This window comes from Bacillus sp. YKCMOAS1, from assembly GCF_030268125.1.
GTDB classification, from domain to species: domain Bacteria; phylum Bacillota; class Bacilli; order Bacillales; family Bacillaceae; genus Bacillus; species Bacillus safensis.
In genome coordinates this window covers 113,955-344,640 of the sequence record NZ_BSEI01000004.1, presented here as the reverse complement: position 1 = coordinate 344,640, position 230,686 = coordinate 113,955, and the positions used below count along the sequence as shown (strand labels likewise).

Sequence of the window (230,686 nt, the reverse complement as noted above, 5' to 3'; positions counted from 1 at the left end):
CGCAATAAAAGTTAACATACGTTCGCTCAGTACATTTTTATCATGAAACCACGAAAAACAGCTTGCGGTCTTCACACCAGCAAGCTGTTACATGCTTTAAAACGATCGTTCATTTCGGTAAGGCTTCATGACTTCAAGCACATGCTCAAATTCATCCTTTGTTCGAAAAGGAATGCCTTGCTCAAGCTGTTTTTCCACATGACTTTCTAAACGGGACGTATCAATTTGAAAAAAGAGATGAATAGGCTCCGCCCAGCCGTCAGGCCTTCCATGAAACGTAGAAATCACACCGTCTTCTGATAATCCGATATATCCATTTGCTTTACTTAATGGAGAGATATCATCAATTTGCTTTCTAAAAAGGGCAAAATCCTCTTTTTGTTCTACCAGCGTCCAGCCTTTATACTGCGCCCAGAATGTGTCTTTGTCTTCTAATGATGCCCGGTGTCTTTCAATACTCACATCGCCGTCTAGATAGACTTTTTCAAGCTGGACGGTGATAGAGTTTGACTGCTTTTGCAAGTGTTCTTTTCCTTCCATATCCGCAGCGAAAAAAAGCACACTTGTCATGATAAGTCCTGTAACGAAACATTTCATCTTCACTTTCACTATTTACACCTCTTTAGAACATGAGATCGATGCATGACATATGTAGTTTGACCCATTTTTCTAAACATTAACCAAATCGATCATTCAAATGTATGGTAAGAGTCTTTCGTTGTATCCTTCATTCGTAAATGTTATGTTTTATACAATCCATTGCTTTATCGAATGACACGGTTTTTTCATCATTCGTTTTTCAGCCGCATAAACTGAAACCAAAGAAGGTGAAGTCAATGTCAGATGTCAAAAGATTAGCCGAATCGATTCAGTATCATGAAGAGAAACGTTTTCATAAGCTTGCCTATAAACCAGCAGAGCTTGAACTGTGCGGCAAAGGAAGAAGTGCCTATGTCTTCTTATACAAAAAAGACGGCAAGAAAATGGCACTAAAAGTCTTTTTCCCTTCTTATCAGCATATCGCCCGCAAAGAGGCTGCCATTTACGAAAAACTTTCTGGTTCGTCTTACTACCCTGAGATTTATGAGTCTGGGGATCAATATATTTTAATGGAATATATTAAAGGCTACACATTCTATGAATGCCTTACAAAAGGAATTCCTATTAAAAAACAAATGATTGAACAAGTCGATGATGCGCTGGAGGAAGCGCGCGAGAAAGGATTGAATCCTTCTGATATCCATCTGCGCAATCTGATCTTAACAAAAGAAGGACGGATCAGAGTCATTGACGTTGCCAGGTTCACGCAAACGAAAGCATGTCATCAATGGGATGATCTAAAAGCCGCTTATGCCTATTACCAAAAACCTTTTTTCCCTAAAAAAGCACCGCGTCTGTGGCTTGAAGTGATTGCATATTTGTATAAAAAGAACTGGCTGTCCCGCGGGCAGCTTAATAATCGGAATGATTTTTCTGCATAACGAAAGCCGCTCTCTTTTGAGCGGCTTTTTGCTGTTATTCTGTTTCTACATGGATACTATTGACGTTTAATAGATTAATGATTTCATTATTCAGCTTAAACCAATGATTGGCTTCTTCAATTTTTTTATACACATCATAGGTAGCTGGACGTTTGAGCTCGAAATCAAGCACTTCCCCATTGTTCATATGAAATGTTACCTTAAATACTTTCATCATAAGATCACCTTCCACTCTTCTTGTTCGCTGGTCAAATAGATCAGCTCTTTTCATTCATTCTCTATTCAACTCGTTTCCCCTCCTTCTTTCCATTCAAACCCAAGAAGTTTAAATTTTGTTTAAATTCACACAACATATCTATCTCTCATATCTGCAAAGAAGTATATTAGTGAAAAAGGAGGCTGCCCTTGATGAAGCAGAAAAAGAAACGAACATCTCCAGAAAGAAAAACAGTCTTTTTTCATTTAACAGATGCTCTCATTCCGAGTGTGGACATGATGGCATATGCAGCAAAGGCATTTTTTCACCTTTTAAGAAAAGCCTTTTCAGCGGTTTGATAAAACCCCGCACAGCATCGTGCGAGGTTCTTTTTTTATGGCTGATAAATTTGACTTCCTTGACTGACAAACTCCTTCGCCTTCTTTTCCATTTCTCTTTTTACTTCTTCAGATTGATTGCGGATATCATGAGAAATTTTCATACTGCAAAACTTCGGTCCGCACATCGAGCAAAAGTGAGCGGTTTTAGCGCCTTCGGCAGGCAATGTTTCATCATGGAACGCCAAGGCTCTTTCTGGATCAAGTGACAGGTTGAATTGGTCCCGCCACCTAAATTCAAACCTCGCTTTCGATAAAGCATCATCGCGCTTTTGAGCCGCAGGATGTCCTTTTGCTAGATCAGCAGCATGTGCAGCAATTTTATAGGCGATCACGCCTTCTCTCACATCTTCTTTGTTCGGCAGACCTAAATGCTCTTTTGGCGTTACATAGCACAGCATTGCTGTTCCGTACCAGCCGATCATGGCCGCACCGATCGCGGATGTAATGTGATCATAACCAGGTGCGATATCTGTTGTAAGAGGCCCTAACGTATAAAATGGTGCTTCCTTGCAAATGTCCATTTGCTTGTCCACATTCTCTTTGATTTTATCCATTGGGACATGTCCGGGCCCTTCAATCATTACCTGCACATCATGTTTCCAAGCAATCTCTGTTAACTCACCTAACGTTTCCAGCTCTGCAAACTGCGCCTCATCATTGGCATCAGCAATCGAGCCTGGTCTAAGTCCATCTCCAAGTGAAAAGGCGATATCATATTTTTTCATAATTTCACAAATGTCTTCGAAGTGAGTGTAGAGGAAATTCTCTTGATGATGAGCAAGACACCATCTTGCCATAATTGCACCGCCTCTTGAAACAATTCCAGTCACCCGATCGACAGTGAGCGGAATATATCTTAACAGTACGCCAGCATGAATCGTGAAATAGTCTACACCTTGCTCCGCTTGTTCAATTAATGTGTCCCTGTACACATCCCACGTCAAATCTTCTGCGACTCCATTCACTTTTTCAAGCGCCTGATAGATAGGAACGGTTCCCACAGGGACTGGGCAATTCCGAATGATCCATTCTCTCGTTGTATGAATATCCTTTCCAGTAGACAGATCCATCATTGTATCTGCCCCCCATCTGATCGCCCATGTCATTTTTTCAACCTCTTCATCAATGGATGACGTGACAGCCGAATTGCCAATATTCGCATTGATTTTGACATGAAAATTCCTTCCGATAATCATTGGTTCACTTTCCGGATGGTTAATATTTGAAGGAATGACGGCTCTTCCGCTCGCTACTTCCTCTCTAACGAACTCAGGGCTTAGCTCTTCTCTTATTGCGATAAACTCCATTTCAGGCGTAATGATGCCTTTTTTGGCATAATGCATTTGCGTCACACATGCACCTTGTTTCGCGCGGAGTGGCATATGATGAAAATCAGTCTGGATAGAATGAATAGATTCATTCCCCTTTGAACGGTATCCATTATCCTCCGGTCTTACATGACGCCCTTCATAGCTTTCTGTATCTCCTCTTTCTTCAATCCATGTTGCCCTAAGACGCTTTAACCCCTTTGTGACGTCAATATGAACGTTCTCATCGGTGTACGGTCCACTCGTATCGTATACACGGACTGGTTCATTTTTTATGTCGCCCGCCTCTGTCACAGTATGTGAGAGCGTAATCTCTCTTTTTGGCACTAAGATATCGGGTCTTGATCCTTTCTCATACACCTTATGGCTACCGTCAAAGCTGGATAACAATGATTGGTTGGATGGGACACTTTTCTTTTCTTTCATTTGCTGTTCTCTCCTTTTCTTCTTGTCACCGGACAGGATGGAATCAGCACCAGCAAAAAACCAGGCTCTATTTAAAGAACCTGGTTTCGTCGTCAGAAATAAACATGCATATCATTGAAATGATACATGCATCATCTTTAACTTCCCCACGCTGGTACGAGCCAGATCAGGTCCAAAGGGTTAAGAAGTTTATGCTTCTCTCTCAGCCCATTTACGGGCACCCCTAGTCACTTTTATTGATTTCCACATCAGTGTAGCATAGAGACATCATGAAGAAAAGAAGATTCAGGAAAATAGTTCCTTTCCCCTACAAGCGTTATGGATCATGTTGATATACAGTCTTCTATACATCATCTATCTCTATCATTTCAATCAAATCTGAAATAATCATTGATCCTTTTCTCCTATTATGTATAATTAATCTAAACGGAGAATTTTTATACAATTTATTTAAAGGAAGTTCTAGTCGATTGCAAACATTTCTCACATTTATCGTCGTAGGATTCTCAATTGCTCTGCCTGTTGGAGCAATCACGGTTGAAATGACAAAACAGGGACTGAAAAACGGATTTTTTCATGGTTTAACTGTCGGAGCAGGCGGTATGACCATAGACTTATTACTCATCTTGGCTTTATATGCTGGATTTGCTCAGTTTTTATCTTTGCCGTTTGTTCAAATCCCGCTCTGGCTAATTGGAGCTGTATTTTTAATGATTCTCGCATACGATTCCATTAAAAATGCGGATCAAGATATTCATTTAGCAGGAGAAAAGGTCAATAAATCATTTGCGAAAACATATCGAAACGGCTTGCTCGTGGCGGTATCTCCTGGAAATCTTGTGTTCTGGGTTTCTGTTTTTGGTGCTGTACTTGCCGATGCTTATACAAAAACAGATTCATCTGAATTTATGCTGGCTGCCGGCGGTATTTTGGCAGGAATTCTCCTTCATGACATCGGTCTCCTCACACTTGTATCCTTAACAAGAAAAGTGATGAATCGGACGATGATCAAGTGGACATCCATTATTGCTGGTATTTTATTATTAGGGTTTGGCTGTTATTTCTTTTACGAATTTTATATAGGCATCAAGGTTTATTTTTAAGAAAAGGCTAAAGTTCGTGATGAACTTTAGCCTTTTTGTGTCAAACTATCGGGTCATGCCTGTTTGTCCTGTTTCAAATTGCGTTCTTCTCATATCTCTAAAGCGTGTGAATGCACCTTCATCTTTAATGACTTGGACTGCTCTTCCATCTGCATAACGAGCCGCCGCTTCTTCTACTTGTGATACGCCTTCTGACGTCAGGCGGCCATCTGATTTAATGGCAATATACACATTTTCATCCGTCACCATGACTTGAGAGTCTGCCACGTGATTCATTTTATTGACGCGGTTGGCAATTTTTCTTGAACGCTGGATGTTCTCTTGTTTATCGTAGCCTGAGAACGACATTTGATTATGATAGTTCATATCTCCATGACTGTAGCGTCCATCTCCACCTGTGAGAGGCATTCGATCATCAGCTTGAGGACGTGTACGGTAATCAACATTCGTTGTATTTCTCCCGTTCATTCCCTCCATGAGTTCAGAAACTGGTCCTTGATGATCTTGGTTGTTGTCGTCCGCTCGTTGATTCGAATGATAACCAACCGGCTGGCCTGATTGATTATGACGTGTATCGACACCTGCGTTATTATTTGCACCACATGCCGTTAAACCAATAGGAAGAAGCACTAATGCGATTGTTTTTTGCCATTTTTGCAAACGAAAAACCCCCTGTACAAATTCAATCTCATGAGCGCGAAACAGGCTCTGTTTTAGCATGTACAGTTAGGAAGAAAATCAAGCTGTCAGTTATAAACAAAAAAAGGAACGATTGAGATCGTTCCTTCTTGTATGGTGACAAAAGGCTAAAATGTTCTTGATTTTAGCCTTTTGTCTTCTTTTCAGCGTAATAGAAAACCTTTGCATTCTAGGAAGGACGAGCACAGGAGCGGAGCGAATTTGACATTCGTGAGCACCGGAGCGCAGACCTGACACCGAATGCGAGGGTTTGTCTACACGCTGAAAGGAACGATTGAGATCGTTCCTTCTGTCATTAATCCTCTTCTTCCTCCTCCGGCCTTGCAAATACGGATTGACCTGGATATGGCTGCATATATGGCTGAGCTGGATAAGCTCCCATTTGGCCATAAGGAACAGGATTCGGATAATGTCCTGGCCAAGGCTGATGATGCTTCATGCCATCATCACATCCGCAGTCTTCCTTACCGTATGCTGCATTTGAGACGTTCGGATAAAAACCTTGATTTGCATTGGCATTTGCATTGGCGTTTGAATGCATATGGTGATGCCAGTGATGTCCGTCGTTTGCATGGTGCTCATGATTTTCCCCGTAGTAAGCAGGCGCTTGATACGCAGGATAATATGGATGAGCCGGGTATGGATATGGCATCATATGATGGTGATAATATGGATGGATAGGATAACATAGGCCTGATCCCGGTAAAATTGGCGATGCCGGCACCATTTGCTGCGGATATGGATACATCGCCGGCATGTAATGACCATGACCATAACCAAAATAAGGATCATATGGTTCATGATGATGATGCTGGTGATGATGCTCGTTATTTTCAGCCACTCCTCCTACCGCTGCCCCTCCCACATTTGGCATTTGCGGGAAGTTAGGAAGGTTTGGGTAATTGCCATGCTCCATGTCTTTTCCCTCCTCTTTTTGATGCGGAATATGAATAAACGGGTCATATCCCTTTGCCACTTCATCTTTTAAATGACCTTTATTTTCATGATGAAAATGGTCCTTGTGATCTTTATGTTCCTTATTCTCATGATGGAAATGACCCTTGTTATCTTTATGGTCTTTATTCTCATGATGAAAATGATCTTTGTGATCTTTTTTCTCGTGAACGTGATCTTTTTTCTCGTGAACGTGATCTTTTTTCTCATAATGATCTTTTTTGGGAGGAGGCGTGAATGGCTGATAGAGATTGGTCTGATAATAGTTCACATCAACTTGCGGAAAAACTGGCTGCTCGATCTTTGGCACTGGGGGTACATAAGGTACCGGTTCATTTGGCTTTTCCTTCGGTTTTGTATCTTGCACTTGCACGACATCTTTTGGCTTTTCTTTCACATACGGATGTTCTTTCGTTTTTGGCATTTCTTTTGCTTTGTGATGATCTGTTTTCACAGGAACACCACTAGATGGAATTTTAATCTTCATACCCGGCATGATCAAATCAGGATTACTGAGCTGAGAATTTAGTTTTTTCAATTCTTGAAAGTCGACTCCGTATTTCTTTGAAATTTTCCAAAGGGAGTCTCCTTTTTGCACAATATGAATTTTCAACGTTTTCCCCTCCTATGCAAAACGTGAACGTAACGGTTATGTCAGAAGTACAATATGTTTCAACATAAATTTATGCCTATTTACAAGCCGATATGATAAAAACTTGTTTTCTGATAGGAGGGGCTGAATCATTATTTAATGGCGAGCATTTTCTCGAGTGCAAGCAAAGCGTCTTTCGTGATGTCTTCATTGACCTGTATCAACCCGACCGGCTGACCCTTTTCAATGCTTTCAAGTGACCATAGCAAATGAGGCAGATCAATCCGGTTCATAGTCAAGCATGGACACATATCTGGGTTAAGGGATTCAATTTGTTTATCTGGGTGCTGTGCTATGATCCGTTTGACTAAATTCATCTCTGTTCCAATCGCCCACTTGCTGCCTGCTGGCGCCTGTTTGATCGTATCAATAATAAATTTCGTTGAACCTGCTAGGTCAGAAGCCCTTACGACCTCATGCGTGCATTCAGGATGGACAAGAATTTGAATGTCACGGTCTTTTTTTCTCATTTCTTCTATATTCCGAACGGTAAATTTCTCATGTACGGAGCAATGGCCCTTCCATAAAATCATCTTGATCCGGGAAAGCGGCTGATCGGTGATGAGCTTTTCTTCTATCTGATCCCAGACAGCCATTTCTTCTAGCGGAATACCTAAATCAAAAGCCGTATTACGCCCTAGGTGCTGATCAGGGAGAAACAGAATCCGCTCTTTTTGCGTCATCGCCCACTCGAGTACTTTTTTAGCATTTGACGAAGTAACAGTCGCCCCGCCATGCTTGCCGACAAATGCTTTAATATCTGCTGTTGAATTGACATACGTAAGCGGAAGTATTGTATCTCCAAACAGGTCAGTGAGCTGCTCCCATGCTCTGTCTGTTTGTTTCATGTTCGCCATATCTGCCATTGAACAGCCTGCCCTCATATCTGGCAATACGACGCTTTGATTCTTGTTTGACAGCATATCTGCCGTTTCTGCCATAAAGTGAACACCGCAGAACACAATGTATTCAGCCTCGTGATTGTCGGCCGCTATTTGTGCCAGCTGCAATGAATCTCCTGTTGCATCTGCAAATTCGATGACCTCATCCTTTTGATAATGATGGCCCGGTATAAAAAGCTTTGATCCAAAAGCTCGCTTAATTTCTAACACTCGCTGCTTCATTTCATCATCAGAGCGGTGTTTATATTCATCCGGCATCATGGCTGCATGTTGATTGGCTAATACATTAAGCATGGACATGAGTTGTTCCCCCTTTATGACTGAATTCCATATTCATACTAAAATCAAATGCTGGAGCAGAATGTGTGAGAAAACCAAGTGAAATCAAGTCGACTCCTGTCCCCCTGTAGCTTGGCAATGTCTCTAGCGTAATGCCCCCTGAAGCCTCTGTCAGAATGGACTCTGGCGTCATTTGTTTAAAACGTTTAACCTCGTCCGGAGAGCAGTTATCAAACATGATGACATCCGCTTTTGCATCAATGGCTTCCATTAGCTGCGTTTCTGATTCAATTTCCACTTCAATTTTCACCATATGACCAGCATATGCTCTTGCTTTTTCTACCGCTTCACGGATAGAACCGCATGCGGCAATATGATTATCTTTAATCATCACCCCATCTGATAAGCCAAAGCGATGATTCTTTCCACCGCCTGTCTTCACTGCGTATTTCTCTAACATTCGCAAGCCGGGTGTCGTTTTTCTCGTATCACAAATCGTAATAGACGGGTCACCTAATCGCTGCACCGCCTCATGTGTTAAAGTGGCGATACCTGTCATTCGCTGCAATAGATTTAAAATGACCCTCTCTCCCTTTAATAAGTCGTTGACTGGGCCCTTTATTTTCGCCAGTACAGCGCCTGAATGAATCCAATCACCTTCTTGAAAAAACAGCTCAGTTTGAATCTGTTCATTCAACAGGCGGTACCCTATATCAATCAGTTGTGATCCTGCCAATACACCAGATTGTTTCGCAATGATAAGAGCTGTTCCGTTCTTGTCTCCAAAGATGGCATCAGCTGATACATCTCCAAAGCCAATATCCTCTGTGAAAAAATGAGTGAGCATTTGTTTTAACTGTAAACGTTCCATTTGGCACCGATCCTTTCATTTTTCATGATATGAATATGACCTTTTTCATGAACAATCTGCCTGCCCTGCCACAACGCATCGCTTCGCTCTGGATAATCCATTCGATAATGGCCTCCTCTGCTTTCTGTACGGAGTAATGCAGATTTAGCAAGGCAAACCGCTAATGCCCATTGATTGCTTAATTCGATCTGTTCATTTGTGATATCCTTCACATTAATTTGCTGAAAAGTGACATGCTGTAACGTATGAAGCAAAGTCTGCAAGCCCTTTTCATCTCTCACAATGGCTGCAAATGTAGTCATCCATTGTCTCAGCTGATCCTTTGAAATCATTGGAACCATCCATATTTCTTGAATAGAAAAAGGTGGACTTGTTTCTTTCTGTTTAGGCATCTGTTCAATTCTTTGTGCTGCTTTGCTGCCTAACACGAGACCTTCCAGAAGAGAATTACTGGCCAATCGATTCGCACCGTGTAAGCCAGTACAGGCCGCTTCTCCAATGGCAAATAGCGCTGGAACAGTCGTTTCTCCATATTCATTGACGCTGATACCGCCCATTAAAAAGTGCATACCCGGGGAAATTGGCAACCTGCCGCTCGCCATATTGACACCTGCACGCTGGCACATCGCATCTATTGCTGGGAAACGAGCTGAAAAATGCGAAATATCATGGATGTTAAGATACAATTGATGGCCTAATTGCTGCTCATGAAAAATAGCTCTAGCGACCACATCTCTAGGTGCTAAATCAGCTTGTGGGTGAATACCTTTCATGATCCGCCTGCCTGTTTCATCTTCTAAATAAGCTCCCTCTCCCCTTACTGCCTCTGAAATGAGACCAACTGCTTTTCCATCGATTGTCAAAAGAGTTGGATGGAATTGAACAAATTCGAGATCCACTAATTGCGCACCTGCTCGATAGGCCATCATTAGTCCGTCTCCTGTGACAGAAGGATCATTTGTGTTTGTCTCATATAGGGAGCCGCAGCCGCCAGTTGATAAAACAACAGCATCTGCGGTCATCGTTTGTACGTGTCCTGTCTCGTCTTTCCATACAACACCCTTGCATGTCCCTTCATGAACCAATAGATCAATGACATGATGATATTCGTATAAATGAATATGTGAGCCGAGCTGACTTTTCAGATACTGTACAAGGGTTTTCCCTGTTTGATCTCCTCCTGCATGCAAGATGCGATGAGTGGTGTGTGCCCCCTCTTTGCCTAATTGCGGCTCTCCCGCTTCATCTTGATCAAATGGACAGCCATCTGCTACGAGCTGCTCCACAAGATGTTTTCCAAGTCTCACGATTTCTTGTACGGTTCTTTCATCATTGTGGTCACAGCCAGCATCTAGTGTATCTTGCACATGCTGCTCAGCTGAATCATGTGCTGAAAAGGCAGCAGCGATTCCACCTTGTGCCAGCATGGAATTACTAGATGAAAATTGTTTTTTTGTCATCATGATGACCTGGCAGTTTTCCGAGATGTTTGTTGCAAAGGAAAGCGCTGCAATGCCTGATCCCACCACAATAACTTTTTTGATTAATGACACCATTGCCCCTCCTGTCATTTACACCTGTCTTGACACATATCATTACACAACACTAAAATAAATACAAGAAAAAATTTTCACACGGGAGATGGATAGGTTGGTTTATTTAGATTACGCAGCTTCTACACCTGTTTCAGAAGAAGCACTGCATATTTTTGAGCAGCTGAGTAAAAATTTCTACGGAAATGCAAGCAGTCTTCATGATGCTGGAGGAAAGGCAAATGACATATTGACTTACAGCAGACAATCACTCGCTGCCATGATCGAGGGTGAACCAGATGGGATCTACTTTACAAGCGGTGGAACTGAATCCAATCTCCTTGCGATTCAATCGATCATCAATGGACTACCAGCACATAAACAGCATGTCATCACAACTTCAGTCGAGCACCCCTCTGTTCATCATGCAGTTAGCAGCTTAGAGCGTCTTGGCGTAAAAGTCACCATCATTGAACCGAATCAGGATGGAATCATAACAGAGGACATTCTCAAAAAAGCATTATTGCCTGAAACAGGACTCGTATCTATTCAGCATGCTAATTCAGAAACAGGGATTATCCAGCCGCTTGCTGATTTAGCACCTCTTTTAAAAGAAAGGAACATTCTTTTTCATACAGATGCTGTGCAAACATTTGGAAAGATACGTGTGTCCATCAAAGAACTTGGAGTCGATGCCGTGTCCATCTCAAGTCATAAAGTGTATGCTCCTAAAGGTGCTGGTGCCGTTTATATGGGCGCTCATGTTCCTTGGAAACCTTTATATACAGGAGCAGTTCAGGAAAATGGCTTACGTCCAGGGACAGTGAATGTTCCGTGTATCGGTGCTTTTGCTGCTGCAAGTGAACAAGCAATGCTTAGGCTGGATGAACAGCAAAAATTAGATGAACAGCTGCGTGATTATTTTCTTCAGCAGTTAAAAATCAGACAGCTGCCAGTTCGTACACTTCAGGACAATGACAATCGCCGTACGCTGCCTCATATTATTGGTTGTTTTTTTGAAGGGTTTGAAGGACAATATGTAATGTTAGCATGTAACCGGCATGGGATTTGTCTATCAACTGGAAGCGCATGTGCTTCTGGTTATCACCATCCTTCCCCTGCTGTGAAGGCATTGCGTGTATCAGATCGTGATGCCCTTCAATTTATTCGACTATCATTTGGATGGCAGTCATCAAAAGATGACATCGATCAGCTTTTGCATACATTTGAGCATTTGCAAAAGGAGAAGAAGGGAGCTTAGGACGTGGAGCAAGAGAGGAAACTCATTGGCGAAGAAAGAAGAACCGCCATTTTAGAGTGGCTGAAAGAAACAGACACACCGCTTACTGGAAGCTTTTTAGCTAAAAAAGCGGCTGTCTCTCGACAAGTCATTGTACAAGATATTTCATTATTAAAAGCAAAAAATGAACCCATTATTGCCACAAGCCAAGGCTATGTGTATATGGCAGCGCAGCATGCGCCAGAAAGAGAAATTGAACAAATCATCGCCTGCAAGCATGATCCTGCTCGCACAGAAGAGGAACTGACTTTGATTGTAGACTTTGGAGTGACGGTGAAAGATGTGATCATTGAGCACCCTGTTTATGGTGAACTAACGGCCTCCATTCGCGTCAGCACACGGAAACAAGTCGCTGATTTTGTCCATCATATTTCTAACACCGGCGCGTCCTACTTGTCAGAACTAACAGACGGCGTGCATTTGCATACTCTCACTTCTTACAGCCAAAAGCAGCTTGACCAAGCCATTCAAGCGCTGGATGATGCTGGGTTTTTAATAAAAGACTAAAAAAATAGTGTCCTGGATGGGACACTATTTTTCATTCGTTAATTCATATGTTTGATAGCTGCCGAGCAGCTTGACCTCACAGCCAATCGCTTCTAATTCTTGAATCGCACCAGGGACTAGGACATCATCAATTTCTTTTTCGATGTCAATAATAAATAAATAATGTCCAAGACCTGTTTTTGTCGGACGGGATTCAATTTTTGACAAGTTAAGATTCCGCCAAGAAAAAGCAGACAGCACGCGGTGCAATGCACCTGATTGGTCATCCTTAGGCAGACTGACCACAATGGTCGTTTTTGGCTTTGATGAGAAACCAGAATTCATTGGGAACGATGCATTAGGATCTTTATGTAAAATCACAAAGCGTGTATGGTTGTGCGGATAATCATGAATGTCTTTTTTCGCAATCGTCAAACCATACGTTTTTGCGGCAATTTCATTGGCAATAGCCCCGACAGCTTCATCTGGATGCTCACTGATGTATTTTGCTGCATAGCCTGTTGATTCCACTGGCCTGTGAGGAATATGAGGGTACTGTTTTTTCAGAAATTGATGACACTGGGCAATCGCGTGAGGATGTGATTGAATGACATCTAACGTCTCCCAGCTCTCCGCTCTTGATGGGTGGACAAGCAAATGCTGCCGTATCGGTGCTGTCATCTCCCCCACAATGGACAACGCTTCTTCATGAATTAAATAATCAATCGTTAAGTTCACAGATCCTTCGAGTGCATTTTCAAGTGGAACGACCGCCAAATCGACTTCGCCCTTTGACACAGCATCCATACATTGCGGAATCGTTGCATAGGCACGCTGCACTGCATCTTTTGGAAAACAAGAGCATACGGCCAAATGAGTAAATGTTGCCTCTGGTCCAAAATAACCTACAGTTAATTGCTTCATCTGCTATGATCTCTCCTTTTACGCCCCAGAACCTAGAATTTCAACTTTTTCGACAAATTCAAGCTTTCTTAATTGATTCATGACGGTATTAATATCATCTGCCATACCTGCCGTACTAATCGATAGGGTGACATTCGCTCTTCCTTGCAGCGGAATCGTTTGGTGAATGGATAACACATTACAGCCAGAGTCAGCCACAATTTGAAGCAGCCTTGACAGAGCCCCAGACCGGTCTTCAAGGTGGAAAAACAATGTGATGATCTGCTCTTTTACCATTGTATAAAATGGAAAAACAGCATCTCGGTATTTATAAAAAGCACTGCGGCTTAAATCCGCTTTTTGAACAGCATCGGCAACTGAATCCGCTTTTTTGCGATCGAGAAGCTTTTTGACTTCAAGCGTTTTTCGCATCGCATCTGGAAGTACATCCTCTCTTACTAAATAGAACGTTTCTTCTTTCACCTGTTTTCTCCCCTTTTAAAAACGGGAGAGCCCATGGTCTGGACCCTCCTGTTGATCAATCAATAAATTCGAATTCAAATTCAAGCAGACGAATGATGTCGCCATCTTTTGCACCGCGCTCACGCAAGGCATCATCGACACCCATACCGCGCAGCTGTCTAGAGAATCGTTTAACGGATTCATCTCTTGAGAAGTCTGTCATCTTAAAGAGACGCTCAAGTGCTTTACCCGTTAAGACAAATGTGCCATCAGGATCTCTAGAGATCTCAAATGGTGCATCACCCTCATCAAATCTGTACATCACGCGGTTATCCGACAGCTCCTCTTCATTATAGAGCGGGAATTCCGGTGTTGTTTCAAGCTGATTGGCAATTTCAAATAAGAGCTCACGAAGCCCTTCTCTTGTGATCGCACTAATCGGGAACACTTTATAGTCATCCGTTAATTTTTCTTTAAATGCCGCTAGATTGTCAGCTGCATCTGGCATGTCCATTTTGTTCGCAACAATGATTTGCGGACGCTCTGTCAATCTCATATTGTATTGCTCAAGCTCTTCATTAATCGTCACGTAGTCTTCGTATGGGTCACGCCCTTCAAGTCCAGACATATCAATGACATGGACAATGACACGTGTACGCTCAATATGACGTAAAAATTGATGACCTAAGCCAACGCCTTCGTGCGCTCCTTCAATCAGTCCTGGCAGATCCGCCATAACAAAGCTTCGGTTATCGTCTGTTTCAACAACTCCGAGGTTCGGCACAAGCGTTGTAAAATGATAATCCGCAATTTTTGGTTTCGCAGAAGAGACAATTGAAAGCAGCGTTGACTTCCCGACACTTGGGAAACCAACAAGTCCAACATCTGCAAGTACTTTTAATTCTAAGATGACGTCACGTTCTTTACCTGGCTCACCGTTTTCAGAAAGCTGTGGCGCAGGGTTTGCTGGTGTTGCGAAGCGTGAATTTCCACGTCCGCCACGTCCGCCTTTGGCAATCACAGCCCGCTGCCCATGCTCTGTCAAGTCAGCTAGTACTTGTTCCGTCTCTGCATCTGTCACAACCGTACCCGGCGGAACTTTGACAATCATTTCTTCCGCATTTCGGCCATGCTGGTTTTTACTCATTCCATGCTCGCCGCGGTCAGCCTTGAAATGACGCTTATAACGAAAGTCCATTAACGTTCTAAGTCCTTCGTCTACTTCAAATACAACATCTGCACCATTTCCGCCGTCGCCGCCTGCTGGGCCGCCCTTTGGTACATATTTTTCACGACGGAACGCCACCATACCGTTTCCGCCGTCACCGCCTTTAACATACACTTTAACCTGATCTACAAACATAACTTCCTCCGTTTCTCTGCATCACATATCTCGTTCTTGCCTCAAACAAAGCTCAATCATGGACTCATGAGGCGTCACATGAAATTGCGTTATACTCATACATGGATAGTTTGCGTCATGAAACGCATTTAACGCATCCAAACTTGTTAATTTTCCTTTGAAATCAAAATATAAGATCACATCATTTTCTTCATGATCTGTTTGGAACGTGACCGTTAAATGATTTTCAGTTTTTTGGCAAACTGATTGATCGAATATCGAAAACAACTCCTGTGATACCGTTAGCAGCTGCGATTCATATGCTGATAAGTCTCGGGTTTCACCAAGCACTTCATATTCTAAGGTGATAAAATGCGACTCCCAATTAAATGTTAGAAAGTAATAGGCCAATTGGGGAATTTTTAAATTTGAGAGTTTGGATTCATGCTGTGCTTCAATGACCATTTCTTCTATAATTTCAAACACGCGGTCATATTTTTCTAATGTCAAGTTGCCTTTGATCAGCTGTAATTTATTCATCCAGTCGTGTCTTGAACGACTGAGCAGATAGATCAATTCATTTGTTAATGCAACGTGAGTTAATTTTTCATTTTCTTTACTTGGTATCTCTTCCATTATCGCACTCCCAATCGTTTGGTCTCTCTTTTAGGAGTCTTATCATCAATATGTCTCCCTGAATTATAACAGAGAAGACAGCATAGAAAAACACTAGTTATGTGAGGAAAGGTTGTTTTTTCTGATCGTATAGGAGAAAATGAGGCAAAGTCAGCAAACGTTCTTTGATATTTATGGAGTGCATCTTCTTTTATCATCTTCGGTACTGCTTGTAAAAGTGAAAAAAACTCCAGTCAATGACCGGAGTTTTTAGCAATTATTGTGCCGCAGGATATACGCTCACTTTTTTACGGTCACGACCGAAACGTTCGAATTTAACCGTTCCGTCGATTTTAGCGAAAAGAGTGTCGTCGCCTCCGCGTCCAACGTTTTCACCTGGATAGATTTTCGTTCCACGTTGACGATAAAGGATAGAACCACCAGTTACGAATTGACCATCAGCACGTTTAGCGCCTAAACGTTTAGACTCAGAGTCACGTCCGTTCTTTGTAGAACCTACCCCTTTTTTAGATGCGAAAAATTGAAGATCTAATCTAAGCATGAAGTTCACCTCCTATTTTTTTGTTGATATTCTCACATAATCGTGATAATCTCGTTCAATTGTCTCTAAGGAAACGACCATGCCTTCTAAAAGCAGCTGGGCTTTTTCAAAGGATACTGGGTCTGTATCAGCTGGCACCTCAAAAGAGAAATAGCCGCCTTCTTCACCAATATCAAGCAGTGGGTCCAATCCTGTCAGTGCAATAATTGAATTGACTGAGCCGAAAACAACAGCAGATACACCTGCACAAACGAGATCCTGACCTTTTTCAGCAAACTCGGCATGTCCAGTCATCTGAAAAGACGTAATGCTTTCATCTGCTGAAGACCGAGTAATGGTTGCTTTGATCATATCACTCACACGCCTTAAGCGTTGATTTTTTCGATAACAACTTTAGTGTAAGGTTGACGATGACCTTGTTTCTTGTGGTTGTTTTTCTTCGGTTTGTACTTGAACACAGTAATTTTCTTACCGCGACCTTGTTTTTCAACTTTAGCCGTTACTGTTGCTCCAGCAACTGAAGGGTTACCCACTTTGACAGTGTCTCCGCCGACAAACAATACGTTTTCGAAAGTTACTGTTTCACCTGCTTCAGCAGCTAGTTTTTCAACATAAACAGTTTGACCTTCTTCAACTTTTACTTGTTTACCACCAGTTTCGATAATTGCGTACATCTCTGCACCTCCTAATAAACTCAGACTCGCCGAATACAGGGGGCCAATAGGCTCTTTGCACCTGCTCCGCGCGGTTGTAGCACGGGTGCTACATATCCATAACATTAAAAAATATATCAAACTAGACGCAGAATGTCAATGTATTTTCACCATTAGTACGGTAAAAGAAGCTCTTCCATTGAGGAGGTGGTTCTGCGATCTGAAAAATACGCATGGAGCAGTTCATTTTCATCAAGCTGGCTCATCTTCACGCCATCTCTTTCAATAATAATCGGATGCTTGCAGCCCCTTTGAAATCGTGCCATTACTTCGTATACTTTTTCCTCTGCACTTGCTCTCAGCGGAATCAGTTTTTCTACCTTTTGCTCTTTTTTACCGTAATACCGTTCTAGTAAAAAGCGCACCCTGACGTAATGCCGCTGCCTGTGCTCCATCACGAGTGAATAAGCTAAAAAAGTGAGTAGCACCCAGCCATTGAATTGCAGTGGTGCAAACAAAAGTAACCCTCCTGTCAATAGACCGAAAAAGACAAGTGAGCCTTTTATTGCTAGGGCATGTGCACGTTGGAATGGGTAAAAAACGGATAAGAGCAAAAAGAATAATTTTCCGCCATCAAGCGGCCAAACGGGCAAAAGATTCACAAGGAAAATCGCCATATTATAAAAGGTAAACATCGTAAAGACGTCGTGCGAGATAAGAGAAGCCTCCATGAAAAGCCATGCCATGAGCTGGAGCGGTACATGCTGAAGCGGCCCGCACAAAATGACCGCCAGCTCTTCTTTTAACGGACGGTTCCCATGTTCCTCTACTTCCACCGTTCCGCCAAATGGCAGTAAAAAAATCCGCCGAATGCGCCAATGATAATAGCAGGCAGCCGCTGCATGTCCAAGTTCATGGACACAGACGATCACGAGCAGACAAAGCAGCGGCTTGATTTGACCTGACAGAATCGCAAAAGCCATCACAATCCACAGCAGCGGATGGATGTGAATTTTCGTCAGCATGAGCAGCCATCTATTCAAAGGTCATCACCTGAATAGGATCGATAAATTGTTCATTTTGCTTAATGGCAAAGTAATACGTGCCCTTCCCTTGATCATCAAGCGAAATCTGGCCAATTTTTTCACCTTTATCAACAAAATCGTATAAGGCCACATCGGCTTTCTTTAATTGACCGTACCAGCTATAGCTGTTATCTGCATGCTGCACCACCACGGTAAGCCCTGTATCGCTTTGCTTTTTCACCTCGACCACGTAGCCTTCCTTCATACTATCAATCGCTTCAGCTGATGTCTCGACTTTGACCCCTGCTCCATTTTGCGTAAAGGATTCCTGCACTTTACCAGAGGCAGGAACAGCGAGTTCTTGATTCGCTTGGACGTCCTTTTGGCCATCTTTTTTCTCGGTTAAAAAGGCCAGCGGATGTCCAACTGTTTTTTCAAACCAGCGGTTGGCAGCAGCAAATTGAAAATCTTGCTCAAAGGTCTGAGTAATCATTGGCTTCAGCTGCTGAAACGGACCTGCCTGACCTTTAAATGAAATGGCTGTAATCAACACAAGGGACGCAGATAATAAGCATTTAAGCACAAAAGTATTAGGGTTAAATAAGGGATGACGATATTTCTTTGGCTGATGGGACGCCGGTTCATAGGAGGTCGAGCCAGAATGCTTTTCTTCCTCTGTCAGCATAACCCATGGCGGGATATCCTCTTTTTTCTTGAAAGCCGTCTTCTTAGGAGGAGCAGCTGGCTGCATCGTTTTGCGGCGCTGCGCGATTTTCTTTCGGTACTCGTCCACTCTTTTCATGAGATCACCCTTTACATACAAACAGTTTGTACATTTTATGTGACAACCTCATCTGATATGCAACAAAAAGACCGATTCTAAATCGAATCGGTCTCAGCGTGTAGACAAACCCTAGCATTCGTTGTCAGGTCTGCGCTCCAGTGCTCGTCCTTACTAGACTGTAAAGGTTTTCTATCACGATTATGCTCTTACACCAAAAAATGCTTTCAGCTTTGCAAACATTCCCTTGTTTTCTTCTTCAAAGGATTGAAGCGGAACAGATTCACCTAGTACGCGGCGGGCAATATTGCGATAGGCAATCGATACTTTGTTTTTAGCATCCATAACAATCGGTTCACCATTGTTTGAAGCCTTAATCACATCATCATCATCTGCTACGATGCCAAGTAGATCAATCGATAAGTGATGTACCACTTCATCTACATCCATTGAATCGCCATTTTTCGCCATGTGTGTACGAATACGGTTGACAATCAAACGAGGCGGTTCGATATCTTCTTGTTCTAACAAACCGATGATTCGGTCCGCATCTCTCACAGCTGAGATTTCAGGTGTCGTCACGACAATGGCCTTGTCTGCACCTGATACAGCATTTTTAAAGCCTTGCTCAATTCCAGCAGGGCAGTCAATGACAACATAATCAAAGTCTTGTTTCAATGATTGAATTAATTCTTTGATCTGTTCCGGCTCCACAGCCGTTTTATCACTTGTTTGAGCAGCAGGTAAAAGATACAAAAGATCCTCGAAACGCTTATCTTTTACAAGCGCTTGGTGAATTTTGCATCTTCCTTCTACTACATCAACTAGATCATAAATAATGCGGTTTTCAAGCCCCATCACGACATCCAGATTCCGAAGGCCGATGTCCGTATCAACTAGACACACTTTTTTTCCTTGAATTGCTAGTGCTGTGCCTAAGTTTGCAGATGTTGTTGTTTTGCCAACGCCGCCTTTTCCTGAGGTAATCACAATAGCCTCGCCCAATTTCACATTCCTCCCTCAAGCCTTGTCAGATTAGGTCTTATATGAGCCAATTGCTGCAGGCGTTCAATGATCATATTGCCATCTATATCTAAATAAGCACATTCCATTTCATTTCCATCTTCTTTTTGGTCTGGTGCACGGTTAAAAACTTGTGCGATGCGAAGCTGTGTTGGAATCATATGAGATGCCGCAATAACAGCCTGTTTGTTGCCATTACATCCAGCATGCGCCACACCTTTTAATGCACCAAGCACAAAAATATTTCCTCCTGCGCGAATCGTTCCGCCAGGATTGACATCGCCTATTAATAAAAGATCTCCTTCGACATACAGCACCTGTCCAGAGCGTACAATTTTTGCTACAGAAGTAATTTCAGCCTCTGCTTTTAATCGTCTCGCCTCTTCAGTTGACATGACGTCACTTTCAATGGAGTGGATCACGAGATGTTCATTTTCAGACACCGCTTCAGTCAAACGCGTCTCCTGATCCTCCGTTAAATAACGAAAACCAAGCTTAATATGCACATTGACCTTATGTCCTTCTCTTCCATCTGTATATTGCTCAAGTAAAAGAACCTCTCGCAAGCCAGAAAGAAGATCATCAAACGAACAGTCATCATTTAACTGTAATGTTAATCCGTTTTTTGTACCTTTTATCGTCACATATTGCTGTTTTTGAGTTTTCAAGATGCTCACCTCAACAACATACTCATTTCGCCGTAATTGGACAAACTCCTGCTTTTATTCGTCGATCAGTCCTTGTTTCACATTGATGAAAAAGAGCCTAAGCGGCACAACAAGTATGAGAGACGCAGCAGTATTTAAAAGAATCGTTGGAATAAAGCGTTCGATGACATACGTATTAAACGGCATAATCCCTGGTTGAATTGTCGCTTGAACGCCGTATACATAAAACTCCATCACGGAAACAGCAATAATCGACAGAAAGACGACGACTAACATATTCGTTTGCAGAACTTTAAAGGCTTTTGCTAGCAAATAGCAAAGCGCCCCAAAGCCAAACATATGAACACCAAGTATGCCTGTATATGAAATATCATATAAAAGTCCAAAGATAAATCCGTAAATCACACCATATTTTTGATTCACAAAAGCAGTCATAAATACAAGTGCAAGTAAAATGAAATGAGGAGCTAAAATTTGATTCTCTGAAACAAATGGGAGCTTCACTAAATCGACAAAAATGCTGTCAAATACGAAGATAAACAACATGACGAAAGCAAGAAGGACACGTTTCACGAGCCTTCCTCCTTCGTCAATTCAGATGCATCTGCTGTACTTGTGCTGCGATTCACCACAATCACACGGTCTAAATTGTTGAGTTCAGCCGCTGGTTCTACGTAAATGATTTTTGTCAGGCCGTAATGGTCTGGCTCGATTTCACTCACCTTACCAATCGTCAAGCCTTGTGGGAATACGCCCCCTGCTCCAGATGTTTCAACAAGATCTCCTTTTTTGACATCCCCATCTGCATCGGATTTTAGAATATTCATAGTCAGCATTTTTTTCTTGCTGTCATAACCGTTAATGATTCCATTGAGTTCTTCTTTGCCCTTTTTCGCAAAAATTTTCGTTGAAATTCTATTATTTTGGTCAGTAGAGCTTAGCAACCTTACAGTTGAAGTAAAATTGTTGAGCTTATCACTTTCAATCTTCCCAATTAATGCGCCACTCTCATTTGTGACCGCCATATCTTTGTCAACGCCTTGTTTTTTCCCTTTATCAATCATCACAAAGCTATCCCAAAGAGATGGGTTTCTTGCAATAACAGTTGATAGAATTGGCGTGTAATCACGAACAGAGTTCACATACCCGAGCTGTTTGCGAAGCTTTTTGTTCTCATCTTCTAGTTCTTGAAGTTTCGCCTCATATTGGGTTTGTCCATCAAGTTTTTTTCGAAGACGCTCGTTTTCATCATATGTGTTCTTTAAATCTTGTACGTTCCCATAAATACCGGCAATAAATTGTGATGGTTTATGAAAGACACCTTGAAAAAAGCCTGTCGTATCCCCCACTAATTTTTCCGGCCATGAAGCACCTCTGCCGCTTTTCACTGAAAAACCAATCATGGCCACCAGTACGATGACACAGACAAGGAGCAACATTAATCTTTTATTCATAAAAAACTGCGGCATGTCTTACACCTCTTTAATTACGCCCGATTATCGATTATCTTTTGATTTTCCTTTGAACAAATGAATATGTTCTAGTGCTTTCCCTGTTCCGATCGCCACACAGTCAAGCGGATCTTCAGCAATAATGACTGGCATTTTCGTTTCATCGCTAATGACTTTGTCAAGATTACGCAGTAATGCACCGCCTCCTGTTAAAACAATTCCGCGGTCCATAATATCTGCTGCCAGCTCAGGCGGGGTTTTTTCAAGCGTCATTTTTACTGCATCGACAATTGTTTCCACCGTATCGCGAAGCGCTTTTGCAATCTCTTCTGCCGTAATAGAGATTGTCTTTGGCAGACCTGTTAAAAGGTCACGTCCGCGAATGTCCATCTCATCATGTACATCAGGCTGCGCAGAACCGATTTCCATTTTAATCGCTTCTGACGTACGATCACCAATCATCAGGTTATACGTTTTACGGATGTAGCTGCTGATCGCATCATCCATTTCATCACCTGCAACACGGATTGATTGTGATGTCACAATGCCGCCAAGAGAAATAATCGCTACTTCTGTTGTACCGCCGCCAATATCCACAACCATACTTCCTGTTGGCTCCCATACAGGCAGGTTAGCACCGATTGCCGCAGCAAATGGTTCTTCAATCGGGTATGCGTCACGTGCACCAGCTTGTCTTGTTGCATCAATGACCGCACGCTCTTCTACAGCTGTAATGCCAGATGGCACACATACCATGACGTAAGGTTTACGAGCAAAAAGCCCTTTGCCTTTTAATGCTTGATTAATGTAATATTTCATCATTGTTGCTGTCGTCTCGTAATCTGCAATGACTCCGTCTTTCATTGGGCGTAGTGCCACAACATTACCAGGTGTACGGCCAATCATATTTCTAGCATCATTTCCGACCGCCACTATAGACTTCGTATCAGTTTCCAAAGCTACGACCGAAGGTTCTCTCACAACAATGCCTTTTCCTTTAATAAAAACAAGCGTATTCGCTGTTCCAAGATCTATTCCAAGGTCTTTTGTACCAATTCCAAACATATGTATGTATCTTCCTTTCTTAAACCAAAATTCCCTTAGGGAAAAACTCATAAACTCTATTATATCGTAAAACATTGAAAAAAAAAGTGTTACAAATACCCTTTTTCCTTCAAACTCACAAATTTTTGATCACCTATGACAAGATGATCAAGCAGCTGTATTCCAATCAGCTTTCCACATTCAAATAGTCTCTGTGTGACTTCAATATCTTCTCTGCTAGGCGTCGGATCTCCAGATGGATGGTTGTGCACACAAATAAATGAAGCAGCGGACCGTTTAAAGGCCTCTTTGAAAATTTCACGCGGGTGAACGATGGATGAGTTCAGACTTCCAATAAACACGGTATGTTTATGAAGAACTTGATTTTTTGTGTTGAGATAAAGACATGTAAACATAACATAAACACAAAAAATCTTATAACCGTAGATTAGACGCATGTATACAAAAAAAGTTTCAAATAATTTTCTCATGTTGCATATTTGATATAATTTGTTTAAAACCATTGGAGGGCATACATGAACATAAATAAAATAAGATCATTCCTTTATAAAACATCAAAATACTTAGGTGACGTCAATGCCGTTCAAAAAGGCACTATAGGCAAGCGTATCATGAGACGTGCTGCGGGTAAAGCATCCGGTAAGCTAATGAAAAAGATATTCAAATAAAATAGTTCACGGTGGTGATTTCATGAATGATCTTGAGAGGAAGCTATACAGGATCATCTATAATATGAGCCGTTTTAGACGAAACCCAACAATGAATGAACTTAAAAGAAAAACAGGCAGGGATGAGCCAGCGATTCGTAAGGCAGTTGAAAATCTTATTTCTCGAAAAGAGATTAGATGGGATAAAGAGAAAAAGGAATGGCGGTTCTGATAATATTGCTTTTTATGGGATATTAAGTAAAATGAATTTATTATATTACGGAAACAGGAGGGGAAAACATGATTAGTGTAAAACCATGTGGAGACAACACATTTTCGTATACCCTAGAATCACTCGATAAAGTAACAGGGAAAAGAAGAAGGATTGTACGCAAAGGATTTTCTTCAAAAAATGAAGCAATGAAAGCAGCAGAAGCAAAATTAAAAGAAATGTAGATTCTGAAAATAATGTTCAATTAAAAAAGAAGCCCTCCGAAAAGGGCTTTTTTAATTAAGCAAAATAACCGATACTTGTTGTATGTCCCCGCTGGGCTTCATTATGGATATCGTTTGATGAAACATAACTAAAAGCACCAAACACACTGACGATTATTAATACGGCTGCAACTGACTTAAATTTCATAAAGACAGTCCCCTCTCTTAATTTGGTGTTGGAAATAAAGAATCTTCTCATAAAATTCGTTTGCGTGCTCTTTATCTCCTTCTTTATTATAATGTTTCGCCGCATCTTTCGCTAAATCTTCAAGATTCGCATAAAAAGATTTTGATTCCAAATAAACCATTGCATCTTTTATACGATTAACATTGTTTTCTAAATACAATGATCTCAATAGAGTGAATGTATTTAGAAATATGTCGTCTTTCAATTTTCCAGCCAATTCTATTCCCTCGTTTAAGGCGTATAACCCTAAATCATTTTGATCAGTTTTAAAGTATGACTTTGTCAACATAACCATCGGATCAAGAATTTTATTTAAATGTTCGTATCCTTGTTCTTTAAAAGAATGGATTGATTCGTTAAAGTATTTTATAGCCATTAATAGTTCATCATTGTGGAAATAACTTAATCCTATATTATAAAGCGCCGATCCTTTTAATCTTTTTGTTGAGTTGTCAGAAGCTTTTTTTAGTGCGTATTCAAAATGAGGCATTGCTTTTTCGGGGCAACCCATATCAATATAATTTAATCCAATAACAAAAGAACACTGTATCTGCCTAACAGTATAAGTGTTTTTTTCTTTGTAACAATCTATTGCTTGGGCTATATGGTGCATAGACATGTGGTTTTGTTTCATGTGGTAATAGATTTCTGCCATCTTGAAATTGAACTCGGCACGTTCAATATCATCACTGACAAGAGACAGCTTTTTTTCTGCTCGTTTATAGAAGGTAATTGCGTTGAGGTATTCATAGTTTTCAAATTCGTACATGCCATAGAAAAAGTTAAAATAATAATCAAGTAAACCCGTTAATTTCTCTTGATCCTTTTTGATCTTCATTGCTAACTCTCTAAAGTCGGCACGCTCTTTTCCGTTTTCCAATGGATTTAAATAATCCAACATTAATTTATGTCGGAATTCCATGAGAGAGAAATATAATAATAAATCCTGGTTTTCCTCCATATCATTGAGCAAAGATTTTATTTCTTCTTTATATGCTTCGGCGTCCGGCACGTTAAATCTTTGAATATGGTAATACCATTCATTGATTTTCATACCGACATGAGAAGAAAGCACTTTCTCCATAAGACCCTACCCCTTCCTTTATTTTCCCTATAATTACATATATTATCATCCACTTAAATATTCCACACCGAAAAGAAACCGCAAAAGTTAGGGTGTTTGATATGGTAAAGCCTTATTCGGAGCAATTTTGACTAACTAATATAAAAAAAGAGCCTAATTAATATAAACGGCTCTTTTTTAAGTCATCAGCTATTAGATGTTTTGGTGTTCTTTCTTTTAATAAAATAAATTACTGCTGCGATAATGACTACAGGTATAACCACAAATAGACTAGCCCCAATAATCGTATTCCAAGGCATATTTACTATCTCCTTTCATAAAGGTTTAATGCCATTTAGACCATGTTTTAGAAGCTACATCATACGCATTGTTTGACTTCGTCACCACAGATGCTTTTGTCCACATAGTTGTATATGCTGGAATAATAGAATTGTAACGGTGTGTTTTATCCATTGCATATTTTTTGGCATTAGCAACTTTTTTATGACTCACTTTCCCACCATATACTTTACCGATAGATGGAAAGCCTCCACCCCATCCTATAATACCGAATGAATCATGATACGTTTTAAGGGAGACTTGTTTTAGTTTTCCACTGTTTCGAGTCGCTATTATATTCCCGCGATACGATGATGTACCTGCAATGAATGCAATATTTTGATACATTGTACCTTTTACAGTCACTTTTGTTCCATATTTCTTTTTAGAAACAGTGAAACTTTTTGATGATTTAATCCCTTTAGTGGAAATTTCTTCGTTTTGTTCCTGACGTTCAACAACTGCTTGAGTTAATAAAAATAAGGTATCTTCTTTTGATAAAACATCACCTTCATCATAACCCTCACTAATTGCTGTTTTTTGATCAATAATATCTTCTTCACTTAGAGCCTTGTAGTTTTCTATGTCTTCATTTGTTACAATATCCGTTGCTTTTTCAAACGTTAAATACTGATCGTTAGTTTCTTCTGCGGTTGCTACAATGGGTGTGATCGCAAACAATAATAGGACAGCAACAAAGACTTTCAAACTTGTTATAAATCTCTTCATTTTGTTTCCCCTTTGAATTGTATTATTAAAAAATTACGACCTAGACTCGTAATTTGATAACCAACACTTCAACGATCTTCCAATTGTTAATTATAGAATATTATGGTATTGAATACAATATATTACTTAGATCAAATTAATCAAAAGGGATTTAAACAAATATATAAAATATATATGGGAATATGTATGTTTTTTATAGGTGCAAATGCTTTAGATATTTAACTATACTTCAGAAAGTTTACTTATTCGATGTTACTAATCAACATACAAAAAAATCCCCCATCCTAAAAAGGACAGGGGTTTTACTCATTTCAATGCTTTTTCTAATGCTGCTTTTGTCTTCGGTCCATAGATACCATCGGCAGCAAGTCCATGCATCAATTGGAATCGTTTGACCGCATCCGCTGTTTTTGGTCCGTAATAGCCATCAACACCGTTGTTTTTTGCTCCTTTGTCCGGGTAGTAGTAAACCGCCGCTAGAGCTTGTTGTACAGCTTTTACGCCTGCCCCCTTTGTAAGAGGCTTTGTCACTTTTAAAATACCTGTTGGCAAGCCATATGACTTTTTAGCAGGCTTGGAAGCTGCTGTTTTGGATGGTTCTGCTTTTGTTGGTTTAGCAGAAGGCTTTTTACCCGTGTGAGCAGTTGCAATACCTGCTTTGAAGCTGTCCCAACGATTAAGCAGCTTACGTGGACATTCTTTCCCGCTCCATCTTTTATGAGGAACAACGTTTGACAATGGAATGCCTTGATCCTGCATTAACTGACGAATTAACCATTGAGCGTTCTCGACTGCTTTCTCAAAATTACCATCACTATTTTCACAAATTTCAATGCCGATCGACTTCATATTTCCCGTGCCTCTGCCGTCTCCTGCGTGCCATCCGTTTTCGTTTAGTGGTAAGTGCTGATAGATGACATTTTCGTCCACAGTGTAGTGCCAGCTAACGGCTGTACTAGATCGTTTAACAAAAGCTGCGTGACTTGCTGCGTCTGCGCCCTTTGACGTGTTAGACGTGTTATGAACCGTAATATATAAAGGTTTCATATAGTTGCCCGGTCTATTTTTATTCCCTTTTGAAATGAAGTCTTGAATGATTTTCACCATTTTTCATCGTCTCCTTAAAATTGTTTTTTAGTATTTAAAAAAGCCGCCTGGGGCAGCTCTTATTTTGTTAATCCTTTTTGTTTTAGAACTTCTTTTTGTTTCTTTCCTGTTTCAGTCACATAGTTGTTTTTGAACCATGCCATAAGGGTTGTCACTAACGTAAAGACCATTGAGAAGGCAAGATATAAAGTTTCTGTTAATGTGTTTACCTGATCCTCACTGATCGGCAAAACAGGTTTGCCAAACATGATTAGCGCCTGATTGATTAGTGCAATAAAAAGAAGCACCGTGCGAACGACCGTGCCTTTGTCAAAGTTTTTCATATTAATTCCTCTTTTCTTTTTATTTTTGGTTTCTTTCAATGCGATCTAGTTTTTCTATGACAACATCATATTTCTCACTGAATTTTTCTAACACTTGGTTCTGAGCATCTATTTGCTCGTTGAGTTTACTTTCTCTTTCTTTTGTTGTGTTGAGAACATAAAACAACACCCAACAAAAAAGAACCGCAAAGGGTCCTTGTGTCATCAAATATTGCGCCAAATCCATTTCCATAACTCTCACCTTCTCCCGCCATAAAAAATAAGCCTATACCTCGTATGGCTCACCTGTGATCTGCTCATATTGTTCGGGGGTGATTCTCCCCGCTGCTACTGTGTTATATACCATTTCTTTTGTCCATAATTCTCTATCATAAAAACCTTTGATTCTTTCAAACCAAATATTCATGATGCTTCACCTACCGCAAGCAAGTAATAAAGCTCGGCTATTTCCTTCTGCATGATCTCCATTTCTGACGGCTGCGGCTTTGGCTGCAAGCTCTCTATATACTCTTTGGATGCTGATTCACTCCATGTTCTCTTTTTCTCATCATACAGGGGAAGATATAACCCCTCTGGACGTACATCTGTAGCGTTCTTAGGCAGCTCGTCATAATCACTTATGACATCTTCGCCTATATACATGAAATTTTCGTCGTAGTAGAAAATTTGCATTGTCAATCACTCCTTTACCACAATGGAATTTCTTCGTTTATTTCAATTCGTGTCACCTTCGAATTGTCATTTGCGTTTAAACCGTCAAATTTCAACGATCCGTCTTCCGCAAGCGTCAAACGGGCTGAACCATATGATCCAACCGTAGCACCCACAAAAACGGTTGTCGCTGACGGTTTTTGAGTAAAACGCGCAATGATAGTATCGTTCGCCGGGACTCCCTCAAAAGACCCCCGAAGATGTAAAGAGTTTAGACGTATTGAGAATTGAAGTGGGTTACTAGCAAAATGTTTTGTTGTACCTGTAACAAATGTGACTTGATTCCACGTGCTACTTAAATCTTTTTCGGTTAACATTCGGTCCCAACTTTTAAGTTTCCCGTCCGTATGAACCGTTCCCCACCAATGAAGGTTATCTCCACTTCTAATGATGTGGTACGTTTTACGATTGTTGCCATTGTCAATGACGTAGATATTAAACCAAGACGAATCTGTTTTGCTTGGCATGTTGACTACGTTTGTGCCTACTGCATAGTAGTAGCCGGACGGCAGCGTTAAAATGTCCGTACCATTCGGCAACAATTGACTTTGTCCGGTTTCAGACAACATAGACGGATTAGATAACCTTGACCAACCACTCCACACAGTATTGTTTAGATAGTTGGTGTAGATATTGTTTTGGTAGTCGGTTGCGTATACCCATCCGAAAGAGGCTACGCCGTTTGTGGAATCAGTCATATGATAGAAACCTCGGAAAGAACGCTGATTCGGTAAATCTTTTGAACCGGCAATTGCGTAAAAAGTTCCTTGCCCTACTCCATTATTGATAATTTCATCAAGAATGCTTTTGGATGTATCTTTCAAAGAAATCAAAGGCATTCCTGTATCAGCCGTGATCTTAGACAATTGACCATTATTCCATTTATCTTTTTCGCTCTGGGTTATTTTGTCTTTTTCACTTAGGCCCCTCGTCCATTCTGTCCAAGTTGAATCTTGATTGCGTACTCTGTAAAACGAATCTTTACCGTTCGTGTCATATGCAGTCTGTAAAAGAGTGCTACCATAACTTAACACTATCATGAAAGATTTATTGACCGATGGAGGACCATTTAAACCCTTGTTATATAAAAGATAAAAACCAGTATCAGTAATCTCGTTGTAATCTGTAGTCTCGCTTGTCCCTTTATAAATGGGCTTACCATTATTTTGAGTAAGCCTATAAAGTTGACCGTTATTCCACTTATCTTTATCAGCCTTAACAACATGGATTTCGCTATTGTTAGCATGTGCGTCTACTTTATCTTGTGCGCCTTGTTTGGTTTCAAGCGCTTCGAGATCGTCAAGTTTCTCTTTCATCCTGTCAAGCTGCTCTTGAAGCTCTTTCGTGATCTTATCAATGTTTCCTTGCATATCGTCAGTTCTCTTTTTTATATCCGCTTCAAGCTCCTCCGCCATGCGCTCAATCTGCTTTTTTAGCGATTGAAAATCATCAATATAAAACTCAGCAGCTGGGGCAATGTCCTGGTCAATTAAATTACGCTGAATATCGAAAGTGAATTCGTGAATTGACAAGGCTTGTCCGTTACGATAATACAAATTTAATGACGCTTGAACCTTGCCGTATAGCTTAATTTCGTTATTGTCTAAGACATATTCGGCTATTCCCTCAACTTTATCTATAAGAGTGATATTCCGAACGTTCTTGGATCCATTGTTAAATAAAAGTACGAGTTTTCCGTCAACCGCTGACAACGGAAGTGGCACACCATCTTTACGCATTTGAAATACTAGCTTTGCTGTGCCTATGTCTTGGGTTGAGAAAACAATTTTTGAATCGTACACGCTTTGATCATAGGCATCAACCACGAAAGGCAGCACGCCATTTTTAAAAATTTGATTCGTCATGATATCCCCCCTCAAGTAATGTTTTCAATGGTCAAAATAGGATCAACGCTATTATCGTTTAATGCTGATACTTTCCCAGCACCTTTTAAACGATTTCCATAGTGTTGAATGGATGAACATTTGCTTGTTAAATACAAGCCGTGTCGACCTGTTTTCCCGGTTGCTGTGTTGTTGCGGACAGCACTATTTTTGACGCCATCCATAAGCAAAATAAAGTCGTATTCATCCCCACGCTTGCCAGCGTTCAAGATGAAGTTTTTATCCACCTGTACATATTCCGATTCTCCCGAAACTGATATACCCGAGAAACCGATCTCTTCTAGCGTGTTATCATCCACAGAAACATAATCGCAACTTCCTTCCTCGATCCGCACGCCGTTCCCCTGGATGTCACGTCCTGTGTTATGGTGAACCTTTCCCCGTGTGCTGCGTGTCACCAGTATGCCGTGATGTCCAATGTTCTCCATGTTGTTATCATCAATAACAAAATGTTTGACGTCAGAAACATGAATACCGTGCCTTGTCGTGCCGTCAATTTGATTCTTTGAAATGACTACGTGATCAATGGTTTGATAACCTTTACGACCGAAAACCTGGATTGCATGATCAACCGACATATTTTTAAATTTGTTATTTGTAATTGTGTGACGCTTTGTCTTATTGACTCTTCCCGTTTGGTTGCCGTCTTTGTCTTGTGTATAGACACTATCAACACTCGGCAATAACGTTCTAACACCGCCGGAACAGTTTTCAAAGGAATTGCCGTCAACAAACACATCTTGCCATTTGTTGCCCGACACCGCCCATTCTGTGCAATCGTAAACCTTGTTATTGAGGAATCTAATACCCGAATAGAGAACACCATCAGTGCTTGTATGTGAATCAATGGCTCTAGGATAACCCCCAAGCTCTGCTGATTTTCGGATAGTACAATTTTGCATTGTGAGGTTCCTTGTCGGTGTGTGATCATAAGCTCCAAACGCACCGAAGTTACTAGAGGAACGCATCAAATCAACTTGAACCGCTGCGGAAAACCATCTGTCTCCTACATAATCCGCAAAACCTTCAAATGTCACGTTATCAATCAAGACATTTTCATTGCCCGCACAATCAAACGCATGACCACCACATACATTTCTCAAGGTAATATCTCGCATGATAATGCCGGATGCATGAGCAAAGCCGAAAATAGAACACTGCTCTTTGATTTCATGCCCCATGCTGTCGATAGCGCCTTGACCGTCAATGATCAAGTTTCCGTGTCCGTTATATGCGGTGAAACTCTCATTTGAATCACCATTTACAAACATGCTGCCAACAAATCCACGCTTGATCGTTGCCCCTGCCTGTAAAGTGATATGAGTGTTTTTATAAATCCTCACCCGTTCACGCAGGGTATAGCCTCCAGGGGGAATATAAAGCCAAATGGGACGATCCTTTGATAATTCTAGTGCTGCTTGTAACGCCTTTGTGAAGTTGCCGTATTTGTTTAAAAACGGCTGCAAAGACACAATCGAAAGCATGTCATTGACTTTCTTTTCAAATTGATCGAAGTCATATTCAAGACGATCATTCAAAGTCGGATGAATGGTCGCATCAAGCGAAACCCTTCCGTCCACAACCTCTTTTATATCGTTTCCGTCATGATTGACGATCAGATTTACAAGCCGCGACCAATAACTATTAAGCCAATGCGCCACGCTTTTCCCTCTGTGGATGATGTTTGCCGCTTCGTGAGCTTTTTCGCTTGCTTTGTGTTCCTTAATTTCAATATCTAGTTGATTCAATGCGTTTTCTGTGGAACGTGCATTTTGCGATAGATTATCTTCAAACTCTGCATTTTTTCCGATTTTGAATACTTTTAACAAGCTGAATCTTCCCATGTTATCAGCTCCTTTCATAAAAAATAGCCGACGTTTGATCGTCAGCTATCTAAGTAAAATGAAATATTAATTTGTGCGCCATTTGGTATATCGGTAGCCGTTGGGCTGATCCTTTGACCGTCTTTAGCGAGCATAATATTCATGCCGCTTGGGTTGGTCGTATCAACGGTTACGCCTGCCGTGATTCCCTTTAGACTTAAATCAAAATCAACGCCCGCCCTGGGGCTTTTCGATTTTATGTCGATACCTATATCTATATCAATAGTGTTCCCTACCTCGTCAATTTCCGCACCGTCAACGCTGCTATCATCAATTGACCAGGTTTTCGTAACGCTTGAATATGACAAGCTCAAATCCTGGGAAACCTTTGTATTGATATTATTCAATTGGCTTTGCGTGGTGCTTGCTATGCTCTTTTGAGCCTCAAGCATCTCGGCAATTTCTTTCTTGATTAAATCCCGCTGCTTCTTCATTGCGACGGTCTGCTCTAGTTGATAGTCAATAATGTCTTTACGATAATTCGTCAGCGTGACAGATGGCTTCATGTCCAAATTGAGAGGGTTATATTTGATTTCCTGTACCCTTACCTCTCCTTCAAACAGGATGCCATATGCTGTATCTGCAATGACTGGAACAATAGCGCCTTTACAAATGTTGTCCTCAATCGCTTCGAGCTTCGGATCATGCACTTTTTCAAAATCCAATTCGATAGTTAATTTTGGATAAGGGTCAACTTTCTCTTTTAGAAGTTCTTCCATGTCTTCTTTTTTTGAAATGGAATCCTCGTAAATTGTTTCCGCTACTCTCGGGCGACCATCTACAAGAAAAAGTTTTTCGTCAGGGTGAATGTATGTCACAGGTGGGAACATGTACTTTTCATCATTTTTAAAGGTCCGATAAAGTCCAATGAAATTCCCGTTAGGCACGCTCACCCGGAAACCCGTTTTCATTTTTTTCGTGTTCGGGTTTTTGCTGTCTTTTCCTTTGAATGTAGCAACGACCGTATGCTCTTTATCCTCAAGACCTCGGATCACGTCAACCGTTTCAACCACATGACTTTCTTTGCCTGTGTCTTTGTACGTGCTGAATGTTTTGTTTGTCTTTTTATCTATGTTGAACGTGATTTTCCCGCCTAATTTTTCTTTGATCAGCTTCACGCTGAAGCCTGTCCCTTTAAACGTAAAAGAGAACGTTTGACCAACGTCCTCCGCATACATGGCGTTTAAATCACTGTTTGTTTTCCATTTCGCCGATTTACTATCATAGCTTTTTGTTTCCTCGCTCGCTGTGTCCTTTTCTTCTTTTACCTTGCCATAACCCTTTATCCGGGTGAAAGATTCGGACAAGCTGCTTTTGACACTGATCGTATTCATATTCGCCCTGGTATCTAATTTGTAATTGATCCGCTTTTTGATCTCTTTATACACGTAAATATGATCGTTGTTTACATCAAGTTCCACGACAAAAGCCGATATAAGGTCGTTCATCAGCTCTAACGACTTTTTCTTGCCGAATCCTTCTAGTTTGGCTTTCAAGCCTTTCGCATCCGGCATGACGGTAAAGGAAAGTCCGCTTCCTTTTAAAGCATGTTTAAGCGCTGTGTCTATATCTATTTCTCCGCTGATTTCTTCGTCAACCTGGTTATATGTCAGACGAACAATATACATATGGTCAGCCGTCACATTACGGAATGACACCCCGTTTTCTGTTTTCTTTTCATCTTCTACAATGATATACCGCTGCGCTTTGTGCTCGATCTCATCTATAAGCAAAATGTTGTCATTTACAAGCATATCGAAAGCAAGTTCAGTCTCGGGTATTTGCAAACATTGAAATGACAATTGCTTTGTGCCGTCTAATTTATCCGAGACTTCGGGTTCTACGTGTTCCAAAGGTACTTTATTTGTTGGATCGTGCTTTGACTGTACAAATAATTGATTCATCATTTCACCTACTTATAGTAAAAGCGCAAGACAAACCGCATATCAATACTGGATGCGCCTTCGATCTCAAATGGATTAAAGCCAGGGCGCAAGCTCGGAAAGCGCCCAGACGTGTCCGCCATTTTCCCATCAATCATGACATATTGTCTTGTAATAATGATTTTTTGCTTTTTGGAAACCGATCCCCTTATCGTTAACGCCTCTTTCGTGGCATCATTACGAATATTTACGTCCTTTCCTGTTAAATACATGGTGACGCTATAATCAAAGTCAATCGGATCAATTGTCACATCAGAAGCGTTATAGACTTTGAACGTCTTGGACGTGAAACGGTATTTCAGATCGTCTTGACTCGGTAAATTCATGCCAAGATAAAAATACTCTCCGTTCAAATTCAAGGGCTTTTCAGTATTAAAGACGGTTTCTCCAAGCCCAAGCCCTGCGGTAAATCCCACATCAACTTCTTTATAATTTTTCCCGTCATCTTTTTCGATTTCGATTTCATCATCACACGTCACCAGGTAGCGTATGCCAGGAGAAAAAGAACAACTAATGTAATAGGGTTCTTCTCTTACTAGCTCCCTTGTGAGCGCCGCCCTGTATCTATTAAACTGATCGGTGCTTTTTGCTTTAATATAAAATCGTGCTTTGATTTTTCTTTCTTTGAAACGGACTTTTTTCGACGTTTGTTTTAATCCTGGTCTATTTGCCACAACCGCCGTTTGACGTTCAATTGAAGCTGACACAGGCGTGAATTTTACGCAACGTAAAAAGGGAAGGCGCTCACTGATCAATTGAAGTCCTTCCCCGTAATCCGTATAAAATTCATAGCTCAAGTCGCAAACCCTCCCCTACGCTGCCTATTTTTGAGTAAATCCATATTGTACTTGTTTAGTCCCTCAACATTTATCGTGGTGTCTTTCATGGCGATCTGTGTCAACAAGCCGATCATTTGATCAAACTTGTTTTCTAGTTGTTTAATAGCCTCGCTACTATCATTTTGAACAATCACATTTGTTGAACCTTGTCCCTGCTGCTCGGGCTGATAGCCCACCATTCGATTAGCTTGAGCAAGAACCTGCATAGCCCGGTTTCTGCGGAATTGTCTTAAAGGTAAAATCATTTCCCCTTTATGGACCTCTGCCATATGATTTCGGGTAATGATACCGCCTTTATCATAGCCAATGTACTTGCCGCCTTTTCTCATGTTGACCAAGCCCGGGTGCTTGTTGATTCCGCCATACCGACTATTCAAATAGTTGATAGCCGCAAGAACCTGGTGAACAGGGTTTTTGATATTTCCGTAACCTGGTTCTTTGTTTGCTGCAAAGGTAGACGGAATGAATTGCATAAGCCCCTGGGACGGATGCCCCGCTTTTGCGTTGCTGTCCCAATTATTTACGACTGTAGGGTTTCCGCCCGACTCTTTCATAGCAATCGTTTCAAGCGCTTTTGAAAAAGATGGGGAAATGCCCTTAATTGCAATTGCTTGAGCCACCCATTTTTTGACCGCTGCGCTGCCTCCCTCACCAGGAACAAAACCAAAGTCTTTTATCTTGTTTTTAATAAAGGAAACCGCTTTGTCCTTGATAAAAGAAAAGCTGCCTTTGACGATCTGACCAAAGCCGCCTGCCATGCTCGGGGTCGTGATCCCCATCTTTTGAAGCAATGTATTCAGCAGCTTGCTAGGCTTTGTAATGAAGTCAGACACATCAAGAACCAGGTCTTTTACTTTGCCGAAAAGATTAGAAATGAAGTTGCCGCCCTTGCCTGTACCATCTTTATAAAATGGCACGCCATCAAACAAAGCTTTAGTTTTAGGTCCTGATAATACTTCCGTGCCTTTTGGCAGGTTCATCATTGTTTCAGTTGAAGGAGACAGCCCCATTTGACCGCCAGGCGTGATAAACAGTTCTTGCATTCCTCCGTCGCCTAGAATGGCGGGTCCCCCTGGGTGTCCACCTGTCCCTTTTGCGTATTTTGGCGGTGTCCATTCCGGTATTTGATTTTCTTTTGGTACACCGACTTTTCCAAGAACCCAGTTAACACCACCGATAACACCATTCACAACAAAGGAAAGTTTATCATTCATTTTATTTGCTAATGCCTTGACGCCTTTAAGCGCCTCCCATGCCATGTTTTTAATTCCATTACCGATTTTACCCGGCAATTTTTTGGCTGCGTCTACAATGTCCCAAAAACGTTTGACCATGCCGTCTTTCATGCTTGTCGCAATAGAAACGGCTTTGTCTTTTAGCCAAGTGACCATTTTCCCGGTGTTTGCAGCTCCATTTTTAAAGAAACCGACAATGCTAGACCACATTTTCGGGAAGATGCCTAAAAGCCCTTTTCCGAGTGATTTCGCAATCCCGAGAATCTTACCGAAAAAGGAAAGTTGAACAAAATTCCATATCGCTTTAATCGAGCCGAAAAACACGTCTTTGATGCCTTGCCACATCTTGCCGAAGTCTCCAGTCAGCAAGCCCGAGAAAAATTTTATGACGCCTTGTATCACTTGCATTGCGCCCATGACAACGCCTTTAATGTTGCCCCAAACGCTTTTGATAATAGCGATAATGGCAGGCATGACAAATTGGACAACGGACCATATATTTTGTAAGGCTTGTGTAATCACACCGCCGTTTTCTTTCCAAAATGTTCCCCACACTGCGGCAAGCTGTCCGATAAATGACAAGATGCCGCCCAGGGCTTGTTTTACAATCGGGGCCATTGTGACAAATACATTCATCAAAATGCCGCCAATCGCTTGAAAGGTCGGCTGCATACTTTGAAATGAGCTTTTTATACTATCAATCACGCCTTTTACTGTATCTGTAGTGCTAACAATCATATCAACCACGCCAGGCGGGAAAAGCTGCGATAATATGCCGTAACCTTCTAAGCGTTCAGCGCTTCCCTCGCCTTGCAATATGCCCCAAATGCCCGCCATTGCCTGTTTTACTGTATTGCCAGCGCTGGACATTTGTTTCATGATCGGGTCAGCAATATTAAAGGCTTTTTCAAGCATTGTAGCCGCCGCGCCTCCTAACGGCTCTAGCGCTGACAGTGCTTGACGCCCGATCTTTTTAAAGCGTGTGCCTAGATTGTCTTGCAATGCTGCCCCTGCTTCGTCAGCTTTTCCCTTTACGTCACCGATTTTTCCATCAATGCCGCCCAGGGCATACATGGCGTCAGCCTCTAGGTCCTCCCATTTTGTCCCGAAAAGAGCCACGCCGATATTGTTAGCGTCCACCTGGTCTTTCATGCCTTTCAACTCTTTTAAAACGGTGTTTGATACATCCTTGACAGTCCCTTTACCTTTCAAAAAGTCTTGCCATACCTTTTGTGTCGGTTTCGACATACTCGCCATTGCTTCATTAGTTGATTTTGAACCGTCTTTGACTCGAATTTGAAACTCTTTCATGACGTCGTTGACGTAATCCAAGTTATAAACGCCTGCTTTTGTTCCATTGACGAGTAATTGAAAATATTCCTGCGCTGAATAACCCATTTTTCCGAATAACGTTGAATACTCGGACAGGTTATCGAACATCTCATTGGAAAAATTCAATCCGTTTTGCGCTCCATACGTCATTAAATCGAACGCATCACTCACAGACACGCCAAAACCTTTCATAAGATTGTTGCCCGCTCTCGCAACTTCATTTACTTCTGAATCAAAAGCATCAGCAAGTACCAGGGCTTTTTTGGTTACGTCTGTAAGGTCCTTGTCTGCAATGCCTCGGATATTTTGTTTAATTTGAAACAGACCATTTCTTGCATCATCCAAATTTTCTCCGAAGCCCTGTGACCACACGTCTTTTGCTATGCCTGTGAGCCTTTTGGCTTCATCACCTGTCAAGCCTAGCTGCGCTCTTAAACGCCCTTGTGATGCTTGTATATCAGCCGTCATTTTTGCGCCAAGCGTGCCAACGGCTGCCGTTAATGCTCCAATGGCTGCCGTACCCGCCACCGCTGCCGTAGCAAATCCGCCCTTTAAAATGCTTGAGAGTTTGGAAACCTCTTTACCCGCTGCCGTTACATCATTAGATACATTTTGATGACTGGTTGCTAAATCGTCGGCGCTGTTTGCTGCTTCTGATTCGGCATGCTCAAGCCGCTCCACTTGGCTTTGTGCAAGCCTTAAAGCATTTTGCATATTGCGGTAACTTGTTATTTGAGAGTTTAAGCGTTGTGCGTATTTCTGCGCCTGGGTTGATCCCTCGCCGTATTGCTCCACTTGTTTTTCATATGCTTGTCTATAGGAATCTACAATTCTTTCTTGAATCTTCAATTGATCCGACAAGCCCGACACCTTACTTTTGCTTTCGCCGAGCTTGTCATCTAATGCTTTAAATTCGGCTGCGGTTGCTTTGGTTGCTGATTGTGCCGTTTTAAGCTGCTGCCTCAAGGCTGTGACACCTTTGTCAAACCCTGTGCTATCTAACGTCGTATTAACGACTAGTGAGCCTATCGGACGCCCTTCCGTTGCCATATGGTTTACCTCCTTTCCTCAAAAATAAAAGCAGGCTTAAAAGCCTACTGGTTTTAAAATCTGATCTATTGGAACGCTGCCCGTGCTTTGTCCTTTTCGATTCGCAAGACGTAAAAATCCGTTCAAGTCCATGTTATCTATTTCATGATACTTGTACCCTTCTTTCATCAAATCTTCGTATATATCATCTAATGAATCTAGGTAATCTTGCCACGTTTCCAAATGCTCTATTTCTGTGCTTTCACCGCTTTCTTTTTCAAGCCGTCGTTTCCCTTTTTTTGTCCTGTCACTTGCATCATTACATCAGCAATAGTTGGAAATGTCTGATCAGACGGAACGTTGTCCAAAAAGTCATCATAAGTAAATTGCTTCCCAAATACATCCACAACATAAGTAATCATTTCATCAAGCATTGTAGTACCTTCAATTTCCTCTTGTTCTGCTTGTGCTTGCAATTCAAGTGCACGTCTTAACTGACGTGCCGACGGCATATCCTTTGTGTACGTTTTTTCTTCTTTTGTTATTGAGTCAATCATTGTAATTTTTAACATTTTAAACACCTCGTATATTTTTTAATGAATCCAGTTTAACCAGGTAAAATAAATTACCTGGCTATCTGAAAACACTATTCTTTTGTTGTGGTGCTTGACGGTGCTTTTGCTGTTCCGTTGTCACCATCAGTGCTAGGGGCGATCCCTTTAAAGACAAAATCATAAAAGCCTTGTTCAGTAAATCCCTTGCTTGCGCTGTGCGCCATGATATACGTCCAACCATCAAATTTCCGGGGCATGAATTGTCCCTCAATTGTCGGCGTAATAAATTCGACTTTATCCTCTTTTGTTTTACCTTCTGTGGATGGAATACCGAATTTGCCTCGCAAAAGTCCCACATACCAAAAACCACCTTTTGTCTTTTGCCGGAACGTGATAGCAACGAAAGGCGGATCAGTATCTTTTCCATATGCCTCAAGCCAGCCGCCAACTAATTCAGCGCCTAGCAATTTATTTTTCATTTCTGTTGTAAGGTCAGCCACATTTATTTCTAGCTTTGCTTCGCCAACTCCCGAGCCTTCTTGATCAAATACCCCATCATCCCCGTAAAGAACGGCAATTTCCGAGCTTGGTTCTAGCTTGGACTCGATTGCCCCAGGTACATTTATTACTTCGGTTGCTTCTTTGGCGGCGTCATCCTCAAAAACGCCGACTCTAATATCTCTCAATCCTGTTGTAGCCATTTATTTCATCCTCTCTATTTAAAAGTGATTTCTATTTCTTTGTTTGCTCTGTACCGCCTAGCATAGCGATACAAATTTATATCCGGGTCTTTATCAAATGCGGAAGCGTATTGCTGATAGTCAGCCGAAGCCATCAAACGATCAATAATCGGTTGTATTTCTTGCGCTTCCTTGATTGTCCCGGTCCATAAATCTATTTGTATATCAACGCTTATGCCTGTCGCTTGATCATCCTCATACGCATTACGATAGCTTTCAAGCTCATTAATGCGGATCATTGGGGCTTGATCTACCTTTTGATCTAACTCCGGCACGTCCACAAGATAGATTTTTTCATCCGGGACGTAGCTTGTCAGATCGGACGATCCTGTCAAAATCATTTCGACTTCTTGTATTGGCAGCATCATCATAGCCCGAGCAACCCCCTATAAACACTTTGCATTTTTGATAAAACGAGTTGTTCATATTCATTGATCGTGCGCTCGATAAAACTTTGCGGGCGCTGCTTGATCGTTCCGAAGTTAGTAAAATGCAGCCTATAAGCCGTTTCCTTACCATAGCCAACGGTTGAATATATTTCCCCGTCCTCTCTTGGTTTAGAATAGAAAACATCTGATTTTAAATGCTTCTTATTGCCGCTATCGCTATCAAATGGCGTGTTCTTTTCCAACCCGTCCGCTATCATCTGGGCTCCTTCAAGAACGGCAGCTTTTTCCGCTTTTACATTTTGACGAGCCATCTTTTCAATAGCTTTAAATGTTTCTTCTAAACCGCTTGCTTCAAGCGCCATCAACTCACCTTCTTTACAAAGACATTGATCAAGTCTTTGTCCTGCTCGTTTGGCAGAATATCAATGACTTGATAAAGCTCGTTGGTCAAGTGGTCCTGTACGTGCATAGCGTTGGAAATGGTTGATACTTGTTGATAGCGAATAACATAGGTCAAACTATCTTCTAAAACCGTTCCGGCTGTTGATAGCTTTTCTCTTAATTTTTGATCACGCCGTTCCGCCCAGGTGGTGAAAAGTCTTTCTATCTTCGTAGTGTTCTCCCTGGATATAGGGTCTTTTTTATTTTCCTTTTTAACGAAAGATATCGGCGTATTTAATCGTCCATAGTCCATGAAGGATACTCCCCTTTAAATTGTTGAATGTACGACATAACGCCGAACGGCACTTCTTGCAAATTCTTGTTTGATACCGCTGATCGGTTTTCATACCTGTGACCGCAAAGCATCATGACCGCATCATCAAAACAAGGATTATCAATAAAAAAAGCGTCCCTCTCTTTCGATAAGGTGACGCTATCTTTTATAAATTTTTCTGCCGCTGCTTTTATGGTTTCTAGCATTTTGTCATCCAGGTCATGAGTGATCCTTAAAGCGTGTTTTAATTCTTCAAGGGTCATATTTCTTCACTCCTATTCTGTAGCGCCTGTTTCAACTGGCGGCTTGATCGTAACGAAGAACCCGGCTTTTTCATCAGCTTGTTTAACATCAAAACGGGTCGCAATTGATAGCACTTGTCCATAAACAGAGTTTTCAACCCATTTTGCAGTAACATCCACTCTATCAGCAAAAAAGATGGCTGCTTTTAAGTCACCAATAAACATCATCATGTCACCAGCTTTTGAGCCTAAAACCTCATCATCCATTACAGTAATTGAGTTGCCGAACAATGTTTTTCCAGAAGGTGAAGCAATGCTTTGTTGTAAAATGTACTGTCCGTTTTTATCTTTTAATGTGTCAAGATGTTGGAAAGCAGAAGCAGTCGCAACAATATTACGTTTGTACGCCTGTTTCAAATCAACATTTAAAATTTGCTTAATACCATCCGTGTCAGCAACAGTTTTCTTTGTAAATGTTTTAATAACCGCTGCTACGGCTCTGTTAGTTGTGATTAGCTTAGTTTGTTGCAAGAATTCAGCAACTAAAGACGTTAAATCTACGCCAGCATCATCAATTGATTCTTGAGAAATTGGAAGCTCTCCACGATACGTTTCAACGTCATAACGTACCTTTTTGAATTCGGGTTTACCAAGCTCCGGGTTTTTCTCAAGTTCCGCTACAGATACAAGTCCAACCTTTGCGTTTGCAATAACCGGGTATGTTCCACTAGCTGTTTTTACCGCCTTTTTATTAACCATTGAAGCCAAATCAACCACATCTTCGGGTTCACGCTGCGGCGTTGTTAAAATTTCAACTGGAATAATCGGCTCTGCATCAATAGTTTTTAGCCCATCACGAGTTTGACCATACGAACGGATATAGTCGTTTACTTTGCTACGAATTTCTTCGATTTCGTTTGGAAGATTCACTTTTGGGCCTCGTGGATTAAACGATCTTTCTTCTCCTTCTGTCACTTCTACTTGTTCGATCCCTGCTAGTTCTTCTAGCTCTTTTAATTTTTCTGTCATTGTCTCAATCTCTGCTTTTAAAGAAGTGATTTCATCTTTAATCGTTTTTGCTTCTTCAAGGTTATCTTCTTCAGCCCGCTTCTGCGCTTCTTTGATTTTTGTATTGATAGCCGTTTGTCTCTTTGTGATCTCTGAACGTAATTCCTGGATTTTCTCTTTTAACATGTTCATGCTCCTTTTCCAAATAAAATAAGCACCCGCAATGTACGAGTGCTTTCTAAAGACTTAATTGAATTAGCTCAAGCTCTAACTTGATTTTCTCTTTTTCTAAATGGTTATTTTGATGCTGTTTTAAATGCCGCTGTGCGATTGATACGTCTGTATCTTCATAAGCCGGATAAGTGACGATTGAAACATCAGTAATACGTGAAATGTTGTTTAAGCTCCTCAACGGCAGCCCCGATTTTTCATCTCGTTTAAAGCTGTCGCCATTTTTGGCAAGGTGAAAGCCGAATGAACAATTTGAAACGTTGCCAAGTCTCAAGTTTTCGTATAGATCATTAGCGTATTGCGTGTTAGGTAAAGACAATTCAAACCGCAAGCCAATGTCATCCACAGATAATTTCAATGTTCCGGCTTTGGTTCTTCCTAGAATCTTTGACGGATCGTGGTCAATAAGCGCCCTTACATCTGACATATCAGCATTTTGCAGCGCTCGTTTTTCAATGGTTTCGATAAAGCCGCCCAGGTTGTGGCTGCGTGTACCAAATTTCAATGCATAGCCTGTAATCATCCTGCCTTTATCGGTTTCTTCTGTGGCTTTTAGCGAACCTTCCTGAATGGCTCTAATCTCCTTCTCCAATATCATCACCCCCTTTATCGACCGTAGGAATCGGAAGCCCCTTCGCCTTCGCTTTTTGGATTTCGTCCATAATGTCAACATCCACATAGTTCAAACTCATAAAGCGCCTATCTCCATTTTCAATAGGCGCAATCCCGTATTCTGCTAATGCGTCGTTTTGCGAATAAATGCCATTTTGAAGTAATGCAATGACATTTTCCCGCTTTGTTTTAGCGTCTGTTTCCTTAAATCGTCTTGCATCAAATTGAAAACGTTTGGTCCTGCTTTCCGGGTAAAAAAGCATTTTGAAATTTAATTCTGCTGTAATGGCAGCAAAGTAATTTGAAAGCGTATTTGTCAAATAATCCAGGTTCGCTTGTTCTAGTGAAGTGTTAACTTGTTCAATGCCAAGTTTATGAGGCGGCAGCCCGAACACTTTCGCAATCTGCTTTGTTGAATGAGTGTAATTATTGACAATCTCAAGAACCTTCGTACTGATTTCAAGCTGCTTAAATTCTTCGTTTTCGCTCAAGACCGCTATTCTTTGTTGATTCCTAGCGCCGGAATTAACCTTCTCAAATTCTTTGCGTAGGTTTTCCCTTGCTTCGGGTGATGGTATGCCTTTTTTCAGATTTACTATGCCGCTTAAATTAGTGCCACGTCTAAAAAAGTCCGTGACAAGCCTTTTACCCGCCTCCTGGCTTTCCAGTTCGTGCTTGAGACAGGATAAGAGGCTCTTTCCGTTTACCCCATCCAGTGAGGAAAACTTGATATGCAGCACGTCAGACGGTTTCAAAATAGTTTCTTTTCCGTCAGAAGGATAATAACGATAAACAATATCGTTTCGTCCCTTTACCTGGTCAACCGAGACTTCGCTATTTAACATGTGTATAAGCTCCCAGGGTGTGCCGTCTTTATCCCGTTTGATATAAGCAAACGATTGACCGTTAAAAAGCGCATTAGCGACAAGAATATATTTGAATGAGTACCCCGAGTAATATTCGTTTGGGCGCTCGTTGATAAGCTGAAACAGGTCACTATCCTTTTCTTCTATTCCGTTGTTTCTGATCATGATGGGACTTGCTGCTATGTCTGAAGCCAACACATGAACCGCTGTGAACACATCACTATTTTTAATAGCTGTTGCTGGCACATAACTTAAACCATCTAAGCCCACCAAAATTTCATTAAATTCCCTTTGTCCTGCGCTTTGTTGATTGATTGATCTAAAGAACGCCAATTTCCTCTACCCCCTTTCTGTTTCATGGTTGAGAAGAATGGCAACAAAGACTAGCAAAACACCACTAGCCGCAATCCCCAAAATCATTCCAACCATATAAACGGCGGTATTGATAAGGATTAGCCCCAACAAAAACAAAAGAGTATGAAGGTTCAATGATAAGAACCGCCATACTCCCTTGATGAAACGATTAAATTGTTTTGGCACTGTTTCTCCTCCTTCTATATACCAAAATCTTCACTTTGGTAATATGCGTCCCAATCTGTTTCGTTTTGCTCGTAATGGTACATTGCTTCATAGTGAGCCGTGATCATTGCTGCAATTGGGTCAATTTTCTCCCGATTTTTATCTTTATCAAGCCTAATTAAATCATTAAACTCTTTAACTATTGCATTGTTTACAGCAATTGTTAGTAAAGGATTGTTAGAGTGAATGATACGCTTATCATAAACACAAAGCCGGAAATCCTTTGCAGGCGGGGAAAGTCGTTTAGCTCCTTGCCCTACTTCTATTAATGGATATTCTTCCAGCTCATTCAACATCAATGAAATAGCATGAGGATCATAAAGGATGCCTTTAACCTTAAGCTTTTGTGACTTAATTCTATGCTTAATGTAGTCGATGACCTGTTGCTGATTAATTATCCCGGTTTCTTTATTAGTAATAGTGCAGTAACCCCGATCAGCCATCTCCCTATAGTCGATTTTGTCCCGGATTATTTTTTGATCCAGACCGCCTTTTGTCGCAACAAATGAATGACTGTCAACGTAATACCTTCTTGCCTCGTCATCAAGTGGGTATATCCATGAGACAGCAGTTAAATCGTCTGACCTCGACATGTCCAGCCCTATATAAACTTCTCGGCCGACAAGGTCCGGCGTCTCTTCCACGGCGCAGGCGTTCCAATCATCAATAGAGATAAAACTTTCTTCACTCACTTGCCGCCACACATTAAAGTTCTTCACGTATAAAGCATTTAAGTTTCGCTGCTCTTTTGCTGCTTCCAAATCCAGCTTTAATGATTCCATGACGGTTTCGCCAATCTCTGGGTGCTCCAAGATAGGATTAGACTTTATCCATGTTTCTGGGAGCTCCGCCTCTTTTTCAACATCGTCCTGTTCATAAATGGCGATGAAATAATCATCCATATTGAGTTCTTTTCTTAAAACTTTTTTCAGCATTTGAACTTCTCTATACATTGGGACGTTTGGGTTTAATCCTGCTGTACTGATTATTGCAAGTAAGCTGTTTTTCAGTGCGATCTGACCTGATTTCAAAAGGTTGTACATTTTTAGGTCCTGGCTTTCGTGCCATTCGTCTATAATCGCGACTGTGGCCGCAAAACCGTCTCCCGTGGACGTATCAGAGGAAATGGGATAAGCTGTGCTGCCGGAAAATAAATCCTTAATTTCAGCATCTTTAATTTTCACTCTTTTTTTCATAGCTTTAGAGCTCTTTGCCAATGACCGGATTTGATCTTGCATATACTCAAAGCCAATTCGTGCCTGTTTTAAAGCGTTGGAGGCAAAAACAATTTTTCTGTTGCGTTTTGGTGTTTCGCAGAGGAAAAACTCATTCGTTCCCATTGTCGAGACTAAAAACGTTTTCCCATTACGCCGGGCTTTTGTTATCAGAGCTCTTTTGAATCGGCGGTTATCATTATCTTTTCTTTTCCAACCAAAGACGCTGCCAATAATCCATTTTTGATATGACAACAATTCTACCGGTTCACCAGTCTCCGGGTTTGGCAAAATTTCAGTAAAGTCAATTCTTGTGTTTGCCTCTTCCACATCAAAATAATAATTAAACGGAGCAAGTTTCGACCTTTCCAAATCCTCCATATGCCGTTTGCAAGCAAGGATGATATACTCACCCGCAACAATTTCGCCGCTTATAACGGCTTGAGCATATGCTGTTACATGATCAACCATTCTTACCACGGCTTTTCATGAATTTTGTGATCGGGTCCTCTTCGCCCTCATCCTCACCTAAACCGACAAGTCGAAGTCTTGAGTCTAGGGAAAGCCCTAACTGTCCCGCAATGCCTCGTATTTCCTTTGACATGCTATTCATAATATCAACGGAAGGATTTTTCTTTTTGACTGGAAAACCTTTGCTGTTTATTTCTACAACCGTCTGGCCGTTTTCGTTAATGTCATCCAAAGCCACCCTATATTGCGCATAGCTGTTACAGAATAAAGCAAAAAGCGTTCGGTCCAACTCTGAAATAGGCAGCTCACTGAGATAAGGGTGTATTCTTTCCCATTCATTTTTCGCCATTGTGGAAAGCCAGTAAGGTGGTTTCTCTTGCAATGGCGTAAACCCTTTTAATTTTTCTTCCTGATGCTGCCGCTTCTCCAATTCTTCTTTAGAAAATTGCCCTTTTAATGTGTCCGTCATTTGTTTTCGTCTCGCCAATAAAAACCACCACCTTTCAGCAAAATCCAACCTATTAATTTCAGGCAATCAAACAAATGAGTAAAATCGCTCTATCTCAACGCCTGTAAAGGATCAAGCCATTTTATGAATGAGTGAAAAAACGAAATAAACGTGAAAAATCAAAATTTCATTTCAACAATTTTTACGAAAAAGAGGGGACGCCGATTTCCAGGAATCAAAAAAGCCCACCCCGTTCATTGTCGGGGGGACTTAAATCAAAATAAATAAAATGAAAATGTCTTCACTTCTTAAATGTCACCTGGTTATGATGAAACTGACAAAGCACTTCAAGGTTGTTTAAATCAGTGCGCTCTATATCGTCATGAAATACCTCTCTAAGCTCTTTATGCTTATGATGGACCACTAACCTATTGGACATGTTTACACGTCCTTCTGCGGCACACACAGCGCATCTGTAATGACTCTCACGCTTCTTTGCTTCTCGAAGTGATTTCCATTCTCTGCTTTGATAGTATTTGTAGTGCACTTCGTTCTCCCTGTTGTATCTCACATCTTTGTTGTATTGCTTATCAGCATAGCCCTGGTGCTTTGTACAATAGCGTAAAGTCCAGTCTATATATTCCCGGCAGGTGGGAACGTTACAACGTTTTAACGGCATTTTTCTGCCCTATAAATGATTTCCCCTAACTTACCAATGGGCTTCAATCCGTAATGTATCCGCACTTCATTTAGTGTTAGTATTCCAAGATTAAGATTTCTTTTAAAGATTCTTTGATTCTCATAACTCGATTCAGATGACTTTGTAAAACTCAAACTTGTTGGTTTTGTAAATGACATCGCCACACTCTCCTTTTTATTTGATCTAAGCCGCCCCTGTTTGTTAGCCGCCATTGATTTTGTAAACAGACAGGGACGCTTTACAGCAAATAGAAAAACACCGCCATGAAAGACGGTGCTTCAATTATTACTTAATATAAAATTCGCTAGTGTAGAACGTACCAATCGTTTCAACGTGGTTGCCCTGCTTGTCATATCGTTCAGCATCCACCTTAAATCGGTATGTTCCTTTTTTGTTCCCGAATGATTCCTTGATACTGAATTCATCAAATAGCTTTTCACCTGGATTAAGCGGGTTCGGGGAATTGGTTTTAATCGTTTCCCATTTACCGTTAACCTTGCGCTGCGGAATAAGGTTTGGACCTGCGATATAGTCATTGTCATTCTTGACAGCCACGCCAACGACCTTATCCAAACCTATAAAATGATTCGCTTTTGTCGGATTAGCCGACACACCTTTTAATGATGCCATGTAATTCAACTCCTTTTAAATTTTAGAGAAAGAAAAAAACAACCTCCTTTGGAAGCCGTTTTATCAATCTATCGCATAATACAATATTACAACCTTTTTTCTGTCATGCTGCGCCAACATAACGCCAAAAATACGCCAGTTTTCCGCCAATAAAACGCCAAAATAAAAACACCTCTAAACGGGTGCTTTAAATACAACTTCATTGAGCGCATACGCCAAGTCTAGGAACGTCTTTCCTTTCAAGCGTGTATATGATCTTTCGCTCATGCCGATTTCATTATATACCTGGTAATCGAAAACAGGTTCTTGCTGCATGTAACGTTTTATAATGATCTGTCTTTCGTTATACGGAAGACGATTGACAGCCTTTTGCACTCTCTCAAGATATGCATTTCGTTTTTGTTCCCACTCAATACGTTTAATAGCTGTGCTTTCAGTGGTTGAATGAAAAGCATTCGTCTGAGCTGGCGGCACGATGCTAAATCCGGCCGTTATTTTAGGCAGCATATCATCGGGAACTTGAAGAAGATACAAACGATAATTGTCTAGTATACTTTCAACTCTTTTTCTAGTTTCTTTTTTATCTATTACAGGCGGCTCACCCAACATAAGAATACCTCCCCCTTTTATTTGCTTTTTAATGCCCCGCCACGGCTTCTTTTATATGTTGGGCGATAAATACCCATGAGTTCCTTTATCTCTTCATATGAAAGCTCCTGCGTGTGATTTTGGGTACATTTGTTCCTAGGAACATCAGTTCTTTTTTTAGACATAGATTCACACCTCATTTTCTTCTTTTCTGAATATAAAAAAGGGACACCAACCAAACAGCGCTATGCTGTCATGATCAGTGCCCCCCGGCTTTCCGGTAGAACGGTTTTATTCAAATAGTTCGCCTTCGTTAAAAAGCAATCGAGTCACTTTGTTATTATGAGTGACAATTTTCGTTTCACCATGCGGCGGTAATTGTGTATATTTCAATACGCCATCAGAAAAAACTAAAACGAAAGGCTCTTTTTTGTCTAAAGTCTCAATATCTATAATTTTACTTGGAATGTCTTGTAATCTCAAGTCTTTCATTGCCTCCTTAATTCATATTCATAACAGCCAAAACAGAAACCGATCCAAACACGATATAAAAGAGTAGTAGACGATTCCTCATTTACTTCACCCTTGTTATACGGTTTACATCATCAATATTCATTTGGTGATCAGCCTCCCGCACAACTGCGGCGAATGATTCAATACCCGTATCCCAAAGACCATGACGTTCAATGATTTCGGAAAATTCCTCAACATCGTGCTCTCGTATTCCCCAACTATCAGGATCATCGGCGGGCCCATACACAGTAATCCAATTCCTCGCATCTTTCGGGTCAGGTTCTTCCGTTTTAGTACGTGTGAAATGACAAAGTTCATGATCGACCAGGGCGGCACGCTGTTTCTTGTTCATTGCCTTCCAGGCTTCCTTATTTACAAATACGAAAAGCATATAATCGGTCATATGACGTTCAAAGGCCGTGCATTTTTTCGCTTTCCCCGCCCATTTGCTGCTTCCTTCTCGAATATAAAACCCAATATGCTCAATCGCATCTTTTAAATGTGGGTGGTGTTCATCAATTAAACTTTTAGCCAGCTGCCGCACCTCGTGTGATTCTTCAAAACCTACAAATGCCATTTTTATTTTCCCCTTTCAATCAATTGTTTTTTGAATATTCCGTCTAATCATTTTACGTTTTGTGGTTAAAGTCCTAAAAACAGGACAATAAGTTATACCCATCACCTTATACACAAATCAGAAATACGATGAACTGTAAATGATTTTCCAAGGAGATGTTTTAAAATGTATTCAATGTATCCAATGTATTATCATGTTCCGTCACCTTATACTCACAATGATTACGTACCGAATAATCAAAGGTCGGAACTAAGAAAATATCAACCAAGTATCGGAAAGATGATTTCAGCCCCAGCCGATACGCCTAACTTTTCTAAAGGTACAAGAATATTTATTCATGATGTACGGTTCGAATATGACAACACAATACGCGACTGGATGGAATACATCTATGTCGTATATCCAGTAGTAAGAGGTACTGGGGAATGTGCTGTAGAGAGTAGATGGTTCTCAATTTACACCCTAGAAAATACAGGATATGGCTCACGCTGATAAAAATACGTAAGTATATAGGAAACCAGACAGCAAAACTCATTTTGGATATAATAAACTTCTCTGCTGTCTGGTCTTTGCTATAGTAATCCACTTTTTAATAATTCTCGAGCCATGTAATGAAAGTGATGATAGATATAGTTTCCGGTCGCACTTGGATTAATAAAAACCGTTGAGAAATTGTAACGAACCTCAAATGTTTTCAAGCTACCAAGCAGCGATTTAGGTTCATATTTTGAACGATATTTTCCGTTGAGTATCTTTTGATACCCTTCCAGGTCTTCCACGAGAAGAGTGAAAGGGTTTTTTGATGCACGAATCAATTCATTTTCAAACCTGGAACGGTCCTTAATGGATTGAACAAGCTCATCAACTCCGTTTTTCCTTTCGATAGCAGCGTTTAAATACATATCTCTATTGATCCCGTATTCCTCATTTTTGGGAATCATTGCGGAATAGTCACCCGTCTTCATCCCTTTGAATTTGATTGATACGTTCTTTTTGCGAAGATAATCAAGAACATGTTGATTCTTCTGTTCTCTCGTATCCACAATAATGATCATGCTGCCTAAAATTTCTTTTAGCTCTGTATCTGAATAGTTGTAGTGAATAATAGTCATGATTTATCTCCCTTAAAATAAGACATGGCCCTTTCGTAAATTTCTAAAGATAGCTTGTCTGTTTTTTCACTTTCAAAATTTGAAACGGAAGTGTCAAGGTCTCTCCATCCGTTCTCCCAAAATAAAACGAGCAATTTCATCACCTTCATAACTGATTCATAATCATGATTGAACCAGTCATCTATTTTTCTATTTAAGTCTTGAGCAATGCCCATGTAATAATTAATGATTTTATCTATTGTTTGTTTCACATTATGTTCTTTATCCGAGTATTCGCCTTTCAAATAACGAATAATTCGTTTCTTGTAAGACTGGACAAATTCCACAAGTTCTTGATAGACGTTTTCGGGATTCTCAATATAAAGATCGTTACCATCGAGAACCAAACGAGCGCCCAACGTTTCTATGTCAGCACAAATTTGTTTCGGGTGCATTTTTCCCACCTCTTTTAAAAAAGGGTTAGTAAAGGGTTATCGAACTAAAATTTCAGTAACCCTTTAAAAACTCAATCATATCAAGGCTTTCAGCCTTTTTTGGGTTACTGGGTTATCAAAGGTTATCTATTTTTCTATTAAAGTCTATATACTTATATATATATTATTTTTTATTAATTAATTTTCATGTGAGAGGAACACGGAAATTAAGTAACCCTCAATAACCCCTAAAAAATGTAAAATATTAAAAACCCTTATATATCAATGGTTAGAGCTTCTTTCTATTGATTGAAGTAACCTTATTTGGGTTACTTTTTGAAGTGAATTCAGTAACCCTTTCAGTAACCCGACCATCGTCACTCTGTAATAAACTTCCTCCGGCATACTGAATTAATGTCATTCCATGAATAAATGTCTTATTTTTTGCGCCTTTTTCTTTTTTAAAACCTCGAATTTCTAATTGACGATAAAAGGCACGGTTTTTTAATTCAACATCATCATTTTCATAACACCAATCTTTGTATTCCTTATAGATTTCTTTTGCCTCGATTTTTGCAGTTGGATGAATAACACATCTTTCAGCAAGAAACGGCCCTAAAATGTCCATATCCTCTCGGTATCCCTCGGTTGCTTTTCTTATGACTTCCGGTTCCTTGAGCCCTTCCTTTTGCCATTTCAAACAACCCTCAACGGCCCATCTTAGAATACCTGGCATTTCTGCAGCTAGTTTCTGCGGCAGCTTCTTATCTACTTTTTCTTTCGGAATCGTAACCGTAAAAGGGACTAATCGGATGCGCCGCCAGATACCCTCGTCACTGCCCTTTACTATTGGTTTATGGTTTGTCGTAAAGAACACTTTAAATTCTGGTGTAAACTCAAAATACTCCTGGCGCAAGAAACGGGCGGACATCTTTTCGCCCCCGGTGATCTGCTTCACTAATGATTCAGAAAGTTGCTGGCCTTCTTCACTCTCTACAGCCGACACAAAGCGTGCACCATCTAGGCGGGCTATGTCATTATTAATGCTGCTATCATTTTTCTTTTTGATAAATGTATCGCTGTTCGTTTGCCGCCCATAGTCTCCAAGTAGTTGTTGAACAGTATTGATAAATGTAGATTTACCATTACGGCCGTTTCCGAACAGGAAGAACATAACTTGTTCAGACGTATCACCCGTTAATGCATAGCCAATGGCTTTTTGCATAAAATTAATAATTTCATAGTTCGGCTGCCCGTTTTCATCTATGAAAATACTTTCTAAAAATGCTTTCCAGTTTGGACATTCTGCGTCTTTTTGATAAGCAACTGTTGAAATTTTTGTAAAGAGTAAATCCCGATCATGTGGCAATATTTCACCTGTCTTTAAATCAATCACACCATTTTCACAATTAAACAGATATTTATGTGAGTCGAGCTCCTCTTTTTTAACGGCAACCATCGGTCGTGTATCTAAAATCGTATTCATCCGAATATTGCGACGCTCGCATTTTTTTGCCCAGTCGTTCAGCTGCTTTTTTTTGTACCCGTCTTCCGTTGCTTTTGCTTCACCATAAATGGCACGCAACGTTTGAGCAGCTAAAGCCTCAATTTTTCGTTTACTGTCTTCTTCCCACATCTTCCCATTCCAAATTAACCATTCAAGCTCATTGCAATACCGTATATTTTTTCCGTGATAATAGACAAGCCTTTCAGCGTTCCCCAACTCGGTCAAATGAAACACGGGCGGCGTATCTATAATTTCTTCGGTGTCCTCAACTTGAGAATTATCAGGATGAGAAATATATACCTCGTACGGCTGATCCTGCTGTTCTTCCATCAAATCGGATATTGTTTTATGAGTAGAATAAACGGCAGCTGCAATGGTCATTTCCCCATATGTAGCACCATCGGATGAATGTTGCCGATCCCACTTTTCCCGATACAATCCCGTTTCACGAAACATCGAATCCATTTTTGAAGTATCTTTATCGGTCCAAAATGCCAAATGGTTACACAGGGCCATATCTGTTGCCGAATGATCATCGTTTATCAAATGACCATTAAACAAATCTTGAATGCTTTTTCCGTTCTTGCTGTTGAACATCCTTTCCCATATCTCTTTATTAGAAAGATTATTCATATCACGGGATGAAGCAGCAGACGGGCTAGATGTTTTCGTTTCTTCTTTTTTGTCCTTCAAATATTTATCAAAGAGCTCCTTGAGCCTGTCCGTTCGTTCTTCAATGGCTCCAATCCCTAGACTGTTTCCTGTAAAGGTAAAATAGCGACCGTGACGATATACTTCTAATCCTAGTTCGGGATTCTTTCTACCTGTGCCCTGTCCCCGTAACGGTATCTTACCTTTGGCAATAATGTGGACACCTTCTCCACTTGGTGAAAATTCGGTATAGCTGCCTACACTATCAACAATTTCTTGTGCGAATGGTGACAAAACCCCACCCTCGACACAATGATCAATATCTATGCCTATAAACGGATCATCTTTTGAGAACATGAAGCCGATCCCGTCATAGTCTCGGTTATTATAAAATTTTAAAATGGTCGGAAAGGTTGACCAGGTTCTCTTATTACTGGATTGTGCCATGCTGCCGTCAATCTGATACGGCACTTTTGTTTTCTTACCGTCACGTTCTTCGGAACGCCATAATATCCATTGAGGGGCGTTTTTGAGCTCTTGCGGTATGTTCTTAAATTCGTACATGTAATAACTCCCCTTTAAAGACGAGGGAGCTATACACTCCCTCAATTGTGTTTTCTATGATCAAAAAGGTACATCGTCGTCACTAATATTCACTGGATCAGCTTTCGGGGCCGACGCTTCCGACGGCTTAAACCCTTTAACTTCGGGATATTTTTTTCCGTTATGCTCTTTTTCTCCGACAACTAGACGAACTGGTTTATTTAAGAAAGCATTCGCCCATTCGATATGATCTTTAAATTTCATTCCGTGGGGAAAACCTGCGGCTTTGGAAGCCTGGTGAAATCTCCACATTGCGTTTTCTGTAACCGTGAAGTTATCATATAAAATTTTCTGCCCCTGGCATGGCTGTTCAACATCCGAACGAATTTCATAATCTACGACAAGTCGCTCATTTCCCGTAGCTGCTGTTTTGCATTCAAAATTGATAACTGTTGCTTCATATTCTCCTGGTTTAATTGGTTCAAATAATGAATCGCCTTTGCTGTGGTCTACTGTAAACATATTTAATTCCCCCAAATTTTTTATTTACCGTTCAGAACGGTTACAAGATTTTGAATTACTTGATCCAATACATACGGATCGTTGGTGTCTTCATTTCGCAAATCATAAATCACGCTGTCTATGCCACTGTTTAATCTATCAATTTCTGAAATTAGCCAGGGTATATCTTGACGGGCGTGTGCGATATATTTTGCGTTATCTTCATTCGTTGTTTGTGCGGTCAATAATCCGCCAATTGTTCCGATATTATTTAATCCGTTGGGTGATTGCTTCCCGATTTCCCAAGGCCCTTCTGTTGCCGCATCGGCACGTTGCCGGATTTCCTCAAGCCTCATTTTAATCACCTCCCAAGACGCCGTTTAATCTTTCAATTGCAGCGTTAGCAAGTTTGACATTCCATTGATCCAATTTCTGATTCGCTTTAATCTGAAATTCTTCAATCATTTGAGCTGCCTTCTCGTTACCTTCAATCAAAGTTTTAATATGAGTAATTAAGCCGATTCTTTCGGTTTCTTCCTCTGCTTTTACATCAATTCCAAGCTCAAGCCATTTATAAAGTTTGCGGCCAACATCAGGATTTAACTTTAAGGAAGAACCCTCAAACATTCGTGTATTATCCTTAGACGTTTCGGCCATATGATCAATGCTAATAGTGAAATTAAGCATAAATTCATATTCCATTTCATCTTTTTGTACTGGTTTGGTCCCAACCTTACGAGGGGCCATTTTCCCGTTGTTATCGGGCTCGACAACATACTCTGTTTTTGTTCTCATTGTTGCCAGGATATGAACATTATTTTGTGTCAAAGTCTTGATTAGCTTGGTTGTTTCCGGCGCAAGTTTGCCCCAGTTCTGAAAAGAGTTTCCGGACATGCTGCCATGTGTTTCCACAATTCCACCTTCCCCCTGCCAGTTGTGGGAAAGCGAATCAATTACAACCACCTCGGCCCCTGCGTTCTTAATTGCCTCAACGGCCATTTGATAACGTTCTGTTGTGTAAGGCGGCGTAAAATCAATATGCTTAAAGCTGCCTATACGAATTTCATCAAATTGTAAATTAGCGTATAGTTTTGCTCGGCGGTGCTCGGTATCAACAACGCCGATCTTAGACCAAATTTCCTCATCACTTGCTTTCGGATATGCTTCTCGCATCATTCCGTAAGCTACAAGCAGCGCTCCGGCTGTTTTACCGGAACCACTCGGACCAATAAATCCAACAATTGCTTTTTCCTTTTGACGTTGTGCGTCTGTTACTTGAAACATAGCTTATACCTCCACTTTAAAATTGATTGAAGCCGGTTCTACCTCTACCCCTGGGACAGCTTGTCCGTTTTCGTCAATTACAACTTTCTTACCGTCAATTTCTTTAATAGATAAAGATTTTTTGAAGTCTCCCCATCTGATGTCTTCTTTGATTAGTTCATTCAGGCCAGCTTTTTTCACATGCTCAAGAAGTTGAGCTTCATCGACTGCTTTAGGCTGTTCTTTAATTGCTCGGCTTTTAGATTTCCCGTAAGGCGTCGATAGAGTTTTTGCCTTCGGGTCTTCCTGCAGCTGCTTCGTATGATAGACACCCACCAAATTTTCAAAGAATGCTAGATTGTCTTCAATCGGTTTCAGTTCCTTGCTTTCCCATTCTTCAATACGCTGCTTTTCTGTGGCTGCCAGTGCTTTGATTTCTTTTTCTTGTGACTTGAGAGCAGCAATTTTACGAAAAGCCCAATTCAAGCTGTTCATATCATTAATCTCAAATTGTGGACGGTTGCCAGGCTGTTCACTAATTTCATTAAGTTCAAAGTCTTGCAAAGGATTCATATTGCACCTTCCTTTATTTGCTTTTGTTGATACTTCCATTTAAAATGGAATTGCTTTTGTTTAATTAGTCCACATTGCCGTGTGGGCTTTTTTTATTCATCTTCTTCCTCGGTGTCATCGCCATGCTCTTGGTCATACTGTTGATACTCTTTTGGATATCCATTGCGAAGTATTTCAGTAATGACCGGATGCTCAAGATTCATATGTCGGCCTCTTTATAGTTGAGACATTTAAACCCTTACTTAAAAATTGAGTCGCAATTTCATGCAGCTGCACAACTTGTTCAGGGTGATGCATTCGTTTAAGCTCCTCGCAATTTGAAACAATTGACCCTGCAATCTCTATACATCCTTCAAAATCTTGATCGGTGATAGCATCGGTTAGTAACTCATCAACAAGAAAGTGAAGTGATTTAATAAGTCTTTCTGCCTTTTCACGATCAGTTTTTAAAAAGTGGTTCAAGTTCATGATTGAGCTCCTTCCATTTTTAAATAAACATGACACCATTTGATCATTTGTTTCTTAGAAAAATCGGCTATTTTAGTTCGTTTCTTTTTAATCATCTTTTGTTCAAATTCAGCGAAGAAGGCGGCTAATTCAATTACCTTTTCTTTTGTCATTGTTTTTTTCTCCTTTCTCTAAAGCCTCTTGTTTTAAGATTCTCGGAACCGATAACTCCATGAAAATTTCATAAAGCCTTGCTTCTACATGCGCCGGTAGCTCTATCATATCCACCCTCCTCAACCACTTGTATTTCCGTCATTTTCAATACATTTAAATCTAAATTTATAAAAATTGCTATTTTCGAAAGTGTCTTTGTACTTGGAAGGTATCTCCCGTTTTCAATGTCGGAAAGATAAGTCCTAGAAAGGCCTAGCGCTTCCGCCATTTCTGTTTGTTTTAAGTGTTGTTCTTTACGTTTACTTTGAATTAACGCTCCAAGTTTTTTCCCGTCCAGCATGTAATCACCTCCCGTTAAGGTATGACCAAATTGTATGGTATTCACGTCATTTTGTAAAAGTCCAAATTCGTTTAAATAAAAGCAATATCGAGAAAAAAAGAGTATATACCTTGTATTTCCGTCATTTTGCTTTAAATTACTTGTATTTCCGTCATTTTAAGCATTGTATTTCCGACATTCCGGCATTATAATTAGATTCATATTAAACGTTGGTACATGAAAGCTGTGTATTGTGTGGGAGGTAACTGACTTGATGACTGTTGGAGAAAGAATAAAGATGCTTAGGAAAGAAAGAAAGTTAACCCAATTACAATTGGCTGATAAGGCTAACCTTTCCCGTTCTTACCTCGGCGATATAGAAAGAGATAGATACAACCCGAGCCTTGCAACATTAAAAACAATTGCAGACGCATTAGATATTCATGTTTCTGAAATCGTAGAAACAGACAACTTATTACATGAAGAAGCTGCTAACTACAATGAAAGTGATGAAAAAGATATTGCCAAACGTATGGAGGCTATAAAGAAAGACCTGGAAAATACCGATGGATTAAGTTTTTCGGGTGAGCCTATGAGCGAAGAAGCTATTGAGTCACTAATGGAGGCTATGGAACATATTGTTCGACAAACTCAAAGAATAAACAAAAAATATATTCCACATAAATACAGAAAAAAAGACTAACAGGGGGTCAGTCTTCTTTGATTAAGTCAGCTGTGCAATCACTAATAAAGAAATATAAAACCAACAACCCATTTGAACTCGCTGAACAATTAAATATTCTTGTTTATGAGTGGGATTTACATCACGAAATAAGAGGGTTTTATAAATACGATAGAAGGAACAGATATATATTTATTAACTCAAATTTAAAACCATATGAAAAACGAGCCACATGCGGACATGAACTGGGACATGCTCAACTTCATACTCATGCTAATACACCTTTTATGAGAGAAAAAACCCTCTTATCTGTTGAAAAAATAGAAGTTGAAGCAAACACTTTTGCCGTAGAGCTTCTTCTTCCTGATACTTTGCTCAAGCAATACAAAAACACAAGTTATACTCTCACGGATGTGGCTTTAATGCACAACGTACCTAAAGAATGGTTACCATACAAAAAAACTAAAATTTTTTAACCTAAAAACCGAACATACATTCTATTTTTGATGGAGGTAATTTTCAAATGGAAGATTCAAGTAACAAAAGCGTAGGTATATATGTAAGGGTGTCAACCGATGAACAAGCTAAAGAAGGTTACTCTATTTCTGCTCAAAAAGAAAAATTAAAAGCCTATTGTGTATCACAAGGTTGGGCCAGTTTCAAATTTTATGTTGATGAAGGTAAATCCGCCAAAGATACGCATAGACCATCTTTAGAATTGTTATTACGCCACATAGAACAAGGAATTATTGATACTGTCCTAGTTTATAGGTTAGATCGTTTAACACGTTCTGTACGTGATCTATATACTTTATTAGATTACTTTGATAAGTATAATGCGGTTTTTCGCTCTGCCACAGAAGTATATGACACGGGGTCCGCAACTGGCAGACTATTTATTACTTTAGTTGCTGCAATGGCGCAATGGGAAAGAGAAAATTTAGGCGAAAGAGTGAAGATGGGCCAAAACGAAAAAGCAAGACAAGGACAGTTTAGTGCTCCTGCTCCATTCGGGTTTATTAAAAAAGGAAAATCACTGGTCAAAAATCACGAACAAGGCGAAATCTTACTTGAAATAATTGATAAGGTGAAAAAAGGATATTCAACACGGCAAATAGCCAATTATCTTGATGATTCAGGAATCCTACCAAGAAGGGGTTATCGTTGGCATCCAGGAACAATATTAACTTTATTAAAAAATCCTATTCTGTACGGTTCTTTTCGATGGGGTGATGAAATTATAGAAGACACACATGAGGGGTATATTTCAAAAGATGAATTTAATCATTTACAAGAAATTCTTAAAGAAAGATCAATTGTAAAAAAAAGAGATAGTTACTCAGTATTCATTTTTCAATCTAAAATCATTTGCGCAAGCTGTGGAAATCGTCTTGCTAGTGAAAGATCAGGTTATTTAAGAAAAAAGGACAAAAAATATGTAGAAAATATAAACTATAGATGTCAGACTTGTGCGCAAAATAGGAATCCTTCTATTATGGGAAGTGAGAAGAAATTTCAAAAAGCACTTGTGAAATATATGCAAAATGTAACACCAAAACTTGAGCCAGTAATACCCGAGGAGAAAAAACATGATTATGAAAAAGTTCATCAAAAAATCTTGAAATTAGAAAAACAAAGAAAAAAATATCAAAAAGCCTGGTCTTTAGATTTAATGACAGATGAAGAATTTGAGCAACTAATGTATGAAACAAAAAAAGCGCTTAAAAGCGCTCAAAATGAATTAGCTGAAGCCCATTCATCAGAATACCAAAATTCACAAATTGACATTGAACGTGCGAAAGAGATCGTAAAAATGTTTAACGAAAATTGGTCTGTACTAACAAACGAAGAAAAAAGAAGTATTGTTCAAGAACTAATTAAACATATTAATTTCACTAAAGAAGACGGTGAAATAATAATCACTCATATAGAATTTTATTAGTATTTATGTCAAGTTTAAGCAAACGAAATTTTCCTGTTGTAAAAACCTCATATCTTCCATCACAAAGTTTGCCCCATCCTCTGGTGTGCGGATCACATAGCGGTTGTCCGTCGTTTGATGGTGTAATCTAGTGCCAAGTTCTAAAGCAGCTAAAAGAGAGACCGCCTTCGCCTTTCCAACTCCTCGAATCTTCGACATTTCTTCAATTGAGGCTTCTCTTACAGAGCGAAGACCGCCAAATGTTTGCAGAAGTCTTGCGGAAATTTGAAGAACTGATTCCTTTTTTGTGCCTGTCCTTAAAAGAATCGCAACAAGTTCATGGTTTGACATACTGCCGGGACCATATTTGATCAATCGTTCTCTCGGCTTTTCATCTTGAGGAAAATGCTTTAGCAACATAGGGAAATCGTTCATGATGCCCACTCCTTTTAGATTCCTTCCTGTCATCAAAAAGGGGTGATTCCAAATGTTTCGAGCACTCTAACTGTTTTGGCAATAGGGAGACCTACAACGGAAAAATAATCACCATCTATTTTTTGAACAAACAGTGCGCCTTTTCCTTGAATGCCATAGCTTCCCGCTTTATCAAGCGGTTCTCCCGTTTCGATATAGCGGTCTATTTCATTTTGCGTAAGTGTCCAAAACGTTACTTCTGTCTGTTCATAAAATGTTTCTTTTCTATTCTCTGACTGAATCGTGACACCCGTCAAGACTTGATGTGTCTTTCCTGACAATAATTGAAGCATTGAGGCCGCTTCTTCCTTGTCTTTTGGTTTCCCAAGACATTTGCCGTCAATTGCAACAATCGTATCTGCACCAACAATCACAGCTTCGGGATATAATCTTTGAATATCACTTGCTTTTTGTTCTGCCAACCATTGGACGTTCTCTGCAGGAGAAAAGTTTCGATTTATTTCTTCTTTTAATTGACTTGCTTGAATGTCATAAGAAAACCCTGCTAGATCAAGCAATTCTTTTCTTCTAGGGGATTGAGATGCGAGAATCAATCGGTTCATGTTTGTTCATCCTTTCAGGGTTTAGCCTAAGAAGTAAGATACCCATTCATCCTATCAAATGTACATCTTACGGACAATTTACGAAAATTTCATTTTTCATGTTCCTTCATCATTATGTTGGATGCAAAAGAAAAAAACTAGTCATTTTTTGACTAGTTTGGTTTCTTAAAATATGATTTTACGTATTTAATTGATCAAGCAGTGCCTGCTGAGATTTCCACGCGTTTTCAGCAGTAGGTTCATTTAACAGTTGTACCGCTTTCAGCAAACTGCTTTTAGCTGGTGCGTCCGTTGTTTTGGCACTTTCAAGCTCAGAGATCAGCTGCGTAACGTCCTTTTGATCTACATCATCTCCTGCAATGACCTTAGAGGATAATAGAGATGCCTTTTCTATTAAACTAGTCAACTCATCCGGTACTTGAAATGAGAGCTCCTTGCCTCCCCATGCCTCAAAGTGCTGATCAATCAGCTTCTTCCCAACAGCACTTGTCATGCCCTGTTCTGTCGCCAGCCCAGCAATGACATAATAGCCATCATCCATTGAGATCTTTTTTCCCGCATACCCTGCTTCTTTTAAACTGCCAACTAATTCATCTGCTCCTTTTTCAGAGGAAAACTTTCCAGCCTGTACGACATAGGTTGAAAAACTGCCAGAGGCACTTTTTTCATTTTTATTCTCTTTTGATCCATCAGCAGTATCTGTTGGCGGCGCATCACCGCCTGCTTTCATCGATGATTGATTTCCGGATGCTGAAACGCTGATATCTCCTCCTGATGGATTCTGAGTACCATCTTGGCTTAAGCTAAGTGCAAACACACCAAGGCCTGTCCCAAGAACCACTGCAAACACAATCGTTGTCATCACTCTCTTAAACGGGCCGCGGTTTTTACCGAACTTCTGATCAAAGGAACCTTTTTTCTTTTGATAAGGTGTGACGACCTTTGGATCAGAATGATAAATATGATCAGCTGCATCATCCCACTGGAAATCTTCTTCTTTCGGTTTAGCCGGTTCTTCCTCAGATGCAGCAGTCTCCTGTTCTGACTGCCTTTTTTCCTCCCAATTCGAAAACGTCACTTGATCATCCTCTTGCTGTTTTGGCGGCTGGTGATCATCTTCATGAAGCATTTCTTCTTTGCCATTAATATTGACTTTTAACCCTTGTTTTTTTGCCTGCCTTTTTTTCACTGTCATTCCCCGCTTTCTGACATTGTTTGTAAGAAAGACCTTTTTGTCCAATGAATCAGCGCGAATGTACCCGTCCTTCTTTCTGTTTCACACTTTAACATAGCGGAAAAAAAAAAGAACAAGACTTTTGTCGGCAGGGAAAAAAAGTGTTCGCCAATTTTTTCAACCGGTCGACCCTGCGAATGGGAGCATGACATGAGCTCCATAGAGATACAGCCAAAAAGAAAAAGAGATCGCAGGAACAAAGGGAAATGGTTCATCTAATTGAAATGAAAAAACCTTCGCATAGGCGATTCCAGCGATACACGAGAGGAAAAGAATGAGAAGGAATGGCTTGAAGCCAAGGCAAAATGCAAGCACACTGAACAGCTTCACATCAGCACCGCCCATGCTATTTGGCTTGAAACGTTCTAAACTATAAAACATGAGAAAGCAAAAAAGAAGCGAAGCCGCTCCTTCCCACCAAATAAGAAGTGGTTCAAGCATGCGGTATATGACGAAAAGAGGGAAAAAGAAGAGAAACAGCTCGTTTGGCACCCTCATATAAAGGAGATCACTCACGACAGCAATCACAAATAAACTACAAAGAATCACAAGAAAAAGACCTTCAAACGAAATACCAGCAATTCTATACATGAGCAAAAAAAGACTACCTGACAGCAGCTCAACCAGTGGATATAGCAAAGACAGCCGAGTGCCGCAATGTTTACAAGTTCCCCTCAATAACGCATACGAAACGAGCGGGATCATCTCGTGCAGGGAAAGCGGCTGTTTACACACTGTGCAGTGAGAACGAGGAAAAAGAATAGACCGCTTAAGTGGCAGCCTTTCACCAACTAGATGAAAGAACGACCCCATGGTGATGCCTGCAAGAAACACAAAAATGCCTATCATATATCGCGGCTCCTTCCGGAAATAGAATATCCCGGATTGTACCATAGCGATTCACCTTGAACACCTGATGAAAATGTGATTTCCCCTCTCATTTACATTTCAAAAGAAAAAAGACGCACATTACATAGAAGAAATTGCGTCTTTTGATTACCTTAAAATACGATTTCGGATATCCGAGAAAAAGTGTTACAAATACCTAACCCTTTTCCTTCAAACTCACAAATTTTTGATCAAATATGACAAGATAATAAAACAGATATCCTAACAAGAAAGAGCACAAGATAGAAGCTTACCCGTCTTTATAAAATCTCCATATACTTAATCTTGTTTAAGCAATTATTTTTACGCCCATTTTGTAAGAAGAGCACTAAAATTAACACCATATATTATCTCAACAACACTTCCATCACACTATTAAATAATTCATTATTTATTAGCGGCTAGAATCTTTTCCCCTTATTTTTATCCTTATCATTACCTTGATCGTCTTCATTTCCTTCTTCATTTTGCTCTTCATGAAATTCAATACTGGTGTTTCCAGTAATATTGTCAAAGGGAGTATAGTAAACACCTATGCTTTTCCCTAAAATAATTCGCTTAAAAAGGATTACAACTATTGAAACAACTATTAATAACATAAAAGAAAGAAGAACTCCACTGATAATAAACAAGTTATTCCTCCTTTCAGATGAAATTTGAGGAAAAGCGTTTTAAAAATTAAATGACAATCTGTTAATTTATACATTAATACTACGCGATACACCTTTTTATCCATTGTACTATATAGTTACATTAAACCCAAAATAATCTATTCCAAAAAGCAGCAGTCATTACTTGAAGTGAAATTTGATTAAAAATATCCCATAAATCGTCATAGAGGGAATAAGAAGGGATGGGCATCGAATAAAATATGTTCACTCCATATAGAATTCCTTCCCGTCATCAGCTTCAACTTGAGTACCTAGTAAACCCGCATTTCAAAAAAAAAGACGCACATTGCATAAAAGCAATTGCGTCTTTTGATTACCTTAAAATACGATTTCGTATATCTGAAATAAAATAAAGAGAGCCTGTCACAATGATCACCGCTGAAGGATCATCACTTTTTTTCTGAATGAACTCAAGCACTGTACGAGGGTCATCATCATAAGACTTTGCGTCTAACTGACTGCATACATAAAGCTTTTCAGCTGATTCGGCTCTTGGAAAATCAAATGAAACAAAATGGATGGAAGAACTGACAGCTTCAAGCTTTTGAATCATTTGCTTGTACGGCTTATCTTTTAAAGCACTAAAACATATATGCACCTGTTTACTAGAAAAATGAGCTTGTACAGTTTCAATTAAACGGTCGATCCCTTCTTCATTATGAGCACCGTCTAAATACACTGGAGGATGATCTTTGACTTTTTCAAATCTCCCAGCCCAAACTGCCTGCCGAATGCCCTCATATATTTGCTCTTTTGTCACGCTAATATAGCCTTCTTGCTCCAGCCATTCAATGAGTAAAACAGCAAGAGAAGCATTTTGCCTTTGATGCGTTCCGATTAATTGTGTTTCAAGCTGCGGATACTGCTTTTTTGATGTGCGTAACGTGAAACGTTCACCTGTTTCTGTTGGCTGCTGCTCATCAAAGCTACAAGTATCATGTAATGAAATACATTCAGCATTCTTTTCTTTGGCTGTGTTTTGAATGACAGCAAGAGCTTCAGGCTGGTGAACTGCCGTGATCATTGGAATACCCTCTTTGATAATGCCCGCTTTTTCAGTTGCAATTTGTTCAAGTGTGTCACCTAAAATGGCCATATGATCATGACCAATCGACGTAATCGCTGTTAAAATAGGCACAGCAATATTTGTAGAATCAAGCCTTCCGCCAAGCCCTGTTTCCAAGAGGACAAAGTCTACTTGGTGCACATGAGCAAAATAAGCAAATGCACATGCTGTAATGATTTCAAATTCTGTCGCTGCGCCAAGCTCTGTTTGATCTAATTCGTCAACAAAAGGCTTGATTTCATTCACCAAACTCAGCCATTCTTCATCATCTATAGGCACTCCATTCACGCTGATTCTTTCATTGAACGTTAGTATAAACGGAGAGGTGAAAGTTCCGACCGAATAGCCGGCTGCCTGCAACACAGAACGCGTAAACGCAATGGTTGATCCTTTACCATTTGTACCTGCAACATGTACTGTTTTTATACTTTGTTCCGGATTTCCTAGTCTGTTCATCAGCCATTTCATTCGTTCAAGACCCGGTTTTACGCCAAAGGCCAGTCTGCTGTGAATCCAATCAATGGCTTCATGATAGGTTGTAAACAATGTCATCTCTCATTTCATACGAAATTTTCAAAAAAGACGACTCCCTTTCATTAGGAGCCGTCTTTTCAACCTTATGCTTTCAGCTCTTCAATACGCTTTTGAACAGCCTCGCGTTTTGCGACATAATCACGTTCTTTCGCACGCTCTTCTTCTACGACACTTTCAGGCGCTTTTTTCATAAAGCCTTCGTTGCCAAGCTTTTTCTGTACTCGTTCCACTTCTTTTGTCAGCTTATCAAGCTCTTTTTGCAGACGAGCAATTTCTTCATCTAAGTTGATTAAGCCTTCAAGCGGCAGAATGAGTTCTGCTCCAGAAATAACAGCCGTCATCGCTTTATCACTAGCTGGGATATCCGTGCCAATTTCAAGAACACTTGGGTTCGTGAAGCGCTCAATATATGAACGGTTTTTCTCTAAGCGTTCCTGCACATCAGATGTAGAGGCTTTAATGTAAAGCTCTACTTGTTTGCTCATTGGCGTGTTCACTTCACTGCGAATGTTACGAACAGAGCGGATGAGTTCCACAAGCAGCTTCATATCAGCAGAAGCTTGTTCGTTGGAAAGCTCCGGCTTCACTTCAGGCCATGCCGCAACAGTAATGGACTCACCTTCATGCGGTAGATGCTGCCAGATTTCTTCTGTTAAGAACGGCATAAACGGATGTAGAAGTCTCATCGTTTGATCTAATACATACGCAAGGATCGAACGAGTCGTTTTCTTCGCTGCTTCGTCTTCTCCATAAAGCGGAAGTTTCGCCATTTCAATGTACCAATCACAGAAATCATCCCAAATAAAGTTGTATAAATGTCTGCCCACTTCACCGAATTCATACTTGTCAGCAAGCTGTGTGACACTTTCAATTGTTTCATTTAAGCGTGTTAAAATCCATTGATCAGCAACTGATTTTTCTCCTGTTAAATCAAGCTCATCATACGTTAGACCATCCATATTCATTAAAGCAAAACGGGATGCGTTCCAAATTTTGTTCGCAAAGTTCCAAGTGGATTCAACCTTTTCAAAGCTAAAGCGAAGATCCTGACCTGGTGAGCTTCCAGTCGCTAAGAAATATCTTAATGAATCCGCACCGTATTTGTCGATGACCTCCATTGGATCAATTCCGTTGCCGAGCGACTTACTCATTTTACGCCCTTGTTCATCGCGGATAAGCCCATGAATAAGGACATCTTTGAACGGTTTTTCTCCTGTGAATTCAAGACCTTGGAAGATCATGCGGGATACCCAGAAGAAAATGATGTCATAGCCAGTTACAAGCAGATTGGTTGGATAGTAGCGCTTGAAGTCTTCACTGTCTGCATCCGGCCAGCCCATTGTAGAAAACGGCCAAAGAGCTGAACTGAACCATGTATCAAGTACATCGTTATCCTGTTCCCAGTTCTCAATATCTTCTGGTGCTTCAAGTCCAACATATACTTCTTTCGTTTCTTTATGATACCAAGCCGGAATACGGTGTCCCCACCATAGCTGACGAGAAATACACCAGTCACGGATATTTTCCATCCAATGTAAATATGTCTTTTCAAATCGGTCTGGAACAAATTGAACTTGGTCGTCCCCTTTTTGCAGATGAATAGCTTCGTCTGCCAGCGGCTGCATTTTCACAAACCATTGTGTTGATAAATACGGTTCAACGACAGCTCCACTTCGCTCACTATGACCAACTGAATGCATGTGGTCCTCAATTCTGAACAAAATGCCTTCTTCTTGTAAATCCTTCACAAGCTGTTTGCGGCATTCGAAACGGTCCATCCCTTTATATTGCAGTGCATTCGCATTCATTGTGCCATCTTCATTCATGACAAGAATACGCTCTAGCCCGTGGCGGTTTCCAAGCTCAAAGTCATTCGGGTCATGAGCAGGCGTAATTTTCACAGCACCTGAACCAAACTCCATATCGACATAGTCATCACCGACGATTGGGATCTCGCGGCCTGTAATTGGTAAAACCACTGTTTTTCCAATCAAATGCTGATAGCGCTCGTCATCAGGGTGTACGGCTACGGCTGTATCTCCCAGCATTGTTTCAGGTCTTGTTGTCGCAATTTCAATTGAACCCGTGCCATCTGAAAGCGGATATCTCAAGTGATAAAACGCACCTTGAACATCCTTATAAATCACTTCAATATCAGAAAGTGCCGTTTTCGTTGCTGGATCCCAGTTAATGATGTACTCTCCGCGATAAATAAGCCCTTTTTCGTACAATTGAACAAACACTTGGCGAACGGCTTTATTCAGACCTTCATCTAAAGTAAAACGTTCACGGGAGTAATCGAGACCAAGACCCATTTTCGCCCACTGGCTGCGAATAAAATCTGCATATTCTTCTTTCCATTTCCACGTTTCTTCCACAAATTTCTCCCGGCCAAGGTCATACCGGCTTACGCCTTCTTCGCGAAGCTTCGCCTCGACTTTTGCTTGAGTCGCAATACCGGCATGGTCCATACCTGGAAGCCAAAGAACGTCATAGCCCTGCATCCGTTTCATACGTGTCACGATGTCTTGGAGTGTAGAATCCCATGCATGCCCAAGATGCAGTTTTCCTGTCACGTTTGGTGGAGGAATGACGACTGTATATGGATCTTTCGTTTTGTCATTTTGTGCTTCGAAGAATTTTCCTTCAAGCCAGTACGTATAGCGGTCTTTTTCAATCGCATTAGGATCGTACTTTGTTGGCATTTCTTGATTATTTGTTCCCATTTGTGTAACCTCCACATTTTTTCGGCTGATGAAACATAAAAAAAGCCTTTCCATCCTTATAAAAGGACGAAAAAGCTTTTTCGCGGTACCACCTTTTTTCATGAGACACATACACGTGTCCCATACACTCTAAAGGATAACGGGGTTCTCCCGAATTTCTCTACTTGTTCATTCAAGAAATTAAGCTCACAGGCGACCTTCCAAACAAGTACATCCTAGGAAACCTCTCAGCTCTTGGCTTCCCTCTCTTTAGGGTCTTGCTCGTACTCTTCCTGATCTACGCTTACGATATATCACGTTCATCAGCACATACTCATCTTTTATTTATATTACTAAATGCCTTTTGTTTTCGTCAATCATCTTTTCCGCTTTTCTTCTTCTTTATACAAATTGGGCAGGCACCCTTCGCCCTTTTGCCCATATGATAATAACAAAATGAAGAAGGAGGGCGTTTGATTTGAAGAAGATCAATCCTTACACACTTCCCCCCTGGCTAAGACAAATTCGGGCAGTTGCCTCCCAAGTCGTTCTCCCGATTGCTATATTTCAAGGATTTCGTACGATCATTTTCCCTACAACATTTGACGTCCTCATTCTAGGTATTCTTATTTTTCTCGCCTGTGCCTTTCATCTTGATTGGTTTTAAAAAAACTCATGCTTATGTACCTGCCCATATAAAGCCAACGCAACATAACCTCGTCATTCCGCTGATGACGAGGCACTTTGTTCTTCTTCAAGCCGTCTAGCCTGCTCAATCTCATGAATCTTCATGACAGTCGGCTCAGAATTTTTCATCTGCCAATACGCTCTTAACAACTGCTGACAACTTTCCATTTCATCCTGTCCGCCTGCTTCATAAGCTTTTACTGTATCAAAGAGCACTTGCGGATAAGCAAGGTAGCTTAGGAACAAATGCAGTTCTTCCTCCCGAAAAGGGTTTCCTTTTTGATACGTATAAAACAAAGAAGTGCATTCAGGACAAGACGTGGGATAGGTTTTGAATGTCCGAAAGTAATAGGTCAGAAGATCATAGATGGGGGCGGCTTTTTTAGACCGCTCGAAATTGGTGAAATGTCCTGTTCCTACATCATTATACAAAAAATGATGGATCGATAGCTGTCCATGATTTAGCACAACACGCGTTGTCTCTTTGTCTTTCATTTCTTCATGCCAATCTTCTAATCGTTCAAGCGCAAATTCGCTGGCAGACATCGCCTCTGAAAAATACATAGCAGCGGCCAGCTCAAATGGCGACATATACCACGTTTGTTCTGCCCGCTCTATGAATCGTTCATACATGTCTTTCTCTGTTTCCCATTTGGTCTTGATTTGGGTGTAATGCGCTTCTATCTCTTGCTCTGTGATATCGATCATGACTTCAGTCCGCTTATGAAGTCTTGCAATCTCTTGAAATAAATATTCGTGCTTATCGTCCTGCTCTTCTCTCTTTTCATTCGTCAGCCACGGCATAAGATAGTATGCATACTGGCTTTCCCGATGACTTGAGAAAAAGGAACCGCTCTTCGTCCGATAAATCGGCACAAAGGAGCGATATCCCTTTGATTCTAGTTCAAGCATTTGTTCAGTAAATTGCATATGCCGGTTGGCTTTTACTCGCTTCAAGGCAAATACACCCTGCTTTGTATATACCTTGATGACAACAGGACTGACAGGTTCAATATATTCAGCCTCAAGTCCGTATTCGTATAAGACAGATTGGATTTCATCCACGTTCACTCACCACATTTTCTCGGTCAGTCATCGCTTGCTATGCATTGCTTTTTTGATATTCAGGAATATAAAGAATCTGCCCTTCCTCAAGCTCCGCATCAATCGATAATGAGTTTGTGCGAAGAAGCTGCTGCACATTCAATTGATATCTCTCACAAATACGATCGACCGTATCTTCTTGCTGAACTATACATATTTTCATGCGAGAAAAATCTTCCTCCTCCTGCTTAGCGAACAGCTTTGTTAAATAAAGAGAGTTCTCACTGCCAGACGTTTCTCTCACGTCTTCTTCAAGCTCCTCTTCTTGAGCTGACTCATATATTTTAGGTGCTTCCCGTTCATATAACCGCCCGAGCTGATATTCGTCATCCTGCTCCTCTTGCTCAGGTTCCACTTGATAAGCAGGTGATTCAAATGCCGGATACGACTGTACCGTTTCTTCCTGCTCTTCTGCAGCTTCCGGATCTTTTCTCACTTCCACTTCAAAGTACGTATCATCCCGCTCCTCTTCTTCTAAAAGCTTAGGCGGTTCAAAAAATGGCGGTTCCTGCACCTGAGCTTCAGGGATGGATCGATAGCCAAGCGCCACAGCTTCTTCTTGATTACTCGGCTGTTCCGGCTCTTCTTGTTCTTCAGGTTCCTCGGGTTCTTCGAGCACTTCCTCTACTTCCCTGTTCATCAGTTCTATCTCAATTTCTTCTTCTTGATCTTCCTGTTCCTCTTGCTCGGCGCGCGTGTCATGTTGGAATACATGCTGCTTCTCATCATCCTCATGTTCTTCGCCTTGCAGGTCTTCTTGCTCTTCTTGTTCCGGCTGCAACTGATAATCGTAAGCCATATCGCCATCATCCTCTTCAGGACGATGGACAAATTCATACGGCTCCTCTACAGGCGCTTGAGGCGTTTCCTCGTCTAACAAGCCCTCGATGGCTAAATCAGCCTGAATGGTAAGCAAACGATTCTCTGTCAGCTGGTAATCAAACGCATCAATGAACACAAACACATCATTTAAATGACTAATTTTGTTCTTCGGAATGGTGATATCGACTGGAAATTGATGCAGAAGCTCCGCCGTTCCGTCTTCTCTTACCTTTACCTCATCTGCTTCCCTGTATGTTGGAAAGGAACTCAATTCACCCAATAGCTCCTCTTGATTTATGTTGTATTCTCCTGTTAGCTCGAGTGAACCTCTAATGGAAACATAATCATTCACTTCTTGAACGAGAATGTCAGGGTCGAGAGAAATTGACAGCAGCTCACTGACTTCCTGTCCGCTTTTGAAATAAATGGATTCTTCTACCGAAAACTGTAATCGATTGTTTTGAGACAAGTCGGTGTCCTCCTTTCATCTAATCCTTAAAAAATAAAATTAGATGTCAATACAGTTGTATGTGGGAGGAAGTGAAAATATGATTCGTTTTCTCCAACGCAAAAAGCCGATATGTCTCCATATCGGCTCAGCGTGTAGACAAACCCTCGCATTCGTTGTCAGTCCTGCGCTCCGGTGCTCACGAATGTCAAATTCGCTCCGCTCCGCTGCTCGTCTTTCCTAGACTGCAAAGGTTTTCTATCACGCTGAAAAAAAGACAAAGGGCTAAAATCAAGATCATTTTAGCCTTTGTCAACAATCTGAAGCCGATATGTCTCCATATCGGCTTTTGTTTTATCGACGTAGTTTTTGAAAAACCTTTTCCACTGTCTCAATGGTATATTCGATGTCTTCATCTGTATGAGCTGTTGACAGGAATAGTCCTTCAAATTGAGATGGCGGGAGGAAGATGCCGTGATCGGCCATTTCCTTGTAAAATTCAGCGAATAAAGCAAGATCAGCTGTTTTCGCTTTGTCATAATTGATCACTTCTTCATTTGTAAAGAAGAATCCGATCATGGAACCCGCACGGTTAAACGTTAATGGAATTCCATATGCTTTTGCTGCTTTCGAAATACCTTCTTCTAAACGGTCACCTTTTCGTTTAAACTCTTCATAAGACTCAGGTGTGAGCTGTTTTAGAGTTTCTAAGCCTGCTGTCATCGCAAGAGGGTTACCAGATAACGTTCCTGCTTGATAAATTGGACCACTTGGCGCAATTTGTCTCATAATATCCGCTCTTCCGCCATAAGCACCGACTGGAAGACCGCCTCCAATGACTTTACCAAGACACGTCAGATCAGGTGTGATGCCAAAATATCCTTGCGCGCAGTGATAATCCACACGAAAGCCTGTCATGACCTCATCAAAAATGAGTAATGATCCGTATTGCTCCGTAATATCTCTCAGCCCTTGCAAGAAACCTTCTTGCGGAGGGACAACCCCCATATTTCCTGCGACCGGCTCTACAATGACACCAGCAATATCGTCGCCAAATTCTTGAAAAGCAACTTGAATGCTTTCTAAATCATTGTACGGCACTGTGATCGTGTTGCTTGCAGTCCCTTCAGGAACACCAGGACTATCAGGCAGTCCAAGCGTTGCCACTCCAGAACCCGCTTTAATGAGCAAAGAATCACCGTGGCCATGATAGCAGCCTTCAAATTTCACAATTTTATTTCTGCCTGTAAAACCGCGAGCTAGACGAAGTGCACTCATCGTCGCCTCTGTACCAGAGCTGACCATGCGAATGACTTCGATGGAAGGGACCCGCTCTGATACAAGTTTAGCTAATTCATTTTCAACTAACGTAGAAGCACCGAAGCTTGTCCCATTTTCCGCTACTCGCTGAATGCTTTCAACGACACGATCATTCGTATGTCCTAAAATCAGTGGTCCCCATGATAAGACATAATCGATGTATTCATTTCCATCAATATCATAGATCTTGGCGCCTTTGCCTCGTTCCATAAAAATCGGGTCTGTGTTGACTGATTTAAATGCACGCACAGGGCTGTTGACACCACCAGGCATTAAATGCTGTGCTTCTTCAAATGCTTGTTTTGATTTTTCATAGCTACGTCCCATTTCAATGTCCTCCTGTCTATCCGTTCTTTATTCTGAGAGCCATTTTGCTGCATCTTTTGCATGATACGTAATGATGAGTTCTGCTCCTGCACGTTTCATGCTTGTCAGCATTTCCAAAACAAGCTCTTTTTCAGAAATCCAGCCATTTTGAGCAGCGGCTTTTACCATTGCATACTCTCCGCTCACATTGTAAGCAACAACAGGGAGTGTAAATTCATTTTTCACATCACGCATAATGTCTAAGTAAGAAAGAGATGGTTTGACAATCAAGAAGTCTGCTCCCTCTTCTACATCAGATTGCGCTTCTCTTAGAGCCTCTAAACGGTTTGCAGGGTCCATTTGATATGTTTTACGATCTCCAAACTGCGGTGTACTATGTGCTGCATCACGGAACGGACCGTAAAAAGCACTTGCATATTTCACGGCATAAGACATGACTGGTACATGAATAAAGCCTGCTTCATCCAGTGCCTCACGAATGGCAACAACAAATCCGTCCATCATATTTGAAGGCGCGATGATATCTGCACCTGCACGCGCTTGGCTGACAGCAGTTTTCGCTAATAGCTGAAGAGATTCATCATTTAAAATTTCACCATCTTCAACGATTCCGCAATGTCCGTGATCTGTATATTGGCATAAGCAAGTGTCTGCAATGACCACGAGCTCTGGGAAATGCTTTTTGATCTCAAGCGTTGCTCTTTGAACAATGCCATGATCGTGATACGCCTCACTGCCTACATGATCTTTATGATCTGGCACACCAAATACAATGATCGATTTGATGCCGAGATCAACAAGCTCTTGGACTTCTTCTTTCACAAGATCTACAGAAATATGATACACACCTGGCATTGAAGAGACTTCTTTTCGGACATTTTCTCCCTCTACAAAAAAGATCGGATAAATGAAATCAGATGGTCTTAAAAAGGTTTCTCTGACTAATTCTCTCATTCCTGCGCTTGTCCGCAATCTGCGGTGTCTGTTAAATTTCATCAATGGTTCAACTTCCTTTCAGATAAACGGCACATCAAATCAAGCATTCCGTCTATCGTATAAGTATCTGGGGTTTCAGAAGAAATCCCGTATTGAAGCAGTGCCTCTTTTGTCAGAGGACCGATCGTCACAAAACAGGTGTCAGATGCAGCAAGCTTCGCTGCATCTGCTTCCATCACATGCATAAAAGAATGAACAGTAGATGAGCTCGTAAATGTAATAAAATCAAATGATTGCTTCGTCATTGCCGTTTTAAGAGCAGCAATTCCTTCCTCATCCTTGACTGTTTCATATAAAATCCATTCTTTTACCTCAATGCCGAGCGGAACGAGGGTCTCTTTCACCACATCTCGTGATAGATGCCCTTTTGCTACAAACACACGATCTCCTGGGCGTACATGGTCAAGTAATGCATCTGCCAGTTCTTCCGCTATAAATCGTTCTGGCACAACATCCACCTTCAAGCCGTGCTGCTCAAGATAGGCAGAGGTTTTCTCTCCTACAGCAGCCACTTTCAAATGGGATAAGCTCTTTTGGAAATGATGGTCTTTTATGTAGTTCAGAAAAAAAGACGCACCATTCACACTCGTGAAAACAAGCCATTGGCTATTTTCTAAGTCCTTTAAAAAGTCCTGCGCTTTTTCTTTTGTGAGCGTAGGCTCAAACCGAATAAGAGAGGTTAAAACCGCATGGCCGTTCAGCGCTTCAATCTTTGGCTGAAACACGCCCGCTTGACGTTCATTTCGAGTGACAAGCACCGTCTGTCCGTGAAGCGATTTGCCTATGCTCATTGAGACAAATCCTTTTTCACCTTGTCGATCAAATCCTTTGCTCCCTTATCGGCCATCTGCTTCGCACACGCTGTTCCAATTGCTTCAGGGTCAGTGCCTGTGACGGTTTCTCGAATAATTGTGTGCCCATCAGCAGATGCAACAAGACCTGTTAGTTCAATTTCATTATGCTCATTCATCGTTGCATAGCCGGCGATCGGCACCTGACAGCTTCCATCCATTTGTTTGAGGAAGGCTCTTTCTGCGAGGACCGTTTTCTTCGTATATTCATTCGTAAATTGGGCGAGAAGCTGCAACAGCTCTTCATCATCCCCGCGGCACTCAATCGATAGCGCGCCTTGTCCAACGGCTGGAAGGCACGTCTCAGGAGATAAAAATTCCGACACAACCTCTTTGCTCCATCCCATTCTGGACAGACCGGCAGCCGCTAGAATAATGGCATCATACTCTTCATTTTTCAGCTTTTCCAATCTCGTATCAATGTTTCCTCGAATCCATTTAATCTCAAGATCTGGTCTTTCCTGAAGAAGCTGTGCGCTGCGCCGTAAGCTGCTCGTTCCCACAATTGCACCCTTAGGCAGTTCGCTGAGACTCAGATGATCCTTCGAAATAAGTGCATCCCGCACATCTTCACGCTCAGGAATACAGCCAATCACTAAACCTTCTGGAAGAGCAGCCGGCATATCCTTCATGCTGTGCACCGCCATATCGATATCATGATTCAGCATCGCCTGCTCAATCTCTTTAACAAACAGTCCTTTTCCGCCAACCTTAGATAAGGTCACATCTAAAATTTGATCACCCTTTGTCACAATTTCTTTTATTTCAAAAGAATAAGAAGGGTTTAGTTCAGACAGCTTTTGAATGACCCATTTTGTTTGTGTAATTGCCAGCTTACTTCGTCTAGAACCAACTTTAATTGTACGCAATACGTCTTCCTCCCGACAATGCCTTTAAGACTCATCATTATTGAAACCAATGAAAGGTTGATAAGCTACCAAGCAGAAAATAATTGATCATTAGCACAAGGAATGAAGCGACATTCCAAAATGCCACGATTTTGCCCTGCATATTTCTCACCAATCTGATATATAAGTAAAAGCCATATAAAAACAGCATAATAAACGAACCAAGCACCTTTGCATCTGTCCAGTACAACGTATCATACGAGATATATGCCCAAATGATGCCAAGAATTAAACTAAGCAAAAGCATTGGCACACCAATAATGTTTAATACGTATGCCATATGATCCAGCTTTGATAAGTCTTCAATTCTCAAAAGCCATTTTCCCCATTTTTTCTTTTTCAGCAAACGATATTGAAAGAGATAAAGCAGTGAAAATGCAAAAGAAAGTGAAAAGGCACCGTAGGATAAAATCGCCATCGTAATATGAATCACGAGCAGTTCACTCGTCAGCTTCCCCGTTAGTTCTGCTGAATGGAGGTCAGATGGTGTAAAGGTGTGAATCGCCATCATGGAAAAACCGATCACATTTGTAAAAAAGACAATAAATTCAACGCGCAATATCTTTGTGAGGACAAGCGAAAGTGTCACAAGCACCCACGTATAAAAATATAACCCCTCTGCTACATTCAACACAGGGAATCGGTCTGTTTCCATCATAATATAGAACATGTAGACTGTTTGCAGCAGCCAGACAATAGAAAGCAACCAGAAAGCCATTTTTCCAGCCTTCCGGTTGTGTTGAAGAAAATCTATGAAATAGAACAAGACACTTAGTGCATAGATTAAGATCGTTGCTTCATTGAGTCTCGCTACAATGGATTCCATCATCGCTTAATCACTCACTGGCAACTGTAGCAAAGCCTTGTGCCATATTTGGTTTGAACAGCTGAAATGACCCTTGCTCCACCTGTACAGGTTCGACCTTTTGCTCTTCATCTTCAACCTGTAAATCAAAGATTTCTTTAAAAAGTAAAAGTTTTTCCTCTGCATTTGGCTCCGCGGCAATTTCTTTTGCCTTTAAGATAGGATCTTTCAGCATTTGGTTGATGATGCTTTTCGTATGTTTATTTAACAGCTTCATTTCACGGTTTGTGAGGTTTGGAAGCTTTCGCTCAATACTCTGCATCGTATCGGCTTGAATTGTGAGTGCCTTTTCTCTAAGTGCAGAAATGACTGGAACAACACCTAACGTATTCAGCCATTGCTTAAATTCTACAATTTCTGCTTCAATCAGGAGCTCAACCTGCTCAGCCACTGCACGGCGCTCTTTTAAGTTGGCAGCCACGATGCCTTCAAGGTCATCAATGTCATACAAAAAAGCACCTTCTACTTCAGAAATGGCTGGATCTAAATCACGGGGTACAGCAATATCTACCATAAATAGAGGTCTGCCCTTCCGCTTTTTATTCGCACTTTCGACCATTTCTTTTGTAATGACAAATTGTTTCGCACCCGTTGAGCTGATTAAAATGTCCGCTTCGGATAATGTTTTTTCTAATTGGTTTAAGCTCTTAGGCTCTCCTGAAAAACGACCGGCCAATTCCTTTGCCTTCTCAAACGTTCGGTTGATGACCGTTACTTGGCCAATTCCTTGCCCTTGAAGGTTTTGAGCCGCCAGTTCGCCCATTTTGCCCGCGCCAAGAATCAGGACATGCTTATCAGAAAGACGTCCAAAGATTTTTTTAGCAAGCTCAACCGCTGCATAGCTGACAGACACCGCATTAGACGCAATATCCGTTTCCGCATGAGAGCGTTTTGCAACAGTGACCGCCTGTTTAAATAAATAATTGAAAACGGTACCAATGGTCTTCTCCTCTTGAGCTACTTTAAAGCTGGAGCGTACTTGACCGAGTATTTGCGTTTCACCAATCACCATGGAATCAAGTCCACAGGCCACACGGAATAAATGCTCAACCGCTCCATCGTTTTCATAGAACTTCAAATACGGAGAGACATCTTCTTTTTCTAAACCGAACCAATCGGCTAAAAATCTTTTTATATAAAACCGTCCAGTATGAAGCTGATCTACTACTGCGTAGATCTCTGTTCGATTACATGTTGAGATGACGATATTCTCTAGAATGCTTTTTTCTTCTTTAAGCTTGGACATCGCTGTTCCGAGCTCACTCGGTTCAAAGCTCAGCTGTTCCCGTATCTCAACAGGGGCTGTTTTATAATCTAAACCCACAACAAGAATATGCATAACTTCAGCTTGCACCCCCAACGCCCTGTCTAATTTATAATAATTACAATATAGAATTTATTATTTATAATGATTATAACATATATTCATTTTTAACTGGATAAAAATTGTGAACAGATTTCAAAAATGTTGTGATATAGTAGAAAAATGTTCGACACCGTTTATGCCATATCATCACTTCAAGCAATTTACCAGATTTGGCGCGTGCGGACAAATGATCTGCTTAAAAGAAGGTGACATCTTTGAAGAAAAAATCCATTTTGCTGCCGCTTACTTTACTGGCTGTAGCGCTATATGCCATTCTCTCGGGAGGTCAATTTGACATTTGGAAGGATCAAGAGAAATGGTATACACTTGTACTGCTTTTTGGCCTCGCTTTTTTATATCAAGGAAAGAAGGAGCAAGAAAGCGCTCATGTGTTTATCGGTATGCTTATGACAGGCCTTTCGCTACACTTTATTCTTCAGCCTAAATTGGACCACTGGCCAGACACATTTACAATGATTGTATTCATCGTAGGACTTGCACTCTTTGTGAAATCATCTCAGAAGAAAGAATATCGTATTGAAAGTGTTGTGCTGATCGCACTCGGTCTGTTCCTTTATTTCTTTCAGCAAATTACAAAACAGCTAAGTTCCCTTTCGATTCCTACTTCCGGCTTTGAATTGTACTGGCCTTATGTACTGATTGCTGTCAGTCTCCTCTTATTATTTTTAAAAAGGAAATAACTTATACAATAAAAAAGCATCTGCTCATCGCAGATGCCTTCAGCGAGAAGACAAACCCTCGCATTCGGTGTCAGTCCTGCGTGCTGGTGCTCACGAATATCAAATTCGCTCCGCGCCAGTACTCGTCCTTTCTAGACTTCAAGGGTTTTCATCTCACGCTGAAAAGAAAACTAATGTAAAAAAGCATCTGCTCATCGCAGATGCTTTTTTTAGCCGTTTACTTTCGCAAGGATCGCATTCCAGGCTTCATCTTTTCCCTTTTTTGTTTCAGAAGAGAATAAGATGAGTTCATCTGATGGGTCAATGTCGAGCGTCTGTTTGACGACTTTCGCATGTTTTTCCCATTTGCCTTTTGGAATTTTATCCGCTTTTGTTGCGATGACGATCACGGGAACTCCGTAATATTTAAGGAATTCATACATGTTCACATCATCTACTGATGGCTTATGGCGCAGATCCACAATTTGGACAACTGCTTTTAATTCTTCACGCATTGTAATATACGTTTCGATCATTCTACCCCAGGCTTCGCGCTCTGTTTTTGATACTTTGGCAAAGCCGTAGCCCGGAACATCCACAAAATGGAGCATATCATTAATAATGTAGAAATTAAGCGTCTGTGTCTTTCCTGGTTTAGAAGACGTACGCGCTAAATTTTTACGATTAATCAATGAGTTGATGAACGAGGACTTTCCAACATTTGATCGTCCAGCAAGCGCGATTTCAGGCAGTCCACCGCTCGGGTACTGCTCTGGTTTCACCGCACTAATGACGATATCTGATTTTGTTACTTTCATCTTCCCTCTCCTACCAACGCTTTCTCAAGCACCTCATCTAAATGTGAGACCGGAATAAAGGTTAGTCCTTCTCTCACACTATCAGGAATATCATCAATATCCTTCTCATTGTCCTTTGGAAGAATAATGGTTTTCAATCCTGCACGATGTGCGCCTAATGCTTTTTCTTTTAGTCCGCCAATTGGAAGCACTCTTCCTCTTAACGTTATCTCTCCTGTCATACCAACCTCTTTTGATACAGGACGTCCTGTGAGTGCTGATACAAGAGCCGTCGCAATGGTGATACCAGCTGATGGCCCGTCCTTTGGAACCGCACCCTCTGGAACATGGATATGAATATCGTGCTTTTCATTAAAATTAGGATCAATGTTCAGTTCATCTGCTTTGGAACGAATATAACTGAATGCCGCCTGTGCAGATTCTCTCATGACATCACCAAGCTTACCTGTTAACAAGAGCTTGCCTTTACCAGGCGAGAGTGATACCTCAATTGATAAGGTGTCTCCGCCAACTGTCGTATACGCAAGTCCTGTGACAACCCCCACTTGGTCTGTTGTTTCAGCCTGACCATAACGGTAAAGTCTTTTTCCAAGGAATTCAGATAAGTTCTTTTCCGTCACTGTGATGCGTTTTCGGTCTTCAGCTACAATCGCTCTTGCCGCTTTTCGGCAAATGGCCGCAAGCTGACGCTCTAATCCACGAACTCCTGCTTCTCTTGTGTAATAGCGAATCATATCATAAATCGCTGCTTCACGAAGCTGCAAGTTCCCTTTCTTTAATCCGTGCTCCTTTAGCTGCTTCGGCAGAAGGTGATCTTTCACAATCTCTGCTTTTTCAACCTCTGTATACCCTGCAATCGTGATAATCTCCATTCTATCACGAAGTGGGCCCGGAATGGTTGCTAAATTGTTGGCAGTGGCAATAAATAACACTTGTGATAAATCAAATGTCTCTTCAATATAGTGATCGCTAAAGTTGTGATTTTGCTCTGGATCCAGCACTTCAAGCATCGCAGAAGACGGATCACCTCTAAAATCAGATGACATCTTATCAATTTCATCTAAAAGAAACACCGGATTCATTGTGCCTGCCTTGCTCATCCCGCGAATGATACGGCCTGGCATCGCGCCTACATACGTTCTTCTATGTCCACGAATCTCAGATTCATCACGCACACCGCCAAGAGAGATACGGATAAACTTTCGGTCAAGTGATTTAGCAATCGATTTGGCAAGTGACGTTTTCCCTACCCCAGGAGGTCCTGCTAAGCAAAGAATCGGTCCTTTTAATGAATTGGTCAGCTTCTGTACAGCAAGGTATTCAAGCACACGTTCTTTGACTTTTTCCAGCCCATGATGCTCATCATCTAAAATCTCACTTGCCAGCTTTAAATCTAGACGATCTTCTGTATAGGTGCCCCATGGAAGATTGATCAGCCAATCAATATAATTTCGAATGACAGAGCTCTCCGCAGAGCTTGAAGGAATTTTTTCATAACGGTTCAATTCTTTTAGTGCCGTTTCACGAACAGAATCCGGCATGCTAGACTCTTCGATTTTAGACATTAATGAACTGACTTCGCCCGTTTTTCCTTCTTTGTCACCTAGCTCCTTTTGAATGGCTTTCATTTGTTCACGCAAATAATATTCTTTTTGCGTTCGTTCCATTGAACGTTTGACGCGCTGACCAATTTTCTTTTCAATTTCCAGCACTTCTTTTTCATTGTGAATTAAGCTGATGACACGATTCAGACGTTTTTTAACATCCACTGTTTCCAGTACTTCTTGTTTGTCCTTTAATTTAAGCGGCAGGTGAGAAGCAACGATATCTGCCATTCTCCCCGGTTCCTCAATATCCGTCACCGTTGCATATGTTTCAGCTGAGATTTTTTTTGAAATTTTTATGTACTGATCAAAGTGATCTAACAAAGTGCGCATGAGTGCTTCTGCTTCTGCGTCCTTTAAATCTTCTTCTGCCAATTCTTTAATATCGACGGACGTATAGTCCTCAAGCTCCACATATGATTCGATCTGCGCTCGATTTAAGCCTTCTACGAGTACACGAATCGTTCCATTCGGCAGCTTCAGCATTTGTTTGATTTTTGTGTAGGTGCCGACTTTGAAAATTTCCTCTTCACCTGGTTCATCTATTGAAATTTCCCGCTGTGTTGCTAGAAAAATCATATGATCGTTCATCATCGCCTGTTCTAATGCTTGAACAGACTTCTCTCGTCCAACGTCCAAATGCAAGACCATTGTTGGATAAACAAGCAAGCCTCGCAATGGGAGGAGCGGAACATTCTTTTTGATTTCATCTGCCATGTTGATTGACACCTCCGTCACTAGTATGAATCATTATAATATACCTGTTTCAGTCTTGTACAATGTAAAAGACTTGAGAAATGATGATCTTACCGTAGTATACCCTTTCTTTTTATCTTGAAAAAGAAAAAAAGATCTATTTCACTAAAAAATCCCCATATGTGATGGGGATTAAACAGATTTTCTTTTCATTTCCTCTTCTAGTCCATCTTTCTTCTCGTCTGGCGGGTTGACCAAACACTGATCCAGCACCTCTTGGAAGTGCTTCACAGGCACAATGGTGACGCCTTCAATCTCTTTTAAGATCGACTGCTGGTTGTCATAAGGAATAATCACGGTTGTGGCACCAGCTTGTTTCGCCGCCTTAATCTTCGGTATCACACCGCCGATCGGCTTCACCTGACCCTGCAACCCGATTTCACCTGTCATTGCTGTCAGATGATCAATCGGGATTTGATGAATGGCAGAGAAAATCGCCGCCGCCATGGCAATCCCAGCAGACGGTCCATCAATCGGGGCACCGCCTGGGAAATTAATATGGATGTCATATTCATTTGTCCGTATGCCTAAGTTTCTCAGCACTGTTAATACGTTTTCAACAGACCCTTTGGCCATACTTTTTCGTCTAATGGATTTAGACTGACTGCCAATGCTTTCTTCTTCAGCAATGCCTGTAATGTTGATACTGCCTTTTTCAAGCGCCTTACATATATTCACTTCAATCTCAAGCAGGGCACCGCTGTTTGGTCCGTAGACAGCCAGACCATTCACTACCCCGACTTTTGGCTTTTCCGGTACTTTTTGTTCATATCTTGGTGTCAGCTGACTTGAATGAATGACCCACTCGACATCTTCGATCGTGATGTCTTTTCGGTTTTCTGTGACGGCCATTCCAGCGGCGATCTGCACCATATTGACTGCTTCACGGCCATTTTTCACATAGGAGGTTAACAGGTTCAGCCCTTCATCACTTAATTCCTTTTGGATTTTTTGGACAGCCTTAGCAGCAACAATTTTCAGTTCATGCTGGTCAAGGTCCTTAAAGAAAATTTCCAAACACCTTGAGCGAATAGCCGGTGGAATTTCTTCAGGTGTTCTTGTCGTAGCACCAATCAACCGGAAATCAGCCGGAAGCCCATTCTGAAAAATATCGTGGATGTGATTCGGAATTTGGGTGTTTTCCTCACTGTAGTAGGCACTGTCTAAAAATACTTTCCGATCTTCAAGGACTTTCAGCATTTTGTTCATTTGGATCGGATGCAGTTCGCCAATTTCATCAATAAACAGAACCCCTCCATGAGCATGCGTAACGGCTCCTTGTTTTGGCTGCGGAATGCCTGCCTGTCCCATCGCTCCCGCCCCTTGGTAAATAGGGTCATGCACGGAACCAATGAGTGGGTCTGCGATGCCCCGTTCATCGAATCTTGCGGTTGTGGCATCGAGCTCCACAAATACCGCATCTTTCTTAAACGGTGAATCAGCATGACGCTTCGCTTCTTCCATGACAAGACGGGCAGCTGCTGTTTTTCCAACTCCCGGTGGGCCGTAGACAATGACATGCTGAGGATTTGGTCCGCAAAGCGCCGCTTTTAGAGCACGAATGCCGTCTTCCTGCCCTACAATATCTTGAAATCCCTTTGGCCGGACTCTCTCTGATAAAGGCTCACTCAGCTTGATTGAGCGCATCTTTCTGAGTGCTTCCATTTCTTTCTTTGATTCTTTGTCTATCGTCACCTTTTGTGTGCGCTGATTTCGCAGTAAGTTCCAAAAGTACAGCCCGATGACGATACCAAAGAACAGCTGTATAAATAATACGATTCCTGTCCAGCTCAATCGGTGCTCCCTCCTTCATCTATCGTATGTATTGGTTTCTGTCTGCTAGTATTTCCTAGAGCTGGACGGAATAAACACGTCTTCCACGATAAATAAAAAACTCCTGAATCAAAATGATTCAGGAGTGAGACTTCTCTTATGCAGATGTTTTTGTATCTTTGTTGACGACTGTGCCATCTTTTAAAACAAGACGCGGCGACTCACCATCAGCAACCGTTGCACCAGTGATGACACATTTTTCAATATCATCACGAGATGGAAGGTCAAACATCACATCAAGCATGATACCTTCAATGATTGAGCGAAGACCACGAGCTCCTGTTTTACGCTCAATTGCTTTTTTCGCAATTTCGCTAAGAGCATCTTCTTCAAATTCAAGCTCTACATCGTCAAGCTCAAGCATTTTTGTATATTGCTTAACGAGCGCATTTTTAGGCTTCGTCAAGATTTCTACAAGTGCTTTTTCATCTAACGGCTCTAGGCTTGCAATAACCGGTAGACGACCGATGAATTCTGGAATTAAACCGAAGCGAAGCAAGTCTTCTGGCAGTACTTTTGATAGAAGGACTTCTTTTTCAAGATCTTCGACTTTATTTTCCGCACCGAATCCAATTACTTTTTGACCTAAGCGGCGTTTGATGATTTGCTCAATGCCGTCAAAGGCTCCACCACAAATAAAGAGGATATTTGTTGTATCGATTTGAATGAATTCTTGATGAGGATGCTTACGTCCACCTTGAGGCGGTACACTAGCAACTGTTCCTTCAAGAATTTTCAAAAGGGCTTGCTGGACACCTTCCCCAGATACATCACGAGTGATAGAAGGGTTTTCTGATTTTCTTGCTACTTTATCGATCTCATCGATGTAGATAATGCCTTTTTCCGCTTTTTCTACATCATAATCCGCTGCCTGGATCAGCTTTAGTAAAATATTCTCTACGTCTTCACCAACATAACCTGCTTCAGTTAATGATGTTGCATCTGCGATCGCAAATGGAACATTTAAAATACGAGCAAGTGTTTGAGCAAGTAATGTTTTACCGCTTCCTGTTGGTCCAATCATAGAAATATTACTTTTCGAAAGCTCAACATCATCAATCTTGCTGTTGGAATTGATCCGTTTGTAATGGTTATAAACCGCTACAGCTAAGGATTTTTTCGCATTGTCTTGTCCGATGACATATTCATCAAGAATCTCCCGAATTTCATGAGGCTTCGGAACATCCTTGAATTCAACTTCTTCCTCTGTGCCGAGCTCTTCTTCAACTATTTCCGTGCAAAGCTCGATACATTCATCACATATATATACGCCAGGTCCTGCGACCAGTTTACGCACTTGATCTTGCGTTTTTCCGCAAAACGAGCATTTTAATTGACCTTTTTCCTCGTTGAATTTAAACATTCTTTCACCCCTTATTCTTCTTCACTTGCCTGTAGCTAACAGTCAGCTACCTTTCTGGGTCCAGTATGTATGCATTTTACCATACTTTCCTAAAAGACGGTAACGATGTGTTTCTAACACCGCACATTGAGATATGTATGACAGAAAGATGCGACTTACACTATCGTTTCCAAAAGAAGCGATGATAAGTCAAAAATTGTACAAAACAAGGCACGAGTCACTCGCGCCCTGTTTTATTATTATGCACCATATTAACGGTTTTCTACAAGAAAATCAATTGCTTTACGAACTTTTAGATCTTCTTTCATTGCTTCAGTAGATCCGATCGCTTGTTTGATATTTTCAATTGGCATGTTGTATGCTTCAGCCATTTTTGAAAGTTCTTCTTCCACTTCTTCGTCAGACACTTGTAAGTTTTCTGCAGCAGCAATTGCTTCAAGTGTTAGGTTAGATTTTACGCGTTTAGCAGCATCTTCTTTCATTTGCTCTTTAAGCGCATCTTCATCTTGTCCAGAGAATTGGAAGTAAAGCTCAAGGTTCATACCTTGCATTTGAAGACGTTGTTCGAATTCTTTCATCATGCGGTCTAGCTCTGTGTCAACCATCGCTTGTGGGATGTCAACTTCCGCATTTTCAGAAGCTTTCGCAACTAGCTCTTCACGAAGTTTTCCTTCTGCTTCGTTTTCTTTTGCTTCTTCAAGACGTTTCTTCGTTTTTTCAGTTAACTCAGCAAGTGTTTCTACTTCTTCATCAACATCTTTAGCGAACTCATCGTCAAGTGCTGGAAGTTCTTTTGCTTTGATTTCATGAATTTTCACTTTGAATACAGCTGGTTTACCTGCAAGGTCTTCAGCATGGTATTCTTCTGGGAATGTAACTTCTACGTCTTTTTCAGCGCCAGCTTCAAGACCAACTAATTGCTCTTCGAACCCAGGGATGAATGAACCAGAACCTACTTCAAGAGAGTAGTTCTCAGCTTTTCCGCCTTCGAATGCTTCTCCATCAACGAATCCTTCGAAATCAAGAACAACTGTATCGCCGTTTTCGATTGCGCCTTCTTCTTTGACAACAAGCTCAGCTTGACGGTTTTGCATGCCTTTAAGCTCTTCTTGTACATCTTCATCAGTAACAGCTGTGTCGTCTTTTTCTACGTTAAGACCTTTGTAGTCACCAAGTTTTACTTCAGGCTTCACTGTTACTTTTGCAGTGAAGATTAAGCTTTCGCCTTTTTCGATTTTCTCAACATCGATTTCAGGGCGGTCAACTGGTTCGATACCAGCTTCGTCGATTGCTTTTGGATATTCAACTGGAAGAAGAATATCTAATGCATCTTGATAAAGAGATTCTACACCAAAACGCTGCTCGAAAAGACCACGTGGTACTTTCCCTTTACGGAATCCAGGGATTGATACTTGCTTAACCACTTTCTTAAATGCATCATCAAGTGCTTTGTTAAATGTTTCAGCGTCAACTTCTACAGTTAGAACGCCTTCGTTACCTTCTTGTTTTTCCCATTTTACTGACATGTGTGTTTCCCTCCAAAAATCTATTCAGATTGTGCGTTGCTCCATTCTAAAGCATCATAAAGACTTCGTCCAATCAAAAACCACGCACTCCGCTAAGAAGCTTGCATTATGTATACAACATTTGACTTGATTATACATATCGTCTTTCAACCGTTGGAATCTGACAACTGCACTATATATGCACAAATACAACCATTATATTATAACATAACAAGTCCGTCTTTCAACTAAATCGACAAATTACAAATAAGAAATTTCTTCAATATCTTTCAGCATTGTGCAAGCTTCTCTCAGCTCTCGTTCGTTAAATTCATACAATAGATGCAATTCTTCGAGTTCAATCTCGATCCCATGCATTTCATAGCCGACTTTATGAAGTGCCGCTGCCCAAAGACTCGGATCTGTGTACTTAGGAAGAAATGGATACAGCACAAATAAGTGCCGGCGCCATAGCTCTTCCACGCCTTGGTAAAGGGTTGGGTTCTCATTGCCGAGCGTGTCATCGAGCATACGAAGGACTTGCTGAAGAAGCGGCATCTGCTCTGGCTTTACAGCCTCAGAAGGAATAAGTGTTAAAGAATCACCGAATTTTGTCACATGAACCGGCTTTGCCACATCATGATCTGCCAGAAGCTGCAGGATCATTGATTTGACCAAAGGGTTCCCATCGGGATTTTGTAAGATTGTATTTAATAGACCCATGTGCGGTGTAATATTCCGGTCTTTCAATGAATGGATGAACTGGACCTGTTCTTCCGGCCGCTTCAGCATGTCATCTATATTGACCTCACTTCCGGCTTCCTCATCTTCATCTAAAATCTCTTCAGGTGATTCAATCATTTTTCTGCTAAATTCGAGCAGCTTGTAAAAATGCTCCGCGCTTTCTGCCGGAAGATGGTTTTCCTCGAGCACAGCCTCAATCGTCTGTTTGACTTCTTCATATTCTTTCAGCTGAATTAAGATCGTCATATACACTTGGAGCACAGTGAAATAGTGGCCATATCCTTCATGCAGCATTTTTTCACAAACACGCTTTGCATCCTGCAGCTCACCCAGCTCCAGAAAACAAATTGCCATTCCGAGGTGAATATCGGATTCTTCATCGTCATCATACGATTTTGCTTCTGAAAACAAGTGAAGCGCCTCTTGATACTGTTTATCTTTTAATGCTGCCATTCCTTTTTCAATCAGTCTTTCTTTCAGACCAGGAAACAAAATGACATTATCTTTCTTCTTGTCATGCTTCATGCTTACGTTCCTTTCGGGCGCATATTTTTTATCAGTTTACCAACGAAGATTAGTAAACACAAGTAACGAGAGGTTTTCATGCAAAAAAGAAGCCGTCACACCTCGGGCGGACAGCTTCTCGTTGCTTAAGCGCGCAGCCAGTTGCTACGCTTTTCTTCAAATGCTTGAATGTCATCTTCTAGTAGTAATGTTAATGAAATCTCATCATAACCATTTAGGAGCATTTCTCTCCAGTGAGGGTCGACTTGAAAAGGGGTGATATTCCCTTCGTGATCTTCTATCTGCTGTTTTTCAAGATCAACCGTCATCTCATACCCTTTGTTCTCATATGATGCTGCGAAGGTTTTCCACACATCATAATCAAGGCGAATCGGAAGCATCCCATTTTTAAAGCAGTTTTGATGAAATATATCTGCGAATGATGGTGCGATGACAATTTTAAAGCCATAATCATCAAGCGCCCAAGGAGCATGTTCCCTAGATGATCCGCAGCCAAAGTTTTCTCCTGCGATCAAAATCGATGCTCCTTCATAGATCGGCTGATTCAGTTCGAAATCTGGATTTGGGCTACCATCGGCTAAATAACGCCAGTCGAAAAAGGCAAAGCGGCCATATCCTGTTCGTTCGATTCTTTTTAAAAATTGCTTCGGAATAATTTGATCTGTATCTACATTGATACGGTTAAGCACAGCGGCTTTCCCTTTATGAGTGACTAAAGGCTCCATCTATGACAACTCCTTACACGACTGTTTTCTCTTGATTAAACTTCCTGACATCGACAAATCGGCCATGTATCGCAGCCATTGCAGCCATTGCCGGGCTGACAAGATGCGTTCTCGCACCCTTCCCTTGACGCCCTTCAAAGTTACGGTTTGATGTGGACGCGCAGCGTTCGCCCTCCGGTACCACATCGTTATTCATACTAAGGCACATACTGCAGCCTGATTCTCTCCATTCAAATCCTGCTTCAAGGAAGATTTCATGAAGACCTTCTTTTTCTGCTTGCAATTTGACACTTTGAGAGCCAGGCACCACAATCGCTCTGACATGATCTGCTACTTTTTGTCCTTCAATCATAGAAGCGGCTTGGCGTAAATCAGTCATTCTTGAGTTCGTACATGAGCCGATAAAGACATGCTCAATCGTAATATCTTCTATACGCTGATGCGGATGGACTCCCATGTATTCGTAAGCACGAATCGCTTCTTTTTGATCATCTTCTTGTGCAAAGTCCTCAGGTCCTGGAATTGATGCATCCACAGGCAGTACCATTCCTGGGTTAATTCCCCACGTAACCATTGGTGAAATCTTATTTCCATCTAACACAATGGTTTTATCGTAGGTTGCACCTGGATCTGTTCTAAGTTCTTCCCATTCTTTAATAGCTGCTTCGAAATCATCGCCCTGCGGTGCATATTTGCGGCCGCGGCAATATTCGAAGGTGACTTCATCAGGTGCAATCAATCCTGCTCTCGCGCCTGCTTCAATCGACATATTACAAACAGTCATCCGCTCATCCATCGTCATGTTTCTGAATACTTCCCCAGTGTATTCAATGACATAACCTGAACCGAACTTCACGCCGTGTGCACCAATGACGGCTAAAATGACATCTTTGGCGGTTACCCCTTTTTGAAGCTTTCCGTCTACTCTAATTTCTAGCGTTTTCGGACGCTGCTGCCAAAGTGTTTGTGTAGAAAGTACATGTTCAACCTCACTTGTACCGATCCCAAAGGCAAGCGCGCCAAACGCGCCGTGAGTTGATGTATGACTATCTCCACAAACGATTGTTTTCCCCGGAAGTGTCAATCCAAGCTCCGGTCCAACGACATGGACGATTCCCTGGTCAACACTGTGGAGATCAGCAAGACGAACGCCAAATTCCGCACAGTTGCGCTCTAAGGCACTCACTTGCTTTTTAGCAATCTCATCTTTAATCACAAATCGATTCACAGTTGGGATGTTGTGATCCATCGTCGCAAACGTGTTTTGAGGTCTTCTCACCTTACGCCCTTTTTGTCTTAATCCTTCAAATGCTTGAGGTGATGTCACTTCATGCACCAAGTGCAGATCAATATATAAAAGGTCTGGTTTCCCCTCGCCGCTTTTGACTATATGCTGATCCCATATTTTTTCGATGATTGTTCGAGGCATAACCCTTTTCCTCCCTCTATCTAATTCCACAAGATTCTATTTATACAATCGTTTGCACGCGCTTCTTGAGTGCGTCTACAACCGCATTAGTGATTTCTTCAGTCGTTTGATATGTTCCCTCTTTTGCTGCTAAATCTTTTGTTCGTTTGCCAGAGGCAAGAACAGCTTCCACAGCGTCTTCTATTGCAGCCGCTTCTTCTTCTAATGCAAAGGATGTTCTAAGCAAGCTTGCTGCTGATAAAATGGTTGCCAGAGGGTTTGCAACGTTTTGCCCCGCAATATCGGGTGCTGAACCATGAATTGGCTCATATAAATGAAGGCCTGTGCTTGATAAACTAGCAGATGGCAGCATGCCGAGTGATCCAGTAATCATCGAAGCTTCATCACTTAAAATGTCACCGAACATATTCTCTGTCACAATGACATCAAATTGAGCGGGCTTGTAAATCAGCTGCATGGCGGCATTGTCAACGAGCATATGCTCAAATTCAACTTCTGGATATTGAGAAGCAACTTCTTCTACTGCATCCCGCCATAGTTTACTAGAAGCAAGAACATTCGCTTTATCCACAGACGTCACTTTTTTCCGTCTCGTTAAGGCCATATCGAACGCTTCTTTTAATACGCGGACAATTTCTTCCTTTGTATAAAGGAGCGTATCAACGGCAGCTTCTTTTCCTTCATCATCTGTATAGCGTTCGCTTGGTTCACCAAAATAGAGACCGCCTGTTAATTCACGAACGATGACGAAATCGACTCCGTTAATGTGATCCTGTTTTAACGGAGATGCCTCGCTTAAGCTATCAAACACCTTTACAGGGCGGATGTTAGCAAATAAGTCCAGCTGCTTACGAATGGCGAGCAAGCCTTTTTCTGGACGAAGCTCTGGCGGGTTTTGATCCCACTTTGGTCCGCCGACTGCTCCTAATAAAATCGCATCAGCGCTTTTGCATACATCTACTGTTTCCTTTGGAAGCGGGTTGTTTTTTTCATCTATTGCGATACCGCCAATGAGCGCAGTTTCAAATTCGAATTCGTGCTGAAATTGAGCCGCTGTCTCTTGAAGGACAGCGACTGCAGATGTCACGACTTCCGGTCCGATTCCATCGCCGGGCAAAAGTGCAATTTTCTTTTTCATGAGAACCTTCCTCCTTTCCTATGAGATCGCGTGATGTTTCTCAATTTCAATCAGATTTGATTTGAAGATTAAATGTCTGTTCACTGCATTGACGTAAGCTTTCGCCGATGCTTCAAGCACATCTTGCGCTACACCACGTCCTGCTGTTTCTTTTCCTTCTATTGAAACAGTGACATATACTTCTGCTAGTGCATCTCTGCCTTTTCCATTTGATTGAATGCGGTAGTCCAGCAAATGAATTCTTTCTTCCATACAGCGCTCAAGCGTGTTGTACACAGCTTCTACACTGCCTGCACCTGTAGCTGCTTCTTGAATGACTGCCTGTGTTTCTTGGTTTTTCAGAGAAACTGTTGCTGTTGGCATTTGTTCTGTTCCATAATGCACTTGCAGACTTTCAAATTCGTAGCCAATTTTTCGATCTGCTACTTTTTCTTCTAATATAATAGAGATCAAATCATCATCTGTAATTTCTTTCTTCTTCTCTGTCAAGTTCTTGAAAGTCTCAAAGAATTTATTGATTTCATCTTCCGTTAGTTTAAAGCCTAGTGTTTTCATGCGGTCTTTAAACGCGTGTCTTCCGGAGTGTTTTCCAAGAACAAGCACATCTGTTGTCACACCGACAAGCTCTGGAGAAATAATTTCATAGGTTGTTTTTTCTTTGAGGAAACCATCTTGGTGAATACCTGATTCATGTGCAAAAGCGTTGTTTCCAACGACTGCTTTATTACGCGGCACAATCATTCCTGAGTATTTGCTCACTACATCACTTGTACGCTTAATTTCATTCAATTGAATCGTTGATTCGACCTGGTAAAAGTCTTTTCGAATATGAAGAGCTACTGCAATTTCTTCTAAAGCGGCATTTCCAGCGCGCTCGCCAATTCCGTTGACAGCCGTTTCGATTTGATCTGCTCCATTTTCAATGGCAGCAAGTGAGTTTGCCACAGCCATTCCTAGATCATCGTGACAGTGAGCGGACAAGTTAACGCGGTCGATATTCGGAACGTGTTCCTTCATATATTTAAAGATATTCCCGTACTCTTTTGGCGCTAGGTATCCAACTGTATCTGGCAAGTTAATGACACTCGCCCCAGCGTCAATGACCTTTTCTACAATTTCTGCCAAGAAAGCAAGATCTGTACGGCACGCATCTTCTGCTGACCATTGGACAACTGGAAAACGTTCTTTCGCATATTTCACCATTGCGACAGCCTGTTCTACGACTTCTTCACGTGTTTTCTTTAGTTTATACTTCAGGTGAATGTCAGAAGTAGCAATAAAGACATGAAGCCTTGGCTCCACTCCATCTTTTAATGCTTCCCATGCAGCATCAATGTCACCTTTCACACATCGTGCAAGACCAGCAACAGAACAGTTTTTAATCGTTCTTGCAATTTCCTGTACGCCTAAGAAATCCCCTCGGGATGAAGCGGGAAAACCCGCTTCAATGATATTAACCCCAAGGCGCTCAAGCTGCTTTGCAATGATTAGCTTTTCTTGTGCATTTAAGTTCACTCCTGGTGATTGCTCTCCATCTCGAAGTGTTGTGTCAAAAAAATTAATTTTCCGCACCGACGCTCACCGCTTCCTTTTTCTTTCCTTGTTTAACGAAAGGCATCATTTCACGAAGCTTTCTACCAACGATTTCAATTTGGTGCTCATTTTCATTTGCATTGATTGCATTGAAACGTGGACGATTCACTTGGTTTTCAACGATCCATTCTTTTGCAAAAGTTCCGTTTTGGATATCAGTCAAAACAGCTTTCATCGATTCTTTTACTTTTGCATCTACAACGCGTGGTCCTGATACGAAGTCACCCCATTGTGCTGTATCAGAGATTGAATATCTCATGCCTTCTAATCCTTCTTCATACATAAGGTCAACGATTAATTTAAGTTCATGCAGACACTCGAAGTATGCAAGCTCTGGCTGATAACCAGCTTCTGTTAACGTTTCGAATCCTGCTTTTACTAGTGAAGTAAGGCCTCCACAAAGAACTGCCTGCTCACCGAAAAGATCCGTTTCTGTTTCTTCTTTAAATGTTGTTTCAAGAACGCCCGCTCTTGCTCCGCCGATCGCTTTCGCATAAGCAAGTGCTTTGTCTTTCGCTTGACCAGATACATCTTGATAGATAGCAAATAGGGCAGGTACACCAGCGCCTTGCTCATATGTTCTTCTCACAAGATGTCCTGGACCTTTTGGAGCTACAAGATACACATCTACGTCACTTGGAGGAACAATTTGATGGAAGTGAACGTTAAATCCGTGTGCGAATACAAGTGAGTTTCCAGCTTCTAATTGATCTTTGATTTCTTCATCATATACTTTCTTTTGCTGCTCATCTGGAAGTAGTACCATGACGACGTCTGCTTGTGCTGCTGCTTCTTTTACTGTGAATACTTGATGGCCGTCTTCTTGTGCTTTTGTATAAGATCCGCCTTTTCTCACGCCGACGATCACATCTACGCCGCTTTCTTTTAAGTTCAATGCATGTGCATGACCTTGTGAACCGTAACCAATGATCGCTACCTTTTGACCATTTAATACGTTTTCTTGAATATCACCGTTATAATATACTTTTACCATTTGACTCTCTCCTTTTGTTTAGACAATTGAAATTGTTTTATTTGTTTGCGGCTTTTGCTGATTATCTCTCGCAAAGGCCGTGGTGCCAGTTCTGGCGACTTCTTTAATGCCGTATGGCTTAAGTAATTCAATGAGTGCTTCAATTTTTGAAGACTCACCTGTCACCTGAATGACGACACTCTCTCTGCTCACATCTACAATAGAAGCTCTAAAAGGTTCAATGACCCCCGTGATCTCCATTCTAGATGCTGGTGCAGATACGACTTTTATCAAAGCCAGCTCTCGCTGAACGATTGATTGGTTTGTAATGTCTGTTACTTTCAGAACATCGATTTGTTTGTTCAGCTGTTTTGTCAGCTGTTCGATGTCTTTCTCTTGGTCTACATGGACGACGAACGTGATGCGTGATACATCTTGAATCTCAGAATGGCCGACCGTAATGCTTTCAATGTTGTAGTGTCTTTTGGTAAAGAGGCCTGTGATTCTGTTCAGTACGCCTGATCGATTTAATACAGTCAACACAATAATTCTTTTCAAGGTTTCACCCCCACCATCTCATGAAGTCCTTTCCCCGGTGCTACCATCGGGAATACTTTTTCATCTCTCGCTACATTGACATCGATGAAAACAGGCTCTCTAGAGGTTAAGGCTTCTTCTAGCTTTTCTTTCGCCTCTTCGTCTGATGAGATTCTGATTCCTTTAATGCCATAAGCTTCAGATAATTTCACGAAGTCTGGCTGCTCTGAAAATTTAGAATGCGAGTAGCGTTCTTCGTAGAAAATTTCTTGCCATTGTCTTACCATTCCAAGGCTGTGATTATTGAGTACAATCACTTTGACTGGAAGGTTCAGCTCACGGATAACGGCAAGTTCTTGCAGGGTCATTTGGAAACCTCCGTCTCCTAAAATTGCTACAACGGTTGCCTCTTGATCAGCTAGCTGAGCGCCAATGGCTGCTGGTAATCCGAAGCCCATTGTGCCAAGTCCTCCAGATGTGACCCACTTATCTGCATTTTCAAATGGATAGAACTGTGCCGCCCACATTTGATGCTGTCCGACATCAGTTGCGACAATGGCTTCACCTTTTGTGAATTGATGAATGTATTCAATCAGCTTTTGAGGTTTAAAACCTTCAGCTTCGTTTTCAACGTACCAGAGTGGATATTCTTCCTTCCACTGATCTAATTGATTTTTCCATTCGTCTGATTCCCCTTGCTTCCCGTCTTGCTTGATCAGCTCTTCAAGAACGAGCTTACTGTCTCCAACAACCGGGATATGGGTATGAATGTTCTTGCCAATTTCCGCCGGGTCGATGTCAATATGAGCAACCTTCGCATGTTTCGCAAAATGATTGAGGTTGCCTGTTACCCTGTCATCAAATCTTGCTCCGATTGAAATGAGCAGGTCACATTGATGAAGAGCCATGTTTGCTGCATATGTGCCATGCATACCAGCCATCCCTAGGAAAAGAGGATGCTTTGCCGGGAATCCGCCAAGTCCAAGCAATGTATGAGCGACTGGGATTTGCTGCTGCTCTACATACTGTCTTAATTCTTCAGATGCTTTGCCATGAAGAACGCCAGCTCCTGCTAGAATAACTGGTTTCTTCGCTCTGCTGACAGCTTCTACCAATTTGCGAATTTGCAAATAGTTCGGCTCTACTTTTGGCTGATAACCAGGTAAATCAATTGGCTGGTCATATTCAAACGTTCCTTCAATGCCTGCGACATCTTTTGGAATATCGATCAATACTGGACCAGGTCTGCCTGTTGTTGCAATATGGAATGCCTCTTTAATGACACCCGGTAATTCCTCTGGATTTCTTACCTGGTAGCTGTGCTTTGTAATTGGCATTGTGATGCCGAGTACATCTGCTTCTTGGAAAGCATCCGATCCAATGACTGACGTTGCCACCTGCCCTGTAAATACAACTAGGGGAAGTGAATCAATCATCGCATCTGCAATTCCTGTCACAAGGTTTGTCGCTCCAGGCCCTGATGTTGCAATGACAACACCTGGTTTACCAGATACTCTTGCGTATCCTTCTGCTGCGTGAATCGCTCCCTGCTCATGTCTTGGCAGGACATGAAATAAACCAGAATCGTAAATTTTATCGTAGATTGGTAAAACTGCTCCGCCTGGATAGCCGAAAATGACTTCTACTTTTTCTCTTTTGAGTGCTTCAATTAACATGAGTGCACCGTTCATCGTTTGTGGCGCTTTTGATTTTTCCGTCTCCATTTGTACATTTGTCCCCATTTGATTTCCTCCTCTTTGTCTTGCTTCAGTCAAGTCCTTTCACCCTTTTCCATTCAAGATAGAGATATGAGACCATATAAAAAAGCCTTCTCACCCCACAATGACACTACTTTTCACTAGGTCAAAGGGGCGAAAAAGCTTTGTTTTTCGCGGTACCACCCTTGTTCACGGCAAACCCTGCTGCCGTCTCATGGACATCTTTCGTCCATTTTGGTAACGAGTGAGCAATGTCACTCGGCCTGCCCTACTATCATTTCAAGCAGACACTCAGAGGTGAGTTCACTTTAGAAAGTAACACCGGTTTCCAGCTAGCACCGGCTCTCTGTAGATACTGACTCTAAAGCTACTAGTCCTCTTCAACGTTTATCGATATCTATTTAACTTGCATGAATGTTTTCATCTGTAAAAACAACTTTTTCTCCTTCTTCAACTACCCGCTTACGGAATTGTTCAAGAAGTTTGTTTGTGTGGAACCCAGGTTTCCCTTCACCGATTGTACGGCCGTCAACTTTTACAACGGCGATGACTTCGGCTGCGGTTCCTGTTAGAAATACTTCTTCTGCTGTATACACATCATGTCTTGTGAAAGGTTCTTCTTTCACTTCGTAGCCTAAGTCTTCTGCAATTTCCATGATGGCATTTCTTGTGATGCCTTCAAGTGCGCCGATATAACCTGGCGGTGTATAAAGCTTGCCTTTTTTATAAATAAACACGTTGTCTGCAGAACCTTCCGCCACGTACCCTTGATCGTTCAGCATCAGCGCTTCACTCACACCGGCCATATGGGCTTCGATTCGGACAAGAATGTTATTCAAATAGTTTAATGATTTTACTTTTGGGCTAAGGACATCTGGACGATTTCGTCTTGTTGGAACCGTCACAATGTCAATACCCGTTTCATATAGGTGCTTTGGAAAAATGGCCAGCGGCTCTACAATGATCACTGTGTTGGCTCTCCCGCAGTTGTTAGGATCTAATCCAAGATCACCCGCTCCTCTTGAGACGACAAGGCGGATATAGGCATCCTTTAGGCCGTTCCTTTCAACTGTATGAATCATTTTTTCCGTGAGTTCCTCAAGTGAATATGGAATGTTCAGCATAATGGATCTGGCGGAATCATACAGGCGGTCTAAATGTTCTTTCATTCGAAAGATATTTCCGTTATACACGCGAATCCCTTCGAAAACACCGTCGCCATATAAAAAGCCATGATCGTAAACTGAAATTTTCGCATCCTCTTTTTTCACGAGTTCATCGTTTAAAAAGATCCACTGTTCCTTTTGGTCTTCCATTTTCAGTGAGCACCCTCTCTTTCAAACAAAAAGTAGTTGAATTTTCAGACACTTTTATTTTGAAGTGTCAATCGCTTGCACTGCGTGTTTGTTTAGCTTTTGTTGAACCCATCTTACGCCGCTTTCCATACAGTGTCAACAGCATTTTTAAAATTATTAGACAATTTAGACTAATCAAAATTAAATGTATACGCTTACACCTTTGCTAGACAAGGAATGAAAAAACTTAAAATTTTTTGTATTTTTTCTTCAATTTATTTACTTTACATGAACGCTTTTCTTTTGAGAAAACTTTTGTGATATTTTTTCACATGATTTTTGATGAATATTGTGAGATTTCAATGACTTTGTTTTTTCTTTTGGCATGCCTTTCTAAAGCGTTTTCCTATGAATTTATGATAGAATGAGAGCATCTAATAGAAGGAGGGCAATACATGGCTAACATCAGAGGTTATATCGGTACGTATACAAAGGGAGACAGTAAAGGCGTTTATACGTTTACATTAAATACGGACAAGCAGCTGATTGAGCAAGTAGAAGTCGCTGCTGAGCTTGAAAATCCTACATATTTAACCGTGTCAGAGGATCAAAAGTTTGTTTATGCTGTTGTGAAAAAAGGATCACAGGGCGGCCTTGCTGCGTATCAAATTGATTCAACAACAGGCAGACTTCACTTCATCAACCAAGAGCTTGCCGATGGAGCTTCTCCTTGTCACGTCAGCGTGGACAGTCAAACGAAAACGGCGTATACAGCAAACTATCATAAAGGGACAGCAGAAATGTATGAGATCGATGCTGAAAATGGCTCAGTGATCCGCACGCTCTCACAGGCGCAGCATGAAGGAACTGGCCCTAACGAAGATCGTCAGGAAAAGCCGCACACCCACTTTATGGGTCTCACGCCAGATGAACAATTTGCTGTGGCTGTTGACCTTGGAACAGATGGAATTTATACGTATAAGAAAGAAGACGGAAAACTTCAGCTTGCTCATACATTTGAAACAAAGCCAGGCAGCGGACCTCGTCATATCACATTCCACCCAACGAAACCTGTGGCATATGTCATGACAGAGCTAAGCTCAGAGGTCATTGTGCTTCGTTACTTTGAAGATGGTCATTTTGAAGAGATTCAAACAATCGCGACCATTCCAAGCGATTTTACAGAGAACAATCAAGGCAGTGCCATTCATGTCTCTTCAGACGGCCAATTTGTTTATGCAGGAAATCGCGGTCATGACAGCATTGCGATTTTTAAAACAGACGCTGACGGCCGATTAAGCCTTGTCGAGATTGCTTCTTCTGAAGGAAACTGGCCTAGAGATTTTGTGCTTGATCCAACAGAAGAATTCCTCGTCGGTTCAAACCAAGAATCTAGCAATCTCGTGTTATACAAACGCGACAAAGAAACAGGACGACTCACTGTCTTACAATCAGACATTACCGTCCCTCATCCAGTTTGCGTGAAATTTTTAGGATAAAAGAAAAAAGCCTCCAATAACGGAGGCTTCAGATTGTTGACAAAGGGCTAAAATGAAAATCATTTTAGCCCTTTGTCTTCTTTTAAGCGTGATAGAAAACCTTTGCAGTCTAGGAAGGACGAGCACCGGAGCGGAGCGAATTGAAACATTCGTGAGCACTGGAGCGCAGACCTGACAAAGAATGCGAGGGTTTGTCTACACGCTAAAGCCTCCAATAACGGAGGCTTTTCTTTATGCAGACGGCATACCGCCATCCTCAAGCTTTTGATCAATCAAAGACGTATCGGTTTTTTCGCCGAACCATTTTGACAGCCTGTCTTTTGCTTTTCCTTTCACATCATCATCAATGTACATTGCTACTTGAAGCAGAGCAAATGTAATGGCACCTAAATCATCTGTATAGCCGACACCAATCAATGTATCCGGAATGAGATCAAGTGGAAGGATAAAGTAGCCGAGTGCTCCAATAATCAGGGTCTTTGCTTTGACCGGCACTTCGGGTTTTTGCAATGTATAGTAAAGTAATAGCACAGCATAGACAAGAGAGACACCAGCTTTTTGTGCCGTCTTTTTTAGCTTTTCCCAAAAGGCATGATCATTAAAATGCTTCTTCGAACGCTTTAATAGTTCTTTTTTCTCAGAACGATTCATCATATCGCCTCCATCTACAGCATAGCCCTTTTCCCTCAGTTATACAAGATATCCGCTGATTCGACAAACAAAAAGCAGCAGAAAGCTGCTGCATTCTACTGCTCTTTGTAAAACTTTTCAATTGCTTTATCGATGTACACCCATCCTTTATAAGACACATGAATCGTATCTTTAAAGAAATATGGATCGTACTCATGCTTAGTCAAATCTGCGACTTCATACCCATTATCTCGAATTTGACGATTGATTTTTTCATAATAACCTGTTCGACCTTCTTTCGGAAAACCAGTGTAATCATACCACTTTCCGTTGACAGGAATCGTTACAAACAAAGGCTTTGCCCCTGCCTGTTTTAAAATATCCAGCATGATTTGAAAATCTTTATATTCTGGTGATTCGGCATAAGAATGACCTTCACGGGAATCCTTCATCTTCTTCATGATCGGTTTCAGTTTGCGGTCAAACAATTTTTGATTAATATAAAACGGATTGTCCCCTGCTCTTTCCGCACCAAAAATGCTCGCTTCTTTTTCAAGCTCAGCCCATGTTTTTCCTTTGACTGAAGGAGACGGTTGAAGCTTGCGCTCATGCCCCGATCCAATCGTATAGTACATGTCTTTCTTTTGAAGCATGCCATAATACATTTTCGCAATAGGAGAAATCGCGCCATAAGCGAACTTGTTTCCAGATAGCTCTGCTTTAAAAAGCTCTGTAATCACCATGTCGTTTTTGACTGCTTTAAACTTCATGATTCTTTTAATCAGCTCTTTTTTCACAGTTGGATCAATTTCTTTATTATAGGCGAGATTCAGCGCTTGAAGCGCTGAATAGTTAGGGGCAAAGTGATTCTCGTCAGATCCCCATTTCACAAACCACTGCGGGGACACGATAAATACAAGCTTCTTCCCTTTTAATTCATCCATATGCGCTGCAAAGTTCATCGCATGAATTAATGATTGCGATCCACCTTTTCCAATAAGATAAGGTGTAAACCCTTGAGGATTCTCATGAAAGAAATTCGAAGGGTGGTATGGATCAAAACGTGATAATTCAGAAGAACCATAGATCGGCAAATAAGTTGGATCTTTTAGCATTTCATCTTGTAAATAAAGCCCTTGAAACATCCCTGGATCTAATTCTGTGGCTGACTTTTGTAATTTGTCTTTTGGGATCAGGTGTGAGAGCCATGCATTTGGTACAAGAAGAACACCAATGAATAGAACAGCCGCTAAAATAAGCGGCCCAAAAAAACGCTTTTTCATTACTTCATCTCTGCCAGCTGCTCAGCAATATGATTCGGCGTATCCCACACATCACGATCGAATTCTGTAATCGGAACAGTGATTCCGAGTTGACTTTCAATTGCCATAAGCAGTTCTACTGTACCAAATGAATCAAGAAGACCTTCTTCAAAAATCGCAATCTCTGGATTTTCTTTCACAACGTCGTCCTGACAAACCTCTGCAATAATACCGTATACTTGATTTTTAAATTCCATAATTTTCTACTCCCTTAATCATTAATGATGAAATGGTTTTCCTGAAAAAATATAAAATCCGAAACAAATCACATGGAATGTAATAATGATAGACACAACCATTGTGACCTTATTATCCGGCCACCACTTGTGCTTTTTATTCCATTTCTCAAATAAATTGTAACCGGACATAACAACTGCATGATATAGTCCGTAAATAATATATTGAAGGGCAAGACCATGCCAAGCACCCATCAATAGAAAGAGGACAAAGTACCCGATATTTGATACAGCCATACGGTTCTTGATCCACTTCTTTTTGGTCATAAAGAACACAAATCTCATAAACACGTAGTCTCTGAACCAGAAGGACAGGGACATGTGCCAGCGATTCCAGAAGTCTTTAATATTGCGGCTGATAAACGGTTTATTAAAGTTCTCTGGCGATTTAATGCCCATAATATAACTCACACCTACAGCAAATGCTGTATATCCAGCAAAGTCAAAGAACAAATACATGCTGTAAGCATACATATACGTTAACTGCTGAACAAAGTGACTGCTGCTAATGTGATGAATATTCATCAGAATATACGTGTGAATCAGATAACCAATAATGAACTTATATAAGAAGCCAATGAAAATTTTATGAATACCGGAATACAGAAGATCACTGTATGCTTCCTTTTCAGGCGGTGTATCCATATCTTTTTCAAATCGGCGGTAACGGTCAATCGGACCTGATGAAATCGTCGGGAAAAAGACAATGAAATAGACCAAACGATGAATCGGAATTTTCTTCTTAATCAAGCCGTCTCTTGTCTCGATAATTAACTGAACACCTTTAAATGTTAAGTACGAGATCCCCAAAAAGCTCAGCCAGTTAATTGGCGGCGGCTGGTGCGGGTGATGAGTTAAAAAGAACGGTAATACCTTTGACAGCACAAGCGGCAAAATTGATGCCACCACTGCTGCATAGAAAACGGATGCCTGATTCGCCTTTAACCGGTATGCAAGGTACAGGCGAATGATTAAGACTTGCCACACCGTGAACAAGAAGAGCAGCAGTGCGCCATGTGCATCCTTTGAGAAAATAAGCGCGAGTGCCACAACCGTTGCAAACATGTTGTAGCCCTGCATTCTTTTGCCGCGAAGACCAAGAATGATTGTCGGCAAAAGAAGAATACCAATTAGAATGAAGAAAAAGAATGAACTAAACGGAATCATAGAAGAACCTCTTTCGCAATTCTCTTACGGTCAACCTTCCCGTTTGGCGTCATGTACAGCTGCTCCAGATAGACAAACTTTCTTGGAATCATGTACGCTGGCAGTGAATCCGCCATTTCTTTCTTAATCGCACTTGTCAGCTGATACTCTTTTTCAAATGAATGAGCTGCTGGAACAATCGCTGCAATCAAGTACTCGACATGACCGTTTGGCTGGAATGGCACAATCACACAAGCATTGACATAGGTTGTCTCGCTTACATGATATTCAATTTCTTCAAGCTCCATCCGGTATCCATGAAGCTTAATTTGATAGTCGAGACGACCGTGGCACGTAATTAATCCATCCTGCGCCACACCTGCGTCACCTGTGCGGTAAGCAGGGCGTCCTTCGTATTCAAAGAACACTTTATCCGTTAAGGCTTGTTCACCTAAGTAGCCTCTCGTAACGCTTGGCCCCACGATGACAATTTCGCCTTTCTCACCATCAGAAAGTGTCTTGCCTTCTTCATCTAAAATGACGATATCTGTATCAGGTTTGGCATAGCCGACTGGTAAAGAATCGTGCTGATCAAGAATCTCCTGCGTGACTTCAATCGATGTGATCGCAACAGTTGCTTCAGTTGGACCATACGTATTAAAGACCTGCGCCTTTGGAAAACGCTCCAGAAGTGCACTTGCTACAGCTACAGGAAGCGCCTCACCGCAGAACAAGAAAACTTTCAGCTCTGGTAAAAGCTCTCCTGTAAAGGAAGGGTCCATTAAGCACATTTGCACAAAGGATGGTGTTGATGTCCACACTTCAACGTCAGATTGACCAAGTGCTGCAAACATATCCTTTGGCTTATTGACAAGATCTTTTACTAAACAGTAAAGCGTGCCGCCTGATTGAAGCGCTGGATAGAGATCCATCACTGATAAGTCAAAAGAAAATGGTGCTTGATTTAAGAATGTGCGTCCCTCACCAATTGGGAAGTCGCGGCACATCCACTCTGTAAAGCTTTCTAAATTATTGGCTGTTACCTGAACGCCTTTCGGTTTTCCGGTACTGCCAGACGTATAAATAATGTAGAAAACATCATCTTGTTGAACCCACTGCGTGGCTGGCGGTGCTTCTTTTTCAAGTGCTAAAAGCGATGCCGCACTCTTCACTTCAATGTGCTCTTCTACATCTAATACATTCTGCTCATTTGCACATATCAATAGACTGGCTTTTGAGCTTTCAATGATTGAGACGATGCGCTCGACAGGTATCGAGATGTCGACCGGAATATAAGGTCTGCCTGATTTCACACTGCCTAAGAAAGAAATCAGCATCTCTGGCTCCATATGACCGTAGACAATGACAGGTTCACTGCCAGCTGCGACTGCATCGATCGCACCAGCCATTTGGTCTGATAAATGCCAAAGCTCATCATATGTGATCGACGCCTGTTGAGAAACAAATGCTGGCTGTGTTGGTTTCGTTTGCTGGTATTCATGAATCGTGTGTAATAGTTTCATAGTTTAATCTCCAATTAAAAATCGTTGTAAATGAATGATCCCGTATTTGCTGTGTGGAATCCGTAAATAAAGAACAATAATAGCAAAATAAGTAAGTAAAAGCTTGTATATCCTATCCATTTTACAGACTTATTTTCTGATAGCTTTTTGAATAGCATATTGATAACCTCTTTTCTTTTGACACTTATAGAGACGCATGGATCATCAAAAGAGTTTCATATCAAACCATAAAATTTTTAAGAATTGCTAAAAAAATGTCGAACCTTGGAATGTCTCTTTTGAGCAAAGCTGTCTTATTGTAACAAAGATTTAATACATTTGAAATGAAATCCGAGCTTAAATTTGCCTTAAAATTGCTGAAAGCTGTTGATAAGCAGCATATTCTTCTTTAGATTTATTCATTAACTGCTAAACAATGAAATAGAGTTCCTTATTCATCTGAATTAAGTTACATTAAATCATATAATAATTAATCTTCTAAATGGAGGGCTCATCTATTGTCAAAAGGACTTATCCATCATATTGAACTAAATGTTTCGAATTTAAAGAATTCGATTATTTTTTGGGGGTGGTTTTTAGAGGAGTTAGGCTACGAGCCGTATCAAACCTGGGAAAGCGGTCGAAGTTGGAAATTGGGAGAAACTTATATCGTTTTCGTACAAACGGAGGAACGATTTATGGACATACCCTATCATAGACGCAGGACAGGTCTAAACCACCTGGCTTTTCATGCCAGTTCCCGGCAGCAAGTAGATGATATGACTGAAAAGTTTAAAAGCATGGGGGTTAAAATTCTTTATGCCCATACACACCCCTTCGCAGGCGGCGATAAACATTACGCTGTTTATTTTGAAGATCCTGATAGAATGAAAGTTGAATTGGTGGCACCTTGAATTGAATTAAGAAAGGCTGTATCGACTTTTAACATTCGCAATCCATTTAACAAAAAAGAAGAGCGATTAAATTTAAGTAGCCGTGCTCTTCTTTATGTTTCAATATATTTATTACTCATTATCTATTTCATGTGAATCTGTTTAAAATTAATTTCATAATAACTAAACGTATATATCCCTAAATCTTATGTAATATCCATATATATTGTTCTCCAAATAGACTACCAATAATCCATTTCTATAATTATGGCCAACTACGGGCTTTTAGTCATATCGAATGCGCTTGACATTTTCCCTTTCAAACAAATCATTCTCAAATAAGTGGTCACTGCTCAAAAAGTGAACCTATACTTAAGATAGGATTCAAAACTTATTTATAGCAAAATAAATTAGTACTATTAAAATCGATATGGAATTCGTGATTTCTTGATCTCATCAGGGGAAATATCAATTTCTTTTAATTCGAGAAATTTACGAAGCCCCTCTAAATTAATATCCATATTGTTCTTTGGTCCAATAGTAACACCAGAAACTACATCTTTATGGAATTTCCTTTCAATATAAGGAATAAAAGTTCCACTAGATATTCTACATTGGTAAGTTTCATCATTTCCAACTGTATGCAAAGCAATTCTAAACTCTTCTTCTTGAGCAAAGCACTCATCTTTAAAAAAAATAGAAACCATATGTATTAGCTCTAAAGCAGAAGATAAATGTATTAAGGTATTCGACACTTCATCCGTCACTTCATCATTCTTTAAAATATTGAGTACTTTTTTTAATAATGATTTCAAAATAGTTTTTTGATCATCAATATCATAATTTACATAAGAAGCCAGCAAATAAGTATTAGTATCTTTGAAACTCTTGACTAAGTTTTCATAATCAAACATAATACAATATCCATCATTTTGTGAATAATTTGACCATAGTAAATTTGAATCTGGATTAATACAAAATGAAAGAGAGTAGTAATTCTTTTTATTCTGAACAAAATACATATCGATTAATAATTCATATATATTCATAATCATTTTAGTTCTAATCTCATTTAAACCTTCCTCTTTACATAAAGAAAGCAAAATTTCTTGGCTTAAATTAAATGTATACTTAATTTCTGTCTTGTCATTTAAAAAATCAATATGAGAAATCCAAAATGAGTTATTTTCTAGAATTCCCTTAAAACCATATATATCTGTGTAATGATATATCTTACGAGGTGGTTTTTTTTTAGATAATATCGGCCTCATGCTTCTTTGAAAGAATTCACTGTATTCATGTGCATGAGCACCTCTTGTTATTACTTTCAATATATTCACTCCTAAAATTATTGTCCTAATTATTTAATATATCTTATTTGGAAAATTCGGTAAATATTTAAGTGGAGGCACTATTATCAACCTTACAGCAATTCAATAAACAGCTTAAATCTTTACTATAAAAAGACACCCAGTTAATTTGGATGCCTGCATAAACTTTTTTGTGTATCTAATGACTCAGGAAGCATTTTCTTTTCTGCTTTTGCCCCAATGAAGACAAAATCAATCCAACCCCCACATCGACCTTCCACTCAGCAATGGTCAGATACTTCGTTTTTCTCTGATAGCGTCCCATATGATTCCTTAATATTTTCAGTAGTCAGAACAAATTTTGTTAGTGTTTCGGCGATGATATACATTTCCTCGATTATTTCTCTTAAATCGGAAAGCACTGTTAACTTCCCTCGAATAATTTAAAATTATAAAATTTATATATTTATTATACTCTATTATACAAAAATTAGGTAGTCCTATTTCACAACTGACAAAGTTAATGACATTGGCATTTGATCAACAAACTTCATATCATTCTTTAGTGCTTTTAACTTTTTATCAATAAGAAGAATATTTTTTCGAATATCCATCAACATTTATCCAAAAAAACGGTTTCTTATTGCAAGTCGGCCAACACTTTATCCTTTTCACTATTTTTTGCTGCTAATACTCTATAATCAGAGAACAATAAAAAAGTTGCATGGGTTTCTCATCAGTTCATTATAAAAAAATCCGTCACAAGGCAAGCGGGTTCTTCGCTTCCATCTAGCCCCCAAAAGCTTGGATACATCCCGTCGCCGAAGCCTGTTGTAAACATAGCAATGTCCACCTTGTCATGAAAACGGGTGACGAGCCAGTTCCATGTGTGCTTGTAGTTTTGCTCAAGCACTTCTGCAAATTCCTCGCAAAGATAGTAGAAATCATTGTCCTCGCATAGGCTACGCGTTCGTCTCTACTTTCTAACTGCTTAATTACAAGTAGAATAGGATATTTCCCTTGAGCAACCTTCCTCGTAAAAGATTGGTCACCTTCTGAAACAAAAGGATCACAGGCAACGATAGACTGCTCGTGATCTCGATATGGCCTAACTGTTTAGCAAATAACCGATCACCTTCACTTCTGGGCTTCTTTTGTTCTTTCCATTTTCAAAAATTAAGTTTGTTGGATCGATGTTGTTTCTTGCGTTAGCCGTGAGACTGATAACTTAGCCAAGGACTCCTTTCGCCTAAACGTATGACTTACGTACACGAAAAACCCGCTACTAATACGTCTATGCCATCGTTTGATTCAACGGACACTATACGCATCAATAACGGGCAAATACGCCTCAGGAGAGATTCGAACTCCCGATCCACAACTTAGAAGGAGTATGGTTAGAATGCTTCGTATTTTATACGCTACCTATTATTAATAAAATGAAAAGGTTTATACCTATTACTTCTCCACAAGTATTTTATAACGAATATCTAAGAAATATCATAATTTGATTTAAAATTAATACTATCGATTTCTCCTTTTACATTAAATGTAAAATCATTCGGGTTAAAAAAAGCAAAGTTATAATAACCCAAGTCACTAGCACCTTCATACTTAATCCCATCGAATCCAATCTCAATACAGCAAATTGCAATAAAGTTAGTAATTAGATAACCTTTCCTAACATTTGTACTTTCTTGGTTTTCTGCTGATAAAAAGCCTTCAAATCCTGTAAATATTCTATCAATATCTAATAAATATAATTTCCTACAATTATTAAAAGTAGCTACATCTGTAACTTCGTTCTTTTTCGGTTCAATTTCATAAGGAATCCCCTTCATATCATTTGTGCAATATAATACGGAAATACCTACTGGATTATATCTGCCATGTGAAGTGTCTCCTTTAGGCGGATTCCACATTGTCTCTTGACTATGTTTCTTTTTATCTTTCCCCCTATTTCGACCTCTAAATAACTCCAAACCACGTTCTAATATAAAATAATCTTCTTGCGAGTAAATATTCTCTAATGTTCGATATATTTTTTTTCCAATTTCATGTTTATAAGCCAAAAGAGGTTTTTCAAATAGATAATCCTCAAATTCCTTTAATTTTGAAGACTCGATATTAATTTCATATTTCTTGGCAATTTCTGAAAAAGAGTCCTCATCAAATCCCCAAAAGGAATTAATTTCTTCTCTTGTATATATTTTATCAAGAGATTCGAAACTTCCATTATCAGGATCATTTTTTGGATCGTAGCCTGTCCCATAGTTGCAGTTTGGACATATTATGTTATCTAAAATTAGATCAAAATACTCTTCAAACACACCATTTTCACTCAAGAAGTCATATACATGCTCTCCTATATGTAAAAAGTTAAGCTCCTCTTTCTCATACTTATAAGAAGTGTATTCTATTTCTTGGCCTTCAGAACAGTAAGAGCAGTATTCAATTTTCTCAGATAGAATTTCACCGGCCTTTTCCGCAACTATTCTCATTAGTACTTCCTTTGAACCTTCATCAATTACATAGCATTCCGTTGGTAACAATTCTTCCTCACACTTTGTACAATAATATTCGCCTTCTTCTGCATATCCAACAATATAAATAGGAGGAGATTCATTTAAATCATCAACTTCTATATTTAATGCTTCCATTTGTTCGTCTACATTAAAACAATTTAAACAAATTACTTCCTGCATTTTTCCCACCTCAGTTTTTAAGTTTAAAAACACCTCAACAACTGCCCTAATGTCAATTCTAATCCCAACATATACCTACTATCAATGTGAATAAAACACCTTTATTTTATATAACATATGAGACTCTTGTCACTTAATGCTTTCATTAATCGTAATATTCATAATTCTTTATAAAATTAAAATCACATCTAAGTACTCTTGATTATTAGAATGATTTCACGGTTCTAAAAAATTATGACTCACTTCAAGGAAACGTCCTTCCGTAACACCACATAATCTACACTTCTTTTTATTCAAAAAACTGACTCGAATATCCACTCTATGCTGAATATTCGTTACGCTTTGAAAATACTATACATGAAGTGCGTAATCTCTTATGGTACGCTTGTTTCTATTACCGCTAACTTTCATCTGCCTTGTAATGACGTCAAGTTACATTTGAAATCATGATAAAGTCACTTAATACAGCTGATTAATCAATATTTGGTATTGAACGGTAGAGCAAGAAACAGATAATTCCTCAAATAGTCGTATCTTTTTAGGTCATAAAAAAAACCCCTATCGTTAGTAATACAGGGTGATATACGGTATAATTCCTTAAATAACCGTTATACTGACCGTTTCACTAAACGATATAAGAGGTTGATTTGACGGGCTTTAGCACCCGATTTATTAACGTCCCAGGAGAGATTCGAACTCCCGACCGACGGCTTAGAAGGCCGTTGCTCTATCCTGCTGAGCTACTGGGACATGTTGTTATGTAGTGTGCTGTGGTGTATTACCTCAGCGACAAGATTTATTATATTACTATTGTTCTTTAAAGTCAACGGTTTTTCGAAAGTTTTTTCATAAGGGGCAAATGCTGCACCCTTATGAAATACCTTCCAATGTGACAGTGTTTTCGAGGTCTTGTATGACCTGACCTTCGTCCGTGAAAAACTGTACGTTTGCTTCGCTTCCATCTAGTGTCAGTATAGCATAGCTGCGCTCTTTTCGCACTCTTGGCAAGTGTACGCTGCCAGGGTTAATGAGGAGTTTTCCTCTTAGTAGTTCACTGCCCGGGATGTGCGAGTGACCAAAGCAGATAATGTCTGCGCCTAGCTCTTCTGCACGGTAGTAGACTTGAAGTAAGGATTGTTTGATGCCATGCAGATGTCCGTGAGTGAGAAATAGTTTTCCGCCTCCATCAAGTGGGAGCAGGAGCTCTTCTTCAAAATCGCCCATAAAGTCACAATTTCCTTTGACGACTTTGTATCCTTCGAGTGCTGGGTGGTTCGTTTCGAGTTCTGAATCTCCGCAGTGGATCATCATGTCGACTTCAGCCTCATGCCGTTTGGCAATGGTTTGAAGTTCGTCTGTGAGTCCATGACTGTCACTAATAATGAGTATCTTCATGGCTTCATTCCCCCTTATTCATTTGCGTCTAGCAGTGATGAAAGCTTTTGAAGCGCGACCGCTCGATGGCTGATCTTGTTTTTCTCCTCTGGTGATAACTCGGCCATCGTCTGGTCTTTGTCTTTGACGATGAAAATTGGGTCGTATCCGAAGCCATTTTCGCCGATTGGTTTTTCTGCAATGAAGCCTTCTACTGATCCTTCTACCGTTTTTGTTTCTTTTCCCGGTATGCTGACAGCAAGGGCACATCTGAATCTGGCTGTGCGGTCTTCTTTTTCAATGCCTTGAAGTTCGCTCAGCACTTTTTCCACATTCTCCGCATCATCTTTATGCTCACCTGCGTATCTCGCTGAATACACGCCAGGTTTCCCGCCTAGATAATCAATCGACAGACCGGAATCGTCTGCAATGACCATTTCACCTGCTTTGGCTTGAATGGCCTCCGCTTTGATGATGGCATTTTCTTCGAAGGTTTGTCCTGTTTCTTCAATCTCTTCAGTAAAGCCAATGTCTGCTAGTGTTTTGACCGTGAATCCTTTTGGCTCAAGAATGGCTTTGAATTCTTTCGCTTTGCCCGCATTGTGCGTTGCAATGATGGCTGTTTTCATCCTGATCAAACCCTTCTCTTTATTCGATGACTTCTCCTGTTACTGCTTTTTGCTTTTCGATTAATTCTTTGATGCCCTTTTCGGCTAAATCAAGCAGTCCGTTTAGCTGTTCTCTTGAGAATGTCGCTTCTTCACCTGTGCCTTGAAGTTCAACAAAACGGCCAGCGCCTGTCATGATGACATTCATATCTACTTCAGCAGAAGAATCTTCTTCATAGTTTAAATCTAACAGAAGACCTTGCTGAGAATCAATTCCGACGGATATCGCCGCTAAATAATCAGTAATCGGGTTTTCTTTGATGACCCCTTCAGCTCGTAGCTTTTGAATCGCGAGTGTCATGGCAACAAAAGCACCTGTGATGGACGCTGTGCGTGTACCACCGTCTGCTTGAATGACATCACAATCAATCCAAATCGTGCGTTCGCCAAGCTTTTCTAAGTCAACGACTGCGCGGAGTGCTCGTCCAATTAAACGCTGAATCTCCATCGTACGTCCTGTGACTTTTCCTTTAGATGATTCTCTTATCGTTCTTTGTGCAGTTGCTCTTGGAAGCATGCTATATTCTGCTGTAATCCAGCCTTTTCCTTCTCCTCTTAAAAAAGGAGGTACGCGGTCTTCGATCGATGCGTTACAAATCACCTTCGTATTTCCCGCTGAGATTAAGACAGAGCCTTCTGGGTGCGTGATGTAGCCTGCCTCTATTTCAATTTTTCTCAATTCGTCATATTGTCTTTCATCTAATCTCATGTTTTACCTCCGTTACGATATACATTCCGCGCGTATGCCAGCGGGGTTCTCCTACTAACTTTGACAACCTCGGCTTGTTCTAACCGCTCGGAATAAAAAAGAGGCAGCGAATATGCATGCCTCTTTTTCTCCATTATATCAATGTGTGACGTTAAAAACTACCTGTATTCACTTGTTCTGGTCGTGAAACCGGCTTTGTGAGCTCTGCTCCTTTTTCGTTCACAAGCTCAGCCTTGCCATTGACCTTAACAGATACGCTTTTGACGTCCGGCAGCTCGGTTAATGTGAGCACAATGCTATTAAGAACTTTTTGTGAAATCACCTTTTTCTTTTCATCTGCACTACCAAAAATAGATTCGTTGAAATCAAGTGTCACATGTCCATCTTTTACTTTTGGTACATCATTCAGCTTCACATCTTGATCAAAGTCTGTAAGAAGATGGCTTTTTTTGCTTGGTCCGGAAACGAGCTCATCAATTGCTGCTATAATCGGATCATCCTCGTCTTTTGGTGCTCTTGTGGTGACCGGAACGTAGTATGTCTGTTCATCAGATTCAGCTAAATAGTAGACAGTAACAGGCTTTGTTGAAGTCATATCAGCGGCAGCCTCGTGCTGGATATTAATCCCGTCTTCTCTGCTTAAATCATCTGAGATAGGTGTACCGTTCACAGGCATTTCTTTTAGTTCATGTCCATTCATCTTCAATTTGACTTTGGCTATGGAATCAAACTGTGTTAACGTCCAAGTAACAGATTGCAGGATTCGCTGTTCGTCTTCTTTTTTATAGTTTTTAAATTCATTTGAAAAATCCACAATCGCCGTTCCATCTTTAATATCGACAGATACGCTCGTGTCCGCAGGCAACACTGCTCTGAATCCATTCGGCATTAAGTTAGAAATAGGTCCCCCGTCCACGAGATATTCAAGGGTTTGTTTGGCACTTCCTTCATTTTTCGGCAGCGGAATGGATTGAGATACGACATACCCGTTTTTATCAATTAAATATAATTCTCTCATGACTGTATCTGCCTGCTTCTCTTCTTTTCCTTCTTTGGATGTTTGTTTATCTTCTTTATTTTCTTTCACATATGTGACGTTTTGTGGTGGATCAATCTCTGTTTTCGCTTGGTCTGTTTGAAACAATCCGCATCCTGACAAAAGCATGGCTGACGCGATACACGTAACAGCTGCTGTAGATCCTTTTTTCAGCATACTTCACCCTCCTCTAGTAGTTTGTACTACTATGTATACGAGCTCCCCCCGAGGATTAGACCCTTTTCATAAAAAAATAACCCGCTTCAAGTAGAAGGGGTTATTGCTGATAGATGTGTTCAAGTGACACGGTTTCGACCTTTCCTGGCAGGTAGCCAAACCAGTCACGAGCGATGTTTTGGAAATTTTGCTGCTGTCCTGTTGTGTAAAATGTATGGACAGGTGCTTCTTTAGAGGTATTTAACAGCCCTTTATATGAAAGAATCGTACTCGCTTCTCTCGCTGTCTCATCCCCTGATGAAATGATGTTTACTTCACTGCCCATAAAGCGCTGAATCGGCTCTTTTAAAATCGGATAGTGTGTGCAGCCCAGAATAAGTGTATCAATCCCTGTTTCTTTCATTGGTTCAAGGGAGTCTTTCACCACTGCCTCTGCTGTCTGATCTAAAAAAGTACCGCTTTCCACAAATGGGACAAGGAGTGGACACGCCAGGCTTTGAACCGTTAGACCTGCTTTTAGTGACAGCAGCGCTTCTTTGTATGCCTCGCTTTTGATCGTATTGACTGTGCCAATAACGCCAATGTGCTGGTTGTTTGTCACCTTGATCGCTGTACGGGCGCCGGGCTGAATGACACCAATGACCGGAATATCAAGCGTTGCTTTGATTTCGTCCAGTGCAATCGCCGTTGCTGTGTTGCACGCAATGACGAGCATTTTAATATGGTGATGTTTTAATAAGTAGTGCGCCATTTCCCATGTATATTGAAGAACCTCTTCTTCTTTACGAGGGCCATATGGACATCGTTTTGTATCACCTACATAAATGATGTTTTCTTTTGGCAGTTGTCTCATGATTTCCTTTGCAACGGTTAAACCGCCGACGCCGGAATCAATGACGCCGATTGGTTGATCCAACAAAATCGCCTCATTTTCTTTTCATTTGCTGCTGTAGTTTCGTTAAGGATTGGTTGAAAACGATGGCTTCTTCTTCTGAGAAAGCCCCTAGAAGTTCACTGACGTATTCTTGGCGTTTAGCAATCACTTCTTGAATGATCCTCTCGCCTTCAGGCAATAAATGAATGCGAACCACGCGGCGATCAGATGGATCTTTCACCCGTTCGACAAGTTCACTTTTTTCCATTCTATCAATTAAATCAGTGGTTGTGCTGCAAGCCAAATACATCTTTTGTGACAGCTCACCTATTGTCATATCTCCGAATTCATAAAGCCACTGAAGCCCGATGAATTGTGGAGGTGTAATCGTATATTGATTCAGGATTTCTCTGCCTTTTTGCTTAATAATTGCAGCAATGTGGCGCAATGATTTTTCAATCTCTGCAACATGGCCAGACTCATTCGTTTCCATTTTATTGATACCTCACTATAGCATCTCACTTTGATTAAAACGTACATGTCTATTTTCCTCGTTTTTCAAAGAAAATGCAAGAAGAGACTCATGGAAACCATATAGAAATAACCGGTTCCTTCCCGATATGGAAGGAAAACCGGCTGACTTTAGAGCTCTAGCTCACCCATACGCAGAAGCTCGACTACGGCCTGTGAGCGGCCTTTAACTCCTAGCTTTTGCATGGCATTCGAAATATGATTTCGAACAGTCTTTTCGCTAATAAAAAGCTCGCTTGCAATTTCTTTTGTTGTTTTATCTTGGACGAGCAATTCGAATACTTCTCTTTCTCTTTTGGTTAATAGCGGCTTGGATTGAAACTCTTTCTCCTTCAAGTATTGTAACCCTCCTTGCTAAGGTGAGAGCTCTAGTCTCTATAGAATGGGATTCTGTATAGTCGAGATATCATATGCCGGGTACCTGAGGTAGGTGACGTTAAAATCAAGAAATCCCGCATATCAGCGTCCAATTTACTGCGCTTTCAGCCACGCAAAAAAGGACGAGTCTCCTCACCGAGACATCGTCCTTTTTTGCGTGGTATTTAAAAGATTGTAATGGCGCCTGTTAACAATGCAATAAGTGTTGTAAAAAGGGCAGTTAACACGGTCCATAGGAGTGCGTATTTTTGCAAATCACCAATATCTTTGTTCAGCATACCAACAAGCAGCAGCGTTGAAGCCACAAGTGGGCTCAGTAAGTGGACAGGCTGTCCTATGATAGAAGCACGTGCAATCTCCACCGGATCAATCCCGTAAGCTGCGCCGGCTTCAGCCAAGATTGGCAGCACCCCGAAATAGTAAGCATCATTTGAAAGAATAAATGTAAATGGCATACTCGTCAAAGCCACAATTAGCGGGAAAAATGAGCTGTAGGAATCTGGAATCATGTAAATGACCAAATGGGCAATGGCCTCAACCATCTTTGTTCCTGAGAAGATCCCTGTGAAAATTCCTGCTGCAAATACAAGTGTGATAACCGTTAATGCGTTTCCTGCATGAGATAAAATTCGCTCACGCTGATCTTCAACCTTTGGATAGTTAATCATGAGAGCGATGACAAATCCAATTAAGAAAAGTACAGGAATTGGGATGATATCCATGACTAGTGTGACCATGACAGCAATTGTAAGGAAGAAGTTAATCCAAATCAGATTCGGCCTTTTGATATCGGCTACTCCATCCTCAATTGACGCAGCCAATTCAGGAGAAATGGACGGCTCTTCTTTGTACTGAATTTCTGCAATCCCAATTCGTTTTCTTTCTTTTTTCCCAAGAATATAAGCAGTAAAAAGTATAAAAAGACCGCCTCCAACCATCGTTGGGAGTAATGGAATGAAAAATTCGCCTGCATCTAATCCAAGCGCCGCGATGGCACGAGTAGCTGGGCCGCCCCATGGCGTCATTCCGCTCATAATTCCTAATGATAATAATGAAATTGTTCCTAAAATTAATGGGTTCATCCCAATTCTTAAGAAAAGTGGCAGCATAGCTGATACGGTAATCATATACGTTGTTGTTCCATCACCATCTAAAGCAACAAGCATAGACAAAATCGCTACCCCAAAAGCAATTTTGACAGGATCACCTTTTACAATACGTAGAATGAGTTTAATCAGAGGATCAAACAATCCAGCATCCAGCATGACACCGAAGAATAAAATCGCAAATAACAATAAAGCAGCTGATGGTGCAACAGTTTTCAGTCCATCAAGCATCATGTCCCCTAATCCTTTGTTAAAGCCACCGATCAATGCAAATATGATAGGTACAACGGTTAGAGCCACCACCGGATGCATACGTTTAGTCATAATGAGAAATGTAAATGTCAAGACCATCAAGATCCCTAAAATAGCTAGCACTTTATATCCCTCCATCCTCTTCTTTACATGATCTGCAAGCGCCCCCTTGCACTTGCGATCTATATGTTAGCGCTTTCTATTTCAAGGATATAATAGCTTTTTTTATAATGAAAATATCGATTTTTTCGTATATTCAATAAATTTCTTTTATAATCAACCTTGCTGATTTCTTAAAAACTCAATGAACGCTTTCACAACAGACAAATGAAGTGAGTCTGGCTGGTACATGAGCCATGTATCTCTTAAAACAGGCTGTCCATCTTTATACGAAAGACCTTTTACAAATAACTCATCACTTGGTCTGAGGCAAATTTCTGGGACAATGGCATAGCCTAAACCATGCTTCACCATCTCTTTTGATGTATCCTGACGGTCTGTCTCCATCGTGACAAGCGGAGGCATTGTGAATGTTTCCTGCCACCATCTGTTAATCAGCCGTTTCAATGAACTGTCTGTATGATAGTCAATGAGCGGCAGATTCGGGAGATCCTTTAGCTGGATTTCTGATTTTGAAATGATGCAAAGACGCTCTTTATCGAGCAAAAAACGCTCTCCATTCCAGTCATAATCGCCTCTTAAAATCCCTAAATGCACACTTGATGTTCCTAATAAATCCATTACCTTTGTGCTCCAGCCTGTGTTGACCATAAATTGAACATGTGGATACTGCTTAGAAAATTCTTTTAATATTTCTGGCAGTTTATACTGGGCAAAGTTACTTGAGACCCCTAACCGGATCGTCCCTTTGACCTTTTTTTGCATATTGAGCATGCCATCTTTTGTTTGCTGCAGCTGTTTGAGCATGTCATTTGCATATTTAGCCAAGTATTCGCCCTCTGATGTAAATTCAATTCCTCGTTTTCTTTTAAAGAAAAGCTTCATATCAAACTCCTCTTCAAGCTGTTTCAAACGATAGCTTAAGGCAGGCTGAGAGACAAATAATTTTTCTGCCGCTTTTGTGATGTTCTTTTCTTCATAAAGTACCTTTAAAAACCGCCAATCTTTTTCATCCATTGTTTGTCCTCCTTTTTTACTAATTATAAAATAATTTTATTGATTTCTCTTAAAATAATGTATTTAACTTATTTCTTATTATACTTTACCATTTTGGTTAGATAAACAGTTTATTAAAAATTGAGGGTGAGAGTAATGAGAAAAGTTCCAATCACAATCATGCGAGGCGGTACAAGCAAAGGGGTATTCATTCACGCGAACAATGCACCATATGAACACGATGAGCTCGAAGCATTTCTATTAGACATTATGGGCAGCCCTGATCGGCTGCAGGTCGATGGAATCGGCGGCGGTAATTCTTTAACAAGCAAAGTGGCGATCATCGATAAAGCCACACGCCCGGATGTGGATGTGAACTATACATTTGCACAAGTCAGCATTAATGAGAGATATGTCGACTTTAAAGGAAACTGCGGGAACATCTCATCAGCCGTTGGGCCGTATGCGATCATTAAAGGACTTGTTCAAGCGGTTGAGCCCATTACGACTGTACGTATCCTCAATACCAATACAAATAAAGTCATTACGGCAGAGGTCGAGGTCGAAAATGGAGAAGTAAAATTTGAAGGACAGGCAGAAATTCCAGGCGTAAAAGGAACTGGTTCTCCCATTTATTTATCCTTTGAGAAACCTGAAGGCGCTGTCACAGGTAAAACCTTTCCGACTGGAAACAAAATTGATACGATTCAAACAAAGTTTGGGGAGATTCCAATCTCGATCGTTGACATTGCAAATCCAATTGCCTTTATTCGCGCGAAAGATATTCAATTAAAAGGAACTGAATTGCCTGAAGAGTTTACAGACGAATTACTGGATAATTTAGAAGAAATTCGTTCCCTTGCTGCTGAAATGTGTCATTTTGCACCAAAAGAAATGGCCACATTACAGTCTCCAGCTGTTCCAAAGCTTGCGCTCATTAGTGAGCCTACTGATTATGTAGATACAAATGGAATCTTGAGACGAGCAGAAGATATGGACATCATCGTTCGTATGCTATCGATGCAACGACCGCACCAAGCACTTGCCATTACCGGCTCTGTCTGCGTGACAGCCAGCTGTTTCTTAGATGAAACGCTTCCTTCTCAGCTGTTTCAAGGAAAAGATGACACCCTTCGAATTGGGCATCCTGCTGGTATTATGCAAACTGAAATTGACATCTCTGAAAACAGAGTCAAAGTTATTCGAACCGCAAGAGAAATTCTAGACGGAGTTGTCTTCACAAAACAAGACTATGTGATTCAGCCTCAGATTAAAAGAGAAGCTTAAAGCAGACGATGCTCTCGTCTGCTTTTTTTAATGCTGTAGCGGTGCATCTATATCTCCGGCAGAATGAGCTTTTATCTGCCCTTTCTCATCTTTTAGCTGGAGATGACCGTTGTGGTTGACCCCGCAGCAAATACCCTCTTCCCATGTTTGTTTTTCACGGTCTAACGAAATCCGCAGCGGTTTATGAAGACGATATAACCGTTTGTTGTAGAGGGCAGTGAGTGCTTCAAACCCTTCATTCTTCCAGCGTGTATAATATTTTTCAAAAGCAGCTGCAAGTCCCTTCACAAGCTGATCGGCATTCACCTCTGTAAGCTCTGATAGGCAAATGGTTTTGTACGGAACATGCTCCGGCTTTGTCTTCACATTGATGCCAACACCAATATAAATGGCTGTACGGTCCGCTTCAATCAATGTGCCTGATACCTTTGCTTCATTGATGAGAATATCGTTTGGCCATTTAATCGCCAGCTGATCCTCAGCCCTTATGAGAGGTTTAAGTACATCGTAGATCGCTAGTGCCGTCAGCGGAGCAATCGTTGACTGGGTGGAGAGTTCTTCTGGCGGTAAAACTGTCATGGTCACAGCGACATTTCCTGCAGGCGTTTCCCACGGCCTGCCCAGCCTGCCTCTTCCTGCTGTCTGCTGATGTGCATAGACAGCAAATGAAGGTTTTTCTCCTTGCTGAATGAGCCTTTTCGCTTCATTATTTGTACTATCAATGGTGTCATATTGAAAAATCTTCATGTGTTCTCCTTTTGTTTCTTCTTGATATGGTCTTTTTATTATAACAAAATGAAGCTTACACGTTGATGAGGCTGCATACTACCCATTTCGCTGAGCTTGAAATGTCTCTTTTTCTTCCTCTGTAAATGGGACAGGCGCGCCTGTTTCTTTATTAATTTGGACCATCGTGACTGAGCCTGTAAAGCATGGTTCCTGCTGCTCGTTTTCTCCTAAATAATGAAGAATAAGTGAGCTTGACCCAACTTTTTCCGGCTTTACATACACACGAAGCCGCTCCCCTATCTCCACCTGTTTGATGTAATCACATTGCAGGTTTGCCACGACTGTAATCGTCTCTTTCACACGTTTCATTCGTTTATCCACAATTCCTGTTTTTTGAAAAAAGGCAATCCGTGCTTCTTCAAAATACACAAATGGGGTGACATTGTTCATATGGCCGAACATATCCGTTTCTGAAAAACGGACAGTCGTTTCGACATAAAATCGAAAGGATGCCCTCCACTCTTCAAACGGTTCCTCAATATATGACGGAAGTCTCACTTTATCATCTCCTTATTCATCAATAAACGCCTCTCCCATATTGGAAGAGGCGTTTATTCTGTGTTCCACCCAGCCTCTTGTAAACACTCATCATGATTGGCAAAGAGGACTGAATGTGCTGTTATTCTGCGTGATCGCTTCCGAAGAAGTTACGGAAAGCTTGTAATGTTGTATCTCGGTTAAGTGCTGCAATTGATGTTGTCAGCGGGATTCCTTTCGGACACGCCTGCACACAGTTTTGAGAGTTCCCGCAGTTCGCAAGACCGCCGTCTCCCATAATTTCTTCTAGACGGTCAGACTTATTCATCGCACCTGTCGGATGTGCGTTAAATAGACGAACTTGTGAAAGCGGTGCAGGGCCCATAAAGGAAGACTTATCATTCACGTTTGGACAAGCTTCAAGGCAGACACCACATGTCATACATTTAGAAAGCTCATACGCCCATTGACGTTTTTTCTCAGGCATTCTTGGTCCAGGTCCAAGATCATATGTGCCATCGATTGGCACCCATGCTTTTACTTTTTTCAAGGAGTTGAACATACGGCTTCTATCAACCTGCAAGTCTCTCACGACCGGGAATGTCTTCATCGGCTGAAGACGGATCGGCTGATCTAACTTATCAATCAGGGCTGTACATGACTGGCGCGGTTTTCCATTAATGACCATAGAGCAAGCTCCGCACACCTCTTCAAGACAGTTCATATCCCAGTTGATCGCCGTTGTTTTTTCACCTTGTTTATTGACCGGGTTACGTCTAATTTCCATGAGTGCAGAAATGACGTTCATATTCGGACGGTAAGGGATTTCGAATTCCTCATCATAAGACTTTCCATCTGCTGTATCTTGACGTGTGATTATGAAATGAATTGTGTTTTTTTCACTCATCTTATTTCTCCACCTTTTTCTTCGAGTAATCTCGTTTACGAGGTGCAATTAACGATACATCGACGTCCTCATAGTGGAATGCAGGCTTTTGATTTTTCCCTTTGAACGTAGCCATCGTTGTTTTAAGGAATTCTTCATCGTTTCTTTCTGGGAATTCCGGTTTATAGTGTGCGCCTCGGCTTTCATTCCGGTTATATGCCCCGATCGTAATGACTCTTGCCAGCTGAAGCATGTTGTCAAGCTGACGCGTGAAGGCAGCGCCTTGGTTGCTCCATGATGCGGTATCGTTGATGTTGATCTTCTTGTAGCGCTCCATTAGTTCTTCGATCTTCTGATCTGTTTTTAAGAGTTTGTCATTGTAACGAACCACTGTAACGTTATCCGTCATCCATTCTCCAAGCTCTTTATGAAGCACGTACGCATTTTCTGTACCATCCATGCTGAGGATGTTGTCCCATTTCTCCTGCTCTTTCTTCACGGCACTGTCAAATGTTGCAGAAGAAAGGTCTTCCGCAGACTTCTCAAGACCGCTAATGTACTTCACCGCATTTGGTCCAGCGACCATTCCGCCGTAAATCGCAGAAAGAAGTGAGTTTGCACCAAGCCTGTTTCCGCCGTGCATCGAGTAATCACATTCTCCGGCAGCGAACAGACCTTTGATATTCGTCATTTGATCATAATCGACCCATAATCCGCCCATTGAGTAATGAACAGCTGGGAAGATTTTCATCGGCAGCTTACGCGGGTCATCACCCATGAATTTTTCATAGATTTCAATGATTCCGCCAAGCTTAATATCAAGCTCTTTTGGATCTTTATGAGAAAGATCGAGATATACCATGTTCTCTCCGTTGATGCCAAGCTTTTGCTCGACACATACGTCAAAGATTTCACGCGTTGCGATGTCACGCGGTACAAGGTTCCCGTATGCTGGGTATTTTTCTTCAAGGAAGTACCAAGGCTTCCCGTCTTTATATGTCCAAACTCGTCCGCCTTCACCACGAGCCGATTCACTCATGAGACGAAGCTTGTCATCTCCTGGAATCGCTGTCGGGTGAATTTGAATGAATTCTCCATTTGCATAATGCGCACCTTGCTGATAAACGATAGATGCAGCAGACCCAGTGTTAATCATGGAGTTCGTTGATTTACCGAACACGATTCCAGGGCCGCCTGTTGCCATGATAACCGCATCTGAACGGAAGGATTGAATTTCCATTGTCGTTAAGTTCTGTGCGACAATCCCGCGGCATACTTCCTCGTCATCTAAAACAGCGCCAAGGAATTCCCAGCCTTCATATTTTGTGACAAGTCCTGCTACTTCATAGCGGCGAACCTGCTCATCCAGTGCGTATAATAGCTGCTGGCCTGTTGTAGCTCCAGCAAACGCTGTACGGTGGTGCTGTGTTCCCCCGAAGCGGCGGAAGTCCAATAATCCCTCTGGTGTTCTATTAAACATAACACCCATACGATCAAGTAAGTGGATAATGGACGGCGCTGCTTCACACATTGCCTTTACTGGCGGCTGGTTGGCTAAGAAATCTCCGCCGTATACCGTGTCATCAAAATGCTCATAAGGTGAATCCCCTTCACCTTTTGTATTGACCGCTCCATTGATTCCGCCCTGTGCACATACAGAATGCGAACGTTTCACAGGTACGATTGAAAATAGTTGAACAGCTGTTCCCGCTTCTGCTGCTTTAATAGTTGCCATGAGACCAGCTAAGCCGCCTCCGACAACGATGATGCTAGAATTACTCATTGTAGCCCCTCTCCCTCTTCTACTAATCTATTTCCTCTTAAACAAAAGCGAAAATTGCTCTTAGCCCTACATATGAAAGCGCTATAAATATACCTAATGTCACAAATGTGGAGATTCTTTGTGAGCGTGGTGAAACCGTAATTCCCCAGCTGACAGCAAATGACCACAAGCCATTAGCAAAGTGGAAAATAGTAGATAAAACGCCGACAATATAGAAACCTAGCATAAATGGAGAGCTTAAAATATTCGCCATCATGTCGTAGTTGACTTCAGCTCCAAGTTGAGCTTGAATGCGTGTTTCCCATACGTGCCAAGTGATAAAAATCAATGTGATGATACCTGAAACCCTTTGCAGTCTGAACAACCAGTTTCTTAAGTAACTGAAGCGAGACGTGTTGTTTTGTGCCGTAAAGGCTATGTACACCCCATAAACAGCATGATAGATCAGTGGTAAGAAAATCACGAACAGCTCAAGTGCATATCTGAAAGGAAGCTGTTCCATAAAGTGTGCAGCTTTGTTAAACGCTTCTGGTCCATCCGTCGCAAAGTGGTTAATCACTAAGTGCTGTACTAAAAATAGACCGACCGGAATGACGCCAAGCAAAGAATGCAATCTCCGATAAAAAAATTCTTTGTTCCCCGACATTACTTTACCCCCTAGTAAAAAAAGTGCAATTGCTTGAAAATTGTCTTACCCCCGCTTCTTTCAATTGTAAGCACTTTATTCAAATTTATTGACAATTTCATTTTACTCCTATGTCAAAAAAGCGTCAAGAAACCGCGTACATAAATTAAAATTTTCCGAAATTTAAAAGTTTTAAATCAAAATTCGTTTTATTACAATAAGAATTTCTTAGACTTCAGGGAAAACTCTGTCATCATATGCCCACATAAGCTATAATAAATTGTTGAAAGAGGGGAGCCGTACAATGAATAAATTCGAATCTAACTTAGAACAGCTAAAAGAAATTGAAGTCAATGGATTTGCCTACGAGCTGATACGCGAAGTTCTGCTGCCAGATATTCTTGGTCAGGACCATTCATCTATGATGTATTTTGCGGGTAAACTGCTTGCTCGTAAATTTCCTCAAGAGTCATGGGAAAAGATCCCCGAATTTTTCCATGATGCCGGATGGGGGACTCTCACAATGGTCCATTCGAAAAAACAGGAAATTGAGTTTGAGCTCGAAGGTCCACTAGTATCCAATCGACTCACCTATCAAAAGGAGCCATGCTTTCAGATGGAAGCCGGTTTTATTGCTGAACAAATTCAGCTTCTTAATGAGCACGTAGCTGAATCCTATGAACAAGTGAAAAAGCGTGCTGAGAAAGTCATTTTAACCGTTAAATGGGATTTAAGAGACCCTAGCTAATCCTCTTGGTAAAAGGCGCGGACTTCAGGTCACGCCTTTTTTATCTGTCTACATCTATCATAGCATACTTAATGAATGGGTTTACGTCCGTTTCAGCCGATTCCATATAGAAAAAAGAGGCGCTCCTCTTTCATGAGGTCACCTCTTTACCTTTTTAAGAGTGAGCAGCTGCGCTCACCTTTGATAAATCAAACGCATCATGCAGCGCTTCAACTGCTTTGACCATATCATCACGGCCGACCACTGTTGAGACTTTGATTTCAGACGTACTGACCATTTTCACTTGAATATCTTTTTGCGCTAACACAGCGAACATTTCAGCGGCTACGCCTGGGTTAGAGACCATTCCAGATCCCACGATGGATACTTTCGCTAATTTGCTTTCTGTCTCAATCTGCTCGTAGCCAAGCGCCCCTTTATATTCTTCTAATACTTCAACTGTTTTGGACAAATCATCCGTTTTCACAGAGAAAGAGATCGACGTCTGATTGGTGCTTGTGACAGACTGAATGATGATATCAACATTGATATTCTGTTTCGCAAGCGTCGTAAAAATGGTCGATAATGTTGTTAGACCGCTTGAAAGCCCGCACACTGTCACACGTGTAATCTGATCTTCAAACGCAATGCCTCTGACGACTAAATTTTGTTCCATGGATGATTCCTCCTCAATTAACGTACCCGATTCATTTTCAATACTAGAACGGACTTCTAACGGGACTTGATAATTTTTCGCAAATTCAACAGCTCTTGGATGCAGGACCCCAGCTCCTAAATTAGCCAGCTCAAGCATCTCATCGTATGAAATACCTGCAAGTTTCCGCGCAGATGGTACATAACGCGGATCTGTCGTAAACACACCTGGTACATCTGTGTAAATATCACATTTATCAGCTTTTAGGGCGGCAGCCAGTGCCACAGCAGTCGTATCTGATCCTCCGCGTCCAAGTGTTGTGATATGTAAGTCATCTGCAATTCCTTGGAAGCCTGCCACAACAACGACTTTCCCCGCACTTAATTCCTCTTTTATTCTTGCTTCATCAATGTCCACGATTCTTGCATTTCCGTGTACATGCTCTGTTTTCATACCAGCCTGCCAGCCTGTAAAGGAAATGGCATCATAGCCTCTTGCTTGGAGCGCCATCGCTAATAATGAAATGGTCACCTGTTCACCAGTTGCGAGCAGCATATCCATTTCTCTTTTGCTTGGATCGTCTGTAAGTTCTTTCGCTAGGTCTACTAGAACATCTGTTGATTTACCCATCGCTGATACAACCACAACCACATCATGTCCTGCCTCGCGTTCAGCGATCACTCTCTCTGCGGCATTGCGAATTTTTTCTGCTGACCCAACGGAAGTTCCGCCAAATTTTTGTACAATTAGTCCCATGTCTACCATCCTTTTTCCAAAAGTTCACGTGTGAGAGAAGAGGCTGCTTTGGAGACTGTCCGCTCACTGCAAATAAAAAAGCAATGAGAGAACAAATCTCCCATTGCTTTAAAATCATCATTAAACGATGCAAACAATGAGATAGCCCTCCAAGAAATGAATTCTTGACAGCCCTACATTTCTTCAATGTACAGCCAGCGAATAAAATGAGTGGATTTTATTCACTTCGGCGACGCTCCCCTTTCAGCCCTCTTCTTAGATCCCATCGATCTCCGAAGGCTTACTCTTGAAGTTCGCACCTCTATCTTCAACAAACAACACGTTCATTTATTAAATTAGTCACATCTTAACAGACTTTTGGAAAAAGTACAATCTATTTTTTTAATGCTTCCATTAAAAGTTCAGCCGTCTGTTTTGGAATGCCCGCCTCCTGAAAGTCTTGGATAGAGGCTTCTTTCATCTTTTTCACAGAGCCAAAATGTTTGAGGAGCTGCTTTTTACGTTTTTCTCCGATACCTGGCACATCGTCCAAAATAGACTGAAATGCATTTTTCCCACGCAGCTGCCTGTGAAAGCTAATGGCGAACCGGTGCACTTCATCTTGAATGCGCTGCAACAAGTAAAAAGCCTGGCTATTTCGCTCCAGCGCAACAATTTCAAGTGTATCTCCCATCATGAGATTGGATGTCCGGTGTTTTTCATCTTTTACAAGTCCTGCCACTGGAACAGACAGGTTCAATTCATTTTCAAGCACATCGATGGCTGCGTTAATCTGTCCTTTTCCTCCGTCAATTAAAATTAAATCTGGCAGCGGCAGTTCATCCTTTAACACGCGGGTATATCGTCTTCTAATGACTTCACGCATGGATGCATAATCATCTGGTCCTGAGACGGTTTTAATTTTGTATTTTCGGTATTCCTTTTTATATGGCTTCCCGTCCTGAAAGACAACCATGGCAGAAACCGGGTCTGCTCCTTGAATATTGGAGTTATCAAACGCCTCAATTCTGTACGGCATATAAATATTAAGCGCATCCCCAAGCTGCTTCACCGCACCAATTGTCCGCTCTTCATCACGCTCAATGAGCGAAAACTTTTCTTTTAAGGCGATTTTGGCATTTTGATGCGCAAGTAAAAGCAGATCCTTTTTCTTTCCTTTTTTCGGCTGGTGAACGTTTGTCTCAAGTAATTGCTCAATCATCTCTTGATCGACACTGTCCGGTACCAAAATTTCCTTCGGCAGAAAATGGTTGTTCTTTTCATAAAATTGCCCCATAAACGTGAGGAACTCCTCTTCAGGGTCCTGATACATAGGAAACAGGCTGACATCACGTTCAATCAATTTCCCCTGTCTGATGAAGAAAACTTGGACACACATCCAGCCTTTATCATAGGCATAGGCGAAGACATCTCGATCTGATAAATCACTCATCGTCATTTTCTGTTTTTCCATCGTTGAGTCGATATAAGCGATTTGGTCTCTCAGTTCTTTTGCCCGTTCAAACTCTAAATTTTCAGCAGCTTCCTGCATCTTTTCGGTCAGTTCTTTTTTGATTTGCTGATGTCCTCCGTTTAGAAACCTTGTGATTTCGTCCACGAGCTGCTTATTCGTTTCCTCGGAAATGTCATACACACATGGTGCAAGACATTGCCCAAGATGATAATAAAGGCAGACACGGTCAGGAAGGGTGGCGCATTTTCTCAGTGGATATAAGCGGTCGAGCAGCTTTTTCGTTTCTCGTGCTGCTTGTACGTTTGGGTATGGACCGAAATATTTCCCTTTGTCCTTTTTTACATTGCGGGTGACGATCAGCTTAGGGTGGCGTTCATTCGTAATTTTTATAAATGGATACGTCTTGTCATCCTTGAGCATGACATTGTATTTTGGGTCATATTTTTTGATTAAATTCAGCTCTAAAATGAGCGCTTCGATATTAGAAGAGGTGACAATGTATTCAAAGTCTTCAATTTCACTGACAAGCCGCTGCGTTTTGGCGTCATGTGATCCAGTGAAATAAGAGCGCACCCTGTTTTTTAACACTTTTGCCTTTCCCACGTAAATGATCGTATTTTGTCTATCTTTCATTAAGTAACAGCCTGGTTGATCCGGCAGGACTGACAGTTTTTCTTTGATTAGTTTGTTCATATTTTCATCCGTCCTTGTTTTCCTCTTTCACTCCTTCTAGTGTATCACGAACATTTGTTTTATACCATGTTGAAAGAAAAGCGGCTCTCGTCTTTACGAGAACCGCTTCAATGATTATGCCGCTTGGACATAGATCGGTTTATAGATGTTTGTTGACAAGTTCAGCAAGTGCTTCTTTTGGTTTGAAACCAACAGAAGTTTCTACAACTTCACCGTCTTTTAAAACAAGAAGTGTTGGGATACTCATAACGCCGTATTTACCAGCAGTTTCTTGGTTATCGTCTACATCAATTTTTACAATTTTCATTTTGTCGCCCATTTCTTGATCAAGTTCTTCAAGAACTGGAGCAATCATTTTACAAGGTCCACACCATGGTGCCCAAAAGTCTGCAAGAACAACACCCTCTGCAGTTTCTTGTGAAAATGTTGCGTCAGTAGCTTTTACGATTGCCATTATTCATTCCTCCAATGTAAATTATGCTTTTTAGTATAGCATCTACCAATGTGACTTGCGAATGAAATGCTTACGAATCATTTTTTAGGAAATGAATTAAAAAACAAACCGTATAATCGCACCAATAACAACAATCGCACCGATGATCATTAGAATGGTTCTAAGCATATGACATGACACCCTTTCCGCTTCATTTACAATGTATGATGCCCCAACATTCTTCTCATCAAACATCGAAATATGCAATTAAGTGAGGTCTATAGTTATCATGACCACTGACATTGGCGGCAGCTCTACCGTTAATTCGCCGGGCTTTACAGTCATTTGCTGAAAGTCTTTTGGCTGAACAGAATGAGGATCATCGAATGTATTATGCGCATTCATGCGATCAGCCGTCAGCACACGTCCAGTGACTTTCGTTTGTTCATCAATCCCTTCAATGGCAAGGGATATCTCTCTTTGTTCATGCGGATTCAGATGACAGTAGCTGATATGCATCTTATCTGATGAACGCGAGGCTGACACACTGACCTGAGGAATTTTTTCACCTCTTCGTTCATACGGCGGTGAAACGAACTCCACTTCAAGCGCTTCTTCCTCTTGATGCACTTGAAACATGTGAAATACATGATACGTAGGCGTCAGAAGCATCTTTTCGTCCTTTGTTAGTACCATCGCTTGCAGCACATTGACCGTCTGAGCGATATTTGCCATGTGAATCCGCTCGCAATGGCGATGAAAAATATGAAAATGGAGGGCAGACACAAGGGCGTCTCTTAATGTGTTTTGCTGGTACAAAAACCCAGGATTTGTCCCTGGCTCTGGATCATACCATGTCCCCCATTCATCAATAATCATCCCGATTCGCTTGTCTGGGTCATAACGATCCATGATTTCTCCATGGTCTTTGACAAGCCGTTCCATCTCATAGGCCTTTTGCAGCGTGATAAACCATTCATCCTCATCGAATTCAGTCGCTGATCCTTTCTTCTCCCATGTACCAGGTACGGTGTAATAATGTAAACTGAGCCCATCCATCCACGTTGCAGCCCGCTCCATCAATACTTTCGTCCAATTCACATCATTAGAGTTCGCGCCGCAGGCGATTTTGTAAATACGCTGCCCTGCAAACTCTCTTACGTACGTTTGATAGCGTTTATATAAATCTGCATAGTATTCAGGCGTCATATTCCCGCCGCAGCCCCAGCTTTCATTGCCTACACCAACATAGGTCAACTTCCAAGGTTCTTGTTTTCCGTTTTTAATGCGCCAGTCTGACATAGGTGTCCCTTTTGGAAATGTCATGTATTCGACCCAATCGGCTAATTCTTGAACAGACCCGCTTCCCACATTGCCGCAAATGTATGGCTCACATTCAAGCAGCTCACATAATGCCATAAATTCATGCGTACCAAATGCATTGGATTCAACCGTACCACCCCAATGGGTGTTTACCATCGGCTTTCGTTCACTCAAATCACCTACACCATTTGCCCAGTGATACTCGTCTGCGAAGCAGCCCCCCGGCCACCTCAGCACCGGAATATGTAATGCTTGAAGAGCCTTCAGCACATCGGTACGAATCCCTTCAATATGATCAATCTCTGAGTCTTTTCCTACCCAAATCCCGTCATAAATCCCTCTCCCTAAATGCTCCTGAAAGTGCCCATAAATGTGTTTAGAAATGCGTCCGATCACGTCATTGACTTTTACTGTCCCCTTCACTTGTCAACCGCTCCTTTTCTTCTTGATCACATACAAAAAAACCCAGAATACCTAGGCATTCTGAGTGTATGAGCGTTACGAGTGGATATTCATCTTTTTTAACTCTTCATTCAAAAGCGGTACCACCTCAAACAAGTCCCCAACGATTCCGTAATCGGCGATTTTGAAGATTTCCGCTTCTGGGTCTTTGTTGATTGCCACAATGACTTTACTGTTAGACATTCCCGCTAAATGCTGAATCGCTCCTGATATTCCGCATGCAATATAAAGATCAGGTGTGACGACTTTTCCCGTTTGACCAATTTGCAGGGCATAATCACAGTAGTCAGCGTCACAGGCTCCGCGCGAGGCTCCGACTGCTGCCCCGAGCGTCTCAGCGAGTTCATTCAGCGGTTCAAAGCCTTCCTTGCTCTTAACTCCGCGCCCTCCAGCAACAATGACCTTTGCTTCAGATAAATCTACACCCTCTGACGTTTTTTTAATGACTTCCTTCACGATCGTCCGAAGGTTCTGAATATCGACAGAAACCGGTGTAACTTCTCCGCTTCGTGACGCATCCCGTTCAAGTGGTGCCACATTGTTTGGCCGGATGGTTGCTAGAAGCAGACGGTCTGTCGAAATGACTTTTTCAAAGGCTTTTCCAGAGTAAATTGGTCTAGTGAAAACAAGATGTTCGCCGGTAACGCTTACATCGATCGCATCTGAAATCAAGCCAGTTTGGAGACGTGCGGCTATTTTCGGCGACAAGTCTTTTCCGATCGATGTATGGCCAAATAGCACAGCATCGGGATCAACCTGATCTAATATGGCTTGAAGCGCCTGCGCAAAACCATCTGACGTATAATATGAAAGGTGTGGATGCTCCACAATCATCACATGATTCGCTCCATAGTAAAGCAGTTCATCCGCTAGGCCTTTGACGTCATCCCCTATTAACACGCCAATGACCTCACCGCCATCTGCCACTTTGTGAGCGGCAGCAATGGCTTCAAATGTCACATTTCTTAATTTACCGTCACGACTTTCTCCAAGTACAACAACTTTTTTACTCATCTTCAAGCTCCCCCTTGTTCTCGTGATATCGTAAAGTGGATGTTTAGATGACTTTTGCTTCATTTCTGAGTAGATCTGTCAGTTCTTTGACTTGATCCTGAAGCTCGCCGCTCAGCACCTTGCCACCCTCTTTTTTCTCCGGTAAGAAACGTTCAATTGTTTTGATTTTATATGGTACATCGTCTTCGTCCAAATCTAAATCATCAAGTTCCAATTCTTCTAAAGGCTTTTTCTTTGCCTTCATAATGCCTGGTAATGATGGATAGCGAGGCTCATTGAGTCCTTGCTGAGCTGTGACGACTAGCGGTAGTTCGGTAGAAATGACTTCCACATCACCCTCTACATCTCGTTCAATCGACGCAGAGCCGCCATCAATTTGAATGCTTGTTATCGTTGTCACATATGAAAAGCCGAGTAATTCAGCAAGACGCGGGGCTACCTGTCCAGAGCCGCCGTCAATTGCTACATTCCCTGCTAAGATCAAGGAAGCCTCTTTGTCTTTTAAATAGTGATAAAGAATGGTAGAAGCTGAATATTGGTCCCACTCTTCTAAGTCATCTTCCACGTTTAATAAGACGGCCCTGTCACAGCCCATTGCAAGCGCTGTTCTCAGCTGTTTCTCCGCATCCTCACCGCCTACTGTCACAACGGTCACTTCTCCCCCGTGCTCATCGCGAAGCTGAATGGCTTCTTCAATGGCATACTCGTCATAAGGATTAATAATGAACTCTGCTCCATCTTCTTGAATTGCACCAGACTGAATAGAAATTTTCTCTTCCGTGTCAAACGTACGCTTCATCAAAACAAATATATTCATTTATTTCTCCCCCTTGTGTCGTACTTATCCCTTATTCCCCTTTAAAGTTCGGTTTGCGCTTTTCGATAAAGGCCTGGATGCCTTCTTTGGCGTCATTTGATTGGAAAACCTCACCAAACTTTTTGGCTTCCAGCTTCATTCCGCCGTCATATGAATACAATTTTGTTGCGTTCAATAAATCAAGCACATATTCAAGTGATTTTGGGCTTTTCGCTGCAAATTTCCCCGCAAGTGTTTTAGCCGCTTCGAGCGCTTCTTCCTCTGTTTCTGCCAGCTTTGTAACAAGTCCGCAGGCAAATGCTTCTTCACCTGTAATCGGTTCAGCTGTTCCCATCATTTCAAGCGCTTTAGCAGAACCAACGTAGCGCGGGAGGCGCTGCGTGCCGCCGAATCCTGGAATAATGCCGAGGTTTAGTTCTGGAAGTCCAAGCTTCGCATCTTTTGTTGCGATTCGGATATCACAAGACATGGCAAGCTCAAGGCCTCCGCCTAATGCTGCCCCGTGAATCGAGGCAATGACTGGTTTTGGACATTGTTCAATCCGTTCAAAAACTTGCTGTCCTCTATCTGCGAGGCTTGCATAATCAGACTCTTCCTGTAAAGTGGTAAATTCTTTAATATCAGCACCTGCTGAGAAGAATCTGCCTTCTCCGTGAATCACAATCGCTCTTACTTCTTCATTCTGTTCTAGCTCATCGAACATGTCATTAAGCTCTGTGAGCAGCTGAGAGGATAAGGCATTTGCAGGTGGGTTCTGAATCGTGATGAGCGCTGTCTGTCCTTCATGATGTAAGCTGAGTATCTTTTCCATGTCAATCATCCTTTTTCACATTGTCTTTAGGATTGATGTATTCCGTTTAACAGCAGATCATGTACATTTTCTGCGAGTGCAGGCAGATCATACTTTTGATCATTCATGACCCATGTTGTTGCGGTTTCATCAATCGTCCCAAATACCATTTGTCTCGCTAAGCGGACATCTAAATTTTGTCTGAATTCTCCTGTTTTCTTTCCTTCTGTTAAAATTGACTCGAGCATATTTAAATACCCTTTTAGCACTTCATTGATTTTTTGCCGCAGCTCAAGGTTTGACTGCCTGAGTTCAAGCTGTGTCACAAGAGCCAAATGATGATTTTGCGCCAGCATGCGAAAATGCTCCTCAATCAACAGTAGTAGCTTTTCTTTGGCAGACGGCTTCTTTTGAATATCTGTTTCCATCCGTTCGATGAATTGTCCCATTTTTTCTTTGAACAATGAGATGAGAATATCCTCTTTGTTTTTGAAATAAAGATAAATGGTTCCGTCTGCGACCCCTGCTTGTTTCGCAATCTTTGAAACTTGTGATTGATGATAGCCATTCTCTGCAATCACCACAACTGCTGCATCAATAATTTGCATGTACTTCGGTCTTTTCTGCTTCAATGTGCTTCGTCCCTTTCTAAATTGAATGAGCATTCATTCATAACTTTATGTTAAAAAGAAACGGGTGATTTGTCAAGAGATCTTCTTCTTTCTTTTCAACCTTTATCATACCAGAGCAGACTGTCATCATTCAAATCATCCGGCCGCTCGCTCGACCGGATGATAAAGGTCGTTATTTCTTTAATTGATCAATAGGTGTTTCAGATGAAGCATGCTTTCTTTTTTCTTCTTCAATTAAAACTCTGCGCAAAATTTTTCCGACGGCCGTTTTAGGCAGTGACTCTTTAAATTCATACACGCGCGGTACTTTAAATGAAGCAATTCTCGTTCTCACAAAGCGATCGAGTTCATCCTCTGTTAAATAAGCATCCTTTTTCGGTACAACAAATGCTTTTACTGTTTCTCCTCTATAAGGGTCTGGTATACCTGCGACAACAACTTCTTGTACAAGCTCATGCTCATAAAGGGCTTCTTCGACCTCTCTTGGGTAAATATTATAACCGCTCGCAATAATGACATCCTTTTTCCGATCAACGATATAGAAAAAACCGTCTTCATCCATATACCCAATATCTCCGGTGAAAAACCATCCATCCCTTAATACAGCTGCTGTCTCCTCTGGCTGATTCCAGTATCCTTTCATAATCTGCGGTCCTTGGACGATAATTTCTCCGTGCTCATATGGCTCTTTGAAGCCACCCGTTTCCTCGCAATAAATACCTGCGTCTGTACCAGGCCATGGACAGCCAATGCTGCCTGTTTTATTCGCTCCCCATAAAAAGTTAGAATGGGTCACTGGTGAGGTTTCGGAAAGACCATATCCCTCTACTAAACGCCCTCCTGTTAATTTTTCGAAGTTCTGTTTGACTTCAACAGGAAGAGCCGCCGAGCCGCTTAAACATGCAGTGATGGACGACAGGTCATACTTTTCAATGTTCGGATGATGCAGCAAGGCGATATACATGGTTGGTGCACCTGGAAAGAGTGTCGGTTTCTGTTTTTCAATCGTTTTGAGGGTATCAGCTGCGTCAAATCGAGGAAGGAGAATCATTGAATGCCCTTCTTTGACAGCAAGATTTAATACGGTCGTCATTCCGTATACATGAAAAAACGGAATAATGCCGAGGATTCGTTCTTTTCCTCTTGTCGTTTTATACATCCAAGAAGCGCACATTTCAGTATTCGCTAAAATGTTTTCATGCGTAAGCATGACCCCTTTTGGTAAACCGGTCGTTCCACCTGTATATTGCAAAACAGCGACATCCTCTTTCGGTTCAATGGCAAGCTGCGGGATTTGTTCTCCTGATGATTCTTTCATGATTTGTGAGAAGTGATGAATGCTATCACTTTTCTCGACTTGGATGACCATTTTATTTTTTCTTTTTTGGACGATAGGAAACAGAATGTTTTTTGGAAATGGTAAATAATCCTGTAGTTTGGTGATGATCAAGTGTTCCATACTTGTCAGCGCTTTCATTTTATAGGCCTTTGGATACAATAAATCCAATGTAATCAGCACTTTAGAGCCGCTGTCCTCCATTTGATATGCCAGTTCTTTCTCCGTATAAAGCGGGTTCGTTTGAACGACGATGCCGCCTGCAATTAAAACAGCATAATAAGAAATGACCGATTGAGGACAGTTTGGCAGCATGATCGCTACTCTATCGCCTTTTTTCACGCCAATTTCCATCAGGTGACCAGCTAGTTTCAATGCATCTTCTTGGAGCTGTTCATAGGTGATGTTTTTTCCTAGAAAATGAATGGCTGTATGCTCAGGTGCAGCCTCTGCGGAGCTGAATAAGTAAGATTGTAACGTCTCATTTGGGATGGTGAGTTCGTGGGGAATTTGATTCGGGTAATGCAGAAGCCAACGTTTATCTGACTGCATAAAAACCCTCCTTCCTGAACTTTCGTACTATTTTATTATAGCAAACTTTTCCTTAAGGCAGTTTGCTTTTTTCAAATAGAGCTTGGTTCCATGACCTCTTTATTTCTTCGCTGGTGTTTCGATCGATGCTCTTTTTCCTTCATGATGCCACTGTTCATATAATCCACCGATTGCACGGAATGACTCATTTACTCTCTCCACGATCTGTTGATGGATACTCGGATCATTAGGTAAATGCGTCTGGATGTTGTCGACTTGATACTGCCTCATCATGTCGATGTAGACTGTGAGAAAGATCGTGTCTTCTAAAATCCAGTAAATGACTTCATCCGCTTCTTTTGTTCTTTTATGCAGCATTTGGATTCCTCGTTCATATTGAATGAGGATATAGCCGCTCGGATCGATTTGAACATAAGGGCTCAAATCATCAAAAAATCCAGTCGTTTGAAATGGGCGTGCAATATACGGTTCATATATGTCTCTTGGCAGGGATGTCATTTGGAGACATGTATCAATGCGCTTTATGATTTCGTCTTTTTGCAGAATTTGCTTCATGTGATTCGCCGCCTTCGGGTGAGATAAAAGCTGCCAAGGGACCCCTGACAGCTTTCTCACTTTGTCTTTTTCATTTCACAGGAACATGTAAACGGCACCAATGACCGCAAAAGTGCAGGCAACTATGATTAAAACTTTTGCTAGCTTTTCCATGTCGTCTCCTTAAATGCCGGCTGCTACTACGTAAGACAGCCCAACTGAAATAATGAGTGAAATAAACCCGACCGCTCTATTATCATTCTCAATCTCTTTGTCTACTTTAAATCGTGGTGTTAAAAATTCAAAAATGAAATAGCTGACAAGCAGCATCACAAAGCCGTATACGCCCCATCCAATCATTTGCAGAAGGGAATTGTGCTGTGCAATAGAATGCTGAAACACATTCGCAATCCCAAAGATCTTTCCGCCTGTTGCCATGGCAACAGCTAAGTTCCCACGCTGAATCTCTTCCCAGTTTTTATAGGAGGTGACGAGTTCAAAAATGGTTAGAAATAAGACAAGACATAGAACGGCCACGCTGTAATAGGCGGCAATTTCCACAAGTTCATTTTCCCAAAAGGCTTTCATGCGTTTTCTCCTTTTTACTTTAATTCGACGATGGTAACGCCTGATCCTCCCTCGCCTTGTTCCCCAAAACGAGCATTTTTCACACTTCGGTGCTGTTTCAGTAATTCCTGAACCCCTTTTCTAAGGGCGCCAGTTCCTTTTCCGTGAATGATCGACACACGGGGATAACCGGCTAAGACAGCATCATCTAAATATTTCTCGACTCTACTTAAGGCATTTTCATAACGCTCTCCTCTTAAGTCAAGCTCAAGCGATACATGATAGTCTTTTCCTTTGACTGCCGTAATGGCTTTCTCCTGCTTAAATTCTGGTGCTGATTTGATAAATTCCATGTCTTTTTCTTTTACTTTCATTTTCAGAATGCCCATTTGGACACTCCATTCTTTGTCACCTGTTTGTTCAAGCAGTGTTCCTTTTTGCCCGAAGGTGAGCACTTTCACTTCGTCGCCTGATTTTAGCTGTCTTGCTGCTTTTTTCACCGGCGCTGGCTTTTTCTTCCGGTCAAACTCAGGCACTGCTTCTTCAAGACGCTTTCTCGCATCAATGAGTTCATGCTCTTTGAATGAGCGATGCTCATTTTTTATCGACCTGAGCTCTTGAATGATGTCTTCTGCTTCTTTTGAGGCTTGTTCAATTTTTTCTGCCGCTTTTTGTTCAGCTTCTTCAAGCAGTTTGTCCTTTTGCTCATTCCATTCAAGAATTTGTCTCTGCAATTCTTTATGAAGCTTTTCTGCTTCTTTTCTATAGACTTCTGTCTCATGCAGCTCTTCTTCCGCTTGTTTCTTGCTGTCTTCTAATGAAGCAATCATTTGGTCTACTTCATTATGCTCGGCATGCATATCCGCTTTTGCCCGGTCAATGAGGTGATCTGGCAAACCAAGACGTTTAGAAATTTCAAATGCATTACTTCGTCCGGGCACACCGATGAGCAATCGGTACGTTGGTGATAAGGTTTCAATGTCGAACTCCACGCTCGCATTTGTGACACCTTCTCGGTTATATCCGTAAGCCTTCAGCTCAGGATAGTGAGTCGTTGCGATGACGCGTGCATTTGTTTGATGCACCTCATCTAAGATACTCATGGCCAGCGCGGCACCTTCAGCAGGGTCTGTTCCTGCCCCTAATTCATCAAATAATACGAGTGAGTTAGATGTCAAATTCTTTAAGATATCCACAATATTGACCATATGAGATGAGAACGTACTCAAGCTTTGCTCAATGGACTGTTCATCTCCAATATCAGCAAAGACTTGGTCGAATACAGCTACTTCCGAGCCTTCTTCAACTGGAATATGAAGGCCTGCCTGCGTCATCAGCGTCAAAAGACCAAGCGTTTTTAAAGTAACAGTCTTACCCCCTGTATTTGGTCCAGTAATGACGATGGTTGAAAAATCTTTACCGAGCTCAATGTCGTTTGCCACAACCTGATCACGAGGCAATAGAGGATGTCTTGCCCGTTTTAAATAAATTTCCCCTTGATCGTTCACAGCAGGCTTTGTGGCTTTTTCTGCCTTTGCATATTTGGCTTTAGCAAAAATAAAATCTAGCGTTTGAAGCTCCTTTACATTGTGAAGCAGTTCTTCAATGTGTTCTGACACACTCGCTGTCAGCATTTGCAGGATCTTTTCGACCTCTTGTTTTTCTTTTAAACGGGTTTGCTGCAAAGTGTTATTTAAATCCACGACCACTTGCGGCTCGATAAAAAGGGTTGCCCCAGATGATGACTGATCGTGAACAATTCCGCCGTAATTCGAACGGTACTCCTGCTTTACTGGAATCACGAACCGGTCATTACGAATGGTAACAATCGTGTCTGACAGCATTTTTGAAGCAGATTGTGAACGAATCATGGATTCTAATTTATCTCGAACTTTTGATTCTAATGAACGTAATTGCGTACGTATTGTTCGTAGCGCCGGAGTTGCATGATCAAGCACTTCTCCATTATCACCGATACAGCTTTCGATTTCTTTTCTGACTTCAGGCAGTAATATCAGCGTCTCTGCATATGTATGAAGGCGCGGTATATCTACACCATCTTCATACAGAGACGTGAGAAAGTGCTTCATATTTTTCGCAGTGTATAATAGCGCTGCAATTTCCATGAGCTCAGATGGGCTTAATGTACTGCCGATTTCTGCCCGTTTGACCCCGCGTCTAATATCCGTCAGCCCACCAAACGGCGCAGATCCCTTTAAGCGGATGATATCTTGTGCTTCTGCTACCTCTTCCAGCAAATGCTGAATGGTTTCGATATCCGTCAGCGGCGTTAAGTCCTGCGCTCTTTCTTTTCCTAATGAGGATGCGGTATAGGACATGACTTTTTCTTTTACTTTATGAAATTCTAATGATGCTAACACTTTTTGTTGCAGCATGGTCCAGCCTCCTAACGACTACCTGTCACGCGTTAAAAACTTTTTGATCTCGTTTAGAGAAAAAGTATTCACGACATTTGCTTTTGGTGTCCAGCCTTTTCTTGCAGCTGTTACACCAACTTCCATATGATCCAGCATGGCGATATTGTGTGCATCTGTATTGATCATGATGTTCACACCTACTTCGTTTGCTTTCATTAAATGCTCTGTTTTCAAATCAAGTCTTGACGGGTTGCTGTTGAGCTCTAGTGCAGTTCCCGTTTTCTTCGCAAGCTCTATGAGCTGATCTATATTTAAGGCATAGCCGTCTCGTCTGCCGATCAAACGGCCTGTTGGATGTGCAATTAAATCTACATGCTGATTCCGCAGGGCATTTTCAAGGCGCTCCATGATGACTTCCTCCGGCTGAGAAAAGCTAGAATGGATAGACGCAATCACAAAATCCATGTCTGCTAAAAAGTCATCATCATAATCTAATGATCCATCCGGGAGAATATCCATTTCGACCCCTTTGAAAATGTGAAAATGCTCGAATTCTTGATTGAGCTTGTCAATTTCTTTTGCTTGCAGACGTAAACGTTCTTTTGTTAAACCGTTTGCTACTTTTAAATATTGCGAGTGATCTGTAATCGCCATGTATTCATAGCCTTTTGCGATACATGCCTCTGCCATTTCACGAATAGAAAATGCGCCATCACTCCAAGTCGAGTGCATATGAAGGTCGCCTTTAATATCTTTTAGCTCGACAAATTGCATACTTTCTTTATACGTATCAATCTCCGCTCCGGTTTCACGAATTTCTGGCGGAATGAGCGGAAGTTGAAAATGCGCATAAAAAGCGGCCTCATCTTCAAACGTTTTGACTTCTCCAGTTTCAATTGTTTCCACACCATATTCACTAATACGCTCACCACGTTCCTTCGCCAGCTGACGCATTCGAATATTGTGATCTTTTGAGCCAGTGAAATGATGCAGCGTTGTTGCAAATTGGTCTGTTGTCACAAGCCGGAAATCTACACTGATCTCAAAATCAAGGGCAAGAATGACAGATACCTTCGTATCACCGCTTGCGATGACGTCTTTGACATCTTCAAGTGCAACGAGCTGCTCTCTGACTTGTTCAGGACTGTCAGTCGCGATGATATAATCTAAATCTTTGACGGTTTCCCGTGCACGTCTTAGACTGCCAGCTCTTGAAAAACGAAGAATCCCCTTCATCTGTTCAAGCGCATGATCAATCCGCTCTGCCACATCTAATGCAAAGCCAATTGGCAGTCGTTCTGGCTGTTTCCCAGCCTCCTCAAGAGCAGCGAGAATCTTTTCTTCGGTTTTTTTACCGAAGCCTGCAAGCGCTTGTACTTTTTCCGCTTCGCATGCTTCCTTTAACGACTGTGCATCATGGACACCAAGCTCTTGGTAAAGCTTAGCAATCTTCTTCCCGCCAAGTCCTTGCAACTTTAAGAGCGGGACAAGTCCTTCAGGAACTTCCTTTTTTAATTGTTCGAGTGTTTCTGATTGTCCTTTTTCGATATACTCTGTGATCACAGCAAAGGTTCCTTTTCCAATGCCGGGTAATGCTAATAGATCATCTATTTGCGAAAGGCTGCGGTCGTCTTGTTCCAGTGCCGCTGCTGCTTTACGAAAGGCAGAAATTTTAAAAGGATTATCTCCTTTAAGTTCCATATATACTGCAATTGTTTCAAGAAGTTTGATAATATCTTTTTTATTCATCTCTCATCCTCCAGCCGCTTTGGCATCTTCCTATATAAATATACAAACTTTCCCTTCATCCTACAACTTTCTGTCATGGAATGAGAAAAAACTTCTCCAGGAAAGGAGAAGTTTTTAAACTCCATACGTCGACCATAGGTCTTTGACAAGACCGGACAGGTAAGGGGTGTTGTTTACGATCACATCTGCTAACATTGATTTGCTCATCATTGTCTGCAGTGCATCTACTGGTAGTAATGCAGCGACAAACAATAGAATAAACACAAATAAATAGGTTTCAAGAAATCCTAAAACACCGCCAAGCAGTTTGTTCACCTGTTTAATCACAGGTATACTTGCAATGGTTGTGAGCAATCCGCCAATGATGGCGAGCAGGATTTTGGTCAAGATAAACAGAATGATAAACGCAATGGTATTATAATAAGCTGTTTCTAGATTCCCACTAAAGAAAGCGAGTTGCGGTTGACCGCCGCTAAAATTAGGTGCCGGAATCCACGTAAGCTGTGGTGCAAGTGACTGATAAAACATGGAAGCCACTAAGATAGAAACAACAAAGCTGATCAATTTAATAAATTGAAGAATAAACCCGCGTTTTAGACCGACAAGCGTTCCCATAAGAAGCAAAAACAAAATGATGATATCGATCACGGTAATTTCATTCCTTTTCTTTTAGCTGAATCTCTAATTTTTCGTATTGCTCTTTTAATTTCAAGTAGTCGTGGACGACATTGACTGCTGTCAGTACAGCTAATTTGTTTATATCAAGGTATGGATTTTTTTCATTTATTTCTCTCATTTTATCATCAACAATTGACGCAACATGTCGCATATGCATCTTCGTTTCTTGTCCGATGATCGTATAGGACTGTCCGTAAATCTCAACTGTTGTTTTCGTTTTACCGCCGTCAGACAACGTTTCTCCTCCATTCCACGAGAATCCTAGTCTCTATCATAACATGTTTAGACATTGAATGGAAAGACGAGCCCTTCCCTGTTATGGTACACTTTAGAAATCAATGATATCAAGGTAAAAAGGAGTTATCCACTGTGCCCCAATCCGTTTTAAAAGCAACATCAGAAGACCTCAAAAAGATGAAGAGCGCGTATGCGCACCATTTAACAGACACTTTGCCACCAGGTGCCCTTTTTCAAGCAAAAGTCCCTGGCTGTACGATTACAGCCTATCGATCTGGGAAAGTGCTCTTTCAAGGACAAAAGGCTGAAGCTGAAGCCAGTCAGTTCAGCCACTTGCAAGCAGCTGATACGAAAAGTCAAAAAGCACCTGCTGTTACAAAATACAGTCCGCCGCCCGGCATCGCTTCCATGTCGGTCATCGGTTCAGATGAAGTAGGGACAGGTGATTATTTTGGACCGATTACAGTCTGTGCGGCTTATGTTGATGCCAGCCAGCTTGCTTTAATGAAAGAGCTTGGCGTAAAAGACTCAAAAGGATTAAAGGACCCGCAAATTATCAACATTGCCAAAGATCTCATCAAAACCATTCCGTTCAGCCTTCTCGTTCTCCGAAATGAAAAGTACAATACGATGCAGGAAAAGGGCATGAGTCAAGGGAAAATGAAGGCACTGCTTCATAATCAAGTCATTACCTCTGTGCTAGAAAAACTGGGCGGGCAGCAGCCTGAGGCTATTTTGATTGACCAATTTGCAGAACCAGGCATTTATTTCAGGCATCTGGCTGGGAAAAAAATCATTCGGGAGCGGACGTATTTTAGTACAAAAGCAGAAGGCATCCATTTGTCAGTCGCTGCGGCTTCCATTATCGCAAGGTACGCCTTTCTAATTGAAATGGACAAATTATCAAAGGCTGCAGGCTTTGACATCCCAAAAGGAGCCGGCCCTCATGTAGACAAGGCCGCCGCCAAGCTCATCAAGCTGCATGGTGAAGATGCTTTACGTCAATTTACAAAGCTGCATTTTGCCAACACACTAAAAGCGAAAAAAATGCTATAAAAAAAGCTAGGGCCCATGAGGCCTTAGCTTTTTTCTTTATCCGCGTAAGACGGCTTGATACGTATCTTCTAGTGCTTTCAAAACTTTTGTATGAACAGCCGTCACTTCTTCCTCGGTCAACGTTTGTTCAGGGTTTAAATATTGAAGAGAGAATGCAACAGATTTTTTGCCTTCTTCCATATGTTCCCCTTCGTACACATCAAATACAGAGAGGTCTGTGAGTAGATGACCGCCTGCTTCATAGATGACTCGCTCCAGCTGTCCGCTTGAGATATGCTGATCGACAACAAGTGCGATATCTCTTGTCACAGCAGGGAATCTCGGAATCGCTGTATATTTCATATCCTTCGTTTCAGATGTCATCACATCTGTTAAATCAAACTCGAACACATACGTTTCTTTTAAATCTAATTCTTTTTCAACGACTGGATGCAGTGCAGCAACAAAGCCAATGACTTTACCATTTAAGTGAACATCTGCTGTTCGCCCTGGGTGAAGGCCCTCACGCTCTGCTTGAACATATGTGATTTGGTCTGACACACCAAGCTTCTCGAACAACCCTTCAGCAATTCCTTTCGCTACATAAAAATCGACGGCTTTTTTCTCGCCCTGCCAAAGATTTTTATGCCATAAGCCTGTCAGCGCACCAGCGACATGTTCTTTTTCCACTGGTTTTGCTCCTTCAGCTTCTGCTAAGAAAACAGATCCCGTTTCATAAAATCCAAATGAATCAGCTTGTCTTGCCAAGTTATATGCTACAGAATCAAGTAAGTTTGGCAAAAGACTTTGTCTCAGCACACTGCGTTCCTCACTCATTGGCAGAGAAAGCCTCGTTTCATAAGCTGGATGCAGGGCAAAAGCTGTGGACTTATGCTGATTCGTCAATGAATACGTAATCGCTTGAGAAAGTCCTGCGCCCTCTAAGAAACGTCTTACCTTTCTGCGCTTCACTTGGTATGGCGTGAGACCGCCAACCGTGCCAGCTGTCGCTGGCAGTGTAGATGGAATATTATCGTAGCCGTATAATCTTGCGACTTCTTCAATGAGGTCTTCTTCAATCGTAATATCCATTCTGCGGGAAGGAACTGTTACGACAAGAACATCATTTGATTCGCCCACTGTGAAGCCTAGTTTGTTGAAAATCTGAATCATATCTTCTTTTGAAATGTTCATTCCAAGCACCTTGTTCACACGCTCAGTTGATACGTGGATGACATTCATACTTGCTTCAAGATGATTTTCCTCAACTGTACCGCTTAGCACTTCACCGCCTGCATACATGCTGATCAATTGAGCTGCTCTTTCTGCTGCCGGCTTCGTACGCTGAGGATCGAGTCCTTTTTCAAATCGTGTGCTTGATTCACTGCGAAGTCCTAAGTCTCTAGATGCTTGACGGACTGTTTGACCGTTGAAATATGCCGCTTCTAAAAGAATCGTCGTCGTCTCATCACGCACCTCTGATTCAAAGCCGCCCATGACGCCTGCTACCGCGTGCGCTTTCGTTCCATTCGTGATGACAAGATGCTTTGATGACAATGTCCGCTCTTGTTCATCGAGTGTTTGAATGATTTCACTATCAGTCGCTTTACGAACGACCACTTGTTTTGAACCAAATCGTTCATAATCAAAGGCATGAAGCGGCTGGCCGTATTCAAGCAGTACAAAATTTGTAATATCCACGACGTTGTTAATTGGACGAATGCCTGCATTCATCAATATTGTTTGCATCCAAAGCGGTGCTGGTCCAACCTTTACATTTTTAATGATCTTTGCTGCATAAAGTGGATTCGCTTCTTGATCCTCAATTTTAACAGAAATATAGTCTGCTGCTTTTTCGGAAGAAGTGTCATGTGCTGTATCAGGAAGCTTGATGTCTCTTCCTAAAATGGCCGCAACCTCATAAGCGACACCTAGCATATTCAGGGCATCGGCACGGTTTGGTGTTAAGCCAAGCTCAAGTACTGCATCATCTAATTGAAGTGCTTGAAGGGCATCATCCCCTGGTTTCACGTCATTCGGGAAGACAAAGATGCCTTCTGCATATTCTTTTGGTACGAGCTTGCTTTCTACGCCTAATTCTTGCAGAGAACAAATCATGCCATGAGACTCTTCACCGCGCAGTTTTGCTTTTTTAATTTTAAAGTTGCCAGGAAGGACTGCACCAACTGTTGCGACGGCCACATGCTGTCCTTTCTCCACATTCGGAGCCCCGCAAATAATTTGCACCGGTGCGTCTTCGCCGATATCAACAAGACATTTGTTTAATTTATCCGCATTCGGATGCTGTTCACGTTCAATGACGTGTCCAACGACAACCCCTTTGATGCCTTCACCTTTATATTCAACGGCTTCCACTTCAATTCCGCTTCTTGTGATTTTTTCTGCTAATTCATCCGGCTTCATGCCTTCTAAATCGACATAGTCTTCTAACCATTTATATGAAACAAACATGTTGATTTCCTCCTCTTAGTCCTGCTTGAATTGCTTTGTGAATCTAATGTCATTTGTGTAGAAATGGCGAATATCATCAATGCCGTATTTCAGCATCGCAATCCGTTCCACACCCATTCCAAAAGCAAAGCCTTGGTAAGTTTCTGGATCAAATCCGCTCATTTTCAGGACATTCGGATGAACCATTCCTGCACCTAAAATCTCGATCCAGCCTGTTCCTTTACATACAGAGCAGCCCTTCCCGCCGCATTTAAAGCAAGACACATCGACTTCAACAGACGGTTCTGTGAATGGGAAAAAGCTTGGACGCAGTCTAATTTCACGATCTTCTCCAAACATTTTTCTTGCGACTGTCTCCAGCGTTCCTTTTAGATCACTCATGCTAATATTGTGATCGACGACAAGCCCTTCAATTTGCATAAATTGATGTGAATGAGTCGCATCATCACTGTCACGTCTATATACTTTCCCAGGACAGATGATCTTCACAGGACCTTGTCCTTTATATTTCTCAAGTGTACGTGCTTGAACTGGTGATGTTTGTGTTCTCATCAGTGTATCTTCCGTAATATAGAAGCTGTCCTGCATATCACGTGCTGGATGCTCCTTTGGAAGATTCAATGCTTCAAAGTTATAGTAATCCGTTTCCACTTCAGGACCTTCCTCAACGGTATAGCCCATTCCGATAAATAAATCTTCAATGTCTTCGACAACTATCGTTAATGGATGTCTTGCCCCTATTTTGATTGGACTTGCCGGCAAAGTAACATCGATCGTTTGAGAAGCAAGTTTTTTCTTTACTTCTTCTGCTTCCAGCTGTTCATTTTTTTCAGCAATGGCACCAGCAATCTGCTCTCTTACTTCGTTTGCGAGTGCACCCATTTTTGGTCTTTCTTCCGCGGAGAGCTTGCCCATTCCGCGAAGTACTTCTGTAATCGGTCCTTTTTTCCCTAAATATTGAACCCGAATGTCATTGACCTCTTTGAGCGAGCTAGCTGCTTCAACCTTCGCTATCGCCTCTGTTTCAAGCTGTTTTAACGTTTCTTGCATGAGTGTAATCCTCCTTTTGATATACAAAACCGCTCGGATAAACGGCTGTTTGATCGTTTGAAGACAATAAAAAAACCCGTCCCTCCATAAAAGAAGGGACGAGTTGTGGTCGCGGTACCACCCTTGTTAAGCACAAATGCATGTGCGAATAAGCTTCATTGACATAACGGAATCAAACGAATCCGGTTCACCTTTACGCAAAGCAACGCCTGCGGTCCCGGTGACAACTCCAGAGGTGAATTCCTGTTTCAGCATTCCTTAAATGCACTTTCAGTCTACGATGCATTCTCCCTATAAGGCCGCTTCTTGAAACAATCTTCCTCTATCATGGTTTTTAAAATATTAGTTTTATTATAGTGAAAATGAACGCATGTTGCAACATTATCCACGCAAATGATAGACAAGAACAGCTGCTGCAACAGCTACATTTAATGATTCTGCCTGCCCATACATTGGTACATATAAATTTTGGTCTGTCATTTGCAGAATCTCTGGATCAATACCAGCTCCTTCATTTCCAACAATTAATGCAAATGGGCCTTCTGCCGTTACGCTTTTATACTCTTTCGCATCTTTTAAGGCACTGCCGTATACAGGTAAGCCTCGTTCTTTCAGTTCCATGATTGCCTGTTGAAGGGATTGCTTTAAGATAGGCAGGTGGAAATGAGACCCTTGTGCGGAACGGAGCGTTTTTCCGTTAAACGCATCAACTGTTCCTTCTCCTAAGATCACAGCATCAAGACCAGCCGCATCTGCTGTTCGAATGAGTGTGCCTAAATTCCCCGGATCCTGCACTGCGTCTAATAAAAGAAGCCGTTCAACCTTCTTTTCTTCAAAAACAGGAACTGTACAGACAGCGGCAATGTGCTGAGGCGTTTCTGTTTCTGTCATGGCAGAAAAGGCCTCTTCGCTCAGTTCATAAAGCTCAATGTCAGGCTGGATATGAGGAGGAAGCATATCGGGCGAAGTGACCATTAATTCCTTCACGATCCCGCTCTTTAATGCTTCTTCGACTAAGTGTATTCCCTCAACGAGAAACAGCCCCGTTTTCGTTCTTTCTTTTTTCGTATGGAGCTTTTTCCACTGTTTAATGTTTGTGTTTTTAGCTGATTCTATATATTTCAAGCGACGTTAACTCCTTTAATTATCATGAATTTATTATATCTCATGCACACTACATAATAAACCTGTCTTTGAGACAGAATAGGGCTATTACCATCAAAAAAGGAGTGTGGGCAATGGAATTTAATTTAAGAGGCGCAGTCATTCAAAACATTACTGGCCATAATCAAGAACAGCTTGAACATACGATTTTAGATGCTATTCAAAGCGGCGAGGAAAAAATGCTGCCAGGTCTTGGCGTGTTGTTTGAGGTGCTATGGCAAGAAGCATCAGAAAACGAAAAAAATGAGATCCTTGAAACACTAGAGCAAGGCTTAAAGCCTCAGCAGCAGCAATAAAAGAAGCCGGTTTGCTTATAAAAGCAAGCCGGCCTTTTTCATTTAGCCAGTGATAGGCGTTTCCATTCGAAGCGCTGGATCACGCCAGATTTCAACCCATTTTTTAATCGCAAACACAATAATCACAAACCCTAAGATCAGCATGATGATCGAAAGCACCGCATTCAGCACACTATAGCCGGATGCTTCAGGATTGAGATATACATTCGCTACCATCCAATAGCCTGCATAATTTACCGTCACATATAAGTAAGCAAGCGGAATTAAACAAGTCAGCATATAACGTCTTTTATCTGCAATTTTTAATACAACCGTTGCCCCGATGATCAACCCAACCGAAGCCATTAACTGGTTTGAAACCCCAAACAGCGCCCAAATAGACCCGATGTCACCTGAGTAAAGTAAGTATCCCCACATAAAACAAGCAAGAGCACTTGCAAACACCGAACCCGGTACCCAGTCAGTTCGTTTAAGCGGTTTATATGCTTCACCTAAGAAGTCTTGAATCAAATAGCGTGCCACACGTGTCCCCGCATCAATAGCGGTTAAAATAAAAACAGCCTCAAACATAATGACAAACTGGAAGAAGTAAGAAGCCAAATGACTAAAGAACGGAATTCCCGTAAAGATATACGCCATCCCTACCGCTAATGTTACGGCACCACCCGTTCTTCCTTCTAAATCAAGGCCGATTTCCTTACTCAGCTGCGGAAGGTTTTCAACGCTCATACCGAGTGTCCGGAACACTTCTGGCGTACTGTTTATCGCAAAATAATCTCCTGGATGCAGGGCCGTAGCCGCAATTAAAGCCATAATCCCAACTAAGCATTCGACCAGCATTGCACCAAACGCAACAGGCTTCATATCACTCCAGCGGTCCAGCATCTTAGGTGTTGTCCCTGAACCAACAAATGCGTGGAAACCAGAAATGGCACCGCAAGCAATGGTAATCGAAATAAATGGCCAGACAGGACCAGCTAATACAGGTCCTCCTCCATTCACAAACTCTGTAAACGCCGGGAATTGAATGGACGGATTCACCACAAAGATGCCGGCAATCAGCGCAATGAATACACCAATTTTCATAAAACTACTTAAATAGTCCCTCGGTGCAAGCAGTAGCCAAACTGGCAGAGCCGCAGCAAAAAAGGCATAGATCGGCAGGGCAAGAGCAAGCGTTTTTGTATCAAGTGTTAAAAAATCACCTAGTGTCGTTCCTTGAATATTTGGACCAAGGAATACACCAAACATCAGCAAAATAAATCCCGCAGATGTCGCCAGCTTTAAATTGCCTGTTTTTTTATAATACAGACCAACCCCCATCGCAATCGGAATCGTGATTCCAACTGCAAATGTCCCCCAAGGGTTTCGTTCTAAAGCATGAAGCACAACCATAGACAAACCTGCCATTGTGATTGTAATAATAAACAGCATCGCAAGCCCTGTACAAAATCCTGCAACAGGTCCCAGCTCTTCCTTCGCTACCTCTGATAATGATTTCCCCTTTTTACGCATCGACGCAAATAAGACGACTAGATCATGTACAGCTCCGCCTATGACTGCACCAATTAAAAGCCAAAGGAGACCAGGCAAATACCCAAATTGAGCGGCTAAAATCGGACCCACTAACGGACCAGCAGCTGCAATCGCAGCAAAGTGATGCCCAAATGTGACCCATTTATTTGTCGGCACATAATCTTTCCCGTCCTCTAGTAGGTGAGCCGGTGTAGGATGATCATCTGTCACCTTTAATACCTTGACCATCATAAATGTGCCATAAAGACGATAGGCAATCGCTAAAATACACATAGATCCTATTACAATTGTAACCGCATTCATTTAACCATCCCCTTTGTATAAACAATTTGTTACAAATATAACATAAATTGATTGATTTTTCTTTCTTTTAAAACCAAGTTGACAAATAAGAATAATATGTTTATTCTTAAGGTAGCTTCACCTACTTCCATAAACTCTCTTTTGGCAGGGCATTCTATGGCTCTGTCCTTTTTATTGCTTTCATCTTACAAAAATAAACGCTTGATCACATGTGCCTTATTCACTAGGAAATATTCTCTTCTTTTACCAAAAACAGTTCTTTTGGCGCATCTTAATAAAATACCGTTCATTTCCTGGGAAATTCAATAAAAAAAGCCTTTCCCCTGCTGAGGAAAGGCTTCCTTACTTATGAACCGTACGTAATTTGTTCGACAGTTTTTTGATCAAGTCTTTTGATCACTTCTGTTAAAAGCTTCACTGCATTTTCATAATCATCTCGGTGAATCATTGCAGCATGGGTATGAATATATCTGCTCGGAATTCCGATAGATAGTGATGGAACACCATGACCCGTTAAATGAATACCGCCAGCATCTGTCCCGCCGCCAGGCATTGAGTCATATTGATAAGGAATGTTCAGCTCATCCGCTGTTTGGACAACAAAATCACGAAGTCCTTTATGAGAGACCATTGAAGCATCAAATACAACAATCGTTGGTCCTTTGCCAAGTTTGCTTGTTGCTTCTTTCTCAGTGATGCCTGGTGTATCTCCTGCCACACCTACATCAATGGCAAATCCAATATCAGGCTGAATTGTAGCCGCTGCTGTTTTGGCTCCGCGCAGGCCTACTTCCTCTTGGACAGTTGCGACGCTGTAAGCAATATTCTCATGCTGAGCGTTGTGTAAGTTTTTCATGACATCAATGGCCACGGCACATCCAATGCGGTTGTCCCATGCTTTTGCAAGGAGCATTTTTTCATCATTCATGACTGTAAACTCAAAGTAAGGAACGATTTGATCTCCAGGCAGCACACCCCACTCCATTGCCTGTTCTTTGCTTGATGCCCCAATATCAATAAACATATCCGTAATCTCAATTGACTTTTTGCGAGCTTCAGGTGACAAGACGTGTGGTGGTTTAGAACCAATGATCCCTGTAATCTCTCCCTTTTTCGTCACAATGGTGACACGCTGAGCGAGCATGACCTGTGACCACCAGCCGCCGACTGTTTGAAAACGAATGTAGCCTTTGTCATCAATTTTTGTCACCATGAACCCTACTTCATCTAAGTGACCTGCGAGCATAATTTTAGGCCCGTTTGCGTTTCCTTCCTTTTTAGCGATCAAGCTGCCAAGGCGGTCTGTAGAGACTTCATCTGCATATGATTCTATGTATGTCTGCATGACTTTTTTGACATCACGTTCATTTCCTGGGATCCCTTTTGCATCCGTTAGGTCTTTCAGCATAGTTAATGTTTGATCTAGCTTTGTCATTCCATTTATCCTCCTTTATCTTCATGGTGCATTCTTATTATACAAAACCTCTTTCGTTCAATACGATCTTTTTACGAATATTTTTTCGTTTTACGAAATATTTTTTTAAAAAAAGTTGAAACCTTTTGGCGTTTTCATTCGTAGTACATCAGATAACGGTATTGGAGGTGCATCCTGTCATGTTTGTAATCCTCATGAGACTAGCTCTTGTTGCACTGCTTGTCTACATCTTCTACATGGCGGTAAAATTCTTCTCAAATCCGAGAAGAAAGCTGAAACAAGCACAATTAAAAGAAGGCTTTTATTTTATGGACGAACAGCAAAATGCGCGCAAAAACTTTAATTTCGTCTATAAAGGTGTCTTGTTTGAAGGGGAGAAGCATGTTCCTTCTAAGGATCATCCTCTGTTTGTCCACTCCATTTACGTTTGGACGGAGTCACCTGAGAAGCTGAGTGAATTTACATTAGAAGACTTTGAAAAACTAGAGGAAAACATTATTGAGCGTTATCCTCAAACCAAAATTGATTGGGATCAGCCCATTAAAAAAATCAAACAAAAAAAAGGAGCAGACACGCCGTCCTGATGGCGTCTGCTCCTTTTTCAAGTAACTTGGATATATCCTAATAGAATCAACTGCAAAATAATTAATACAGGCATGCCGATTTGAAAGGCAGGATGCTTTGTTTTATGCCGGAAATACTGCATCCCCAGATACGATCCAGCGGCGCCAAAAAGCACCGCAGCACTCCATAAATGCGCCTCTGAAATTCTCCATTTATGTGCTTTGGCCCGGCGTTTGTCCTCACCCATGAGAAAAAAGCCGTAGCCATTCACTAAAATAAGCAGCAGGATCAAAGCCATATTCATTCATTTCACCTCACATGATGAGAAAAAAAGATCACCCCTCGAAGGAATGATCTTTTATAAAACTTACTTGTCTAGTTGTGCTTTTGCAGCATCAGCAAGCTGATTGAATGCATTTAGGTCATTCACAGCAAGGTCAGCAAGCATTTTGCGGTTTACTTCGATACCAGAAAGCTTTAAGCCATGCATTAAACGGCTGTAAGAAAGACCGTTCATACGAGCTGCAGCGTTGATACGAGTGATCCATAGTTTACGGAAGTCACGTTTTTTCTGACGACGGTCACGGAAAGCGTAGTTTCCAGATTTCATCACCTGTTGGTTTGCTACTTTGTATAATCTATGTTTTGAACCGAAATAACCTTTTGCTAATTTAAGAACCTTTTTACGACGCTGACGCGACACAGTTCCGCCTTTTACTCTTGGCATTGTAATTCCCTCCTATGATTCCTATTCCAAATTACTTGATGTTTGCAAGTTGTTGTTTGATACGTTTGAAATCTCCAGCACTTACGATTGCGCTCTTACGCAATTTACGTTTTTGCTTTGTAGATTTGTTAGCGAACAAGTGACTTGTGTACGCATGAGAACGTTTAAGTTTACCAGAACCTGTTTTTTTGAAACGTTTAGCAGATCCGCGGTGAGTTTTCATTTTTGGCATTGGATGTTTCCTCCCTCTGTTACTTTACTTTTCGACTTTTGGTGCAAGCATGAGGAACATGCTACGTCCGTCCATCTTAGGTTTTGTTTCTACTGTTGCTACTTCAGCGCAAGCTTCAGAGAAACGGTCTAACACGCGCTGTCCGATTTCTTTATGCGTAATCGCACGGCCTTTAAAGCGGATAGAAGCTTTCACTTTATCTCCCTTTTCAAGGAATTTGATTGCATTACGGAGCTTCGTGTTAAAATCATGTTCATCGATTGTCGGGCTCAACCGAACTTCTTTTAAGCTAATGATTTTTTGATTCTTACGTGCCTCTTTTTCCTTCTTCTGCTGTTCGAATCGGAACTTACCATAGTCCATGATTCGGCAAACAGGTGGTTTTGCATTTGCAGCAACTAACACAAGGTCAAGATTAGCTTTAGCAGCAATTTCCAGAGCTTCCTGGCGGGTTTTAATCCCCAGCTGATCGCCATTTTGTCCGATCAAACGAACTTCACGCGCACGAATACCTTCATTAACTAATTGATCTTTGCTAATAGTGAGCCACCTCCATGAGATTTTGAATTGAGTTCACAATTCATTTTGACCATTTCGTTGTATGTTTTACAGGCAAACAAAAAGTGTGGGCATATAAAACACCCACACTGCGAACATTTGCATGAAAAAATAAATGTACGGTCAACCTGTCAACTACAAACATGTGTCAATCAGGTGAGAAGCGGGTGCTTCTGCTTGTGATATCTATTCAATTCGTTAACTATTCTACACAATTTTCATTTGTCCGTCAAGTAACCGAACTCTTGAAACAACTTTTTCAGTGTAACACGATGAAACGAATTGGGCAAGACTTTTTCACACAATGACGCTATCAAAGAATCAATTGCATAAAGATTGGGATGACGATAACGGTCACAACTCCTACGACCACAACGGCGATACTTGCCATAGCTGCTTCTACTTCTCCCATCTCAATTCCAACAGAAACTCCAAGTGCATGTCCTGATGTACCAAGTGCAAGACCTTTTGCCACTGGGTTTTTAATGCGGAACCATTTTAAGAAGAAGGCACCTAGTGCATAGACAATGACGGCATTAAATATGACCGCAAAGGCTGTGATATCTGCAATTCCGCCAATATCCTTTGCAATCGGGAGAGCAATCGCTGTTGTCGCTGCTTGTGGAAGCATGCTTTTCATCACAGCCGCATCTAAATGAATTCCTTTTGCTACGAGATATACGATCGTAATGGAACAAAGTGAACCTACAAAAATAGCGGATAAAATTTGCCACCAATATTTTTTAAGCAAGGCTCTTTGCTTATAAAGCGGGATAGCGAAAGCAATCGTGGCAGGCTCTAAGAAAAATTTGATAATCTTGCCGCCCTCATTATAATCTGCGTAGGAAAAACCGCCAACTTTCAAAAATAAAATGCCCAGTACCATCGCCACAAACAGCGGGGTGAACAAGAAGAAACCTTTTGATTTTTTAAATAAGAATGTCCCTATTCCAAAAGCGACTAATGAGACGACAATGCCAAAATAAGGACTCATTGTACTTGTACCCATTTTGCATCTCTCCTTTAATGCGTACTTGAAGCTGGTTTATTTGAATGAGAAGGAGCAGATTTACTCTCCTTCGTCTCTTTACGTTTCTGTGGTCTTTCTGATAATTGCATGAGAAGCTGCGTGAACAGCCCTGTCGCTGCAAGTAGCATAATGGTTGCAATGATAATGACACCGACTACTTGCACACCTACTTCTTGCATGACACCTAGTGATTGAATAACTGAGATCCCAGAGGGAACAAATAGAAAGCTAATGAGTCCTGTCAATGATGTACCTAATTGCTCCACCTGCTCCAGTTTGACGATTTTCGTTGTTAACAAAACAAATAATAGAACCAAACCAATAACGGATGCGGGCATCGGAATCGGTAAATACATTGAAATGAGATTAGAAACGAACATTACGGTTGCAAAAATAAATGCTTGAGATAGAAATCCATATACTTTCGTGGCACTCATGCCCCTTCACCTCTTTCTTCGACTGCCCTCAGTATACGGCATGAAATAAACGAATAAAGCGTTTACAATAAAACTCACCAGATTCAATGACTGAAATGCAAAAAACGAGTATTGAAATACAAACAAAAAAAGCCCTCCTACTCTAGCAGGAGTGACTTCTTTAATTCTTTGGCATATGTGCGGCTGACAGGAATGATGGACCCGTCTGTCATATGCAGATTGTACGTCGAATTAAACCACGGCTGTACTTCTTTCATATGAGAGGTATTCACGATATAGCTGCGATGGACCCTCATAAAGTAAGCCTCAGGAAGTTTCTTTTCAATGACCACCAGCGGTTCTGTGACCTCATACATGTGATCCTTTGTTTTCACAACCTTTTTCCCCTCGCTGAGTCCTACATACATGATCTCTTCCACTTGCAGGATCACAATTGAGTCATCGACTGAGATCGCTAATTTTTGCTGGTGGGGTATTTTCTCATCTGGCAGCTGATGATCTTGCGTTTCAACGGATTTCCATTTTTTAAACTTTTGGATGGTCTGGAGTAGCCGCTCTTCGTCAAATGGTTTTGTTAAGTAATCAAGCGCACTTACCTCAAACGCCTTTAGCGCATATTGATCAAAGGCTGTCGCAAATACAATCGCTGGCGGATTAGACATCCGGTTGAGCCTTTTGGCAATATCAAATCCGTTTTCACCAGATAAATCAATGTCTAAAAAGAGCAGGTCCGGCTTATGATCGACCATCCGGTCAAAAGCCGATTCTATATTTTCTGCTTCCTCTATTTGAACATCCTCTTTCGTTCTTCGTAATAAGTATTTTAATTCATCTCTTGCTAACACTTCATCATCTACGATTAATACCTTCATCAACAAGAATCATCCTTTTTTACATAGTCGATTGGAATGCGAAATGAGATGTCAGTGCCTTGGTCACTATGAATGGATAGAGCGGCTTGTCTGCCAAAAATTCCTCTTAACCGCTGATCCAAATTATAAAGGGCCGTACCCGTTCCTTCTAGAGATTCAACAGGCGCTTTTAATAGCTGCCCCTTCTTGTCCTCTTCGATCCCCTGTCCATTATCTGCCACTTTCATATAGACATGTCCATCTTTCATCAAAGCGGATACGATGACTTCACAATTCGTTTGATGTTTAGGGAAAGCATGTCTCACTGCGTTTTCAACAAGCACCTGAAGCACAAAGGGCGGAATCATCACCTGCTCCAGCTCCTTTTCAATTTGAAAGGTCACATGGTATTTATTTGGAAACCTCGCTTGTTCAAGTGACAAATATGCCTCTACATGCTGAATCTCTTTATGCATTGGAATCAGGAGCTGACGGGCACCTTGCATATTTGAGCGAAAATAAATACTTAGCTGCAGCAGCAGCTTCCTTGCCATCTCCACATTGGTTCTGCATAAAACAGAGATGGTATTAATGGCGTTAAATAAAAAGTGCGGGTTCACTTGTGCTTGAAGGGCTTTGATCTCTGCATCTTTTAGCAGGCGGCTTTGGGTTTCCGCCTCTCCAAGCTCAAGCTGTGTGGAAAACAGCATCGCCAAACCTTCTGCAAGCTCCTCTTCCACCCTGCTTAATCCGACCGGAGAATTGAAATACATTTTTAACGTCCCGATCGTTTGACCGTTAGAAGTGAGCGGCAGCACGATTGCGGCTTCAAGAGGGCAATGGGCGACGGAACAATTGATTTCGCCCTTCGAATGTGCCTTCATAATCTTGCCGCTCATCAAGACTTGTTTCGACAGCCCCGTAATCAGGCTTTTAGATGGAATATGATGATCTGTTCCATCTCCGACATGCGCTAAAATCTTTTCTGTATCTGTTAAAGAGACCGCATCTGTTTCAGTCAACCGATGAATGATCTCCGCCACACTTTTACAAGACTGTTCATTTAACCCTTGGCGGAAAAAAGGCAGTGTTTGATCGGCGATCAAAAATACACGATGCGTCTGCATCGCCTTTGCCTGCTCTTCTTGCCGAATGACTGACTGTAAAATAGATAAAAAGATAAAGCTGCCGATTCCATTCACAAAAATCATCGGCAGGGCAATGATACTGACTAGCCCCCATGCATCGGCTAATGGCCTTGCAAACAGAAGGATAATGATCATCTGTAATGATTCCATCGCCACACCAAAAAGGGCCGCTTGGCGAGGTGTCACCATTCGATTCCTCCGCTTAAACCTGCTGCCGACATAACCTGCAATGACACCGGCTAAAATGGAAGAAATCGCACAGCTGAGCGCGGTGCTTCCTCCAAGGGAATAGCGATGAATTCCAGCTAAAAGCCCTGCGCCAATCCCTACAAACGGCCCCCCGATCAAACCGCCCATTTCGATCCCCATAATTCTCGTATTGGCGATAGAGCTTGACGAGCCGAGATGATAAGAAAACTCATGATTCATGACAATTTGCTGCTGAATTTCAATTCCTGTGTAATTGCTGATAATGCTAAAAGAAGCAAAAATGAAGACAAGGATTGCCTTTTTCCGAAATCCTTGATTATGTAGCAATAGATTGCGAAAGCCCTTCACATGAGCAAGCACAAATCCTAGAATAACGATGATCCCTACACGCTCGATCATCATGATAATTAAATGAAGCAAACCGGCCACCTCAAATGATGTATGTCATATCTACTGTCTTTCTATTCTATCATGTGCGGTCAATGATCAAAGATCTCTCAAATCTTTTCTTTATTGGCCTCTTCTTCTATTGTAAAATGAACATGAGCCTGTCACTTGCAGTTGAAGGTAACACATACATAAAAAGGGAGAAGATCATGAAAGCCGTATTTTTCGATTTAGATGATACTTTGCTTTGGGACGAAAAAAGCATTCACACAACTTTTCAGGAAACTTGCCGGGAAGCGGAAAAGAAATATGGACTCGATCCAGAATCGTTTGAACAGATTGTACGTGAAGAAGCAAGAAAGCTGTACTCTTCCTATGAAACATATGATTATACTGTCATGATCGGCATTAATCCTTTCGAAGGACTGTGGTCCAATTTTAGTGAACCGATTAGCGAAGGCTTTCAAAAGCTGAACGCCATTGCACCAGAATATCGCAAAAACGCTTGGACCAATGGCTTAAGGGCAGCGGGAATTGACGATGAGGCGTTTGGACAATATTTGGCTGATTTCTTTGCAGCAGAGCGCAGAAAATGCCCATATGTCTATGAAGAAACATACCCTGTTTTAAACCGACTGAAAGGCAGTTACGAATTGCTCCTTTTAACAAACGGAGATCCTAGCCTTCAAAAGGAAAAACTTGCGGGTGTTCCTGAGCTTGCTCCTTACTTTAACGAGATTGTGATTTCAGGGGATTATGGGAAAGGCAAGCCTGATCCAGGTATCTTTGAGCACTGCCTTCAGCTGTTAAACTTAACAAAAGACGAAGTGATCATGGTTGGGGATAATCCAAAAACAGATATTCTCGGCGCATCTCGCGTTGGTATCCAAACCGTTTGGATCAATCGCCATGACAAGAAAAATGAAACAGATGTGACGCCTGATTATGAAATCAAAGACTTACATGAATTGTTTGATATATTAAAATAGAACAAAAAACACCCTGCTCCTGACGAGATTGGGTGTTTTTGTATTCTCAGAGTTATATGATTGCTGCTAGACTTTGCGCTTGCCGGTCTAAGCCGCGTGCTGCTTCTCCTACAATGATGAATTCCTCGCTTGCCAGCTTTACAAGATCCCGGTTTGTAAACACGGTTGTCTTTGCCCGGCTTGTTCCGCTGCTGACCTTCTCTACTTCTGCATGGATCGCCTTCACATATTGATCGACCTTGACGATCGCTTCTTTTGAATTTGTCGCAAGCTTTCGAATTTCTGCTGCCACTACACTAAAGCCATTTCCATAGGAACCCGCATGTGCCGCTTCTATTGCCGCATTTAAGGCGAGTAGCTGGGTTTGCGAAGAAATACTGTTAATGGTTGTAGCAATGGAGCTGATGGACTCTACCTGCTCCGTTAATCCTTTTAGCAAGCTCATATTTTGATCGGTTTCGTTTGCTATATGATCAAAGGAGGCATTGACACTTTGACTATGCTGAATGCCAACTTCTGCTCGTTCCATTAATTTCGCAGACATCTCCTTTAAGTCTTCTACAACCTGTTTCATCGAGAGTTCTCTCTCCGTAATATCTGTCGCCACTTTCACAACACCCACTACAGTTCCTTCTTCATCTCGAACAGGTGAATATGTCGCTTCAAGCCATAAGCTGCTGCCGTTTTTTGTGATCCGCTGCACTTTTTCCTGAAAGACTTGACCTTCTCTCAAACGCTTCCAAAACATGTGATAACTTGTGTGTTCTGTAATATGTGGAGGACAAAACTGTCTATGTTTAAGACCGATCATCTCTTCTTTAGAATATCCCATGGCTTTTGCAAAAATATCATTCACCCATAGAACTTCACCTGTCACATTAAATTCAATCATTGCCAGCGAGTGTTCTAATGCACGAAGAACAGCTGATTGCTCCAATACTTGTGACGATAAAGTGTTTGTTGTTTGCTTCATCGATTTCATTCCCCCAATTTGTCTCAAACCAATAGTACATACTTACCCTTACTTTTGTACTATCTAAACGTCTCTTTTTAGGAATTGGATCACTATTGGAGAAAGTTTTCCAAAAAGAAAAAAGCCAGTGATCTAAAAAGAATCACTGGCTGCTTCATTATTTTTTCGCTTCTGCTACTGCATGTTTCACAAAGGCTTCGAGATCCATTGTTTCTGAATCTTGTTCCCCGTATTTTCTTACATTGACAGCGCCATTTTCTGCTTCTTGATCTCCGACGACAAGCATGTACGGAATCTTTTGCATTTGCGCTTCTCTAATTTTGTATCCGATCTTTTCATCACGGCTGTCAAGCTCTACACGAAGACCTTCAAGCTGTAAACGTTCTTGTACTTTTTTCGCATAGTCTAAATGAACAGACGGTGAAACTGGAATGACTTGGAACTGTACAGGCGCCAGCCATGTTGGAAGGGCCCCTTTGTATTCTTCAATTAAGAAGGCAACAAAGCGTTCCATTGTAGAAACAACGCCTCTATGAATGACGACTGGACGATGGTGCTTTCCATCTTCTCCGATATATGTGAGATCGAAGCGTTCTGGAAGTAAGAAATCAAGCTGTACAGTGGATAATGTTTCTTCTTTTCCAAGAGCTGTCTTCACTTGTACATCAAGCTTAGGACCATAAAATGCTGCTTCGCCTTCTGCTTCATAATAATCGTGGCCAAGCTCGTCCATTGCATCCTTCAGCATCGATTGTGCTTTATTCCACATCGCATCGTCATCGAAATACTTCTCAGTATCTTCTGGATCACGGTAAGATAAGCGGAATGTGTAGTCATTCAAGCCAAAGTCTTGATACACTTCTTCAATTAAGCGAACTGTACGGATGAACTCGTCTTTGATTTGATCTGGACGAACAAAGATGTGTGCATCGTTTAATGTCATACCGCGGACACGCTGAAGGCCAGATAAAGCGCCTGACATTTCATAGCGGTGCATTGTACCAAGCTCTGCAATACGAATTGGCAATTCGCGATAGCTGTGCGGCTCATTTTTGTAAATCATCATATGGTGCGGACAGTTCATCGGACGAAGAACAAGATCTTCGTTGTCCATTTCCATCACGGGGAACATGTCTTCTTGATAATGCGCCCAGTGTCCTGATGTTTTATACAATTCAACATTCGCAAGAACAGGTGTGTACACATGCTCATAGCCAAGACGCACTTCTTTATCGACAATGTAACGCTCAATGACGCGGCGGATCGTTGCGCCTTTTGGCAGCCAAAGCGGAAGTCCTTGACCAACCTTTTGGGAATTCGCAAACAGCTTCAGCTCTTTTCCAAGCTTACGGTGATCGCGTTCTTTCGCTTCTTCAAGCAGACGTAAATGCTCATTTAAATCTTCTTTGCTGAAGAAAGCTGTTCCGTAAATACGCTGAAGCATTTGGTTGTTACTGTCACCTCTCCAGTATGCACCTGCAAGGCTTAACAGTTTAAACTCTTTGATTTTCCCTGTAGATGGCAAGTGAATACCGCGGCAGAGGTCAAAGAATTCACCCTGCTCATAAATTGTCACAGCTTCACCTTCTGGAATCGCCTCTAACAGCTCAAGTTTCAACTCATCACCAATCGCTTCAAAGCGCTTTTTCGCTTCTTCTCTTGATACTTCAATTCGCTCAATTGGCAGATTGCTGTTAATGATTTTCTTCATTTCTTTTTCAATCTTTGGTAAGTCTTCAGGTGTGATGGCTACATCGATGTCCACATCGTAGTAGAAGCCATTTTCGATGACAGGACCTACGCCAAACTGAACGTGATGCTCTTTTCCATAAAGACGTTTGATCGCCTGCGCTAGCAAATGGGCTGTGCTGTGGCGCATAATGTCGAGTGCTTCTTCACTTTTATCTGTGATGATCTCGATTGTTCCACTTTCTAATAGCGGCGTACGCAGATCTATTTCTTTACCGTTCAATTTACCGGCAAGTGCTTTTTTCTTTAGGCCCGGGCTAATTGATGCCGCGATGTCTTCTGTTGTAGCTGTTTTGTCAAACTCCTTGACTGCTCCATCTGGAAATGTAAGTTGAATTTGTTCTGACATCTCTGGTCACTCCTTTTTTTGGCAATATAAAAACCCCGCCCCCTGGAAAGGGACGAGGTTGAATAAACGGAATCGTGGTTCCACCCTTTTTCCCGTACTTGCAGCTTGCTTTTCATAAGCAAATACGGCTTGCGGTTCGATAACGGGAATTCCCGTCAGCCATTACTAAAAAGTTCACAGCTGATGTTCAAAGGTGGTAAAGCAAATGGTCCTCTGCTAGGAAGCTTTCAGCCGCGGCTTCCCTCTCTTTAAGCGGGTGTTCATTTGTTCATGTCCTTATCAATACGGTCTCTGTATGAAGTTACACCGTATTATAAAACGTTTTTTCGTGAAAATCAAGAAAGCTTTTCACTTTTCTTGTCGAAATGGTCATGTACAAATTGAACATTCTGCTCTTGGAATGAATGAGACGGGAACACCTCGACCCTTTCTTGAAAAATATTTTGAATCGTTTGCACCATCGAGTGACCTGTATCATTTGTAAATAGGTCAATTTTTTGCGGTGCAATGGAGACAAGCGGTGCAATCAGCTGCGAATCAATATACATTGGATGCTCTCTTACAAACTGTCTGTCTATGTATTGTTTTTGATCACGCTCAGAAGCGTAGCGAAATTCCCAAATCACCAGGCGGTCCTGATGCACAACATGTACTTTTTCGAGCCTAGGCTCTCTTGCCATCACATAGTCTCGAAGCGATTGAATGAAGTTTTGATACTCTTGCTCCATTTTGTATTCTTCAATGGACACTTCAACATAGTTCTTCAGCCTTCGATCATATTCTGACAGCCTAAATGTCATAAATGAACCAATTGAAAAAACACCTTGCTGTAAAGAAATTGCCTCAAGCTCCTTTTTTAAAAGGGCTTCTCTTGACGGGTCTTGCTGAATGCCGGGAATATCATCTAAGTCCCCGTTCATGATACTGTGAGCGATGGAAAGAATTTGGTGCTGCTCTTCAGGATCTTTAAACAAGTAAGTGTTTTCAAGGATGCTGCGCATGCGCTCATTTTCTTTGCATTCCAAAAAAAAGTGAACCAATAATGGCCGCACAATGTGCTCAAGTGCTTCTTCTGATTCCTTCGCCTCTATGAGAAGCCGGTCTTTCCCTTGTTGAATTGACATGTGATGCCGACTGTCCAAGTGTTCAGCAAGATGTAAAAAAGCGGCGGTATCATATTCATCTTCAAAGATTATTTCAAGCATGTTTGTCCCCCCTAACGACATCTGTTACATATATATGGGGGAAACATAAAAAATAGACGCCTAAAATAATTCAGGCATCTTTCTTTTTAAAATGAGTGGAACGGAGATAAAGATCAAATAAATCAAACAAACAACCACTAAGGCGGCATAATTGCCGCTGACAAAGCTTGAGCCGAGAACATTTAACGCAATTGTACCCGGTATTAAGCCTAAAAAGGTGGCTGCCACAAATGCACGATAATTTGCACGTGAAGCAGCTGCCGCATAGCTGACGAAATCAAAATGAATCGGTGCAATACGCAATAACAAAATATAAAGAAATCCATGCTCCTGAATGCGGGACGTCACCGCTTTCAGCTTCCGGCTGTTTGATGCCGTTTCCTTCTTTTTTGCACGAAAGGTTGAAGCAATCATGAAGGAGCCTGTTGCCCCGGCTGTAGCCCCAATGAGGGCATAAATCGTCCCAAGGACACTGCCGAATGCCAAACCTGCTGCCAGCGAAAAGACTGTAATCGGGACGAGAACAAACGGGCGAAAAAGAGATAAGAAAAGAAAAACAAAGGGAGCCAGTATCCCAAATTGAAGCACCCAATTCTTCACATCTTTCGGCGCGAGCTGAAGATGCTGTTTATTCAGCCACCACAACGCAGCAGCAAGAATGCCAATCACAAGAAAAAGCAGCCATTTTCTTTTGTTCATTTCATTTGCTCCTCCTTCAGGTGACATACGCTTTTATAAATGACGGCGATTTTCTCCTTCGAGCAAGACCGGCTCTGCTAAATAGAGAATCCGTTCCATTAAACGAGCGGCTTTGACCTCTTCTTTTTCCCCGCGCTGAGAGTACGTAAAATGATGCTTCAGCTCATTTGGTGAGAAATTAGAAGAGAAAAACGTCGGCAGCTGCTCTGCCATACGGTATTGTAAGATCGTACCGAGCAGCTCATCCCGCACCCAGCTTGTCATCGATTCTGCTCCAATATCATCAAGCATTAAAATCGGGGTGGATTTGACCATATTCAGCTTTTCTTCTAGCGTATGATCAGCTAACGAATTTTTTAACTCTCTCACAAATTCAGGCACGTAAACAAGGAGAGATGGGTATTCTTTCTCCGCTAGCTGCTGCGCAATGGCTGCCAGAATATACGTTTTTCCAACTCCAAATTTCCCGTGTAAATACAAGCCTTTTCCTTTTCCAGTCTCATCATAGCTTTGGAGGAATTGACCTACTTTTTGGATGACCTCTTGTCTTCCCACAACGTTCAGATCAGCGAACGTCGCTTGAAGGACATTTTGCGGAATATACATGCTTTTCATCAGCTCTTGCTGTTTTTTCTGTCTATCTAGCCGCAGCTTGACTGGACAAGGGGAATATTCAATATCAATACTCTGACCTTTGATCACAAGCTTCGGGTGATACCCATCTAAAATGGCATTGACGTTTTCGTCATCTAAGCAGTAAGAGCAGCCCTTCGACTGCTGCACATATTCAAAGAGCCGGTTCAAGCTGCGATTGATCATGTCTTCATGTATCTCTTCTTGATGCTTCTGTAAAAAGGCCTTCACATCTTCATCAGATAACACACTTTCTTTAATCTGATTGTATCTCACGCGAAAATCTACTCGTCCTTTTAGCTGTTCAAATGAACGACCGATCGGTTTCATCCCATCTCACCTCACCTTAATGTGCATTGTACTTTTTCATATTTTTAAACTGATCTAACAGTTTTTCTTTTTCTCGTTCGAGGTCTTCTGTAGACAGACTGTCTGTTTGCTCTTTTGCCGGCTGTTCTTTTGTTTCGGTTTCTTTCATCCAGTCAGGCAGTTTCTCTTCCCTGACGACTTTTCCTGAACCATATGTGCTGCGCTGCTTTTTCTGCTGCGCCCACTCTGTCATTTGTCTGTTTTCTTCTTTGGCAATTTTCATGGCCGCTGCTACGGTTTTGATTTTCTTTCTCACCCAATGAGCGGCGATTTTTTGCATGTATGTTTTCGACAGCTTCATATCTGTTTTGAGTAATGTATAGTAGATGAGAACATTCATGACACCTGGCTCTAGCTGCTGCTCGAGCATGATATCTTCTACAATTCTTAAGTCGGCATACGTTGGCTCAATGCCATCTGCCATGTCTTTTAGCAGCTCCCTAGGCGAAATATGATCCAGCTTTTCAATCAATTTTGCATCTGGAGTATCTGCAGCCGGCGTCTTTGAAGCATCTTGGCGCAAGTGTCTTGGCTGTTTTTGATCAATCAGCTTTGGCTGTTCGCCTCTGTATTCAATTTGGTACCAGTCTCTTGCTGATTTTCTCAGCTCTTCTGTTGAGATCATTTGATCCGAACCGCATGCACCTGCTACAATATTTTGCATTTGAAGCGGGGTGATGCCGTATACAACAGCTAACTTCTTAATTGTTTCTTTTACCTGCTTTGTCAAAGCCTTTCTTGGAATCATCATGTCAGACATACCCGCTAACAATAGATCGAAATCGAAGGATTCGTCTGAGAGCGGTGCCGGCTGACTCGATCCAACGGTCACATATTCATAGCCTTGATCAAGCGATGACGCCTGATGAATCTCTTCTGTCATCTTGCGTTCGCCTGGCTGCAATACGTGAAAGACTTCTTCAAACGACCGTGAAATGTTCTTTGCTTCTGCAGGAACACCTGGATAAGAGAAATAATCACGAAGCTGCATATATTTTGCTTTCTCTACACGATGGTACAGCAGGACATTCAGCATACCATCTTGGAAAAATTCATCCGGTCTTAGCGGCGGTACAAGCTCATATGTAAACAGTCTGCCTTCTTCCGTTTCCTGTTCATATGTGCGGAGTAAGCCGATTGCTTCAAGCTTTAAACGTTCCTCAAAAATATCATTTAAATTCGTCTGCAGCATGACCATGAGCTGCCGATGAGGTGCAGGTTTTCCCCACATACGATTTTGTTCCAGCTCTCCCCACAGCGTCATGTATAAGCTAAAAGCGGACATGCCAATAAGCGGCTGATATAAAAGAGTGATGAGCTGTCTATCGATGTCACCGAGCAATGAAGCGCTTTTGACGACATACGGATCGACGGCTAGCACTTCCTTCCAATGCTCTGTCATATGCTGATCCTCCCCATGAATTGCGATTGTTTCCATTGTACACTCTTTTCGCGTTTTACGCTTTACGCAGGAAAAAGAGCATGAAGAATCTCCAGCTCTTTTTAGCGTTCTTTCTTTAATAGATCTTTTAATTCATCAATAAAGACATTGATGTCTTTAAACTGCCGGTAAACCGAGGCAAACCTGACGTAAGACACTTCATCAATTTTCGCCAGCTCGTCCATCACCATTTCACCTACAAGCTCGCTTTTCACTTCTGACATGCCTTGATTGCGCAGTTCTTTTTCGATATTAAAGCAGACATCCTCCAGCTGCTTTAAAGCGACAGGACGCTTTTCACACGCTTTGATAAGTCCTCTCAGCATTTTTTCCCGGCTGAATTCTTCTCGAATCCCTTCTTTTTTCACCACAATCAGCGGTAATTCTTCTAATTTTTCAAACGTCGTAAAGCGATATTGACAGCTTTCGCACTCTCTTCTACGACGGATGGATTTCCCTTCATCTACTGGTCTTGAATCAAGCACCCTTGTGCCAAGGTGCTGACATGTGGGACATTTCATATCATCAGCTCCGATCTATTCTTGGAAGTTGTTTGTCTAGTTCATCATAAAGGGACAGAACGGTCTTCTGACTATAGCCGAAATCTGTTGGCAGGGCCGTTTCTGTTGTCACATTAAAATCGACAGCTGTTTCAAAAGGACGAATTGAAATGACAGTCGCCACGAGAAAGGCTTTTTTCGGCAATCGTATGTTTGCACTGATTTCACCTCGTTCTGCTGAAACAGATGTCACTTGATAGGAATCGTTTCGGGAAAGAATGGCTTCCACCGCTTGAAAAACTTGTGCATTCGTCGATTTGTAGTAATGGCTTTTCAGTTCTGACACTGGATGCTCGTCAGATGTTTCTGTATGGTTTGACATGAACCGTTTAAAATTTTGTCTTAAAATCATACACGTATCCCCTTTGCCATAATGCCTCTTTCTTTATTTTATAAAAAAAACCTTTGTTTTCCTAGAACAAAAGTATAGACAAGCTGGGGAATGTTGGATTTTTTCTCAAATAAATATAAAAAGGAGCATAACACAAAGGCATTTAATGCTTTTGGCCAGCTCCCATTGCAATCTTTTTTATGTTTACAGTGCTTTGGCTTGTGCCTGTTTTACTTGTACAGGACCCATGCCTCGAGGAATTTCGATGTTTTCTCTTGTTTCAGCACCTAATTCATCTCCGATATGATCTGCTGCAATATTCGGATCTAGGTCGCCGCAAGTATAAACATCTATGCTCGCATAACCATGTTCAGGAAAGCTGTGAATTGTCAGATGAGATTCAGAAATAATGACAACTCCACTTACTCCTTGAGGTGCAAATTTGTGAAAAGCAACCTCTCTTACCTCAGCTCCTGATTTCAAAGCTGCATTTACAAACGTTTTTTCAATAAAATCCATGTCGTTCAGTTTATCACAGTCGCATCCCCATAGCTCGGAGATAACGTGACGTCCGATTGTTTCCATCATGGACCCCCCTTTAAACAAGAATGAAAGAGTGAAGTTCTAAGCAGCCGGACCGGACATATACCACGGGGGAAAGTTAGTCCTAAGAGGTCCTAACCCTTTAAGTATACCCGAATGAGTCTGCGAACAAGAAGTTCACGAAAAATAGTATACTTTGTTTAGACCCATTTTGCAAGCTGTGTTTTTAGTGGGATTTTCTCTCATTTCTTGAAAAGGGACGATCGTCTTCTTCATTTCAAACAGCAGACAGCTCTTTCATCTGTGCGCCGACAAATTTCACAAGGTCAACCACTCGGCATGAATAACCCCATTCATTGTCATACCATGCAAGAACTTTTACTTTTCTCCCTTCCATTACCATCGTTGTCAATCCATCAACGACTGCTGAGTAAGGGTTCGTGTTAAAGTCCGTAGAGACAAGCGGCTCATCTGTGTAATCTAAAATACCAGCAAGAGATGTTTTAGATGCATTCGAGAAGGCTGCATTGACTTCTTCTGCTGTGACATCTTTTTTTAAGTCTACAACAAGATCAACCATCGACACATTGGAAACCGGCACGCGGAGTGCAAGCCCATGCAATTTCCCTTTCATGTGCGGAAGCACTAAAGAAAGCGCTTTAGCGGCACCCGTCGTAGTTGGAATAATGGACTGAGCACATGCTCTTGCCCGGCGCAGATCCTTATGCGGGTTATCGATATTTTTTTGATCATTTGTATAAGCATGAACCGTTGTCATTAACCCGTTGTCGATGCCAAATTCATCATCTAACAGTTTCACAACTGGTGCTAAACAGTTTGTTGTACAAGATGCGTTTGAAATAATGACGTGCTTTTCAGGATCAAGATCATCCTCATTGACACCCATCACAATCGTAATGTCTTCATTTTTACCTGGAGCTGTTAGAACGACTTTTTTCGCTCCAGCATCTATATGGCCCATCGCTTGATCTTTTGAATTAAATTTACCTGTTGCTTCAATGACGATATCAATCCCAAGCTCTCCCCATGGAAGCTGCTTTGGATCTCTATTATTAAGCAAAAGCACTCTTTTGCCATTTACAATCAAGGCGTCATCTTCTGCAGTCACATCACATTCGTAACGTCCATGATTTGTGTCATATTTAATTAAATGTGCTAGCGTTTCGGCAGGATAGCTTGCGTTCACCGCTACAATTTGAATTTGATCATCAAGCATTGCTTTTCTGAAGACCATGCGTCCAATTCTGCCAAACCCATTGATCGCTGCTTTTACCTTCATGAACAGGTCACTCCTCTATTATGTGTTATACTCAATAAATTTATTTATGAAATTAGTATATCACATTAGAATGTAATTGCCAGTATATAAACGTATATTTTCTAAAAAGGGCTGTTCTTTTCAAAGGAAATAAGAATAAAGCATAAAAAAAGAAGAGTACGTGTATGTACTCTTACTTATCTGTATGTTCCCATTCATTTAATATGTTCTGCAATTGCTTACTGATAAACGCGAGATCTTGTGTGTTCTCTATCACGTAGTCTGCTTTTTTACATTTCTCCTCAAGAGACTGCTGAGAGTGAATACGATTCAGTGCTTCTTCCTCGCTGAGGTCATTTCGATTCATGAGCCGCGACAGCTGCAATTCAGGCGTTGTATACACCACAATGATGCGGTCGACGAGGCTTTCCAGCTGACTTTCAAATAAAAGCGGGATATCGAGGACAACGAAGGTTTCTTGCTGACTAACTCCTTCATCTCTCTGTTTGAGCATTTCCTTTCTCACTTCAGGATGAACAATCGCATTCAGCTGCTTTCTTTTCTCTTCATCAGAAAAAATGATGGCTCCAAGCTGCTGCCGGTTCAGCTCCCCATTTGGCAGGAGAACATCCTCGCCAAAGGTTTGAACGATTTGTTGAAGAGCTGGTGTACCTTTGGCAACCGCTTCTTTTGCAATGACATCTGCGTCCACGACCCGGATGCCCTGCTCTTTTATCATTTGCGAGACGGTGCTTTTTCCACTAGCAATCCCGCCTGTTAATCCAATGACAAGCGTCAATTGATTTCCTCCTTTACAGCTTCCACACCCCAATTAAAATGAGCAGAAGCCCTGGTAAGCATGCAAGTTTATCGATCCAGCGCCAATTTGCCAAGTAATGACCGGAACGAAGCCCTATACACACAAAGAGTGAGCTCATCACGGCCACAGTGATACTCATGACAATTGGTGAAAAGCCTAGAATTGCAGCGCCAATCCCTGCGCCAAATGCATCAATGGATAAAGCAATCCCAAGAAGCACCGCTTCTATTCCATTAATCGTCCCAGAACGGTCAATATCTGCACTTGTCGGCTTGCGCAAAATTTGAATGACAAGACCAAGTGACTGCACTTCCACATTAAGCAATGTCTTTTCATGAAGTAGCAAATCACGCTCTTTCGCTGGTTTGTAAAATTGATAAAGGACCCAAAGTCCAATGGCGATCAAAATGCCTCCACCAAGTTTATCTGTCACTGAGACAGGGAGGAATGTCGTCAGCAGGCTGCCAATCAGCATAGAAATGAGCAGCACAATCCCTGAACAGCATGCAATAATGACAATCGCTTTAAATGGAATCTTCATTTTACGAAGTCCATACGTAAAGCCTACAGAAAAGCTGTCAATGCTGACTGCAATAGCTAAAAACAGGAGCGAAATCGAAATCATACCTGAACTCTTCCTTTCTGTTCATGCAACGATGATCAAGAGTCTCTAGGCGTCCTTAGACTCTTCTTCACTATATGAAGAGCAGGTGGGCTGTGTGTCAGTCTACACCTTGCTGAAAAATGAATGTTTTTTATCGTATGCACAGTAAAAAGGAAGCATGCTGATGGCTGATTTTTATTGAGGACGTTTTTGGCAGGTTACACAAAAATGTGTGCCGCGCCCTCCGACTACTGTTTTCTCAATGATGCTTCCGCATGTTTGACAAGGCTCTCCCCGCCGGTCATACACAAGAAGCTGCAGCTGAAATGTTCCAATATCACCTTGTGAATTGATATATGAGCGAATCGTGCTTCCTCCTGCATCTACCGCTACTTGAAGTGTATCGATAATATGCATGTGAAGCACTTTACACGATTCAAGGCTGAGCTGATTCGCTTTTGTTTCTGGATGAATGCCTGCTTTAAACAAAACCTCATCTACATAAATATTACCTAGTCCCACGACAATCTTTTGATCAAGCAGCGCTGTTTTGACCACACGAGATGTTTTTTTCAATTGCTCCCATAAATATTCCGGAGTGAATTGATCATCAAAAGGCTCATACCCCAGCTGTGAGAGCGGGAGTTCCTTTTCCTCTTCCCCCGGCTGAAATAAATGCATCGTGCCAAATTTACGCACATCATGATACCGAAGCTCAGTACCATCTGTAAAAGTAAAGACGACGTGTACATGTTTATCGTATGGCTCATGCGCTTCATGTACACGGTATTTCCCTTCCATCCTTAAATGGGAGACCATTACGTAGTGGTCTAAATGAAAGAGAAGGAACTTTCCTCTTCTTTCAATGGTTTGTATCGTTTCTCCTACCATCCTTCTTGCGAACTCTTCCGGCTCCCCAGGACGTTTGATGATATTCGGCCATTTGATATCGACCGTTTCAATCGTTTTTCCTTCGACTAACCGCTTGAGTGTGCGCCGGACGGTTTCAACTTCTGGTAATTCCGGCATGCTCCTCGCTCCTTTTTCTCTCTCTATTATTTTGCGTCGTACCAAGATGGGCCTGAAGCAAAATCAACTTTTAGCGGCACATCTAGTTGAAGTGCATTTTCCATGACTTCAGGGACAATTTTTTCGAGTATGGCAATTTCTTCTTTCGGCGCTTCGAAGATCAATTCATCGTGCACCTGTAATAAAAGATTTGCCTGCAAGTTTTCTTCTTTTAACTTACGCGCCATATCAATCATGGCTTTTTTAATAATATCAGCTGCACTGCCTTGGATCGGTGTGTTCATGGCTGTTCTTTCCGCAAAGCTTTTGATATTAAAATTGCGGCTGGTGATATCCGGGATATACCGTCTGCGTTTGAGAAGTGTCGTGACATATCCTTTTTGTTTCGCTTCCTGCACAATCTCTTCCATATAGGTTTTCACGCCTTTAAAGCTTGTTAAATAGCGTTCGATAAAGGCAGCTGCTTCTTTTCTTGTGATCCCAAGATTTTGAGATAATCCATAGTCACTGATTCCATATACAATTCCGAAGTTGACAGCCTTGGCTTGTCTTCTCATAGAGGAAGTCACTTCTTCTTCTGAGACATGGAACACGTCCATCGCTGTTTTCGTGTGAATATCCATATCTTGCGTAAACGCTTCGATCAAATTCTCATCCTGAGAAATATGAGCGAGAACACGCAGCTCAATTTGTGAATAGTCAGCAGCAAACATAAGCCAGCCTTCTTTTGATGGAACGAATGCTTGACGAATCTTCCGTCCTTCCTCTAAACGAATTGGGATGTTTTGCAAGTTGGGATCTGTTGAGCTTAGTCTTCCTGTTTGCGTGAGCGCTTGATTAAATCGTGTATGCACTTTATGGGTATCCTTGCGCGTTACCTTCATTAAACCTTCCACATAGGTCGATTGGAGCTTTCCAATTTGGCGGTAATGCAGAATAGACCGAATGATTTCGTGCTTATCTTCAAGCTTTTCAAGAACATCCGCAGATGTCGAGTAGCCTGTTTTTGTCTTTTTAATAATCGGCAGACCTAACTTTTCAAAAAGAATCACGCCAAGCTGTTTAGGAGAATTGATGTTAAACGTTTCACCTGCTAAGCGGTGAATGGTTTCCTCATATTCTTTCAGCTTTTTCGCTAACTCTTCACCCATCTTCTCTAGGCGCTCAATATCTACCTTTACGCCAAGTGATTCCATTTCACCTAAGATGAGGGCAAGCGGCAGCTCTAAGTCTTCATACAGTTCATGTTGATCATTTTTTTCTAGTGCTTCAAGTGTTAAATCATGCAGAGCAGAGATCGCCGCTGCTTTTCGTCCAAGATGTTCCTTCAGTTCATCTTCAGGTGGGATCGCCTGCTTTGCTCCTTTTCCGTACACTTTTTCATCAGAAAATGCGATGTTAAGACCGTATTCCTTCGCCACACTTGCGACGTCCTCATAGGATTTCTGAGGATTGACGACATAGGAAGCGAGCAGGACATCGTTATCGACACCTTTTAGATCGACATCGTGCCATCTGAGAGCGACAACTGCTCTTTTTGAATCGAAGACCCATTTCTTCTTCGTTTCATCCTGTACCCATTGTTTAAATGCATCTGATTGAAGTGCATCTTCTTTCGTGATAAAAAATGCACCGTTTTCATTATGGATCGCAAAACCGATCAAATCCGCTTCATGATAATTATCTCCAAGCTGTTCTACCACAAGGGCGGCATGATCTGTCAGCATTTCATCCGTTACATCGGTCATTTTTTTCACTTCTAATGCTTCAACTTCGACCTGTTCACCTGTTTCTGGTGCTTCTCCTAGACGCTCTAGCAGCGTTTGAAAGCCTAGTTCTTTATAAAGAGAGATCACTTGATCCATATGAGGACCTTCATATGCGAGATCCTTGCTTGATACATCAATTGGCGCTTCTACAAGAATCGTTGCGAGTTGTTTACTCATCACCGCTTGCTCTTTATATTCTTCAAGCTTTTCTTTGAGTTTTTTACCACTGACTTCGTCAATATGTTCAAGCAGGTTTTCTACCGTTTCAAACTGCTTTAACAATTTTATCGCTGTTTTTTCCCCTACACCGGGCACCCCTGGGATATTATCTGAGGAATCTCCCATCAAGCCTTTCATATCGATGATTTGATCTGGGCGCAGACCATATTTTTCTTCAATATGAGCCGGTGTGTAATATTCTACTTCTGTAATGCCTTTTTTCGTAATTGCCACCGTCGTATGGTCTGTTGATAGCTGCGTTAAGTCCTTATCTCCTGAGAAAATTTTCACTTCAAAGCCGTCTTTTTCTGCCTCCACAGCCAATGTCCCGATAATATCGTCAGCCTCGTATTGAGGAAGCTCGTACCTTTTCACCTGATAGGCATCTAATAGTTCACGGATAAACGGCATTTGTTCTGATAGCTCTGGCGGCGTTTTTTGTCTTCCGCCTTTATATTCTTTAAATGTCTCGTGGCGGAACGTTGTTTTCCCCGCATCAAATGCGACGAGCATATGGGTTGGCTTCTCGTCCTCGAGCATCTTCATTAAAATCATTGCAAAGCCATAAATGGCATTTGTATGGACGCCTTTATCATTTGATAATAGCGGCAAAGCAAAAAAGGCTCGATAAGCGAGACTGTTTCCATCCACTAGTACTAATTTCTTTTTGTCTGTCATGTTTTAATCCTCCATCGGCTGAGCCATTTCAGCCGTCTCTTTCACACATTGTATCTTCATTTTATCAAAGTTTATTTTGAAAAGAAAATAGTCGAACCTGCATAAAAAAAGGGACGAAAACAACAAGTGTTTTCGTCCTTACAAAATTGGCTCCTTGGATGAAGGGGTTCCTATTCATCCTACCAATGATTGTTTAACTAAACATGAATCCATTGTAAAGATCATGTAAATTTTAACGTGACATTCCTTTTTTCCCTATTTTGATTTCAGGCTCACTGTAAAAGTCGTTCCTTTCCCTTGTTTGCTATGGACTGAAATCGTCCCTTCATGCGCCTCCACAAGGTGTTTGACAATCGCAAGACCAAGTCCTGTTCCGCCTGAATTTCTACTTCTATCTTTATCAATTCGATAAAATCTCTCAAATATTCTTGGAATCTCTCTTTTCTTCATGCCGATTCCTGTATCTGCTACATCAAATTCATAGGCGCCTTTCCGCGGTCTTGCCGAAATAGTGACACTCCCTCCCTCTGGTGTATAGGTAAGGGCATTGTTGACGAGATTGAGGAAGATTTGCTTTAATCTCAGCGGATCTGCCATCACATAGACAGGCTCTTTCGGGATACGCACTTGTAATTGAATACCTTTTTCCGCAGCCTTTTGTTTTAAAAGGACTTCAATCTCTTGAATGATTTCTGACGCATTGGCGTCTTGAATATTTAGTTTGAAATGCTGCTGCTCGATTTTGGAAAGATCGAGTAAATCTTGAATGAGAGTTTCGAGTCGGACACTCTCTTTTAGAATGATGGAAAGGAATTGTGTCAGCGCTTCTTTGTCATCAATCGCTCCATCAAGAAGGGTTTCGGAGAATCCTTTAATCGACGTAATCGGTGTCTTTAATTCATGAGACACATTGGCGACAAAATCTTTTCGCATCTGCTCGAGCTGCTTTGTTTCTGTCACGTCATGAAACACAAGGACAATTCCTTTCCATTCATCGTCTGTACTTAAAATCGGGACACCATCCACTTGGAAGTAGCGCCGTTCAATGTCAACGGCTAGGCGTAAAAACTTTCGCACCTTCGTTTCTGTCATAAAAATTTCATCAATCAGTTCAATAATTTCGTCATGTGTAAATGCTTCATGATACAGCTTGTGCATGTAAATGTGCTTTTGCACCTTAAACTGCTTGCGGAAGGTTCGATTGACTAGGTTGATATACCCCATCTTATCAATCAAAATAATTCCTGCACCGATGTTTTCAATGACTGTTTGCAGACGGTCCCGCTGCATTTCCCCAGTGCTTGTCATTTCTTGAAGGCTTTCTGCCAGACGCTTCATTGATGTATTAAGCTCGCTTGTTTCAATGATCAGCTCTTCATAATGATTGGTATCATAGTTCCCGCGTTCCAGCTGTTTGGCTACCTTTGTGGCATAATCTATCGGTTTTACATATTTCATTGACATGCGGTATCCAAAGAAAACGATGATAATAATCGCCGAGCCAAGACAAACGGCTAATGCGAGCCAAAGCTGGCCGTCAATTTCATTTAAAGGCTGGAATGACGCATGGAGAAATAAATAGCCTGCCGGTTCGTTTTGTTTCAGAATAGGGACTGCGTAATGAAACAGTGCATCCTTCTCATCCTCAATGACGACGCCTTTTGTTTGAAGCCGTTCATTGTTCAGTGTGTTTTGAATGATGCCCCTTTGCTCCGCTTGACCCGTTGTATGTATGATATTCCCCTTCAGATCCACAATTGACGCATTCATATCGAGATGCTGCTTTGCCTGATTGAGGATCTCCTTGTTTTGCTTCGCCTGCAGATCATCACCATCCATGGAAGAAAGAAGAAAGCTCGATTCATTTTCCATTCGTTCCGTTAATTTTGTTTCATAAAAAACATGGAACATGTGATCCAAGAAAAGGCCAAGTGCAACAAACACAATAAAAAGGAGAAAAATAAGTCCCGAAAACAGGCGGGTTCTTATTTTACTCATTTGGCTTTGGCTCCTCCAATTTGTAGCCTAAGCCGCGAATGGTTTTAATGTATGTTGGTTTTTTCGTATTCTTTTCAATTTTGTCCCGCAAGTGGCTGATGTGTACATCCACAATACGAGTGTCTCCTGCAAAGTCATAATTCCAAACGGCACTTAGCAGCAGATCACGTGTGAGGACACGTCCTTTATGCTTGGCCAAATAAAGCAGCAGTTCAAATTCCTTCGGCGTAAGCTCTAGACGTTCTTCTTGGAAGTAGACTTCGTAGTGTTCTGGTAAAATGCGCAGTTCACCAATTTTGATTTGGTCTGCAATGACCTCTTCCTTGTCCTCTTGCGTGGGGGCAGGCTGAGATTGCTGCGCTCTTCTTAAGATGGCTTTTACCCGAGCACCCACTTCTCTAGGACTGAATGGCTTTGTCATGTAATCATCGGCTCCAAGTTCAAGGCCGAGCACCTTATCAAATTCATCGTCCTTTGCTGTCAGCATTAAAATAGGGAACATCATTTTTTGAATTCTCAGTTGTTTGCACACTTCAATGCCGTCCATCTTCGGAAGCATTAAATCTAATACAATGAGATCAGGCTGTTCACTTGCTGCTTTTTCAAGCGCTTCTTCCCCATCTCTTGCTGTGACGACATCATAGCCCGCCCTTTCAAGGTTATAGCTTAGAAGTGTTACAATCGATTCTTCATCATCCACAACTAATATTTTTTTATTCATGTTGTGCCTCCAATTAGTGATTTCCCCTGCATCCGTTTTTTTGTATCTTATGTGAAAAGCGAGAAGTCATGCTTTCTCTTTCATTTTAACGAAAGCTTAACAAGAGGACAATTTAAAATTTCGACAAGATTTGTTTTGTAAACAAAAAGAAGGCCCCTCATAAGAGAAGCCTTCTTTTTTTCATATTAAGACAATACTTTCATGACGTTCTTAACAGATTCAACAGAACGGTCAAGCTGACTTCTTTCTTCTTCTGTCAGCTCAAGCTCAATGATCTGCTCAAGGCCGTTTCCACCTACGATTGTTGGTACACCAAGGTAAATGCCTTCGTAGCCATATTCACCTTCAAGGTATGCAATCGTTGGGATCACGCGGCGCTGATCTTTTAGAATCGCCTCAACCATTTCTACAAGTGAAGCAGCAGGTGCATAATAGGCACTACCGTTACCTAATAGGTTCACGATTTCGCCGCCGCCTTTTCTTGTTCTTTCAACAATCGCATCAATTCGATCTTTTGGAATCAATGTTTCAAGCGGGATACCGCCTGCATAAGAGTAACGAACAAGCGGAACCATGTCATCGCCATGTCCACCAAGGACAAAGCCCGTCACATCTTTGACAGATAGGTTTAATTCTTGAGCAACAAACGTACGGAAACGTGCTGTATCAAGAATACCCGATTGTCCAATGACTTTTTCTTTTGGTAATCCTGATTCTTTATAAACTGCATATGTCATTGCATCAACAGGGTTTGTTAACACAACAATAATGGCTTCTGGAGAATATTTAACGATTTCGCGTGTCACGCTGCGCATGATTTTTTCATTTGTTGACACGAGATCGTCACGGCTCATTCCCGGCTTTCTTGCAATTCCTGCCGTAATGACCACGACATCAGAACCGGCTGTATCTTCGTAGTTAGAAGTGCCTGTAATGTTCGCATCGAAGCCTTGAACAGGGCTTGCTTCCAGCATATCAAGAGCTTTCCCTTTTGTTGGGTTCTCAAGCTGCGGTATATCAACTAAGACGACATCCGCTAATTCTTTTTGAGCTGTTAAAAATGCTGTAGTTGCTCCAGTAAAACCTGCTCCGATGACAGATACTTTTTTACGCTTGTTTGCCATTTCCTTTTTCCCCTTTAACTTTAAAGTTTAAGAATCAAGACAAGTTTTTGATGAGCTCGTCAGCAAACTCAGAACATTTTACTTCTGTTGCGCCATCCATTAATCTAGCAAAATCGTAAGTGACGACTTTAGATGCAATTGTTTTTTCAACAGATTGAATCACTAGATCAGCTGCTTCCTGCCAGCCAAGGTGCTCAAGTAAAAGCACGCCTGATAGAAGAACAGAAGATGGATTCACTTTATCAAGACCAGCATATTTTGGTGCTGTTCCGTGAGTCGCTTCAAAAATAGCGTGTCCTGTTTCGTAGTTGATGTTCGCTCCTGGTGCGATACCAATTCCACCAACTTGTGCTGCAAGTGCATCAGAGATGTAATCTCCATTTAAGTTCATTGTAGCCACAACATCGAACTCAGCTGGACGAGTTAGGATTTGTTGAAGGAAAATATCTGCAATGCTGTCTTTGACAATGATTTTGCCAGCAGCTTCTGCTTCACTTTGCGCTTTGTTTGCCGCATCTTTTCCATCTTGTTCTACAATACGATCATATTGTGCCCATGTAAAGACTTTGTCGCCAAACTCTTTTTCAGCCACTTCGTAGCCCCAGTTTTTGAAGGCACCTTCTGTAAATTTCATGATGTTTCCTTTGTGAACAAGCGTCACAGATTTACGGCCTTGGTCAATTGCATATTGGATAGCCGCTCTGACAAGACGGGATGTTCCCTCTTCAGAAACTGGCTTGATTCCGATACCTGACGTTTCTGGGAAACGGATTTTGTTCACACCTAATTCGTTTTTCAAGAAGTCAATTAACTTCTTCACTTCGTCTGAACCTTTTGCATACTCAATACCAGCATAGATATCTTCTGTGTTCTCACGGAAGATCACCATATCTGTGTCTTCTGGACGTTTGACAGGAGAAGGTACGCCTTTGAACCAGCGAACTGGACGTAAGCATGTGAATAAATCAAGCTCTTGTCTAAGTGCCACGTTTAATGAACGGATTCCTCCGCCAATTGGTGTTGTTAGTGGTCCTTTAATGGCAATTAAGTATTCACGAATGTCTTCAAGCGTTTGCTCAGGAAGCCACTCTCCAGTTTTATTGTAAGCTTTCTCACCTGCATATACTTCTTTCCAAGTGATTTGCTTTTCACCTTTATATGCTTTTTCTACAGCTGCTTCAAGTACTCTTGATGCTGCTTTCCAAATGTCAGGACCGATTCCGTCCCCTTCGATAAACGGGATGATTGGATTATTTGGTACATTCAATACGCCGCCAGTAACTGTAATTTTTTCGCCTTGTGACAATGATATTACCTCCCAGGTTATGTAGTGAATATTTGAAACTTCTTGGCTTGATGTCTGCAAGCAAAAAAGTTTTTCACGTGATTCGTTTTTTGTTGATGTTGATATGGAGGCTGATTAGCCTTTTGAAATCAGCCCCCGCTTATTCTATAAACATTAGTCTCTTTCACTGATCGGAACAAAGGTTTGAAGATCAGGTCCAATGTAATCAGCTCTTGGACGGATGAGTCGGTTGTTGTCATATTGCTCTAGAATATGAGCAATCCATCCAGAGAATCGGCTGATCACGAAAATTGGTGTAAACAAGTCATGATCAATGCCAAGACTGTGATATACAGATGCAGAATAAAAATCAACATTTGGTGGAAGATTTTTCTCTGATGTCACGATTTCCTCTGCGCGAACAGACATTTCATACCATTTCGGCTCGCCAGTGAGGTTTGTTAAACGCTGGCTCATTTCTTTTAGATGCTTTGCACGCGGGTCACCTTGGCGGTATACACGGTGGCCAAAGCCCATAATTTTTTCTTTCTTCTCTAGCTTACCATGAATATAGGAATCTACGTTTTCAACTTCGCCAATTTCTGAAAGCATCTTCATCACGCCTTCATTAGCGCCGCCATGAAGCGGTCCTTTCAGCGCACCGATAGCCGCTGTCACACCAGAGTAGATATCTGATAGTGTAGCAACACATACACGTGCTGTAAATGTCGATGCGTTTAATTCATGATCCGCATGTAGAATAAGCGCCTTATCAATGGCTTCAATTTCTACTGGTGATGGCTCTTCGCCATTTAGCATATACAAGAAGTTTGCAGCATAGCTGTATTCTTCTTTTGGCTGTACAGGCTCAAGTCCTTTGCGAATGCGTGAAAACGCAGCGACTAGTCCAGAAATTTTCGCCTGTAAGCGAATTGCCTTTCTGTAATTCGCTTCTTTGTCCATAATCTCTGATTCGTCATCTAGTAAACCTAGTAAGGATACTGCTGTACGAATCGCAGACATTGGATGAACCCCATCGAGCGAATAAGATTTAAAATGCTCAATGATTTCTTGCGGAATCTGAGCATTTTCATTGAGCTGCTGTTTTAATTCACTCAGCTCCTGCTCATTCGGCAGCTTTAAGTGCCATAACAGGTAGACAATTTCTTCGAATGTAGCTTTTTCAGTTAAATCATCGATATTGTACCCTACATAAGTAAGAGTATCATCAATAATTGAGCTTACGGATGAAGTTGTTGCCACGATACCTTCAAGACCTCTTGTTGCTGTCATGTTCAATCTCCCCTTTTTAAAAAGATTCCCCTTCGTTGCAGAATTCTCACTTTTTGAAAGCGCTATCCAATCCGAATAAGATGGCAGTTTCTAAAAAGAAAATGCTTACATTTACCTATACGGTTAGAGCGCTTTTAGCCTCATATCTCTTGTATGATCAATGAGTTCAAAATTAAGCCTATTCCCATTATAAACAATAATCAGACATTTGTTAAATGTTTAACTATAATTTTTTTTGATATTTTTTTTTCCAGTCTCCCATATCAGGCATGGAATAAAGGGAATTTGCTTCTTTTAATATATTTAATTATGTTTTTTTGCAAAAGCTCACGCAAGAAAAAATTTAAAAAAGAAAGTGGCAGAAACCACTCTCTTTTTCACCCGCTGAAAAATTTCACAGCCTGCATCGCCAAATAAGCAATTCCTGCCCCGATGAGCGGTCCAACAGCCACCCCTTTAAATAAGCTGACTGCCAAAATGGTACCGAACACAAGCGCTGCCGTAATATGCGGATCATTTTCGAGTAGCACAATCCCGTTTTTTGCAATTAATGCTACTAATATACCCGCTCCAAGTGCTATCCAAGCATAGGAAGATTTCATCGCTTCTCCAAGCTGCTTAAATCCAATGTCACCTGTTGCAATCGGGACTAGCACAGCAATGGTAATAACGGTCACTCCCCAATTAATGCCTTTAGATTGGAGAACCGGGAAAATTTTTTGATCCAGACCAACCAGCTTAATTGCGATCAGTACAGAGACCGCTAAAATTAACGAATTGTTTTTTGCAATAAGTGCAATAACGAGTAAAAGTACCAAAAATAAATTTGCTTGAGTAAACATACGCCGCTCCTTTCTTTCTTTTTATTGCGACCTTTTCATATTACTAATCTTTTTGAATAAAATGAAGTATCGGACATGCTTGTTTTTTGGAGGGGATTGTGTGAATCACGCCTATGTGGCCATTTTTCTGCGAAGTTTGATGATAATCAGCATTGCTGTTTTTGCTGTTGTCTTTTTATATCAGTCTTTTCCGTTTTTATATCCTTTTTGGATCGCCCTTATTGTGTCTTGTTTGATTCACCCTGCCGTCTGCAAAATTGAAGAGATTACCGGGATGCCAAGAGGACTTGTTGTGGTCATTGTACTGTTGCTCTTTTTAGTCGCAGCCGCCGGCTTCATGACGCTTTTAGTGGCTGAAATCATTTCAGGGAGTGCTTATTTGGCAAAAGTGCTGCCTGGCCATCTTGATCAATTGATTGGTATTGTAGAGCAATTTTTCACAGATAAAATTCTGCCTTTATATCATGATGTCACAGCCCAATTTAATACGCTTCAAGCAGGTCAAAAGGAATCGATTTTGGGACAAATTCAAGCACTCGGTGATGAAGCTGCCGCAAAAATCGGGACTTTTCTTTCAAAAACACTCGAGCTTATTCCGGCTTTTTTAGGTCTTTTGCCTGATGCAGCAGCAACATTGTTATTTTCTGCTCTGGCAACTTTTTTTATCACGAAAGATTGGTTTACGTTAAAAACATATGGCTCACGTATCTTTCCCGCAAAATGGATGCAGCATACACGCGCCATTTTATCTGAAATCAAAAAAGCCATTACCGGCTTTATGAAAGCTCAGCTTCTGCTTGTGGCCATGACGATTGGCATTGTATTGATTGGACTCATCATTTTAAAAGTCGAGCATGCCCTTGTGATTGCTTTATGTATTGGGTTTGTCGATTTACTTCCATATATCGGGAGCGGCACTGTTTTCCTACCGTGGATCATTTATTCTGCTATGACAGGAAATCTTTCACTCGCTATTGGACTGGGCATTTTGTATATTGTTGTCCTCATTCAAAGACAAATATCAGAGCCAAAAGTCTTAAGCAAATCCATCGGACTTAATCCTTTAGCAACGCTTGTGGCGCTATTTGTCGGGTTAAAATGGTTTGGTTTTCTTGGACTTGTGATTGGCCCTGCTTCACTTGTCGTGTGGCAGGCATTCCGTAATGCAGGAGTTTTCAGAGATATTTTTGAGTACATTCGGTATGGCATGCAAAAATAAAAGAGACCTAGGCTGAAGGTCTCTTTAGCGAATAATTGTATAGCGGTTGCGATTAGACAAGTTTCTAAGCCAGCGTTCAAAGAGCGGCTTAATTCCCTTTCTCGTTACCGGAATGAGCAGCAAAGCCCCAATGAGATCCGATAAGAAGCCTGGAATGAGCAGCAGCAGACCACCAATCAGAATACAAAAACCATCGACAATCGCTCCCCCTGGCATCTTGCCATATTGTAAATCTCGCTGTACTTTTTGGAAGGCTTCTATTCCTTGTTTTCTTGCGAAATAAGCACCTAATGCACTTGTCAGCACGATGAGCAACATCGTTGGCAAAATGCCAATGATTTTACTTGAGATTAAAAATAAACTAATTTCCACCGCAGGGAACAGAATTAATAATAGTAGAAAATATTTCTTCAACCATATCACCTCATGGGGTATCTTTCATCAAAAGCTGTTTACTTTTTTTAGTGTAACATAAAAAAAGAGAGGAGTCAGACAACTCCCCTCTTGGATGATTTAAAGGACGCTTGCACGGCCTTTGTAGATCGCTCCGCGTGCTGGATCTACTGTAATCTCTTCGCCTTCTTTTAATAGTGTTGTTGCGCTGTCAAGACCAACAATTACTGGAATGCCTAGGCTTAATCCAACAACAGCTGCATGGCTTGTTAAACCGCCTTCTTCTGTGATAAGGGCAGATGCTTTTTCTAAAGCTCCCATCATATCACGATCTGTGCAGTTTGCGACTAGGATCGCACCATCGTACATTTTTTCTTCTGCTTCTTTTCCGCTTTGTGCAATCACAACCGGTCCAAATGCAGATTTACGGCCAATACCTTGACCTTTCGCAATGATGTCACCGACAACATATACTTTCATTAAGTTCGTCGTACCTGTTTCACCAACTGGCACACCTGCTGTAATGACGATTAAATCGCCGTGTCTTACATAGCCTGTTTCAATTGACTTTTCTACTGCATTCTCAAGCATTTCATCAGTAGACGTCGTTTTTGATCCGCTCTTTGCAAATACACCGAATACGAGTGAAAGCTTTCTTGCCACTGATTCGTTTGCTGTAACTGCTACGATTGGTGCTTTTGGTCTATATTTTGAAATCATTCTTGCTGTATGTCCGCTTTCCGTAGGCGTCACAATTGCTGCCACATCAAGCTTCATTGCTGTATGTGCAACAGATTGACCGATCGCATCTGTAATGCTGACTTCTACTTCTTCGCTTCTGCGGGAAAGAATTGCTTTATAGTTTAGTGCTTCTTCTGAACGTGATGCAATGTTATGCATCGTTTGTACAGCTTCTACTGGATATGTTCCTGCTGCTGTTTCACCAGAAAGCATAATCGCATCTGTACCGTCAAAAATAGCATTTGCCACGTCACTTGCTTCCGCGCGGGTTGGACGGGGGTTACGCTGCATGCTGTCCAGCATTTGAGTCGCTGTGATGACAGGCTTGCCTAAACGATTGCATTTTTTGATCAGCATTTTTTGAACAAGCGGTACTTCTTCTGCCGGGATCTCTACACCAAGATCTCCACGCGCAACCATTAAACCGTCAGATACCTCAAGGATCTCGTCGATGTTATCAACACCCTCTTGGTTTTCAATCTTAGGAATGATTTGAATATCAGTCGCATTGTTCTTTTCAAGGAGCTCACGAATTTCAAGAACATCAGAAGCTCGTCTAACAAAAGAAGCTGCGATGAAATCGACGCCTTGTTCAATTCCAAACAGAATATCATTGGCATCCTTTTCTGTAATACCTGGCAGGTTCACACTGACGCCAGGTATGTTGACACCTTTTTTGTTTTTGAGTGTGCCTGTATTCATGACTTTAGTGACGATTTCTTTGCGGTCCATGTTAATTTCTTTTACTTCTAAACCAATCAGACCATCATCTAATAGAATCGTTGAGCCTACTTCTACATCATGAATTAAATCTTCGTACGTCACACTAATTTTTTCCGTATTTCCAACAATGTCTTCCATACTCACGATAAGATCAGCACCAGCGACTAGCTCAATTGAGCCGTTTTCAACTGTACGTGTACGGATCTCTGGACCTTTTGTATCTAGAAGGATCGCAATGTCCTTGCCTAATGTTTTACCTGCTTTACGTATGTTTTCAATGCGTGCACCATGCTCTTCAAAATCTCCGTGGGAGAAGTTTAGTCTGGCTACATTCATTCCTGCTTCAATCAATTCAGTCAGCTTTTCAATGCTTTCACTTGCTGGACCGATTGTACAAACGATTTTTGTCTTTCTCATTACTGTTCCTCCTAAGGTCTTCTCGTTTTATATAGAGAGCTCTTGTGAAAGTCGGTACATATTTTTATCGACTGTATGTTTTTTATCTAAGATTTCTAAAATATCATGATGGACAAGTTCATTGCTTTGAATGCCTACACAGCGTCCGCCTTTTCCTTCAAGGAGAAGCTCGACTGCGTATGCTCCTAAACGGCTTGCCAGTACACGGTCAAATGCACTCGGAGAACCTCCGCGCTGAATATGTCCTAAGACAGATACACGTGTTTCAAGGCTTGTCTCCTCTTCAATCCGCTTACCAAATTCAACACCGCTGCCTACGCCTTCTGCAACGATAATAATACTATGCTTCTTGCCGCGCTCGTGACCTCTTCTTAACCTAGCAATAATTTCGTCCATGTCATAGTCTGCTTCAGGAATCAAAATAGATTCGGCTCCGCCCGCAAGACCTGACCAAAGGGCAATATCACCAGCATGTCTTCCCATTACTTCCACTACGTATGTACGTTCATGAGATGTGGCTGTATCACGAATTTTATCAATGGCATCAATGACAGTATTCAGTGCTGTATCAAAGCCAATAGTGAAATCAGTACCTGGAATATCGTTGTCAATCGTGCCAGGGACACCTACACATGGAAAACCGAGCTCTGTTAATTTCTTCGCTCCCATAAATGACCCGTCTCCACCAATGACTACAAGTCCTTCAATACCGAATATTTTTAAGTTTTCAATTCCCTTTTCACGACCTTCAACTGTCTTGAATTCAGGACATCTTGCCGTGTAAAGTTTTGTTCCTCCACGATGAATGATATCGCCTACTGAACCTATTTCGAGTTTCTCAATTTTACCGTTAATTAGACCTGAATATCCATTATAAATACCGTAAACTTCAACATTATGGTAAATTGCTTTCCTTACAACTGCGCGCACAGCTGCATTCATTCCTGGGGAATCCCCACCGCTTGTTAAAACTCCTATACGCTTCATCTTTTTCACCTCAGAGACCATATATGAATTAAACATACCATTTCCACTGCTTGAAAACAATCATGAGCAAATTTGGATGTTTTCAATACGAATTTCTAAAACCGTACTTATTATACAATTAAATAAACCGTTTTTAAACAAAAGTTAAGAACGTCGTGAAAGCAAATCTCTCTGAAATCTGTAGAGACAAGTGCTATAAACCTTATCATATCAAGGTTTTCAGACGTTTCAAATTTTATGAAAACAAAAGAAAATTATTTTCAAATAGCGCTTACATAAGGTCGGTTTTCATGAAAAAAGATGAAAAAAAATAAACGCCAGCCAAAAAGGCTGTACGTTTATTTAGTTTACCCCAATATATTGATTTTCAATCGATACTTTCCCGATTGCTTTGTATTTTTCATATCTTTGTTCGACTAGTTCTTCAGGTGTTAGTTTGAGCAAAGATGTAAGTGATTGTTTTAATACATTTTCCATGTAGGCTGCTTGTTGTTTCACGTCTCGATGTGCTCCACCTTGCACTTCTTTAATAACATCATCTATAATATCTAATTCTTTTAGGTCTGGAGCGGTAATTTTCATTGATTCTGCAGCTTTTTTCGCAAGTGATGAATCCTTCCAGAGCAGTGCTGCTGCACCTTCAGGTGAAATCACTGAATACGTTGAGTTTTCTAGCATGAATAGGTGGTTTCCTACGCCTAAGCCTAGTGCGCCGCCGCTTCCGCCTTCTCCAATGACAATACAGACAACTGGTACACGAAGTCCTGCCATTTCGAATAGGTTTTTCGCAATTGCTTCACTTTGTCCGCGTTCTTCAGCTGCTTTACCAGGATAAGCTCCTTTTGTATCAATAAAGCAAATGATAGGGCGATTAAATTTATCTGCTTGTTTCATCAAACGCAGCGCTTTACGGTAGCCTTCTGGATGAGGCATTCCGAAATTACGGCGCAAGTTTTCTTTTGTATCTTTACCGCGCTGATGGCCAATAACAGTGACAGGAAGCCCTTTAAACGTGGCAATTCCTCCAACGATCGCTTCATCATCACCATAAAAACGGTCGCCGTGACATTCGAAAAAATTGTCAAACAGCTCTTGAATGTAATCGAGAGTTGTTGGGCGCATCGCATGCCGAGCAATCTGCACTCTGTCCCACGGCTTTAAATTTGTATAAATGTCTGCTTCAAGCTTGCTCAGACGTGTTTCAAGGCGCTCAATTTCTGCACTTAAATCCATTTCTGAGTTTTGTGTGAACTTTTTCAGTTCATCAATTTTCGCTCGAAGTTCAATGACAGGTTTTTCAAATTCTAGTTCTCCAGCCACTCTCGTTCACCTCCTGTGCTGTGTAGCGCTAAGATTCGGCCTAGTGTTTCTTTCATTTCTGCACGATGGATGACAGCATCAAGCTGTCCATGCTTCATTAAAAATTCAGCCGTTTGGAAGTCCTCTGGCAGGTCTTCACGAATCGTTTGTTCGATGATTCTGCGGCCTGCAAAACCAATTAAAGCACCCGGTTCTGCAAAGTTGTAATCACCGAGAGACGCAAAACTAGCTGATACACCGCCAGTTGTTGGGTTCGTCATCACAGAGATAATCAACCCTTTATCTTCGCTGAACAGTTTTAATGCTGAACTTGTTTTTGCCATCTGCATCAGACTGAGAATTCCCTCTTGCATTCTCGCTCCACCAGATGCAGTAAAGATAATAAACGGCACCTTGTCCGCTTTTGCTTTCTCGATCGCCAGTGTGATCTTTTCACCAACAACCGATCCCATGCTGCCCATACGGAACGTGGCATCCATGACAGCAATGACAGCACTTTGGCCTTCAATCTCACCTTTACCTGTGACAATGGCTTCATTCAAAGATGTTTTTTCTCTGTCTTTCTCAAGCTTTTCTTCATAGCCTGGGAAACCGAGCGGGTTTGCTGAAATGAGGTGCCCGTTAAATTCTTCAAATGTGCCTTCATCTACAAGGCTTTCGATACGCTGTTTTGCATTCATTTGCAAATGTCTGCCGCAATTCATGCAAACACGTAAATTTTTATCTAGTTCTTTGGTGAGCATTATTTTTTTACATTGCGGACATTTGGTCATGATGCCTTCAGGCACATCTTGGCTTGCCTGTTCAGAGGGTACAGATGCATATTTTTTCTTTTTACTGAAAATATCCTTGATTGACAAATGACTACCTCCCTTTTTGAAGGGTTTTTTCTTTACACGCACATCCACTATTATAGGACATGTCATAACTGTACCGAAACTATTGTACTTTTTTTGTCAAACGCTGTCATCCTTCATTCAATTTTTTCAGTGGGGAATTGATGAGAAATGAGTAGGTGTTTGGGGCGCTGAGCAGTTGATATGTTTGAATTGTGAACGTCTACAAAAAAATCTCATTCCGGATGAAAAATTTTTCGCGTAAGAGAGGAAATGTTGCACGTTTTTCCTCCAATTTCAGAAAAAACGTGCACACTTTTCCAGTTAATTATTCGCCGATAATCGTTAATTTTCTTGTTTTTTCAGCGACCGCTTCTGGGTCGACTTTGATTCTTGCAACGCCAGTTTCCATTGCTGCTTTTGCCACAGCTTTTGCTACCGCTGGTGCCACGCGTGCATCAAATGGTGCAGGGATGACATATTCAGCTGACAATTCCTCATCTGAAACAAGAGACGCTATCGCTTCAACAGCTGCGATTTTCATTTCTTCGTTAATGTGAGTTGCACGTACATCTAATGCTCCGCGGAAAATTCCTGGGAATGCCAGTACGTTGTTCACTTGGTTCGGGAAGTCAGAACGGCCAGTTCCTACAACACTTGCACCTGCTGCATGTGCATCTTCTGGCATAATCTCTGGATTTGGATTAGCCATAGCAAAGATGACAGGATCTTTTGCCATTTTTCCAACCATTTCTTTTGTTAAAGCGCCTGCTACAGAAACCCCGATAAAGACATCTGCGCCTTCAATGACTTCTTCTAATGAACCTTCTTTGCGGTCTTGGTTCGTGAATTTAGCTACTTCGTTTTTCACTGCATTCATACCATTCGGGCGGCCTTCGTAAATGGCACCTTTCGTATCACACATAATGATATCACGTACACCGAAATGATAAAGAAGTTTGATAATCGCAATTCCTGCTGCCCCGGCGCCGTTTGCCACTACTTTGATTGAAGACATAGATTTTCCAGAAAGCTTCAGTGCATTCACTAGTCCTGCTACTGTCACAATGGCTGTTCCGTGTTGATCATCGTGGAAAACTGGAATGTTTGTCTCTTTTTTCAAGCGCTCTTCAATGATAAAGCAGTTAGGAGCTGCAATATCTTCAAGGTTCACACCGCCAAAAGTCGGCTCAAGAAGCTTCACTGTTTCAACGATTTTGTCTACATCGTTCGTTGCAAGCGCGATTGGGAAGGCATCTACGCCTGCAAAGCTTTTGAATAATACGGCTTTCCCTTCCATTACTGGAAGAGATGCTTCTGCACCAATATTTCCAAGCCCTAAAACAGCGCTTCCGTCTGTGACAACAGCGACCATATTGCCTTTCATTGTATAATCATACACTTTGCTTGTGTCGTCATAAATATCTTTACATGGTTCTGCAACACCAGGTGAATAAGCCAAGCTCAAGTCTTTTGCATTTTTCACTTGTACTTTTGATTTTGATTCGAGTTTGCCTTGATTCTCTTTGTGCATATGTAATGCTTCTTCTCTTAATGACATGTGATGAACACTCCTTCAAGTGGAAAATGATTTAATGATTTGCTAAATTGATAAGCACATACTGGCAGTTTTAAATACACAGAATCTTTAAAATGATAACACAATAGGTGAATTTGTAAAACATATTCAGGCGATTTGTCATCATTTAATCACAACGTTTTGTTCACCGAGCAGCTCTTTTAACTGGAAAATCACAGCATGATCTGCATGAACTTTGTATGCATCTGGAAGTCTCATCGTCTTTTTTTGCTTCTCATAATACAAATAGACATCTGCTTCTCCGCTGTGCATCGAGAGGACTCGTTTTACTTGCTCTAGCAGCTCCTGCGTATGATTCTCTTCTTTCACTCGAATGTAGACAGACTCTTTTCTTTTTACGTCCATCTCTTCAAGCAAAGCAGCTTCTTGCACGATGATTTGACTGCTGTCATTTCTGATCTCTACTCTGCCTTCCACATAAAGCATGGTGCCCTCCTCAAGTAAGGGGGACAGCTTTCTAAATTGCTCTGGAAAGACGACGCCTTCCATTTCTCCCGTTTCATCCCCAAATGTAACAAATGCCATCGATTGTCCATTTTTTGTCCGAATCGATTTCACTTTTGTCAAAAGACCACCCATTGAAATCTTCCGCTTAATATAGGAAGAAAGTCTGATGATTTCCACTGCACCATTCTCTCTTAAGCGTTCTCGGTATGCTTGTACTGGGTGATTTGATAAATATAACCCGAGTGCCTCTTTTTCAAATTGCAGGAGGTCAACAAGCGGCATTTCTTCTATCTCCGCATATTTTGGCTTAATGGAGAAGGTTGTATCCCCAAGAAAGTCCAGCTGATCCTCTGGATTTAAAAATGACACGTGGTCTAACGCAATATCTATCGATGCTAATAACGAAGCACGATTGGGATAAAACTCATCCATCGCCCCTGAAAAAATGAGCGCTTCAATCGTTTTTCGATTGACACTCTTTGGTGATACTCTTGCGCAAAAATCAAATAAATCTTCAAACGGCTTTTCCTGTCTTGCCCTGTATATATCCTTTACAGCTGACACTCCGACATTTTTGATCGCTCTTAAGCTGTAGCGGATCTCCCCTTTTTCAACCGTAAATGGAAACTCACTCTTATTAATAGAAGGCTTCAACACAGATATCCCTTTTTCCTTCGCCTCATAGAAATATTGAGCAATTTTGTCTTCATTTCCAATTACACTCGTTAAAAGACCGCACATAAAATATAACGGATAATGCGCTTTTAAATAAGCAAGCTGAAAGCCAATCATGCTATATGCAACAGCATGGCTTCTATTAAAACCATAGTTTGCAAATTTGACGATTAAGTCATAAACGTCATTTGCAATGTTAACAGGATACTCCTTTTTTAGGCATCCTTCAACAAAATGGCTTCGCTCTTCATCAAGGACCTTTTTATCCTTCTTCGAAACAGCTCTTCTTAATAGATCAGCCTCGCCCAGCTGAAAACCAGCCATCTTCGCTGCAATCAGCATGATTTGCTCCTGATAGACGATGACCCCATATGTATCCTTTAATATGTCATACAAATCAGGATGAGGGTAGGAGACCTTGACTCTGCCATGCTTTCGGTCGATAAAAAGCGGGATATTTTCCATTGGACCTGGACGATAGAGGGCATTGACCGCTACGATATCTTCTAAACTAGACGGCTTCAGGCGTCTCAGCACCTGACGCATTCCCTGTGATTCAAGCTGGAATATTCCAGTTGTATCGCCCGCAGATAACAATTCAAACGTTTTCTGATCCTCATATGAAATGTCACTAAAGTTAATGTGGACGTTTTCCTGTCTTTCAATCTGGTTTTTAATGGATTCAATTAATGTTAAGTTTCTGAGCCCTAAGAAGTCCATCTTTAAAAGTCCGAGATCTTCTAAATAATTCATGGCATACTGCGTTAAATACACACCTTCATGGCCGTCTTGAATCGGAACGACCTCTGTCAGCGGCTCTTCGCTCAGCACAACGCCAGCTGCATGTGTAGAAGTGTGTCTCGGTAAGCCTTCTACCTTTAAAGCAGTTTGGAAGACCTTTCGAAGCTCTTCAGATTGCTGAAGCATCGTTTTTAATTCAGGAGATGCAGTCACCGCTTCTTTCAGTGTCGTTCCTGGCTTTGATGGAATCAGCTTGGCAAGACGATCCGCTGCTTTTGAATCGATTCCCATCACACGTCCAACATCCCTTAAAGCAGCCTTTGCTGCAAGTGTCCCAAAGGTGACAATTTGCGCCACATGCATGTCTCCGTATTTGTCTTTTACATAAGAAATGATTTCGTCTCTTCTCGTGTCGGGGAAATCAATATCAATATCTGGCATACTGATTCGCTCTGGATTTAAGAAGCGCTCAAATAAAAGACCGTGACGGATCGGATCGACATCCGTAATAAACAGAACATATGCAACAAGTGAACCCGCTGCTGATCCCCGTCCAGGGCCTGTGACAATCCCTCTGTCATGCGCATACTTCATAAAATCCCACACAATGAGAAAATAATCACTGAAATTCATTTTTTGGATAATGCTCAGTTCATATTCAAGTCTTTTGACATACGTGTCATGTGAAGCAATCTTTCTTTGCTTCATACCTTCTGCGCACACTCTGCGTAAAAACTGATCAGCTGTTGATTGATCAGGAGTTGGATAGGATGGAAGTTTTGTCTGCCCAAGATTTAAATCGACCTCGCAGCGGTCTGCAATCTCCACCGTTCTTGTCAGCAGCTCTCGATCATCTCTATACCATTCCAACATTTCTTCAAAGGATCTGAAATGCTTTTCTCCTCGGTCTTCCTCTATCTCTGAAAGCTGATCCCCTGCTTTAATAGCCTTTAAACACGTATAAGCCATTTTATCCTCTCGATTGATGTAGTGAACATCCCCCGTCGCAACAAGAGGTATGTCCACACTTTGTGAGACATCCCGCAGTTTGCTGGTGAGCGATTCGTCCTGCTGAAATGGCTGAAGTGCGATGTACACATGACCCTCGCCGAATATATGCTTTAATTGTTTGGTGGCTTCACGTGCTTCTTCTATTTGATCATGCTGCAAAAGCGTTTCAATATACCCAGATGCGCCTGGTGTGATCGCAATGAGCCCGCGATGATAGCTTTTGAGCCATTTTTCTTTCAGTCCGGCTTTTGATTTTGATTTCAGCACACTGCTGATTTTGATCAGGTTTTGATAGCCTTCGTTGTTTTTTGCAAGGAGTACCAAGGGATAAGCCTCTGTCTCTTGTTCATCTATGAAGACAGAAGCTGTTAAACCGATAACCGGCTTGATGCCATGTTTTTTACATTCCTTATAAAATTCAACCGTTCCATACATCACATGGTCATCGGTAAGAGCGAGCGCCTTGCAGCCAAGTTCTTTTGCTTTCAGTACAAGCTCCTTTACTTTAGCTGCACTGCTTAACAAGCTGTATCCACTGTGGACCTGAAGATGAACATAAGACATGCTAAATCCACTCCTTTCGTCTAAAGTCATTCTTTCATTATAAAACGCGATGCGATGAGAAACAAATGTTCTTTCTTTTCTGTCCGTTCATACTTGTCCAGCACACACCATATATTGAATAGAGTGAGGTGGACAAAATGGATGTGAAGGAAGCTTTTATTCCGAATTTTATCAGCTGTTATTTTATCGCCCTTGGGGTCATTTTGGGTGGTGCTATCATAGGCGGTGTTGGTGCGTATTTATCTGGTCAGCCGCCTTTATCCATTATTACTAGTCTTGCCAACCGTTTAAAGATTTGGGCGCTTGTCGCCGCTATCGGCGGAACATTTGATGCTGTTTATAGCTTTGAACGAGGCATTTTCGAAGGAAACACGCGTGATATTTTCAAGCAGATTTTATTAATTATCTCTGCCATGGGCGGCGCACAAACGGGGTATCTCATTATTACGTGGCTCACCCAGGAGCATGTGTCATCATGAGGGTGCCGGAGCTGTATAAACGCCCAGGCTGGCAGCGTTTTTTTGCAGGAATGATGTTTGGTGCGATTGTAAGCTGGCTCATTTTTCTCTTTACATACGGAACCTTTCAGGAAAAGCAAGTAACACTGCTGAGAAGCCAGCAGCATCATATGGACAGTTTGAAGGAACAAATCACACTCTATCGGGAAGATTTGCATAAGTTAAATGAGGATAATAAGAAGCGGCTGCTGATCCAAAGCGTAGATGTTCATCTCGTGAATCGTGAGCAATATAAAATCCCAGAGCCAGATACGCTAAAGTTTGAAGATCAGGTCAAGGAGGATATCTCAGAAGTCATTACAAAGGATATCGAAAGTGTCTATAAAACAAAGGAATTACTAAAACGGACAGTGGAAAATAAAGAATATACGATTCGGGAAAAGGCATACCGAGCGAAAGTGACAGAGCTGACAATTTATACGAAGCTTTCACTTGAAGTACGTATTTCATTTGCTGAATAAACAGGTTGTGGAATTTTTATGAATTTCTGCCCTCAATGATCGCTTTTCACGCTTCATTTTTATACACTAAAAGTAGAACGAGATCTTAAATAGAAAGAGGTGAGGACAATGGAGGTTTACAGCTATCGTCAAATGGCACGAGACAAAGCAAGCCGGATCAAAGACGGCATGTGTGCTTATGCTGAGACAGAAATGATGGCTCATTTAATTAAAAAAGAATTAAAGCATCAAAATCTCCAAGCCTATGAAGATTCAACAGACATCGGCTGCTGGTTTATCCCTGTGTGCAAGTAACCCTTTTCTCCATGACAAAAAAAGAGAGAAGGGACTTCATATCCCTCCTCTCTTATGATGATGATTTACATACTTCTTCTAAATCACGCAAAATCTCATCTGCTACGGCCCAATCATAAATGGACGCACCGGCTGCAAGAGGGTGGCCGCCTCCATGATATTTTTTCGCAATGGTGTTAATGACGACACCTTTAGAGCGGAATCTGACACGAATCTGATCGTTTTCTTCCACAAAAAAGACCCATGCCTTAATGCCTGCAATATTTCCTAGTGTCCCAACAAGCTGTGAGGCCTGCTGCGCTGTTGTTTGGAACGATTCCAAAATTTCACGCTTAATGAACACAGATGCAACCCCGTTCTCTGACAAAGAAATATGTTGAAAAATATAACCATTTAATTTCACGACATTCAAATCTGTCTCATACAATTGATTGAAAAGATCTGAAGATGAAAACGGATATTCGATAAGTTCCCCTGCATATTTGAGTGTCTTTTTCGTTGTGTTTGGGAAAAGGAAGCGGCCTGTGTCTCCTACAATGCCGGCATAGATCAATTCAGCCGCCTTTGTATTCAGCTGATATCCTTCTTCTTTCCCCTCTAAGTACAATTCATAAATCATCTCGCTCACAGAGCTTGCCTCTGTATCTACCCAAAGCAAATCACCATAAGGATCTTCATTCGGGTGATGGTCGATTTTCATCAGCTTATCGCCCATTAAATAGCGCTGATCATCAATTCTTGCTTGATTGGCCGTATCACAGACAATGACAAGGGCCCCTTTATACACGTCGTCTGGTATCTCATCGAGTTCATATAAAAATGAAAGGGATGGCTCAGGGGTTCCTGTCGCATAAATATTTTTTTCTGGATAGGTGGCACGCAAGATTTCCGTAAGGCCGCACTGCGATCCATACGCATCAGGATCTGGTCTTACATGTCTATGAATGATGATGGTGTCATATAATGATATGGTTCTAATCAGTTCTTTTTTCATAAAAACTCCTTCTCATGCGATACTCTTTTTATTATTAAATCATAATCTATCGTGACGGAAAAGTGAGGAATAGACAATTTATTCTAGTAAGCAAGCCTATTTACGTTTAAAATAGGGTTGTAACCACTTACAATGGAGGCTTGGCACATGCTTGTTTTGATTGTGTTTATTATTTGTTCTGCCATGTTTTATTTATACTACAAAGCGAAAAATGTCCGTACGAACCGGCCAGTTGAGAAAAAATTCTGGTCGGCGAAATCCAGTATGGCCCTTGGCTGCTTTGTCCTGCTTTTCGGTGTGAATCAATTATTTTTAAACCGCTCGTCACTCGCATTTGTCATCGGATTTATTTTTGTTGCTGTCGGTATCGGCAGTACGTGGGCTGGGTATAAAGCCTACAAGCATTACCTTCCGCTCTTTTTAAAAGAAGGCGAAAAGGATCACGCGTAATAAGGAAAGGGGCGACATGGGTTCGCCCTTTTTATCATTATCCCCTCTCCATCAGCTGCACCATCAGCATCGCTTTTCCTACGATATTCGATTGATGGTACACCTCGACTTCCAGCTTCCCAAACTTGCGTCCTACTTCTAAAATATTCGGCTTGATCTGGATTGTGGATTCCATTTGGACCGGTTTTAAGAAGTAGACAGAGAGACTCTCGACGATCAGCTCGCCCTTTTTATGAGATTTTAAGAAGCGGTTGGCTGATTCGATTAAAATTTGTGTGAACACCCCATATGAAATGTTTCCAAGCTGGTTCGTCATTTGCGGGGTGACCTCATATTGATAAACCGCATCTGCTTTTGGTTTTTCTGTATCAGTTTCTTTAAACCCTCTTGAGACAACATCATCCAGCTTTTCTCCGACCTGCGGCTGCTTTTGAATCATTTGGAGCGCCTTGAGCACATCCTGACGGCTGATCATCCCGATCAGCTTCGCATGATCATCCACAACTGGCAGCACCTCAATGCCTTCCCACACCATCATTTGTGCAGCTGAGGCGACAGATGTCTTGCCAATAACCGTCAGCGGATTTTTCGTCATCACCTTTTCAATCGGTGTGGAGCGGTCATGCCCCGCAATATCCTTTGAGGTGAGAATTCCGTGAATCTTCATTTGATCATCTGCGACCGGGAAACGTCCGTGGCCAGTTTCATAATTCTTTTCATACCATTTTTCAAGCTTATCCTCTGGTGATAAATACACCGTCCGTTCTATCGGTGTTAAAATATCTTCCACCAGTACAATCTCTTTTTTAATTAATTGGTCATAAATGGCTCTGTTAATGAGAGCCGCTACGGTAAATGTATCGTAGCTTGTTGATAAAATTGGCAGCTCTAGCTCATCTGCGAGCTGAATAATTTCATCATCTGTTGAGAATCCGCCTGTGACCAGCACAGCCGCCCCTGCCTCTAATGCCTGCTTATGGGCATTGATCCGGTTTCCGACGATGAGAAGGTTGCCAGCTGCCGTATAGCGCATCATCGCATCCAGCTCCATCGCTCCGATGACAAATTTATTTAACGTTTTATGTAAGCCTGCTCGTCCTCCAAGCACCTGTCCATCAATGACATTAACCACTTCTGCATATGTCAGTTTTTCAATATTTTCTTTTTTCTTCTGTTCAATTCGAATGGTGCCGACTCGTTCAATGGTACTGACGAATCCTTTATTTTCAGCATCTTTGATGGCCCGGTAAGCGGTGCCTTCACTCACTTTCATTTCTTTCGCTATGCGCCGGACAGAAATTTTCTCCCCGACATCTAATGAATCAATATACGATAAAATTTGCTCATGCTTTGTCGCCAATCCCGTTCACCCTTTTTGTTTTCAGCGTTTTCATCTATGTTTCATTATAAGGGCAGGAGGCTTTTAATAGCAATTTGTCTTTTCTTTCAGCAGATGAAGGCAAACAAAAAAGCCGGCATTTGTGTGCCAGCTTTTTTCATATGGGGATTAAATCTCGATTGATTCCCCGCTGTTTAACACATGACCGACGCCGCCATGCAGGCTGTCTGCAAATGCATGCGGATCCTGTTCAATTGGCGGGAATGTGCTGTAGTGAATCGGAACGACCTGTTTTGCCCGCAGCCATTCTGCTGCAATTCTTGCATCCTCCGGCCCCATCGTGAAGTTATCACCAATTGGAAGGAATGCGAGCTCAATATGATTCAGCTCACCAATCAGCTTCATATCTGAAAAGAGTGCAGTGTCTCCAGCATGATAAATTGTTTTGCCCTCTGCGGTAAATAAAATACCTGATGGCATCCCTGTATACGTAATTGTCTGTGCCTCTTCATCAATGACAGCTGAACCATGGAACGCTTGCGTGAGCTTCACTTTACCAAATTCAAACTCACGGCCGCCTCCAATAGAAAGCGGGTGCGTTTTCACCCCTTGCCAGCTTAAATACGTGGCAAGTTCGAAAGGCGCGACAACAAGTGCATCATTGTTTTTAGCGATTTCAATGGTGTCACCGATGTGATCTCCATGACCATGTGTCAGTAAAATGACATCTGCTTTCACATCTTGCGGATTGATATCTGTGTGCTTATTTCCATTTAAAAATGGGTCAATCCAAATATGATATCCGTTTGTTTCAATGTGTACGACTGAATGTCCATGATATGTAGCTTTCATGTAGTATATCCACCTTTCAATTTTGATCTCATATCATTTATTCCCTCTATAAAAAGCTGAAAAACTTAATGCCTGTGAATGACGTTAAGACCACCTGTTGCTTCAATGACGGTGCCTGTAATGAGGTCTGAACGGTCATCACATAGAAATGAGATGATACGTCCTATATCCTCTCCAGTACCAGACCTGCCTATTGGCGTTTCTTCGTCTTTGATTTGGCGGGCTTCCTCTATTGTCGATTCTTTCATGTCTCCAACGATTTTGCCTGGACAAACCATATTGGCGGTGATGCCGTTTTCGGCTTCTTCAATCGCAATGGTTTTCGTCAATGACGCAAGGCCCACTTTTGCCGCTCCAAAGGCTGATCTGTGCATCCAGCCTGGCGCATGGTCTGCACCTTGGAAGCCATAAGTGATAATGCGGCCAAAGCTTTGTTTTCTCATCATTGGGATGACCATTCGGAACAAGTGGAATACAGCTGATAAGTTGCCTTCCATCATTTGATACCATTCATCTTCTGAATAATCCGCAAGTTTCTTTCGTTCAAAAATATAAGGACCAGCATTGTTAATCAAGGCATCAATCCGCCCAAATCGCTCTGTTGCCAGCTCTACCATGTTTTTTAGATCTTCTTTTTTTGTCACATCACCTTGGACAAATTGAAGCTTATCTTCGTACTGCTGTAATTCTTCTCTCATCTGCCGGACAGCTTCATCATCACTTCGATAATTCACTGTCACAGAATACCCCATATTCAGTAAAGACTCGGTGACTTTCCGGCCAAGTCCTTTAGAACCCGCTGTTATTAATGCGTGTCGCACACAATCTCCTCCTAAAGCAAAGGTTGCAAGTTCACGTGTTTCTTATCTTATCTTTTACTTTACTATAAACCGGCAGCTGGCGCACTTATGAACCCTTTATCAATAGGAGTAAAACAGTATAGGGTGACTCATCCACTTTTTCAGATCCCATGAGCCATGGATATCGAGAAGCAGCGAAACAAAACGATAGCATTCTCTCACCTCATGAAGCTCGCGAGGAAGCGGACAAATCTCTTCATACCCCAATTGGACATCGCGGGCAGCTTCTTTCGTCAAAAGGTATTCCAATGCAATAAAATCAAACGCAGCTGGTCCATATACGACATATTCTGTATCAACTAAACTCGTTACTTGATCATTTTTTTCAATATATTGAGACGGATCTAAATCAATTAAAATGAGACTGGCTGAATCAGGAGGCTTCAGCTTTTCAATCTTTTGCAGCACAATTTCTGCATAACAGTGAAAATTAGTCTGATCAGCATAATAACGCTCTATGAGTTTGGGTACAGCCTTTTTTAACACCGCATGAAATTCTCTCAAATGTTTCTTTTCAGCTCCGTATACTGCCCCAAAAAAGTCAGTTCGATATGAATGAAGATGTGCTAGTTTCCTCCCATAATCCTTATAAAAGTTTGATGAACGTCCATCGAAAGATGTGAAAGGTGTTCCTTCTACTTTCTCCATTACATAAAAATGTCTCCCTGCCTTCTTCACTTTACGAACAACTTCTGGAATCTGAAAGGAATTCGTATGAGACAGTTTTTGATTAATTTGATCAATATACTTTTGTGTAGTATGAGCATCTACTCCATAGATCATATTGATCCCAGTCACAAATTCACTTTCTTCTCTTACAGTTTTAGGAGATTTGATCACATACTCCGTTTTATCTTGTAAGGAGATCAGCCAAACATCATTGGCCCGTCCGTCATATTGTTCTCCTAACGTCTTCACTGATACGATCGGTTGATGAAACAAAGCCTCAAGCGTTTTCTTCATGATCTGCTGTCACTCCCTTTTCTGCTTGACGCTAGTATGCTTTCATTTTCTCCAATGGTCATCAATCTCCTTTTTCCACGACAAAAAAACCATCCGCATAAACGAATGGTTTTGATCAATTATGCCAGACAGGCTTTTGCTTTTTCTAAAGCGAGCTGGATTTGTTTGAATCCAGTTCCGCCTGCACTTGTTCTTTTTTCAACCGCTACATACGGATCAAGAACAGTGTAAATGTCTTGTTCAAAAAGCTCGCTTGCTTCTGTAAAAGTTTCAAAAGGAAGATCACTTAAGTAGATGCCTTTTTGAATACATGTATACACAAGCTTGCCAACGATTTCGTGTGCTTCACGGAATGGCATGCCTTTTTTCGCAAGGTAGTCTGCCACTTCTGTCGCATTTGAGAAATCTTCTTTTGTTGCCTTTTTCATGACATCTTCGTTGACTGTCATCGTTTGAATCATACCTGTGAAGATTTGCAGGCTGCCAGCGATGGTTTTCACTGTATCAAACATGCCTTCTTTATCTTCTTGCAGATCTTTGTTATACGTAAGCGGCAAGCCTTTCATAATCGTGAGAAGCCCCATCAGGTTGCCATACACACGGCCTGTTTTCCCGCGGATTAATTCAGCCATGTCCGGGTTTTTCTTCTGCGGCATCATGCTGCTGCCTGTTGCATACGTATCATCGAGTTCAATGAATTTGAATTCTTGCGAGCACCATAAAATGATTTCTTCACAAAAACGTGAGAGGTGCATCATCACAAGACTGCTATTAGACAAAAACTCTAAAATGAAGTCCCGATCACTCACACCATCAAGGCTGTTTTCGTAAATGTGATCAAAGCCAAGCTGCTCTGCAGTATATTCACGATCAATCGGGAATGTCGTTCCTGCTAACGCTCCGCATCCAAGCGGAGACACGTTAATTCGCTTCAATGAATCTTGAAAGCGCGCTTTGTCACGCTCAAGCATCCAAAAATAGGCGAGCATATGATGGGCAAACGAAATAGGCTGTGCACGCTGCAGGTGCGTATATCCTGGGAAAATCGTTTCAACGTGCTGTTCTGCCTTTTCTACAAGCACCGTTTGAAAGGAAGAGATCAATTCAATGATATGCTCGACTTGGTTATTCAAATATAAGTGCATATCAGTTGCGACCTGATCATTCCGGCTTCTCGCTGTGTGCAATTTGCCGCCAAGCGGACCAATCTCATCAATGAGCATTTTTTCAAGGTTTAAATGAATGTCCTCATAGTCTACTGAGAATTCCAGTTCATCCGCCTCTGCCTTTTTCATGAGCGTATTTAGTCCGTCTTTGATGACAGCGGCCTCCTCATCACCGAGGATACCGCATTTATTCAGCATACTTGCATGAGCAAGGGAGCCGGTCAGATCTTCTTTCACTAATTGTTTGTCGAAATGAATGGACGCACCAAACTCATCGACCCATTTTTCTGGTGTTTTTTGAAATCGGCCTCCCCAAAGCTTTTTCATGCTTTAACCTGCTCCTTTTTATTCACGATGCTGTTTACTTTTGTCGGTAAGCCCCAAAGGTTAATAAATCCTACAGCTGCATCATGATCAAATTCATCTGCTTTAGTATAAGTTGCGAGATTTTCATCATAAAGTGAATATGGTGATTTACGTCCTTCTACAATGGCATGGCCTTTAAATAGTTTCACACGTACAACACCCGTTACGTTTTGCTGTGTTTCTTGTAAGAATGCATCTAGTGCTTCTTTAAGCGGTGAGAACCATAAGCCGTTGTATATTAATTCAGCCATTTTTTGTTCCACGATTGGCTTAAAGTGTGCGACTTCTTTAACAAGCGTTAAGTCTTCAAGCTCTTTATGTGCTTTAAGAAGTGTGACTGCACCTGGGCACTCGTACACTTCACGAGATTTGATGCCAACAAGACGGTTTTCAACGTGATCGATTCTGCCAACACCATGCTGACCAGCGACTTCATTTAAATGAAGGATAAGATCAGATAATGAATACTGGATACCGTCAATCGCTGTCGGTTTTCCTTTTTCAAACGTGATTTCAATGATTTCTGGTGTGTCAGGTGTTTTTTCAAGTGGATTTGTCAGATCATATGCACCTTCTGGCGGCGCAGCCCAAGGATCTTCTAAAATGCCACATTCGTTACTTCTGCCCCAAAGGTTTTGGTCGATTGAATATGGGCTGTCTAAGTTAATCGGAATTGGAATACCGTGTTTTTGTGCATATTCGATTTCCTCATCACGAGACCATTTCCATTCACGCACTGGCGCAAGAACTTCTAGATCTGGATTCAATGCTTTAATGGATACTTCAAAACGAACTTGGTCGTTCCCTTTTCCAGTACATCCATGAGCAACAGCTACTGCATTTTCTTTTTCTGCTACTTCCACTAATTTTTTTGCAATAAGCGGACGGGATAGTGCAGATACTAGTGGATATTTTCCTTCATACATTGTGTGTGCTTGTAATGCAGTGAGTGCAAACTCTTCAGCAAATTCTTCTTTTGCGTCAATCATGTATGATTGAACCGCTCCGACTTGAAGCGCTTTTTGTTGAACGAATGCCAAGTCTTTTCCTTCGCCTACGTCAAGGCAGCAAGCAACGACTTCGTATCCTTGCTCTTGTAACCATTTAACTGCAACAGAGGTATCAAGACCTCCGGAATATGCTAATACAACTTTTTTATTTTGTGACATGATTGAAAAGCTCCTCTCGCTTGTTTTGATTCTGTGAATGTTTTTTGCATAAAAATAAGTTTTAATTTATAAACATGCATTTAGTATGTATACACTGTAACAAGGAAAAATTGTTTTTTCAACCCCTTTATGAAAAAAACTCTGCCAAATTTTCTTGGCAGAGTCATTTTGGGCTATTTTTGATCCTTTTCAAGCTCTCGTAAGACGTGAGGAAGCTCTGGTATCACGAGTTTTGTCATGGCTAAACGAACGGCTCCGGTAGATCCCGGCGTGGCAAAGACAGCCTTTTGATTGACGACCCCTGCCGTTGCCCGGGACAAGATAGCAGCTGAACCTATGTCTTCTGTATAGCTGAGCATGCGGAAGATTTCACCAAAGCCAGGCAGCTCCTTGGAAAAAAGAGGGGTAATCGCTTCAATGGTCACATCCCTTGCAGCAATTCCTGTTCCGCCATTTAACAAGACGGCGTCTATTTTCGGTTCGCTTGTTCCTTCCAGCACAGCGTCTTGAATCGATCCAATATCATCTTTTACAATATCGTATGCAAGAACAAGATGTCCCTGTTCTTTGAGCAAATCAATCATCAGGCGCCCGCTTTTATCTGTTTCCTTCGTTCTTGTATCACTGACTGTTATGACTTTTACATAAAGCCTCTCTTTCGCCTCACGTTTATGTTCTGTCACGCTCATCTTTTGCACCGCTCCCTTTTGCTTCGTATTGGACAACATTATAGCATGCTGCTTTTAACAGAAAAAAGCTCTTTTCCTTATTGGAAAAGAGCTTTTCAAACTTGATTACGCTAAACGCATAACGTCTCTTGCAATCATTACTTCTTCGTTTGTTGGGATGACGATTACTTTTACAGGAGAGTGCGGGTAGCTGATGAATGCTTCTTCGCCTCTCATGTTGTTAAGGGAAGGATCCCAGTAAACGCCCATGAATTCTAGTCCACGAAGTACACGCGCTCTTACTTCTGAACTGTTTTCACCGATTCCAGCTGTGAAGATGATCGCATCTACGCCATTCATTCTTGCTGCATAAGAACCGATGTATTTATGAATACGGCTCGCAAAAATATCAAGAGCGACTTCTGCACGGTCGTTTCCTTCTTCTGTTGCTTCTTCGATATCACGAAGGTCACTTGACAGACCAGACACACCTAAAAGACCACTCTTCTTATTCAAAGTAGAAAGTACTTCTTCAGCAGTATGTCCTGTTTTTTCCATAATGAATGGAATAAGAGCAGGGTCAATGTTACCTGAACGTGTCCCCATTGCAACACCAGCAAGTGGTGTAAAGCCCATAGATGTATCGATTGATTTTCCGCCTTCAACTGCTGCGATACTCGCACCATTTCCAAGGTGGCAAGAAATCAAACGAAGCTCTTCTAGTGGACGGCCTAATAGCTCTGCTGCACGCTCTGTAACGAACTTGTGGCTTGTCCCGTGGAATCCGTATTTACGAATACCAAAGTTTTTGTAGTAGTCGTACGGAAGGCTGTATAGGTAAGACTGCTCTGGCATAGTTTGGTGGAACGCTGTATCGAACACAGCAATCGCTGGTACGTCAGGCAGAATTTGTTTGAATGCTTTGATTCCTACAACGTTTGCAGGGTTGTGAAGTGGTGCAAGCTCTGAAAGCTGATCAATGTCGTTAATCACTTCATCAGTTAAAAGTACAGAATCGCTGAATTTCTCTCCGCCGTGAACAACACGGTGTCCTACACCATCAATTTCATTAAAGTCTTTGATGATGTGAAATTCAGTTAGTTTTTCAAGCAGCATTTTGACCGCTACTGCGTGATCTGGAATATCTGTCACTTCTGTTTTCTTTTCTCCATCTACAGAAATCGTGAAGATACTGTTGTCCATTCCGATTCTTTCAACAAGCCCTTTTGTTAAAACGGTTTCTTCTGGCATGTCGAACAATTGGAATTTAAGAGATGAGCTTCCTGCGTTGATTGCAATAATTTTGGACATTACTGTCGCTCCTTTTACTCAGTTGTTATATAAGGTTTCACGTTTTTTCCGGTGCTATATTCAACCTGTTTGACGGGTCTTTTATAGTTTAACGATAAGTCCGAAAAATATCTGACTTTTTCATTTAAACATTGAAAACTTTGCATTTCAAGTGCACCTTCAAACTGTTATCGCTTACATCAATAAGTCATTATTTTCTGAATAGTAAAATAGCCAGAAATAACTCTGGCTATTCTTTCGTTTCTTTTTCTTCTATAAACCACTGGTCTAGTTTTCGCATCACACCGACCATTGCTTCCTTTTGTGAGAAAGATGGAAGATTGGCAAACAGCATTCGTTTTGGTGCTTCCAGCCCTTCTTTTTTCTTTTGCATCACAAATAAGCTTTTGGCGTGTTTTTTATCCTTAAACATGGACACTGGCAGCTGAATTAACGCATTCATATACGCATGGTCTTTAATGAAATCCTTTAATTGTACGCTCTCTTTTCCTTCAAACAAGTCGTTTGGAATGATGAAGAATAAGAAGCCGCCTTCTTTTGTATAGCGGAGGCTTTGTTCAATGAATAGATAATGGGCAAAGGCATGTCCTTCTTTTGCCTTTAATGTAAAGTCTGCTGCACGCTCATCATTTGGATAATAGCCGACTGGCAGGCTGCATACAGTGACATCTGCCGGTGAGATCAGAAGCGGTTCAAGACTATCCTGGTGGAAAAGCTCGACTTCTTTCTCCTCTAAATTCGCCTGGGCCCAAGCAATTTTAATGAGCACATCATCAATTTCAGACGCAAAGCCGCGCTTAGTTTCTGCCGTAAGATTGTTTAAGACCGCAAGCAGTAAGTTTCCTGTTCCCGCTGCTGGATCAAAGACAACAAGCTCTTTTTGACCTTCTAAAAATTTATTCACCAAATAGCTGACAAACAGTCCAATCGTATCTGGCGTCATCTGGCGATTTGGATGAGAAATATCCTTTTGACCTTTCAATACGGCGAGCTGAAACGCTTTACGAATCTGCTCATGATCATAAGAAGCAAAATCTGCTTTCTCTATTAAATCCTTTAATAAACCGTTTCGATCATTTGCTTGGAAAAAGGCTTCTCCTGCTTCTGCCAATGCCTCAATATAGGAAATGCTCTGTGCCTTTTTCAATCGAATAGAAGCTGTATCGAGCAGTTCAAAAATAGTACTTACTTGATCTTTCTGCAATGCTTTTCTCTCCTCGCTTTGTTAAAAGCTATATGTTCTCATTGAAAAGAGCCCCAGGTTGAAGCCGGAGCTCTTGTCGATGCTGCTTTTATAACAGTGATTTTGCAGCTTCAATGGCTTTTTCATAATTTGGGTGATTCGTTGCTTCACTTACGTATTCAGTGTAAACCACTTTTCCGTTAGGGTCTAATACGAAGACTGCGCGCGCCAATAAACGCAATTCTTTCATATACACTCCGAATGCTTCACCAAATGACATATCTCTGTGATCAGATAATGTTTCGACATTTTCAATTCCGTTTGCTCCGCACCAGCGTGCTTGTGCAAATGGAAGGTCTGCACTAATCGTATAAATATTGACCGGACCTAAACCCGCTGCCTCTTCATTGAAACGTCTTGTTTGTGCGTCACACACACCTGTATCAATAGAAGGAATCACTGAGATGATCGTCACTTTTCCTGCTAAATCAGAAAGTGAAACTTCTCCAAGTGAGTTCGTTAAAACCGTAAAATCAGGAGCCTGCTCGCCTACTTTTACTTCATTTCCTACAAGCGTGACAGGACTTCCTTTAAATGTGATCGATGCCAAAACAATTCCTCCCTTTTCAAATGTATGGTTCTATCATAGTAGAGAAAGCAAAAAACTGCAAAGCCTAATCGTCCATTTTGAAAAAAAAGTTAACTGCAGCGCAGCTAACTTTTTAAAGGTCTATGTCATCTAGTTTTCGTTCTTTATGACGGTGCTCCCGCTCATCCTTCTTAAACATGTGCTGAAGACGTTCAATTGCTTGAGGAGCAGAATCCAATATTTTATCGAGCAGATGTGTGTGTTCATCCAAATGAAGCATTCGAACTCCGTTTGTTCCTACAATTAAGAAGGCAATTGGTGTAATCGACACCCCGCCGCCGCTTCCGCCGCCAAATGGGAGTCTCGGTTCTTTTCGTTCTTGATCATCAGAACGCTTTTCCTTCTTTTGGTTCCCGTTAAATTCACTGCCGCCGGCTGCAAATCCAAAACCAACTTTTGACACAGTGAGAATGACACTGCCGTCAGGGGTTTCGACTGGATCGCCGATGATTGTATTCACATCTATCATTTCTTTTAAGTTTTCCATCGCTGTCTTCATGAGACCTTGGATTGGATGATCTGCCATTTTCGGGTTCCTCCTTAAACAGATGATTCATTCTTCGTTGCTTGAAGAGAGGCACTTTTTCTCGCCTTTCTCCCTTTTAACCAATGGACAAGTAAACGAATGGCTGCAAGCATAGCATGTCCAATACGAAAATAAGCTATACATGTAAACTGAGTCTGTGATACGTTGTGCTGAAAGGCCGGAATGACTTCATATACTGGTTTATGCTTAAAGGTGAGATGCTCCTGCATAAAGGCAAGCAGCGCTCCTTTAACTGACCACACACCGCCGGCTGCTACACCTGTTAAAGCGGCGTCATGAAAGCCGATCCATGTCGACCAGTGAAATGAGACAACCCTTATGTGAATGAAGAACTTGCGCATGATCCGGTTTAAATCGACAATCTCTTTTGTGATGCGTTCCATTTGATGAAGGATTTGCTTCATATCACGTTTTCCTACTTTTTTATGCATCGATTCTTTTTCGTGATCAGGGGTTTTGGCGCTCTCCATTTTCTTTTCACGAATATCAATCGTTTGGTCTTCTGGATTGACTCTCACCATCGGAATCTCTTTTTTGAGTCTGACCAATCCATATAAGGTGATGACCTTCAGTGCAATATGGTCATTGTCGTTTGTATGCGAATAGTCCAGCGAAATGGTTACTTTCATGAAAATCAATAAGATCACAAGAAACAACAACGCGGCGATCCAAACATAAAGCACTGTGCTCACTTCCTCCATAACAAATGATGCTTCCCCTACGATTATGGCTCTCATTCTGGATTTTATACCCAATCAACAAAAAAAGAGTTTGACCGGTACGCGGCCAAACTCCTCTGATTATACGTTTGATTCTGTTTTTTCATATAAATGTTCATGGACAACCACCGTATCAGCAAAGTAATCATGAACCCCTTGCTTTTTCGGCGAGAACCCAACGATAGCATAGAGAACAAAGATCGTATTAATGTAACGTCCCACAATCTCTCTAAAGAAAATAACATCCCATGCCAGCTTCTTCTCAGGCTGAAGTGAGACCACTTTAATTCCAAACACCATCTTGCCGAGTGTTTGCTGAAAGATTTTCGTCATGATGGCGAAATAAAGGAGGAATACAATCGTCGTTGTGACGGAAAATGGAGAAAACCATCCCCCTCCTTTGGACCAGCCAAACAGACTAAAGATTGGAGAAACCGTCAAATGGTTGACACCCCAGACGACGAGCCAATCAAGAATAAACGCCCAAAATCTAATCCAAAAACCTGCAAACGCCTGTGCTTCAATTGAAGCGCGCTTCACAAAGGCCGGCTTCGATTCTTTCTCTTGGCTGCGGCTTTCGCTTACTTCATCGAATGTAGAATCCATCTATGATCCCTCCTTTATTTTGAATAGAGATACATCGGTTTAGACCCATTTGAGCCAGCCAGTGTTTCTTTTAAATTCAGAAAATCGATTTCGCTTTTAAAGAGCTTGCTTGCACTCATGTTGAAGAGTGAGTTCCAGCCAAAGCTTTGAGAATAGCTGACCACTGTTGCTCCTTTTAAGCCTTTTTCATTTTTCTTCATCGCTTTTAATGCATCTTCATAATACCCAAGCTCATCGACTAATCCGTTCGATTTTGCCTGTGTCCCGTCATATACTCGGCCGTCAGCAATTTTCTTGACTTCCTGTTTTGACATGCCCCGTCCTTCAGAGATCACTTTGACAAATCCTTCGTAAGAGTTATCGACCATGCTTTGCATGATATTACGCTCATCTTTTGTCATATCACGGTTAGGAGACATGATGTCTTTGAACTTCCCGCTCTTAATTGTTTCATATTTAATCCCCAAATTATCTGCCAGCTTTGAATAATTCAAGCTTTGCATAATGACACCTAGCGATCCTGTTAATGTTTCAGGTGAAGCAAAGATTTTCTTCGCTGGAGTTGACACGTAGTAGCCGCCAGAAGCTGCCATTGAGCCCATAGATACGTAAATCGGCTTCTTCGCTTTTTTCACTTCTTCTAATTTTTTATGTATTTCAGCACTTTCATAGACACCGCCGCCAGGAGAGTTAACGCGCAGCAGTACGCCTTTTACCGAAGCATCCTCTTTCGCTTTATCTAGTTCCTTGAGGAATGCACGATGATCATACCCTTCTCCGCCTAATAGGCTAGAGGCACCGCCATTATCTTGAATGGTTCCATTAATCTCAAGAACAGCAATCTTGCCTGCACCGCTGCCATTCTCTAGTACATTCTCTTCTATTTCATCCCCGAATTGATAGCTCATTTTATTGTCATTGAAGCTATCGAACAAGGCCATCGTAACACTAATCACAATTGAAAATCCGAAAACACCAAGTGCAATAATTAGTGCTACCCATCTTTTCGCATTCATCTTTTTCTCCTCCTTTTGATCTTACTTCATTCATACGAATGCCCACATGAAATGTTTCACAGGAATTGTGGTTTTTTTACATTTCATGTAGGCATATGATAGCACCTCTCTTAAATAACGATCAACTTTACATCGTCTACGTATACAAACGCATGACGAAAAATTGGTTTTTTTATCCTCTCCCTGCACCTAATAGGCTAGATCTTCACCGCAACGAAACACCTAAACAATTCTTTCATGAGAAAACGGCTATTCAATTATGCTCAGGATTCAGCCATTTCGAATCACTCACATCGACTCATTTCTCATCATGCAAATCTGATCATTAGATGTTCTCTCTAATGTTTTTACTTTCATATGAAAAAAGTGTAAAATGTGAGCAAGGGTTTTCATGTAAGCCCTTTATTATTGGAAATTATTTTTGACAGCAAAGGGGAGAACGTCAATGACAGACAATCGACGCAATGTATTTTTCTTTTACAAAAAAGATCATGAATTGGATGGACACATTTCTTCTCTCGAGAAGCTCGCTACTGATCAAGGCTTTCACGTCGTCAAGCGTGCAGAGGATGCCCATATTATTGCTTCAATTGGCGGGGATGGCACATTTCTTCAAGCAGTCCGCAAAACGAACTTCCGGGATGACTGCTTGTATGTAGGGGTATCAAAATCAGAGAATACGCACCTATACTGCGATTTCTCGTTAGAGCATTTTGATAAAATGATTGATGCCATGAACACTGAACAGCTTGAAGTGAGAAAATATCCGATCATCGATGTAAGCGTTGACAGTACAAATCAGTTCCATTGCTTAAATGAACTGTCGATCCGCTCCAGCATTATTAAAACATTTGTGATCGATGTGTATATAGATGATTTCCACTTTGAAACTTTTAGAGGCGACGGCATGATTATTTCCACTCCGACTGGTTCAACGGCTTACAATAAATCCGTGAGTGGCGCAGTGGTTGATCCGATGCTTCCTTGTATGCAGGTCACAGAGCTTGCATCGCTGAATAACAACTCGTACCGTACATTAGGCGCTCCTTTCATCTTAAGCAGTGACCGCAAGCTGACGCTGAAGGTAGTGCAGGATGGAAACGATCATCCAATTATCGGGCTTGATAACGAAGCACTCGGTACAAAACACGTCAAACAAATTGACATTGGCCTTTCAGGAAAAGTGATTAAAACGGTGAAATTAAAAGACAACTCTTACTGGGAAAAAGTAAAACGCAGATTCCTTTAATCTTTCAGATTATTGAGGATTTAAAGCTCCTTTATGGGGCTTTTTTTATGTCTTTTCATTCACGGTCATGGTTATGGTATGATGTCACAAGTATGAATGTACGAAAAGGAGAACACGATGACATTACAACATTTTGATCAATATCCATTAAGTGATGAATTGAAACAAGCGTTAGAAGCGCTTCACTTCCATACACCTACACCCGTTCAGCACGAGACATTATCCGTTGCTTTTTCAAAGCAGGATTTAATCGTCAAATCTCAGACTGGGAGCGGCAAGACTGCAGCCTATGGTCTGCCGATTTGTGAAATGGTTGATTGGGCTGAAAATAAACCTCAAGCCCTTATCCTCGTTCCAACACGAGAGCTCGCCATGCAGGTCAAACAAGACCTCACAAGCCTCGGGCGATTCAAACGAATCAAAGTCGCAGCCATTTTTGGAAAAGCCTCTTTTCAAGCGCAGAAAGTAGAGCTTTCACAGAAAAATCATATTGTGTGCGGGACACCAGGCCGCATTTTGGATCACCTTGAGAAAGGCACCCTTTCTTTAGAAAATCTCAAATTTTTCGTGTTAGATGAAGCGGATGAAATGCTGAACATGGGATTTATCGATCAGGTTTCTTCTATTATTCAGTATCTGCCGCCAAAGCGCATGTCGATGCTATTTTCAGCGACAATGTCTGAAGATATGAAGAAATTGAGCGAACAATTTTTACAATCACCGAAAATCATTGAGATCGCACGTGAAGAAACGTCTGTACCGCAAATCACCCACACCGTAATTGAAACAGAAGAGGAATCGAAATTCTCCCTTCTTCAGCGGACGATCGTCATTGAAAATCCAGATAGCTGCATTATTTTCTGTAATACACAGGAACGGGTGAATGAACTCACGATGAAGCTGGATGAATGGGATGTGCCCTGTGACAAAATTCACGGCGGCATGAGACAGGAAGACCGCTTTGATGTGATGGATGAATTTAAAAAAGGTGAATTCCGTTATCTGATCGCAACAGATATAGCAGCCCGGGGAATTGATGTCAGTGATATGACACATGTCATTCATTATGATCTTCCTTATGAAAAAGAGCGCTATATTCACCGAACTGGTAGAACAGGCAGAGCGGGAAAAAGCGGAAAAACGATTGCGTTTATGACAAAGAATGCTAAGCCGCTTATTGATGAATTAAAGCAGGATGCCGGCATAGTTTTTCAAACTCAGCCTTATCCAACGAAGGAAGAAGCAGAAAAGCATGTAGAAAGCTTTGAAGAAAAGATTGAAACGCCTATTCAAAAGGAAAATAAACAGGCAGGCGTTGAGAAGGATATTATGAAGCTTTATTTTAACGGCGGAAAGAAAAAGAAGCTGCGAGCTGTTGATTTCGTTGGGACCATTGCCAAAATAGATGGTGTTGCATTCGATGACATTGGGATTATTACAATTCAAGACACGAAAACATATGTAGATATTTTAAACGGCAAAGGCCCTCTTGTGCTGAATGCCATGCGTCACACAACCATTAAAGGCAAGCAGTTAAAAGTACATGAAGCACGTTCATAAAAAGTAAAGGCCCAGCGCCTTTACTTTTTTATTGATGATGTAATAAGCGCACAAACGTTGATCCCATCAGCCTTTTTGATGACAAACATGACAAATGTCATATTGAATACATGATGGGTGCTACTATGAGCATGACACCTTTCCTTCTATACTTTGAAGTAGAAAGAAACGGAAAGGACTTGAACGTTCATGACGACTTCAACAAACACACAGCAGCAAGCTACTTTAAGAAAACAAGTGGGTCAATTCTCTGGTGCTGATTCGAAAAAAAGTATCATTCAACTCTTTAATACATTCATTCCATTTTTAGGGCTTTGGTTTCTTGCCTATTATAGCCTGAATATCTCCTACCTTTTAACCCTCTTCTTTGCGGTTATTGCAGCTGGTTTTTTAGTACGTGTCTTTATTATTTTTCACGACTGCTGCCATCAATCCTTCTTTAAACAGAAGCCGCTAAATCACCTGTTCGGTTTTTTAACGGGCGTACTCACCCTTTTCCCTTATCTTCAATGGCAACGAGATCATTCAATTCACCATGCCACAAGCAGTAATTTAGACAAACGAGGTACTGGTGACATTTGGCTCCTAACAGTCAAAGAATATCAAGAAGCATCAGCATGGACGAAATTTCGCTACAGATTTTATCGTAATCCTTTTGTGATGTTTATATTAGGGCCGATCTTTGTTTTCCTGTTTAAAAATCGTTTCAACGTCAAAAATGCTCGTAAAAAAGAGCGCTGGAACACGTATTTCACAAACATATCAATTGTTTTATTGGCAGGAGCGACCTATCTCCTGTTTGGCTGGCAAGGTTTGTTACTTGTCCAAGGTCCAATCTTCCTGATCTCAGGATCAATCGGTGTATGGCTATTTTATGTACAGCATACATTTGAGGATTCTTACTTTGAAGCAGATGAACATTGGAACTACGTGCAGGCAGCTGTAGAAGGCAGTTCATTTTACAAATTGCCAAAGCTTCTTCAATGGTTAACAGGCAATATCGGTTATCATCATGTCCATCATTTAAGCCCAAGAGTACCGAATTATCACTTGGAGCATGCACATGAGCATAGTGAGCCGCTTCAAAATGTTCCAACCATCACTTTAAAAACAAGTATCGAATCAATGAAATTTAGACTTTGGGATGAAGAAACGAAAGCATTCGTTACCTTCAAAGAAGCAAGACAATCTAAAAAGGTGAACATCCCCGTCATCAAAGGAGACATATTGAAGAAAAATGCATAATTGGTGCAAGCTCTTTCTTACACTAGAAGGAGCTTGTTATCATTTACGGGATGCAGCCGCATGTTGAATTTGATAAAGTAAGGAAAAAGAATGAAAAACAAAAAAGGTGGCACACGGATGAAAAAACAGTTTAAAATTCAAAAATTGCATGGGATTTTCCCCTATATATGGGCCATTTTTTTCATCCTGCCCTTCTATTTTATCTTTAAGACCCCATCGACTTTAGGCATTGTTATCGGCATTATTTTGAACGTCGTCTTTTTCGCTGTGTATCGTTTTGCCTTTGTGGCAAAAGGCTGGTTATTATATGTCTTCGGCCTTTTATTGATCGGCATTTCAACTGGTTATGTGATGCTCTACAGCTATATTTATTTCGCTTTTTGCATCGCCTATTTCAATGGGCATATTAAAAGAAAAGTACCTTTTTATATCTTATACTATATTCATCTAGGGAGCGCTGCTATAGCGGTGAACTTTAGTTTGATCTTAAAAAAGGGCTGGTTTCTCACACAAATTCCTTTTGTCGTCATTACCCTGATTAGTGCCATTCTTCTTCCACTCAGCATTCGAAGCAGGAAGGAACGTGAACGGCTTGAAGAGAAATTAGAATATGCCAATGAACGGATCGCTGATCTTGTGAAGCTGGAAGAAAGGCAGCGAATTGCACGCGACCTGCATGACACCCTTGGACAAAAGCTTTCTTTGATCGGTTTAAAAAGTGATCTTGCCCGTAAACTCGTGTATAAAGACCCTGAACAGGCTCGTGCCGAACTCAAAAGCGTCCAGCAGACTGCCAGAACGTCTCTCAATGAGGTGCGAAAGATTGTTTCCTCTATGAAAGGCATCCGAATTAAAGATGAAATGTCGAACATCGAGCAAATTCTCGAAGCAGCTGGAATTGAATTGATCTATGATGAAAAGGAAGCACCGAAACACATCTCACTTCTGAACGAAAACATTGTGAGTATGTGCATCAAAGAGGCGGTGACGAATGTCGTCAAACATAGTAACGCGACGGTCTGTAAAATCACCATTCACCAAAAATCAAAGGAAGCCATCATCACCGTTGAGGATGATGGAACATTTAAAGGCGGCTATCCGCCCTCTCAAACGAAGGGTCACGGCCTTTTAGGAATAAGAGAAAGATTGGAATTTGCAAATGGCCGCCTGCGTATTGAGACAAAGGACGGGACAAAGCTCATTATGAGCATTCCAAATGATTCAGCAGCAAAAGAAAAGGAGGGGATGAAATGATCAACATCTTTATCGCAGAAGATCAGCAAATGCTGCTTGGTGCACTCGGTTCACTTCTCGATTTAGAAGACGATATGACGGTTGTTGGGAAAGGTACGAATGGCCAAGATGCCATCAATTTTGCCAAAACACACCCTGTTGATATTTGCTTAATGGATATTGAAATGCCGGGAAAATCCGGACTTGATGCAGCAGAAGAGCTTAAAGGGTCAGATGTGAAAATCATCATTTTAACGACCTTTGCCCGCTCCGGTTATTTCCAAAGGGCGCTAAAAGCTGGCGTCAGCGGCTACATGCTGAAAGACAGTCCAAGCGAGGAGCTGGCAAGTGCGATTCGCAGTGTGATGAAAGGGAAAAAGGTGTATGCCCCTGAATTGATGGAAGACTTATATAGTGATGAAAATCCTTTAACGGAGCGAGAGAAATCGGTCCTTGAACTCGTCGCAGACGGTAAAAACACAAAAGAAATTGCAAAAGAACTCAGCATTAAAAGTGGCACTGTCCGGAACTACATTTCCATTATTTTAGATAAGTTAGAAGTGAAGAACCGCATCGAGGCCATTACCCGCTCAAAAGAAAAAGGCTGGTTTAAATAAGAAAAAAGATCAGGACACACGCTGCCTTGATCTTTTTTTTGATAAAAAATCTCTTCTTTATTTTTTATCACCAGCTATCAAAATGTCATTGACAACAGCCCACAGTCCTATGATATGATATCCGAGTGATAATAATTATCATTATCACTAATTCAACCAAATATACGGCTATGTGCCGATTTCAAAGGAGTCTACATTCATGAAGAAAATATTGTTCCCTCTGATGCTCATCTTTGTACTTGCATTGAGCGCATGTGGCAATAGCAGCAGCTCTTCCTCAAATAAAGGAAATCAATCAACATCATCAGACAAAATTACATATCAATCTGAAAATGGCCCTGTGAAGCTGCCAGCGCATCCAAAACGTGTTGTTGTTCTAGGTTCTTACGCAGGTAGTGTCATGTCACTTGGTGTGAACATCGTTGGCGTTGACTCTTGGTCAAAAAAGAATCCGCGCTTCCAAAAAGAATTAAAAAATGTGGAAGAAGTATCGGATGCTAATGTAGAGAAAATTATGAAGCTAAAGCCTGATGTCATCATTGGCTTAAGCAATACTAAAAATGTAGAAAAACTCAAAAAAATCGCACCAACCGTTTTGTTTACGTATAACAAAGTCGATTACCTTCAGCAGCACATTGAAATTGGAAAAGTATTAAACAAAGAAAAAGAAGCAAAAGCTTGGGTAAAAGATTTCAAAAAACGTGCAGATGAAGCTGGAAAAGAAATCAAAGCAAAAATCGGTAAAGATGCAACAGTTTCTGTCTTTGAAAGTGGCACAAAAGAGCTCTACGTCTTTGGAGATGCATGGGGCCGCGGAACAGAAATCCTCTACCAGGAAATGAAACTGAAAATGCCTGAGAAAGTGAAAGAAAAAGCATTAAAAGCCGGCTACTATGCAGTTTCACAGGAGGTCATTCCTGAATTTGCTGGAGATTATATGATCATTAGTAAAAACAGCGAAATGGACAATTCCTATCAAAACAGTAAAATTTACAAGTCCATCCCAGCTGTCAAAAAACATCGTGTGTATGAGGCCAATGCAGAAGAATTCTATTTTAATGACCCGATCACACTTGAATACCAACTCTCATTCTTTAAAAAGCACTTTTTAGGTAAATAAGCTGAAGCAAGGGATCTCTTCCCTTGCTTTTTTCTTGTCTACTTCTAGCGGCATGGTCCTTTTTCCGCTACAATGACAACAAGCGAATACAAAAAGTGTGGTGCTGATTTTGTTTAAGATTTTACTAATTGAAGATGATACAACCCTCTTCCAAGAAATCAAAGAACGTCTAGTCAACTGGTCCTATGATGTTTATGGGATTCAAGATTTTCATCAGGTGCTGCAGGAATTCACATCTGTCCAGCCTGATCTCGTCATTATTGATATACAGCTGCCAAAATACGATGGCTTTCACTGGTGCCGGATGATTCGGCATCATTCAAATGTTCCAATTATTTTCCTCTCCTCAAGAGACCACCCTGCTGATATGGTCATGTCGATGCAGCTCGGAGCCGATGATTTTGTGCAAAAGCCCTTCCACTTTGACGTGCTCATTGCCAAAATTAATGCTGTTCTTCGCCGCGTGCATGATTATAATGCAGAGCCAGCCAGCCTAAAGGTGTGGTGCGGCGCTGCCATTGACCTAGAAAAAAACACCGTAACAAATGATCACGGTGAGGTTGAATTAACAAAAAATGAGTTATTTATTCTCAAGGAATTGATTCAGCATAAAAATCATATCGTCAGCCGGGAATCACTCATTCAAGCATTGTGGGAGGATGAACGATTTGTCAGTGACAATACACTGACTGTAAACGTCAACCGGCTCAGAAAAAAACTAGACGAGATCTCCCTCGGCGCCTTCATTGAGACAAAAGTGGGTCAAGGCTATCTTGCAAAAGAAAAGGATGATCAATGATGCTGCAAGCATTTTTAAAAGAACGAAGAAGCTGGATTCTTTTCTTTCTTAGTTTGCAGCTCCTCATTCTATTTGTTGCTTATTTGGATACGACCATTCCCATCGCTTCTCTTTTCTATATTGTGCTATTATCTACGTTTCTCATGATTGTCTTTCTCTTTTTTCGATACCGAAAAGAAACGGCTTATTATGAGAGGTTGAAAGAATGGGATGATGACATTGAACATCAAATGCGGCTAACCCCCTCTTCCCCATTTGAGCAGCTCATACATGATGCGACGTCAGAGCAAATTGCACGCTACCGGCGGATGGCAGCAGAGCAGAAAATCGCTCTTGAAGAAGAAAAAGATGAATTGCTCTCCTGGATACATGAGGTCAAAACACCGCTTACAGCGATGCGCTTAATGATTGACCGCTTAACAGATCAGCAGCTGAAATCCAATATGACGTACGAGTGGCTCAGAATACATTTATTACTTGATGCCCAGCTGCACCAAAGCAGAGTACGTCATATCGAAAATGATTTATTCATTGAAAAGCTGGACCTGCAAAGCATCATCGCAAAGGAAATCAAAGCGCTCCAATCATGGTGCATGCAAAAAGGAATCGGCTTTGAGCTGGCGCTGGAGGAACGTACCGTATTAAGTGATATAAAATGGTTATCCTTTATGCTCAGACAGGTACTCACAAATGCAGTCAAATACAGCCATTCTTCCGATATTGTCATTGAAAGCAAGCAAATAAATGACCAAGTCATGCTGACAATCACAGATCAAGGCAGAGGAATTGATCCAAGAGACATCTCTCGTATTTTTGAAAAAGGCTTTACCTCGACAAGACATCACAATGACACCGCCTCAACAGGAATGGGGCTCTATTTAACGAAAAAAGGAGCTGACGCTCTTCATATCACGATCGAGGTCAACTCCACGATAGATCAAGGTACAACCTTCACCTTCACCTTTCCGAAAAAGAATGATTTTGTTCATATTGCGAGCATGTGACAACAATGTCACATGCTCGTCTGTTTTGTTCGCCAAATCGAAGGACGTCTGGCAGGCTTCTTTTTATACTAGAGTTATCAATTAAAAGAAAAAGGGGTTCAGCAAATGAACATTTTAGAAGCTCGCAAAATTTATAAAAGCTATGGAAATAAATTCAACAAACAAGAGGTGCTGAGTGGTATTGATTTAACCATTGAAGCCGGGGAATTTGTCAGTATCATGGGGCCATCAGGCTCGGGGAAAACAACCCTTCTGAACGTATTGTCGTCTATCGATCATGTGTCCAGCGGATCCATTCGTATTGCAGATGCTGAGATGACGCAAATGAAGGATCAGCAGCTTGCGGAATTTAGAAAAAAGCAGCTTGGCTTTGTTTTTCAAGATTATAATTTACTTGATACACTCACAGTCAAAGAAAACATCCTTTTGCCTTTATCCATCTCCAAAACGCCAAAAAAAGAAGCTTTTGAACGTTTTCAACAGCTTGCAGAAGACATGGGGATTTATGAACTAAGAGACAAATACCCGAACGAACTCTCTGGCGGACAAAAGCAGCGGACATCGGCGGTTCGTGCCTTCATTCATGAACCAAGTCTTATTTTCGCTGATGAACCTACAGGGGCACTTGATTCCAAATCGGCATCTGACCTGCTCAACAAACTGCAAGATTTCAATCGCAAACGAAAAGCGACCATTGTGATGGTGACACATGATCCTGTCGCAGCCAGCTATTCAAGCCGCGTCATTTTTATCAAGGATGGACAGATTTATACACAGTTGAATAAAGGCGCTTTAGAGAGAAAGATGTTTTTCGAGGATATTATGAAAACGCAAGGTGTCTTAGGCGGTGTGAAGCATGAACATTAATCAGCTCATCTTTCGTAACCTGAAGAAAAATTTGAAGAATTACTATTTATATGTGTTTGCTCTCGTGTTTAGTGTGGCGCTCTATTTTTCCTTTGTCACCTTGCAATACTCACCAGCACTTGATGATGTAAAAGGCTCCATTAAAGGCGGTGCTTCGATTAAAGCCGCTTCGGTTCTGCTCATTGCTATCGTCGGTATTTTCCTGCTATATGCGAATAGCATTTTTATTAAACGCAGAGGAAAAGAAATAGGGCTCTTACAGCTCATTGGTATGACGAAACAAAAAATTTCCAGACTGCTCAATGCAGAGAACTTTATTCTATACGTGACAGCCATGACTATCGGCATCATTGCCGGCTTTATCGGTTCAAAGCTGATGCTGATGGTGTTATTTAAAGTGACTGGTGTTAACGCCATCGCCAATCTGCATTTTTCAGGCATGGCCCTTTTGCAGACACTTATCGTCTTTTTCATCATCTACGGATTAATCATGTTAAGAAATAGATGGTTTATTAGTAGACAGACGATTTTATCTTTGTTTAGAACAACGTCTTCGACAGAACAGCGTGTGAAAAAGATCTCTATGTTTGAAATCATCATTGGAGTTTTCGGTATTGTCTTGATCAGCTCAGGCTATTATATTTCTTCTAAGCTTTTTACAGGCTCATATACGTCTATGTTTGAGTTACTTTTAGCCATGATTTATATTCTAGCCTCTGTCATCATCGGTACTTTTCTTTTTTACAAAGGCTCTGTTTCTTTCATTGCCAATATCGTACGTAAAAGAAAAAATGGCTATCTCGCCATTCATGAAGTGTTATCTTTGTCATCCATTATGTTCCGGCTAAAATCAAATGCACTGCTTTTAACGATTATTACAACCGTATCTGCACTTGCCATCGGTTTGCTGGCTCTTAGCTACATTTCCTATTACTCAGCAGAAAAAACCGCTGAACAGCAAATTCCAGCTCATTTCGTCATGGGCTCAGAAAAAGAAGCAGCAACCTTCACTCGTGCTCTTTCTGACAAACATATTGCTTATGATCAAAAGCAGTTCAAAGTGATTCAAGCGAAATTTGATGCGAAAAAAATAGTGGATTCAGAGGTGAAAAATATGAAGAATGATCCAGGCGTATTGACACTGCCTGTGATCAGTGAGAAAAATGCACCAAATTTTCATGTGGAGAACAACGAAGTTATTTTAAGCGGCTACAGTGATCTATTAAAGAAATTCATGCCGATTCAAAGCTCAGGCGATGTGAAGCTTCTCATTAAGAAACCGCTTGATTTGAAAGTCATAGATATGAAGAAAGATTATCTCATTTCTTACAACTTCACTTTTGGCGGTCTACCTGTTGCCGTCGTGAGTCAAGATGTTTTTGAGCAGCTCGACAAAAAGAAAGATCCTAAATTGCAGCTTGAGAATAGCCAATATATCGCAGTCAATATAAAAGATGATAAAAATCTTGAACAAGCAAATAGCGTGTTTACATCTTTAAAACTAGGTGACAACAGCATGTCTCAACTAGCTTCAGCTCAGCAGCAAAAACAAACAATAGGACTGATGATGTTTGTGGTCGGGTTTTTAGGTCTTAGCTTCCTTGTCACATCTGGCTGTATTTTATACTTTAAACAAATGAATGAAAGTGAAGAGGAACAAAGCTCCTATACGATCTTGCGTAAGCTTGGATTTACTGAGAAAGATCTATTAAAAGGCATCCGGCTTAAACAGCTGTTTAACTTCGGAATTCCGCTCATCGTCGGATTGCTACACAGCTACTTTGCTGTACAATCAGGCTGGTTTTTATTCGGCGGAGAATTGTGGACTCCAATGCTCATCGTTATGTCGATTTACACTGCCCTCTATTCTGTCTTCGGATTCCTATCTGTCCAATATTATAAAAAGGTCATTAAAGAATCCTTGTAATCAATTCCCCATAGGCATCGCCTATGGGGTTATTTTATTTACGAAGGTGTCGATTCAAACTTGTGTGATAAAATATGGTCTCTTGCCGCATAAGCTTTTCGTTTGACCTCTTCTAGGTTCACACCGACTAGCTTTCCGTTTTGTTTCACTGCTTTTCCAGCCACATAAACAGAATCAACATTTGAAGGATGTGCCGTTTGGACAACCGCTCCAGCCGGATCTGTCATCGGAAGAAGATTCATGCTTGTCCGATCGATCAAAATAAAATCCGCTTCTTTCCCAGGTGTAAGCGACCCAATTTTATGATCAAGCTGTAATGCACGAGCGCCATTGATCGTCGCAGCCTCAAGCATTTGATGAGCAGACAGCCCAAGGTCAGGCCCCGGCATGATCCCATCCATTAACAACGATTGATTTTGGATCGCGCGCTCTGCCTGAAGCCCGAATTTCATTTGAGCAAACAAATCTCCACCTGTCGCTGTCACTACGTCTACACCGAGCGTTGGAAGAACACCTTGTTCAATCGCAAGTCCTGTGACAGGATAACCGTGACCCATCATCATTTCAATTTCAGGGGTAATGGAGATGGAGCTTCCGCTGTCTGCCAGCATCTTCATTTGATCCGCATCGATTGCGTTAATATGCACCATATTCAAATCCGGTCCAAGCAGCCCTGCTTTGTGAAGCCGCTCAATCGATCGATCCTCCGCTCCCCAATTTCCAAAGCCGATGTGCATACTGCATAGAGCATCTAGAGACCGGGCTGTTTCAATTTCAAATACCGACGTCTCCCATGAAGAAAACTCTGGACCACGAATCGCAAGTCCCATTGTTAAAAGCTGATCTGATGATTGAAAATGCGCTTTTTTCACACGTGCTGCGTCCTCCATATTGGTGAGCGTACTCTCTCTATCCCAATATTCAGCATCTCCAGAGGAACCAAAAGCAAAAACAGCTCGTATACCCGCATCTTTTAATCCTCCAATGAGCTCTTCTGTATGATCCATTGAATTGATCATCGTCCAATCTAAAAACGTGGTCACACCTGCATCTAAAGCCTCTAATGCCCCTAAATAATTGGCGATTCGATCGTCGGATGGGCGTCTCATTGCTCCATAGTTGCCATAATAGATTTTGCTTAAATATGTCTGCAAAGACCAATCTGTCCCTATGCCTCGGATGACAGACTGCCACACATGCCGATGTGTATCTACAAGACCTGGCATGATGACCATATCAGATGCATCAACAATGTCTGCATCACTTACTTCAATTGAAGGTCCAACTTCTAAAATGTGTTTCCCTTCAATTAATAGATCTCCCTTTTCAAGAAAACCTAAAGATGGATCAAGTGTTAAGAGTGCTGCTTCTTTAAACAATGTTTTCTTCATCCATATCCCCCTTTTCAAATGACGAGGATAAGTGACCCCGCCTCAATGTCATTTTAAAACATAAAAGGATCAAATTAGAAGGAAAGTGACTTATCCCATTAAGTTATGAGCTGATGTTTCTGAAATAGTTGTATGTGCGTTTTAATTTGATATCATGCTTCCCTTTTGGACTTTCCATCATCCCAAACTCAAAGAACTTCACAGGTTTGATTCCGACATATTGCAAGAGAGCTCGTTTCATTAACATCTTGTGCGCATTTTGTAAAAAGAACAAAGGGTAGTTGGTTGGTCCTTGCATTGTCGATACACAAACGGCACTTTTCCCTTTTAATAATCCTTCTGGCAGCAGACCACCTGCTTGACGATAAGCGAAATTCGCAGCAAACATGCGGTCAATAAAGCCAAGCAGCATAGCTGGCGGTCGCCCCCACCAAATGGGATAAACGAACACGATTTTATCCGCCCACTTAATCTTATCCTGATACTGGCGAATGTCAGGATCTTTATGCATATCACGTCTCTTTTTCTCTTCATTAAAAACAAGTACAGGATCAAATTTTTCTTGATATAAATCGATGATTTTCACTTCTTGAACGATTGGATTTTCTTCGCTGCCTCTAACAATTTCTTTAAAAAAAGCACCATTTAAACTATTGTGATGAGGGTGAGTATAAATAATGAGTACATTCATATTTTTCTCCTTTGGTTATCATTTGATAACAAAATGATACACCTTACCCAATTTGTTGTCAAATGATAATTGTTTTTTGATAATAAATTTGATATGTTACGTAGGAGGTGATCATCATGCAACATCCACATTTCTTCAAGGAATTCGTCGCATTTGCTTCTACTTTTTCAGAGTTAAAACATAATATGATGAGCAAAGTCAAACCACCAGAATTAACACCCTTACAATATTTAATTTTAGAGCAGCTAGCGGTCAGCGAACCGCTTACCCCTAGTGACATCGCAGACTGCCAGCATATGTCTCTTCCAAATGTCAGCAGAGAACTGAAAAAGCTGCAAGAAAAACAATTCATTGCTAGAGAAGAAGACCGTAATGACAAACGAAAGCATGTCATTATACTTTCTGACAAAGGCCGGGCCTGTATGAACGAAGCCTTCCAGCATATCGAAAGGATGCTAATAGATAGCCTATCTCCCTCAGATATAGAACAAATGGATGATATCGTACAAGCTCTCCGTCTATTAAATCAAACGATTTTTAAAAAATGACCCAATGAAAAAAGCATGAGCGCTACGCTCATGCTAAGGATTTTTTATCCTATTAATGAAGGGATGCTAAAAGATACGTTATGAAACCAACAATCGGAATGATCGGGATCATTAATTTCAATGTTGTATTCGTATTCTTATATAAATTCCATAGCAACACTGGTATACCAAATGTTAACGTATCTAAAACAGCAAGAACTACTCCTTTACGCTGTTCTTTATGAGCCATTCTAAAAACCCCCCTATTCACCAAACTTTTTTCACACAATAACCGGCCAATCCTGCTGATATACCTCCATTAATCACCGCGCATGCAATACAGCTAGCAGGTCCCGTAAAACAAATATAATAACACGCTCCAAGAACCATTGAACGTAACGGAAGAGATTCATTCGGACCGCTTTGCTTTTTTAAGCAGTTCCAAAACTTGTTCCAATTAAAACTCGTTTGGATTTCCGAATCATCTATTTGGACAATTTTTTTATTTAATTCCATCATATCTTGCTTTGCACCATTTTCACCATAGGTAAAAGATCCTTTTAAAAACTCCCCTTTTTGGTTGATAAGGAACTTATTTTTCAATTTTCCATTTTGAAAGAAATATGAGTGCAAATTCCCTTTCTCATCGTATTCCGCAAGTTGAATATAGTGAGCTTTTATTTGACTCAGTGAAACTGAAATGAAGGAAACATTGTTAAGAGCCTGATTATCTGACTTCTGTTTTTTCAGATAAAAATAGACAACATCCGTTTTAGCAGCTTTCAAATGAACTGCTGCACTTTCTCCATTTAATAGATATCCTTTTTTTTGGGCTAATTCTTTTGCCTCTAAAAATTGAGAGCTTTTTTTTGCTTTTTTTATGAGTTTTTCTGCTGCTTTATCATTTTGTATCTTTTTAAAAGGCTCGTCCTCCTTTACGGTAACAGCGTTTCCCACAGGATATTGTCCAAATAAAAGTGATATGAACAATAACATACAAAACATTTTTCTTATCTTCATCATATAGCCTCCTTTAGTAAATTTAATAAAGATTATAACCCTTAAAGGAAAATAATGTAATAGACTTAATTACCAATAAAACCCACTAGTGATAATGTAGCATAAATCCTACTCTTTATCATTTCCTCTAGGCAATTGCATCTGATTTACCTCTTAAGATCATGCTGACACTGGCTGGAAAAGCTGTCCAATATACAAAAAAAGCGCTGGATCATTACGTCCAAACGCTTCTTTGTTTTATTCTCTATGTACCTTTACACAATCAATTGATACGCAATGTATAACGCAACCAGCCAGATCATGACCGCGGAAGCTTTATTGATACGGTTCATCCATATGCCGTTTGTATCTAACTTCCCTAACATCTTCCCTAAAAGGGCGAGACCAATAAACCATAACCAGGACACGATAATACAGGCAAGTGTGAATGCCAGCTTTTCTGCGCCGCTATATTGCAGCGAATTTGTCCCAATGACACCAATCGTATCGAGAATCGCGTGGGGATTTAAAAGAGAAACGGAACAAGCAAATACAATTTGTTTTCTTGCAGGCATTAATTTCTGCTTCTCTTGATCACCTGATGATGAGCTTGTGTTCCATACCGACCATCCCATATAAACTAAAAAACAAAAACCAATGATATAAAGACCAATTTGCAGTACTGGAATGGTAAACACCACAACAGAAACACCTATGACAGCTAAAGCAATTAAAAGTGTGTCACAAAGAGCAGCCGTGATGACGACAGGCATTGCTCGATATAATCGAGGCTGCAGCGCTCCTTGTTGAAATACAAATACATTTTGTGCGCCCAAAGGTAAAATGAGACCAAAGGCAAGTACAATTCCATGAATGATCGCAATGGACATCTACTAACATTCTCCTTTTTCAGAAATTCCTACATATTTTAACATAAAGCACCTTGCCTGCTTTCAACAAATTTAATTTTCCGTACAAAAAAAGCGCTGGATGCTTCCATCCAAACGCTTCTCATTTTTTCATTATTTACTTTTTCGTGCAAGCTCTCTTTCTCTCAGCTCTACACGGCGAATTTTCGCTGACGGTGTTTTTGGCAATTCGTCAATGAATTCGATTTCTCTTGGGTATTTGTACGGTGCTGTTGTGTTTTTCACATGTGTTTGCAGCTCTTTGATCAGTTCATCACTTTGCGCAGTTCCATCACGAAGGACGACGTATGCTTTCACGATTGATCCTCTGATTTCATCTGGGCTCGCCACAACTGCACATTCCTTCACTGCTGGATGCTTGATCAGCGCATCCTCTACTTCAAACGGTCCAATCGTATAGCCTGAGCTGACAATGATGTCATCTCTGCGGCTTTCAAACCAGAAGTACCCATCTTCGTCTTTTTTCGCGCGGTCACCAGTAATAAAGTAATTTCCTCGGCGCTGTGCCTTTGTACGCTCTTCATCTTTGTAATATTCCTTAAATAGAGCTGGTGTTTCGAGATGGACCGCAATGTCACCAATCTCTCCAGGTGCGCAGACGTTTCCATCCTCATCAATGATATCTACTTCGTTTCCAGGGGTTGGTTTTCCCATACTTCCTGGCTTGATGTCCATTCCTTTTAGCACCCCTACGAGCAGTGTGCTTTCAGTTTGGCCATAGCCGTCTCGTACTTCTATATCGAAATGCTTTTTGAATGTATCAATGACTTCACGGTTCAGCGGCTCTCCCGCAGAAACAGCACTATGCAGCTTCGGCAGCTCATACTGACTCAAATCATCTACTTTTGCCATAAAGCGATATTCTGTCGGTGTACAACATAGGACATTGATTTCATTTTTTTGAAGCAGCTCTAAGTATGTATTTGGATTGAATTTTCCTCCATATACAAAGCCTTCTGCTCCACTTCCTAATACAGATAAGAGGGGACTCCACACCCATTTTTGCCAGCCTGGTCCTGCTGTCGCCCATACTTTATCTCCTTCATTAATGGAGAGCCATGCTTTGGCAGCTGTGCGTAAATGTGCATACGCCCATCCGTGTGTATGAACAACCCCTTTTGGGTTCCCTGTTGTACCTGATGTATAGGATAAAAACGCCATGTCTGTGCGCTTTGTATCTGCCAACTTAAGTTCGTTTGATTGCTCTTCCTTTTGCGCTAGAATGTTTGTCCAGCCATGATCGTTTTCACCGATTGAGAATGTTTTAAAATCGTTCGGCTTTTTAGTTCCGTCGAACGATTGAATGAATGAAGAGTAAACGATCGCTCCTTTTGCTTCTGCGTGTTCAATTCGGTAATCTAAATCTTTCGCACGCAGCATTTCAGAACAAGGAATCACGACCATTCCTGTTTTCAAAATCGCTAAATAAATGCTGTATGCCTCGAGCATGCGCGGCACCATCACAATGATTTTATCGCCTTTTTTGAAGCCTGCTTTTAATAAAACATGTCCAATTTTATTTGCCTCTTCCACTAATGCTGCATATGTTACATGCGCTTCGTGACCATTGCCGTCCTGCCAGTGCAGGGCCATTTTCTCCTTGTCATGACTGAACGATTCAATCTCACTGACTAAGTTATATTGTTCTGGTGCAATTAAGTCTTCTCTTTTCATGGTACAGCTCCTTTTAGCCTCTTTCTTATGAAACGAAACATGTTTCAATTTACCTATTCTAACACTCATAACTGAAAAATGCTTGAATTAGGACCTACTCCTAGTATTATGCCATAATTTTTTAAATCCGTCTTCTTTTTTAAAAATATTCTAACTATTTATATGTACAAAAAGAAAAGAGCGGGAATCATCCCGCTCATAAGCCATAGCTTTTAAATTGTGTGTCTTAGAAAGATCCGCCACCCATATGTTGTTGAGCGTAAGATACAAGACGCTTAGTGATTTCTCCACCAACTGATCCGTTAGCGCGAGATGTTGTTTCTGCACCAAGGTTTACACCAAATTCAGAAGCGATTTCGTACTTCATTTGGTCGATAGCTTGTGCAGCGCCTGGTACTAGTAATTGGTTAGAACTGCTTTGTCTGTTTTGTTGAGCCATGTGTTCTCACCTCCTTGTGAATATAGAATGTGTAGAAACACATGACTTCATGCGATTGATTTTATGGTAATTATTATGAAATTTTCGTTTTAGAATAAATCAGCGAATTCATCTGCCGTTTTCTTTTCATTTGTCACAATAATCGTTTCAATTTGCTCTACTGCCTCGTCCAGCATCGGCTCGAAATCAGCAAAGCTTTCGTAGCGTTCTACCTTCTCAAGCTTTGGTTTTGTTTTAGGGGACGGCGGCGTAAAGATCGTACAGCAATCCTCGAAAGGCTGAATGCTTGTATCGTATGTGCCAATTCTTCTTGCTTCATCAATAATGTCATTTTTATCGACAGCTATGAGCGGGCGGATGATTGGTGTATTGGTCACATGATTAATGGCATACATGCTTTCAAGTGTCTGACTTGCCACTTGCCCAAGGCTTTCACCAGTAATAATCGCAAGGGCATCACGCTTTTCTCTTATTTTGTCAGCTATTTTCAGCATCATTCTTCTTGTTGATGTCATCGTATAGTTTTCAGGTACTTGTTTGTGGATTAGCTCTTGAATTTTTGTAAAAGGTACGATGTGAAGCTTCACTTCGCCTCCATATGCTGCTAGGCATTCTGCAAGATCAATGACCTTTTGTTTTGCACGTTCACTTGTATACGGCGGGCTAAAGAAATGCACAGCTTCAATTTGAATTCCGCGTTTCATTGCTTGATAGCCGGCAACTGGGCTGTCAAAGCCGCCTGAAAGCATGAGCATCGCTCTTCCGCTAGAACCAACCGGCAGGCCGCCTGCACCTTTGACATCTTTAAATGTAATGTACGTGGCGTGCTCTCTGATTTCGATGCGTAAATGCACATCGGGCTGTTTCACATTGACTGTTAAGTTTTCCGTATTCCTTAGAACATGTCCGCCAATTTCGCGGTTCATTTCATTTGAATCAAGTTCAAATTGTTTATAAGAACGTTTCGTTGATACTTTAAATGTATTCCCCTGTTCATACACTTCCTGTACCGCTGTTAGTGCCGCATTTTTAATCGCATCTAGATTCGTCTCACATTTAACCGCAAGACTAAAGCTCTGAATGCCAAATACACTTTTGAGCTGTTCTGAAATCGGTTCAGGGTCTTCTCCGTTCAGCATAATCGTGATACGGTCTCTATCAGATGCATACTTTAATGCTTCAAAATCCTTTAAGACGTACCGAATGTGCTGTCTTAGTTTTTCAATGAATTTCTTTCTATTCTTCCCTTTTGTTGAGATCTCACCAAAACGGACTAAAATATGATCATATTTCATGCTGTTATCTCATTCCTTTTAATTTTTTCACACTTTGTGTGATCGATGTGATGATTTGCGATGCAAGCTCTGGTCCTTGTCCATACGTCAAGCTGATTCTCATACTGCTTTTGGCCACTTCCTCTGGTTTTCCCATCGCCAGCAGTACACGGCTCGGCTCTTTTTTCTTGGCTGAACAGGCAGAGGTTGTAGAAACATATATGCCTTCTTTTTCAAGCATATGGAGGAGGACTTCAATTTGAATACCTGGCACTGAAAAATTCACAATGTGCGGTGCACTTTGCGTCCTCGGTGTGTTCATCACAATACCTTCTATGTCTCCAAGCTGTTTTTGCAGCTGCGTTTTTAAGTTCAGCATCTCATCGTGATGCTTGTCAAGCTGTTCAAATGATTGTTTCATGGCTTTTGCCAAGCTGACAGCTCCAGCAGGGTTTTCAGTACCTGAACGAAGCCCTAATTCCTGCTCTCCGCCTGTAATGAAAGGGGCGAGAATGACATCTTTCTTTAAAAAGAGTGCGCCTGTGCCTTTTAAGCCATGAATTTTATGACCTGACATCGTCAAAAGATCTACATCCAACTGTTTATTAAGTGCTACTTTGCACATTCCCTGCACCCCGTCGACATGAAAAAGTGCGTTTTCGGCATGCTCACGAATGATGCCAGCAGCTTCTTCAATCGGCTGGATGGCACCCGTTTCGTTATTGACGTGCATCATGCTGACAAGCACTGTATCAGGGCGAAGCACTTCTTTTAAATGCATCATATCTGCATGGCCATGCTCATTTACTTGAATATAGGAGATATCAAAGCCAAATAACGCCTTCAGCTGTTCAAACGATTCAATGACAGAAGGATGCTCAATTGCTGTCGTCACAATATGCTTGCCACGATTCATTTTGGCAAGTGCTGCTCCTTTAATGGCAATGTTATTCGCTTCTGTAGCACCAGAAGTAAAAATAATCTCATATTGTTTTAAGCCCGTGTAGTGAAGCATTTGTTTTCTCGTTTCATTTAACAGCCGGCTTGCATCTATTCCGAGCTGATGAAGCGAAGATGGATTTCCAAAATAACGCTCACTCACTTGCTGATATACTTGTAAAACCTCAGGGTACGGTTTTGTGGTTGCACTATTATCAAGATACATCATTGCGAAACTCCTTATCCTCTTGCGTTTAACTAATATGATCCGAATTCCTTTTATTTCAATATAAAGCGGTATATTGACAACCTCATCAATTCACTATATCATGCATAGTGCCATTGTCATATTTTTTCCTAAATTAACAGAATATTTAAACATGGCGGAAAAATAAAATAATAGGGGGATAACCTTATGAAAAATAAGTTAAGTCAAACAGACACATTAGCCATCGGCTTAATGTTGTTTGCACTCTTTTTTGGCGCAGGCAATATGATATTTCCTCCTGTACTTGGACAGTATGCAGGTGAAAACGTATGGCTTGCGATCGGTGGATTTTTACTGACAGGCGTGGGATTACCGCTGCTAGGCATCATTGCCGTTGCCTTGACAGGAACAGGTGCAAAAGGGCTTGCTGATAAAGCTCACCCTAAATTCGGTACCATTTTCACCGTCATTTTATATTTATCCATTGGACCTTTCTTTGCAATCCCTCGTACTGGGACGGTTTCTTATGAGATTGGGCTGGCGCCGTTTCTGTCTGAAGCGCAGACTGAATCATGGATTCCATTATTCTTGTTTTCGATTGCTTTTTTCGGCATTACCTATGTACTTGCTTTAAATCCATCGAAGCTTGTTGACCGAATCGGTAAAATTTTAACACCAATTTTACTCGCTGTCATTGCTTTAATTGTGATCAAAGCGATCGCGACACCAATGGGTGGAATTGGAAGTCCACATCCAACCTATGCAGGAAGCCCGCTGTTTACCGGCTTTTTAGAAGGCTACAAAACGATGGATGCTCTAGCTTCGATCGTTTTCGGAATTGTCGTTGTCACGGCTGTGAAAGAGCGTGGTATTACAGAACGTAAATCGATTGCAGCAGCCTGTATTAAAGCAGGGCTTGTCGCAGCTGCTGGACTAGCTCTTGTGTACATATCACTCGCTTATGTCGGAGCATCAAGTCCTGAGGCAACCGGTATGGTCGGGGCAAATGATGGCGGAAAACTCCTTTCGCTTGCGGCTAACTTTTTATTTGGTTCTGCTGGAAATATTGTGTTAGGGGCTGCGATTTTATTTGCTTGTTTGACCACAAGTATTGGCCTTGTTTCATCCTGCGGGGAATATTTTTCTTCGCTATTTCCACGCTTTTCTTATCGTACAGTTGTTTTAGTTGTATCTTTATTCAGTACATTTGTAGCAAACCTTGGACTGGCACAAATTATTTCGCTCTCTGTTCCCGTGCTTGTTGCGATTTATCCGTTAGCCATCGTGATCATTCTCTTATCTTTTCTTGATCGCTGGATCAACGGAAGACGGATTATTTATATGACTTCACTCATTTTTACAGGTATCTTTGCCGTAATCGACGGGTTAGTGGCAGCGAAGATCCCTCTAGGCGGATTCCCTAAATTTTTAGAAGCTGTTGTTCCTTTATACAGTCTTGGGATCGGCTGGGCCATCCCTGCCGTTCTTGGAGCTATTATTGGACTTCTTATTTCTTTATTGACGAGTCCACCTAAACAGCTTGCTTAATCAAGCATTAAAACAAAAAAATCCCTTTCCATAGGAGAAGGGGATGTTTTTTTATGTTCTTCATATACTAAAATAGAAAAATTCATGACTTTTGTATGAAAACACATGTTGACATCAGGCGTACATCCTTTATAATTAGTGAATGTTAATGAAGAACGGTTTTAACAACTAATTAACAGAATATTTCAACATAATATTGGAGGCTTTATATTCAATGAAGGCAACATTGTCGACGAAAGATACGGTTATTATAGGTTTTATGTTATTTGCTTTATTCTTCGGCGCCGGAAATATGATTTATCCACCAGAGCTTGGGCAATATGCTGGAACAAATGTATGGAGAGCAATGGGCGGATTTTTATTAACAGGTGTCGGTTTACCTCTACTAGGTATTATTGCGATCGCTTTAACAGGACGTGATGCAAAAGGACTTGCGGATAAGGCTCACCCAGTGTTTGGAACAGCATTCACCGTCATTTTATATTTATCCATTGGGCCGCTTTTCGCTATTCCGCGAACAGGAACGGTTTCGTATGAAATTGGCGCATTACCATTTTTATCAAGTGTGCCAGCTTGGCTGTCCCTTCTTTTATTTACACTCATCTTTTTCGGTATTACGTATTACCTTGCTTTAAATCCAACGAAAATCGTGGATCGTGTAGGGAAAATATTAACACCGATTAAATTTACGATCATTTTTATTATCATTGTAAAAGCCATTTTGACACCGATGGGCGTGATTGGTACACCAGATGTATCTTATAGCAACGGATCGTTTTTCAAAGGGTTTTTAGAGGGCTATAAAACGATGGATGCTCTTGCTTCTATTGTATTTGGAATTGTTGTCATCAACGCGATTAAAGGACGCGGTGTGACAAGTAAAAAGGCACTGGCTTCTGCTTGTATCAAAGCAGGTTTGATTGCAGCTGCTGGATTAACCTTCGTTTACCTATCACTTGCGTATCTAGGTGCTTCTAGTACACATGCCATTGGATTCGTTGGAGATGGAAGCAAAATCTTAGCTCAGTCTTCTCAGTTCCTTTTCGGAAGTCTTGGAAATATTGTATTAGGTGCTGCCATTACAGTCGCTTGTTTAACAACAAGTATCGGTCTTGTCACATCATGCGGAGAGTATTTCTCAAAGTTAATTCCTAAACTTTCTTATAAAATGGTCGTGACACTTGTTACATTATTTAGTTTCATCATTTCTAACTTTGGACTTGCTCATATCGTTGCTTTCTCTGTTCCAGTCTTAACAGCGATTTATCCTCTGGCAATTGTGATCATCGTTCTATCACTAGCTGATAAATGGCTTGGACATAGAAAACCAGTATATGTCCTCTCGTTAATTTTAACAGGGTGCGTCAGCTTATTTGACGGATTAGCAGCAGCAAAACTTCCAATCGGTCCAGTAAAAGACATCTTCCAAACAG

At 41.3% G+C, this 230,686-nt stretch carries 231 protein-coding genes, 1 tRNA gene, 4 pseudogenes, 2 riboswitches and 5 other annotated features (1 of these 243 running past the window's edge); of the genes and pseudogenes, 39 read left to right on the top strand and 197 right to left on the bottom strand.

What is annotated here, in order from left to right; genetic code table 11:
• Window positions 1-96: 96 nt before the first annotated feature.
• Entirely contained in the window at window positions 97-597 is a 501-nt protein-coding gene (locus QSJ46_RS14370) for an intercompartmental signaling factor BofC (RefSeq protein ID WP_047203377.1), read from the bottom strand.
• A gap of 239 nt (window positions 598-836) precedes the next feature.
• On the opposite strand from QSJ46_RS14370, the gene QSJ46_RS14365 reads away from it, so the two are divergent.
• Window positions 837-1,481: a serine/threonine protein kinase gene (locus QSJ46_RS14365; RefSeq protein ID WP_034279877.1), complete on the top strand. Its 645-nt coding sequence runs from the start codon at window positions 837-839 to the stop codon at window positions 1,479-1,481.
• Window positions 1,482-1,515: 34 nt separating this feature from the next.
• Here the strand turns inward: QSJ46_RS14365 and QSJ46_RS14360 are convergent, their stop codons facing one another.
• Window positions 1,516-1,698: a hypothetical protein gene (locus QSJ46_RS14360; protein ID WP_008342761.1), complete on the bottom strand. Its 183-nt coding sequence runs from the start codon at window positions 1,696-1,698 to the stop codon at window positions 1,516-1,518.
• A gap of 191 nt (window positions 1,699-1,889) precedes the next feature.
• Here QSJ46_RS14360 and QSJ46_RS14355 point away from each other — a divergent pair, with 191 nt between their 5' ends.
• A complete protein-coding gene (locus QSJ46_RS14355; RefSeq protein ID WP_167364625.1) occupies window positions 1,890-2,036 on the top strand; it encodes a hypothetical protein in 147 nt (48 codons plus the stop codon).
• Between the two features lie 35 nt (window positions 2,037-2,071).
• On the opposite strand, the gene thiC is transcribed toward QSJ46_RS14355, so the two are convergent.
• Window positions 2,072-3,832: a phosphomethylpyrimidine synthase ThiC gene (gene thiC, locus QSJ46_RS14350; RefSeq protein WP_064497873.1), complete on the bottom strand. Its 1,761-nt coding sequence runs from the start codon at window positions 3,830-3,832 to the stop codon at window positions 2,072-2,074.
• A gap of 126 nt (window positions 3,833-3,958) precedes the next feature.
• Window positions 3,959-4,067, bottom strand: a riboswitch (TPP riboswitch).
• A gap of 235 nt (window positions 4,068-4,302) precedes the next feature.
• On the opposite strand from thiC, the gene QSJ46_RS14345 reads away from it, so the two are divergent.
• Entirely contained in the window at window positions 4,303-4,935 is a 633-nt protein-coding gene (locus tag QSJ46_RS14345; protein ID WP_024423148.1) for a LysE family transporter, read from the top strand.
• A gap of 45 nt (window positions 4,936-4,980) precedes the next feature.
• Here QSJ46_RS14345 and QSJ46_RS14340 read toward each other — a convergent pair whose 3' ends face one another.
• The 5 genes from QSJ46_RS14340 to nadB form a co-directional block, all read right to left on the bottom strand.
• The gene (locus QSJ46_RS14340) at window positions 4,981-5,595 is read right to left on the bottom strand and encodes a YhcN/YlaJ family sporulation lipoprotein (protein WP_047203345.1); all 615 of its coding nucleotides are present in this window, start codon (window positions 5,593-5,595) and stop codon (window positions 4,981-4,983) included.
• 334 nt (window positions 5,596-5,929) lie between these two features.
• The gene (gene safA / locus QSJ46_RS14335) at window positions 5,930-7,201 is read right to left on the bottom strand and encodes a SafA/ExsA family spore coat assembly protein (protein WP_285604893.1); all 1,272 of its coding nucleotides are present in this window, start codon (window positions 7,199-7,201) and stop codon (window positions 5,930-5,932) included.
• 131 nt (window positions 7,202-7,332) lie between these two features.
• On the bottom strand, window positions 7,333-8,442 hold the full coding sequence (nadA, locus tag QSJ46_RS14330; protein WP_039180349.1) for a quinolinate synthase NadA: 1,110 nt from the start codon (window positions 8,440-8,442) through the stop codon (window positions 7,333-7,335).
• Window positions 8,429-9,292 carry a carboxylating nicotinate-nucleotide diphosphorylase gene (gene nadC, locus QSJ46_RS14325; RefSeq protein ID WP_047203342.1) on the bottom strand — a complete coding sequence of 288 codons (864 nt, stop codon included), beginning with the start codon at window positions 9,290-9,292 and terminating at the stop codon, window positions 8,429-8,431. The genes nadA and nadC overlap by 14 nt, the downstream gene beginning before the upstream one ends.
• Complete coding sequence (gene nadB, locus QSJ46_RS14320) at window positions 9,274-10,848, bottom strand: L-aspartate oxidase (protein ID WP_285604892.1); 1,575 nt, start codon at window positions 10,846-10,848, stop codon at window positions 9,274-9,276. The genes nadC and nadB overlap by 19 nt, the downstream gene beginning before the upstream one ends.
• 94 nt (window positions 10,849-10,942) lie before the next feature.
• Here nadB and QSJ46_RS14315 point away from each other — a divergent pair, with 94 nt between their 5' ends.
• Both QSJ46_RS14315 and QSJ46_RS14310 read left to right on the top strand, forming a co-directional pair.
• Window positions 10,943-12,085: an IscS subfamily cysteine desulfurase gene (locus tag QSJ46_RS14315; RefSeq protein WP_483298736.1), complete on the top strand. Its 1,143-nt coding sequence runs from the start codon at window positions 10,943-10,945 to the stop codon at window positions 12,083-12,085.
• A 3-nt stretch (window positions 12,086-12,088) separates the two neighbouring features.
• Window positions 12,089-12,631, top strand: a complete 543-nt coding sequence (locus QSJ46_RS14310) for a transcription repressor NadR (protein ID WP_041086449.1) — start codon at window positions 12,089-12,091, stop codon at window positions 12,629-12,631.
• Between the two features lie 24 nt (window positions 12,632-12,655).
• Here the strand turns inward: QSJ46_RS14310 and pheA are convergent, their stop codons facing one another.
• From pheA to radC, 15 genes and pseudogenes are all read right to left on the bottom strand, one after another.
• Window positions 12,656-13,534 (bottom strand): prephenate dehydratase, encoded by an 879-nt coding sequence (gene pheA, locus QSJ46_RS14305; RefSeq protein ID WP_285604890.1) that lies wholly within the window; start codon window positions 13,532-13,534, stop codon window positions 12,656-12,658.
• Window positions 13,535-13,552: 18 nt separating this feature from the next.
• Window positions 13,553-13,996, bottom strand: a complete 444-nt coding sequence (locus tag QSJ46_RS14300; protein WP_008342790.1) for an ACT domain-containing protein — start codon at window positions 13,994-13,996, stop codon at window positions 13,553-13,555.
• Window positions 13,997-14,051: 55 nt separating this feature from the next.
• Window positions 14,052-15,338, bottom strand: coding sequence for a GTPase ObgE (gene obgE, locus QSJ46_RS14295; protein WP_039180364.1), 1,287 nt, complete (start codon window positions 15,336-15,338; stop codon window positions 14,052-14,054).
• A gap of 21 nt (window positions 15,339-15,359) precedes the next feature.
• Window positions 15,360-15,953, bottom strand: a complete 594-nt coding sequence (locus tag QSJ46_RS14290; RefSeq protein ID WP_024423157.1) for a sporulation initiation phosphotransferase B — start codon at window positions 15,951-15,953, stop codon at window positions 15,360-15,362.
• 256 nt (window positions 15,954-16,209) lie between these two features.
• Window positions 16,210-16,494 carry a 50S ribosomal protein L27 gene (gene rpmA, locus QSJ46_RS14285; protein ID WP_003216586.1) on the bottom strand — a complete coding sequence of 95 codons (285 nt, stop codon included), beginning with the start codon at window positions 16,492-16,494 and terminating at the stop codon, window positions 16,210-16,212.
• Window positions 16,495-16,506: 12 nt separating this feature from the next.
• On the bottom strand, window positions 16,507-16,845 hold the full coding sequence (locus QSJ46_RS14280; protein ID WP_024423158.1) for a ribosomal-processing cysteine protease Prp: 339 nt from the start codon (window positions 16,843-16,845) through the stop codon (window positions 16,507-16,509).
• A gap of 14 nt (window positions 16,846-16,859) precedes the next feature.
• Entirely contained in the window at window positions 16,860-17,168 is a 309-nt protein-coding gene (rplU, locus tag QSJ46_RS14275) for a 50S ribosomal protein L21 (protein WP_003216781.1), read from the bottom strand.
• 12 nt (window positions 17,169-17,180) lie between these two features.
• Window positions 17,181-17,254, bottom strand: a sequence feature (ribosomal protein L21 leader region).
• A 66-nt stretch (window positions 17,255-17,320) separates the two neighbouring features.
• Entirely contained in the window at window positions 17,321-18,190 is an 870-nt protein-coding gene (locus QSJ46_RS14270; protein ID WP_024423159.1) for a M50 family metallopeptidase, read from the bottom strand.
• Window positions 18,183-18,974 (bottom strand): M23 family metallopeptidase, encoded by a 792-nt coding sequence (locus QSJ46_RS14265; protein WP_285604889.1) that lies wholly within the window; start codon window positions 18,972-18,974, stop codon window positions 18,183-18,185. The genes QSJ46_RS14270 and QSJ46_RS14265 overlap by 8 nt, the downstream gene beginning before the upstream one ends.
• Window positions 18,975-19,154: 180 nt before the next feature.
• The gene (gene minD, locus QSJ46_RS14260; RefSeq protein ID WP_017358134.1) at window positions 19,155-19,958 is read right to left on the bottom strand and encodes a septum site-determining protein MinD; all 804 of its coding nucleotides are present in this window, start codon (window positions 19,956-19,958) and stop codon (window positions 19,155-19,157) included.
• A gap of 2 nt (window positions 19,959-19,960) precedes the next feature.
• Window positions 19,961-20,644, bottom strand: coding sequence for a septum site-determining protein MinC (minC, locus tag QSJ46_RS14255; RefSeq protein WP_039180377.1), 684 nt, complete (start codon window positions 20,642-20,644; stop codon window positions 19,961-19,963).
• Window positions 20,645-20,698: 54 nt separating this feature from the next.
• On the bottom strand, window positions 20,699-21,217 hold the full coding sequence (gene mreD, locus QSJ46_RS14250; protein ID WP_039180381.1) for a rod shape-determining protein MreD: 519 nt from the start codon (window positions 21,215-21,217) through the stop codon (window positions 20,699-20,701).
• A complete protein-coding gene (gene mreC / locus QSJ46_RS14245) occupies window positions 21,214-22,113 on the bottom strand; it encodes a rod shape-determining protein MreC (protein WP_039180383.1) in 900 nt (299 codons plus the stop codon). The genes mreD and mreC overlap by 4 nt, the downstream gene beginning before the upstream one ends.
• Before the next feature lie 27 nt (window positions 22,114-22,140).
• Window positions 22,141-23,160 (bottom strand): rod shape-determining protein, encoded by a 1,020-nt coding sequence (locus QSJ46_RS14240; protein ID WP_007501538.1) that lies wholly within the window; start codon window positions 23,158-23,160, stop codon window positions 22,141-22,143.
• Window positions 23,161-23,249: 89 nt separating this feature from the next.
• Window positions 23,250-23,552 (bottom strand): annotated as a pseudogene (radC, locus tag QSJ46_RS14235) (RadC family protein); the annotation flags it as partial.
• A gap of 123 nt (window positions 23,553-23,675) precedes the next feature.
• On the opposite strand from radC, the gene QSJ46_RS14230 reads away from it, so the two are divergent.
• The 3 genes from QSJ46_RS14230 to QSJ46_RS14220 all read left to right on the top strand — a co-directional run bounded on the left by QSJ46_RS14230 (window position 23,676) and on the right by QSJ46_RS14220 (window position 24,263).
• Window positions 23,676-23,828: a hypothetical protein gene (locus QSJ46_RS14230; RefSeq protein ID WP_034325207.1), complete on the top strand. Its 153-nt coding sequence runs from the start codon at window positions 23,676-23,678 to the stop codon at window positions 23,826-23,828.
• 22 nt (window positions 23,829-23,850) lie between these two features.
• Window positions 23,851-24,039 carry a hypothetical protein gene (locus QSJ46_RS14225; protein WP_075621684.1) on the top strand — a complete coding sequence of 63 codons (189 nt, stop codon included), beginning with the start codon at window positions 23,851-23,853 and terminating at the stop codon, window positions 24,037-24,039.
• A gap of 68 nt (window positions 24,040-24,107) precedes the next feature.
• Window positions 24,108-24,263, top strand: a complete 156-nt coding sequence (locus QSJ46_RS14220; RefSeq protein WP_254806154.1) for an Arm DNA-binding domain-containing protein — start codon at window positions 24,108-24,110, stop codon at window positions 24,261-24,263.
• Window positions 24,264-24,318: 55 nt separating this feature from the next.
• On the opposite strand, the gene QSJ46_RS14215 is transcribed toward QSJ46_RS14220, so the two are convergent.
• The 41 genes from QSJ46_RS14215 to QSJ46_RS14015 all read right to left on the bottom strand — a co-directional run bounded on the left by QSJ46_RS14215 (window position 24,319) and on the right by QSJ46_RS14015 (window position 57,527).
• Entirely contained in the window at window positions 24,319-24,450 is a 132-nt protein-coding gene (locus QSJ46_RS14215; RefSeq protein ID WP_269195419.1) for a hypothetical protein, read from the bottom strand.
• Window positions 24,440-25,573, bottom strand: coding sequence for a response regulator aspartate phosphatase (locus QSJ46_RS14210; protein ID WP_254806153.1), 1,134 nt, complete (start codon window positions 25,571-25,573; stop codon window positions 24,440-24,442). Before QSJ46_RS14210 ends, QSJ46_RS14215 begins: the two co-directional genes overlap by 11 nt.
• A gap of 324 nt (window positions 25,574-25,897) precedes the next feature.
• Window positions 25,898-26,620 carry a hypothetical protein gene (locus tag QSJ46_RS14205; RefSeq protein ID WP_254806152.1) on the bottom strand — a complete coding sequence of 241 codons (723 nt, stop codon included), beginning with the start codon at window positions 26,618-26,620 and terminating at the stop codon, window positions 25,898-25,900.
• A 306-nt stretch (window positions 26,621-26,926) separates the two neighbouring features.
• Window positions 26,927-27,727 (bottom strand): peptidoglycan recognition protein family protein, encoded by an 801-nt coding sequence (locus QSJ46_RS14200; protein WP_254806151.1) that lies wholly within the window; start codon window positions 27,725-27,727, stop codon window positions 26,927-26,929.
• A 59-nt stretch (window positions 27,728-27,786) separates the two neighbouring features.
• Window positions 27,787-28,050 carry a phage holin gene (locus tag QSJ46_RS14195; protein ID WP_247544482.1) on the bottom strand — a complete coding sequence of 88 codons (264 nt, stop codon included), beginning with the start codon at window positions 28,048-28,050 and terminating at the stop codon, window positions 27,787-27,789.
• A gap of 19 nt (window positions 28,051-28,069) precedes the next feature.
• Window positions 28,070-28,282: a BhlA/UviB family holin-like peptide gene (locus QSJ46_RS14190; protein WP_101677298.1), complete on the bottom strand. Its 213-nt coding sequence runs from the start codon at window positions 28,280-28,282 to the stop codon at window positions 28,070-28,072.
• A 33-nt stretch (window positions 28,283-28,315) separates the two neighbouring features.
• A complete protein-coding gene (locus tag QSJ46_RS14185) occupies window positions 28,316-28,456 on the bottom strand; it encodes an XkdX family protein (protein WP_076840382.1) in 141 nt (46 codons plus the stop codon).
• Entirely contained in the window at window positions 28,453-28,722 is a 270-nt protein-coding gene (locus QSJ46_RS14180; RefSeq protein WP_254806150.1) for a hypothetical protein, read from the bottom strand. The genes QSJ46_RS14185 and QSJ46_RS14180 overlap by 4 nt, the downstream gene beginning before the upstream one ends.
• 14 nt (window positions 28,723-28,736) lie before the next feature.
• Entirely contained in the window at window positions 28,737-30,626 is a 1,890-nt protein-coding gene (locus QSJ46_RS14175; protein ID WP_285604888.1) for a BppU family phage baseplate upper protein, read from the bottom strand.
• 11 nt (window positions 30,627-30,637) lie between these two features.
• Window positions 30,638-32,509 carry a right-handed parallel beta-helix repeat-containing protein gene (locus QSJ46_RS14170; RefSeq protein WP_285604887.1) on the bottom strand — a complete coding sequence of 624 codons (1,872 nt, stop codon included), beginning with the start codon at window positions 32,507-32,509 and terminating at the stop codon, window positions 30,638-30,640.
• A 41-nt stretch (window positions 32,510-32,550) separates the two neighbouring features.
• Window positions 32,551-34,452: a phage tail protein gene (locus QSJ46_RS14165; protein ID WP_285604886.1), complete on the bottom strand. Its 1,902-nt coding sequence runs from the start codon at window positions 34,450-34,452 to the stop codon at window positions 32,551-32,553.
• Between the two features lie 8 nt (window positions 34,453-34,460).
• Window positions 34,461-35,288, bottom strand: a complete 828-nt coding sequence (locus tag QSJ46_RS14160) for a phage tail domain-containing protein (protein ID WP_285604885.1) — start codon at window positions 35,286-35,288, stop codon at window positions 34,461-34,463.
• The gene (locus QSJ46_RS14155; protein WP_285604884.1) at window positions 35,285-38,947 is read right to left on the bottom strand and encodes a phage tail tape measure protein; all 3,663 of its coding nucleotides are present in this window, start codon (window positions 38,945-38,947) and stop codon (window positions 35,285-35,287) included. The genes QSJ46_RS14160 and QSJ46_RS14155 overlap by 4 nt, the downstream gene beginning before the upstream one ends.
• 36 nt (window positions 38,948-38,983) lie before the next feature.
• On the bottom strand, window positions 38,984-39,169 hold the full coding sequence (locus QSJ46_RS14150; protein ID WP_254806144.1) for a hypothetical protein: 186 nt from the start codon (window positions 39,167-39,169) through the stop codon (window positions 38,984-38,986).
• Window positions 39,170-39,174: 5 nt separating this feature from the next.
• On the bottom strand, window positions 39,175-39,498 hold the full coding sequence (gene gpG, locus QSJ46_RS14145; protein ID WP_285604883.1) for a phage tail assembly chaperone G: 324 nt from the start codon (window positions 39,496-39,498) through the stop codon (window positions 39,175-39,177).
• A 74-nt stretch (window positions 39,499-39,572) separates the two neighbouring features.
• A complete protein-coding gene (locus tag QSJ46_RS14140) occupies window positions 39,573-40,181 on the bottom strand; it encodes a major tail protein (protein WP_285604882.1) in 609 nt (202 codons plus the stop codon).
• A 14-nt stretch (window positions 40,182-40,195) separates the two neighbouring features.
• On the bottom strand, window positions 40,196-40,588 hold the full coding sequence (locus QSJ46_RS14135; protein ID WP_285604933.1) for a hypothetical protein: 393 nt from the start codon (window positions 40,586-40,588) through the stop codon (window positions 40,196-40,198).
• Entirely contained in the window at window positions 40,588-40,971 is a 384-nt protein-coding gene (locus tag QSJ46_RS14130) for an HK97-gp10 family putative phage morphogenesis protein (RefSeq protein ID WP_285604881.1), read from the bottom strand. Before QSJ46_RS14130 ends, QSJ46_RS14135 begins: the two co-directional genes overlap by 1 nt.
• Window positions 40,971-41,303, bottom strand: a complete 333-nt coding sequence (locus tag QSJ46_RS14125) for a phage head closure protein (RefSeq protein ID WP_285604880.1) — start codon at window positions 41,301-41,303, stop codon at window positions 40,971-40,973. Before QSJ46_RS14125 ends, QSJ46_RS14130 begins: the two co-directional genes overlap by 1 nt.
• Complete coding sequence (locus tag QSJ46_RS14120) at window positions 41,285-41,587, bottom strand: head-tail connector protein (protein WP_073206596.1); 303 nt, start codon at window positions 41,585-41,587, stop codon at window positions 41,285-41,287. The genes QSJ46_RS14125 and QSJ46_RS14120 overlap by 19 nt, the downstream gene beginning before the upstream one ends.
• A gap of 12 nt (window positions 41,588-41,599) precedes the next feature.
• Window positions 41,600-42,760, bottom strand: a complete 1,161-nt coding sequence (locus tag QSJ46_RS14115) for a phage major capsid protein (protein WP_285604879.1) — start codon at window positions 42,758-42,760, stop codon at window positions 41,600-41,602.
• A gap of 52 nt (window positions 42,761-42,812) precedes the next feature.
• Entirely contained in the window at window positions 42,813-43,403 is a 591-nt protein-coding gene (locus QSJ46_RS14110; RefSeq protein ID WP_285604878.1) for an HK97 family phage prohead protease, read from the bottom strand.
• Complete coding sequence (locus tag QSJ46_RS14105) at window positions 43,381-44,616, bottom strand: phage portal protein (RefSeq protein WP_285604877.1); 1,236 nt, start codon at window positions 44,614-44,616, stop codon at window positions 43,381-43,383. The genes QSJ46_RS14110 and QSJ46_RS14105 overlap by 23 nt, the downstream gene beginning before the upstream one ends.
• 6 nt (window positions 44,617-44,622) lie before the next feature.
• Complete coding sequence (locus tag QSJ46_RS14100; RefSeq protein ID WP_172881279.1) at window positions 44,623-44,823, bottom strand: hypothetical protein; 201 nt, start codon at window positions 44,821-44,823, stop codon at window positions 44,623-44,625.
• Window positions 44,824-44,837: 14 nt separating this feature from the next.
• Complete coding sequence (locus QSJ46_RS14095) at window positions 44,838-46,547, bottom strand: terminase large subunit (RefSeq protein ID WP_285604876.1); 1,710 nt, start codon at window positions 46,545-46,547, stop codon at window positions 44,838-44,840.
• The gene (locus QSJ46_RS14090; RefSeq protein ID WP_285604875.1) at window positions 46,540-47,034 is read right to left on the bottom strand and encodes a phage terminase small subunit P27 family; all 495 of its coding nucleotides are present in this window, start codon (window positions 47,032-47,034) and stop codon (window positions 46,540-46,542) included. The genes QSJ46_RS14095 and QSJ46_RS14090 overlap by 8 nt, the downstream gene beginning before the upstream one ends.
• 262 nt (window positions 47,035-47,296) lie before the next feature.
• The gene (locus QSJ46_RS14085; protein ID WP_285604874.1) at window positions 47,297-47,434 is read right to left on the bottom strand and encodes a hypothetical protein; all 138 of its coding nucleotides are present in this window, start codon (window positions 47,432-47,434) and stop codon (window positions 47,297-47,299) included.
• Between the two features lie 546 nt (window positions 47,435-47,980).
• A complete protein-coding gene (locus tag QSJ46_RS14080; RefSeq protein ID WP_282900679.1) occupies window positions 47,981-48,325 on the bottom strand; it encodes a structural protein in 345 nt (114 codons plus the stop codon).
• Window positions 48,326-48,499: 174 nt separating this feature from the next.
• Entirely contained in the window at window positions 48,500-48,934 is a 435-nt protein-coding gene (locus tag QSJ46_RS14075; protein WP_285604873.1) for an ArpU family phage packaging/lysis transcriptional regulator, read from the bottom strand.
• 270 nt (window positions 48,935-49,204) lie between these two features.
• A complete protein-coding gene (locus tag QSJ46_RS14070; protein WP_285604872.1) occupies window positions 49,205-49,396 on the bottom strand; it encodes an XtrA/YqaO family protein in 192 nt (63 codons plus the stop codon).
• 91 nt (window positions 49,397-49,487) lie between these two features.
• Window positions 49,488-50,003 (bottom strand): putative metallopeptidase, encoded by a 516-nt coding sequence (locus tag QSJ46_RS14065; RefSeq protein ID WP_113387290.1) that lies wholly within the window; start codon window positions 50,001-50,003, stop codon window positions 49,488-49,490.
• Window positions 50,004-50,575: 572 nt separating this feature from the next.
• Window positions 50,576-51,115, bottom strand: coding sequence for an ERCC4 domain-containing protein (locus QSJ46_RS14060; RefSeq protein WP_285604871.1), 540 nt, complete (start codon window positions 51,113-51,115; stop codon window positions 50,576-50,578).
• Complete coding sequence (locus tag QSJ46_RS14055; protein ID WP_285604870.1) at window positions 51,112-51,549, bottom strand: hypothetical protein; 438 nt, start codon at window positions 51,547-51,549, stop codon at window positions 51,112-51,114. The genes QSJ46_RS14060 and QSJ46_RS14055 overlap by 4 nt, the downstream gene beginning before the upstream one ends.
• 268 nt (window positions 51,550-51,817) lie before the next feature.
• Entirely contained in the window at window positions 51,818-54,250 is a 2,433-nt protein-coding gene (locus tag QSJ46_RS14050; protein WP_285604869.1) for a phage/plasmid primase, P4 family, read from the bottom strand.
• A gap of 60 nt (window positions 54,251-54,310) precedes the next feature.
• Window positions 54,311-54,751 carry a DUF669 domain-containing protein gene (locus QSJ46_RS14045; RefSeq protein ID WP_254806128.1) on the bottom strand — a complete coding sequence of 147 codons (441 nt, stop codon included), beginning with the start codon at window positions 54,749-54,751 and terminating at the stop codon, window positions 54,311-54,313.
• Window positions 54,752-54,771: 20 nt separating this feature from the next.
• On the bottom strand, window positions 54,772-55,086 hold the full coding sequence (locus tag QSJ46_RS14040; RefSeq protein WP_113387296.1) for a hypothetical protein: 315 nt from the start codon (window positions 55,084-55,086) through the stop codon (window positions 54,772-54,774).
• Between the two features lies 1 nt (window position 55,087).
• Window positions 55,088-56,014 (bottom strand): AAA family ATPase, encoded by a 927-nt coding sequence (locus tag QSJ46_RS14035; protein WP_247544460.1) that lies wholly within the window; start codon window positions 56,012-56,014, stop codon window positions 55,088-55,090.
• Between the two features lie 3 nt (window positions 56,015-56,017).
• A complete protein-coding gene (locus QSJ46_RS14030; protein WP_254806127.1) occupies window positions 56,018-56,566 on the bottom strand; it encodes a host-nuclease inhibitor Gam family protein in 549 nt (182 codons plus the stop codon).
• Window positions 56,567-56,758: 192 nt separating this feature from the next.
• Window positions 56,759-57,034: a YqaH family protein gene (locus tag QSJ46_RS14025; protein WP_076840351.1), complete on the bottom strand. Its 276-nt coding sequence runs from the start codon at window positions 57,032-57,034 to the stop codon at window positions 56,759-56,761.
• Window positions 57,031-57,186, bottom strand: a complete 156-nt coding sequence (locus tag QSJ46_RS14020) for a hypothetical protein (protein ID WP_170871289.1) — start codon at window positions 57,184-57,186, stop codon at window positions 57,031-57,033. Before QSJ46_RS14020 ends, QSJ46_RS14025 begins: the two co-directional genes overlap by 4 nt.
• Window positions 57,187-57,254: 68 nt before the next feature.
• On the bottom strand, window positions 57,255-57,527 hold the full coding sequence (locus QSJ46_RS14015; RefSeq protein WP_254806126.1) for a helix-turn-helix transcriptional regulator: 273 nt from the start codon (window positions 57,525-57,527) through the stop codon (window positions 57,255-57,257).
• Between the two features lie 253 nt (window positions 57,528-57,780).
• On the opposite strand from QSJ46_RS14015, the gene QSJ46_RS14010 reads away from it, so the two are divergent.
• From QSJ46_RS14010 to QSJ46_RS14000, 3 genes are read left to right on the top strand one after another with little or no spacing between them, the layout of a single operon-like run.
• Entirely contained in the window at window positions 57,781-58,209 is a 429-nt protein-coding gene (locus QSJ46_RS14010) for a helix-turn-helix domain-containing protein (RefSeq protein WP_047946298.1), read from the top strand.
• Between the two features lie 17 nt (window positions 58,210-58,226).
• Window positions 58,227-58,664 (top strand): ImmA/IrrE family metallo-endopeptidase, encoded by a 438-nt coding sequence (locus tag QSJ46_RS14005; protein WP_254806125.1) that lies wholly within the window; start codon window positions 58,227-58,229, stop codon window positions 58,662-58,664.
• 47 nt (window positions 58,665-58,711) lie between these two features.
• Window positions 58,712-60,130: a recombinase family protein gene (locus tag QSJ46_RS14000; RefSeq protein ID WP_254806124.1), complete on the top strand. Its 1,419-nt coding sequence runs from the start codon at window positions 58,712-58,714 to the stop codon at window positions 60,128-60,130.
• Window positions 60,131-60,139: 9 nt separating this feature from the next.
• Here QSJ46_RS14000 and QSJ46_RS13995 read toward each other — a convergent pair.
• The 7 genes and pseudogenes from QSJ46_RS13995 to QSJ46_RS13965 form a co-directional block, all read right to left on the bottom strand.
• Window positions 60,140-60,529 (bottom strand): annotated as a pseudogene (locus tag QSJ46_RS13995) (UPF0758 domain-containing protein); the annotation flags it as partial.
• 47 nt (window positions 60,530-60,576) lie between these two features.
• On the bottom strand, window positions 60,577-61,146 hold the full coding sequence (locus QSJ46_RS13990; protein ID WP_224929057.1) for a Maf family protein: 570 nt from the start codon (window positions 61,144-61,146) through the stop codon (window positions 60,577-60,579).
• Window positions 61,147-61,324: 178 nt separating this feature from the next.
• Window positions 61,325-62,341, bottom strand: coding sequence for an SPOR domain-containing protein (locus QSJ46_RS13985; protein ID WP_285604868.1), 1,017 nt, complete (start codon window positions 62,339-62,341; stop codon window positions 61,325-61,327).
• 156 nt (window positions 62,342-62,497) lie between these two features.
• On the bottom strand, window positions 62,498-63,229 hold the full coding sequence (locus QSJ46_RS13980; protein WP_047203335.1) for a prepilin peptidase: 732 nt from the start codon (window positions 63,227-63,229) through the stop codon (window positions 62,498-62,500).
• Window positions 63,230-63,669: 440 nt separating this feature from the next.
• Window positions 63,670-63,900 (bottom strand): DUF3951 domain-containing protein, encoded by a 231-nt coding sequence (locus QSJ46_RS13975; RefSeq protein WP_228280361.1) that lies wholly within the window; start codon window positions 63,898-63,900, stop codon window positions 63,670-63,672.
• A gap of 352 nt (window positions 63,901-64,252) precedes the next feature.
• Window positions 64,253-65,557, bottom strand: coding sequence for a bifunctional folylpolyglutamate synthase/dihydrofolate synthase (locus QSJ46_RS13970; protein WP_285604867.1), 1,305 nt, complete (start codon window positions 65,555-65,557; stop codon window positions 64,253-64,255).
• A 65-nt stretch (window positions 65,558-65,622) separates the two neighbouring features.
• Window positions 65,623-68,265, bottom strand: a complete 2,643-nt coding sequence (locus QSJ46_RS13965) for a valine--tRNA ligase (protein ID WP_285604866.1) — start codon at window positions 68,263-68,265, stop codon at window positions 65,623-65,625.
• A gap of 59 nt (window positions 68,266-68,324) precedes the next feature.
• Window positions 68,325-68,554: a binding site (T-box leader), on the bottom strand.
• Between the two features lie 168 nt (window positions 68,555-68,722).
• Here QSJ46_RS13965 and QSJ46_RS13960 point away from each other — a divergent pair.
• Window positions 68,723-68,911 (top strand): hypothetical protein, encoded by a 189-nt coding sequence (locus QSJ46_RS13960; protein ID WP_003216497.1) that lies wholly within the window; start codon window positions 68,723-68,725, stop codon window positions 68,909-68,911.
• Between the two features lie 53 nt (window positions 68,912-68,964).
• Here QSJ46_RS13960 and ysxE read toward each other — a convergent pair whose 3' ends face one another.
• The 8 genes from ysxE to hemA form a co-directional block, all read right to left on the bottom strand.
• Window positions 68,965-69,996: a spore coat protein YsxE gene (gene ysxE / locus QSJ46_RS13955; RefSeq protein WP_064497861.1), complete on the bottom strand. Its 1,032-nt coding sequence runs from the start codon at window positions 69,994-69,996 to the stop codon at window positions 68,965-68,967.
• Window positions 69,997-70,033: 37 nt separating this feature from the next.
• The gene (locus QSJ46_RS13950) at window positions 70,034-71,326 is read right to left on the bottom strand and encodes a LysM peptidoglycan-binding domain-containing protein (RefSeq protein ID WP_285604865.1); all 1,293 of its coding nucleotides are present in this window, start codon (window positions 71,324-71,326) and stop codon (window positions 70,034-70,036) included.
• Between the two features lie 333 nt (window positions 71,327-71,659).
• A complete protein-coding gene (gene hemL, locus QSJ46_RS13945; RefSeq protein WP_039180405.1) occupies window positions 71,660-72,952 on the bottom strand; it encodes a glutamate-1-semialdehyde 2,1-aminomutase in 1,293 nt (430 codons plus the stop codon).
• Window positions 72,953-72,979: 27 nt separating this feature from the next.
• Window positions 72,980-73,948 carry a porphobilinogen synthase gene (gene hemB / locus QSJ46_RS13940; protein ID WP_029706177.1) on the bottom strand — a complete coding sequence of 323 codons (969 nt, stop codon included), beginning with the start codon at window positions 73,946-73,948 and terminating at the stop codon, window positions 72,980-72,982.
• Complete coding sequence (locus QSJ46_RS13935; RefSeq protein WP_285604864.1) at window positions 73,948-74,739, bottom strand: uroporphyrinogen-III synthase; 792 nt, start codon at window positions 74,737-74,739, stop codon at window positions 73,948-73,950. The genes hemB and QSJ46_RS13935 overlap by 1 nt, the downstream gene beginning before the upstream one ends.
• The gene (hemC, locus tag QSJ46_RS13930) at window positions 74,736-75,668 is read right to left on the bottom strand and encodes a hydroxymethylbilane synthase (RefSeq protein WP_034279812.1); all 933 of its coding nucleotides are present in this window, start codon (window positions 75,666-75,668) and stop codon (window positions 74,736-74,738) included. The genes QSJ46_RS13935 and hemC overlap by 4 nt, the downstream gene beginning before the upstream one ends.
• A gap of 37 nt (window positions 75,669-75,705) precedes the next feature.
• Entirely contained in the window at window positions 75,706-76,536 is an 831-nt protein-coding gene (locus tag QSJ46_RS13925) for a cytochrome c biogenesis protein (RefSeq protein ID WP_039180413.1), read from the bottom strand.
• 7 nt (window positions 76,537-76,543) lie between these two features.
• Window positions 76,544-77,911, bottom strand: a complete 1,368-nt coding sequence (gene hemA / locus QSJ46_RS13920; protein WP_024423175.1) for a glutamyl-tRNA reductase — start codon at window positions 77,909-77,911, stop codon at window positions 76,544-76,546.
• A gap of 242 nt (window positions 77,912-78,153) precedes the next feature.
• Here hemA and QSJ46_RS13915 point away from each other — a divergent pair, with 242 nt between their 5' ends.
• Window positions 78,154-78,639, top strand: a complete 486-nt coding sequence (locus QSJ46_RS13915) for a hypothetical protein (RefSeq protein WP_034279808.1) — start codon at window positions 78,154-78,156, stop codon at window positions 78,637-78,639.
• Window positions 78,640-78,848: 209 nt separating this feature from the next.
• Here the strand turns inward: QSJ46_RS13915 and yihA are convergent, their stop codons facing one another.
• The 14 genes from yihA to ilvE form a co-directional block, all read right to left on the bottom strand.
• Window positions 78,849-79,436 carry a ribosome biogenesis GTP-binding protein YihA/YsxC gene (gene yihA, locus QSJ46_RS13910; RefSeq protein ID WP_024423177.1) on the bottom strand — a complete coding sequence of 196 codons (588 nt, stop codon included), beginning with the start codon at window positions 79,434-79,436 and terminating at the stop codon, window positions 78,849-78,851.
• Window positions 79,433-81,757: an endopeptidase La gene (lon, locus tag QSJ46_RS13905; RefSeq protein WP_285604863.1), complete on the bottom strand. Its 2,325-nt coding sequence runs from the start codon at window positions 81,755-81,757 to the stop codon at window positions 79,433-79,435. Before lon ends, yihA begins: the two co-directional genes overlap by 4 nt.
• A gap of 171 nt (window positions 81,758-81,928) precedes the next feature.
• Window positions 81,929-83,590 carry an ATP-dependent protease LonB gene (gene lonB / locus QSJ46_RS13900; RefSeq protein ID WP_041086484.1) on the bottom strand — a complete coding sequence of 554 codons (1,662 nt, stop codon included), beginning with the start codon at window positions 83,588-83,590 and terminating at the stop codon, window positions 81,929-81,931.
• 136 nt (window positions 83,591-83,726) lie between these two features.
• Window positions 83,727-84,992: an ATP-dependent protease ATP-binding subunit ClpX gene (gene clpX / locus QSJ46_RS13895; RefSeq protein ID WP_285604862.1), complete on the bottom strand. Its 1,266-nt coding sequence runs from the start codon at window positions 84,990-84,992 to the stop codon at window positions 83,727-83,729.
• A gap of 251 nt (window positions 84,993-85,243) precedes the next feature.
• A complete protein-coding gene (tig, locus tag QSJ46_RS13890) occupies window positions 85,244-86,518 on the bottom strand; it encodes a trigger factor (protein WP_034279803.1) in 1,275 nt (424 codons plus the stop codon).
• A 240-nt stretch (window positions 86,519-86,758) separates the two neighbouring features.
• On the bottom strand, window positions 86,759-87,766 hold the full coding sequence (gene ddcA / locus QSJ46_RS13885) for a DNA damage checkpoint antagonist DdcA (RefSeq protein ID WP_047202463.1): 1,008 nt from the start codon (window positions 87,764-87,766) through the stop codon (window positions 86,759-86,761).
• A gap of 125 nt (window positions 87,767-87,891) precedes the next feature.
• The gene (gene leuD, locus QSJ46_RS13880; protein WP_047202464.1) at window positions 87,892-88,491 is read right to left on the bottom strand and encodes a 3-isopropylmalate dehydratase small subunit; all 600 of its coding nucleotides are present in this window, start codon (window positions 88,489-88,491) and stop codon (window positions 87,892-87,894) included.
• Between the two features lie 13 nt (window positions 88,492-88,504).
• On the bottom strand, window positions 88,505-89,920 hold the full coding sequence (leuC, locus tag QSJ46_RS13875) for a 3-isopropylmalate dehydratase large subunit (protein WP_285604861.1): 1,416 nt from the start codon (window positions 89,918-89,920) through the stop codon (window positions 88,505-88,507).
• Between the two features lie 40 nt (window positions 89,921-89,960).
• Window positions 89,961-91,058, bottom strand: a complete 1,098-nt coding sequence (leuB, locus tag QSJ46_RS13870) for a 3-isopropylmalate dehydrogenase (RefSeq protein WP_285604860.1) — start codon at window positions 91,056-91,058, stop codon at window positions 89,961-89,963.
• Between the two features lie 18 nt (window positions 91,059-91,076).
• A complete protein-coding gene (locus QSJ46_RS13865) occupies window positions 91,077-92,630 on the bottom strand; it encodes a 2-isopropylmalate synthase (protein ID WP_047202466.1) in 1,554 nt (517 codons plus the stop codon).
• Window positions 92,617-93,645 (bottom strand): ketol-acid reductoisomerase, encoded by a 1,029-nt coding sequence (gene ilvC, locus QSJ46_RS13860; protein ID WP_024423187.1) that lies wholly within the window; start codon window positions 93,643-93,645, stop codon window positions 92,617-92,619. Before ilvC ends, QSJ46_RS13865 begins: the two co-directional genes overlap by 14 nt.
• An 18-nt stretch (window positions 93,646-93,663) precedes the next feature.
• Entirely contained in the window at window positions 93,664-94,182 is a 519-nt protein-coding gene (ilvN, locus tag QSJ46_RS13855) for an acetolactate synthase small subunit (protein ID WP_007501584.1), read from the bottom strand.
• Window positions 94,179-95,903 (bottom strand): acetolactate synthase large subunit, encoded by a 1,725-nt coding sequence (gene ilvB / locus QSJ46_RS13850; protein WP_025092480.1) that lies wholly within the window; start codon window positions 95,901-95,903, stop codon window positions 94,179-94,181. The genes ilvN and ilvB overlap by 4 nt, the downstream gene beginning before the upstream one ends.
• Before the next feature lie 122 nt (window positions 95,904-96,025).
• Window positions 96,026-96,272 (bottom strand) — a binding site (T-box leader).
• An 8-nt stretch (window positions 96,273-96,280) separates the two neighbouring features.
• Window positions 96,281-97,195, bottom strand: coding sequence for a branched-chain-amino-acid transaminase (ilvE, locus tag QSJ46_RS13845; RefSeq protein WP_039180440.1), 915 nt, complete (start codon window positions 97,193-97,195; stop codon window positions 96,281-96,283).
• A 434-nt stretch (window positions 97,196-97,629) separates the two neighbouring features.
• Here ilvE and QSJ46_RS13840 point away from each other — a divergent pair, with 434 nt between their 5' ends.
• On the top strand, window positions 97,630-98,673 hold the full coding sequence (locus QSJ46_RS13840) for a lactonase family protein (protein ID WP_107163279.1): 1,044 nt from the start codon (window positions 97,630-97,632) through the stop codon (window positions 98,671-98,673).
• Between the two features lie 231 nt (window positions 98,674-98,904).
• Here the strand turns inward: QSJ46_RS13840 and QSJ46_RS13835 are convergent, their stop codons facing one another.
• The 6 genes from QSJ46_RS13835 to QSJ46_RS13810 all read right to left on the bottom strand — a co-directional run bounded on the left by QSJ46_RS13835 (window position 98,905) and on the right by QSJ46_RS13810 (window position 103,694).
• A complete protein-coding gene (locus tag QSJ46_RS13835; protein ID WP_034279788.1) occupies window positions 98,905-99,324 on the bottom strand; it encodes a YkvA family protein in 420 nt (139 codons plus the stop codon).
• A 95-nt stretch (window positions 99,325-99,419) separates the two neighbouring features.
• On the bottom strand, window positions 99,420-100,586 hold the full coding sequence (dltD, locus tag QSJ46_RS13830) for a D-alanyl-lipoteichoic acid biosynthesis protein DltD (protein ID WP_039180447.1): 1,167 nt from the start codon (window positions 100,584-100,586) through the stop codon (window positions 99,420-99,422).
• Window positions 100,586-100,822 (bottom strand): D-alanine--poly(phosphoribitol) ligase subunit 2, encoded by a 237-nt coding sequence (gene dltC / locus QSJ46_RS13825; protein WP_024423191.1) that lies wholly within the window; start codon window positions 100,820-100,822, stop codon window positions 100,586-100,588. The genes dltD and dltC overlap by 1 nt, the downstream gene beginning before the upstream one ends.
• A gap of 21 nt (window positions 100,823-100,843) precedes the next feature.
• A complete protein-coding gene (gene dltB / locus QSJ46_RS13820; RefSeq protein ID WP_059375721.1) occupies window positions 100,844-102,028 on the bottom strand; it encodes a D-alanyl-lipoteichoic acid biosynthesis protein DltB in 1,185 nt (394 codons plus the stop codon).
• Window positions 102,025-103,530, bottom strand: coding sequence for a D-alanine--poly(phosphoribitol) ligase subunit DltA (dltA, locus tag QSJ46_RS13815; protein WP_212040087.1), 1,506 nt, complete (start codon window positions 103,528-103,530; stop codon window positions 102,025-102,027). Before dltA ends, dltB begins: the two co-directional genes overlap by 4 nt.
• A 14-nt stretch (window positions 103,531-103,544) precedes the next feature.
• Window positions 103,545-103,694, bottom strand: coding sequence for a teichoic acid D-Ala incorporation-associated protein DltX (locus QSJ46_RS13810; RefSeq protein WP_024427820.1), 150 nt, complete (start codon window positions 103,692-103,694; stop codon window positions 103,545-103,547).
• A 333-nt stretch (window positions 103,695-104,027) separates the two neighbouring features.
• Here QSJ46_RS13810 and QSJ46_RS13805 point away from each other — a divergent pair, with 333 nt between their 5' ends.
• Window positions 104,028-104,423, top strand: a complete 396-nt coding sequence (locus tag QSJ46_RS13805; protein WP_285604859.1) for a VOC family protein — start codon at window positions 104,028-104,030, stop codon at window positions 104,421-104,423.
• A gap of 398 nt (window positions 104,424-104,821) precedes the next feature.
• On the opposite strand, the gene QSJ46_RS13800 is transcribed toward QSJ46_RS13805, so the two are convergent.
• From QSJ46_RS13800 to QSJ46_RS13745, 14 genes and pseudogenes are all read right to left on the bottom strand, one after another.
• The gene (locus QSJ46_RS13800; RefSeq protein ID WP_285604858.1) at window positions 104,822-105,733 is read right to left on the bottom strand and encodes a DUF2971 domain-containing protein; all 912 of its coding nucleotides are present in this window, start codon (window positions 105,731-105,733) and stop codon (window positions 104,822-104,824) included.
• A gap of 715 nt (window positions 105,734-106,448) precedes the next feature.
• Window positions 106,449-106,637, bottom strand: a pseudogene (locus tag QSJ46_RS19605) (DUF4241 domain-containing protein); the annotation flags it as partial.
• 24 nt (window positions 106,638-106,661) lie between these two features.
• Window positions 106,662-106,795: pseudogene (locus QSJ46_RS19600) on the bottom strand (DUF4241 domain-containing protein); the annotation flags it as partial.
• A gap of 407 nt (window positions 106,796-107,202) precedes the next feature.
• Window positions 107,203-108,417: an RES domain-containing protein gene (locus QSJ46_RS13795; protein WP_285604857.1), complete on the bottom strand. Its 1,215-nt coding sequence runs from the start codon at window positions 108,415-108,417 to the stop codon at window positions 107,203-107,205.
• Window positions 108,418-109,093: 676 nt separating this feature from the next.
• Window positions 109,094-109,167: transfer RNA gene (locus tag QSJ46_RS13790), tRNA-Arg, on the bottom strand.
• 120 nt (window positions 109,168-109,287) lie between these two features.
• On the bottom strand, window positions 109,288-109,812 hold the full coding sequence (locus QSJ46_RS13785; RefSeq protein WP_039180464.1) for a YfcE family phosphodiesterase: 525 nt from the start codon (window positions 109,810-109,812) through the stop codon (window positions 109,288-109,290).
• Between the two features lie 14 nt (window positions 109,813-109,826).
• Window positions 109,827-110,429, bottom strand: a complete 603-nt coding sequence (locus QSJ46_RS13780; RefSeq protein WP_162860205.1) for an XTP/dITP diphosphatase — start codon at window positions 110,427-110,429, stop codon at window positions 109,827-109,829.
• A 10-nt stretch (window positions 110,430-110,439) separates the two neighbouring features.
• Window positions 110,440-111,168 carry a ribonuclease PH gene (gene rph, locus QSJ46_RS13775; RefSeq protein ID WP_024427165.1) on the bottom strand — a complete coding sequence of 243 codons (729 nt, stop codon included), beginning with the start codon at window positions 111,166-111,168 and terminating at the stop codon, window positions 110,440-110,442.
• Between the two features lie 151 nt (window positions 111,169-111,319).
• Window positions 111,320-112,381 carry a GerMN domain-containing protein gene (locus tag QSJ46_RS13770; RefSeq protein ID WP_047202630.1) on the bottom strand — a complete coding sequence of 354 codons (1,062 nt, stop codon included), beginning with the start codon at window positions 112,379-112,381 and terminating at the stop codon, window positions 111,320-111,322.
• A gap of 100 nt (window positions 112,382-112,481) precedes the next feature.
• A complete protein-coding gene (racE, locus tag QSJ46_RS13765; protein WP_099663515.1) occupies window positions 112,482-113,300 on the bottom strand; it encodes a glutamate racemase in 819 nt (272 codons plus the stop codon).
• 7 nt (window positions 113,301-113,307) lie between these two features.
• A complete protein-coding gene (locus QSJ46_RS13760) occupies window positions 113,308-113,748 on the bottom strand; it encodes a MarR family winged helix-turn-helix transcriptional regulator (protein WP_024423206.1) in 441 nt (146 codons plus the stop codon).
• A gap of 149 nt (window positions 113,749-113,897) precedes the next feature.
• The gene (gene gerE, locus QSJ46_RS13755) at window positions 113,898-114,122 is read right to left on the bottom strand and encodes a spore germination transcription factor GerE (RefSeq protein ID WP_003184172.1); all 225 of its coding nucleotides are present in this window, start codon (window positions 114,120-114,122) and stop codon (window positions 113,898-113,900) included.
• A gap of 206 nt (window positions 114,123-114,328) precedes the next feature.
• Complete coding sequence (locus QSJ46_RS13750) at window positions 114,329-115,645, bottom strand: CitMHS family transporter (RefSeq protein ID WP_107163497.1); 1,317 nt, start codon at window positions 115,643-115,645, stop codon at window positions 114,329-114,331.
• A 153-nt stretch (window positions 115,646-115,798) separates the two neighbouring features.
• On the bottom strand, window positions 115,799-116,659 hold the full coding sequence (locus tag QSJ46_RS13745) for a LysR family transcriptional regulator (protein WP_024423208.1): 861 nt from the start codon (window positions 116,657-116,659) through the stop codon (window positions 115,799-115,801).
• Window positions 116,660-116,794: 135 nt separating this feature from the next.
• Here QSJ46_RS13745 and QSJ46_RS13740 point away from each other — a divergent pair, with 135 nt between their 5' ends.
• The gene (locus tag QSJ46_RS13740) at window positions 116,795-117,925 is read left to right on the top strand and encodes a 2-methylaconitate cis-trans isomerase PrpF family protein (protein ID WP_285604856.1); all 1,131 of its coding nucleotides are present in this window, start codon (window positions 116,795-116,797) and stop codon (window positions 117,923-117,925) included.
• A 27-nt stretch (window positions 117,926-117,952) separates the two neighbouring features.
• Here QSJ46_RS13740 and QSJ46_RS13735 read toward each other — a convergent pair whose 3' ends face one another.
• The 5 genes from QSJ46_RS13735 to QSJ46_RS13715 all read right to left on the bottom strand — a co-directional run bounded on the left by QSJ46_RS13735 (window position 117,953) and on the right by QSJ46_RS13715 (window position 122,506).
• Window positions 117,953-118,672: a biotin--[acetyl-CoA-carboxylase] ligase gene (locus QSJ46_RS13735; protein WP_285604855.1), complete on the bottom strand. Its 720-nt coding sequence runs from the start codon at window positions 118,670-118,672 to the stop codon at window positions 117,953-117,955.
• Between the two features lie 78 nt (window positions 118,673-118,750).
• Window positions 118,751-119,212 (bottom strand): acyl-CoA thioesterase, encoded by a 462-nt coding sequence (locus tag QSJ46_RS13730; RefSeq protein WP_039180479.1) that lies wholly within the window; start codon window positions 119,210-119,212, stop codon window positions 118,751-118,753.
• A 121-nt stretch (window positions 119,213-119,333) separates the two neighbouring features.
• Window positions 119,334-120,098: a succinate dehydrogenase iron-sulfur subunit gene (gene sdhB / locus QSJ46_RS13725; protein ID WP_047202633.1), complete on the bottom strand. Its 765-nt coding sequence runs from the start codon at window positions 120,096-120,098 to the stop codon at window positions 119,334-119,336.
• 1 nt (window position 120,099) lies between these two features.
• Window positions 120,100-121,860, bottom strand: coding sequence for a succinate dehydrogenase flavoprotein subunit (sdhA, locus tag QSJ46_RS13720; protein WP_039180483.1), 1,761 nt, complete (start codon window positions 121,858-121,860; stop codon window positions 120,100-120,102).
• Between the two features lie 37 nt (window positions 121,861-121,897).
• Window positions 121,898-122,506, bottom strand: a complete 609-nt coding sequence (locus tag QSJ46_RS13715; RefSeq protein WP_039180486.1) for a succinate dehydrogenase cytochrome b558 subunit — start codon at window positions 122,504-122,506, stop codon at window positions 121,898-121,900.
• 283 nt (window positions 122,507-122,789) lie between these two features.
• Between QSJ46_RS13715 and QSJ46_RS13710 the strand changes: the two genes are divergently transcribed.
• Entirely contained in the window at window positions 122,790-123,233 is a 444-nt protein-coding gene (locus QSJ46_RS13710; protein WP_024423214.1) for a YslB family protein, read from the top strand.
• 154 nt (window positions 123,234-123,387) lie between these two features.
• Here the strand turns inward: QSJ46_RS13710 and QSJ46_RS13705 are convergent, their stop codons facing one another.
• The 15 genes from QSJ46_RS13705 to zapA all read right to left on the bottom strand — a co-directional run bounded on the left by QSJ46_RS13705 (window position 123,388) and on the right by zapA (window position 140,269).
• Entirely contained in the window at window positions 123,388-124,623 is a 1,236-nt protein-coding gene (locus QSJ46_RS13705) for an aspartate kinase (RefSeq protein ID WP_212043769.1), read from the bottom strand.
• 134 nt (window positions 124,624-124,757) lie between these two features.
• Window positions 124,758-124,935: riboswitch (Lysine riboswitch) on the bottom strand.
• Window positions 124,936-124,996: 61 nt separating this feature from the next.
• Window positions 124,997-126,769 carry an excinuclease ABC subunit UvrC gene (gene uvrC / locus QSJ46_RS13700; RefSeq protein WP_024423216.1) on the bottom strand — a complete coding sequence of 591 codons (1,773 nt, stop codon included), beginning with the start codon at window positions 126,767-126,769 and terminating at the stop codon, window positions 124,997-124,999.
• A gap of 139 nt (window positions 126,770-126,908) precedes the next feature.
• A complete protein-coding gene (trxA, locus tag QSJ46_RS13695) occupies window positions 126,909-127,223 on the bottom strand; it encodes a thioredoxin (protein WP_007501629.1) in 315 nt (104 codons plus the stop codon).
• A 246-nt stretch (window positions 127,224-127,469) separates the two neighbouring features.
• Window positions 127,470-128,948: an alpha-N-arabinofuranosidase gene (locus tag QSJ46_RS13690; protein WP_285604854.1), complete on the bottom strand. Its 1,479-nt coding sequence runs from the start codon at window positions 128,946-128,948 to the stop codon at window positions 127,470-127,472.
• Window positions 128,949-129,023: 75 nt separating this feature from the next.
• Window positions 129,024-130,001, bottom strand: a complete 978-nt coding sequence (locus tag QSJ46_RS13685; RefSeq protein ID WP_285604853.1) for an electron transfer flavoprotein subunit alpha/FixB family protein — start codon at window positions 129,999-130,001, stop codon at window positions 129,024-129,026.
• Window positions 130,002-130,044: 43 nt separating this feature from the next.
• Complete coding sequence (locus tag QSJ46_RS13680; RefSeq protein WP_039180495.1) at window positions 130,045-130,818, bottom strand: electron transfer flavoprotein subunit beta/FixA family protein; 774 nt, start codon at window positions 130,816-130,818, stop codon at window positions 130,045-130,047.
• Between the two features lie 31 nt (window positions 130,819-130,849).
• The gene (locus QSJ46_RS13675; RefSeq protein WP_039180497.1) at window positions 130,850-131,629 is read right to left on the bottom strand and encodes an enoyl-CoA hydratase; all 780 of its coding nucleotides are present in this window, start codon (window positions 131,627-131,629) and stop codon (window positions 130,850-130,852) included.
• Window positions 131,630-131,655: 26 nt separating this feature from the next.
• The gene (locus QSJ46_RS13670) at window positions 131,656-132,240 is read right to left on the bottom strand and encodes a fatty acid metabolism transcriptional regulator FadR (protein WP_024423221.1); all 585 of its coding nucleotides are present in this window, start codon (window positions 132,238-132,240) and stop codon (window positions 131,656-131,658) included.
• 172 nt (window positions 132,241-132,412) lie between these two features.
• On the bottom strand, window positions 132,413-134,128 hold the full coding sequence (locus QSJ46_RS13665; RefSeq protein ID WP_285604852.1) for an AMP-binding protein: 1,716 nt from the start codon (window positions 134,126-134,128) through the stop codon (window positions 132,413-132,415).
• A gap of 99 nt (window positions 134,129-134,227) precedes the next feature.
• Window positions 134,228-134,683 (bottom strand): immunity 63 family protein, encoded by a 456-nt coding sequence (locus tag QSJ46_RS13660; protein WP_039180505.1) that lies wholly within the window; start codon window positions 134,681-134,683, stop codon window positions 134,228-134,230.
• A gap of 162 nt (window positions 134,684-134,845) precedes the next feature.
• Entirely contained in the window at window positions 134,846-135,250 is a 405-nt protein-coding gene (locus QSJ46_RS13655) for a DUF350 domain-containing protein (protein ID WP_008345990.1), read from the bottom strand.
• Between the two features lie 14 nt (window positions 135,251-135,264).
• Complete coding sequence (locus QSJ46_RS13650; RefSeq protein ID WP_107163495.1) at window positions 135,265-137,622, bottom strand: endonuclease MutS2; 2,358 nt, start codon at window positions 137,620-137,622, stop codon at window positions 135,265-135,267.
• Window positions 137,623-137,643: 21 nt separating this feature from the next.
• Entirely contained in the window at window positions 137,644-139,356 is a 1,713-nt protein-coding gene (polX, locus tag QSJ46_RS13645) for a DNA polymerase/3'-5' exonuclease PolX (RefSeq protein WP_285604851.1), read from the bottom strand.
• A gap of 114 nt (window positions 139,357-139,470) precedes the next feature.
• Window positions 139,471-140,004 carry a CvpA family protein gene (locus tag QSJ46_RS13640; RefSeq protein ID WP_024423226.1) on the bottom strand — a complete coding sequence of 178 codons (534 nt, stop codon included), beginning with the start codon at window positions 140,002-140,004 and terminating at the stop codon, window positions 139,471-139,473.
• A gap of 7 nt (window positions 140,005-140,011) precedes the next feature.
• Window positions 140,012-140,269 carry a cell division protein ZapA gene (gene zapA, locus QSJ46_RS13635; RefSeq protein WP_012010831.1) on the bottom strand — a complete coding sequence of 86 codons (258 nt, stop codon included), beginning with the start codon at window positions 140,267-140,269 and terminating at the stop codon, window positions 140,012-140,014.
• Between the two features lie 134 nt (window positions 140,270-140,403).
• Between zapA and rnhC the strand changes: the two genes are divergently transcribed.
• Window positions 140,404-141,327 (top strand): ribonuclease HIII, encoded by a 924-nt coding sequence (rnhC, locus tag QSJ46_RS13630; protein WP_285604850.1) that lies wholly within the window; start codon window positions 140,404-140,406, stop codon window positions 141,325-141,327.
• 36 nt (window positions 141,328-141,363) lie between these two features.
• Here the strand turns inward: rnhC and pheT are convergent, their stop codons facing one another.
• The 3 genes from pheT to QSJ46_RS13615 form a co-directional block, all read right to left on the bottom strand.
• Window positions 141,364-143,778, bottom strand: coding sequence for a phenylalanine--tRNA ligase subunit beta (gene pheT / locus QSJ46_RS13625; RefSeq protein ID WP_285604849.1), 2,415 nt, complete (start codon window positions 143,776-143,778; stop codon window positions 141,364-141,366).
• 15 nt (window positions 143,779-143,793) lie between these two features.
• Entirely contained in the window at window positions 143,794-144,828 is a 1,035-nt protein-coding gene (gene pheS / locus QSJ46_RS13620; RefSeq protein WP_047202641.1) for a phenylalanine--tRNA ligase subunit alpha, read from the bottom strand.
• Window positions 144,829-145,209: 381 nt separating this feature from the next.
• Window positions 145,210-145,953: a TrmH family RNA methyltransferase gene (locus tag QSJ46_RS13615; RefSeq protein ID WP_039180522.1), complete on the bottom strand. Its 744-nt coding sequence runs from the start codon at window positions 145,951-145,953 to the stop codon at window positions 145,210-145,212.
• A gap of 113 nt (window positions 145,954-146,066) precedes the next feature.
• Between QSJ46_RS13615 and sspI the strand changes: the two genes are divergently transcribed.
• Complete coding sequence (gene sspI / locus QSJ46_RS13610) at window positions 146,067-146,288, top strand: small acid-soluble spore protein SspI (RefSeq protein ID WP_285604848.1); 222 nt, start codon at window positions 146,067-146,069, stop codon at window positions 146,286-146,288.
• A gap of 42 nt (window positions 146,289-146,330) precedes the next feature.
• Here sspI and cstA read toward each other — a convergent pair whose 3' ends face one another.
• Window positions 146,331-148,127, bottom strand: coding sequence for a carbon starvation protein CstA (gene cstA / locus QSJ46_RS13605; RefSeq protein WP_285604847.1), 1,797 nt, complete (start codon window positions 148,125-148,127; stop codon window positions 146,331-146,333).
• 346 nt (window positions 148,128-148,473) lie between these two features.
• On the bottom strand, window positions 148,474-149,562 hold the full coding sequence (locus QSJ46_RS13600) for a M42 family metallopeptidase (RefSeq protein WP_047202643.1): 1,089 nt from the start codon (window positions 149,560-149,562) through the stop codon (window positions 148,474-148,476).
• 179 nt (window positions 149,563-149,741) lie between these two features.
• Here QSJ46_RS13600 and QSJ46_RS13595 point away from each other — a divergent pair, with 179 nt between their 5' ends.
• Window positions 149,742-150,146, top strand: coding sequence for a hypothetical protein (locus QSJ46_RS13595; RefSeq protein WP_024426127.1), 405 nt, complete (start codon window positions 149,742-149,744; stop codon window positions 150,144-150,146).
• 17 nt (window positions 150,147-150,163) lie between these two features.
• Here QSJ46_RS13595 and QSJ46_RS13590 read toward each other — a convergent pair whose 3' ends face one another.
• From QSJ46_RS13590 to QSJ46_RS13555, 8 genes are all read right to left on the bottom strand, one after another.
• Entirely contained in the window at window positions 150,164-150,430 is a 267-nt protein-coding gene (locus QSJ46_RS13590) for a DUF1294 domain-containing protein (protein WP_268474230.1), read from the bottom strand.
• Window positions 150,431-150,493: 63 nt separating this feature from the next.
• Window positions 150,494-150,853, bottom strand: coding sequence for a 50S ribosomal protein L20 (gene rplT / locus QSJ46_RS13585; RefSeq protein ID WP_007501659.1), 360 nt, complete (start codon window positions 150,851-150,853; stop codon window positions 150,494-150,496).
• A gap of 31 nt (window positions 150,854-150,884) precedes the next feature.
• Window positions 150,885-151,085 (bottom strand): 50S ribosomal protein L35, encoded by a 201-nt coding sequence (gene rpmI, locus QSJ46_RS13580; protein WP_003216324.1) that lies wholly within the window; start codon window positions 151,083-151,085, stop codon window positions 150,885-150,887.
• 24 nt (window positions 151,086-151,109) lie between these two features.
• Window positions 151,110-151,625, bottom strand: coding sequence for a translation initiation factor IF-3 (gene infC / locus QSJ46_RS13575; protein ID WP_024425720.1), 516 nt, complete (start codon window positions 151,623-151,625; stop codon window positions 151,110-151,112).
• A gap of 71 nt (window positions 151,626-151,696) precedes the next feature.
• Window positions 151,697-151,828: a sequence feature (ribosomal protein L20 leader region), on the bottom strand.
• Between the two features lie 128 nt (window positions 151,829-151,956).
• Window positions 151,957-152,652: an antiholin-like protein LrgB gene (lrgB, locus tag QSJ46_RS13570; protein ID WP_264007814.1), complete on the bottom strand. Its 696-nt coding sequence runs from the start codon at window positions 152,650-152,652 to the stop codon at window positions 151,957-151,959.
• A gap of 14 nt (window positions 152,653-152,666) precedes the next feature.
• A complete protein-coding gene (lrgA, locus tag QSJ46_RS13565) occupies window positions 152,667-153,110 on the bottom strand; it encodes an antiholin-like murein hydrolase modulator LrgA (RefSeq protein WP_047202644.1) in 444 nt (147 codons plus the stop codon).
• Between the two features lie 137 nt (window positions 153,111-153,247).
• Window positions 153,248-153,985 carry a LytR/AlgR family response regulator transcription factor gene (locus tag QSJ46_RS13560; RefSeq protein ID WP_285604846.1) on the bottom strand — a complete coding sequence of 246 codons (738 nt, stop codon included), beginning with the start codon at window positions 153,983-153,985 and terminating at the stop codon, window positions 153,248-153,250.
• Window positions 153,982-155,739 (bottom strand): sensor histidine kinase, encoded by a 1,758-nt coding sequence (locus tag QSJ46_RS13555; protein WP_285604845.1) that lies wholly within the window; start codon window positions 155,737-155,739, stop codon window positions 153,982-153,984. The genes QSJ46_RS13560 and QSJ46_RS13555 overlap by 4 nt, the downstream gene beginning before the upstream one ends.
• Window positions 155,740-155,915: 176 nt before the next feature.
• Between QSJ46_RS13555 and QSJ46_RS13550 the strand changes: the two genes are divergently transcribed.
• Window positions 155,916-156,695: an HAD family hydrolase gene (locus tag QSJ46_RS13550; protein WP_285604844.1), complete on the top strand. Its 780-nt coding sequence runs from the start codon at window positions 155,916-155,918 to the stop codon at window positions 156,693-156,695.
• Window positions 156,696-156,747: 52 nt separating this feature from the next.
• Here the strand turns inward: QSJ46_RS13550 and QSJ46_RS13545 are convergent, their stop codons facing one another.
• The 20 genes from QSJ46_RS13545 to QSJ46_RS13450 all read right to left on the bottom strand — a co-directional run bounded on the left by QSJ46_RS13545 (window position 156,748) and on the right by QSJ46_RS13450 (window position 179,208).
• Window positions 156,748-157,668 (bottom strand): methyl-accepting chemotaxis protein, encoded by a 921-nt coding sequence (locus tag QSJ46_RS13545; RefSeq protein WP_107163247.1) that lies wholly within the window; start codon window positions 157,666-157,668, stop codon window positions 156,748-156,750.
• A 157-nt stretch (window positions 157,669-157,825) separates the two neighbouring features.
• The gene (thrS, locus tag QSJ46_RS13540; RefSeq protein WP_024425713.1) at window positions 157,826-159,766 is read right to left on the bottom strand and encodes a threonine--tRNA ligase; all 1,941 of its coding nucleotides are present in this window, start codon (window positions 159,764-159,766) and stop codon (window positions 157,826-157,828) included.
• A 45-nt stretch (window positions 159,767-159,811) separates the two neighbouring features.
• Window positions 159,812-160,058, bottom strand: a binding site (T-box leader).
• Window positions 160,059-160,101: 43 nt separating this feature from the next.
• Window positions 160,102-160,971 carry a putative sporulation protein YtxC gene (gene ytxC, locus QSJ46_RS13535; protein ID WP_047202650.1) on the bottom strand — a complete coding sequence of 290 codons (870 nt, stop codon included), beginning with the start codon at window positions 160,969-160,971 and terminating at the stop codon, window positions 160,102-160,104.
• A gap of 60 nt (window positions 160,972-161,031) precedes the next feature.
• Window positions 161,032-161,670 (bottom strand): TVP38/TMEM64 family protein, encoded by a 639-nt coding sequence (locus QSJ46_RS13530; RefSeq protein WP_285604843.1) that lies wholly within the window; start codon window positions 161,668-161,670, stop codon window positions 161,032-161,034.
• Window positions 161,671-161,703: 33 nt separating this feature from the next.
• The gene (gene dnaI / locus QSJ46_RS13525; RefSeq protein ID WP_024425710.1) at window positions 161,704-162,633 is read right to left on the bottom strand and encodes a primosomal protein DnaI; all 930 of its coding nucleotides are present in this window, start codon (window positions 162,631-162,633) and stop codon (window positions 161,704-161,706) included.
• A 16-nt stretch (window positions 162,634-162,649) separates the two neighbouring features.
• Entirely contained in the window at window positions 162,650-164,074 is a 1,425-nt protein-coding gene (gene dnaB / locus QSJ46_RS13520; RefSeq protein WP_285604932.1) for a replicative helicase loading/DNA remodeling protein DnaB, read from the bottom strand.
• Between the two features lie 101 nt (window positions 164,075-164,175).
• The gene (nrdR, locus tag QSJ46_RS13515) at window positions 164,176-164,634 is read right to left on the bottom strand and encodes a transcriptional regulator NrdR (protein ID WP_003216720.1); all 459 of its coding nucleotides are present in this window, start codon (window positions 164,632-164,634) and stop codon (window positions 164,176-164,178) included.
• A gap of 4 nt (window positions 164,635-164,638) precedes the next feature.
• Complete coding sequence (locus tag QSJ46_RS13510) at window positions 164,639-165,025, bottom strand: hypothetical protein (protein ID WP_047202651.1); 387 nt, start codon at window positions 165,023-165,025, stop codon at window positions 164,639-164,641.
• A gap of 183 nt (window positions 165,026-165,208) precedes the next feature.
• On the bottom strand, window positions 165,209-165,589 hold the full coding sequence (gene speD / locus QSJ46_RS13505; protein ID WP_003216492.1) for an adenosylmethionine decarboxylase: 381 nt from the start codon (window positions 165,587-165,589) through the stop codon (window positions 165,209-165,211).
• Window positions 165,590-165,824: 235 nt separating this feature from the next.
• Window positions 165,825-166,847, bottom strand: coding sequence for a glyceraldehyde-3-phosphate dehydrogenase (locus QSJ46_RS13500; protein WP_024425707.1), 1,023 nt, complete (start codon window positions 166,845-166,847; stop codon window positions 165,825-165,827).
• Window positions 166,848-167,019: 172 nt separating this feature from the next.
• Window positions 167,020-167,625: a dephospho-CoA kinase gene (gene coaE, locus QSJ46_RS13495; protein ID WP_285604842.1), complete on the bottom strand. Its 606-nt coding sequence runs from the start codon at window positions 167,623-167,625 to the stop codon at window positions 167,020-167,022.
• A 13-nt stretch (window positions 167,626-167,638) separates the two neighbouring features.
• Window positions 167,639-168,271, bottom strand: coding sequence for a sporulation membrane protein YtaF (ytaF, locus tag QSJ46_RS13490; protein WP_034279660.1), 633 nt, complete (start codon window positions 168,269-168,271; stop codon window positions 167,639-167,641).
• A gap of 174 nt (window positions 168,272-168,445) precedes the next feature.
• On the bottom strand, window positions 168,446-169,279 hold the full coding sequence (gene mutM / locus QSJ46_RS13485; RefSeq protein ID WP_041107207.1) for a DNA-formamidopyrimidine glycosylase: 834 nt from the start codon (window positions 169,277-169,279) through the stop codon (window positions 168,446-168,448).
• A 26-nt stretch (window positions 169,280-169,305) separates the two neighbouring features.
• Window positions 169,306-171,945 (bottom strand): DNA polymerase I, encoded by a 2,640-nt coding sequence (polA, locus tag QSJ46_RS13480; protein ID WP_041086577.1) that lies wholly within the window; start codon window positions 171,943-171,945, stop codon window positions 169,306-169,308.
• A 255-nt stretch (window positions 171,946-172,200) separates the two neighbouring features.
• Window positions 172,201-173,943, bottom strand: coding sequence for a two-component system histidine kinase PnpS (gene pnpS / locus QSJ46_RS13475; protein ID WP_058838291.1), 1,743 nt, complete (start codon window positions 173,941-173,943; stop codon window positions 172,201-172,203).
• On the bottom strand, window positions 173,936-174,664 hold the full coding sequence (locus QSJ46_RS13470) for a response regulator transcription factor (protein WP_039180559.1): 729 nt from the start codon (window positions 174,662-174,664) through the stop codon (window positions 173,936-173,938). Before QSJ46_RS13470 ends, pnpS begins: the two co-directional genes overlap by 8 nt.
• A gap of 185 nt (window positions 174,665-174,849) precedes the next feature.
• A complete protein-coding gene (gene mdh, locus QSJ46_RS13465) occupies window positions 174,850-175,788 on the bottom strand; it encodes a malate dehydrogenase (RefSeq protein ID WP_008356047.1) in 939 nt (312 codons plus the stop codon).
• Between the two features lie 34 nt (window positions 175,789-175,822).
• A complete protein-coding gene (gene icd / locus QSJ46_RS13460) occupies window positions 175,823-177,094 on the bottom strand; it encodes an NADP-dependent isocitrate dehydrogenase (protein WP_024424789.1) in 1,272 nt (423 codons plus the stop codon).
• A 153-nt stretch (window positions 177,095-177,247) separates the two neighbouring features.
• Entirely contained in the window at window positions 177,248-178,366 is a 1,119-nt protein-coding gene (citZ, locus tag QSJ46_RS13455; protein ID WP_024424790.1) for a citrate synthase, read from the bottom strand.
• 377 nt (window positions 178,367-178,743) lie between these two features.
• Complete coding sequence (locus QSJ46_RS13450; RefSeq protein ID WP_047202655.1) at window positions 178,744-179,208, bottom strand: DUF441 domain-containing protein; 465 nt, start codon at window positions 179,206-179,208, stop codon at window positions 178,744-178,746.
• Between the two features lie 100 nt (window positions 179,209-179,308).
• Here QSJ46_RS13450 and ytvI point away from each other — a divergent pair, with 100 nt between their 5' ends.
• Window positions 179,309-180,427, top strand: coding sequence for a sporulation integral membrane protein YtvI (ytvI, locus tag QSJ46_RS13445; protein ID WP_047202656.1), 1,119 nt, complete (start codon window positions 179,309-179,311; stop codon window positions 180,425-180,427).
• Window positions 180,428-180,451: 24 nt separating this feature from the next.
• Here ytvI and QSJ46_RS13440 read toward each other — a convergent pair whose 3' ends face one another.
• The 7 genes from QSJ46_RS13440 to dnaE all read right to left on the bottom strand — a co-directional run bounded on the left by QSJ46_RS13440 (window position 180,452) and on the right by dnaE (window position 190,882).
• On the bottom strand, window positions 180,452-180,841 hold the full coding sequence (locus QSJ46_RS13440; protein WP_039180564.1) for an FxsA family protein: 390 nt from the start codon (window positions 180,839-180,841) through the stop codon (window positions 180,452-180,454).
• 99 nt (window positions 180,842-180,940) lie between these two features.
• Window positions 180,941-182,701 (bottom strand): pyruvate kinase, encoded by a 1,761-nt coding sequence (gene pyk / locus QSJ46_RS13435; RefSeq protein ID WP_041086588.1) that lies wholly within the window; start codon window positions 182,699-182,701, stop codon window positions 180,941-180,943.
• A 27-nt stretch (window positions 182,702-182,728) separates the two neighbouring features.
• A complete protein-coding gene (pfkA, locus tag QSJ46_RS13430) occupies window positions 182,729-183,688 on the bottom strand; it encodes a 6-phosphofructokinase (RefSeq protein ID WP_285604841.1) in 960 nt (319 codons plus the stop codon).
• A gap of 342 nt (window positions 183,689-184,030) precedes the next feature.
• Window positions 184,031-185,008 carry an acetyl-CoA carboxylase carboxyl transferase subunit alpha gene (gene accA / locus QSJ46_RS13425; RefSeq protein ID WP_039180569.1) on the bottom strand — a complete coding sequence of 326 codons (978 nt, stop codon included), beginning with the start codon at window positions 185,006-185,008 and terminating at the stop codon, window positions 184,031-184,033.
• Window positions 184,993-185,868 (bottom strand): acetyl-CoA carboxylase, carboxyltransferase subunit beta, encoded by an 876-nt coding sequence (gene accD, locus QSJ46_RS13420; RefSeq protein WP_285604840.1) that lies wholly within the window; start codon window positions 185,866-185,868, stop codon window positions 184,993-184,995. The genes accA and accD overlap by 16 nt, the downstream gene beginning before the upstream one ends.
• A gap of 304 nt (window positions 185,869-186,172) precedes the next feature.
• Window positions 186,173-187,405 (bottom strand): NADP-dependent malic enzyme, encoded by a 1,233-nt coding sequence (gene ystJ, locus QSJ46_RS13415; RefSeq protein ID WP_025092260.1) that lies wholly within the window; start codon window positions 187,403-187,405, stop codon window positions 186,173-186,175.
• A gap of 141 nt (window positions 187,406-187,546) precedes the next feature.
• Complete coding sequence (gene dnaE, locus QSJ46_RS13410; RefSeq protein ID WP_107163240.1) at window positions 187,547-190,882, bottom strand: DNA polymerase III subunit alpha; 3,336 nt, start codon at window positions 190,880-190,882, stop codon at window positions 187,547-187,549.
• A gap of 137 nt (window positions 190,883-191,019) precedes the next feature.
• Between dnaE and ytrH the strand changes: the two genes are divergently transcribed.
• From ytrH to QSJ46_RS13395, 3 genes are all read left to right on the top strand, one after another.
• Window positions 191,020-191,361: a sporulation membrane protein YtrH gene (gene ytrH / locus QSJ46_RS13405; protein ID WP_024424798.1), complete on the top strand. Its 342-nt coding sequence runs from the start codon at window positions 191,020-191,022 to the stop codon at window positions 191,359-191,361.
• Window positions 191,358-191,861 (top strand): sporulation membrane protein YtrI, encoded by a 504-nt coding sequence (gene ytrI / locus QSJ46_RS13400; RefSeq protein ID WP_003216226.1) that lies wholly within the window; start codon window positions 191,358-191,360, stop codon window positions 191,859-191,861. The genes ytrH and ytrI overlap by 4 nt, the downstream gene beginning before the upstream one ends.
• 108 nt (window positions 191,862-191,969) lie before the next feature.
• Entirely contained in the window at window positions 191,970-192,155 is a 186-nt protein-coding gene (locus QSJ46_RS13395) for a YtzJ family protein (RefSeq protein WP_003216400.1), read from the top strand.
• 52 nt (window positions 192,156-192,207) lie between these two features.
• Here the strand turns inward: QSJ46_RS13395 and QSJ46_RS13390 are convergent, their stop codons facing one another.
• Complete coding sequence (locus QSJ46_RS13390; protein WP_059374777.1) at window positions 192,208-193,149, bottom strand: DHH family phosphoesterase; 942 nt, start codon at window positions 193,147-193,149, stop codon at window positions 192,208-192,210.
• Window positions 193,150-193,296: 147 nt separating this feature from the next.
• Here QSJ46_RS13390 and QSJ46_RS13385 point away from each other — a divergent pair, with 147 nt between their 5' ends.
• Entirely contained in the window at window positions 193,297-193,599 is a 303-nt protein-coding gene (locus QSJ46_RS13385) for a YtpI family protein (RefSeq protein WP_003216665.1), read from the top strand.
• Window positions 193,600-193,636: 37 nt separating this feature from the next.
• Here QSJ46_RS13385 and QSJ46_RS13380 read toward each other — a convergent pair whose 3' ends face one another.
• From QSJ46_RS13380 to sppA, 14 genes are all read right to left on the bottom strand, one after another.
• Window positions 193,637-194,959 (bottom strand): CBS domain-containing protein, encoded by a 1,323-nt coding sequence (locus QSJ46_RS13380; protein WP_039180580.1) that lies wholly within the window; start codon window positions 194,957-194,959, stop codon window positions 193,637-193,639.
• 147 nt (window positions 194,960-195,106) lie between these two features.
• On the bottom strand, window positions 195,107-195,790 hold the full coding sequence (locus QSJ46_RS13375; RefSeq protein ID WP_107163239.1) for a metal-dependent hydrolase: 684 nt from the start codon (window positions 195,788-195,790) through the stop codon (window positions 195,107-195,109).
• Between the two features lie 65 nt (window positions 195,791-195,855).
• Window positions 195,856-196,611: an SDR family oxidoreductase gene (locus QSJ46_RS13370; RefSeq protein ID WP_269773218.1), complete on the bottom strand. Its 756-nt coding sequence runs from the start codon at window positions 196,609-196,611 to the stop codon at window positions 195,856-195,858.
• Between the two features lie 99 nt (window positions 196,612-196,710).
• Entirely contained in the window at window positions 196,711-197,613 is a 903-nt protein-coding gene (locus QSJ46_RS13365) for a phosphotransferase (RefSeq protein ID WP_285604839.1), read from the bottom strand.
• A 119-nt stretch (window positions 197,614-197,732) separates the two neighbouring features.
• Window positions 197,733-199,106 (bottom strand): argininosuccinate lyase, encoded by a 1,374-nt coding sequence (argH, locus tag QSJ46_RS13360; protein WP_058838285.1) that lies wholly within the window; start codon window positions 199,104-199,106, stop codon window positions 197,733-197,735.
• Window positions 199,103-200,314 carry an argininosuccinate synthase gene (locus QSJ46_RS13355; protein WP_048239076.1) on the bottom strand — a complete coding sequence of 404 codons (1,212 nt, stop codon included), beginning with the start codon at window positions 200,312-200,314 and terminating at the stop codon, window positions 199,103-199,105. Before QSJ46_RS13355 ends, argH begins: the two co-directional genes overlap by 4 nt.
• A gap of 173 nt (window positions 200,315-200,487) precedes the next feature.
• Window positions 200,488-201,003, bottom strand: a complete 516-nt coding sequence (locus QSJ46_RS13350) for a MogA/MoaB family molybdenum cofactor biosynthesis protein (RefSeq protein WP_041086605.1) — start codon at window positions 201,001-201,003, stop codon at window positions 200,488-200,490.
• A gap of 105 nt (window positions 201,004-201,108) precedes the next feature.
• Complete coding sequence (locus QSJ46_RS13345; protein ID WP_039180594.1) at window positions 201,109-202,293, bottom strand: acetate kinase; 1,185 nt, start codon at window positions 202,291-202,293, stop codon at window positions 201,109-201,111.
• A 229-nt stretch (window positions 202,294-202,522) separates the two neighbouring features.
• Window positions 202,523-203,497 carry a class I SAM-dependent methyltransferase gene (locus QSJ46_RS13340; protein WP_285604838.1) on the bottom strand — a complete coding sequence of 325 codons (975 nt, stop codon included), beginning with the start codon at window positions 203,495-203,497 and terminating at the stop codon, window positions 202,523-202,525.
• Window positions 203,498-203,585: 88 nt separating this feature from the next.
• Window positions 203,586-204,086 carry a thiol peroxidase gene (tpx, locus tag QSJ46_RS13335; RefSeq protein ID WP_024424810.1) on the bottom strand — a complete coding sequence of 167 codons (501 nt, stop codon included), beginning with the start codon at window positions 204,084-204,086 and terminating at the stop codon, window positions 203,586-203,588.
• Between the two features lie 112 nt (window positions 204,087-204,198).
• Window positions 204,199-204,651: a GerW family sporulation protein gene (gene ytfJ, locus QSJ46_RS13330; protein WP_024424811.1), complete on the bottom strand. Its 453-nt coding sequence runs from the start codon at window positions 204,649-204,651 to the stop codon at window positions 204,199-204,201.
• 14 nt (window positions 204,652-204,665) lie between these two features.
• Window positions 204,666-205,373: a DUF2953 domain-containing protein gene (locus QSJ46_RS13325; protein WP_047203772.1), complete on the bottom strand. Its 708-nt coding sequence runs from the start codon at window positions 205,371-205,373 to the stop codon at window positions 204,666-204,668.
• Between the two features lie 99 nt (window positions 205,374-205,472).
• Window positions 205,473-205,997: an RDD family protein gene (locus QSJ46_RS13320; RefSeq protein ID WP_285604837.1), complete on the bottom strand. Its 525-nt coding sequence runs from the start codon at window positions 205,995-205,997 to the stop codon at window positions 205,473-205,475.
• A 14-nt stretch (window positions 205,998-206,011) separates the two neighbouring features.
• A complete protein-coding gene (gene sppA, locus QSJ46_RS13315; RefSeq protein WP_047203771.1) occupies window positions 206,012-207,013 on the bottom strand; it encodes a signal peptide peptidase SppA in 1,002 nt (333 codons plus the stop codon).
• Between the two features lie 445 nt (window positions 207,014-207,458).
• Between sppA and QSJ46_RS13310 the strand changes: the two genes are divergently transcribed.
• The 10 genes from QSJ46_RS13310 to QSJ46_RS13265 all read left to right on the top strand — a co-directional run bounded on the left by QSJ46_RS13310 (window position 207,459) and on the right by QSJ46_RS13265 (window position 218,634).
• Window positions 207,459-208,262, top strand: coding sequence for an NAD kinase (locus tag QSJ46_RS13310; protein ID WP_024424814.1), 804 nt, complete (start codon window positions 207,459-207,461; stop codon window positions 208,260-208,262).
• A 117-nt stretch (window positions 208,263-208,379) separates the two neighbouring features.
• A complete protein-coding gene (locus QSJ46_RS13305; RefSeq protein ID WP_285604836.1) occupies window positions 208,380-209,822 on the top strand; it encodes a DEAD/DEAH box helicase in 1,443 nt (480 codons plus the stop codon).
• 189 nt (window positions 209,823-210,011) lie between these two features.
• The gene (gene desA / locus QSJ46_RS13300; RefSeq protein ID WP_285604835.1) at window positions 210,012-211,067 is read left to right on the top strand and encodes a Delta(5) desaturase DesA; all 1,056 of its coding nucleotides are present in this window, start codon (window positions 210,012-210,014) and stop codon (window positions 211,065-211,067) included.
• A 117-nt stretch (window positions 211,068-211,184) separates the two neighbouring features.
• A complete protein-coding gene (locus tag QSJ46_RS13295) occupies window positions 211,185-212,321 on the top strand; it encodes a sensor histidine kinase (RefSeq protein ID WP_285604834.1) in 1,137 nt (378 codons plus the stop codon).
• Window positions 212,318-212,917, top strand: a complete 600-nt coding sequence (locus tag QSJ46_RS13290) for a response regulator transcription factor (protein ID WP_041086618.1) — start codon at window positions 212,318-212,320, stop codon at window positions 212,915-212,917. Before QSJ46_RS13295 ends, QSJ46_RS13290 begins: the two co-directional genes overlap by 4 nt.
• 199 nt (window positions 212,918-213,116) lie before the next feature.
• Window positions 213,117-214,037 carry an iron-hydroxamate ABC transporter substrate-binding protein gene (locus QSJ46_RS13285; RefSeq protein WP_039180614.1) on the top strand — a complete coding sequence of 307 codons (921 nt, stop codon included), beginning with the start codon at window positions 213,117-213,119 and terminating at the stop codon, window positions 214,035-214,037.
• A gap of 109 nt (window positions 214,038-214,146) precedes the next feature.
• Window positions 214,147-214,836, top strand: coding sequence for a response regulator transcription factor (locus QSJ46_RS13280; RefSeq protein WP_047203767.1), 690 nt, complete (start codon window positions 214,147-214,149; stop codon window positions 214,834-214,836).
• Window positions 214,836-215,840, top strand: a complete 1,005-nt coding sequence (locus tag QSJ46_RS13275; protein ID WP_059374786.1) for a sensor histidine kinase — start codon at window positions 214,836-214,838, stop codon at window positions 215,838-215,840. The genes QSJ46_RS13280 and QSJ46_RS13275 overlap by 1 nt, the downstream gene beginning before the upstream one ends.
• A 105-nt stretch (window positions 215,841-215,945) precedes the next feature.
• Window positions 215,946-216,707: an ABC transporter ATP-binding protein gene (locus QSJ46_RS13270; RefSeq protein WP_024426158.1), complete on the top strand. Its 762-nt coding sequence runs from the start codon at window positions 215,946-215,948 to the stop codon at window positions 216,705-216,707.
• Window positions 216,697-218,634 (top strand): ABC transporter permease, encoded by a 1,938-nt coding sequence (locus QSJ46_RS13265; protein ID WP_285604833.1) that lies wholly within the window; start codon window positions 216,697-216,699, stop codon window positions 218,632-218,634. The genes QSJ46_RS13270 and QSJ46_RS13265 overlap by 11 nt, the downstream gene beginning before the upstream one ends.
• A 38-nt stretch (window positions 218,635-218,672) precedes the next feature.
• On the opposite strand, the gene QSJ46_RS13260 is transcribed toward QSJ46_RS13265, so the two are convergent.
• The gene (locus QSJ46_RS13260; RefSeq protein ID WP_285604832.1) at window positions 218,673-220,025 is read right to left on the bottom strand and encodes an amidohydrolase family protein; all 1,353 of its coding nucleotides are present in this window, start codon (window positions 220,023-220,025) and stop codon (window positions 218,673-218,675) included.
• A 103-nt stretch (window positions 220,026-220,128) separates the two neighbouring features.
• Window positions 220,129-220,716 carry an NAD(P)H-dependent oxidoreductase gene (locus tag QSJ46_RS13255; RefSeq protein ID WP_212043812.1) on the bottom strand — a complete coding sequence of 196 codons (588 nt, stop codon included), beginning with the start codon at window positions 220,714-220,716 and terminating at the stop codon, window positions 220,129-220,131.
• Between the two features lie 116 nt (window positions 220,717-220,832).
• Here QSJ46_RS13255 and QSJ46_RS13250 point away from each other — a divergent pair, with 116 nt between their 5' ends.
• Window positions 220,833-221,264 carry a MarR family winged helix-turn-helix transcriptional regulator gene (locus QSJ46_RS13250; protein ID WP_212040113.1) on the top strand — a complete coding sequence of 144 codons (432 nt, stop codon included), beginning with the start codon at window positions 220,833-220,835 and terminating at the stop codon, window positions 221,262-221,264.
• 52 nt (window positions 221,265-221,316) lie between these two features.
• Here the strand turns inward: QSJ46_RS13250 and QSJ46_RS13245 are convergent, their stop codons facing one another.
• The 7 genes from QSJ46_RS13245 to QSJ46_RS13215 form a co-directional block, all read right to left on the bottom strand.
• Window positions 221,317-221,493, bottom strand: a complete 177-nt coding sequence (locus QSJ46_RS13245) for a hypothetical protein (protein ID WP_180272423.1) — start codon at window positions 221,491-221,493, stop codon at window positions 221,317-221,319.
• 17 nt (window positions 221,494-221,510) lie between these two features.
• Window positions 221,511-222,263, bottom strand: coding sequence for a hypothetical protein (locus tag QSJ46_RS13240; RefSeq protein WP_047203759.1), 753 nt, complete (start codon window positions 222,261-222,263; stop codon window positions 221,511-221,513).
• Between the two features lie 254 nt (window positions 222,264-222,517).
• On the bottom strand, window positions 222,518-223,132 hold the full coding sequence (locus tag QSJ46_RS13235; protein WP_047203758.1) for a LysE/ArgO family amino acid transporter: 615 nt from the start codon (window positions 223,130-223,132) through the stop codon (window positions 222,518-222,520).
• A 132-nt stretch (window positions 223,133-223,264) separates the two neighbouring features.
• Complete coding sequence (gene mbcS / locus QSJ46_RS13230; protein ID WP_107163225.1) at window positions 223,265-224,845, bottom strand: acyl-CoA synthetase MbcS; 1,581 nt, start codon at window positions 224,843-224,845, stop codon at window positions 223,265-223,267.
• Window positions 224,846-225,071: 226 nt separating this feature from the next.
• Window positions 225,072-225,284 carry an alpha/beta-type small acid-soluble spore protein gene (locus tag QSJ46_RS13225; RefSeq protein ID WP_024424829.1) on the bottom strand — a complete coding sequence of 71 codons (213 nt, stop codon included), beginning with the start codon at window positions 225,282-225,284 and terminating at the stop codon, window positions 225,072-225,074.
• A gap of 89 nt (window positions 225,285-225,373) precedes the next feature.
• Window positions 225,374-226,579 (bottom strand): tRNA uracil 4-sulfurtransferase ThiI, encoded by a 1,206-nt coding sequence (thiI, locus tag QSJ46_RS13220; protein ID WP_107163224.1) that lies wholly within the window; start codon window positions 226,577-226,579, stop codon window positions 225,374-225,376.
• Window positions 226,580-226,583: 4 nt separating this feature from the next.
• Entirely contained in the window at window positions 226,584-227,726 is a 1,143-nt protein-coding gene (locus QSJ46_RS13215) for a cysteine desulfurase family protein (protein ID WP_047203755.1), read from the bottom strand.
• Between the two features lie 186 nt (window positions 227,727-227,912).
• Between QSJ46_RS13215 and brnQ (QSJ46_RS13210) the strand changes: the two genes are divergently transcribed.
• Window positions 227,913-229,253: a branched-chain amino acid transport system II carrier protein gene (gene brnQ / locus QSJ46_RS13210; protein WP_269773223.1), complete on the top strand. Its 1,341-nt coding sequence runs from the start codon at window positions 227,913-227,915 to the stop codon at window positions 229,251-229,253.
• 214 nt (window positions 229,254-229,467) lie between these two features.
• Window positions 229,468-230,686 carry the 5' portion of a branched-chain amino acid transport system II carrier protein gene (gene brnQ, locus QSJ46_RS13205; protein ID WP_285604831.1) on the top strand. It continues 125 nt past the right edge of the window, so the window shows 1,219 of its 1,344 coding nt (coding positions 1-1,219); the start codon lies at window positions 229,468-229,470; its stop codon lies beyond the right edge, outside the window.

Bases quoted from the DNA above. Each gene is read 5' to 3' on its own strand.
- QSJ46_RS14370 (WP_047203377.1), bottom strand. From the start codon at position 597: ATGAAATGTTTCGTTACAGGACTTATCATGACAAGTGTGCTTTTTTTC.
- QSJ46_RS14365 (WP_034279877.1), top strand. From the start codon at position 837: ATGTCAGATGTCAAAAGATTAGCCGAATCGATTCAGTATCATGAAGAG.
- QSJ46_RS14360 (WP_008342761.1), bottom strand. From the start codon at position 1,698: ATGATGAAAGTATTTAAGGTAACATTTCATATGAACAATGGGGAAGTG.
- QSJ46_RS14355 (WP_167364625.1), top strand. From the start codon at position 1,890: ATGAAGCAGAAAAAGAAACGAACATCTCCAGAAAGAAAAACAGTCTTT.
- thiC (WP_064497873.1), bottom strand. From the start codon at position 3,832: ATGAAAGAAAAGAAAAGTGTCCCATCCAACCAATCATTGTTATCCAGC.
- nadA (WP_039180349.1), bottom strand. From the start codon at position 8,442: ATGTCCATGCTTAATGTATTAGCCAATCAACATGCAGCCATGATGCCG.
- nadC (WP_047203342.1), bottom strand. From the start codon at position 9,292: ATGGAACGTTTACAGTTAAAACAAATGCTCACTCATTTTTTCACAGAG.
- nadB (WP_285604892.1), bottom strand. From the start codon at position 10,848: ATGGTGTCATTAATCAAAAAAGTTATTGTGGTGGGATCAGGCATTGCA.
- pheA (WP_285604890.1), bottom strand. From the start codon at position 13,534: ATGAAGCAATTAACTGTAGGTTATTTTGGACCAGAGGCAACATTTACT.
- obgE (WP_039180364.1), bottom strand. From the start codon at position 15,338: ATGTTTGTAGATCAGGTTAAAGTGTATGTTAAAGGCGGTGACGGCGGA.
- QSJ46_RS14290 (WP_024423157.1), bottom strand. From the start codon at position 15,953: ATGGAAGAGATACCAAGTAAAGAAAATGAAAAATTAACTCACGTTGCA.
- rpmA (WP_003216586.1), bottom strand. From the start codon at position 16,494: ATGCTTAGATTAGATCTTCAATTTTTCGCATCTAAAAAAGGGGTAGGT.
- QSJ46_RS14280 (WP_024423158.1), bottom strand. From the start codon at position 16,845: ATGATCAAAGCAACCATTACTCGGTCTTCAGCAGATGAAAGCATTACG.
- rplU (WP_003216781.1), bottom strand. From the start codon at position 17,168: ATGTACGCAATTATCGAAACTGGTGGTAAACAAGTAAAAGTTGAAGAA.
- QSJ46_RS14265 (WP_285604889.1), bottom strand. From the start codon at position 18,974: ATGAAAAGAGTGGACGAGTACCGAAAGAAAATCGCGCAGCGCCGCAAA.
- mreC (WP_039180383.1), bottom strand. From the start codon at position 22,113: ATGCCGCAGTTTTTTATGAATAAAAGATTAATGTTGCTCCTTGTCTGT.
- QSJ46_RS14240 (WP_007501538.1), bottom strand. From the start codon at position 23,160: ATGTTTGGAATTGGTACAAAAGACCTTGGAATAGATCTTGGAACAGCG.
- QSJ46_RS14230 (WP_034325207.1), top strand. From the start codon at position 23,676: ATGAACATAAATAAAATAAGATCATTCCTTTATAAAACATCAAAATAC.
- QSJ46_RS14225 (WP_075621684.1), top strand. From the start codon at position 23,851: ATGAATGATCTTGAGAGGAAGCTATACAGGATCATCTATAATATGAGC.
- QSJ46_RS14220 (WP_254806154.1), top strand. From the start codon at position 24,108: ATGATTAGTGTAAAACCATGTGGAGACAACACATTTTCGTATACCCTA.
- QSJ46_RS14215 (WP_269195419.1), bottom strand. From the start codon at position 24,450: ATGAAATTTAAGTCAGTTGCAGCCGTATTAATAATCGTCAGTGTGTTT.
- QSJ46_RS14210 (WP_254806153.1), bottom strand. From the start codon at position 25,573: ATGGAGAAAGTGCTTTCTTCTCATGTCGGTATGAAAATCAATGAATGG.
- QSJ46_RS14205 (WP_254806152.1), bottom strand. From the start codon at position 26,620: ATGAAGAGATTTATAACAAGTTTGAAAGTCTTTGTTGCTGTCCTATTA.
- QSJ46_RS14200 (WP_254806151.1), bottom strand. From the start codon at position 27,727: ATGGTGAAAATCATTCAAGACTTCATTTCAAAAGGGAATAAAAATAGA.
- QSJ46_RS14195 (WP_247544482.1), bottom strand. From the start codon at position 28,050: ATGAAAAACTTTGACAAAGGCACGGTCGTTCGCACGGTGCTTCTTTTT.
- QSJ46_RS14190 (WP_101677298.1), bottom strand. From the start codon at position 28,282: ATGGAAATGGATTTGGCGCAATATTTGATGACACAAGGACCCTTTGCG.
- QSJ46_RS14185 (WP_076840382.1), bottom strand. From the start codon at position 28,456: ATGAATATTTGGTTTGAAAGAATCAAAGGTTTTTATGATAGAGAATTA.
- QSJ46_RS14180 (WP_254806150.1), bottom strand. From the start codon at position 28,722: ATGCAAATTTTCTACTACGACGAAAATTTCATGTATATAGGCGAAGAT.
- QSJ46_RS14175 (WP_285604888.1), bottom strand. From the start codon at position 30,626: ATGACGAATCAAATTTTTAAAAATGGCGTGCTGCCTTTCGTGGTTGAT.
- QSJ46_RS14170 (WP_285604887.1), bottom strand. From the start codon at position 32,509: ATGGGAAGATTCAGCTTGTTAAAAGTATTCAAAATCGGAAAAAATGCA.
- QSJ46_RS14165 (WP_285604886.1), bottom strand. From the start codon at position 34,452: ATGAATCAATTATTTGTACAGTCAAAGCACGATCCAACAAATAAAGTA.
- QSJ46_RS14155 (WP_285604884.1), bottom strand. From the start codon at position 38,947: ATGGCAACGGAAGGGCGTCCGATAGGCTCACTAGTCGTTAATACGACG.
- gpG (WP_285604883.1), bottom strand. From the start codon at position 39,498: ATGTTAAAAATTACAATGATTGACTCAATAACAAAAGAAGAAAAAACG.
- QSJ46_RS14140 (WP_285604882.1), bottom strand. From the start codon at position 40,181: ATGGCTACAACAGGATTGAGAGATATTAGAGTCGGCGTTTTTGAGGAT.
- QSJ46_RS14135 (WP_285604933.1), bottom strand. From the start codon at position 40,588: ATGATGCTGCCAATACAAGAAGTCGAAATGATTTTGACAGGATCGTCC.
- QSJ46_RS14130 (WP_285604881.1), bottom strand. From the start codon at position 40,971: ATGGCGCTTGAAGCAAGCGGTTTAGAAGAAACATTTAAAGCTATTGAA.
- QSJ46_RS14125 (WP_285604880.1), bottom strand. From the start codon at position 41,303: ATGGACTATGGACGATTAAATACGCCGATATCTTTCGTTAAAAAGGAA.
- QSJ46_RS14120 (WP_073206596.1), bottom strand. From the start codon at position 41,587: ATGACCCTTGAAGAATTAAAACACGCTTTAAGGATCACTCATGACCTG.
- QSJ46_RS14115 (WP_285604879.1), bottom strand. From the start codon at position 42,760: ATGTTAAAAGAGAAAATCCAGGAATTACGTTCAGAGATCACAAAGAGA.
- QSJ46_RS14110 (WP_285604878.1), bottom strand. From the start codon at position 43,403: ATGATATTGGAGAAGGAGATTAGAGCCATTCAGGAAGGTTCGCTAAAA.
- QSJ46_RS14095 (WP_285604876.1), bottom strand. From the start codon at position 46,547: ATGGTTGATCATGTAACAGCATATGCTCAAGCCGTTATAAGCGGCGAA.
- QSJ46_RS14085 (WP_285604874.1), bottom strand. From the start codon at position 47,434: ATGTCCAATAGGTTAGTGGTCCATCATAAGCATAAAGAGCTTAGAGAG.
- QSJ46_RS14080 (WP_282900679.1), bottom strand. From the start codon at position 48,325: ATGGCATCATTAAAAGGTGTGTCGGCTAATCCGACAAAAGCGAATCAT.
- QSJ46_RS14075 (WP_285604873.1), bottom strand. From the start codon at position 48,934: ATGTTGGGTGAGCCGCCTGTAATAGATAAAAAAGAAACTAGAAAAAGA.
- QSJ46_RS14065 (WP_113387290.1), bottom strand. From the start codon at position 50,003: ATGGCATTTGTAGGTTTTGAAGAATCACACGAGGTGCGGCAGCTGGCT.
- QSJ46_RS14060 (WP_285604871.1), bottom strand. From the start codon at position 51,115: ATGACTATTATTCACTACAACTATTCAGATACAGAGCTAAAAGAAATT.
- QSJ46_RS14055 (WP_285604870.1), bottom strand. From the start codon at position 51,549: ATGCACCCGAAACAAATTTGTGCTGACATAGAAACGTTGGGCGCTCGT.
- QSJ46_RS14050 (WP_285604869.1), bottom strand. From the start codon at position 54,250: ATGTACGAATTTAAGAACATACCGCAAGAGCTCAAAAACGCCCCTCAA.
- QSJ46_RS14045 (WP_254806128.1), bottom strand. From the start codon at position 54,751: ATGTTTACAGTAGACCACAGCAAAGGCGATTCATTATTTGAACCAATT.
- QSJ46_RS14040 (WP_113387296.1), bottom strand. From the start codon at position 55,086: ATGAGGCTTGAGGAAATCCGGCAACGTGCCGATGCGGCAACAGAAGGG.
- QSJ46_RS14035 (WP_247544460.1), bottom strand. From the start codon at position 56,014: ATGTTTCAAGTAACAGACGCACAACGTCAAAAGGAAAAAGCAATTGTT.
- QSJ46_RS14030 (WP_254806127.1), bottom strand. From the start codon at position 56,566: ATGAATCCTTTGCAAGACTTTGAACTTAATGAAATTAGTGAACAGCCT.
- QSJ46_RS14025 (WP_076840351.1), bottom strand. From the start codon at position 57,034: ATGAACTTGAACCACTTTTTAAAAACTGATCGTGAAAAGGCAGAAAGA.
- QSJ46_RS14020 (WP_170871289.1), bottom strand. From the start codon at position 57,186: ATGACAAAAGAAAAGGTAATTGAATTAGCCGCCTTCTTCGCTGAATTT.
- QSJ46_RS14015 (WP_254806126.1), bottom strand. From the start codon at position 57,527: ATGCTGGACGGGAAAAAACTTGGAGCGTTAATTCAAAGTAAACGTAAA.
- QSJ46_RS14010 (WP_047946298.1), top strand. From the start codon at position 57,781: ATGACTGTTGGAGAAAGAATAAAGATGCTTAGGAAAGAAAGAAAGTTA.
- QSJ46_RS14000 (WP_254806124.1), top strand. From the start codon at position 58,712: ATGGAAGATTCAAGTAACAAAAGCGTAGGTATATATGTAAGGGTGTCA.
- QSJ46_RS13990 (WP_224929057.1), bottom strand. From the start codon at position 61,146: ATGAACCGATTGATTCTCGCATCTCAATCCCCTAGAAGAAAAGAATTG.
- QSJ46_RS13985 (WP_285604868.1), bottom strand. From the start codon at position 62,341: ATGACAGTGAAAAAAAGGCAGGCAAAAAAACAAGGGTTAAAAGTCAAT.
- QSJ46_RS13980 (WP_047203335.1), bottom strand. From the start codon at position 63,229: ATGATAGGCATTTTTGTGTTTCTTGCAGGCATCACCATGGGGTCGTTC.
- QSJ46_RS13970 (WP_285604867.1), bottom strand. From the start codon at position 65,557: ATGACATTGTTTACAACCTATCATGAAGCCATTGATTGGATTCACAGC.
- QSJ46_RS13965 (WP_285604866.1), bottom strand. From the start codon at position 68,265: ATGGGAACAAATAATCAAGAAATGCCAACAAAGTACGATCCTAATGCG.
- hemL (WP_039180405.1), bottom strand. From the start codon at position 72,952: ATGGGACGTAGCTATGAAAAATCAAAACAAGCATTTGAAGAAGCACAG.
- hemB (WP_029706177.1), bottom strand. From the start codon at position 73,948: ATGAAATTTAACAGACACCGCAGATTGCGGACAAGCGCAGGAATGAGA.
- QSJ46_RS13935 (WP_285604864.1), bottom strand. From the start codon at position 74,739: ATGAGCATAGGCAAATCGCTTCACGGACAGACGGTGCTTGTCACTCGA.
- QSJ46_RS13925 (WP_039180413.1), bottom strand. From the start codon at position 76,536: ATGATGGAATCCATTGTAGCGAGACTCAATGAAGCAACGATCTTAATC.
- hemA (WP_024423175.1), bottom strand. From the start codon at position 77,911: ATGCATATTCTTGTTGTGGGTTTAGATTATAAAACAGCCCCTGTTGAG.
- yihA (WP_024423177.1), bottom strand. From the start codon at position 79,436: ATGAAAGTAACAAAATCAGATATCGTCATTAGTGCGGTGAAACCAGAG.
- lon (WP_285604863.1), bottom strand. From the start codon at position 81,757: ATGGCAGATGAAATCAAAAAGAATGTTCCGCTCCTCCCATTGCGAGGC.
- clpX (WP_285604862.1), bottom strand. From the start codon at position 84,992: ATGTTTAAATTCAACGAGGAAAAAGGTCAATTAAAATGCTCGTTTTGC.
- tig (WP_034279803.1), bottom strand. From the start codon at position 86,518: ATGTCAGTAAAATGGGAAAAACAAGAAGGTAACGAAGGCGTTCTAACT.
- ddcA (WP_047202463.1), bottom strand. From the start codon at position 87,766: ATGAAGCATGACAAGAAGAAAGATAATGTCATTTTGTTTCCTGGTCTG.
- leuD (WP_047202464.1), bottom strand. From the start codon at position 88,491: ATGGAGCCTTTAGTCACTCATAAAGGGAAAGCCGCTGTGCTTAACCGT.
- leuC (WP_285604861.1), bottom strand. From the start codon at position 89,920: ATGCCTCGAACAATCATCGAAAAAATATGGGATCAGCATATAGTCAAA.
- leuB (WP_285604860.1), bottom strand. From the start codon at position 91,058: ATGAAAAAGAAAATTGCACTTTTGCCCGGCGATGGAATCGGACCGGAA.
- ilvC (WP_024423187.1), bottom strand. From the start codon at position 93,645: ATGGTAAAAGTATATTATAACGGTGATATTCAAGAAAACGTATTAAAT.
- ilvB (WP_025092480.1), bottom strand. From the start codon at position 95,903: ATGGGGACAAATGTACAAATGGAGACGGAAAAATCAAAAGCGCCACAA.
- ilvE (WP_039180440.1), bottom strand. From the start codon at position 97,195: ATGGAAGACCAAAAGGAACAGTGGATCTTTTTAAACGATGAACTCGTG.
- QSJ46_RS13840 (WP_107163279.1), top strand. From the start codon at position 97,630: ATGGCTAACATCAGAGGTTATATCGGTACGTATACAAAGGGAGACAGT.
- QSJ46_RS13835 (WP_034279788.1), bottom strand. From the start codon at position 99,324: ATGAATCGTTCTGAGAAAAAAGAACTATTAAAGCGTTCGAAGAAGCAT.
- dltD (WP_039180447.1), bottom strand. From the start codon at position 100,586: ATGAAAAAGCGTTTTTTTGGGCCGCTTATTTTAGCGGCTGTTCTATTC.
- dltC (WP_024423191.1), bottom strand. From the start codon at position 100,822: ATGGAATTTAAAAATCAAGTATACGGTATTATTGCAGAGGTTTGTCAG.
- dltB (WP_059375721.1), bottom strand. From the start codon at position 102,028: ATGATTCCGTTTAGTTCATTCTTTTTCTTCATTCTAATTGGTATTCTT.
- dltA (WP_212040087.1), bottom strand. From the start codon at position 103,530: ATGAAACTATTACACACGATTCATGAATACCAGCAAACGAAACCAACA.
- QSJ46_RS13795 (WP_285604857.1), bottom strand. From the start codon at position 108,417: ATGCAGGAAGTAATTTGTTTAAATTGTTTTAATGTAGACGAACAAATG.
- QSJ46_RS13785 (WP_039180464.1), bottom strand. From the start codon at position 109,812: ATGAAGATACTCATTATTAGTGACAGTCATGGACTCACAGACGAACTT.
- rph (WP_024427165.1), bottom strand. From the start codon at position 111,168: ATGAGATTAGATGAAAGACAATATGACGAATTGAGAAAAATTGAAATA.
- QSJ46_RS13770 (WP_047202630.1), bottom strand. From the start codon at position 112,381: ATGCTGAAAAAAGGATCTACAGCAGCTGTTACGTGTATCGCGTCAGCC.
- QSJ46_RS13760 (WP_024423206.1), bottom strand. From the start codon at position 113,748: ATGGAAACGAATGAGTCTGGCCATGTTGCAGAGATTGAAAAATCATTG.
- QSJ46_RS13745 (WP_024423208.1), bottom strand. From the start codon at position 116,659: ATGGATGAAAAAGATTGGCGGTTTTTAAAGGTACTTTATGAAGAAAAG.
- QSJ46_RS13740 (WP_285604856.1), top strand. From the start codon at position 116,795: ATGAGAAAAGTTCCAATCACAATCATGCGAGGCGGTACAAGCAAAGGG.
- QSJ46_RS13735 (WP_285604855.1), bottom strand. From the start codon at position 118,672: ATGAAGATTTTTCAATATGACACCATTGATAGTACAAATAATGAAGCG.
- sdhB (WP_047202633.1), bottom strand. From the start codon at position 120,098: ATGAGTGAAAAAAACACAATTCATTTCATAATCACACGTCAAGATACA.
- sdhA (WP_039180483.1), bottom strand. From the start codon at position 121,860: ATGAGTAATTCTAGCATCATCGTTGTCGGAGGCGGCTTAGCTGGTCTC.
- QSJ46_RS13715 (WP_039180486.1), bottom strand. From the start codon at position 122,506: ATGTCGGGGAACAAAGAATTTTTTTATCGGAGATTGCATTCTTTGCTT.
- QSJ46_RS13710 (WP_024423214.1), top strand. From the start codon at position 122,790: ATGAATAAATTCGAATCTAACTTAGAACAGCTAAAAGAAATTGAAGTC.
- QSJ46_RS13705 (WP_212043769.1), bottom strand. From the start codon at position 124,623: ATGGGACTAATTGTACAAAAATTTGGCGGAACTTCCGTTGGGTCAGCA.
- uvrC (WP_024423216.1), bottom strand. From the start codon at position 126,769: ATGAACAAACTAATCAAAGAAAAACTGTCAGTCCTGCCGGATCAACCA.
- trxA (WP_007501629.1), bottom strand. From the start codon at position 127,223: ATGGCAATCGTAAAAGCTACTGACGCAACATTTTCACAAGAAACTGCA.
- QSJ46_RS13685 (WP_285604853.1), bottom strand. From the start codon at position 130,001: ATGAGTAAAAAAGTTGTTGTACTTGGAGAAAGTCGTGACGGTAAATTA.
- QSJ46_RS13680 (WP_039180495.1), bottom strand. From the start codon at position 130,818: ATGAATATATTTGTTTTGATGAAGCGTACGTTTGACACGGAAGAGAAA.
- QSJ46_RS13675 (WP_039180497.1), bottom strand. From the start codon at position 131,629: ATGGAAAAGATACTCAGCTTACATCATGAAGGACAGACAGCGCTCATC.
- QSJ46_RS13665 (WP_285604852.1), bottom strand. From the start codon at position 134,128: ATGCAGTCAGATAAACGTTGGCTTCTGCATTACCCGAATCAAATTCCC.
- QSJ46_RS13660 (WP_039180505.1), bottom strand. From the start codon at position 134,683: ATGAAGCAAATTCTGCAAAAAGACGAAATCATAAAGCGCATTGATACA.
- QSJ46_RS13655 (WP_008345990.1), bottom strand. From the start codon at position 135,250: ATGAAAGCCTTTTGGGAAAATGAACTTGTGGAAATTGCCGCCTATTAC.
- polX (WP_285604851.1), bottom strand. From the start codon at position 139,356: ATGAATAAAAAAGATATTATCAAACTTCTTGAAACAATTGCAGTATAT.
- pheT (WP_285604849.1), bottom strand. From the start codon at position 143,778: ATGTTTGTTTCATATAAATGGTTAGAAGACTATGTCGATTTAGAAGGC.
- pheS (WP_047202641.1), bottom strand. From the start codon at position 144,828: ATGCAAGAAACGTTAAAACAGCTTGAAACAGAGGCGATAGCGAAGGTT.
- sspI (WP_285604848.1), top strand. From the start codon at position 146,067: ATGGAATTTAATTTAAGAGGCGCAGTCATTCAAAACATTACTGGCCAT.
- cstA (WP_285604847.1), bottom strand. From the start codon at position 148,127: ATGAATGCGGTTACAATTGTAATAGGATCTATGTGTATTTTAGCGATT.
- QSJ46_RS13600 (WP_047202643.1), bottom strand. From the start codon at position 149,562: ATGACAAAGCTAGATCAAACATTAACTATGCTGAAAGACCTAACGGAT.
- QSJ46_RS13595 (WP_024426127.1), top strand. From the start codon at position 149,742: ATGTTTGTAATCCTCATGAGACTAGCTCTTGTTGCACTGCTTGTCTAC.
- QSJ46_RS13590 (WP_268474230.1), bottom strand. From the start codon at position 150,430: ATGAATATGGCTTTGATCCTGCTGCTTATTTTAGTGAATGGCTACGGC.
- rplT (WP_007501659.1), bottom strand. From the start codon at position 150,853: ATGCCAAGAGTAAAAGGCGGAACTGTGTCGCGTCAGCGTCGTAAAAAG.
- rpmI (WP_003216324.1), bottom strand. From the start codon at position 151,085: ATGCCAAAAATGAAAACTCACCGCGGATCTGCTAAACGTTTCAAAAAA.
- lrgB (WP_264007814.1), bottom strand. From the start codon at position 152,652: ATGGGTACAAGTACAATGAGTCCTTATTTTGGCATTGTCGTCTCATTA.
- lrgA (WP_047202644.1), bottom strand. From the start codon at position 153,110: ATGAGTGCCACGAAAGTATATGGATTTCTATCTCAAGCATTTATTTTT.
- QSJ46_RS13550 (WP_285604844.1), top strand. From the start codon at position 155,916: ATGAAAGCCGTATTTTTCGATTTAGATGATACTTTGCTTTGGGACGAA.
- QSJ46_RS13545 (WP_107163247.1), bottom strand. From the start codon at position 157,668: ATGAAGCAAACAACAAACACTTTATCGTCACAAGTATTGGAGCAATCA.
- thrS (WP_024425713.1), bottom strand. From the start codon at position 159,766: ATGTCAGAACAAATTCAACTTACATTTCCAGATGGAGCAGTCAAGGAG.
- ytxC (WP_047202650.1), bottom strand. From the start codon at position 160,971: ATGCTTGAAATAATCTTTGAAGATGAATATGATACCGCCGCTTTTTTA.
- QSJ46_RS13530 (WP_285604843.1), bottom strand. From the start codon at position 161,670: ATGAACAAAAGAAAATGGCTGCTTTTTCTTGTGATTGGCATTCTTGCT.
- dnaI (WP_024425710.1), bottom strand. From the start codon at position 162,633: ATGAAACCGATCGGTCGTTCATTTGAACAGCTAAAAGGACGAGTAGAT.
- dnaB (WP_285604932.1), bottom strand. From the start codon at position 164,074: ATGACAGAGCATTGGAAGGAAGTGCTAGCCGTCGATCCGTATGTCGTC.
- nrdR (WP_003216720.1), bottom strand. From the start codon at position 164,634: ATGAAATGTCCCACATGTCAGCACCTTGGCACAAGGGTGCTTGATTCA.
- QSJ46_RS13510 (WP_047202651.1), bottom strand. From the start codon at position 165,025: ATGATTTTAAGACAAAATTTTAAACGGTTCATGTCAAACCATACAGAA.
- speD (WP_003216492.1), bottom strand. From the start codon at position 165,589: ATGGAAACAATCGGACGTCACGTTATCTCCGAGCTATGGGGATGCGAC.
- QSJ46_RS13500 (WP_024425707.1), bottom strand. From the start codon at position 166,847: ATGAAGGTAAAAGCAGCGATCAATGGGTTTGGCAGAATTGGACGCATG.
- ytaF (WP_034279660.1), bottom strand. From the start codon at position 168,271: ATGATTTCGATTTCGCTCCTGTTTTTAGCTATTGCAGTCAGCATTGAC.
- mutM (WP_041107207.1), bottom strand. From the start codon at position 169,279: ATGCCGGAATTACCAGAAGTTGAAACCGTCCGGCGCACACTCAAGCGG.
- polA (WP_041086577.1), bottom strand. From the start codon at position 171,945: ATGACAGACAAAAAGAAATTAGTACTAGTGGATGGAAACAGTCTCGCT.
- pnpS (WP_058838291.1), bottom strand. From the start codon at position 173,943: ATGAGTAAAATAAGAACCCGCCTGTTTTCGGGACTTATTTTTCTCCTT.
- QSJ46_RS13470 (WP_039180559.1), bottom strand. From the start codon at position 174,664: ATGAATAAAAAAATATTAGTTGTGGATGATGAAGAATCGATTGTAACA.
- mdh (WP_008356047.1), bottom strand. From the start codon at position 175,788: ATGGCAAACAAGCGTAAAAAAGTATCTGTCATCGGAGCAGGTTTTACT.
- citZ (WP_024424790.1), bottom strand. From the start codon at position 178,366: ATGACAGCAACAAGAGGTCTTGAAGGTATCGTGGCAACAACTTCATCC.
- QSJ46_RS13450 (WP_047202655.1), bottom strand. From the start codon at position 179,208: ATGTTTACTCAAGCAAATTTATTTTTGGTACTTTTACTCGTTATTGCA.
- pyk (WP_041086588.1), bottom strand. From the start codon at position 182,701: ATGAGAAAGACAAAAATCGTTTGTACAATCGGTCCAGCAAGTGAAAGC.
- pfkA (WP_285604841.1), bottom strand. From the start codon at position 183,688: ATGAAGCGTATAGGAGTTTTAACAAGCGGTGGGGATTCCCCAGGAATG.
- ystJ (WP_025092260.1), bottom strand. From the start codon at position 187,405: ATGTCATTAAGAGAAGAAGCATTACATATGCACAAAGAGAATCAAGGC.
- dnaE (WP_107163240.1), bottom strand. From the start codon at position 190,882: ATGTCTTATGTTCATCTTCAGGTCCACAGTGGATACAGCTTGTTAAGC.
- ytrH (WP_024424798.1), top strand. From the start codon at position 191,020: ATGGATGTGAAGGAAGCTTTTATTCCGAATTTTATCAGCTGTTATTTT.
- ytrI (WP_003216226.1), top strand. From the start codon at position 191,358: ATGAGGGTGCCGGAGCTGTATAAACGCCCAGGCTGGCAGCGTTTTTTT.
- QSJ46_RS13395 (WP_003216400.1), top strand. From the start codon at position 191,970: ATGGAGGTTTACAGCTATCGTCAAATGGCACGAGACAAAGCAAGCCGG.
- QSJ46_RS13390 (WP_059374777.1), bottom strand. From the start codon at position 193,149: ATGAAAAAAGAACTGATTAGAACCATATCATTATATGACACCATCATC.
- QSJ46_RS13385 (WP_003216665.1), top strand. From the start codon at position 193,297: ATGCTTGTTTTGATTGTGTTTATTATTTGTTCTGCCATGTTTTATTTA.
- QSJ46_RS13375 (WP_107163239.1), bottom strand. From the start codon at position 195,790: ATGAAAGCTACATATCATGGACATTCAGTCGTACACATTGAAACAAAC.
- QSJ46_RS13365 (WP_285604839.1), bottom strand. From the start codon at position 197,613: ATGAAGAAAACGCTTGAGGCTTTGTTTCATCAACCGATCGTATCAGTG.
- argH (WP_058838285.1), bottom strand. From the start codon at position 199,106: ATGAAAAAGCTTTGGGGAGGCCGATTTCAAAAAACACCAGAAAAATGG.
- QSJ46_RS13355 (WP_048239076.1), bottom strand. From the start codon at position 200,314: ATGTCACAAAATAAAAAAGTTGTATTAGCATATTCCGGAGGTCTTGAT.
- QSJ46_RS13350 (WP_041086605.1), bottom strand. From the start codon at position 201,003: ATGAGCGTGACAGAACATAAACGTGAGGCGAAAGAGAGGCTTTATGTA.
- QSJ46_RS13345 (WP_039180594.1), bottom strand. From the start codon at position 202,293: ATGTCCAAAATTATTGCAATCAACGCAGGAAGCTCATCTCTTAAATTC.
- ytfJ (WP_024424811.1), bottom strand. From the start codon at position 204,651: ATGGCAGATCATCCAATCCAAGGTCTCATGAAGACAGCGATGGAAAAC.
- QSJ46_RS13325 (WP_047203772.1), bottom strand. From the start codon at position 205,373: ATGGAGGAAGTGAGCACAGTGCTTTATGTTTGGATCGCCGCGTTGTTG.
- QSJ46_RS13320 (WP_285604837.1), bottom strand. From the start codon at position 205,997: ATGGATTCTACATTCGATGAAGTAAGCGAAAGCCGCAGCCAAGAGAAA.
- sppA (WP_047203771.1), bottom strand. From the start codon at position 207,013: ATGAATGCGAAAAGATGGGTAGCACTAATTATTGCACTTGGTGTTTTC.
- QSJ46_RS13310 (WP_024424814.1), top strand. From the start codon at position 207,459: ATGACAGACAATCGACGCAATGTATTTTTCTTTTACAAAAAAGATCAT.
- QSJ46_RS13305 (WP_285604836.1), top strand. From the start codon at position 208,380: ATGACATTACAACATTTTGATCAATATCCATTAAGTGATGAATTGAAA.
- desA (WP_285604835.1), top strand. From the start codon at position 210,012: ATGACGACTTCAACAAACACACAGCAGCAAGCTACTTTAAGAAAACAA.
- QSJ46_RS13295 (WP_285604834.1), top strand. From the start codon at position 211,185: ATGAAAAAACAGTTTAAAATTCAAAAATTGCATGGGATTTTCCCCTAT.
- QSJ46_RS13290 (WP_041086618.1), top strand. From the start codon at position 212,318: ATGATCAACATCTTTATCGCAGAAGATCAGCAAATGCTGCTTGGTGCA.
- QSJ46_RS13285 (WP_039180614.1), top strand. From the start codon at position 213,117: ATGAAGAAAATATTGTTCCCTCTGATGCTCATCTTTGTACTTGCATTG.
- QSJ46_RS13275 (WP_059374786.1), top strand. From the start codon at position 214,836: ATGCTGCAAGCATTTTTAAAAGAACGAAGAAGCTGGATTCTTTTCTTT.
- QSJ46_RS13270 (WP_024426158.1), top strand. From the start codon at position 215,946: ATGAACATTTTAGAAGCTCGCAAAATTTATAAAAGCTATGGAAATAAA.
- QSJ46_RS13265 (WP_285604833.1), top strand. From the start codon at position 216,697: ATGAACATTAATCAGCTCATCTTTCGTAACCTGAAGAAAAATTTGAAG.
- QSJ46_RS13260 (WP_285604832.1), bottom strand. From the start codon at position 220,025: ATGAAGAAAACATTGTTTAAAGAAGCAGCACTCTTAACACTTGATCCA.
- QSJ46_RS13255 (WP_212043812.1), bottom strand. From the start codon at position 220,716: ATGAATGTACTCATTATTTATACTCACCCTCATCACAATAGTTTAAAT.
- QSJ46_RS13250 (WP_212040113.1), top strand. From the start codon at position 220,833: ATGCAACATCCACATTTCTTCAAGGAATTCGTCGCATTTGCTTCTACT.
- QSJ46_RS13245 (WP_180272423.1), bottom strand. From the start codon at position 221,493: ATGGCTCATAAAGAACAGCGTAAAGGAGTAGTTCTTGCTGTTTTAGAT.
- QSJ46_RS13240 (WP_047203759.1), bottom strand. From the start codon at position 222,263: ATGAAGATAAGAAAAATGTTTTGTATGTTATTGTTCATATCACTTTTA.
- QSJ46_RS13235 (WP_047203758.1), bottom strand. From the start codon at position 223,132: ATGTCCATTGCGATCATTCATGGAATTGTACTTGCCTTTGGTCTCATT.
- mbcS (WP_107163225.1), bottom strand. From the start codon at position 224,845: ATGAAAAGAGAAGACTTAATTGCACCAGAACAATATAACTTAGTCAGT.
- QSJ46_RS13225 (WP_024424829.1), bottom strand. From the start codon at position 225,284: ATGGCTCAACAAAACAGACAAAGCAGTTCTAACCAATTACTAGTACCA.
- thiI (WP_107163224.1), bottom strand. From the start codon at position 226,579: ATGAAATATGATCATATTTTAGTCCGTTTTGGTGAGATCTCAACAAAA.
- QSJ46_RS13215 (WP_047203755.1), bottom strand. From the start codon at position 227,726: ATGATGTATCTTGATAATAGTGCAACCACAAAACCGTACCCTGAGGTT.
- brnQ (WP_269773223.1), top strand. From the start codon at position 227,913: ATGAAAAATAAGTTAAGTCAAACAGACACATTAGCCATCGGCTTAATG.